At 45.8% G+C, this 230,686-nt stretch carries 198 protein-coding genes, 2 tRNA genes, 5 pseudogenes, 2 riboswitches and 1 other annotated feature (2 of these 208 cut by a window edge); of the genes and pseudogenes, 47 read left to right on the top strand and 158 right to left on the bottom strand.

The features are described from left to right. From AC2TF5_RS06385 to AC2TF5_RS06325, 13 genes and pseudogenes are all read right to left on the bottom strand, one after another. Window positions 1-763 carry the 5' portion of an ABC transporter permease gene (locus AC2TF5_RS06385; protein ID WP_491302823.1) on the bottom strand. It extends 182 nt beyond the left edge of the window, so only the first 763 of its 945 coding nucleotides appear in the window; it begins with the start codon at window positions 761-763; the stop codon falls past the left edge of the window. A 144-nt stretch (window positions 764-907) separates the two neighbouring features. Continuing rightward, a complete protein-coding gene (locus AC2TF5_RS06380; protein WP_491301363.1) occupies window positions 908-2,530 on the bottom strand; it encodes a type 2 periplasmic-binding domain-containing protein in 1,623 nt (540 codons plus the stop codon). Window positions 2,531-2,811: 281 nt separating this feature from the next. Continuing rightward, window positions 2,812-4,575 (bottom strand): alpha-L-fucosidase, encoded by a 1,764-nt coding sequence (locus AC2TF5_RS06375; RefSeq protein WP_491301362.1) that lies wholly within the window; start codon window positions 4,573-4,575, stop codon window positions 2,812-2,814. 13 nt (window positions 4,576-4,588) lie between these two features. Further along, the gene (locus tag AC2TF5_RS06370; RefSeq protein ID WP_491301361.1) at window positions 4,589-5,776 is read right to left on the bottom strand and encodes a glycoside hydrolase family 88 protein; all 1,188 of its coding nucleotides are present in this window, start codon (window positions 5,774-5,776) and stop codon (window positions 4,589-4,591) included. 429 nt (window positions 5,777-6,205) lie between these two features. Then, window positions 6,206-6,871, bottom strand: a pseudogene (locus AC2TF5_RS06365) (hypothetical protein). Window positions 6,872-7,097: 226 nt separating this feature from the next. Beyond that, window positions 7,098-9,797 carry a cohesin domain-containing protein gene (locus AC2TF5_RS06360; protein ID WP_491301360.1) on the bottom strand — a complete coding sequence of 900 codons (2,700 nt, stop codon included), beginning with the start codon at window positions 9,795-9,797 and terminating at the stop codon, window positions 7,098-7,100. Between the two features lie 50 nt (window positions 9,798-9,847). After that, entirely contained in the window at window positions 9,848-11,035 is a 1,188-nt protein-coding gene (locus AC2TF5_RS06355; protein WP_491301359.1) for a cohesin domain-containing protein, read from the bottom strand. A gap of 12 nt (window positions 11,036-11,047) precedes the next feature. Then, window positions 11,048-12,997, bottom strand: a complete 1,950-nt coding sequence (locus AC2TF5_RS06350) for an S-layer homology domain-containing protein (protein ID WP_491301358.1) — start codon at window positions 12,995-12,997, stop codon at window positions 11,048-11,050. Between the two features lie 15 nt (window positions 12,998-13,012). Then, a complete protein-coding gene (locus AC2TF5_RS06345) occupies window positions 13,013-14,788 on the bottom strand; it encodes a dockerin type I domain-containing protein (protein WP_491301357.1) in 1,776 nt (591 codons plus the stop codon). Beyond that, on the bottom strand, window positions 14,736-15,236 hold the full coding sequence (locus AC2TF5_RS06340; RefSeq protein WP_491301356.1) for a YncE family protein: 501 nt from the start codon (window positions 15,234-15,236) through the stop codon (window positions 14,736-14,738). Before AC2TF5_RS06340 ends, AC2TF5_RS06345 begins: the two co-directional genes overlap by 53 nt. A gap of 259 nt (window positions 15,237-15,495) precedes the next feature. After that, a complete protein-coding gene (locus AC2TF5_RS06335) occupies window positions 15,496-17,028 on the bottom strand; it encodes an extracellular solute-binding protein (RefSeq protein WP_491301355.1) in 1,533 nt (510 codons plus the stop codon). Between the two features lie 62 nt (window positions 17,029-17,090). Then, on the bottom strand, window positions 17,091-17,972 hold the full coding sequence (locus AC2TF5_RS06330) for a carbohydrate ABC transporter permease (protein WP_491301354.1): 882 nt from the start codon (window positions 17,970-17,972) through the stop codon (window positions 17,091-17,093). 37 nt (window positions 17,973-18,009) lie between these two features. Then, window positions 18,010-18,921, bottom strand: coding sequence for an ABC transporter permease (locus AC2TF5_RS06325; protein WP_491302822.1), 912 nt, complete (start codon window positions 18,919-18,921; stop codon window positions 18,010-18,012). A 445-nt stretch (window positions 18,922-19,366) separates the two neighbouring features. Here AC2TF5_RS06325 and AC2TF5_RS06320 point away from each other — a divergent pair, with 445 nt between their 5' ends. After that, window positions 19,367-21,676, top strand: coding sequence for a helix-turn-helix domain-containing protein (locus tag AC2TF5_RS06320; RefSeq protein ID WP_491301353.1), 2,310 nt, complete (start codon window positions 19,367-19,369; stop codon window positions 21,674-21,676). Window positions 21,677-21,980: 304 nt separating this feature from the next. Then, window positions 21,981-23,288, top strand: a complete 1,308-nt coding sequence (locus AC2TF5_RS06315; protein WP_491301352.1) for an alpha/beta hydrolase family protein — start codon at window positions 21,981-21,983, stop codon at window positions 23,286-23,288. A 357-nt stretch (window positions 23,289-23,645) separates the two neighbouring features. Here AC2TF5_RS06315 and AC2TF5_RS06310 read toward each other — a convergent pair whose 3' ends face one another. Then, entirely contained in the window at window positions 23,646-24,032 is a 387-nt protein-coding gene (locus AC2TF5_RS06310) for a MerR family transcriptional regulator (RefSeq protein WP_491301351.1), read from the bottom strand. Between the two features lie 286 nt (window positions 24,033-24,318). Between AC2TF5_RS06310 and AC2TF5_RS06305 the strand changes: the two genes are divergently transcribed. Further along, complete coding sequence (locus AC2TF5_RS06305; RefSeq protein ID WP_491301350.1) at window positions 24,319-25,155, top strand: YitT family protein; 837 nt, start codon at window positions 24,319-24,321, stop codon at window positions 25,153-25,155. 191 nt (window positions 25,156-25,346) lie between these two features. Beyond that, entirely contained in the window at window positions 25,347-26,078 is a 732-nt protein-coding gene (locus AC2TF5_RS06300; RefSeq protein WP_491301349.1) for an MORN repeat-containing protein, read from the top strand. A gap of 92 nt (window positions 26,079-26,170) precedes the next feature. Here AC2TF5_RS06300 and AC2TF5_RS06295 read toward each other — a convergent pair whose 3' ends face one another. From AC2TF5_RS06295 to fabV, 5 genes are all read right to left on the bottom strand, one after another. Then, window positions 26,171-26,863, bottom strand: coding sequence for a copper homeostasis protein CutC (locus AC2TF5_RS06295; RefSeq protein WP_491301348.1), 693 nt, complete (start codon window positions 26,861-26,863; stop codon window positions 26,171-26,173). Next, on the bottom strand, window positions 26,860-28,344 hold the full coding sequence (locus AC2TF5_RS06290) for a leucyl aminopeptidase family protein (protein WP_491301347.1): 1,485 nt from the start codon (window positions 28,342-28,344) through the stop codon (window positions 26,860-26,862). Before AC2TF5_RS06290 ends, AC2TF5_RS06295 begins: the two co-directional genes overlap by 4 nt. Before the next feature lie 56 nt (window positions 28,345-28,400). Next, window positions 28,401-29,408: an asparaginase gene (locus tag AC2TF5_RS06285; protein ID WP_491301346.1), complete on the bottom strand. Its 1,008-nt coding sequence runs from the start codon at window positions 29,406-29,408 to the stop codon at window positions 28,401-28,403. Window positions 29,409-29,439: 31 nt separating this feature from the next. After that, complete coding sequence (locus AC2TF5_RS06280; protein ID WP_491301345.1) at window positions 29,440-30,597, bottom strand: ROK family transcriptional regulator; 1,158 nt, start codon at window positions 30,595-30,597, stop codon at window positions 29,440-29,442. A gap of 308 nt (window positions 30,598-30,905) precedes the next feature. Beyond that, entirely contained in the window at window positions 30,906-32,096 is a 1,191-nt protein-coding gene (gene fabV, locus AC2TF5_RS06275) for an enoyl-ACP reductase FabV (RefSeq protein ID WP_491301344.1), read from the bottom strand. A gap of 280 nt (window positions 32,097-32,376) precedes the next feature. On the opposite strand from fabV, the gene AC2TF5_RS06270 reads away from it, so the two are divergent. Next, window positions 32,377-33,540: an MFS transporter gene (locus AC2TF5_RS06270; RefSeq protein WP_491301343.1), complete on the top strand. Its 1,164-nt coding sequence runs from the start codon at window positions 32,377-32,379 to the stop codon at window positions 33,538-33,540. Between the two features lie 77 nt (window positions 33,541-33,617). Here the strand turns inward: AC2TF5_RS06270 and AC2TF5_RS06265 are convergent, their stop codons facing one another. Genes AC2TF5_RS06265 through AC2TF5_RS06255 form a run of 3 tightly spaced genes read right to left on the bottom strand, consistent with a single transcriptional unit; the run spans window position 33,618 to window position 35,215 of the window. Continuing rightward, window positions 33,618-34,196, bottom strand: a complete 579-nt coding sequence (locus tag AC2TF5_RS06265) for a DUF4825 domain-containing protein (protein WP_491301342.1) — start codon at window positions 34,194-34,196, stop codon at window positions 33,618-33,620. After that, window positions 34,193-34,867: a permease prefix domain 1-containing protein gene (locus tag AC2TF5_RS06260; RefSeq protein WP_491301341.1), complete on the bottom strand. Its 675-nt coding sequence runs from the start codon at window positions 34,865-34,867 to the stop codon at window positions 34,193-34,195. Before AC2TF5_RS06260 ends, AC2TF5_RS06265 begins: the two co-directional genes overlap by 4 nt. Beyond that, window positions 34,868-35,215: a PadR family transcriptional regulator gene (locus AC2TF5_RS06255; RefSeq protein ID WP_208918209.1), complete on the bottom strand. Its 348-nt coding sequence runs from the start codon at window positions 35,213-35,215 to the stop codon at window positions 34,868-34,870. Window positions 35,216-35,451: 236 nt separating this feature from the next. Between AC2TF5_RS06255 and AC2TF5_RS06250 the strand changes: the two genes are divergently transcribed. The 3 genes from AC2TF5_RS06250 to AC2TF5_RS06240 all read left to right on the top strand — a co-directional run bounded on the left by AC2TF5_RS06250 (window position 35,452) and on the right by AC2TF5_RS06240 (window position 37,151). Beyond that, complete coding sequence (locus tag AC2TF5_RS06250) at window positions 35,452-36,027, top strand: DUF2062 domain-containing protein (protein WP_491301340.1); 576 nt, start codon at window positions 35,452-35,454, stop codon at window positions 36,025-36,027. A gap of 245 nt (window positions 36,028-36,272) precedes the next feature. After that, the gene (locus tag AC2TF5_RS06245) at window positions 36,273-36,731 is read left to right on the top strand and encodes a hypothetical protein (RefSeq protein WP_491301339.1); all 459 of its coding nucleotides are present in this window, start codon (window positions 36,273-36,275) and stop codon (window positions 36,729-36,731) included. A 138-nt stretch (window positions 36,732-36,869) separates the two neighbouring features. Then, window positions 36,870-37,151, top strand: a complete 282-nt coding sequence (locus tag AC2TF5_RS06240) for a hypothetical protein (protein ID WP_491301338.1) — start codon at window positions 36,870-36,872, stop codon at window positions 37,149-37,151. A 362-nt stretch (window positions 37,152-37,513) separates the two neighbouring features. On the opposite strand, the gene AC2TF5_RS06235 is transcribed toward AC2TF5_RS06240, so the two are convergent. Together AC2TF5_RS06235 and AC2TF5_RS06230 are read right to left on the bottom strand one after the other, a co-directional pair. Continuing rightward, window positions 37,514-38,584 carry a copper amine oxidase N-terminal domain-containing protein gene (locus AC2TF5_RS06235; protein WP_491301337.1) on the bottom strand — a complete coding sequence of 357 codons (1,071 nt, stop codon included), beginning with the start codon at window positions 38,582-38,584 and terminating at the stop codon, window positions 37,514-37,516. A 133-nt stretch (window positions 38,585-38,717) separates the two neighbouring features. Next, window positions 38,718-39,860 (bottom strand): GntR family transcriptional regulator, encoded by a 1,143-nt coding sequence (locus AC2TF5_RS06230; protein WP_491301336.1) that lies wholly within the window; start codon window positions 39,858-39,860, stop codon window positions 38,718-38,720. Between the two features lie 267 nt (window positions 39,861-40,127). Here AC2TF5_RS06230 and AC2TF5_RS06225 point away from each other — a divergent pair, with 267 nt between their 5' ends. The 3 genes from AC2TF5_RS06225 (at window position 40,128) to AC2TF5_RS06215 (ending at window position 42,329) form a co-directional block, all read left to right on the top strand. Beyond that, window positions 40,128-40,211, top strand: a complete 84-nt coding sequence (locus AC2TF5_RS06225; RefSeq protein WP_379249454.1) for a putative holin-like toxin — start codon at window positions 40,128-40,130, stop codon at window positions 40,209-40,211. 430 nt (window positions 40,212-40,641) lie between these two features. Beyond that, window positions 40,642-41,607 carry a sugar kinase gene (locus AC2TF5_RS06220; protein WP_491301335.1) on the top strand — a complete coding sequence of 322 codons (966 nt, stop codon included), beginning with the start codon at window positions 40,642-40,644 and terminating at the stop codon, window positions 41,605-41,607. A gap of 50 nt (window positions 41,608-41,657) precedes the next feature. Continuing rightward, a complete protein-coding gene (locus AC2TF5_RS06215; RefSeq protein WP_241930376.1) occupies window positions 41,658-42,329 on the top strand; it encodes a bifunctional 2-keto-4-hydroxyglutarate aldolase/2-keto-3-deoxy-6-phosphogluconate aldolase in 672 nt (223 codons plus the stop codon). Window positions 42,330-42,504: 175 nt separating this feature from the next. On the opposite strand, the gene AC2TF5_RS06210 is transcribed toward AC2TF5_RS06215, so the two are convergent. Continuing rightward, the gene (locus tag AC2TF5_RS06210; RefSeq protein WP_491301334.1) at window positions 42,505-43,101 is read right to left on the bottom strand and encodes a YitT family protein; all 597 of its coding nucleotides are present in this window, start codon (window positions 43,099-43,101) and stop codon (window positions 42,505-42,507) included. A gap of 297 nt (window positions 43,102-43,398) precedes the next feature. Between AC2TF5_RS06210 and AC2TF5_RS06205 the strand changes: the two genes are divergently transcribed. Next, on the top strand, window positions 43,399-44,319 hold the full coding sequence (locus AC2TF5_RS06205; protein WP_491301333.1) for a J domain-containing protein: 921 nt from the start codon (window positions 43,399-43,401) through the stop codon (window positions 44,317-44,319). 195 nt (window positions 44,320-44,514) lie between these two features. Continuing rightward, window positions 44,515-45,372, top strand: coding sequence for a DegV family protein (locus AC2TF5_RS06200; RefSeq protein WP_491301332.1), 858 nt, complete (start codon window positions 44,515-44,517; stop codon window positions 45,370-45,372). Window positions 45,373-45,482: 110 nt separating this feature from the next. Here AC2TF5_RS06200 and AC2TF5_RS06195 read toward each other — a convergent pair whose 3' ends face one another. Both AC2TF5_RS06195 and AC2TF5_RS06190 read right to left on the bottom strand, forming a co-directional pair. After that, window positions 45,483-45,659 carry a GapA-binding peptide SR1P gene (locus AC2TF5_RS06195; RefSeq protein WP_491301331.1) on the bottom strand — a complete coding sequence of 59 codons (177 nt, stop codon included), beginning with the start codon at window positions 45,657-45,659 and terminating at the stop codon, window positions 45,483-45,485. 189 nt (window positions 45,660-45,848) lie between these two features. Then, entirely contained in the window at window positions 45,849-47,645 is a 1,797-nt protein-coding gene (locus AC2TF5_RS06190; RefSeq protein ID WP_491301330.1) for a S9 family peptidase, read from the bottom strand. Window positions 47,646-47,891: 246 nt separating this feature from the next. Here AC2TF5_RS06190 and AC2TF5_RS06185 point away from each other — a divergent pair, with 246 nt between their 5' ends. Next, window positions 47,892-50,207: a helix-turn-helix transcriptional regulator gene (locus AC2TF5_RS06185; RefSeq protein WP_491301329.1), complete on the top strand. Its 2,316-nt coding sequence runs from the start codon at window positions 47,892-47,894 to the stop codon at window positions 50,205-50,207. Window positions 50,208-50,317: 110 nt separating this feature from the next. Here the strand turns inward: AC2TF5_RS06185 and AC2TF5_RS06180 are convergent, their stop codons facing one another. The 7 genes from AC2TF5_RS06180 to AC2TF5_RS06150 form a co-directional block, all read right to left on the bottom strand. Continuing rightward, window positions 50,318-51,493: a GNAT family N-acetyltransferase gene (locus tag AC2TF5_RS06180; RefSeq protein ID WP_491301328.1), complete on the bottom strand. Its 1,176-nt coding sequence runs from the start codon at window positions 51,491-51,493 to the stop codon at window positions 50,318-50,320. A gap of 76 nt (window positions 51,494-51,569) precedes the next feature. Further along, a complete protein-coding gene (locus AC2TF5_RS06175; protein WP_491301327.1) occupies window positions 51,570-52,577 on the bottom strand; it encodes a hydroxyacid dehydrogenase in 1,008 nt (335 codons plus the stop codon). Window positions 52,578-52,592: 15 nt separating this feature from the next. Continuing rightward, window positions 52,593-54,098 carry a hypothetical protein gene (locus tag AC2TF5_RS06170; RefSeq protein WP_491301326.1) on the bottom strand — a complete coding sequence of 502 codons (1,506 nt, stop codon included), beginning with the start codon at window positions 54,096-54,098 and terminating at the stop codon, window positions 52,593-52,595. Between the two features lie 14 nt (window positions 54,099-54,112). Then, entirely contained in the window at window positions 54,113-55,753 is a 1,641-nt protein-coding gene (locus AC2TF5_RS06165; RefSeq protein ID WP_491301325.1) for an extracellular solute-binding protein, read from the bottom strand. Window positions 55,754-55,820: 67 nt separating this feature from the next. After that, window positions 55,821-56,720 (bottom strand): carbohydrate ABC transporter permease, encoded by a 900-nt coding sequence (locus tag AC2TF5_RS06160; protein ID WP_491301324.1) that lies wholly within the window; start codon window positions 56,718-56,720, stop codon window positions 55,821-55,823. Between the two features lie 13 nt (window positions 56,721-56,733). Next, window positions 56,734-57,699 carry an ABC transporter permease gene (locus AC2TF5_RS06155; RefSeq protein WP_491301323.1) on the bottom strand — a complete coding sequence of 322 codons (966 nt, stop codon included), beginning with the start codon at window positions 57,697-57,699 and terminating at the stop codon, window positions 56,734-56,736. 368 nt (window positions 57,700-58,067) lie between these two features. Continuing rightward, window positions 58,068-58,643, bottom strand: a complete 576-nt coding sequence (locus AC2TF5_RS06150) for an RNA 2'-phosphotransferase (RefSeq protein ID WP_491301322.1) — start codon at window positions 58,641-58,643, stop codon at window positions 58,068-58,070. 413 nt (window positions 58,644-59,056) lie between these two features. On the opposite strand from AC2TF5_RS06150, the pseudogene AC2TF5_RS06145 reads away from it, so the two are divergent. Further along, a pseudogene (locus AC2TF5_RS06145) lies at window positions 59,057-60,170 on the top strand (RNA-guided endonuclease TnpB family protein). 101 nt (window positions 60,171-60,271) lie between these two features. Here the strand turns inward: AC2TF5_RS06145 and AC2TF5_RS06140 are convergent. The 3 genes from AC2TF5_RS06140 to AC2TF5_RS06130 form a co-directional block, all read right to left on the bottom strand. Then, window positions 60,272-60,439, bottom strand: a complete 168-nt coding sequence (locus AC2TF5_RS06140; RefSeq protein ID WP_491301321.1) for a hypothetical protein — start codon at window positions 60,437-60,439, stop codon at window positions 60,272-60,274. Between the two features lie 13 nt (window positions 60,440-60,452). Next, entirely contained in the window at window positions 60,453-61,301 is an 849-nt protein-coding gene (locus AC2TF5_RS06135) for a hypothetical protein (protein ID WP_491301320.1), read from the bottom strand. A 437-nt stretch (window positions 61,302-61,738) separates the two neighbouring features. Continuing rightward, window positions 61,739-62,182, bottom strand: a complete 444-nt coding sequence (locus tag AC2TF5_RS06130) for a Uma2 family endonuclease (RefSeq protein WP_491301319.1) — start codon at window positions 62,180-62,182, stop codon at window positions 61,739-61,741. 84 nt (window positions 62,183-62,266) lie between these two features. Here AC2TF5_RS06130 and AC2TF5_RS06125 point away from each other — a divergent pair, with 84 nt between their 5' ends. Continuing rightward, on the top strand, window positions 62,267-63,658 hold the full coding sequence (locus AC2TF5_RS06125) for a SpoVR family protein (protein WP_491301318.1): 1,392 nt from the start codon (window positions 62,267-62,269) through the stop codon (window positions 63,656-63,658). 121 nt (window positions 63,659-63,779) lie between these two features. Here the strand turns inward: AC2TF5_RS06125 and AC2TF5_RS06120 are convergent, their stop codons facing one another. From AC2TF5_RS06120 to AC2TF5_RS06110, 3 genes and pseudogenes are all read right to left on the bottom strand, one after another. Beyond that, window positions 63,780-63,947 (bottom strand): glycine zipper domain-containing protein, encoded by a 168-nt coding sequence (locus AC2TF5_RS06120; RefSeq protein ID WP_491301317.1) that lies wholly within the window; start codon window positions 63,945-63,947, stop codon window positions 63,780-63,782. A 119-nt stretch (window positions 63,948-64,066) separates the two neighbouring features. Continuing rightward, window positions 64,067-65,104 (bottom strand): protoglobin domain-containing protein, encoded by a 1,038-nt coding sequence (locus tag AC2TF5_RS06115; protein WP_491301316.1) that lies wholly within the window; start codon window positions 65,102-65,104, stop codon window positions 64,067-64,069. Between the two features lie 254 nt (window positions 65,105-65,358). Further along, window positions 65,359-65,870, bottom strand: a pseudogene (locus AC2TF5_RS06110) (protein prkA); the annotation flags it as partial. Here AC2TF5_RS06110 and AC2TF5_RS06105 point away from each other — a divergent pair. After that, on the top strand, window positions 65,867-66,073 hold the full coding sequence (locus AC2TF5_RS06105; RefSeq protein WP_491301315.1) for a hypothetical protein: 207 nt from the start codon (window positions 65,867-65,869) through the stop codon (window positions 66,071-66,073). The pseudogene AC2TF5_RS06110 and the gene AC2TF5_RS06105 overlap by 4 nt on opposite strands. 92 nt (window positions 66,074-66,165) lie before the next feature. On the opposite strand, the gene AC2TF5_RS06100 is transcribed toward AC2TF5_RS06105, so the two are convergent. The 13 genes and pseudogenes from AC2TF5_RS06100 to AC2TF5_RS06040 form a co-directional block, all read right to left on the bottom strand. Next, the gene (locus AC2TF5_RS06100; protein ID WP_491301314.1) at window positions 66,166-67,032 is read right to left on the bottom strand and encodes a MurR/RpiR family transcriptional regulator; all 867 of its coding nucleotides are present in this window, start codon (window positions 67,030-67,032) and stop codon (window positions 66,166-66,168) included. Between the two features lie 122 nt (window positions 67,033-67,154). After that, complete coding sequence (locus AC2TF5_RS06095; RefSeq protein ID WP_491301313.1) at window positions 67,155-68,096, bottom strand: ROK family protein; 942 nt, start codon at window positions 68,094-68,096, stop codon at window positions 67,155-67,157. A gap of 48 nt (window positions 68,097-68,144) precedes the next feature. Continuing rightward, the gene (locus AC2TF5_RS06090) at window positions 68,145-68,849 is read right to left on the bottom strand and encodes an N-acetylmannosamine-6-phosphate 2-epimerase (protein ID WP_491301312.1); all 705 of its coding nucleotides are present in this window, start codon (window positions 68,847-68,849) and stop codon (window positions 68,145-68,147) included. 313 nt (window positions 68,850-69,162) lie between these two features. Next, window positions 69,163-70,755, bottom strand: coding sequence for an FAD-dependent oxidoreductase (locus AC2TF5_RS06085; protein WP_491301311.1), 1,593 nt, complete (start codon window positions 70,753-70,755; stop codon window positions 69,163-69,165). A gap of 122 nt (window positions 70,756-70,877) precedes the next feature. Further along, complete coding sequence (locus tag AC2TF5_RS06080; RefSeq protein WP_491301310.1) at window positions 70,878-72,416, bottom strand: DUF4127 family protein; 1,539 nt, start codon at window positions 72,414-72,416, stop codon at window positions 70,878-70,880. 15 nt (window positions 72,417-72,431) lie between these two features. Further along, window positions 72,432-73,262, bottom strand: coding sequence for a carbohydrate ABC transporter permease (locus AC2TF5_RS06075; protein WP_491301309.1), 831 nt, complete (start codon window positions 73,260-73,262; stop codon window positions 72,432-72,434). Between the two features lie 12 nt (window positions 73,263-73,274). Further along, a complete protein-coding gene (locus AC2TF5_RS06070) occupies window positions 73,275-74,174 on the bottom strand; it encodes a carbohydrate ABC transporter permease (protein WP_491301308.1) in 900 nt (299 codons plus the stop codon). 84 nt (window positions 74,175-74,258) lie between these two features. Next, window positions 74,259-75,563 (bottom strand): ABC transporter substrate-binding protein, encoded by a 1,305-nt coding sequence (locus AC2TF5_RS06065; RefSeq protein ID WP_491301307.1) that lies wholly within the window; start codon window positions 75,561-75,563, stop codon window positions 74,259-74,261. A gap of 246 nt (window positions 75,564-75,809) precedes the next feature. Beyond that, a complete protein-coding gene (locus tag AC2TF5_RS06060) occupies window positions 75,810-77,021 on the bottom strand; it encodes an alpha amylase family protein (RefSeq protein WP_491301306.1) in 1,212 nt (403 codons plus the stop codon). Window positions 77,022-77,138: 117 nt separating this feature from the next. Next, window positions 77,139-80,477, bottom strand: a complete 3,339-nt coding sequence (locus AC2TF5_RS06055; RefSeq protein ID WP_491301305.1) for a family 10 glycosylhydrolase — start codon at window positions 80,475-80,477, stop codon at window positions 77,139-77,141. A gap of 185 nt (window positions 80,478-80,662) precedes the next feature. Further along, window positions 80,663-80,824, bottom strand: a pseudogene (locus AC2TF5_RS06050) (MurR/RpiR family transcriptional regulator); the annotation flags it as partial. A gap of 281 nt (window positions 80,825-81,105) precedes the next feature. After that, window positions 81,106-82,088, bottom strand: a pseudogene (locus tag AC2TF5_RS06045) (IS1182 family transposase); the annotation flags it as partial. Window positions 82,089-82,424: 336 nt separating this feature from the next. After that, on the bottom strand, window positions 82,425-84,320 hold the full coding sequence (locus tag AC2TF5_RS06040) for a PrkA family serine protein kinase (protein WP_491301304.1): 1,896 nt from the start codon (window positions 84,318-84,320) through the stop codon (window positions 82,425-82,427). A 263-nt stretch (window positions 84,321-84,583) separates the two neighbouring features. Here AC2TF5_RS06040 and AC2TF5_RS06035 point away from each other — a divergent pair, with 263 nt between their 5' ends. Then, window positions 84,584-85,426, top strand: coding sequence for a DUF2161 family putative PD-(D/E)XK-type phosphodiesterase (locus AC2TF5_RS06035; protein ID WP_491301303.1), 843 nt, complete (start codon window positions 84,584-84,586; stop codon window positions 85,424-85,426). Window positions 85,427-85,540: 114 nt separating this feature from the next. Here AC2TF5_RS06035 and AC2TF5_RS06030 read toward each other — a convergent pair whose 3' ends face one another. Further along, on the bottom strand, window positions 85,541-86,755 hold the full coding sequence (locus AC2TF5_RS06030; protein ID WP_491301302.1) for an aminotransferase-like domain-containing protein: 1,215 nt from the start codon (window positions 86,753-86,755) through the stop codon (window positions 85,541-85,543). Window positions 86,756-86,855: 100 nt separating this feature from the next. After that, window positions 86,856-87,512, bottom strand: coding sequence for a response regulator (locus tag AC2TF5_RS06025; protein WP_491301301.1), 657 nt, complete (start codon window positions 87,510-87,512; stop codon window positions 86,856-86,858). 380 nt (window positions 87,513-87,892) lie between these two features. Between AC2TF5_RS06025 and AC2TF5_RS06020 the strand changes: the two genes are divergently transcribed. Next, a complete protein-coding gene (locus AC2TF5_RS06020) occupies window positions 87,893-88,306 on the top strand; it encodes a hypothetical protein (RefSeq protein WP_491301300.1) in 414 nt (137 codons plus the stop codon). A 14-nt stretch (window positions 88,307-88,320) separates the two neighbouring features. Further along, on the top strand, window positions 88,321-89,388 hold the full coding sequence (locus AC2TF5_RS06015) for a phosphodiester glycosidase family protein (RefSeq protein WP_491302821.1): 1,068 nt from the start codon (window positions 88,321-88,323) through the stop codon (window positions 89,386-89,388). Between the two features lie 294 nt (window positions 89,389-89,682). Here AC2TF5_RS06015 and AC2TF5_RS06010 read toward each other — a convergent pair whose 3' ends face one another. The 25 genes from AC2TF5_RS06010 to metA all read right to left on the bottom strand — a co-directional run bounded on the left by AC2TF5_RS06010 (window position 89,683) and on the right by metA (window position 119,736). Beyond that, window positions 89,683-89,937, bottom strand: a complete 255-nt coding sequence (locus AC2TF5_RS06010; RefSeq protein WP_491301299.1) for an AbrB/MazE/SpoVT family DNA-binding domain-containing protein — start codon at window positions 89,935-89,937, stop codon at window positions 89,683-89,685. 199 nt (window positions 89,938-90,136) lie between these two features. After that, window positions 90,137-90,601 carry a tRNA (uridine(34)/cytosine(34)/5-carboxymethylaminomethyluridine(34)-2'-O)-methyltransferase TrmL gene (gene trmL, locus AC2TF5_RS06005; RefSeq protein ID WP_491301298.1) on the bottom strand — a complete coding sequence of 155 codons (465 nt, stop codon included), beginning with the start codon at window positions 90,599-90,601 and terminating at the stop codon, window positions 90,137-90,139. Window positions 90,602-90,715: 114 nt separating this feature from the next. After that, window positions 90,716-91,804, bottom strand: a complete 1,089-nt coding sequence (gene serC / locus AC2TF5_RS06000; RefSeq protein WP_491301297.1) for a 3-phosphoserine/phosphohydroxythreonine transaminase — start codon at window positions 91,802-91,804, stop codon at window positions 90,716-90,718. Window positions 91,805-92,211: 407 nt separating this feature from the next. Next, complete coding sequence (glnA, locus tag AC2TF5_RS05995; protein ID WP_491301296.1) at window positions 92,212-93,636, bottom strand: type I glutamate--ammonia ligase; 1,425 nt, start codon at window positions 93,634-93,636, stop codon at window positions 92,212-92,214. Between the two features lie 229 nt (window positions 93,637-93,865). Continuing rightward, window positions 93,866-94,921 (bottom strand): 3-deoxy-7-phosphoheptulonate synthase, encoded by a 1,056-nt coding sequence (aroF, locus tag AC2TF5_RS05990; RefSeq protein ID WP_491301295.1) that lies wholly within the window; start codon window positions 94,919-94,921, stop codon window positions 93,866-93,868. 182 nt (window positions 94,922-95,103) lie between these two features. Next, the gene (locus AC2TF5_RS05985; protein ID WP_491301294.1) at window positions 95,104-96,897 is read right to left on the bottom strand and encodes a sensor histidine kinase; all 1,794 of its coding nucleotides are present in this window, start codon (window positions 96,895-96,897) and stop codon (window positions 95,104-95,106) included. A 24-nt stretch (window positions 96,898-96,921) separates the two neighbouring features. Continuing rightward, window positions 96,922-98,493 (bottom strand): response regulator, encoded by a 1,572-nt coding sequence (locus AC2TF5_RS05980; RefSeq protein WP_491301293.1) that lies wholly within the window; start codon window positions 98,491-98,493, stop codon window positions 96,922-96,924. Between the two features lie 80 nt (window positions 98,494-98,573). Further along, window positions 98,574-100,241: an extracellular solute-binding protein gene (locus AC2TF5_RS05975; protein WP_491301292.1), complete on the bottom strand. Its 1,668-nt coding sequence runs from the start codon at window positions 100,239-100,241 to the stop codon at window positions 98,574-98,576. A 75-nt stretch (window positions 100,242-100,316) separates the two neighbouring features. Further along, entirely contained in the window at window positions 100,317-101,213 is an 897-nt protein-coding gene (locus AC2TF5_RS05970; protein WP_491301291.1) for a carbohydrate ABC transporter permease, read from the bottom strand. Window positions 101,214-101,247: 34 nt separating this feature from the next. Further along, window positions 101,248-102,204 (bottom strand): ABC transporter permease, encoded by a 957-nt coding sequence (locus tag AC2TF5_RS05965; protein WP_491301290.1) that lies wholly within the window; start codon window positions 102,202-102,204, stop codon window positions 101,248-101,250. Between the two features lie 210 nt (window positions 102,205-102,414). Beyond that, complete coding sequence (locus AC2TF5_RS05960; RefSeq protein WP_491301289.1) at window positions 102,415-103,374, bottom strand: 4-hydroxy-3-methylbut-2-enyl diphosphate reductase; 960 nt, start codon at window positions 103,372-103,374, stop codon at window positions 102,415-102,417. 48 nt (window positions 103,375-103,422) lie between these two features. Then, complete coding sequence (locus tag AC2TF5_RS05955) at window positions 103,423-104,883, bottom strand: sensor histidine kinase (RefSeq protein ID WP_491301288.1); 1,461 nt, start codon at window positions 104,881-104,883, stop codon at window positions 103,423-103,425. 1 nt (window position 104,884) lies between these two features. Next, window positions 104,885-105,571: a response regulator transcription factor gene (locus AC2TF5_RS05950; protein ID WP_491301287.1), complete on the bottom strand. Its 687-nt coding sequence runs from the start codon at window positions 105,569-105,571 to the stop codon at window positions 104,885-104,887. A gap of 114 nt (window positions 105,572-105,685) precedes the next feature. Continuing rightward, on the bottom strand, window positions 105,686-107,332 hold the full coding sequence (locus tag AC2TF5_RS05945) for a S1C family serine protease (protein WP_491301286.1): 1,647 nt from the start codon (window positions 107,330-107,332) through the stop codon (window positions 105,686-105,688). Between the two features lie 145 nt (window positions 107,333-107,477). Next, the gene (locus AC2TF5_RS05940; RefSeq protein WP_491301285.1) at window positions 107,478-108,134 is read right to left on the bottom strand and encodes a response regulator; all 657 of its coding nucleotides are present in this window, start codon (window positions 108,132-108,134) and stop codon (window positions 107,478-107,480) included. Continuing rightward, complete coding sequence (locus AC2TF5_RS05935; RefSeq protein WP_491301284.1) at window positions 108,135-109,229, bottom strand: sensor histidine kinase; 1,095 nt, start codon at window positions 109,227-109,229, stop codon at window positions 108,135-108,137. 4 nt (window positions 109,230-109,233) lie between these two features. Next, window positions 109,234-110,241 carry a cell wall-active antibiotics response protein LiaF gene (gene liaF / locus AC2TF5_RS05930; RefSeq protein ID WP_491302820.1) on the bottom strand — a complete coding sequence of 336 codons (1,008 nt, stop codon included), beginning with the start codon at window positions 110,239-110,241 and terminating at the stop codon, window positions 109,234-109,236. Window positions 110,242-110,435: 194 nt separating this feature from the next. After that, window positions 110,436-110,636 (bottom strand): hypothetical protein, encoded by a 201-nt coding sequence (locus AC2TF5_RS05925; protein ID WP_491301283.1) that lies wholly within the window; start codon window positions 110,634-110,636, stop codon window positions 110,436-110,438. 119 nt (window positions 110,637-110,755) lie between these two features. Then, the gene (locus AC2TF5_RS05920; protein WP_491302819.1) at window positions 110,756-111,337 is read right to left on the bottom strand and encodes a 3D domain-containing protein; all 582 of its coding nucleotides are present in this window, start codon (window positions 111,335-111,337) and stop codon (window positions 110,756-110,758) included. Window positions 111,338-111,652: 315 nt separating this feature from the next. After that, window positions 111,653-113,590: a threonine--tRNA ligase gene (gene thrS, locus AC2TF5_RS05915; protein WP_491301282.1), complete on the bottom strand. Its 1,938-nt coding sequence runs from the start codon at window positions 113,588-113,590 to the stop codon at window positions 111,653-111,655. Window positions 113,591-113,970: 380 nt separating this feature from the next. Further along, a complete protein-coding gene (locus AC2TF5_RS05910; protein ID WP_491301281.1) occupies window positions 113,971-114,909 on the bottom strand; it encodes a putative sporulation protein YtxC in 939 nt (312 codons plus the stop codon). Between the two features lie 217 nt (window positions 114,910-115,126). Beyond that, window positions 115,127-116,260: a cyclic dehypoxanthinyl futalosine synthase gene (gene mqnC / locus AC2TF5_RS05905; protein WP_491301280.1), complete on the bottom strand. Its 1,134-nt coding sequence runs from the start codon at window positions 116,258-116,260 to the stop codon at window positions 115,127-115,129. A gap of 134 nt (window positions 116,261-116,394) precedes the next feature. Continuing rightward, window positions 116,395-117,600, bottom strand: coding sequence for an aminotransferase class I/II-fold pyridoxal phosphate-dependent enzyme (locus tag AC2TF5_RS05900; protein ID WP_491301279.1), 1,206 nt, complete (start codon window positions 117,598-117,600; stop codon window positions 116,395-116,397). A gap of 2 nt (window positions 117,601-117,602) precedes the next feature. Then, window positions 117,603-118,781, bottom strand: coding sequence for an aminotransferase class I/II-fold pyridoxal phosphate-dependent enzyme (locus AC2TF5_RS05895; protein WP_491301278.1), 1,179 nt, complete (start codon window positions 118,779-118,781; stop codon window positions 117,603-117,605). 37 nt (window positions 118,782-118,818) lie between these two features. Then, a complete protein-coding gene (gene metA / locus AC2TF5_RS05890; RefSeq protein ID WP_491301277.1) occupies window positions 118,819-119,736 on the bottom strand; it encodes a homoserine O-acetyltransferase MetA in 918 nt (305 codons plus the stop codon). 132 nt (window positions 119,737-119,868) lie between these two features. After that, a riboswitch (SAM riboswitch) is annotated at window positions 119,869-120,000 on the bottom strand. Window positions 120,001-120,439: 439 nt separating this feature from the next. Here metA and corA point away from each other — a divergent pair. Continuing rightward, window positions 120,440-121,375: a magnesium/cobalt transporter CorA gene (gene corA, locus AC2TF5_RS05885; protein ID WP_491301276.1), complete on the top strand. Its 936-nt coding sequence runs from the start codon at window positions 120,440-120,442 to the stop codon at window positions 121,373-121,375. Between the two features lie 52 nt (window positions 121,376-121,427). On the opposite strand, the gene AC2TF5_RS05880 is transcribed toward corA, so the two are convergent. Beyond that, window positions 121,428-122,435, bottom strand: coding sequence for an HRDC domain-containing protein (locus AC2TF5_RS05880; protein ID WP_491301275.1), 1,008 nt, complete (start codon window positions 122,433-122,435; stop codon window positions 121,428-121,430). A 251-nt stretch (window positions 122,436-122,686) separates the two neighbouring features. Between AC2TF5_RS05880 and AC2TF5_RS05875 the strand changes: the two genes are divergently transcribed. Continuing rightward, window positions 122,687-122,989, top strand: coding sequence for a DUF3055 domain-containing protein (locus AC2TF5_RS05875; protein WP_491301274.1), 303 nt, complete (start codon window positions 122,687-122,689; stop codon window positions 122,987-122,989). 292 nt (window positions 122,990-123,281) lie between these two features. Here AC2TF5_RS05875 and AC2TF5_RS05870 read toward each other — a convergent pair whose 3' ends face one another. The 16 genes from AC2TF5_RS05870 to AC2TF5_RS05795 form a co-directional block, all read right to left on the bottom strand. Continuing rightward, window positions 123,282-125,213: an FtsX-like permease family protein gene (locus AC2TF5_RS05870; protein ID WP_491301273.1), complete on the bottom strand. Its 1,932-nt coding sequence runs from the start codon at window positions 125,211-125,213 to the stop codon at window positions 123,282-123,284. Then, the gene (locus tag AC2TF5_RS05865) at window positions 125,203-125,964 is read right to left on the bottom strand and encodes an ABC transporter ATP-binding protein (RefSeq protein ID WP_491301272.1); all 762 of its coding nucleotides are present in this window, start codon (window positions 125,962-125,964) and stop codon (window positions 125,203-125,205) included. Before AC2TF5_RS05865 ends, AC2TF5_RS05870 begins: the two co-directional genes overlap by 11 nt. Window positions 125,965-126,064: 100 nt before the next feature. Continuing rightward, a complete protein-coding gene (locus tag AC2TF5_RS05860; protein ID WP_491301271.1) occupies window positions 126,065-127,072 on the bottom strand; it encodes a sensor histidine kinase in 1,008 nt (335 codons plus the stop codon). Further along, entirely contained in the window at window positions 127,065-127,760 is a 696-nt protein-coding gene (locus AC2TF5_RS05855; protein WP_491301270.1) for a response regulator transcription factor, read from the bottom strand. Before AC2TF5_RS05855 ends, AC2TF5_RS05860 begins: the two co-directional genes overlap by 8 nt. 951 nt (window positions 127,761-128,711) lie before the next feature. Next, entirely contained in the window at window positions 128,712-129,596 is an 885-nt protein-coding gene (locus tag AC2TF5_RS05850; RefSeq protein ID WP_491301269.1) for an ROK family protein, read from the bottom strand. 38 nt (window positions 129,597-129,634) lie between these two features. After that, the gene (modB, locus tag AC2TF5_RS05845; protein ID WP_491301268.1) at window positions 129,635-130,321 is read right to left on the bottom strand and encodes a molybdate ABC transporter permease subunit; all 687 of its coding nucleotides are present in this window, start codon (window positions 130,319-130,321) and stop codon (window positions 129,635-129,637) included. Next, window positions 130,318-131,142, bottom strand: coding sequence for a molybdate ABC transporter substrate-binding protein (modA, locus tag AC2TF5_RS05840; protein WP_491301267.1), 825 nt, complete (start codon window positions 131,140-131,142; stop codon window positions 130,318-130,320). Before modA ends, modB begins: the two co-directional genes overlap by 4 nt. Before the next feature lie 83 nt (window positions 131,143-131,225). Further along, complete coding sequence (locus tag AC2TF5_RS05835; protein WP_208920112.1) at window positions 131,226-132,089, bottom strand: 5'-3' exonuclease; 864 nt, start codon at window positions 132,087-132,089, stop codon at window positions 131,226-131,228. A gap of 231 nt (window positions 132,090-132,320) precedes the next feature. Next, complete coding sequence (locus AC2TF5_RS05830; protein ID WP_491301266.1) at window positions 132,321-132,686, bottom strand: arsenate reductase family protein; 366 nt, start codon at window positions 132,684-132,686, stop codon at window positions 132,321-132,323. Window positions 132,687-132,713: 27 nt separating this feature from the next. Next, entirely contained in the window at window positions 132,714-133,742 is a 1,029-nt protein-coding gene (locus tag AC2TF5_RS05825; protein ID WP_491301265.1) for an RluA family pseudouridine synthase, read from the bottom strand. 3 nt (window positions 133,743-133,745) lie between these two features. Continuing rightward, complete coding sequence (locus AC2TF5_RS05820) at window positions 133,746-134,306, bottom strand: cob(I)yrinic acid a,c-diamide adenosyltransferase (RefSeq protein WP_491301264.1); 561 nt, start codon at window positions 134,304-134,306, stop codon at window positions 133,746-133,748. A 157-nt stretch (window positions 134,307-134,463) separates the two neighbouring features. Next, window positions 134,464-134,727: an aspartyl-phosphate phosphatase Spo0E family protein gene (locus AC2TF5_RS05815; RefSeq protein ID WP_491301263.1), complete on the bottom strand. Its 264-nt coding sequence runs from the start codon at window positions 134,725-134,727 to the stop codon at window positions 134,464-134,466. A gap of 118 nt (window positions 134,728-134,845) precedes the next feature. Then, on the bottom strand, window positions 134,846-136,051 hold the full coding sequence (locus AC2TF5_RS05810; protein WP_491301262.1) for an aminotransferase class I/II-fold pyridoxal phosphate-dependent enzyme: 1,206 nt from the start codon (window positions 136,049-136,051) through the stop codon (window positions 134,846-134,848). A gap of 13 nt (window positions 136,052-136,064) precedes the next feature. Further along, the gene (locus tag AC2TF5_RS05805) at window positions 136,065-136,565 is read right to left on the bottom strand and encodes an Lrp/AsnC family transcriptional regulator (RefSeq protein WP_491301261.1); all 501 of its coding nucleotides are present in this window, start codon (window positions 136,563-136,565) and stop codon (window positions 136,065-136,067) included. 179 nt (window positions 136,566-136,744) lie between these two features. After that, window positions 136,745-137,128 carry a spore coat protein gene (locus AC2TF5_RS05800; protein WP_491301260.1) on the bottom strand — a complete coding sequence of 128 codons (384 nt, stop codon included), beginning with the start codon at window positions 137,126-137,128 and terminating at the stop codon, window positions 136,745-136,747. Window positions 137,129-137,166: 38 nt separating this feature from the next. Then, complete coding sequence (locus tag AC2TF5_RS05795; RefSeq protein ID WP_491301259.1) at window positions 137,167-137,412, bottom strand: hypothetical protein; 246 nt, start codon at window positions 137,410-137,412, stop codon at window positions 137,167-137,169. A 150-nt stretch (window positions 137,413-137,562) separates the two neighbouring features. On the opposite strand from AC2TF5_RS05795, the gene AC2TF5_RS05790 reads away from it, so the two are divergent. Next, on the top strand, window positions 137,563-138,786 hold the full coding sequence (locus tag AC2TF5_RS05790; RefSeq protein ID WP_491301258.1) for an NAD(P)/FAD-dependent oxidoreductase: 1,224 nt from the start codon (window positions 137,563-137,565) through the stop codon (window positions 138,784-138,786). Between the two features lie 54 nt (window positions 138,787-138,840). Here the strand turns inward: AC2TF5_RS05790 and AC2TF5_RS05785 are convergent, their stop codons facing one another. The 4 genes from AC2TF5_RS05785 to AC2TF5_RS05770 form a co-directional block, all read right to left on the bottom strand. After that, the gene (locus tag AC2TF5_RS05785; protein ID WP_491301257.1) at window positions 138,841-140,046 is read right to left on the bottom strand and encodes an MFS transporter; all 1,206 of its coding nucleotides are present in this window, start codon (window positions 140,044-140,046) and stop codon (window positions 138,841-138,843) included. A 171-nt stretch (window positions 140,047-140,217) separates the two neighbouring features. Further along, complete coding sequence (locus AC2TF5_RS05780; protein ID WP_491301256.1) at window positions 140,218-140,775, bottom strand: hypothetical protein; 558 nt, start codon at window positions 140,773-140,775, stop codon at window positions 140,218-140,220. Window positions 140,776-140,926: 151 nt separating this feature from the next. Further along, entirely contained in the window at window positions 140,927-141,346 is a 420-nt protein-coding gene (locus tag AC2TF5_RS05775) for a DUF350 domain-containing protein (RefSeq protein ID WP_491301255.1), read from the bottom strand. 116 nt (window positions 141,347-141,462) lie between these two features. Next, window positions 141,463-143,832: an endonuclease MutS2 gene (locus AC2TF5_RS05770; protein ID WP_491301254.1), complete on the bottom strand. Its 2,370-nt coding sequence runs from the start codon at window positions 143,830-143,832 to the stop codon at window positions 141,463-141,465. A gap of 162 nt (window positions 143,833-143,994) precedes the next feature. On the opposite strand from AC2TF5_RS05770, the gene AC2TF5_RS05765 reads away from it, so the two are divergent. Further along, on the top strand, window positions 143,995-144,354 hold the full coding sequence (locus AC2TF5_RS05765) for a phage holin family protein (protein ID WP_491301253.1): 360 nt from the start codon (window positions 143,995-143,997) through the stop codon (window positions 144,352-144,354). Window positions 144,355-144,537: 183 nt separating this feature from the next. Continuing rightward, a complete protein-coding gene (locus AC2TF5_RS05760) occupies window positions 144,538-144,927 on the top strand; it encodes a cupredoxin domain-containing protein (RefSeq protein ID WP_491301252.1) in 390 nt (129 codons plus the stop codon). A gap of 133 nt (window positions 144,928-145,060) precedes the next feature. Here the strand turns inward: AC2TF5_RS05760 and zapA are convergent, their stop codons facing one another. The 8 genes from zapA to AC2TF5_RS05720 form a co-directional block, all read right to left on the bottom strand. Continuing rightward, a complete protein-coding gene (zapA, locus tag AC2TF5_RS05755; RefSeq protein ID WP_491301251.1) occupies window positions 145,061-146,884 on the bottom strand; it encodes a cell division protein ZapA in 1,824 nt (607 codons plus the stop codon). A gap of 254 nt (window positions 146,885-147,138) precedes the next feature. Further along, complete coding sequence (pheT, locus tag AC2TF5_RS05750) at window positions 147,139-149,589, bottom strand: phenylalanine--tRNA ligase subunit beta (RefSeq protein ID WP_491301250.1); 2,451 nt, start codon at window positions 149,587-149,589, stop codon at window positions 147,139-147,141. A 29-nt stretch (window positions 149,590-149,618) separates the two neighbouring features. Next, window positions 149,619-150,653, bottom strand: a complete 1,035-nt coding sequence (pheS, locus tag AC2TF5_RS05745; protein WP_491301249.1) for a phenylalanine--tRNA ligase subunit alpha — start codon at window positions 150,651-150,653, stop codon at window positions 149,619-149,621. Window positions 150,654-150,729: 76 nt separating this feature from the next. After that, window positions 150,730-151,001: a binding site (T-box leader), on the bottom strand. Window positions 151,002-151,096: 95 nt separating this feature from the next. Beyond that, window positions 151,097-151,936 carry a nucleotidyltransferase domain-containing protein gene (locus tag AC2TF5_RS05740; RefSeq protein WP_491301248.1) on the bottom strand — a complete coding sequence of 280 codons (840 nt, stop codon included), beginning with the start codon at window positions 151,934-151,936 and terminating at the stop codon, window positions 151,097-151,099. A 102-nt stretch (window positions 151,937-152,038) separates the two neighbouring features. Further along, window positions 152,039-153,892 (bottom strand): ribosomal protection-like ABC-F family protein, encoded by a 1,854-nt coding sequence (abc-f, locus tag AC2TF5_RS05735; protein ID WP_491301247.1) that lies wholly within the window; start codon window positions 153,890-153,892, stop codon window positions 152,039-152,041. 387 nt (window positions 153,893-154,279) lie between these two features. Further along, entirely contained in the window at window positions 154,280-155,254 is a 975-nt protein-coding gene (locus tag AC2TF5_RS05730; protein ID WP_491301246.1) for a 2,3-diaminopropionate biosynthesis protein SbnB, read from the bottom strand. A gap of 12 nt (window positions 155,255-155,266) precedes the next feature. Beyond that, entirely contained in the window at window positions 155,267-156,235 is a 969-nt protein-coding gene (sbnA, locus tag AC2TF5_RS05725) for a 2,3-diaminopropionate biosynthesis protein SbnA (RefSeq protein WP_491301245.1), read from the bottom strand. Further along, window positions 156,236-157,591 (bottom strand): AMP-binding protein, encoded by a 1,356-nt coding sequence (locus tag AC2TF5_RS05720; RefSeq protein WP_491301244.1) that lies wholly within the window; start codon window positions 157,589-157,591, stop codon window positions 156,236-156,238. A gap of 223 nt (window positions 157,592-157,814) precedes the next feature. Between AC2TF5_RS05720 and AC2TF5_RS05715 the strand changes: the two genes are divergently transcribed. After that, the gene (locus tag AC2TF5_RS05715) at window positions 157,815-158,609 is read left to right on the top strand and encodes a YheC/YheD family protein (RefSeq protein WP_491301243.1); all 795 of its coding nucleotides are present in this window, start codon (window positions 157,815-157,817) and stop codon (window positions 158,607-158,609) included. A gap of 217 nt (window positions 158,610-158,826) precedes the next feature. Here the strand turns inward: AC2TF5_RS05715 and AC2TF5_RS05710 are convergent. The 13 genes from AC2TF5_RS05710 to ilvB all read right to left on the bottom strand — a co-directional run bounded on the left by AC2TF5_RS05710 (window position 158,827) and on the right by ilvB (window position 173,461). Continuing rightward, window positions 158,827-158,900, bottom strand: a tRNA-Gly gene (locus tag AC2TF5_RS05710). An 11-nt stretch (window positions 158,901-158,911) separates the two neighbouring features. Beyond that, window positions 158,912-158,985, bottom strand: a tRNA-Pro gene (locus tag AC2TF5_RS05705). A 114-nt stretch (window positions 158,986-159,099) separates the two neighbouring features. Further along, window positions 159,100-161,196, bottom strand: coding sequence for a putative bifunctional diguanylate cyclase/phosphodiesterase (locus AC2TF5_RS05700; protein ID WP_491301242.1), 2,097 nt, complete (start codon window positions 161,194-161,196; stop codon window positions 159,100-159,102). Window positions 161,197-161,498: 302 nt separating this feature from the next. Continuing rightward, on the bottom strand, window positions 161,499-162,455 hold the full coding sequence (locus AC2TF5_RS05695) for an aldolase catalytic domain-containing protein (protein ID WP_491301241.1): 957 nt from the start codon (window positions 162,453-162,455) through the stop codon (window positions 161,499-161,501). Window positions 162,456-162,559: 104 nt separating this feature from the next. Further along, the gene (locus AC2TF5_RS05690) at window positions 162,560-164,074 is read right to left on the bottom strand and encodes a leucyl aminopeptidase (RefSeq protein ID WP_491301240.1); all 1,515 of its coding nucleotides are present in this window, start codon (window positions 164,072-164,074) and stop codon (window positions 162,560-162,562) included. 114 nt (window positions 164,075-164,188) lie between these two features. After that, the gene (locus AC2TF5_RS05685; protein ID WP_491302818.1) at window positions 164,189-165,277 is read right to left on the bottom strand and encodes an ATP-binding protein; all 1,089 of its coding nucleotides are present in this window, start codon (window positions 165,275-165,277) and stop codon (window positions 164,189-164,191) included. A gap of 464 nt (window positions 165,278-165,741) precedes the next feature. After that, window positions 165,742-166,149 (bottom strand): hypothetical protein, encoded by a 408-nt coding sequence (locus tag AC2TF5_RS05680; RefSeq protein WP_491302817.1) that lies wholly within the window; start codon window positions 166,147-166,149, stop codon window positions 165,742-165,744. 267 nt (window positions 166,150-166,416) lie between these two features. After that, on the bottom strand, window positions 166,417-166,956 hold the full coding sequence (locus AC2TF5_RS05675) for a peroxiredoxin (RefSeq protein ID WP_491301239.1): 540 nt from the start codon (window positions 166,954-166,956) through the stop codon (window positions 166,417-166,419). Window positions 166,957-167,148: 192 nt separating this feature from the next. Next, a complete protein-coding gene (gene leuB, locus AC2TF5_RS05670) occupies window positions 167,149-168,228 on the bottom strand; it encodes a 3-isopropylmalate dehydrogenase (protein ID WP_491301238.1) in 1,080 nt (359 codons plus the stop codon). Window positions 168,229-168,448: 220 nt separating this feature from the next. Then, window positions 168,449-169,987 carry a 2-isopropylmalate synthase gene (locus tag AC2TF5_RS05665; protein ID WP_491301237.1) on the bottom strand — a complete coding sequence of 513 codons (1,539 nt, stop codon included), beginning with the start codon at window positions 169,985-169,987 and terminating at the stop codon, window positions 168,449-168,451. Window positions 169,988-170,088: 101 nt separating this feature from the next. Beyond that, a complete protein-coding gene (gene ilvC / locus AC2TF5_RS05660; RefSeq protein ID WP_208918113.1) occupies window positions 170,089-171,081 on the bottom strand; it encodes a ketol-acid reductoisomerase in 993 nt (330 codons plus the stop codon). A gap of 147 nt (window positions 171,082-171,228) precedes the next feature. Then, window positions 171,229-171,714 (bottom strand): acetolactate synthase small subunit, encoded by a 486-nt coding sequence (ilvN, locus tag AC2TF5_RS05655; RefSeq protein WP_491302816.1) that lies wholly within the window; start codon window positions 171,712-171,714, stop codon window positions 171,229-171,231. Between the two features lie 4 nt (window positions 171,715-171,718). After that, a complete protein-coding gene (ilvB, locus tag AC2TF5_RS05650; protein ID WP_491301236.1) occupies window positions 171,719-173,461 on the bottom strand; it encodes a biosynthetic-type acetolactate synthase large subunit in 1,743 nt (580 codons plus the stop codon). Between the two features lie 597 nt (window positions 173,462-174,058). Here ilvB and AC2TF5_RS05645 point away from each other — a divergent pair. After that, window positions 174,059-174,502, top strand: coding sequence for a GNAT family N-acetyltransferase (locus AC2TF5_RS05645; protein WP_491301235.1), 444 nt, complete (start codon window positions 174,059-174,061; stop codon window positions 174,500-174,502). A 10-nt stretch (window positions 174,503-174,512) separates the two neighbouring features. On the opposite strand, the gene AC2TF5_RS05640 is transcribed toward AC2TF5_RS05645, so the two are convergent. The 5 genes from AC2TF5_RS05640 to AC2TF5_RS05620 form a co-directional block, all read right to left on the bottom strand. Then, window positions 174,513-174,827, bottom strand: coding sequence for a hypothetical protein (locus AC2TF5_RS05640; RefSeq protein WP_491301234.1), 315 nt, complete (start codon window positions 174,825-174,827; stop codon window positions 174,513-174,515). Window positions 174,828-175,027: 200 nt separating this feature from the next. Then, the gene (gene rplT, locus AC2TF5_RS05635; protein WP_208918109.1) at window positions 175,028-175,387 is read right to left on the bottom strand and encodes a 50S ribosomal protein L20; all 360 of its coding nucleotides are present in this window, start codon (window positions 175,385-175,387) and stop codon (window positions 175,028-175,030) included. 30 nt (window positions 175,388-175,417) lie between these two features. Further along, window positions 175,418-175,618 carry a 50S ribosomal protein L35 gene (gene rpmI / locus AC2TF5_RS05630; protein ID WP_046678638.1) on the bottom strand — a complete coding sequence of 67 codons (201 nt, stop codon included), beginning with the start codon at window positions 175,616-175,618 and terminating at the stop codon, window positions 175,418-175,420. A gap of 27 nt (window positions 175,619-175,645) precedes the next feature. Continuing rightward, window positions 175,646-176,140, bottom strand: coding sequence for a translation initiation factor IF-3 (gene infC, locus AC2TF5_RS05625; RefSeq protein WP_491301233.1), 495 nt, complete (start codon window positions 176,138-176,140; stop codon window positions 175,646-175,648). A gap of 286 nt (window positions 176,141-176,426) precedes the next feature. Beyond that, a complete protein-coding gene (locus AC2TF5_RS05620; RefSeq protein ID WP_491301232.1) occupies window positions 176,427-177,665 on the bottom strand; it encodes a glycosyltransferase family 2 protein in 1,239 nt (412 codons plus the stop codon). A gap of 769 nt (window positions 177,666-178,434) precedes the next feature. Here AC2TF5_RS05620 and AC2TF5_RS05615 point away from each other — a divergent pair. Continuing rightward, window positions 178,435-179,562 carry an MGDG synthase family glycosyltransferase gene (locus AC2TF5_RS05615; protein ID WP_491301231.1) on the top strand — a complete coding sequence of 376 codons (1,128 nt, stop codon included), beginning with the start codon at window positions 178,435-178,437 and terminating at the stop codon, window positions 179,560-179,562. A 106-nt stretch (window positions 179,563-179,668) separates the two neighbouring features. Here the strand turns inward: AC2TF5_RS05615 and trmB are convergent, their stop codons facing one another. Continuing rightward, a complete protein-coding gene (gene trmB / locus AC2TF5_RS05610; protein ID WP_491301230.1) occupies window positions 179,669-180,382 on the bottom strand; it encodes a tRNA (guanosine(46)-N7)-methyltransferase TrmB in 714 nt (237 codons plus the stop codon). Between the two features lie 280 nt (window positions 180,383-180,662). Beyond that, complete coding sequence (locus tag AC2TF5_RS05605; protein ID WP_491301229.1) at window positions 180,663-180,845, bottom strand: hypothetical protein; 183 nt, start codon at window positions 180,843-180,845, stop codon at window positions 180,663-180,665. A gap of 259 nt (window positions 180,846-181,104) precedes the next feature. Here AC2TF5_RS05605 and mnmL point away from each other — a divergent pair, with 259 nt between their 5' ends. The 6 genes from mnmL to AC2TF5_RS05575 all read left to right on the top strand — a co-directional run bounded on the left by mnmL (window position 181,105) and on the right by AC2TF5_RS05575 (window position 187,232). Next, a complete protein-coding gene (mnmL, locus tag AC2TF5_RS05600; RefSeq protein ID WP_491301228.1) occupies window positions 181,105-182,058 on the top strand; it encodes a tRNA modification radical SAM protein MnmL/YtqA in 954 nt (317 codons plus the stop codon). Next, window positions 182,058-182,648, top strand: coding sequence for a tRNA 5-(aminomethyl)-2-thiouridylate-methyltransferase MnmM (gene mnmM, locus AC2TF5_RS05595; protein WP_491302815.1), 591 nt, complete (start codon window positions 182,058-182,060; stop codon window positions 182,646-182,648). Before mnmL ends, mnmM begins: the two co-directional genes overlap by 1 nt. A gap of 112 nt (window positions 182,649-182,760) precedes the next feature. Continuing rightward, window positions 182,761-183,729, top strand: a complete 969-nt coding sequence (locus tag AC2TF5_RS05590) for a type I phosphomannose isomerase catalytic subunit (protein WP_491301227.1) — start codon at window positions 182,761-182,763, stop codon at window positions 183,727-183,729. Window positions 183,730-183,789: 60 nt separating this feature from the next. Next, a complete protein-coding gene (locus AC2TF5_RS05585) occupies window positions 183,790-184,755 on the top strand; it encodes an alpha/beta hydrolase (RefSeq protein WP_491301226.1) in 966 nt (321 codons plus the stop codon). Between the two features lie 271 nt (window positions 184,756-185,026). After that, a complete protein-coding gene (locus AC2TF5_RS05580) occupies window positions 185,027-185,353 on the top strand; it encodes an ArsR/SmtB family transcription factor (RefSeq protein WP_208918099.1) in 327 nt (108 codons plus the stop codon). A 139-nt stretch (window positions 185,354-185,492) separates the two neighbouring features. Then, window positions 185,493-187,232 (top strand): SulP family inorganic anion transporter, encoded by a 1,740-nt coding sequence (locus AC2TF5_RS05575; RefSeq protein ID WP_491301225.1) that lies wholly within the window; start codon window positions 185,493-185,495, stop codon window positions 187,230-187,232. A 71-nt stretch (window positions 187,233-187,303) separates the two neighbouring features. On the opposite strand, the gene AC2TF5_RS05570 is transcribed toward AC2TF5_RS05575, so the two are convergent. The 5 genes from AC2TF5_RS05570 to recQ form a co-directional block, all read right to left on the bottom strand. After that, window positions 187,304-188,773, bottom strand: a complete 1,470-nt coding sequence (locus AC2TF5_RS05570; protein WP_491301224.1) for a chitinase — start codon at window positions 188,771-188,773, stop codon at window positions 187,304-187,306. Window positions 188,774-189,286: 513 nt separating this feature from the next. Next, window positions 189,287-189,451, bottom strand: coding sequence for a hypothetical protein (locus AC2TF5_RS05565; protein ID WP_491301223.1), 165 nt, complete (start codon window positions 189,449-189,451; stop codon window positions 189,287-189,289). Window positions 189,452-189,496: 45 nt separating this feature from the next. Further along, window positions 189,497-191,269, bottom strand: coding sequence for a B12-binding domain-containing radical SAM protein (locus AC2TF5_RS05560; RefSeq protein WP_491301222.1), 1,773 nt, complete (start codon window positions 191,267-191,269; stop codon window positions 189,497-189,499). A 131-nt stretch (window positions 191,270-191,400) separates the two neighbouring features. Beyond that, window positions 191,401-192,522: an IS200/IS605 family element RNA-guided endonuclease TnpB gene (gene tnpB, locus AC2TF5_RS05555; protein WP_491301221.1), complete on the bottom strand. Its 1,122-nt coding sequence runs from the start codon at window positions 192,520-192,522 to the stop codon at window positions 191,401-191,403. Window positions 192,523-192,891: 369 nt separating this feature from the next. Beyond that, the gene (gene recQ, locus AC2TF5_RS05550; protein WP_491301220.1) at window positions 192,892-194,775 is read right to left on the bottom strand and encodes a DNA helicase RecQ; all 1,884 of its coding nucleotides are present in this window, start codon (window positions 194,773-194,775) and stop codon (window positions 192,892-192,894) included. Between the two features lie 181 nt (window positions 194,776-194,956). Here recQ and AC2TF5_RS05545 point away from each other — a divergent pair, with 181 nt between their 5' ends. The 5 genes from AC2TF5_RS05545 (at window position 194,957) to AC2TF5_RS05525 (ending at window position 200,256) form a co-directional block, all read left to right on the top strand. Further along, window positions 194,957-196,024 carry an RluA family pseudouridine synthase gene (locus tag AC2TF5_RS05545; RefSeq protein WP_491301219.1) on the top strand — a complete coding sequence of 356 codons (1,068 nt, stop codon included), beginning with the start codon at window positions 194,957-194,959 and terminating at the stop codon, window positions 196,022-196,024. Next, window positions 196,021-196,239 carry a VOC family protein gene (locus AC2TF5_RS05540; protein WP_491301218.1) on the top strand — a complete coding sequence of 73 codons (219 nt, stop codon included), beginning with the start codon at window positions 196,021-196,023 and terminating at the stop codon, window positions 196,237-196,239. The genes AC2TF5_RS05545 and AC2TF5_RS05540 overlap by 4 nt, the downstream gene beginning before the upstream one ends. Before the next feature lie 282 nt (window positions 196,240-196,521). Continuing rightward, a complete protein-coding gene (locus AC2TF5_RS05535) occupies window positions 196,522-197,982 on the top strand; it encodes a serine hydrolase domain-containing protein (RefSeq protein ID WP_491301217.1) in 1,461 nt (486 codons plus the stop codon). A 236-nt stretch (window positions 197,983-198,218) separates the two neighbouring features. Beyond that, a complete protein-coding gene (gene speD / locus AC2TF5_RS05530; RefSeq protein WP_491301216.1) occupies window positions 198,219-199,031 on the top strand; it encodes an adenosylmethionine decarboxylase in 813 nt (270 codons plus the stop codon). Window positions 199,032-199,206: 175 nt separating this feature from the next. Further along, complete coding sequence (locus AC2TF5_RS05525) at window positions 199,207-200,256, top strand: DL-endopeptidase inhibitor IseA family protein (protein ID WP_491301215.1); 1,050 nt, start codon at window positions 199,207-199,209, stop codon at window positions 200,254-200,256. 193 nt (window positions 200,257-200,449) lie between these two features. Here the strand turns inward: AC2TF5_RS05525 and AC2TF5_RS05520 are convergent, their stop codons facing one another. Then, window positions 200,450-201,247 (bottom strand): MBL fold metallo-hydrolase, encoded by a 798-nt coding sequence (locus AC2TF5_RS05520; RefSeq protein ID WP_491301214.1) that lies wholly within the window; start codon window positions 201,245-201,247, stop codon window positions 200,450-200,452. A 19-nt stretch (window positions 201,248-201,266) separates the two neighbouring features. Then, window positions 201,267-201,872: an ArsR/SmtB family transcription factor gene (locus AC2TF5_RS05515; protein ID WP_491301213.1), complete on the bottom strand. Its 606-nt coding sequence runs from the start codon at window positions 201,870-201,872 to the stop codon at window positions 201,267-201,269. A gap of 200 nt (window positions 201,873-202,072) precedes the next feature. Here AC2TF5_RS05515 and AC2TF5_RS05510 point away from each other — a divergent pair, with 200 nt between their 5' ends. Beyond that, window positions 202,073-202,588: a hypothetical protein gene (locus AC2TF5_RS05510; protein WP_491301212.1), complete on the top strand. Its 516-nt coding sequence runs from the start codon at window positions 202,073-202,075 to the stop codon at window positions 202,586-202,588. 11 nt (window positions 202,589-202,599) lie between these two features. Here AC2TF5_RS05510 and AC2TF5_RS05505 read toward each other — a convergent pair whose 3' ends face one another. Beyond that, window positions 202,600-202,899 (bottom strand): TIGR04104 family putative zinc finger protein, encoded by a 300-nt coding sequence (locus AC2TF5_RS05505; protein ID WP_491301211.1) that lies wholly within the window; start codon window positions 202,897-202,899, stop codon window positions 202,600-202,602. 223 nt (window positions 202,900-203,122) lie between these two features. Beyond that, window positions 203,123-203,401 carry a hypothetical protein gene (locus tag AC2TF5_RS05500; RefSeq protein WP_491301210.1) on the bottom strand — a complete coding sequence of 93 codons (279 nt, stop codon included), beginning with the start codon at window positions 203,399-203,401 and terminating at the stop codon, window positions 203,123-203,125. A gap of 337 nt (window positions 203,402-203,738) precedes the next feature. On the opposite strand from AC2TF5_RS05500, the gene AC2TF5_RS05495 reads away from it, so the two are divergent. Next, on the top strand, window positions 203,739-204,785 hold the full coding sequence (locus AC2TF5_RS05495) for an IS1595 family transposase (RefSeq protein WP_491301209.1): 1,047 nt from the start codon (window positions 203,739-203,741) through the stop codon (window positions 204,783-204,785). An 80-nt stretch (window positions 204,786-204,865) separates the two neighbouring features. Next, window positions 204,866-205,780 (top strand): phosphotransferase, encoded by a 915-nt coding sequence (locus AC2TF5_RS05490; RefSeq protein WP_078503234.1) that lies wholly within the window; start codon window positions 204,866-204,868, stop codon window positions 205,778-205,780. A 325-nt stretch (window positions 205,781-206,105) separates the two neighbouring features. On the opposite strand, the gene AC2TF5_RS05485 is transcribed toward AC2TF5_RS05490, so the two are convergent. The 4 genes from AC2TF5_RS05485 to AC2TF5_RS05470 form a co-directional block, all read right to left on the bottom strand. After that, window positions 206,106-206,975 (bottom strand): VOC family protein, encoded by an 870-nt coding sequence (locus tag AC2TF5_RS05485; RefSeq protein WP_491301208.1) that lies wholly within the window; start codon window positions 206,973-206,975, stop codon window positions 206,106-206,108. Between the two features lie 223 nt (window positions 206,976-207,198). Then, window positions 207,199-207,660: an Rrf2 family transcriptional regulator gene (locus AC2TF5_RS05480; protein WP_491301207.1), complete on the bottom strand. Its 462-nt coding sequence runs from the start codon at window positions 207,658-207,660 to the stop codon at window positions 207,199-207,201. Between the two features lie 137 nt (window positions 207,661-207,797). Beyond that, on the bottom strand, window positions 207,798-208,721 hold the full coding sequence (locus AC2TF5_RS05475; RefSeq protein WP_491301206.1) for an AEC family transporter: 924 nt from the start codon (window positions 208,719-208,721) through the stop codon (window positions 207,798-207,800). A gap of 102 nt (window positions 208,722-208,823) precedes the next feature. After that, window positions 208,824-209,399: a GNAT family N-acetyltransferase gene (locus AC2TF5_RS05470; protein WP_491301205.1), complete on the bottom strand. Its 576-nt coding sequence runs from the start codon at window positions 209,397-209,399 to the stop codon at window positions 208,824-208,826. 107 nt (window positions 209,400-209,506) lie between these two features. Here AC2TF5_RS05470 and pdxR point away from each other — a divergent pair, with 107 nt between their 5' ends. Further along, on the top strand, window positions 209,507-210,952 hold the full coding sequence (gene pdxR / locus AC2TF5_RS05465; protein ID WP_491301204.1) for a MocR-like pyridoxine biosynthesis transcription factor PdxR: 1,446 nt from the start codon (window positions 209,507-209,509) through the stop codon (window positions 210,950-210,952). An 84-nt stretch (window positions 210,953-211,036) separates the two neighbouring features. On the opposite strand, the gene AC2TF5_RS05460 is transcribed toward pdxR, so the two are convergent. Further along, on the bottom strand, window positions 211,037-211,546 hold the full coding sequence (locus AC2TF5_RS05460; RefSeq protein WP_491301203.1) for a GNAT family N-acetyltransferase: 510 nt from the start codon (window positions 211,544-211,546) through the stop codon (window positions 211,037-211,039). Between the two features lie 156 nt (window positions 211,547-211,702). Here AC2TF5_RS05460 and AC2TF5_RS05455 point away from each other — a divergent pair, with 156 nt between their 5' ends. Next, window positions 211,703-212,791 carry a M24 family metallopeptidase gene (locus AC2TF5_RS05455; RefSeq protein ID WP_491301202.1) on the top strand — a complete coding sequence of 363 codons (1,089 nt, stop codon included), beginning with the start codon at window positions 211,703-211,705 and terminating at the stop codon, window positions 212,789-212,791. A gap of 103 nt (window positions 212,792-212,894) precedes the next feature. Here the strand turns inward: AC2TF5_RS05455 and AC2TF5_RS05450 are convergent, their stop codons facing one another. The 4 genes from AC2TF5_RS05450 to AC2TF5_RS05435 form a co-directional block, all read right to left on the bottom strand. After that, a complete protein-coding gene (locus AC2TF5_RS05450; protein WP_491301201.1) occupies window positions 212,895-214,289 on the bottom strand; it encodes an L-cystine transporter in 1,395 nt (464 codons plus the stop codon). Between the two features lie 207 nt (window positions 214,290-214,496). Further along, entirely contained in the window at window positions 214,497-215,318 is an 822-nt protein-coding gene (locus AC2TF5_RS05445; protein WP_491301200.1) for an ABC transporter ATP-binding protein, read from the bottom strand. Then, window positions 215,315-216,361 (bottom strand): FecCD family ABC transporter permease, encoded by a 1,047-nt coding sequence (locus tag AC2TF5_RS05440; RefSeq protein WP_491301199.1) that lies wholly within the window; start codon window positions 216,359-216,361, stop codon window positions 215,315-215,317. The genes AC2TF5_RS05445 and AC2TF5_RS05440 overlap by 4 nt, the downstream gene beginning before the upstream one ends. Beyond that, window positions 216,358-217,356: an ABC transporter substrate-binding protein gene (locus AC2TF5_RS05435; protein ID WP_491301198.1), complete on the bottom strand. Its 999-nt coding sequence runs from the start codon at window positions 217,354-217,356 to the stop codon at window positions 216,358-216,360. The genes AC2TF5_RS05440 and AC2TF5_RS05435 overlap by 4 nt, the downstream gene beginning before the upstream one ends. A gap of 242 nt (window positions 217,357-217,598) precedes the next feature. Next, window positions 217,599-217,805, bottom strand: a riboswitch (cobalamin riboswitch). Between the two features lie 265 nt (window positions 217,806-218,070). Between AC2TF5_RS05435 and lplA the strand changes: the two genes are divergently transcribed. After that, entirely contained in the window at window positions 218,071-219,072 is a 1,002-nt protein-coding gene (lplA, locus tag AC2TF5_RS05430) for a lipoate--protein ligase (RefSeq protein ID WP_491301197.1), read from the top strand. 205 nt (window positions 219,073-219,277) lie between these two features. Here lplA and AC2TF5_RS05425 read toward each other — a convergent pair whose 3' ends face one another. Beyond that, window positions 219,278-219,991, bottom strand: coding sequence for a metal-dependent hydrolase (locus tag AC2TF5_RS05425; protein WP_491301196.1), 714 nt, complete (start codon window positions 219,989-219,991; stop codon window positions 219,278-219,280). 225 nt (window positions 219,992-220,216) lie between these two features. Here AC2TF5_RS05425 and AC2TF5_RS05420 point away from each other — a divergent pair, with 225 nt between their 5' ends. Then, complete coding sequence (locus AC2TF5_RS05420; RefSeq protein WP_491301195.1) at window positions 220,217-221,023, top strand: Cof-type HAD-IIB family hydrolase; 807 nt, start codon at window positions 220,217-220,219, stop codon at window positions 221,021-221,023. Window positions 221,024-221,174: 151 nt separating this feature from the next. Here the strand turns inward: AC2TF5_RS05420 and AC2TF5_RS05415 are convergent, their stop codons facing one another. The 4 genes from AC2TF5_RS05415 to AC2TF5_RS05400 form a co-directional block, all read right to left on the bottom strand. Further along, window positions 221,175-221,948 carry an MBL fold metallo-hydrolase gene (locus AC2TF5_RS05415; RefSeq protein ID WP_491301194.1) on the bottom strand — a complete coding sequence of 258 codons (774 nt, stop codon included), beginning with the start codon at window positions 221,946-221,948 and terminating at the stop codon, window positions 221,175-221,177. A 197-nt stretch (window positions 221,949-222,145) separates the two neighbouring features. Then, window positions 222,146-222,376 carry a hypothetical protein gene (locus AC2TF5_RS05410; protein ID WP_208918060.1) on the bottom strand — a complete coding sequence of 77 codons (231 nt, stop codon included), beginning with the start codon at window positions 222,374-222,376 and terminating at the stop codon, window positions 222,146-222,148. Beyond that, a complete protein-coding gene (locus AC2TF5_RS05405; protein WP_491302814.1) occupies window positions 222,373-223,404 on the bottom strand; it encodes a TIR domain-containing protein in 1,032 nt (343 codons plus the stop codon). Before AC2TF5_RS05405 ends, AC2TF5_RS05410 begins: the two co-directional genes overlap by 4 nt. A 101-nt stretch (window positions 223,405-223,505) precedes the next feature. Next, window positions 223,506-224,762, bottom strand: coding sequence for a serpin family protein (locus AC2TF5_RS05400; protein WP_491301193.1), 1,257 nt, complete (start codon window positions 224,760-224,762; stop codon window positions 223,506-223,508). A 209-nt stretch (window positions 224,763-224,971) separates the two neighbouring features. Between AC2TF5_RS05400 and AC2TF5_RS05395 the strand changes: the two genes are divergently transcribed. Continuing rightward, the gene (locus tag AC2TF5_RS05395; protein ID WP_491301192.1) at window positions 224,972-225,556 is read left to right on the top strand and encodes a GNAT family N-acetyltransferase; all 585 of its coding nucleotides are present in this window, start codon (window positions 224,972-224,974) and stop codon (window positions 225,554-225,556) included. Between the two features lie 250 nt (window positions 225,557-225,806). On the opposite strand, the gene AC2TF5_RS05390 is transcribed toward AC2TF5_RS05395, so the two are convergent. The 6 genes from AC2TF5_RS05390 to AC2TF5_RS05365 all read right to left on the bottom strand — a co-directional run. Then, window positions 225,807-226,874, bottom strand: coding sequence for a sulfate ABC transporter substrate-binding protein (locus AC2TF5_RS05390; RefSeq protein ID WP_491301191.1), 1,068 nt, complete (start codon window positions 226,872-226,874; stop codon window positions 225,807-225,809). Between the two features lie 29 nt (window positions 226,875-226,903). Then, window positions 226,904-227,968, bottom strand: a complete 1,065-nt coding sequence (locus AC2TF5_RS05385; protein WP_491301190.1) for a sulfate/molybdate ABC transporter ATP-binding protein — start codon at window positions 227,966-227,968, stop codon at window positions 226,904-226,906. 1 nt (window position 227,969) lies between these two features. Then, window positions 227,970-228,767: a sulfate ABC transporter permease subunit gene (locus AC2TF5_RS05380; protein ID WP_491301189.1), complete on the bottom strand. Its 798-nt coding sequence runs from the start codon at window positions 228,765-228,767 to the stop codon at window positions 227,970-227,972. Further along, window positions 228,764-229,579, bottom strand: a complete 816-nt coding sequence (gene cysT, locus AC2TF5_RS05375; protein WP_491301188.1) for a sulfate ABC transporter permease subunit CysT — start codon at window positions 229,577-229,579, stop codon at window positions 228,764-228,766. The genes AC2TF5_RS05380 and cysT overlap by 4 nt, the downstream gene beginning before the upstream one ends. A 308-nt stretch (window positions 229,580-229,887) precedes the next feature. Continuing rightward, on the bottom strand, window positions 229,888-230,481 hold the full coding sequence (locus AC2TF5_RS05370) for a TetR/AcrR family transcriptional regulator (protein WP_491301187.1): 594 nt from the start codon (window positions 230,479-230,481) through the stop codon (window positions 229,888-229,890). Window positions 230,482-230,486: 5 nt separating this feature from the next. Continuing rightward, window positions 230,487-230,686 carry the final stretch of a YigZ family protein gene (locus AC2TF5_RS05365; protein WP_208918052.1) on the bottom strand. The gene runs 433 nt beyond the window's last position, so only the last 200 of its 633 coding nucleotides appear in the window; the start codon falls outside the window, past its right edge; the stop codon is at window positions 230,487-230,489.

The raw sequence follows: 230,686 nt of genomic DNA, 5'->3' as shown, positions 1-230,686 counted from the left end.
ACAGCAGGAGCACCTTTTCGCTGCCGACCGACAACAGGCTGCCCATATTCAGAATGAACATGATCACGATCGTAGGCATAATTCCCGGGATCGTAATATGGAAAATTTGCTTCCAGCGGTTCGCCCCGTCAATTTTGGCCGCTTCATATAACGTCGGATCGATATTGGCGATCGCAGCCAAATAAATGATGGAGCCCCAGCCTACACCCTGCCAAATGCCGGACGATACGAAAATAAACCGGAACCAGCCGGCTTCCTTCAGGAAGTCAATCGGTTCAACCCCGATAAAGCCCAGCAGTTGGTTGATCAGGCCGTCACGGCTCAAAAAATCAAACAGCATGCCTGCAACAACAACGATCGATATAAAATGCGGCAAATAAGAAATCGTTTGAACAACGCGTTTGAACGCCATTTTTCGGATTTCATTCAACAGAATGGCCAAGATGATCGCTGACGGGAACCCGAAAATCAGGTCATAGACATTGATCAGCACGGTATTCTGGATCAGTCTCCAGAAATAGATGCCGTTAAAAAAACTATCGAAATGCTTGAATCCGGCCCATGGACTTCCCCATATGCCGTCGGCAGGAGTATAGTCTTTAAACGCGATTTGCAAACCGTACATCGGACCGTAGTGAAAAATAAGATAATAGGCAATGACGGGCAGCGCCATCAAGTAAATGATCCAGTTCCGGCGCAGGTCCTTCCGTATGATTTGACCTTTGGAAAGATCCTTGTTGCTTTTCGCCGGCCGCTTGTTCATCGGCCTTTTATTTATTACCTGCCACATTCGTCTCCCTGCCTTTCCATGTCGTAATTCTCGTAAAGTTTTTCCGGAATTTTTGAAAAACCGGGAGATGAACCGCTCATCCCCCGGGCCGAAAAGGCACTTGCCTTACTGGAACAATTACCGCTTGTTGAACCGGTCAAGAGCTGCCTGTTGAATTTTGATCGCATCTTCAATACCCATGGTCTCAATTTTCTTCACGTATTTATCGAAGTTCTCGAGCGGCTCGGCGCCCATAATAAACTTCAAGAACATTTCATCCCGGTAAGTGTTGATATCCGTCATTAGCGAAGCGTACTGCGAGCTTTCATCTTTGGTTGGCGTGACGAGCGGCATTCTGCGTTCACCTGTCGGCTGAGACCAAACATCCAGCGCCTCACGCTGGTTCGGCAAAGCCAGATATTGCATTTGGAAATCATCACTCAGAACGAATGGCGCGCTCCAGGTTGAACGGTTATGCTTGGCAAACGACTGCTGCAAGCTGACCCCGCTTGGAGGATTCAGCACTTCCGGCAAAAAGATCGCCTTGCCGTTTTCCATTTTGTAAGCTTCGCCTTCCTTGCCGTAGTTGAACAGCAGATCTCCTTTTTCACCATAAGCATAGTCAAGCCATTTTACCGTTTCAATCGGATTCGTATTGCTTGTCGAGATGGCGGCACCAAAGCCGTTCGTGGCAAAATCCTTTTGTCCCCAGATCGCCTTGTCGCCCTTATTCAGTACCGGATACGGAGCAGCCACCAGATTGAAATTCGGGTCTTTATCCTTCATCAGATTGGCATATTTACCGATACCGCCACCATTATATGTAGGAGCCGCACCAAGTTGGTTGCCCGTCAATTTGGCGTCAAACAGCTTGTCGTTCGGAGCCGCAAAATCCTTATCCAGCAGGCCTTCTTTATACCACTGGTTCAACGTGGCCAGAAACTCTTTATATTCCGGCTGGATCGGGCCGTATTTCACTTGATTATCGATTTGATAGAAACCGTAGTTGATTCCCCAGGCTCCCAGGAAAGGAGCGCCAACGCCCACATCATCCTTGGTGAAATAAAGCGGGATTTCATCCGCCTTGCCGTTACCGTTCGGATCTTTTTCTTTAAAAGCCTTCAGCACTTCATGCCATTCATCAATGGTTGTAGGAACTTCCAGTCCAAGCTTATCCAGCCAGTCCTTGCGGATGGAAGGTCCATAGAACACCCGTACCTTTTCGCCACCCCGGAAGAACGGAAACATAAACAAGCTTCCGTCATCCGTCGTCACCTGCTTTTTCCAATCGGGATTCTCTTCCAGCAGCTTTTTCAAATTCGGTGCATGTTGATCAATCAGATCATTTAATTTAATAATTTTATTGTCTTGAATGGCTTTCTCCGGTCCTCCCGGATATCCAATCCATGAAGTTTCGATCACATCCGGCAGCTTTTCGGAAACCATCATCAGGTTAAACTGCTCTTGCGCTTGAGCCGCATCTGTCGGCGGATGCTGGAATTCCACTTTCACGCCGGTAATGTTCTCGAGCTCCTTGTACATACCCATCTCGGCATATGTTTTCATTTGAGCCGCTACTGCGGAATGCATGCTTACCCAATAGGTGAGATTTGTAAGCTTTTGCGTCTCGCCCGCCTGATTCTCTGCTGATGTACCCCCTTTGTCTTGTTCATTTCCGGAACTGCTTCCGCATGCCGCAAGCGATAAAACCAAAGTAGCTGCTAATACAAAAGTTCCTAATTTCTTGACTTTCCCCTTCATGTAAGCGCCTCCTTTTTGATTGTTACTAAATCGCCGGACTTTGGTTTTATTTCGATCAAGCCGGTATCCAAAGTATAGGGAAAAGTCCTCTTCGCAAGAAACTGGAACATTTTCATCAGCCTTGTATTTTCGTAAGATTTCTAGACTGACGAATCTTCATTTTTCTATCTTTTCTTAAGATCAGTTCATTGCAACCGGGCTGAAGAAGCCTGTCGTGTCGGGGTTTTTCAGCAATCTGTATCATCTATGTATATCATCTGATTCATGCGGGGCAATTTTTCCTAATCAGCGACGCGTACAAGCCGTATTGCCCGGAGTTTAACCGGATCGGCATGCCAAATTTCCGTAAACCGGGGGGATGGATCCTTCAGTTTGGACGAGCCAATCACCAGCGTTTGCATTCCAGCCTGTTCCCAGGTGACATATCCGATCCGAGACAAAACGGCGGTATACGGATGCTGGCACGACGGAGAATGGTCATCCGCCGCGTCTTCCACAAGATTTTTGACGATACTTTGCCCGGCCGTTTCGAGCAGAATGGGTTCCGTGTACAAATCAGCCCATTCCTTGTCATAACGCTTGAAACTGAGGAGCATCAATTCGTATGTGCCAGGCGCGACCAGCTTGAAATTCCATTCCGCACACCGCAGCGCGGGAAGCTCCTGCTCTTCGTCAGCAGCCCGGAGAATGCTTATTTGCGCATGCGGGACATCCAGCTGAAAAACGCCGTCCGGCATTTGGGTCAAAGTACGGTCAAAGTCGTTTTCACCTTCAAGCTCCAGAACGATAACGGACACATGTTGATCCGTTGGCTGCGGCGGCAGGTGAAGCTTCAGTGTGTGTAAATCCAGCTTTCCAACGTAGGTCTGCTCGACCTCAAATCTTGCTTGATTCGGATCTGCCAATGGATAGGCGCGCGATACCTTATTTCGGATACCGCACAACCGCAGACTGCCCGCCGGCCACTTGGCATTATGAATATGAAGATACATCCGTCTCGGCTTTGTTGTAATCGCCCCCCAATCCAGCTCACATGGGAAAGGGCTACCTTCCGTACTGTATACCGCTTCCGCATTGCGTCGGGTCCACTCGCCGACCTCCCGCAAACGTTCCGCAGACCGTTCCGGGATGGTTCCTTGCGGAGTCGGTCCGACATTAAGCAGCAGGTTGCCTCCTTTCCCGATGACATGGACGAGCTTTTGAATTAATGCATCCGCCGTTTTCCATATCTGATCCCGGGTCGTATATCCCCATGACTGGTTCAGCGTCATCGGCGTCTCCCAAGGTCTCATGTCCTCGCCGCTCATTCCGATTTCATTGTCTCCCTTGGACACGTAATCGCCCATTCCCATGTAATGGGACACCCTGGAATTGATTAGACAGTCCGGCTGAAGACTGCGCACTTGTTCTATAATGTCCTTGCTGTCCTCCTCGGACAAACCTCCGGCAGTATCGAACCACAATAGGCCGACCCGGCCGTATTCCGTAAGAAGTTCCTTTAATTGCGGTTTTGCTTTTCCTTCCCAATATTCAGTAAATCGCTTCTCCTCCAGCTTGTAATCCCATGTATTGTTATGCTCTTTATGAACGGCATGCGGATGATGCCAATCGATCACATGCGAATAATAGAAACATAAGACGATGCCCGCTTCCCGGCAGGCCTCGGCCAGTTCCTTCATCGGATCCCGGCTGAAAGGCGTCGAGTCCACGATATTAAATGGATCTGCTTTCGAGTGATACATCGCGAAGCCGTCATGATGTTTGGCTGTAATGACGATATACCGCATGCCCGCATCTTTCGCCAGGGATACCCAGGCTTTGGCATCAAACTCCGTTGGATTGAATAGCTGCGCCAGCTGCTCATATTCACGTAGCGGCGTCTTTTGCGCATACATGATCCATTCGCCTTGCGCTGGAAGCGCATACAATCCCCAGTGGATGAACATGCCGAATCTCGCCTCGGTCCACCATGCCGTCCGCGGATCCCTCCCGTTTATTCCTGCATGATTGCTCCCGTTCTCCGCGCCACTTGCTTTCCCCATCATTACCGCTCCCCTTCTACCAATATGGTTTCCAGTCTTTGGTGACCCGGACAAGCGCTTCATACATGTAGTAGTCGCCCCAGATACAGCACTCGTTAACGCCGTTATTTCCCGGCTTGCTGTACACCGCATGCAGCAGAATGCCGTTGGATTCCGGCGTTTCGCGCGTCATGTAATTGTCGATCAAGGACTCCAGAATATGCAGGGCCGCGTTTTCATACAGCCGTTTAAGGGAATCGGTCAACGGCAGATGCCCGGCGGTTTCAAGCAGGCCGCAGACGGCAATGGCGGCGGCGGAGCTGTCCCTCTCTTCTTCGCCCTCCGTAAAGATCAAATCCCAATAGCTGACATAGTCTTGCGGCAGCCGGTTTAAGAAATAATTCGTAATTTTTTTCGTCAGCTCAATCAGCCCGAAATCATCCGTATAGCGGTAAGATAACGGGAAGCCGTACATCCCCCAGGCTTGCCCGCGCGACCAGCAGGAATCGTCCGCATACCCTTGCGCGGTGGAGCCATACTTCGGTTCACCCGTTTCGGTATCCATATAAAAGGTATGGAAGCTGGATGCATCCTCCCGGATCAAATATTGTGCCGCCATCTGGACATGGGAAGCCGCAGCATCCTGATATTTATGTTCACCGGACACTTCGCTGGCCCAATATAACAGCGGCAGATTCATCAAGCAGTCGATAATCATTCGGCCCTGCTGCCTTGGATCGCTTAAGTTCCCCCATGCCTGAATGATCCCCGCTTTATCCAAATAGCGGATGTAAAGAAGCTCCGCGGCTGCCAAAGCGAGCTGCTTGGCCTCTTCATTTCCAGTCAATTTGTAAGCGGAGACGCAGGACAATGTGTAGAGAAAACCCAAATCATGCGTATCTGTGTAACGGCGTTCTTCTACCCGCTGCTTGTAGCTGCCCAGCTGATTTTCGGCCGCCAGGCGGTATTTCGCATCCCCTGTCGTCTCGTAGGCAAGCCAAAGCATCCCCGTCCAAAACGCCGGCGTCCATTCGGTATTTCCAACCTGCCTGTAAACGTTGTTCGTACTGGCTTCGGAAGGAAAAGTGCCTTCGAATGTTTCAAGATTGCGGTCCACCTGTCCCACAATAAAGTCTATCGCCTCTTTGCAGCGCTCTTTGGTCAGCTGCGGTGTACGATCATACCTGCCGACATCCTGAATACCTTCATCTTTAATCTGCCTCATGTTTGCATTCCTCCCCGGTATGGATATGGTCTTACGGATTGAATTGTAACCAGAGAAGGACGAAGACGACAATCGTTATCTTTTCGTATGGACTGCTGTTTTTACTTCGCATTCGTGCAGTTGAAAAAAAGTTGATACGGTTGAATAATCGTTGGTAGGATCAAAGCTTAATTGGATGTAGAAAGTTGTACAAAGTACAACATCACTTCGTGACTCTGCGCCAAAAGCCGCATTGTTGCACTTTATACAACAAAGCGGATAATAAATAATCTGTTAGCCTCATGTGGGGGGGAATTATTGTAGAATTCACAACAATATTTGTATAATCAGGCCCTCTGCCAGCCCATTGTTGTATAACATACAAGATTAACACCATAACCGTTTAGGTCAGCGTATACATGCGATACAGCATCGTTAACCATACTCCTCTTACAACAACTGCTCCGGGATGTTTTCCTTCACTTCATAGTAACAAGTGTATTTACCTTGAACGATCGAACAGAGCAACCCTTTCTCCACTAATGCCTGCAACCATTTGCGGGCTGTGCGAAAGTTTACTTGATAACAGTCAACAACATCTTTCGGGCGCAACGGTTTTCCTAAGCTCCACGCCAGCCGCAACACCTCTCTTTCAGAAGGTGAAATTGAAGACACAGTCTTATTGCGAATTAGATACAGACTCATGACTAATTGCAGTAGCATGCGGCATACTTCGGGACGGTTTTGTACGTCAACAAAGGAAAAGTGAATCATTTTCCATCCCATTCCTGTAAGAAATGTATCTCAATTCAGAGCGTAGCTGAATCTTTCACGGTCCATGTCTTTGACATGACTTTGAAAGCCGTCACACTCTATTCCGAAACGACCAAACGGCAGAATAAACGCGAAATCTAGAAATTGTGATTTACGGTTCCAATCATAAACCCCATACTCGGGGTGCAGATGATCCAGATTACCGAACAGAGGCCACCACACGTTTTGGAGCAGCAGCTTTTCAGCATAGTTGTGTCCTCTGAGAAGTCGCCCTCTTCTCTCACCTGCTCGAGAGTCGAGGTGTCGGTCGAGGAATGCTTGATGCGCTTGTTCAAAGTTCATTCGAATACGCTCCCCTTTCAATAGAAATAAAAAACGCCCTTCAGCCGCTAGGCAAAAGGACGTTCTTCGTCTATAAAGAATATATCATTGAACGGGCATAAAATGATCCTGGTCACCAGATTTTTGTACGGAAGCCATTAGTCTCAACTATTTTGATTGAACGCATAACAAGAAGCTGAGCAATTGGATTAACTATCCGGACAATCCGGTGCGGTCAATGCCGGACTTAATTCATAATCTTAAGACCGACAAGTGCCATGTCTGCTACATCGATCTTTCCATCCCCATTCAAATCCATATGGCGGTTATGATCTTGAATCGAAAGTCCAACCTGTTTCGAAATCAGCATCAGATCAAGCACATCAACCTTGCCGTCGCCATTGAAGTCTTCTGGAATTTTCGGTAAACCTATTGAAATTTTTACGGGCTTATCCTGCCCAAGCACATCGATATGTCCTGTCTGATCACCGTCTAAACGAATCGTTTCCGCTCCCTTTAACAGCGTAACAACAGTATCACCTTCAACACCGATGGCTTTTAATGTAATTTCAGCAAGGCTGGCATCACCGTTAATACTATTCTCCTTCAATTGGGTTCCTACCAGCGTAAGGATGCCGCCTTCATTAGCCCATGTCATGTATCCCTGCTCTTTCCAGGCCTCGGTTGCACTGACATTAACGACTTCCCATTTATCTGTTTCATATTGAATTTTAGCCTTGAAACCATATAATTGGGACGCCTGTTCCATCTGAAGTGTCATGGAAACCGTCTGTCCAGGTTTCGCTGAGGCCGGAGCGGCAAGCTTTAATTGACCGGCATTTTCATATTCAGCATCCGAAATTGGGATCATCATCAGATTCCCCATGCTGGATGCATCTGCATAATAAATATTTTCACTGCCGTTAGCATCTTTCGCTATGTTCATGAATTTCACTTCCATGCTGTCAGGAACTAAACGAACATGATCCATGGTTTTGGGATCGATAATCGTAATCCGGTCGGCAAGATCCATGTACAGCAGTCCGTCTTTGCTCCAGTAGGAATGATAAGGGCGCCACATGCCGTAATTGTTAATGTCCGAATAAATATTTTTATAATCGATCAATTCATTCGTTTTTGGATTCAGCTTAAACAAAATCCCGTTCACGCCGCCCCAAATATTCCCGTCCGGCCCCACCGTCAATCCGCTGATCATCGGCGGATTGCTCAACCCCGGAATATCCAGCGTAAATTCGGTCACTTTCTTCTTGTTAGCCACATCCCAAACGAACATTTTGGCGGATCGTTCCGATGGCGAAAGGCCCAATCCGCCATGCACCGTCGTGGAGCCGTAAATATACCCATCCTTATAGGCGAGTCCAACAATGCTCTGGTTTTTGACGATATCCCGGAATACCTCATGCTTGTCTGTAACCGGATCATAAATCGTAAGCGCTCCGCCAAGCTGCCCGTAGTCTGGAATGGTCCCGATCATGATTTTGTCTTCTATCGTCTTCATGATATAAGGCCGGTCCTGATGATCACCAATGGTAAATACCTTTTCGGCTTTGGGCACAGGCTGTGTCGTATCCGCTTTATAGACATGCCCTCCCGGATATACGCCAAAATACATATCGTTGCCGTGGGCAATCATACCCTCGGCTTGTTCAAGGACAAACGTTGTGTATTTAAGGGTTACTGGATCGAATTGGGCGGCTATGCCTCCCGGATAACCGGACATATACAGCTTTTCGTCAGGTCCCTGTTCGATATTGTGAATCGGATTCGGCTGCCCCTGCAGAACGGACGGGAAGTTCTCAATCGTTTCGTCCACAACATTAAAAATGCTGTAATCGCCATTGCCCTTCATCGTCACAAAGGACTGCTCTTTGCCGTTCGTGTCGAATTCCACCCATCCTGCGCCCCGGAACGACGTTCCATATTTGATGGCGGTCAGACGCGTTTCGAACGTATCCAGATTGACTTCCGTCACATGACCGTTGGCGGGTACATACAATTTGTTGTCTTTCGCAACCAGCTGGTTGAATGAAAAGACGCCTGCACCCGTAACGCCTCCCGCATCCTTCCCGACTTTGTGAGGCAGCCACTCTTTTGTTGTCAAATCGTAGAACAGCAGCGTCATGGACGGATCGCCAAACTTGACGGCCAACAATCCATTCACAACTGTCATGTCATAGGCAAAAGGAACAGCACTCGCTTCTACACCGAGTAAGACTGCTACTCCATCGGAGATGACCTGCTTCTCGCCGGTCTCCACATTCAGGCGGACCACATCGCCCTTTGTTCCGATTCCGGCATATACATAACCTTCATGATATGCAATGGACCGGACATATTCTTGTCCTTGAACCATACTGCCATAATCACGGAACTTTTTGTTCACGGGATCATACTTAAACACTTTGCCGCTTTGAAAGGTACCGCCATACACATTCCCCTTCTCATCCGTGGTCAAGGTCCAGATCGATTTCTCTCCTTTAATCGGCTCTCCTAAATTTTGTACGGTTTTCGTAAGGGGCGAATATGCCCATAAGTCGCCTTTGGTTTGTCCGGATGTCGTAATCCCGCCGATATACACGGTTCCGTCCGGGGCGATCGTATGTCTCCAGCTTTGCTGGGTTCCGTCTAATGGAAAAGAACGGATTAATTTGTTGTCCATAACATCCACGACATTGAAAATAGCCGTGTCACCATTAACGGTTGTATAAAATACATCTCTTCCATCCTCTTTGCCGACCACAGCATCACTAACGGCTACTCTGGATATAGGCACACCGAGATCTACCGGTTGTCCAAAAGTTTTACCTTTGAATCGAACTGGCTCTCCGCTCTCCGCTCCTGCGGGTAAAGCGCCGGAGAACGTTACAGAAGATATTATTAAGATAGCGAATGACAGCATCATCCATTGTTTCAGCTTCATATGCATCGTATTCCTCCTCAAAAAATTTGTAGCAACCTCGTTATTTCAGAAGAAAATTAGTTTTTCATCACTTTAAGAGCAACTAAGCCAACATCCGTGATATCGATAATTCCATCCCCGTTCAGATCATAGTGTTGAATACCTCCTTCCGGCTTCTTATCTACGTTTTTTCCGATCAGTAACAAATCAACCAGATTCACCACACCGTCGTGGTTCAAGTCTTCCTCACTATCCATGATTGTAATCCTAGCTTTGACATCACTCGGCAACAGGACAAGATCTTGATCAACCTGAGCATTAACAGGTGCAAGAATAGAGTCTCGCTGAATAGTAAGCGTTGTATTTCCTGTCTGGTCCAGCACCTGGAATGTTACATTCGCGATGGTCTTATTACCGTTTAAAGAATGGTTTTTGAGCTGAGAAGTTATAATCCGAAGTTTTCCGTTTTGATCCTTCCAAGTCAAAAAAGCCTCCTGACCATCTTCAAATTCGGGATCAAGCTTAACCTCGGTAACCTTCAGAGTCTTTGTATCATAGGTGAGACTCAGATCGGCCGCATAAAGATTCACAGCATCATTTACTGAAATATTTACCGTAACCGGTTTGTCTTTCGTTGCTGAAGCAGGTGCGAGCAGCGATAGACTCATATCCTTCTGTTCATAGGTCAATTTGAAGTCATCATAATAGGCGACCGCGGTAAAAAAATTACTAATTGATGCAAAGACGGATGCATATTTGGCGTTTTCAGGTGCAATCCCCTTTACCTCGCCTTTAAACCACTCATTTTTAGGACTTCGATAATGGAACAGAGCATCAGCGCCTACCTGCTTATTATTCTCATCATAAAAACGAAGAAGCAGTGTTGCCGCTACGGTAGGTTCTTCAAGATACATCATTGCAGAAGCGGTGTATTCTGTTCCCGGTTTGACTGGCAAGGGAGCGCTCTGAATGATTGTTCCTCTTGTTGTTGATGTATCTCTTAATCTCACGCTGCTTTTCCCCGAATAAGCGCGGTCAGTTGTCACTTCATAGTAAGCATCTTCATAAGGCTGCCACAAAGGCTTCCATCCCGGTATAACAGAATCTATAACCTCTTCTTCAAATCCGGCATTTGGAATTTCAATCTCTTTTGTTTGGAATCCACTCGCAGCAGCAGCCGTTGGAACATCAGAGACAGTGAGCACCGTTGTCATCAAGAGAATAAAGGCGGTAAATATAATTAACACTTGCCGTAAAAGTTTCAATAGACTCCCTCCTTATATTTGGTTTAGCCAGCGAAGCAATATGATTGCCGCTTCTGAACGGGAAGCATGGTCCTTCGGAGAATAATTATTAACGGCGTTACCTTTAATGAATCCTTTTTCCTTAGCGGAATAGATGGCCTCTTTCGCCCAGCTGCTAATCTGATCATCATCCCGGAATTTGTTATCGTCTTCTGAAACAGCAGACTTTCCGGCAGCACCGGTTGCATTCATCAGCATAACGGCCATTTGCTCCCGGGTTAGTTTCTCATTAGGTTGGAAGCTATTGCCGTTCCCTTTGACGATTCCCGCTTCCCAGGCAGCATACACTTCTCCGGTATACCACGCCCCCGCTTTCACATCCTTAAATACATTCGGTGACTTGGTTGAAACCTCAAGATTCATCGCTCTTACTAACAACGAAGTGAATTCAGCACGTGTTATTTCCTGGTTAGGTGAAAATTCCCCCTGTCCTGTTCCGAACATTAAATGTTTGGCCGATAAAGCTTCAATTGCGTGTTTTGCCTCGTCATATAATTTCTGAATATCTGTATAATCCACGGAATATTCCATGATCGCATAAGTACCGGGTTGATTAACATCAAGCTCATACAGTCCGTTCATCTGTTTTGCGTTCCGCATGTATTTCCAAGAACCGAGTACGTCCCACTTATAAACGCCCAGTTTATGGAGCTGTTCATCTGCTGCTGTGAATGGAAGGACAAGGCCGATGTTACCCGGCAGTTGAGTAACTGACACGTACTCAGCCCCTGCCACCGTCGACACATCAAGGTTATAGGAAACAAGTTGCCTCAGCTGATTGTTATATCCCTTAAAAGTTGATGACGAGGAAAAAAGACTTATCCGTACAGCACTTTTCTTCGGAAGCGATCCAGGATAAATCTTCACCTTACCCTGTGCCCACTCCAATACCATCGTCATTCCGTTTTTTTCTAACAGTACTATTTGTTCGGCAGTCATATGCAGTGAAGTCACCGGTTTTGTACTTGAAGCAAGCGGTAAGATGACAACTTTGTCTACAGCCGGTTGCAGCCCATGTTTCTTGGACAATGTCAGCAGATCCGTTATGGATTTCACGGCAAACTGCAAGGATTCATCGTTTATTGTGGCAGATCCGTCTGAGGAAGTTGTTCCCAAGGTTACACTCCGTTGAAGATCTTCGATCAGTTTCTTAAACGTGGCTTCCCACTGCGTCCGCTTGTCGCCCGAGAAAGAAGGATTTTCTTTGGCAAACAAGCTGCTGACCGCAGATACCGCCTCTTTCAACTGACGTTTATTAAGCATTTGTTCAATTTCCTTAAGAGCCTTGGTTAAATCACCATCTGTTGCATTTTGCCCTCCCGGGTTTACCGGTGTGCTCGGGGATGAAGGAGTATCGGGATTAGAAGGCACGCCTGGATTCGTGGAACCCTGGACGGCTATGCTCAGTGGGCCCTGAACGATCATTGTAATTTCCTTCAAATCTTTCAATCCTGCTTCATTCTTAAAAGACTCCGTTGAAACTGCCTTTATCTCTAGCAGCTCGACAGTTGCCTTACCTGCCTCATGAGCGGTAAAGCTTAGTTCAGCTATGTCTAGAGCAGGTACTTCTGACACATTTGACACTTGTTCCCGCAGCAGAGGCAAGAGAACCGTTCCCTTATCGGCATCTGTCTTCTTGCCGCCAAAATCGTTATATCCACCAACCGCTACAGCTTCTTTCAACACCAATTTTGATGCGTCATATTTCACACGGAACTGAATACCATATAAATCCGTAACATGGTGGACCGAAACCTTTATTTTCACCACATCACCTTTGGATACTGTAGAAGCTTCAGTTTTTAGTGAGATAACGCTTTCATCTCTTCCTTTAGTAACAGCAGCCGCCGCAGCTGGGGAAGCAACTGCTATGATGAGGCACAACATAATAGCAGGTATGGTGATTCGCATCCATTTCATCATTGTTCTACCCTCTCCTCATTCTTGGAATCCATTCTCCATCATCGATAAGCCTACTAATCCGACATCTGTCACATCTATCATTCCGTCTCCATTTATATCTAAATGAGAGATTGTATCCGAAACAGGACTGCCAGTATGTTTTGCAACCATCATTAAATCGAGGAGATTGACCTTACCATCACCATTCACATCCGTGGAAGGTTTAGTTCCGGGTTGTTCTGTTCCGCTGTCATTGACTGGAATCATTTTTAGACGGGTTCCTTCAACATAATAGATGTTTCCATCATCTCCGATTGTCATATAGCTGGTTTTAGGCCCAGTGTACACAACTTCCATCGTACTGATATCGAGCACTGTTATTTTTCCGTATAGATCTGTATATAACAGTCCATCTTGTCCCCATCGCAGGTGGATAGGATTCCACATGCCGTAATTTTGCACTTCCGGATATATTGACGCTTCTTTCTCGATTTCCAGCGTATCCGGGTTCACCGCAAAGATGATTCCGTCTGCCGCTGCCCAGAGCAACCCGTCTGGACCAAAGGTTAAACCGCTGATCATAACCGGCTTTTTAAGAGCAGTTGACAGATCTGGAGTAAATTCAGTTATTTTGCTGTCTGTTACCGTATCCCAGACAAACATTTTGGCCTCGGTTGCTGTAGGTTCTATGCCAAGTCCGCCATGAATACTGGTGGATCCATAAACCTTTCCGTCTCTGTATGCCAGACCGACAATGCTCTGGTCCTCGACAACATTTCTGTAAACCGAATATGTAACCGATGTAACAGAGGCAGGTTCGTAAGTCACTAATGAACCTCCAAGTTTACCGTATAAAGGCACCGTTCCGAAAAACACTTTGTCATCCCCTGCCGCAAACACATACGGCCGATCCTGTTCTTCACCAATGCTGAACTTGTAAATCGGATTTTCATTTGGCTGGATAGGAAGGTCAGGAGTGAGTTCATGGATCTCAGCGCCAGGGTATATGCCAATATAAAGCTTATCCCGGTAGGCCCCCATACTCTCCGCCTGATTCATTGTAAACATTTCTCGAGACTTGGTTACCGGATTATAACGTGCACCGTTTGCGCTAGGATAAGCACTCATGTACAGATTCCCGTCTGGACCTTTTTCAAGAATATGGAGAGGTGCACTTTGCCCTTCCACAATTGGATAAAGTTCCTCACGAACGCCTTGTTCAGGCTGCATCAAAGTGACGATACCATTGAATTGGATGCTGGCCAGTTTCATATTTTGAATGTCTGAACCAATCCAACCGGAATTTTTCATAGACATGACCTGGGAGATGCCCGTATCTCTCACTTCATGAGAGGTAAGATCAAAAGACACTAGTTTTTGACTTTTCAAGAAATAAACTTTTCCGTTCAGTTCCGGAGATACTTTAACACCGTCAAATCCATCTACAGCAGTGTCAAGCCACTCCTTGTTGACCAGATCATAAATAATCAACTTCTTTATAGAACCGCCTGATAAATGGGCAAACAAGTAGTCTCCCGCCACATCAAGATTGTAAACAAACGGATATTCACTTACGCCCGGTATTGGTTTCAACGGAATTTCTTCTTTCGCGCCGCTTGTCGGATCCATCTTAATCAAATGTCCGGTTGAGCCTGTACCAGCATAGATCGATCCGTTATGGTAAGCCATTGACCGAACATATTGCTGTCCTTCAACTGCGCTGCCGAAATTGATATATTGTTTTTGAGTAACATCATACTTAAAAATCTTCCCTCCAGGAAAGGTTCCTCCATAATACGTTCCCATCATCATCAAGTGTCATAGACCAGATGCCACCTTCTCCCGGTATGGGTGTTCCCAGCTCTTCAATCTTCCCGCTTGATGAGTCATAACGATACAAAATATTGGAGGTCGACCCTACGTAAACGCTTCCATTTTTATCCGCCTTATGTACCCATGCCTGTGCACTGCCCTTCAGTGGTAGTGTATCCACGATTTCATAAGTGCTAAGATTGATTACGTTAAGCATTGCGGGTGTACCACTCACTGTTGTATACATATAATCATTGCCATTAACCTTGTTATATGCACTATCAAAAATGCTGATCTGTTGTATCGGAGATCCCAGATCAACTGGCTGTCCGAATGTGGTATCGGTGTTGCTTGCCTCTACTCGTCCGGAATTGCTCAAAAACATAGAGATTGGAATAAGTACCGACAGACACCAGAGCATTGATTTCCGAAATAAGGAATACATCATTTCATCTCCCTCTCTCACACATTTAGAATTCTGTTTCATCTGCTTTTACCAATTACTCTCCTTTCACTATTTGTTAGATGATTCGACTTCACATTCATTGGTGTACATCTTGATAGTTGACTTTAATACTAGTAGAGCCAAATTATAACTGTCAATGATTTTACATTTACAGACTTTTTAAGGACACAATATCAGCACCTGTGTGTGCAAAAAATACAAAGAGGAGCGCCCGACTATGGCGCTCCTCTCTATCAATTACTTACTTCGCAACCTTCTTCTCATATTCCTTGTTCATTTCTTCAGTAATGAGCTGCAAGTTTTTATCCTGCTTCAACTGCTCGATGAATTGATCGTACGCCTCGATCGTCTCTTGGCCGATGATGACCTTCGTACGTATGTCATCGACTTTCTTCTCAATCTCCGGATAGAGACGGTTATACGCGTCTGAATACAATCCTCGCGCTGGCTCCAGCACCGCAATCTTCTTGCGTTCGTTCACAATCTGCACGTTGCGCTCATACAAGTCGTCCGGCATGCCAACTGCACCGATCGACATATCGTCACTGATAAGATGGAATAAGCTCGACATATTACCATCGCCCACCATATCTTTTTTACCTTGTTCCGTAAGTACTTTCTTTCCATCTTCCTCATTATAGTGAACACCTTTCATACCATGATACAGCATGACGTTACCTTCCGGACTGTTGCCGTAATCGAATACCTCAAGAATCTTCTTCACCTTCTCCTCAGACACTTTCTTCGGAATGAGGTACACACCGTAATAAGACGAGCCAGATGGCGTGTATTTGAAGCCGTTCGGGTTCTCTAAATACGTAGTTGGAATAAGTTCAGCTTCCGGAATCGCCTCACGGATTACCATACCGTGTCCCCATACCGAATTCATCGAAAAGTCACTCGTACCCACTTTCCCGCCGCGCACGAGATCAACGACTTGGGAAAACTTCATAATGGCAAAGTCTTTCGGAAACAGCCCCTCGTCAAATGCCTTCTTAATCCAGAGAAGCGCGTCGCGAGATGCATCCTCCGTAATGACCGGTACAAGCTTGCCATCCTTCAACTTCCAGTTTCCTATTGTTTCGTTATAAATGCCATACATGAAGAGAAGCGAACCTGGTGTCGTTGCGTAAGGAATTTCATCTTTCTGACCATTTCCGTTCGGATCCTTGTCTCTAAACGCCACCAACACGTCGAACAACTCGTCCATCGTTGTCGGCGCCTCTAAGCCCAGCTTGTCCAACCAATCCTTGCGCAGCATCGGGAACAGTCCCCCGCCATAGCTCGGGTAATAGCGCGGAATGGCATAGTTCTTGCCGCCAACCTTCGAATCCTCCCACATCTGTGCAAGCTGTGGGCTGCTTAGATTCGGATAATCCTTAATATAAGGCGTCAAATCCCAGAACACTCCTTGCTGGATCATCTTCTGAAGCTGCGAGTTGTTGAGGGTTTCGACAAACGTCACGTCCGGCAAGTCCCCCGAAGCAAGCATCACGTTCACTTTGTCCTGGATCGTCGTCGGTGTGAGCCACGTAATGCTAAGCTCCGTATTCGTCTTCTTCTCGAGCTCCTGCCAGAGCGGACTGCTCTTGTCCACCATATCCTGCGCATAGTTCAGTGTCTGCATCGTAATCTTTGTCGGGCTGCTATCGCCTGCTTGACCGGACGCATTGTCCTTACCGCCGCCGCAGCCCGACAGTAATACCGAGCTAGCCAGCAGAAGCAGCATCGACGTTTTGAGCACAGATGTCAATTTTTTGTGTTTGATTTGCATGTGTGGATCCTCCCTTTTTTACCTTGTCATGGTATTTAACCTTGTGCATCCTTATATGATTATCATTCTTTGACAGAGCCGACCATCGCGCCTTTGGCGAAGTGCTTCTGTAAGAATGGATACACCAGCATAATCGGTACGGTCGCGATAACAACCGCTGCCATCTTAAGCGTCTCCGAAGGCATTTGACGGTTTAAGCGGAACTCCAGCCCACCTGTTCCTCCACCCATCGTCGACGGATCCACCAACATATTCTGTAGCAGTACCTGCAGAGGCCACTTCGTCTGATCGTTGATGAACATAAGGGCGTTGAAGTACGTATTCCAATATCCGACCGCGAAAAACAGTCCGAACGCCACCAACGCCGGAAGCGACAACGGCAACATAATACGCCAGAAGACACCGATTTCATTGCAGCCGTCTATGCGTCCCGCTTCTTCCAGACTGTCCGGAATGCTGTCAAAGAAGCCCTTCATCAAAAGTACGTACCAAGCGCTCGTGAGAGCCGGAAGGATAAGCGACCACGCGCTGTCTATGAGCCCCAAATTGCGGACAACCAAGTACAGCGGCACCAAACCCGGCTGGAACAGAAACGTCAGTAGAATAAGAAACATAATCGTTTTGCGGAACGGGAGGCGCTTTCGCGACAAGGCATAAGCCATCCCCCCCGTTACAATAAGGCTAAACGCCGTCCCCGCTGTAGCGAGAAACGTGCTCATGCCAAGCGAGCTCATAAACAGACCGTTCGACAACAGATGCTTGTAGGCATCAAGCGTCCAATTCTGCGGAAACAGGATAAGCGGCCGGCTGTAATACTCCGTTGGATCCGTAAAGGACAGTACAACCGTATAATAAATGGGAAATACAGTTGCCAAACTGATCAGCAGCAATAACGATACGTTGGTAATGTTAAACAGGCGGTCTTTCCAGCCTAAATCTCTCATGAAGCTCGACTCCTCTCATGCACATTACTTTCACCCGTCAATACAGGCTGTCTTGCCCGAATTTCTTCGCTACTTTGTTGGCCGTCACGACGAGGATAACGCCGACAAGCGATTTAAACAGGCCGATGGCCGTACTGTAACTAAATTCCCCTTGCTTGATGCCGACTCGGTACACATACGTGTCGAACACTTCGGCCACATTCGACACCGCTGCGTTCATCATAAGATAAATCTGCTCGAAGCCCGTATCCATAATCGTCCCGAGACGAAGAATGAACAGAATCATAATGACGTTGCGCATGCCGGGTAGCGTAATATGCCAAATGCGGCGCATTCGTCCAGCCCCGTCCATGACGGCTGCTTCATACAACTGCGGATCGATGCCGGCGATAGCCGCGAGGAAAATAATCGTGCCCCAGCCGACTTCTTTCCATATGGACTGCGCAGTCAGCATGCCCCAGAAATAATTGGGGTTAGACAAAATATCTATAGTGTCATTACCTATGGAAATCATAAATTTGTTCACCAAGCCCTCGGATTGAGAGAACATGAGGAACGTCAAGCCATAAATAAGTACCCAAGACAGAAAGTGCGGAATGTAAATCAGCGACTGCACCGTCCGCTTGACGATGGCATTGCGCACTTCATTCAGCATGATAGACAGAATGATGGGTGCCGGAAAGAAGAAAATTAAATTGAGAAAACTTATGGCCAGCGTGTTGCGCAGCAGCATATAGAAATCTTCATTGCTAAAAAAACGGCTGAAGTGTTCGAATCCGACCCATGGACTCCCCGTTATGCCGAAATACGGTGAATAGTCCTGAAAGGCAATAACCAAATTCGTAATCGGAATATACTTAAACACAATGAAAAAAATGATGCCTGGCAAAGCTAGCAGAAGCAGATACTTCTCCCGCTTGACATCCGCCCAAACGCTCCGTCGCCCCATCCGTTTAGTAGAGACAGAGCTACCCTTCTTTCCCGCGGCAGTTGCGGCGCTACCTTGTCGATTCATATAAAAACCTCACTTTCATGTTCATGCTAACGATGTCATTACCGGAACGGTTAACCTAAATGTAAGCGCTATCAAAATTACTTGCAATTTGACTTTTTTTCCGTTCGGAGCGCTATTGACGCTCCCGATTCGCTCCAACGGCTGAAAGCCTCATGGGACAAGGCTTTTTTATGTTTCTACCGCTGCGAAACAGGTATTAATTTCCCCGGATTGCACTTTTTTTCTGCAGCAGAAATCGAACACACCTGTCTTGTAAAACCAATGTAAACCTTTTCAAGCTGATTCCGATTAAGTATATTTATGGTATAAACGAGTTGTACCGGAGTACAGGGCATTCGTGAGAGCGACAGGGAGGAACTTATAGATGAGGCATCCTTGGATGAAGCAGTTCGCAGTGAAAGGAGTGTTCTATTGGCAGAGCATGGTTCTTGCCGTGCTGCTGACTTCTCTGCCGATAACAGTCATTAGCGCCACCTATTGGTATTTCGGCAATCAGCATTTGGTCAAGCAGTTTCAATTAAAAAACGAGGAAACCCTGATGGATGCAGCCAAGCAAATCGACAACCAGTTCGGACAGCTTATCCAATACGCGGTACAGATGGTTGTGAAGCCGCATTTCAAGCCGACATTGTCCGACATGGACTTCGCTAATCGCTTCGAAGAGACAAATCAGCTCTTGGATACGCTGTCGCTCGTTCAGAACGCTGATCCTCTTATTGATCAGGTGTATTTGTACGTGGACAAGCAAGCCAAAGTGCTGCAGACGTCGCTCGGCGCCCGTACGTTGGAGGACAAAGTGGAGTTAAAACAGTGGCAGACACTTATGGATGCCGACGCCGGCATCTTCTGGACACATCAGTTGGATCCCCCGTTCCAGCAAGGCGGCTCCACCCATGCCATCGTCATGAAACTGCCTTATAACGGTGCAACGCCGTATGGGGCGATCGTCATTTATTTGAATCCGTCAAAGCTGCACCTCTTCACCGATACGGATAAGGTAGCAATCCTGCTCGACAGCGAAGGGCACGTCATCGGCCAGTCCGAGCTTGCTGCCCAATCCCCCGAAACGCTTGATGCTATCCGCAGCGAGCTGTCCCAAGCTGAGGAAGGCAGCTGGCCACCAGAAGGCTGGGAAGTTCCCTTGAACGGAGATACGCTGCTTGTTAACGCCGTCACGTTCGAGAAGCTCAGCAGCGGCTGGACGTTCGTCTCCGGCACGCCGCGATCGATTATCACTGCTCCAACCCAGGCGTACACGCATATTATTCTTATTTGTTTCTCCGTAGTGTTGGTAGCCGCTCTTGTACTGAGCTGGTACGCAACAAGACGGATTTATAACCCGATCCGGCGGGTCATGGATATGCTTGCCGGCTGGCGGAAACCGGATGCGGTCGTGCGCAACGAGCTCGATTATATTGAGCACGAGTGGAAGCAATACCGGTTCGCGAACGAGTCGCTGCAGAGCCAATTGAATCAATCCATGCCGGCCCTACGTGAGGCATACATCAACCGCTTCGTCACCGGACAGGCCACGCACTTGACGGAGGCTGAGCTGACGTCAAAGCTGCATAGCTTCGACGTGGACATCGAGGGCAAGCGATTCGCCGCCGTCGTCTTCCGCCAGCACCCGCTCGGCGAAGAGCGTGCTCCTCTGTCTGACAAAGACGATGATTTACTGGTATATGCCGCCATTAATGCTGTAGAGGAACTGTCCCAGAATGCTTCTGACTTCGCGCATACACTTGCTTTCGACGATGGATCCTTCGGCGTCGTGCTCATTCTACCGCAGCCTGCATCAGAAACAGAGGGACGGGAGTCTCTCCGGCGACTGTGCAGGCAGTATGAGCGCGCCCTACGCGACGTGCTCCGTCTAAAGGCGACCATCGTAATGAGCGGCCCGACCGAACGATGGACGGATGTGCCGCATGCTTTGGAGCAGGCGCGGCGGGCATTGCGCTACCGTGCCTTTGACGCCGCCAGCCAGCTGCTCGAAGCGGAGCAAGTATTAAACCAGTCGGAGCTGGTTGACCGGGTCCAGTTCCCAATTGAACTAGAACAGGACTTGATACATGCTCTCAACATGGGACTGGAAGACGAGGCAATGAAAGGACTCGAGCGTTTCGTTGCCGCCATGCAAGCAGGCGGGGCGGCCGAATGGCTCGTGCATCAGGGGCTGATGCGGCTTATGGGTAACATTCACCGCGCCATGTTGCAGGCCGGACATAATCCGTATGCCGTCTATGACGGCGCCCGGCTATACGAGGAGCTGAGCGCACTCCGCGATACGAAGGCATGCCTCGACTGGTTCGAGAGCAAAATTATCCGGCCGTATATCGATTCGCTCACCAAGAGCTACAATACAACGATGAAGCAGGTTGTGGAGGATGTCCTTGCCCGCATTGAGGATAATTTCATGAACGAACTGTCGCTCGAGACGATAGCTGCCGAAGCGGGGGTCAGCACTTCGCAGTTGAGCCGTGCGTTCAAGCAAATGATCGGCTCTAACTACGTAGATTATGTCACGGCCTTGAAAATAAACCGCGCGAAGGAAATGCTTATCAAGACCGATATGATGATGAACGAAATCGCGGAATCAATCGGTTATCAGCCGTCATACTTCAACCGGACGTTCAAGAAGCTGGAGGGTATAACCCCGGGTCAGTATCGGCAGCGGCACGAGCAAGCGTAGGAATAGCGGCTGCAAACAACAACATTGCACCTCCCCCCCAACCCATGAAGGCAGGCTTCGAGTGTCGTTAAACGCATTACTGGCGCGTTGTACAACACTCAAAGTCTGCCTTTTTTCATTTACCACAAGGTTGTTTAACCGGATAAGACCAGATGAACGTTCTATCCCATTGTTACATAGTGGGACTCTTGTTTCTTCTTGACTCTCTTATGGATTGAAAATAAGTTTTGATTCTCCCCTCACAGGAGGTCTTATACTTTGAACCAGAAGACATCCAGAATAGTAAATGAGGAGGTTTTATCTTGTGAGGTCTTTTGAAATATTGTATATCATCTTTAATGTCCTATTGCTCGGTTGGTTAATATTTGCTAGGAACAAGTCGCAACGAGGGCTACTCATTGGTTTCGGCATTTCCGTCATATTCATGCTGACACACGGACTCGTCGAAGGCATGCGCTGGCAGATGATTCCGGCTTATGCAATGACGCTAATTCCTATCGTTATCTTCACTATCAGGCACTTCCTTAAACCGAAGGAAGTGAACAAGAAAACATCTCCTGTTCGCCTTGTACTAATTACGACGCTGGCAACCCTATATCCTATCGTTGCCGTGGCGCTACCTCTCCTACTTCCGGTATTCACTTTCGAGAAGCCGAGAGGCCCGTACAAAATCGGCACCGTCACCTACGATTGGAAGGATGAACAGCGGGAAGAAACTTTCACACCGGAGCCTGGCGACAAGCGCGAGTTAATGGTACAGATCTGGTATCCTGCTGATTCGACAGCCACAGGCAATGTAGCCCCTTATATTTCTAACGCGGATGTTTTTGCAGAGGGTTATAGTAAGATTCTGAATCTGCCGAAGCTGTTGTTTACAACTTTTGGTTATGTCAAAACGCATGCCATTGAGAACGCGGAGATTTCCAATCAGGAACCCGCTTATCCGGTGCTTCTTTTCTCACATGGATTTAGTGGACATAAAAATCAGAACACTTTTCAGATCGAACAATTAGTCAGTCAAGGATATATCGTGGTAGGTATAGATCACACTTACAGCAGCACGGCCTCCATTTTTTCTAACGGTCGTGTGGCCAATTATATGCCGCAAGATACGAACTCGATCGCCTATTTAGATAAAGCCAATGAAGGATGGGTGGAAGACGCGAAGTTTGTGCTGGATCAAGTGGAGAAGCTGGCCAAGAATGATCCGGATCAACGTTTTACAGGCCGAATGGATATGCAGAATGTGGGAATGTTTGGGCATTCCTTCGGTGGGGCAACAAGCACCCAGATGCTAATGACGGATTCCAGAATCAAAGCAGCTCTCAATATGGACGGTGTTCTATATGGCAAACTCCGGGTTCCGGCAGACGGGCTGAAGAAGCCATTTATGATGATGAGCGCCGATGACTCACTAAGAGACGCACGGAATTCGAGTGATAAGGAGTTTATCAAGTTTGTAGAGGAAACTCTACCACGGTACGAGCATGTACCCGCTGGTGGTAATTATTGGATGAAAATAAAAAATATGAAGCATATGGGCTTCTCCGATTTATATCTATTTTCACCGCTATATGAAAAGATGGAGGGAGTCGATATCCGAAAGGCTTGATCTTGCAATTGTTCAAGCTTCCATTCAATTCCTTGGAATAGTAAGAGGTTTCCTTTCGAAAGCAAGTGGAATTGTGGGCTTATAATGGAACATAACGTATTGCATCGTTCGAGACGTTTGGTTTGGGTTCTCTGAAAATATTCGACAAAGTAGTGGAAGAAATCTTCTTTATGATCCAACTGCTCTGAATTCGCATATAGCATGGCCATATCATCGACGATGGCCTGTACAATCGGACTGTCGGCCGAACAATTTTGCTTCAATGCTTTAGTCAGTCGATCCTGGATTTCCTCAATCTTCTTCACCCATGTGGTAGCATTATATCGAGGTTGATGAACGATATGAGGTAATAGAAACTCAATATTTCTCAGACCCACTATAAACTGGGGGTCGTTCATGAGCTCTTGCAGCTCGTGCCAAGCGGCCGTTTGTTTGGCGGATATTAACCTGTGTCTCTAAGGATTCGATCTGCCAGTCAAGTGCTTTGGCAACCGGTATTTCTCCAGATATCATCTTGCTTATTTCATTAATTCCAAAATCCAGATAACGCAGAGTTGTAATCAGCTGTAAGCGCCATATATCTTCCTTCGTATACAGTCGATGTCTTCCCTCGGTATAGCTTGTGGCCTTAAGTAAACCGATCTCGTCATAGTAACGGACGGTTTTCACAGTGGTTCCGGTCATTTTAGCGACTTCCCCAATTGGATATGTTTCATGCAAATTCGTATCGTCTTTTGAATGCAAACCATTCACCTCCGGTACGTATTATACTATCTCCTGTAAGTGGGGATTCAAGATGCTAGAGACACTGATGTAACACATATAGAGGTATCTTTCATCTCGAAATACTGCTCTTCTATTCTAATCAGAATTAATTTAAAATCATTTACATCACCTATATTGTTCATTATAATGAGATTATCAAAAGAGCTGCGCAACCTGTGTTTGATTGCATAAAGCGATTAAAGGATGATTATTTTCCTTTAATCGCTTTTTTTGTGAGTTTATTGAAGTAATGGAGGTATTTTCAATGAAAAAAAGAGTATTTGATATGATTATGCTGCTCGTCGGAGGATTTATTTTTGCTCTGGCGGTAAATCTATTTGTCATTCCCAATGATCTCGGAGAAGGCGGAGTTACCGGGATTTCAATCATTCTGTATTATTCACTTCAGTGGTCCCCAGCACTTGTTAGCATCGTTATCAACGGAATTTTGCTAATCATCGGTTACAAATTGCTGGACAAGAGAACGACGTACTATACCATCATCGCTGTTGCTTTTAACGCCCTATTTTTACACTTAACAGAGAACTGGCAGATATCCTCGAGCGAGCCCTTAATTAATGCTATTTTTGCCGGGTTGTTTGCCGGTGTCGGGATTGGACTGATTATTAGGGTTGGAGGCACGACGGCAGGTACAGTAATTTTAGCCCGCCTCGCGAATAAATATTGGGATTGGAATGTTAGCTATGCCCTGCTGTTTTTTGATCTCATCGTTGCCGGAATGTCCATCTTTGTCATTGGGGTGGAGAAGGTCATGTTTACGGTTGTCCTCCTCTATATCGGGACCAAAGCCATGGAGTTCATCATTGAAGGCTTGAATCCTAAAAAAGCGGTGACCATCATTTCGGCCCATCACGAACGCATTGCAAATCACGTTACGGAAGTCATGGATCGCGGGGTGACCGTGTTACGAGGGTACGGTTATTACACCGGACAAACGAAAGATATACTCTACATTGTGATCAGCAAGCAGGAGGTTTCCAGTCTTAAAAAAATCGTTCGGGCTGAGGATGTAAACGCCTTTGTCACGATTCACGATGTACGAGATGTGTTTGGAGAAGGTTTTATTGATATTTCAAAATAAAGCTGCGGATATGACCACTGCATTCCTGGTTACCTCGATTTACCAAGGGTTACCGAACCGCCGTTGTTGCCATGCCGTAGTAGTCTGGTAACAACGGATGGAAGCCGGGGCCTACTTGTGTATGTTGCTCCCGATCCGAAAGGAGTATAATAATCTAAGACGGAATGAGAACTAAAAGGAGAATATAAACCATGAACAAAATTGCTGCTTTATCCCTGTCATTGGCGCTCTCTGCGTCACTTACAGCCACCTCGTTTGTTTTAGCTTCACCTTCTGCCGAGGCCGCTTCCTCCAAGGAATGGATACATATCTCAGAACGTATGACTTACTATGGCGATGTTGAGAATGGCCAGCCGAACGGACGCGGAACCATTAACTGGGGAGATGGCAAACAATACTCAGGTGACTTTAAAAACGGTATGCGTTCCGGTAACGGAAAATATATCAATCAATATACAAAAGAAGGCGAGCAGCACAAAGTGGTATACAGCGGGTCCTGGAGCGGGGACAAAATGGAGGGTACGGGTACACTGACCCATAAAGTGACCCTAGCAGACGGCACCGTACAATGGAACCAGATTCAGACCGGCACGTTCAAAAGCAATCAGCTTCAAAGCGGTTATGACGTCATTCATGCGCTAGCCGATCCGGATTACAGTTTCAGCTACAAAAACGGTACTGAGTCACTAACTATCCTGGGTAGTAATACAAACATGAAGGAATCTTGGAAAACGGGTAGGATGTTCAGTGCGCAGTATAAAAACGGATCTGTTAACAAGGTATACTCCTTCTTCCCAGGCGACACAAAAGCAGAGCAGCGTAAACATGAAGCGGTGCTGAAATATTTTCAAAGCATCCAATCCAAAGTTACACCGCACCTGCAGCAGTTCGAAAAATTATCCAAGCAGGTTCCATTGAAATAAGTGAGTGTGCATCTCATAAAAAACAGAACAACCCGTCTCTCCATCAGTGAAGAGGCGGGTTGTTTGGTATACCGATTAAAACCGTCAACATCTTAGTTTATTTGATGCAGCTTATCTGCTAATGACCGAAGAAGCGGTCCGTCAATCAATCCAAGACCCCGGCGTCCTTCACGGATCGAAGAGCCGAAATGAACCTCCTTCACACCCGTTTCTTCAATAAAAGATAGGATCCCTTCCGGCGTCAAACCGTAACCGGCAAGAATACGGGGGCCGCCTTCCTGCGAACGTTCTACAAGCCGCTGTAGTTCTGGAACCGACTGTGGTGCAGGCGAAGGACCGCCAGAAGTCAAGATACGGGAAATTTCCGGATAGCCGCTAAGTACCTCAAACGCTGCTAGTTGATCCAACGCTTCGTCAAAAGCCCGGTGATAGGTAACGTCCAGAGAGCCCGCTTCAGCCAACAGCTTTTTTAGCGTCGGCTCATCAATCGTACCCTCCGATGTCAAAGGCCCCATAACGATTCCTGCCGCTCCGCTGTTCTTAATTCGAGTTATATCTGCCAGCATCGTTTCCAAATCCTCGTCATCCATAATAAATGACCGACTGTGAGGACGAATCATCACATTAACCGGAATTTTAACTCTTTCAGTTACCCGCTCGATTAATCCTATACTGGGGGTCAATCCCCCTTCCGTTACCGCTGTAATTAGTTCAATTCGATCCGCGCCGCTCTCTTCTGCAGTCAAAGCATCCTGAAGCGTAGTCGCAATCACTTCCAATATCATGACAATACCTCCTTACCATTCTCGTCAAGTGTACCCGTACAATGCCGCAATAAGACATAATCGGCAAGCAAACGTGCACCATAGCCGGTAGCACCTGATGCCGAATAGCCCGCATCCCCTTTATACTGTACGGTTCCGGCCATGTCGATATGAACCCACTTCATAGGCTTAGTGACGAACCGGCGTATAAAGAGTGCTGCTGTAATAGCCCCAGCCAGTGATGAGGAGCCAATATTACTAAGATCGGCATAATCGCTATGTAGCTCCGACTCATATTCATCCATAAGCGGCATCGGCCACAGTCTCTCCCCATTTCGATCACCGATGGAAACCAGGCGTTGTGTCATATCCTCATCACCCCATATACCGGCAATGCCAAGTCCCAGCGCTGCGCCTACGTTGCCCGTAAGCGTCGCAATATCAATCGTCTCAACCGCTCCGAGTGCTGCAGCGTGTAGCAGTGCATCCGCCAGCACCAGCCTTCCTTCCGCATCTGTATTAGCAGCCTGTACCGTTATTCCATTAGGAAATGTAACGATTGAAGAAGGTAGCATAGCATGGGCATCCGGTACATTTTCGGCGACTGCGATCAGCGCCACCACATTGACCTTGGCACGTTGTGAAGCAAGAATATCCATTGCACCAGCAACTGCGGCTGCACCTCCCATATCCATTCGTGCATCACTGATATCTTTACCACTCTTTACATTCATGCCGCCCATATCAAATGTGATTCCTTTACCGACAAGACTTATAAGCGGCAGTGACGCATCCCCTTCATATCGGAGCTCAATCATGGCGGGGGGGTAAACGCTCCCTGCCCCCACTTTGAGAAGGCCGTTCATTTGATGTTCCGCCAATTGCTCACCTCTATAAACCGTGACCTTTACGGGAATATCCTTAAAACGAGCTTTTATCCACTCAACCATCCTGTCCGGATGCAAATAATCAGGTGTTTCATTCACAAGGTCCCTCGCAAACATAGTCCCGGTCGCCCGGATTTTAGCCGTTCTTATGACCTGCTGTAGTTCATTCTCTGTCATCTCCGGCCAGTCTCCCGGATGAATTTGCAGGGTTACCTCCACAGGCAGCGGGAAAGAGGTGCGGTATTTATGAAATCCGTACAGCCCGAGCAGCCAGCCTTCTAACCAAGCTTGAAGCCACTCGGATGATGTCTCTGAACTGAATGAACAGCATCCGGGATCTGCCTTTCGAACGAGACAGGCCGACACCAATCCTTCCTTCTGAATCTTTCGTGCGGACAAACCACCCGCCCGCCGGACGGTTTCCAGATCCAGCCTGTTACGTTCACCCAAACCGACAACGAGGATATCTCTATCTTCCTCACTGCGGCTGAGAAACCAAACCGTATTGCCTGCTTTCCGGTATGCATCGCGGATCGGGTAAATAAACTCTTCTTTCTGATATAACGGGTAGATCTGAACATCCGTTTTCCGATCCGCAATCAACTTAATATGCATATTTATCCCTTCCCTACTATATTTATTGGTCGTCGGATAAGCCCTTGATTCACTGCTTAACCTTGTAAAGAGAATACCGTTTTGCGCTCACCGACTACCAGACCGTTGTCATTTACGATTTGGTTCGGAATCAACTCATATAGACTGTCGATCGTATGCTCATTGCTATATCCAATAAACTTCAGGATAGATGCAATGATACTCGGCCATACCTGCTCCGATCCGTCGGATACTTTCAGCGATATTCCGATTCGTTCTTTACGAAGTCCAATTCCATACACACCTTTTGCACCGCCTTTAGCTGTTAAATTCGAATCCTTTAATAACGTGGAACAAACAAACTGGGTATCAGCTATCATGTTCGGATGATTATTCATCAGCTTAGATATCCGCTCTGCCGCAAATCGTGTCTCCTCATCCGGGATCAGATCAGAACAAGCCAGCTTTAGATATGCTAAAGCAATCGACTTTAGCGGTACCGCAAAAATCGGAAGTCCGCAGCCATCTACTCCCAGACCAATCTGCTCTTGCGAAACCTCTGTAAAAAGAGCAAGCGTTTCAATGATTTCCTTCTGAACAGGATGCTCTGGTCTGTAATACGTCTCAGAATCCCATCCCATATGTTTGCTAAGGGCGATCAATCCGGCATGCTTACCGGAGCAGTTATGAAATATTCGGCGCTTCTCTTCGTTCCCGCGCAGTCGTTGAGCCTTAGCATCTTCATTCAACGGATAGGTCGGACAGCAGTGTAATTCTTCCTCCTGAATGCCTGTTTTACGCAAAATGGATTCCAGGGCGTCTATGTGAAAAGCTTCACCCCGATGTGAGGCTGCAAATAGCGCGGCTTCCTCCCCAGTTATCCCGTACTTCTCATCTATACGACGCTTTATGACCGGTATGGCCTGAAACGGTTTAGCGGCAGAACGGAGAAATGTCACATGCTCAGAATCCCCTGTGCTGTAAAGCTCTTTCCCTGTCTCATCTACAACACTAATTGCCCCATAATGCACATTTTCCAGCAACCCGCCCCGATATTCCTCTACTAATGCAGTAAATCCAGTCATTTTCAATCCACCTTTTCATCAATTTTTCGTTCTATTCCAATGAAAAAAAACGCGTCTGAGCCAGCAAGCCGGAGCCGATCATAACACCCTCTTCTCCAAGGGCAGTGTATTGCAGGCTGAATGAATCGCGCAGCGGCTCCCACACAAATCGGTTAAAACACAAATCCTCAATCTCCTGTCGAATCTCCGGAAAATTCTCGATCAACTCACCACTCAAAATAACAATGTCGGGATTATATACACAGAGCACATTGTTCACTGTAATCGCGATATAAGTAAGTGCACGCTCAATCAGTTGTACAGCCCACATCTCTTTGGACCGCCGGGCTTCAAATATCTCCTCCAATGTATCCACCTTGCGGATCTTGTTCGCTTCAAGCAGCAACGCGCTTGTAATGATATACGTCTGCAGACAACCTGCTTTGCCGCATTCACACATCGCACCGTTCGGATCAATGGTCGTATGCCCGATTTCACCGGCACTATTGGATTCCCCTCGGTAAATCTCACCCTCAATAATAAGAGCCGAACCCACACCTGTTCCGAAACCAAGCAATGCTGTCCGCTTTGACCCAACAGCAGATCCTCGAAGATGTTCGGCAAGTGCCTTCACCTTAAGCTCGTTATCTATCGCCACCTCATATCCTGTTAACGCTTTCAAACGATGCGCAATGTCGATATTTTTCCAACCCAGCTGTACTGAGAAGACGACTATGCCGTTCTCATTGTCCACGATTCCGGGAAGGCCTACTCCAATTCCGGCGATACGGGCGGAATCAAGACCTTCCGACTCGACGATCTCCTGCAGCATACGGACAATGGTGGTAATTGTCATCTCCGCACTCTCTTCGGGTATCCGGTGATGAAATTTGGAGACTAGTACGGCGCCATTTACATCCACAACACCAAGACTAATTCGGTGCTTATCGATCTCCACTCCAATGGACAAAACAGAATTTGCCATCAGTCCTAGCATCGTTGCTTTACGCCCTAGTCCAGAAGATACCTGCTCAAATTCCGCGACATATCCTTGCTTCGTCAGTTCTCCAACGATCCGGCTGACCGTTGTCGGGCTCATTTCCGTCTTCTTTGCAATGGATGCCCTGGATATCGGGCTGTCGTTCTTAATCAGCTCATAGACGGTTATTTTATTTTGCTGTCTCATAAAATCCTGATCATGCTTTTTCATTGAAAGACCCCTATTTATTTTCCTCATTGGATTAATGATTCTCATATAACGTCAATACCAGGCGTATAACGAGCATTTTTCATGATCGAAATTGTTTAATTCTAAATTTATCAACCTATTTACTCCAGTCACGATAATAATAATCCGACTCGAATAGATCGTCAACCATATAACACATACTTATTGATTCTAAAATTCTCGAAACTTATTTATCTGCCCGAATAAAGTTGGTGATACAAAAAACGAGAAGATCCCGCTTCATTCAGGATCTTCTCGCCTCATAACTTACTGCTGTTATGAATAGCTTATTATCGTGCTTTAGGTATGTCCACAACCGGATTAACATCCGCGTCGTAATCAACGCCTTCGGTTTCAAAACCAAACAACTGGAAGAACTCGCGACGGTATCCTTCAAGATCCGTAAGCTCATGAATATTCTCGCTACTCACCTGATCCCACAACTTGATCACTTCTTCCTGCACATCCGGGCGGAGCTCCCAATCATCAATACGGATACGGCCCTTCTCATCCACCGGGGTTTCTTGTCCAGAGTACAAACGATCCGTAAACAAGCGATAGGTCTGTTCAATACAACCTTCATGAAGCCCTTTCTCTTTCATGACCTTATAAAGAGCAGACACATATAGAGGAACGACAGGAATCGCTGAACTGGACTGCGTTACCAGTGCTTTGCTGACCGATACGAATGCCCGGCCTCCACCGGCTGAGAGCTCCTCATTCAATTTTAGAGCTGTCACCTCCAGATGATCCTTCGCCTGTCCGATTGAGCCATCCCGGTAAACAGCTTGTGTGATATCCGATCCGATGTAGGAGTAGGCAATCGTTATGACGTTATCTGTCAACACGCCAGCTTCACGAAGCTGATGGATCCACAATTCCCAATCCTCGCCTCCCATAACCTCAACCGTGTCCCGAATCTCCTGCTCCGTCGCCGGCTCGATCGTTACTTCACTTACTTCCCCGGTGTGGAAATTGACCGTTTTGTTCGTATACGGCGCTCCAATAGGTTTAAGAACAGAGTTTACAGCTTCGCCAGTCTTCGGATTTGTGCGTCGAGCCGATGCCACACTGTACACGACCAGATCCACTTGACCCAGTTCACTTCGGATCAACTCGGCCGTTCTTTGTTTCGTCTCATCGGAGAACGCGTCTCCGGTTACACTGAATGATTTAAGGTTAGCTTCCCGGGCCGCTTTCTCAAACGCAGCTGAATTGTACCATCCTGCTGATGCCGTTCTCTTCTCGGTTGCCTGGCTCGGACGATACACCCCAACCGTGTTGGCGTGCGCCCCAAATGCCGCAGTGATACGCGCTGAAAGACCGTACCCCGTTGAAGCCCCAATGACGAGTACATTACGAGGACCTTTAATCTCAGGTTTGGACTTAATATACTCCATCTGCTCCAGCACCTGACGAGCGCAGCCTTCCGGATGGGCAGTCGTACAAATAAAACCACGTGTTCTAGGTTTAATAATCATAGGTTTAATATTCCTCTCTTTAAATCGAATGATATCTTCTTAATTCTTGAGACGTGCTATTCTTTATTCTAACAATTTTTTCGAAAACGAAAACCTTTCATAGTGAAAATGTTTGCGATTTTAGTGTATTACTGGACATTTGCCGAGATATGGAGTGATAATCTGCATAGATATCTAAAACCATGTTATCATGTCATATGCAGACATATTAATCATTTTTGAAAAAGCCCAACGGCTAAATCCCCTCTCGAAATCTAACAAGTGAGGTCATGGACATTTTATGAAACAAACCACATCATTACGATCATTCAACTTCTTATACTTTGCACTGCTGGCGATTTTCATTCCCTTTCTACCCGTATATCTAGCCGAGCAAGGATTAAACCCTGCGCAAATAGGATTTATCGTAGGCAGCGGCGGTATTATAACGATATTTGCCCAGCCATTATGGGGGATGATCAGTGACCGGACCAAGACGGTCCGCAAGGTTCTCCTTCTACTACTTATTTGCTCCAGTGTAATCGGGTATTTGCTGTATGCATCAAGCAGTTATTCCATACTCATTGTATTCGCTATGCTGTTATATTTTTTCTTGATGCCGATTGATCCCTTAACAGAAAGCTTGAACTTTCGCGTATCCGAGGCCGCCGGAATCAGCTACGGCTCCATTCGTACATATGGTGCACTCGGCTATGGCGTCATGGCGCTATGTTCCGGCTACTTCATGTCCTATATGGGTGCCCACAGTCTTGCCTATCTGTTCGCTGGAATCGGACTTGTCAGCTTTATCATCATTATAGGAATGCCTGATGCTCCGGTAACAGGAAAGCCGGTTACCCTCAGCAGTCTGAAAAAATTTCTGAGCAACAAAGAGACCTTGCTGTTCCTTGTGCTCGTCTTCATTAGCTCCGTTCCTGCACGAATGAATGACACGTTCCTCGGTGTTTATATCAAGGAGCTGGGAGGAAGTCCGGAGCTAGTCGGGCAAGCCTGGTTTATTGCTGCCTGGAGCGAAATTGCGATTTTTGCCCTAAGCTTCTGGTGGCTTCGGAAAGGGAAGGAACTTGTCATCATAACAATAGCCGGCGCCTTTTATTTTTTACGTTTTTTCATCTCGGCATGGGTTACCGATCCTTATGTGCTCGCCTACCTGCAGGTTCTGCAGCTGTTCACTTTTCCAATCTTCTACTCGGCGGCAATCCAGTATCTGTACCGGATCGTGCCCGAGGAATGGCGCGCAACAGGTCAGACCGTTCTGGCTCTCCTGTTCTTCGGGGTTTCTGGCATCATTGCATCGTATGTAGGGGGAGCTATCTATAACGCCTTCGGCGGACAAACGCTGTACTTATCCGTCTCCGTCATGTCGTTTATCGGTATGCTATTCGGTGTGGCACTCACCCTCAAGTATGGCCGCGGTGTAAGAGCGGGCAGGACAACACAATAGTAAAGAAAAACGGCTCGCCATTGAAACCCTAGCGAGCCGTTTTTCTAATCCCGAAGCTTGCATCACCTTACTCAACGTTATTGAACTGCTTCGCGTGTCACCAATTGATCATTAAACTTTTGAGTGAACTCTCGATCCTTCATTTTGTCTTGAACGAGTTCACGCCAGTTCTGTTTATTTTGCAATAAAACCAGACTTCCCTCTCCACCATACCATTCCTCTACTGCCTTTCTTTGAATCGTAAAGACAGCATCTTCGAACGTCAAACGCAGTGCTTGCAAGTTATCAATCATTACAAAATTCGCTGTAGCAACATATAACAGCATTTCCTGTAGCTTCGCAGTTTCAAGCTCAGCCGATAAGATTTTATATTTCAATTCCGCAGTCAATTCATCAGGATACAGCTGGAATGTGTTGTTCATATCGCTATACGGGAGAGAGTTGTTGAGATTACCAATATTTCCGGCGTTACCCATGTATTTGCTTCTAAACTCCAAAGAGCGCGATATATCGTGAGTATAAGGGCTCTTCTGCTCTGTTTCATATCGCGCTTCCTGCTCTCTCACTTTTGGCTTCGCATACCCCTCCACAGCAACAATACCACCTATACCAATGATAACCAGAATAAGAATCCATATGTTCTTCTTATTCATCATTCTCTCACCTCATATTTCTGAATAAGTCTGTCCGCCTTATGAATCAGCAGTGGAATGATTACAGTAATCAGAGGGATGACAAACTCTAATACAATAACGTAAAAAGTATAGGGTCCATCGATCCGGATACTTCGTCCGAACCATAAGTCGCTACCCCATCGGGTCATCAACGTAAAAGCTGTAATTGCAGCTGCATATATTCCCCAGATAACCCACACCGCATAACTCAATCGCTGCACCCTCAATGTATTGATTATGGCAGTGCGGTGATCATCTTTTTGACTATGGGACAGGAAGAAGAAAATCCCTGAAGGAACGATCAGTAAAATAAGTAAGTTATTCACCATCATGCCCATCGGCATAAGCCGCAGCGGAATGGTCAGAATCCAGGCAATCAACGTGTACAAGAGCACATTCTGCGCCATGTCATATCTGTATTTGTAAACATATATCTTCTGATTGTCGTCAATTAAATTGTCAATCGCTTCAATATCCTCTATGGCAAGACAAACGGCGTGCTGATACTCCATTCCGTTGTCCAAATAATCTGTTACTTTAGCCTCCAAATTACTAAGGACCTCGTCTCGGAGATCTAATACGGCTTTGGTCTTTCTATGATTCGCAAATAAACGGTCTACAAAAATTTCCAAATCATTTCTGCTTGTCATCATTTACTGCTCCTTTCCATAACCAATCAGGACGTCAATGATTTCCCTCGCTGCCTTCCACTCTTCCCAATTCTGAGTGAATCTGTCCTGCCCCTCTGCCGTTAACGTATAATATTTGCGCCGTCCTCCTTGCGTCTCTTCTCCCCAATAGGAAGTAATGAACCCCTGCTTCTCTAATCTTCTAAGACTTGAATACAAGGTGGGCTCCTTCAGCTCGAAACGATTGTTGCCGCGTAAAGATATTTCCTTAATAATCTGGTAACCGTAATTATCTCCGTCTTTTAACACCCTCAATATAAACGTATCAATATTACCGCGAACCAGATCGCTGTTATGTAATGACTCAATCATCTATTTTCCTCCCTCATATTGGGATGAGTACAATTTAACACATATAACTATGTGTGTCAAAGTAATACTCCTGTCACATATCTTTTGTTTTACAGATCCTGTATACTATTAATAAGGCAATATTCAATGAAGGGGCCGCGATATACACGGCCCCTTCTTCTGTCTGGTTTTGTTTAGCCATTTCATCATGCAATGATCCATGCCTTCTATTCTGCAACTTCTGGAGGAAACTTCAATTGCTTCGAAAATTCTTGAGAACACTTAAGTATTACTTTTTATCGCTGCTTCGTATGAAAAACAGCGACCACCAAATTGCTATCGGTTTTTCTTCCGGTTTTTTTCCCTGCTGGTATCCTACCTTTGGGATCGATATATTAATTGCCATGGCATTTAGCCGGATGGTTCGAGGCAATATGGCAGCCGCTGTAATTGCCGCAACCATCGGCCAACTGCTCTGGCCTCTGCTTTTTTTCATTAATTATAAAGTCGGCGTCCTGGTCAGCCATCTCTTCTCTTCTACGACACCACCGATTGAACTCCATGATGTAATCCATATTCCTGTTCCAGATAGAAAATATTCCGTCCTTGCTGATTATTTCAGCAAACTCGGCGATATGGGCTTAAACTTCCTAATCGGATCTGTTGTAAATAGTCTTATATCCTCTGTCGTCGTTTATTTTATATTCCGTCTGTTATTGTGTTACTACCGCAAACCCCTACTCTTAAAAATAAAAAGAACATCCAAAAGGAAACGTGCCCAAGTAGAGCAAATTAAAGATAAAGAAGCCTCGTCTGATGAAAAGACAGCGTAAGGCTTCTTTTTTTATTTATTGTTCTACCTTCCAGAGCTTGAAAAGACAATCCTAGCCAATGGAATTGACCCTTACAAATAAATACAGACTAACACGTAAAAAACAGAGAAAAAAGAAACTGAGTATTTTGTCATGAGTCCAAAGTTGTAAAAATTACCTAAAAAGAAAGTCCCAGCTTGAGTCCTGCATTTATTTGAGCATCTATTCCTATAGAAATAAAAAATTCCAGATTGTAGAATTCAAGGTTGAACACATCCAATTATTGGATTGATATTTATCAAAACCTAAGTCAGGTTACATCGAAGGGGTTGATCGTTATTAAAGCCAGATCTCGATCCATTAAAATACTTCTTGGCTTATTCGTCGTTATTTTATTGCTTGGAGGATACCAAGCAATAGCTAACAAGACCTCAACCAAAAATAGCAGCAATGAAGAAAAGATCATTGATCAAGCCAAAACTACAGCTATCAAGCATTTAAAAGATAAGTATGAGCTGAATGTCGAGATAACGCAATCAAAGATGCTTCCATCATATATAGCTGAACAAGTCATATTGGAAGGGAATGTAATAGAGAGTGAAGATCAATATTTCACTATTAGTGTGAATTACAAAACAAATATTACATCAAGTTTCACGATGAGCCCAGAACTGGTTGCTGCGATTAGGGCCAAGGGTTATGAACCGTTTATCGAAAAAAAATAAATTTTGGAGGTACCACAATCTTGTTTGTTTTATCATCAAACTTCGAAGGGGTTGATCGTTATTAAAGCCAGATCTCGATCGTTAATAGCGCTGCTTGGTTTTCTCGTTATTATTTTATTGCTTGGAGGATGCCAAACCATGGATAAGAACAACACTCCCGAGAATAGCAGCAGCAATCAAGACATTATAAATGAAACGAAGGCTACGGCTATTCATTTTTTTAAAGACAAATACAACTTAGACGTAGAGATCACAAAAGAAGAAATGATGCCATCAATCGTTGCCAACAAAGTAAACTTTGAAGGCTTCGTTGTTGATCATTCGGAGCAATCTTTCAAAATTTCTGTAGATTACAATACACAGGAGACTTCCAATTTTGTAATGAATCCTGAATTAAAAAAGGTCATCAAAGGCGATTGATTTTTTAATTGAAGCAGAGGAAGAGATCGACGACCTTCCTAGCTGGAAAGTGCTCGAAGATTATAGAAGTTACGCTGTGTCGGTATTATAGAGAAAGCCTACAACACCTTGGACGGACCCAACTATCATCATCTTGATCGCTACAACTTTAAAGATGGATATATTTCCAATCCATTATTTGATGGAGAAACTGGCGAACCCGTGGACTCACCACGAATCCCTTCTTCCTTCAACCTCTTCGATGAAGTGAAGGTATACTTATATCACTCATAAAACCAGCTAGAGGGCGTCTCGCTTCCCGGTAGCGTTAATCGCGGCGCTGATTCATATTGCTACCCTTTCTATCCGCTTACAATTTATCGTTATTGTACGTACTGCATGTATTCCTCAAACGGAATAAACTGTACCTTCTCGGCTACATATTGTCCATTATTGAAACCATAGGTGATTTCTAAATCGCCGATAAATGCACTAAATGAAACGTTACCGCCTGTACGTAGTACCAGCTTGTTATTCTCAACAGCATAGTACATCACAGCGCCGAATCCCATCTCGGTCTGATCCACATAATCAAAATCCGGAATATGCATGTTCACATTGTTCTGCGAGCCTTTAATATCAACAGTCACATGAAGCATGTTGCCATCTTTCTTCAGCTTGGTCGAAACCCATTTCCCAATCGTTTCTTCCAGGGACTCGACTGGTATTTCTTTAAAAGAAATAGGATTAACCACATGAATTTCCTGCATATGAAGTCCGGTTCCCGAACCTTGATTCAGGATAACCACAACTTCTGATTTACCATCGTTATTGAGGTCCTGCACCGTCATCTGGGGTACATCCTTCCAGCTCAGCGGAGTCTCCCAGTTATACTTATGGCGTTTCCCCCCTGCTTCCAACACGAGGCCTTCAAATACACCATCCTTCTCATCAATCCCATAAAGCTTCACATCAGGACGATTGTCCGCCACCGCAATCGGTCTTTTTCCATTGGACTTCACCATAATAGCTTCAAGATCCTTGTCCCATTTCACTTCAGCACCCGTTATTCTCTCCAGCAACGAGGCTGGAATCATAGCTCGGCCATGAACAATATAAACAGCTGTGTCGAGCGTAATTTTCTTATCTCCGTTGACTACTGTCCTGCTTCCGTTCTTCATTACATACCGTTCACCATCTGACCAGACCGTTACACTTCTGCTCTTCTGATCCCATTTCAGCTTCATTCCCGACCAGTCTCTTAGCATATAGACCGGTAGGAAAGGGGTTCCATTCTTAATTACAGGATCTGTATCCAGCTCAACGATCTGCTCATCAGTCCGAAGCGACAATACGGCAGAGGATGCAGCAGATGCAACAGATGAGCTGTCTGATATGTGAATGACCGATGAAATTAAAGCAGCGGCAATAAATGAGCCCAGTAATTTTTTCATATATATATAAATTCCCTTCTTATATCCCTAGTGTTAATATCTCTATCATAGCTGATTCACTAGGAAAAAGGGTTAAAAAATGGACATTCTTGCAAATTGATTTATAGAGATTATGGAGTACATAAACGCTGCATCAAATTTCAGGCATAGTGGAATCATTAGTAATTAATTCTGTTTTTAGCCTAATGGTTACTGGATCACCATCCGGATTATCCAAACGATCCATAACTAAACGAACGGCTGAGCTGCCAAAATCATTCATCGGCTGGCCGACAGTGCTCATTCGTAACTGAGCATATTGCAGCACACTATGGTTAGAGAATCCGGCAATCGACAGCCGTTCAGGCAGTTTGAATCCAAGACTCAGCGCGGCATTCAACGTGGACATCGCAAGAAAATCATCCGAACAGAATACGGCTGTAAGCTTACAGTCTGTGTTAAGAAACGTCTGAATAGCGGTCTGCTTTGCTGCTACTCCCGGCAGCCCTGTCTCATTGACTTCAAGAAAAAGCATTCGATCTGTGTGTATGTCCACTTTCCATTCCAACAGAGCGTCAATGTATCCTTGATAACGCTCCTCCCGGCTCTTAACCTTGTTCATATGGCTCGTAATAAACCCGATTTCCCGGTGACCCGTTCGAAGCAGATGTGAGGTTATATTATAAGCGCCACTGTAATGGTCATGGCTTACACTATCGAAACCAATTTCATTGAATTGGCGGTCCAGAATAACGATTGGATATTTCTGAAGCTTCAGACGGAGAAGATGATCTCCGCATATTTTTCGATCGACCGGAAACAGCAGGATGCCGGTTATATCGGACTGGCGGGAAAGACTTCGCACAGCCTTAGCCTCAGCGGCTTCATCCCCCGTAACTTTGATGACTACTTCGAACCCCTGTTCCTTTGCTGCCAGTTCGACAGAAGTTATGATGTTACCGACATAATCATCGATCGAAGGTACGATCAGAGCAATATAATGACCGGTACGCCGGGGATGCTTGGAATCATAGGCCAGTCTCATACCTGCCGATTGTCTCAATTCTTCCAGTTCCACATCCGCCAGAAAGGTTCCTCTTCTCGGAAGACGATAGACGATTCCTTCCTCCTGCAACGCTTGAAGTGCCATCTTCCCGGTCATTCGACTGACTCCAAAGCGATCCGCAAGCTCTCCCTCAGAGGGTAGCGGGTCATGAGGTTTTAATCCGCTCTCCAAGATAATGTTCAGTACCTGGTCCTTCATTTGTTCAAACAACTTGACTGATCTTGTATTCATGTGATGCCATGCCTGCCTTCCTATCAATATCAGTGACATCTATAATATCACATGAAAAAGACACCTGTCCCGTTGATGGATACAAGCTTTTACCGTTTTCTCCTGTTGAAATTTATATATATCTGCTCAATTTGACGATATTTTCAAATATTTATGAATAAATCGTGAAAGCGCTTCCTATAATTAGTTCTTTTTATGTAAGCATTTGGCATATTATATATTACAATACCAGCTGACAAGGGGGCGGAAGAACAGGAGGTGAAATCTATGGGCGTGAATGAAGCGTTAACTTTGATGATTTCGTTCGCCACTTTGGTTGTATCGATGCTTGCTTTCCATAATAAGAAATAGATCCTTCCCTTCTTGAATGATCCTATTTCTTATCGGTTGATTGAAGCACTTTAACCATAATCCGCCCCGCCCCGCTGGCTGTTGTCACCGGAGCCGGCTGCCACCGGCTCCTTTTGCAATGGACTGTCTGCTGTCCACATGGATGACCCAATTTGGTACACAAAAATATCCTATTCCCCACAAATAGCAATTATAACTGTCCCTAATTTTCTTTTTTTGCTGCAGTAAAGGATTAACTTCACTTAACAGTCGATGCAGCCGGTTTGTCAATAAACATTTTCTAAAACGAGTGTTTTCTCCCACATTAAGTTAGAGACAATGTCATTAAATTATCTTCTTATCCGAAAGCGCTTTTTTTTCATTGAGTTATCTATTACCGCGAGGTAAAGTGATAAATGTACATAAGTAAGTATGAGGAGGCAGCCTGTTTATGACTACTGAAACACAACGTCCCTATGATGTCATCACTTTCGGAGAGTCCATGGGACTATTATATCCAGAAGGCCCTAGGGGGATTGGACAAGGCGGTACCATGGCACAATCCTTCGGCGGAGCAGAGAGCAATCTGGCCATTGGCCTTGCAAGATTAGGCTGTCCAGTAGGATGGTTCGGACAACTGGGACAAGATCCGATTGCACAAGGAATTGTGAAAACACTTCGCGGAGAGGGCGTAGATGTATCCAGAGTTCGATATACTGGTAATGCTCCAACAGGCCTGATGTTACGAGAGTCCGTCAGAGGAAAATCATCCGTTTATTATTATCGCGCAGGCTCCGCAGCAAGCAGGCTGACTCCTGATCAAGTCGACGCTGCTTACATTGCCCAGGCACGAATCGTACACTTCACAGGAATTACGGCGGCCCTGAGCCAAAGCTGTCTCGATACCATTCGTCACGTGATCTCGCTGTGTAAGGAGAATGGTGTTCAGATCAGCTTTGATCCCAATCTCCGCCTGAAGCTCTGGAATATCGAACAAGCTCGTCCCGTTCTGCTAGAGTTGGCACAATCATGTGATTATTTCCTTCCGGGCCACGATGAATGCAAGCTCTTGTATCAGACGGATGACGATGATAAGATACTCCAAAATCTCCGTCAGCTTAAAGCTGTAACCGTTGTTAAAAGCTTTCACGGTAACAACGTTATCGTTCGAGAGGACGATGTCCATTCGGTTCCATTTGACAAGGTGGATAAGGTTGTAGATACCGTTGGGGCAGGCGACGGCTTTTGTGCCGGCTTTCTGGCGGGTCTTTCCAAAGGTTATTCCCTCGAAGAATCCATCCGGTTAGGTGGGCTAACAGGCTCCCTTGTCATTCAAGCACCCGGTGATTGGGAAGCTCTCCCGACCTGGGAAGAAGTGGAGCTTCGTCGCGGTAATACAGAGCATATTGAACGATAGTAGCAAGTAGCAGACACAGCAGTAGACAAAATCGATCAGGAGTGAACACGATGAAAAAAATGAAGCTTATCCAACAAATCCATGAGGCTGGTGTTATTGCGGTTCTTCGCGGCGATTCGCCGGAAGAGGTCGTCAGAATGGCGGAAAAGGCCATCGAAGGTGGAATTAAGATTATGGAAATCACGCTGACGGTGCCATTTGCCATGGAAGCCATTACAGCGTTGTCCAAAAAGTACTCATCAGCCGATCCGAGTGCGGACAATTACGCCATTATCGGAGCCGGTACAGTTCTCGATTCCGAGACGGCAAGACTTGCCATTCTAGCTGGCGCTGAATTTATTGTTTCTCCAGGCTTAGATAAGGAGACCATTATTCTCTGTAACCGATATCGGGTGCCGGTAATGCCGGGAACTTTCACTGTAAACGATATTTTAGCTGCGCTGGAGCTTGGTGTTGATGTGGTCAAGCTGTTCCCGGGAAACCTCTTCTCTCCATCGGTAATTCCTTCTCTGCGGGGTCCTCTGCCACAAGCTAATGTTATGCCATCTGGCGGTGTAAGCTTGGATAATTTGGCTGAGTGGGTACAAGCAGGCGCCTTTGCCGTCGGCATTGGTTCCGATTTAACCAAGGAAGCCGTCAAGGCGGGAGACTACAATCTGATCTCCGAGAAAGCTCAGGCTTACATGCGCGCCTTCTATGAAGCTAAGGCAAATCTGAAATAATGCATTTATCATAGAAAATACACAAGAAGAAACACCTTCGGCGTCCTTATTTAACGGGCGATCACGTTTCTTCGAGAAATATAAGCCAAGTATGCAATATGCAATTTATACTTTCTTATATTTTGAAAAAACCGCAGAGCGCATCCTATATGTGAATGTCGCACACTGCGGTTTTTTATTTTTTTCTGTACCATGGTTTCATTGTGCATAGACCTGTAGCTACTCCGCCTGAAACGATCGTAAAGATCGATAGAATAAAGGTGCTACCAGACAGAAGAAGTCCACCGATTCCGATAATGATGACATCCATCAATAAAATAATGACTCCCACATTCAGGGGAATTCGTCGGGCGAGAAAATGGGCTAACAAATCCGTTCCCCCCGTGCTTGTATTAAATCGCAGCATAATGCCAAGCCCCGTCCCGATCAAAAGCCCGCCGGCCGAAGCGCCTGAAATGGCTCCCCAATCTAAGTATGGATGAAAAACCGGCTGTAATGGAGACAACAAGTCTATAACAAAAGAGGAAATCAACATTCCCGTCAAACTGTTATAAAAGATGGAACGGTTTAACAGCCAAGCAGCCATGAACATAGGGATGCTGCACAGTATTATAACAAAGCCAATGTGCAAATCGAACAAATAATTGATGATCAACGCGATACCGATGACCCCACCGTCCAGCACTTTATACGGAACGAGAAAGAAATTCGTCCCAGCGGCGATCAGAACACTCCCGATGACGATAATAAAATACTTGATAATAGACTGCATAATGAACAGCTCCAAGAGAAGGAATGTCTATTCATATGCTTGTCTGAGTAAAAACTATACTCCATGTCAGATATAAATAGAAAAAAAATCCAAAATCGTTCTACTCCCTCGAGCCTACTTTAATAATGATTCCTCCCAAAGGTAAAAAATAGTTTTGTAATCGCGCAAGTAAATCGGGTACCGTGTATCCATGTGATCCATGTGCTATGTTAAATCGTTTCGTTTGTATCATGGGGCCGTTACACTATATACTGGTAACTAAGAAACTCTCACAGTATATGAAGAGGTGACATACTCATGGATCAGATGAAAGAAGCGTTTGAGAAGCTGGGGCTTCCGGAAACAGCAACCAGAGAAGAACTTGATAACCGATATACCCTGCTCATGCGACAGTCCCGTTCCGAGCAAAGACGGGATCCGGATAAGGCTGATGAAGTAGAAGAACGTTTCGCAGAAGTAACACGGGCATATAATTATATTTTGGATGAGGAAAAGCGCAAATCCCTGGAAGAAATAAGCCGCAAGAAATACAGCAAATTTAAAGGCATGGCAGGAACTGCGGAGAAGACGGAGCATTTCTTCCGTTACTATAGATACCATGTACTTGGCGGACTTGTTATCCTCGGTATTATCATTTATGCAATCATTGGTATTTTCAACCATCGAGCCGAGCAGGAACGGCTTGCCAATCTGCCACCGGTAGATTTATCCGTCATGTTTTTGGGCTCCTTCATGACTCCTGACGGGGGTCAAGACTACAAACCAATTGAGGATGCCATCTTATCACAGTTTCCAGAGTGGAAAAGAGTACAGGTTAACATCACGTATGTTCCTCCAATGGACTCAGGTTCACCGAATGATGTCGCCCTTCTCCAAAAAGCAATGCTTATGCTAACTACCGAGCGTCCGGATCTGTATATCATGGATCAGACAGCCTTTAACTGGGTTGGCAATCAAGGCATTGCGAGAAGCCTCGAACCGGAACTTGAGGGCGAGCTCAAGTCACTGGTCACCCCCGATATGCTAATAAAGACCAAACTGGAAGAAGAAACTGCTGAGAAAGTATATGCGGTAGATATCATGAACAGCCCGCTCGCTGAAGCTCTGCCCTTAGCCAAAACAGAAATGATAGCCGGAATCCGCGGCGGGTCCGAGAAAGAAGCCAATGCATTGGCTTTTATTAAAACCTATTTGGAAGCAGCAAAGACAAATCAATAGTAGGATGAACAAGCTTAAGCCCCGCAATGAGGATATCTACCTCTAATCGGGGCTTTTTCAGATACGATGTTGGGTTCGGTCGCTGCAATGTACAGAATTGTTGGAACTTTTCGACCGTGCCTATTTCTATCCTTTGAAAACATACCTAACCTTGATATAATAAAAGGAATTTAAAAGAGTTAAAGGGAGATGTTCATGTCTGGTAAAATAAAAATATTCGCTGACAGCACCTGTGACTTACCGTCATCGTGGATTGAAGAATACGACATCGGCATCGTACCGCTATATGTTGTGTTTGGGGAAGATTCTCTTCGGGACGGAGTCGATATTACGCCTTTAGAGTTATATGCCAAAGTTGAAGAAACAGGTAGCCTGCCGAAGACTGCTGCACCATCGCCTTCTGATTTTATTACTGCATTTTCTCCGTTTATCGAGCAGGGAGACGACATATTATTCTTGAGCATTTCATCAGAGCTGTCCTCCACTTATCAAAATGCCATCATTGCATCTGAAGAGCTGCCATCAGGCCGGGTAACCGTGATTGATTCGCGCAACCTGTCCTGCGGGATCGGACTTCTGGTTATGAAAGCGGTCCATGCTGCTAAAGAAGGTTCTTCGATTCCGCAAATCGTCGATCTGCTGAACAGCTATACGGATCAAGTAGAATGCGAATTTGTCATTGATACACTCGATTACTTGTATAAGGGTGGACGCTGCTCCGGCATGCAAAATGTGATTGGAAGTTTACTGAAGATAAGACCTGTTATTAAGGTTGTTAACGGCGGCATGATACCTGCTTATAAAGTTCGGGGCAAGAAAGAGAAAGCTTTGGAACAGATGTTGAGTAATACGCTGGATCGTGTTCAAGATATGGATAACGACCTTATTGTCGTTGTACATTCTATGGCTGAATCGGAAGCACTCATGCTAAAAAAAGTTCTTCAAGAAAAGACAGGCGCAAGACAAGTCAGTATTTCCACTGCAGGCTGCGTAATTAGCAGTCATTGTGGTCCACATACAGTCGGACTTATGTATACCAAGAAACCAAGCTGATACACGCTCTAATTCTCATTAAAGTAAACGGCAGTCTGCTGTGGCGAAAGCCTGCAGAACTGCCGTTTTATTATACAGCCAGTTGATTAATAAAAGACCATTCCTTTCGCTCACAAATCCTCAGGACATGCCCTCCTGCACTCATCCCTGCCGCACTGGCTATGAATGATCTTCACACCATCCGTCGGCAAAGTGTCAATCAACTCATCGCAACCAGAGCATATGATCAGCCCCATGTCCTTGCTATTGTCTGCATTCCCTGTCACCAGGTTTGTGAGCGTTTTCATCTTATTCCTCCTCAGTTTTCGCTTTCGTTCCTTCCGGACAGCCGATTGTCAGGATCTTGCTCAGACCTTCTAAGCATAGTGTATTGTCGTAAAAATCAACTTATGAGCAAAAAGTGATACTGTGTGCAAATTTAAAACAACAGGCCGAGAATATGACATCTCTTGACCTGCCGTTTTTAACTAAGGACTTTATTCGCAGCGGTTAAGAAACTCAACCATGCGCGCATACCCGATTTTCTCATTGGCTTTCTTCGTAATTCCGTGACCTTCATCCTCGAACACAAGATATTCCACATCACGGCCCTTGGCCCGGAGAGCTTCAACGATCTGATCCGATTCTTCCTTTACAACCCGGGGATCATTAGCCCCCTGAATGATAAGCATTGGATTAACCATGTTATCCAGATACGTAATTGGCGAATCCTTGATAAACCGTTCACGGTCCTGCTCCGGATCTCCGATCCATTGCTTCATAATTGGCTTCCAGTGTTCCGGTACAGAATTGTAGAATGTAAACAAATTGCTGACACCAACAATATCAATAGCTGCACGGAAATATTCCGGGTTACGCCCTGCCAGCAGCAGCGTCATGTATCCGCCATAGCTTCCGCCCATAACGAACAACTTCTCCCGCGTGGATATCCCCTGCTCGAACAACCAGTCCATGCCGGCCAGACAATCCTTCCGCGGACCCTCTCCCCAATCCTGCTCTACCAACTTCACAAAAGAGCTCCCGTAACCGGTGCTTCCGCGGAAATTCGGACAGAAGATGTTATACCCCTGTGCGATAATATACTGGAACATGGCACGGAACTGCTTCCGTTCAGCCGCCTGAGGCCCGCCGTGAGGCCAGAATACCGTATAACCATTCGCTTGCTGCTCCTTGGCACGGAACAGCATCGCCTCAATTTCCATACCGTCAAATGATTGGTATGTAATGACATCGGGAGATACCAAATCTTCTTCGGTCAATCCGGTCATGACATTTCGAGTGAGCATATTCCATGCACCATCCTGGTATCGATAGATATTAAATGGCTTAACCGCTCCGCGGGCCAGAAGATACAGATTGCCCGATTTTGCTACTGTAAGCTGCTCAACGATATCAGATGGAAGCGGAATTGGTGTCAATTCGCCACTATCCAGTGAATAAGCGTACAGCTTATCCTCAACTCCCTTTTCAGTGACCACATAGACCGTACGCGAATCTTTATGATATCGCATCAGGCTGACGCTCTCCCGCTCAATATGACGGAGCGGCTTAAATTCTTTATTTGGAATATCATAAGTTGCAATATAAGCAAATTCCGAGTCAAAGTTGGTCGCGAACAACAGGGTATCATTATCCAGGAAGATGACATCCCCAGCAGTATGAACCTGTTCCTGTGAAGGAGTCAGACACTGATCATCCTCGCCTTCACGACTTACAAAACTTAAATAATGTGTATTGGCGTACATTTTGCTATATACAACGCTTTTCTCATCGGGACTAACCCCAGCCAATTCGGTTATCGTATCCTTCCCTTCGATCAAGAGCTTATTCTGCTTCGATTCCAGGTCATACACGCATGAATTCAGATAGGATGGATTATCCTTGGAAGTGCAGTAGTACAGCCGTTTTCCATCTTCCGATAAATGAACGAAGTAGTGCTTATCCTCTGGTGAGGCCCCCTCAAACAACGGCATCGGATCGCCGCCGTTCCAGCGAAGCGCATGAAATTGATAGTTTTCATTCCCGTCGCGGTCAAATGCCGTTAAAATATGCCGTCCCTCTGGATCCAGCTTAATAAAGCTGCAAATCTGGTCATTATAAGTGAGTGGATAAGGATACGATGTTTCCCCGTTCATATCGATAGCCCATAAGTTATATTTGCCGTTCAAGCTGCTGCTGAACACCAAACGCGACTCATCCGCATGGACTCCGAAGGAACGAATAACATACGTTTGAAAGAACTGTTCTACATCCGGTTTCGGAAATTGAATCATCGGCAACGCCTCCCCTGTTCACAACTAATTTATTGTCCGAAGGATAATTAATATGTCCGCTATCCTACGGATAGGTCTAATTATAAAGCATCCGACTTGGTAAATAAATCAAACTGTGGGATGATCTTATTTCATTCTTCAGTTGTAGGGAATATTCCTGTCAAGTAAATACTTGAACATTATTGAAAAGGCTTACACTGAATGATAAGCTTAAAAGGCTTCTATTAAAAATGACGAGACAAGGACGTGTGGCCATTGTTACCTTACAACAAGAAAAAACCAAAAAAACAAAACAGTGTCTATACCATTTTCGTCTTGTCATATGTCTCTATCCTAATTCTCACCCTTTCCAGCGCCTTCGTCTATTACGCCAAAATAAATAAACAAATCACGATGCAGACCGAGCTGTCGACAGTTACTTTACTTGGCCAACTCAAGTCTGATATTGAAGACGATATATCCTATATAAAAGAACTGAGCAACGCGATTGTATTTAATTCCAAGCTCGAACAGGTAGCCAAAGGCGTTCCTTCCTACAGCTATACTGAGCTGATGAAAGATATGTCCAGCAAGCAAAAGCCCCGCGATTTTCTATTTGACTATTTTGTTTACATCAACTCCACGGATGAAATCATAACGCCTACGATAAAAATGAAAGCCCAGAAATTTTTTGACCTGATGTATCAGTTTGTAGATTTGGATTATGAAACCTTCAATAAAGATTATTTGCATGGTTATCATTTTCAAGAATACATGTCTATTCAAACAATGAATCAATACGAGAGCAATATAGTAGATGTACTTCCTTACATCCAGTCTTTTCCGATGAATACCCCATCGAAGCCACTAGGACAAGTCATTTTTCTAATGGACGCTAGTAATATGTTCTCATTAATTAATCAAGTGCATCAGGTCACAAACTCGAACATTTATGTGCTTGACGAAAAAGACCGTCTAATCCTAAGCTCTCCGGACGCGCCAACGCTAAATATCCAAAAACTCGATAGCTTTGATAAAATGGCAGAATCTCGTCATGAAATTTTGAATAAAATCGTATCCGAGAAAAATGGCTGGAAGTATATCGCTTCGACGCCAAAGAGCCTGTATTTTAAGGAAAATCTCAACTACTTGATGAACTTTATCGCGATTTTCTTAATTTATTTAGTGGCTGGTCTTATCGTTGTCCGCTACTTGGCAAAACGAAGCTACAAACCGCTAAAGGAAATCAATGAGCTCATACAAATTCATGCTCAAACCTCGGTAAGCGGAAAAAATGAGTATGAGAATATTAAAAAAACGATTGTGGACCAGATTCAGAATGATAAGGAACTGAACGAAATTATCGAAAAACAGCTTCCAATTGTCCGGCGTGATTATTTGCTGAATCTGATCCGAGGGATGGTTACGAACTACGATGATGTAGCTCAGCAGTTATCGTCCATCGGTATCGAGTTCACTTCCAATACGTACCTGATCGGCTCATTGGAGATTGACATGGACAGTCCGTTCTTTATGGACAATACCAATTTATCTGAGAAAAATCTTTCCCTCGCACGTGTCGTAGCTGAAAACGTTAGCTGTGAACTTATGAAGAAGTATTTCTCTTGTTATTTCTTTGATTTGGGGCGTAACCAATCGATGTTTTTGATCCAATTGAGAGATGGCATTGTTTCGGCTGAGGCAGTGTCCATCGCCAGAGAGCAGACGAATGCGCTGATCCACTTTGCATTCAGGCACTATCACTTAAACCTGAATGTTGGTCTGAGCACGGCATATTCAGAACTGAAAAGCATGCCCGAATGCTTTGATGAAGCTAAAAAGGCGCTGGAGCACAGCAAATTGCGGGATGATTACGAAACTATGAGCTTTGAGGATTTAGGAAACCTGAGCTTTGACTACTTTTATTCCATGGAAAGTGAACATCAGCTCATCAATTTACTGAAGAGCGGCCACTATGAGCAGGCCAAACAGTTTCTGAACAATATTTTTGAAGTTAACATTTCCAAAAATATCGGAGTCGGTGCAGCAAAACTTCTTTTGTATGAAGTGGCCTCCACCTTAATGAAGGTAATGAACTTCTTCCTGGTAGCCAAAGGGGAGGTTCCATCCACCAACGAACATGTCATTGAAGAGATGATTCAGCACTCCTCCATGGAAGTCGCCAAGCGTAGGTTCATGGAAATGATTGATAAAATCTCCGTGCTCTCGGAAAATAAAAACGTAAGCAAAACGGAGAAGCTTGTACATCGAATCGCCGAATACATTAATCAACATGCCGGTGAAACCTGGCTGGATCTGAATATGCTGTCTCAGGAGTTTGAAGTCACACCACAGTATATCTCCAACGTGTTCAAGAAGTACAAGCAGGAGAATGTTAAAGACTACATTGCCAAGCTGAAGCTGAATATCGCCAAGGAATTGCTGGAATCTACGGATCTACCTGTGCGCGAAATCGCATCCCGTCTGGGCTATGCCAGTGAAGCCGGCATCATCCGTCTGTTTAAGAAATACGAAGGAATGACACCTGGCGATTACCGGTTGGACTGCAAATCAAAGGAATAGTTTTGTCTTATGGACCACAAAAAAACAAGCAGGCTACCTAAGGATGAATCCTCGGGTGTCCTGCTTGTCGTTTTTCTGTGGTATCTCTATTTCCGAGATTTAAAAATCTATCAGCAGCAATCCAGCGGCGGTGTAAATAACGGTAGCGGAAACCAGCCTTGTGGACAGTTCGGCTGGCTCTCGTCCTCAGCTGAAAATCCGGCATACGAACTAAGCGGCGAGAATAACAGAGCCGTTGCTTCACTCGCCGATAGAATGGCGTCCGGTTGAACATCACCATTCCCTCCGACAATATGTTCAACTATGACTTCTCCGCTCCGCACTTGAATGTCTACAGTTTCCCCACTCTCTATCCGCAATACGAACCTTCCGTCTTGGAGGCTACTCTCTAACGCTTTACACTTCATATACGCCTCTATAACCGGCGCATATTTGAACATGTTATAATTGTGCTGATATCCAACTTTGTACATATCGCAAACGCTACCGAGAAGTCTAATTTTGTCCTTAGCATAGGCAGGAAGCGAGAAATGCAGATCTGGCAGGCCTTTGTGAGCCATCAACGATTTGGAAACTGAAGGCAGGAGATCTATATCCGTAAGCTCGATCTCATAGATCATACCGTTATCCTTGGACAAGCTGAGATAGCCTGCAAACATACCGTTCTGAAGGATAACATAAGGCGTGGCATTCCACGTCCGCAGCAGGTCACTGAACTGCTCTTTGTTCCTTGCTCCGCTCACCTTCCCTTTTTGATACAAATCAAAAACATCATCCAACAGAGTCGAAGCCTCAGTTAGTTCTTCAAAAGTAATATGATTCGCGTTCAGTCCTCTATACTTGTGCCGGACATTATCACTGGTCAGTGTAAAGTCCAGCTTCACCCCTGCTGGCTCATATCCAAAGTATTCATAACGCTGTCTTTGTCCACCCAAAAGACTGTAGTCATAACCTTCTGCTTTCATCTCATCCAACGCGAATGTGAGCAGCTTCTGCATATATCCTTTTCCCCTTGCCCGCGGATGGACAGATACCGTACCTACACAACCAACCTTAAGCTCTATATCCGCAACTTTAAAATGAATCGGCAGAACACATAGCATCGCACAAATTTTTCCGTCTTCCTTCACAAGGTAATGGTACTGCTGCGTCATCCGGCCTTCACCATACAGCTTCGGAATCAATGAAGCAAAATCATGCGGCGCTGCTGACTTACTGAATATGTAATCTGCAAAATCAATAATATCCTGGGCGTCTTCAGGCGTCCCCTTACTGTATATTTCCACCCTTTTTCCTCCCCGTCATTCCTCAGAAACAGAGGGACAGCAGTCATGCCGTCCCCGTTCCTTTTCTATAATTGTACTAATGCGTGGACATCTTACCGGCATAAGCCTGATCAATTTCACATCTTAAAGGCTCACCTTGCAGATAACGCTTCATATCCGTAATAAGTGCTTGAACGACAACCAAACGGCGGTCTACCGTTGGCCCTCCCATATGAGGCATCAGAATCGCATTACCCAGCTCCATCAGCGGATGGCCTTGCGGCAAAGGCTCAACTTCGTACACATCCAGTACTGCGTTGATCTTGCCTTCCGCCAGCACACGGCAAAGAGCAGGCTCATCGATTACAGCACCACGGGCCGTATTGACGAGAAGAGACCCTTCAGGCATTAAGCGTAGGAGCTCCTCGGTAATCAGGTGATAATTCTCCTGGGTCATACCACTATGAATCGAAACGATATCACAGGTGGAGAAAATCTCCGGAAGATCAGCTTTTTGCATTTGGTGTTTATCCAGTTCCTCCTGAGCAATATGACGAGAGAATACCTTAATCTTCACATTGAACGGCTTAAGCATTTGCACAACCATTTTAGAGATCATTCCATAGCCTACGATGCCAATCGTTCTGTCCAACAGCCCTTTGTTATAATAGGCGGAAGGCCAAATGCCTTTCTTCAGGTCTCCAGAAAACCGCGGAATATCCCGCAGGGATGCCAAAGAATAGGCGATTACACTCTCGGCTACCGACTGTGCGAACACTTCGTTCCCGCTAATGACCGTGATCCCTTTTTCGTAAACGGCATCTGTTACATATGGTCTTACAGAGCCGCCGGTATGTGCAACCATTCTCAGCTTATTGGCATGGCTCATCACGTCCTCGTCAAGGACCTGCGTACCCCAGCCTGTCACACATATATCCACATCTTTAATTTTCTCGCAAATTTCCTGCTTCGTATAATGCGTTGTACTACTTTCATTCCAAATTACTTCTCCGATTTCTTCCAGCTGCCGAATCAAATCTTCATTAAAAAAAGTATAGAAGATTTGATTCTTTGGCATCGCAACAAGGATCTTCAATTGTCCCATGGAACGGCCACCCTTCTAAAGTTCATCACGGATATGTATTTTGGCGGCAACTGCCGTATCCCCTTCGCGAACAATCTCGACACCTTCTGTAAAGTGACAGTCCTGAACTACATTAGGACGCTTGGACCGTGAACTTCGCTGTGTGAATACGAGTTGGTCGGCCGTACATCCGCGTATCTGGGCACCATCCGCATTGATCAGCATGGTACCACACTCGGGGTATTTTTCCGTCTTGGTGATATACACATCCTCTAACGTCAAATCGGTTACTTTCGCAAAAGAAATAAACCAGCAGGCGGAGTGGCGCTTGACCGTAATTCGCTTGGCGCTGTCTCCCCATGTAAACCCGCTATTTGCAAAAGATATCAAACCTGAATTGCCTATATAGGTCAGATCATGCTCGAATTGGCCATGGGTTACAAATGCACCGTGGAAATCACCATCAGCATGACAGTTCTCTACCATACAGTAAGCGCTTCCTGTAAAATCATTCAGATGACGGGCATTGCTTGCGACACAGTCGCGGACTTTGCCATAAAGACAATGAATTTGCTGCGTCAAGTAGCCTGTACCGCCAACAACCACTTCAACAGGATTAGTGAGGGAGCATTTTTCAGTCACATAATACGTATTATGCCTTCTCAAAAGGACAGGCCAGTAGGTGTGATAAGCATGTAAGCCAAAGACGTCACAATTCACGGCATATTCCAGCGCCAAAGGCTGAGCCCCTTTGTCTTCACCTCCGTCATTTCCCAAAAACACCATATTGCGAACGTTTACATTTTTAACAGGCTCTACCCTTTGATAGGTTAACGTTCGTCCCTCTTGAAGCTCCCATCCTATTTTGTAATTGAAGCGCACGTGAGTATCGTCAATTATTTCTGTCACCATCAGCATCTTGTCGATCTCTTTTTCTTCCCTGCCTGTCAATCGGTTTACCGTTACGATCCACCAATCATACAGATGAAATGCGCTGCTGTCTTCCACCTCTAATATATCATATAACTCTTTTATAGACTGTGACAGGTTTAGCTCCTGTCTCTCTTCCATAAGCTGTCCCCTAAAATGCATGACCGCTCCGAAGGGATCGTTATGTGCAGCCGGCTCAATGCCTTCAGCCGTTACGTTGCAATTGTGAAAGTCAAGCTCAAGGTCACTTCGGTTAAACTTCTGGCGCTTCGTAAAGCGCAAATCCGTATAGGCTTCAATCACTTTAATTGAGGAGTCATTCACCATAGTTGTGAGCGCCTCGTCAGCCGGGAATGAAGGGCCCATAATCCCAAAATATCTAAAATCACATACCCCATGGTGAATCAGCAGCCATCGTCCGCTTTCGCTATACTCTTCAGGGGCAATCACGGTTCCGCCGTTATGTGTTAATGTACAGTCATTTTGCCACTTATACTGCATCGAGATGTCTCCCAGCTGGTGATAGCCAAGGACAAGGGCAATATCCCCGTCCTTGAGCTTGGCTGATTGTAACTGAGTCATCTCCCGGATACAACTTAGTTGATGTAACACGGCCAATCCTCCGATTATTTCATTGATTCGTTCCATCTTTTCAGCGCATCTGTTTTAATGGTTAGCAGTTCCTGCAGGCCCATTTTGTCCAATGTAGCAATGTAGCTGTCGAAGTTATCCAGACTTTCTTCGCCGATAATAAACTTGGTAGTCATCAACGTTACATAAGTTAAGAGATCATTCTCGATAACGTTGCCTCTCTCGGATTCTTTGGCTGTAAAACGGGCATTCACCGGATACGTATCTCTGTAATAAGGTACTTGTTTCTCTTTCACTTGGGTAACCTTCATTTCCATAAGCGGATTATTGGCTGGCATTGCTGTAAAGTTCAAGTAACCCGGCAGTTCCATGTTTACGGAAATCAACTTGTTAATATCTCCAAAACCTGTAATCGGATCAATCCATTCATATTGAGCTTTCGTATCATCCGTGTACTTCCAGTGTTCACCTTCATATCCGAGAAAAACAGTATTGCCTGAGAAACCATCAACAGCTTTATCTTCTGTTGCGTAGAACATATCCAGTAATCTCATGGCAGCTTCCGGATGCTTGGCTTTATCTGTAATAATGGCTTTACTGGTGTACAAGTTAAACGGAGTTCTAGCCACTTTTTTGTCATTCACAGGCGAAGTCAAAGGTCCTAGGCTAAGTTGCTCCGACTTGGCAGCCTCTGGATCGAGCACTGTTGGGGAAGCGTTGTAAATACCAACCAGACCACCCTTTACCTTTGCTTGCCACTGCTGAGATGTCTGGGTTGTGAATTCAGGATCGATCAATCCTTCTTTATACAGCTTGTTCGTATATATGAGAAAATCTTTATACTCTTTCATCGCAGGAACATAAACGACCTCACCCGCATCATTAACGTCAAAGCCGATTCCTCCTGTAAGCCCTGTAAATGCAGGCACCAAGAGCTGCTGAAATGCGTTAAGTCCAACTGCAGAGAATGGAATTTCATCACTCAGATCACCATTGCCGTTCGCATCCTTTTCTTTGAATGCTTTCAACATTTCATAGAGCTCATCCGTTGTGGTTGGAACTTTTTCTATTCCTACATTTTTCATCCATTGGGAGTCAAAGAATCCAAGATGTCCTTGTGTCATTGATGTATTAAAAATATAAGGTAGTCCGTAAATTTTACCGTCCATGGAAGTAATCGAAGCTTTAATGACCGGATCCTTCTCCATCAAGGCTTTCAAATTCGGAGCATATTGGTCAATCAGGTCTGTCAGGTCAAGAAACACACCTTGGGGACCGTAGGTTTCTTCATCTGTCTTATCTGCCCCTCTCAAGATGATATCCGCATATTCACCGCCAACGAGAGCTATATTTTTTTGCTCGTTAAACGTGTCACCCTCTGAAAGCTCAAATTCAAGCTCAATATTCGTTTTTTCCGCTAATCTCTTAAAAATCTCCAGCTCGCTCCAATCCGAGCCCCCGGGATCTTTTTTACCCATCACTTTCATTTTGATTTTTTCCTTGGTGATGGGATACTCCCCTACAGGGTTCAAATAATCGGGCAGACCCGTTTCAACTCCCGGAGTATTCTCCGAATTATTCCCTTCTGCTTCTTTCTCTGGAGATGCACAGCCTGACAATAAACTTCCAAACAGGGTAGTGCTAAGTAGTAATGCGAGCATGCTTTTCTTTTTCATAAATCCTTCCTCCTCTTGAGTATATATGAAAAATCATTTGTTGCCGGTGTAAGTGAAGCATGGGTTATCAGCCCTTAACAGAGCCCAGTGTAACGCCTTTAACAAAGTATTTTTGCACAAATGGATACAGAGCCATAACAGGCAAGGATGCAACAACAATAAGTGAATATTTAATCTGTTCCGCTGCACGCAGCTCTTCCTGAAGCAATCCGGCAGTATCCCCGCCCTGCTGCAGCAGCTCAGCATTGAATTGACTCTTCAACAGCGTTTCCCGCAAAATGATTTGAAGTGGCTGCCATTGAGCATCTCTTATATAGATCAATGCGGTGAAATAACTGTTCCAGTGATTTACGGCACTGAACAATGCCATAACGGCGATAATAGCCGTAGACAACGGCAGCACTACCTGAGCAAACAATCGGAAATTGGAGCATCCATCAATCTGTGCCGCTTCCTGCACCTCAATTGGAATCGTTGTCTGAAAGAAAGTACGGCTGATAATAATGTTAGTCATCGACGTTGCCCCCAAAATCACCATAACCCATGGTGAGTTATAAAGGCCTACACTTTTAACCGTCATAAAGGTAGGGATTAGACCGCCGGAGAAGAACATCGTAATCAGAAACATAATGGTGAAGAATTTATTTCCTACAAAATCTTTCCGCGATAGCGAATACGCAGCAAGTAGCGTGACCGCCACATTTATAATCGTTCCTGCCACCGTGTACACGATCGTGTTCAGGTATCCCCTTAAAATGCTGGTATCATTAAAAATGTTCTCGTATCCACTGAAGGAAATGTCTTTAGGAATCAGTAGCATTTTGCCGGAGTTCACCAGATCAGGATTACTGATGGAGGCGCTTACAATAAACCAGAGTGGATACATTGTCAGAAGTAGAATCACGGTCAGAACAACAAGGTTGACCGAATTAAACACCTTGTCGGACTTGGTTTCTTTTACAAGCATGCAATCTCCCTCCTTACCATAATGAATTCTCTCCAACCTTACGGGAGAAGCGGTTTACTAATATGAGAAGTGTCAAGTTTATGATATTGTTGAATAATCCTACTGCAGAGGATAAGCTATACTGGGCCTTTTGGATACCGAGTTTGTACACATAAGTTGAAATGACCTCGGACACTTCCATATTAATATCCTTCTGCATAAGCAACACTTTCTCGAAGCTAAGGTTCATGATTCCCCCAACGCTAATAATCAGCATGATTGTAATTGTTGGCATGATTGCCGGCAGGTTGACATGGATGATTCGTTGAATCCGGCTTGCCCCATCAATCGTAGCCGCTTCGTGTAACTCTGGCGATACGCCAGCGAGTGCGGCAAAGTAAATGACGGATCCATATCCGGTAGTCTGCCATACGCCTGACCACACATACATGTCGTTAAATAGACTATCCTTCTGCAAGAAATGAATAGGCTCCATACCGACTAGAGCGGTCAGCTGATTGACGAGTCCCGTATTTGAAAAGAACAGATCAATCATCCCTACCAGTACAACCATGGAGATGAAGTATGGCATGTACGTGATGTTCTGTACCAGCTTCTTGAATTTATTGTTCTTCACCTCATTGATCAATAGTGCCAGAATGATCGGTGCCGGGAAGCTGACGAGTAAATAATAGAATGAAATGGAGATGGTGTTCCAGAATATTTCTGCGAATCGCGTGGAACTGAAGAAGGTAATAAAGTGTTTGAATATAGGGTCCGCCCACGGACTCCCACTAAAACCTTTTGTTGCAATAAAGTCTTTGAACGCAATTTGCACACCGTACATGGGTACGTAGGAAAAAATGAAGAAGTATAAAAATGCCGGTAGTATAAATAGGTACAATACCCAGTTGCGCTTGATCAGCAGCAGCTTCAGATTCTTACCGGTTGCCGTTCGCAGTGGAGCGCGCTGCGGTTTGGTCTTCTTTGCTAATCTCAAGTATTTCCCCCTCCTGTTGTGATGAACTAGGCGATCTCTTTCGCCTGCCCTTATTATAGGAGGATGCATCCAAGGCCCGTAAATGGCCTGAATTTAAAGTAACGTTCAATTTTTAAAGGTTAAACACATTAAAATACAAAAAAACAAGAAAACGCATTCACAATTTTCCTTACGCCCCTCCCTGTTCACGTGTTACAAGGATTAGAGCCATAATCTTAAACTTTTAAAGTCACTTTAATATTTGATCATTTCACGTTTTTCGCCCACTGCTATACTTAATACGGATTGCACGGCTCATTATACGGATTTGGATAAGATGCAAAAAACCTTGATTAGCTGTAAATAGCTCATCAAGGTTTTTTAATCGCCTAACATATATAAATGTACCGGGAAGGAACAAAGTCAGAAAGCCATACCGTATTGTTTCCTTGATAAAATATTATACCGTCCTTAGAAGCCGCCTCTGCATGAATACCCAGCAGCACCGGTTCAGAATCCTTCCTCTTACCGACCATGACAGCCATATCGGATTCCGCAGCGAGGTGCACATACTGTCTGCCCATGGGCCGCAATCCATCATTCATAATCTGTTCCACCAGATGCCTCGGTGTTCCATGATACACGACAGAAGGAGGATTTCCCGGAGATTTCTTTATTTTTTGCGGGAACGAGTGACCATACAGGGCTCTAATCTTTCCATCCTTTATTTCATACCGCTTTTTATCGGCAGCATCCAGCATGTTGCTCAGATCTCCGGCTTGAAGTAAATCCCATTGTTTATCCAGCCGTAAAGCCATCACCAGTTGCTCCGTTTCCACCCAACCCTCCGAATCCATCTCCAATTCATACTCCCAGGGAGCATGACGCAAGGCGTGTGCGACTCCTTTGCTTAGCTTTAAATAATCCATCATCATTTTCACCTTCCATTCTATAAGATTGATCATCTAAGGAAAGATAACTCTTCGATATACACTATAAGCGATTATCGAAAAGCAACGGATAATATTCATCATCACTAATACCAGATGGGAAAGCCTTAACAAGTATATTGTAGGTACCGTCCAAGTATTCTGGCAGCCTCACGTTATTCATGTATCGTTCCCTCCTAACGTAGCGAAATCTTCAGCCGCCTCTTTCACTTCCTCGTTTTCTGACGCCAATCCGATTTCAACATAATTTTTTAACGTCCCTCCGAAGGAAATCTCCCACTTCTAAATCTTGCGAAGCATGATGAAAGTGGGAGATGAATTTCCGTAGGCGTAGCCTAAAGTCTTTTTCTATATTTTTCCATGGTGTGATACAATCGGTCTTAAGTAAGAAATATAGAAAACCAAGGAATGAAGTGAGGTGATTCGATATGGCAAACAAAGCATATAAGTTCCGTCTGTACCCGACTCAAGAACAAGAGCAACTTCTTGCAAAAACCTTCGGCTCTGTTCGTTTCGTCTACAACAAAATGCTGGCTGAACGAAAGGAAACCTATGAGCAATTCAAGGATGACAAAGAAGCATTGATGAAGCAAAAACTACCTACACCTGCAAAATACAAGAGTGCGTACCCTTGGCTAAAGGAAGTAGACAGCCTTGCACTAGCGAACGCACAACTCAATTTGCAGAAGGCATATCAAAACTTCTTTTCTGGTCGTGCTGAATTCCCCAAGTTCAAAAACCGTAAGGCAAAACAATCCTACACAACCAATGTGGTGAACGGAAACATTATGCTTTTGGATGGCTATATTAAATTACCGAAACTAAAACTCATGAAGATGAAGCAACATCGGGAAATTCCGTCATGTCATATCATCAAGTCTTGCAGCGTTTCCCGAACGAAAACGGGAAAATACTATGTTTCGATCCTCACCGAGTATGAACATCAATCTGTACCAAAAGAAGTACATGCGGTTATTGGCTTAGATTTTTCCATGAATGGCTTATTTGTCGATAGTAATGAGGGTAAGACAGCCAATTATCCACGTTTCTATCGCCAGGCCTTGGAAAAATTAGCGAAGGAACAGCGTATTCTATCGCATAGAATGAAAGGCTCTAATCGCTGGCATAAACAGCGGTTGAAAGTAGCAAAGCTACATGAAAAGATTGCAAATGGGCGGAAAGACTTTCTACATAAGGAATCACACGTATTAGCGAAACGATATGATTGCGTGGTGATCGAAGACCTCAGCATGAAGGGAATGTCACAAGCTCTCCATTTTGGTAAAAGTGTTGCTGATAATGCCTGGGGTATGTTCACGACATATCTACAATACAAGTTAGAAGAACAAGGTAAGAAGCTTATCAAAATAGATAAGTGGTTTCCATCATCCAAAAACTTGTTCAAGTTGCGGTCGCAAAAGGAAGTCCCTGTCTCTTTCTGAGCGGACATTCCACTGTGATTGTGGATTTGTAGCAGATCGAGACTGGAATACTTCGATCAATATCAAAAATGAAGGACTGCGCTTATTAGCGTTAGTATAGAAAAAAGACCTCTTGGAACGAGAGGGATAGCTCGGTCAGTTTTCGCTGGCTACTAAAAGCAGCGATAAGTCGAGAAGCCCCACTTCAAAAACCGTGAGGTTTTAAGTGATGGGTAGTTCACCAGTTGTGGTACCGCCTTCATTACTTAACCGGAGATTTGCATGTGCACCGTTCAAAGCTGCCTTCAACTCTTCAATCAGATCTTCTACACCGCCTGCATCAAATTTTATATGAAAAGAATACTTACCGCTTTTGTTTATACTTATCATTTTTTGATCCACCCTATTCAATTAATGGTTCGGTATGGTCATTATCCGAACCTCCGTTTTCCGGTTCCATTTGAATAAGCAGTTCTTTCACAAAAGCCCTCATCGCCTGCCCCATCTTTCCTTGCCGGTAATTTTCTACCTGGACTCCGTCCTCTCCATCACTCTTCGCAATCCATCCTCCGCCAGTTCCAAAACCATAGGTCAGCATCTCCTGCTTCCATACCTGTCCCCGCCGCTCGAGCAGTGTCAACCTGCCATGCTCCGTAGCTTCATCCATCATACTCTTCAGTCGCTTGGCATCTGGTCCGTTCATACTTATATCCGTGTCTGCTTCGTTCCCATCAGGAAGCAAAGCATCATATACTTCCTCTGAAACTGTAAAAGGGGCGGCGAAGCCTTGAGGCCCTTCTGGTGAGTCAGCTGGAAACACATGCTCCAGGAACATCGTAGCCGACTGGACATTCGCTATAGCACTAATACGAAATGTATCTCTATTCTCCTCTTCCTCGATCCGTTCAATAACCAGTTGCGGCAACATATGCATATATCCGTCATATACGGATACACCCCGCCGTATGATTTGAAGCCTCATCGCATAAGGACTATCCATTACCGCCATAAAAGCTTCCATAACAGGCTCGACTTCGAGTTCATCTTCCTTCGGTATGAGCAGCCCTGCTTCCAGCAAGTTTTGCTTGCACTGCTCCCATTCTTTTTCCAGCTCGTCCTTCAGACAGCCGCGATTCGGAGCCGCAAAACCGGCAATGCCGCTGCTTTCCAGCATGTTCATCAGAAAGAACAGCTCACGGTGTCCGATGACCCGGATCATTTTTTCGCCCTTATTCAGTGCCACTTCGGTCATTACTGCACCTCCATAGATTCCACAATTTCCCTTTGATGAAGCATACATATTTTGTCACGCTTTCTTGAGCTTTGTCAAAGCAACCTTGGAACTACAGCTCGCATATTCGAAAAGTGACTTTATTCCCTCCGTAGCATCCTGAACTGCATGACTTAAGACTTATATCGGCAAATCACCGCCCAAACTCCATATATAAGATAAGAATCATTAGATCTGCAGATTCTCAGGATTGAAAAACTCGATAAGCAGATATATACAGAACGCAATATCCAAAGGCAAAAGGATGACGCTAAACGTAAAAAAACATTGGGTCCTATGACGACCTTTGGGAAATAGAGACTAAGATCATGAATGAAGGCTGGGCTTCGTTTCACAAAGATGCTTAAATTCGGACGCAAAAAAACCGGTCAAGATATGCATCTTGCCGGCTGATTGGTTTATGATTCCAAACTGAACAGTTTACCCATTGGTACCTGAAAATCTTTGAATACGATCGATTGGATCGTTTCCTGCTCCGTATACAAATTTCTCACCTGATAAGCGCCATCCTGCAAGGCATAAACATGAACCGTCCGATTCCCGGGATCCACAATCCAGTATTCCTGAACGTCATACTTCTGATACAGATTGAACTTCTCGTTGAAGTCTTTTAATGCGGTAGAAGGTGATAACACCTCGATAATCATAGTCGGCGCACCGTTGCAACCGTGTTTGGATATCTGATCCTTCGAGCAAACGACGGATAAATCCGGCTGCGTTATATGATCGGGCATTTCATATTCTTCACTCTCACTGAAAAACGTATCAAATGGAGCAACGAACACCAAGCAACTCTGATTCTGAAAAACTGCCTTCATCTCATTAGCAATTGGCGGTTCCATTCAGATGTATACCCGCATATCGTCGCGCAAACTCCATATATATGATAAGAATCATCTTTTTAACTTACAGAGGGGGGATTTCTAGTGCATCAAGACGAGATTGCGGAACTAGAACGGGCTATCTCGGAAATAACGGAGATCGCTACAGGCTTTGGCCTTGATTTTTACCCCATGCGTTATGAAATCTGCCCGGCAGACATCATATACACCTTTGGGGCATACGGAATGCCCACCCGCTTCAGCCATTGGAGCTTCGGAAAAACCTTTAACAAAATGAAGATGCAGTATGATTTTGGACTTAGCAAAATATACGAGCTGGTCATCAACTCCAACCCCTGTTATGCTTTTTTGCTCGAGGGAAACTCCTTGATCCAGAACAAGCTGATCGTCGCTCATGTACTTGCACACTGCGATTTCTTCAAAAATAATGCCCGCTTCTCCGTCTCCAACCGCAACATGGTCGAGAGCATGTCCGCCACCGCCGAACGAATCTCCCGCTACGAACTGGAACATGGAACGGATGCTGTTGAGAAGTTCATTGACGCGGTTCTGGCTATCCAGGAGCATGTAGATCCGCAAATACTCAGGCCTGAAAAACTCGATAAGCAGAGATATACGGAACGGATTATCCAAGGGCAAAAGGATGACGCTAAACGTCAAAAAACCGTTGGCCCTTATGACGATCTTTGGGAGACGGGACAGGACAGCAACGTTCAACCAGCAGATGCAACGCAACTCCCTCGGAGATTCCCTCCAGTGCCAGAGAAAGATATCATGTGGTTCATTCAGGAACATTCTGAAATATTGGAGGATTGGCAGCGGGACATCATGAGTATGCTGCGCGAGGAAATGCTGTATTTCTGGCCGCAGATGGAGACCAAGATCATGAATGAAGGCTGGGCTTCGTACTGGCATCAACGTATCCTGCGTGAGATGGACCTAACCAGCGAGGAAACCGTGGAATTTGCGAAGCTTAACGCTTCCGTTGTGCAGCCGTCCCGTCATAGCTTGAACCCGTACTACCTGGGACTGAAAATATTCGAGGATATCGAACGCCGCTGGGATCGGGAAAAAATATTTGAGGTCCGCGAATACGATTCCGACATCTCGTTCCTGCGAAACTACCTGACCAAAGAGCTCGTTAACGACCTTGATCTATACGTCTTTGAGAAAAAAGGACCGGAGTGGAAAATAACCGACAAGGCTTGGGAGAACATCCGTGACCAGCTTGTCGTATCCCGTGTCAACGGCGGATCACCGTACCTTGTCGTACAGGACGGGGATTACCACCGTTCCGGGGAATTGATGATTAAACATCAATACGAAGGAATGGAACTGGACCTGAAGTACATGGAGCGAACGCTGCCATACGTATATCACCTGTGGGGTAAACCTGTGCATCTGCACAGTGTCATCGAGAACAAACCGATCTTGTTCTCCTACGATGGCAAAAAGCTTCATCGACGATTTATATGATTTAATAAGGCTCTCACCCAACATCATTTAACGGTTAGATAATCGTATGTAAAATTAATGCCAAGAATTCTTCGGCTAAAGCCGAGTATTCTTGGCATTCTATTTTTAGCATATCCAAAATTTATTTCCTTCTACGGCTCACAGAACCCCCGATACCAGCTCCGAAAGCAATTCCTATCCCGATGCCAATGACGATATTATCGAAAATCACACCAAACGCAGCACCTAAAGCAATACCTATGGCAATTCCGCTTGCCATATTTTTTCCCGGTTTGTTTCCTCGTTCCATATGTGATCCCCCTTAGCTATACACTCCATTAGGTTAATATACATACGAAAACCCTGCAGTGAGGGTTCACGAAGTCCCGGGTATACGTAATTGAACGGACATGCCATCACCAGGATTCCTTACTTCGATACCGCAGCCTCTACCTTTGCAGCAGAGCTCTGCTGAAGAGTTTCCAAATCTTCCGCCAGCTTCTCCATCATTTTGACGAAGGCCGCCAGTTCCTGCGAGCTTGCAGCCTGATTTCGAGCATTAATGGAAGTTTGCTCCGATTCATACTCTACCTGCTCCAGCTTTCGGATGATGCCCGACACCTTGCTCTGAATTTCCTCCATCGCTGTCCGGGAATGCTTCGCCAGCTTACGTATCTCTCCGGCTACCACTTCAAATCCCCGTCCGAACTCGCCTGCATGTGCAGCTTCTATTGCGGCATTCAGGCCGAGCAGATGACTTTGGTCCGAAATCTCCCGGATGAGCGTTCCCATTTGCTCGATATGGAGAATCTCCTGGTTCAGCTCTTCCGTCAGCGTATGTGCTTTCTCCTGAGCTTCCGCTGTCTTAGTTGCGTTATCCGCCATTAGCGCTGCACTCTGATCCAGCTCCACGATCATTAAAGTTAGCTCCTGGACTACTGCAGTAATCGCTTTCAACATATTCTCTTGTTCTGCCGCAAGCGAATGAATTTGTTCCTTTTCTTTCATATTGTAGGCTTCCAGGACAAGCTGAGAATCCAGGTTGAACATCTTGCTCAGTGCATGAACAACATATATCCAGTCATCTGGTACGTTCTGTTTCAGCAGGTCTGCGGCAATGTCCAGGTACACCATGTAGCTTCCCAAATAATAGTCAGTTGTCAGACCAACACGGGAATGGACTTGTCCAATTTTAATACGGTTATCGATATATGCGTCATCAACGATTCCATCTGCTAGTGACATCCAGTAAACGCGTTGGGTTTCTTTCAGTCTGTCCACTGTCGAAGTCATACCGATAATTTTCATCAGCTCAGGCTGTGTTCCGATCTGATTATAAAATCGTCCAACGACTTCTTCCACCACTTTTTTAAAGATGTCACGATGACTAGCCAAAAGTAATAGTTCCTTGTCACTGAGCCCAAGATACTCCAACTGTTTGCGTCTTTCAGGGGATACGTCGATCATTTCGAAAATTTTCACTCCCAATTCGGTGATCTATATCACAAAATTTTATACCACGATGGGTTAATTATAGACTATTTCTACTATAGACACATAATCCCAAAGGCCCAATTATATGTATATTTGCACCAAGGAACTATCTTTTCTCCCAAAATATGATTACTTTTAGCATAATTCGTTTCCGAAAACGGCCCACATTTCCCACAGAACAATTTTTGTACAGCAAAAGCGGCCTTTGTCTAAAGGCCGCTGCTTTACTCGAATTTTTTTCCCTTACGGGAGTATGCGGATATCCGAATCATGATCTCCTCGCGGAAAGCTTTTTTCGCATTCTCGGATACCCCGATCTGCTCCTCAATGGAGCGCATCAGCCTTTCATCTGGATCCATCTCCTCATCGGTAAGCGGATCACGAATTTTGCTCCAGTTACAGAACGCTTCGATATTATCGAGATAGTTCTCAAACAGCGTTTTAGCAGATTCCTCGAAAGAATAAACAAACGCCTTCTGAACTTCTTTTTTGGCGAGATCATCGTATTCCTTGCGTGCAGCAGAAGATCCTGTTTGATCAGAGCACTCGAAATTCGGTTGATGACATACCGAGGATCGACGCTGGACATACCTTCTTCCAAATACTCACTCTGCATCTCCTTCAAATCTGCTTCCTTGTAACCTTCTACTTCTTCTCCATCATACATGCGCATTTTTTTGATCAGGTCCATGCCTTGCTTTTTAGTTTCCTTAAGGCGTGTCAATATGGAAAAAAATGAATCATGTAAATTCGATTCTAATTAGCGGAATGTCCTTGACCATCATTGCTTCAACCCTATTTCTAAAGCAGCATGTCATAGCAGATGCAATTGCCGGCGCCGCACTTGTTGAATTTTATATTTTCTTATTCTTTAGACTTCCAGAGCTGTACCGCAACCGTGCCACTAAGGACCGGATGCACCAACGCGGCTTCAATGCCTAATATCTGTCCATAGAATGACAAAAAGCTCTCCAAGCGATGGAGAGCTTTCTCATTTTATCGACTAATTATAATTCAAATTAATGATTTAATCATTAATACAGTTTCTCAGAGATTGATTTTGCCGTTATCTCGCGGTATTTCAGAGCTTCATCCTTTATTTTTAAAGAAACCCCGACATTCAAAATATCAATAACAGCTAGCTGGGATATCTTTGCAGCAAGTGAGCTACCTTGTAATGGATTTTCTCTAGCAACCATTAACAGTTCGATATCTGCCAGTTTGGTTATAGGGGAACGCGCATTACTGGTAATAACGACTATTTTGGCGCCCGCTTTCTTGGCTAGGCTTAAGTTCTCCAGCGTATCTTTGGTGCTTCCCGAAATGGATATCCCAACAGCTACATCTCCTGGATGCAATAATGCAGCTGTCATGGCCTGAAAGTGCGTATCTGTCTTAGCGAAGCTTTGCTTGCCAATCCTGGAGAAGCTATGCGCGGCCTGTAACGCCGTCAATCCTGAAGATCCTACTCCAAAAAAGTGAATATGATTAGCTGCAGTCAATAGTTCAATGGTCTTCTCCAACTGATCTGAACTAATAAGTTCCGAAGTTTGTTCCAGCGTCTCAATATGCATAGATATAACCTTACGGTTTAAAGTCGCTGCATCATCCTCTTCAGTAACTTCATTATACAAGCGATCGGACGGCTTAACCAAATCTTGTGCCAGAGATAATTTAAAATCCTGAAAACCATGGAATTTCAGTTTCCGGCAGAAGCGAATCACCGTCGTCTCACCGACGTCCGCTCTCTCTGCAAGTTCGGTCACCGAATGATAAATGATATCCTGAGCGTTTTCCAGAATAAAATTTGCAACTTTTTGTTCTGTTTTGGTTAATCCATTAAAATGACTTCTTATGGATAACAACGTCTTTCCCATTCCCTGCTCGTTAGACAAATCCATTCTCCTTTCAGGTTGCCTAACAAATAATGATACTGTAGACTAACCTATATTTATGTTATACACAAATTCCTTTAAAAGGCAAACTAGTATGCTATAACAAGTTACATTATAATAAATTAATTTTATATAAAATAACCTGCTACAGCCCCTACTACACCTCCATTATCTCCTAAAGAAGCCGAAATTACCTCAATTTCCCGAACCCTCTCTCTAAAAACAGGAAGCAGCTGGCTCGACAGACTTTCACGAACCGGATTAAGTAAAAAATCGCCTTGCCGAGTAATGGCCCCTCCAATGACAATCCCCTCTGGATTAAATGTATGGACCATATTAGCTAGACCAGCAGCAATATACTGAGTATATCTCCTCAGCACGTGAATAGATGCTTCGTTTCCTTCCTGCGCAGATGCGAATATACTTTCCGCGGTACTAATCCCTTTTAGCTCTGCCCCAGCTTCTTCTACCATTCTCATCAATCCTGTAACAGAAGCATACTGTTCCCAACAGCCTGTTCTTCCGCAATTGCATGGATAACCACTGTACTCAATAACATGATGGCCTATTTCTCCCGCAAACCCATCCCGTCCTTGATACGGCCTATGATTAATGATCAGGCAACCACCTACTCCCGTTCCCAAGGTAACACAGATGAAATCGTTCCATTGTCTGCCAGACCCTACCCACGCTTCGCCGAATGCCATGGTATTCGCATCGTTATCGATCAACACAGACAAACCTGTCATGGAATGCAGCCGATTTCCAAGCTCCATTCCGGCCCATCCCGGCAAATTAGCTGTGGCCCCCATTACAACGCCTGTCCGACTATTAACTTGACCAGCAGTCCCTATGCCGACACCTTTTACCTTCCATCCTTGACTGCTTGAATACCTTTCTAATTCCTTCGTAATTTCGGCAATTCGATTTAACAGTGCTTCCCCACCTTCATTTGCCTTCGTCGGACAATTCAAATGGTGAATGACCACTCCCTCCGCATTTACAATCCCTGACTTAATGTTTGTTCCACCGATATCCAGACCTATAGCTACTTCCCCAGTATGTCCCATCCATAGAACCTCCTCGTTTAAAGGCTGCTGCAAATAAAATAATAAAGACTAAATTTCAGGAACGTTATGATATTGAAGTATAGCATCAGTATATTTCTTAGTAATCAATTGCGGCCTGGTAATGGCTCCGCCAATTACAACTGCGTAAGCTCCGGCCCGAAGACACTCAACAGTCTGTTCAGGACTATGAATTCTCCCCTCAGCTAATACGGGAATGCTAACCATTTGACTTAAATCAGCAACTAATTGAATATCTGGTTCCTCACTCTGCGGGCTGTAGGCTGTATAACCAGATAGCGTTGTAGAAATAAGATCAAAACCCAATCTCTCCGCCTCTACTCCTTCTGCTACAGAAGATACATCTGCCATTAATAGTACTTGGTGCTTCTCCCTTATTTCTTTAACCAAATCCGCAAGACAAACATTGCCCGGCCTATTGCGTAATGTAGCATCCGTAGCGACAATTTCGGCTCCAGCAGCGATTATACCTTCAACCTCTGTTAAGGTAGGAGTTATGTAAACGTCAGAACCGGTATACTCCTTCTTCCATAAGCCGATAACCGGCAAATTCGTCACCTTTTTTATCGCTCTAATATCTTGAGGCGTATTCGCCCTGATCCCTACCGCCTTGCCCATTTCAGCCGCTAGAGCAAAGCGGGCCATATAATCACTTCCGTAGAATGGCTCTTCCTCAAGAGCTTGACAGGAAACAATAAGTCCGCCTTTTAAAGTTTGAATAATTGAATGTAACATAGTGCAAACCTCCATATAACAAGAAATGGTATTCATTGTGTAATATGTAGTACATTTTGCGTGGATATTATCTCCACATTTCATTTTAATGATGGTTATTTTCTTCGATTATAGCAGATACATGTTCTTTGTAAACACCCTTTGAGCAGATAATCTAGATCGAATCAAAAAAAGGATCAAAAGGCCTGTCCCCTGACTCGTCAGAGATAATAAGGCATGGGTACGTACTCTTCCATTTCCTTAGAATCAGCAAACAGCCACCCCTTATTATCAATAGAGTGGCTGTCTGCTGATGTATTCTACTCTATCGGTGTTAAAGAACCAGATCGTCCGGCCAGTGGATTTGGACCCCTTGCCTTTGAATCAGCGCTTGATAGGCTCGAAGATGCTCCGTATTGGCGCGCACTTCATGCGGTGTTACTTGATTCTGCAGCGCATAGGCTGCTAAATAACCGACCGACTCCCCAATATTCCATTCTGTCGGGTGGAGGCGGTAGCATCCGTTTGTAATTTGAGTGGTGCCGATATTTTTACAGGCGGGAAGTAAATTCTTGACCCGGATCGGCAGCAACGCCCCAAGTGGAATTTCGTACGGATAGTTCGGAATATAGAACGTCCGGTTCGTGACCGTCGTCAGATGAACATCCAGATGATAGCTACCTACGCCGACGCTATCGTCATAACGGCAAATCCCTTGTTCCCCACGGATTTCCTTACTGACATCCTGCTCTTTAATGGTATACATCGCTTTAATCCGGCGCGACTCGCGAATATATGGATATTTCGCTAGTCCGTCCTCTGTACCCAGTACGTCCGTGCGCAGCCGGATGCCCGGATACCCTCTTCCTCCGTCTGGGCGAGGCGTCTCGGTCTGGAGCCAGTAGATCAGTGAGAGGCTTAATTGTCTAGCATTTTCCAGATGCTCCTGTCGTTCCGCTTCAGGAACGTCAATAATTGAACCCAGAAAATAATCATTCTGCGGCCAGTTGATCAAGGTGATATCACCTTCATATAGCCCAGGCTCAAATAAAGCTGGGTCGATGACACGGCGATACGTCCACAGCGACAGAAGCTCCCGCCCGGAAGCGTCCGTGCAGCCTGGAAATAGGGCGAACTCCTTCATTTTCTCCGCGTCATCCGTATCGTTCGCATACCAGCTTAATAACGGAATATTCGTATGCTTCGGTACGAATTGGCGCCAGAAGTCATATTGCTCTGGCTTCTCAATCGTGAAATCGCCACCCTCTACATAATCGAGTGCAAACACATGGGTGATCGACTGCATATCGAGCGGATTCGCCTCTTCTATTGCATGCGGCTCCCCTGTCTCGTGCTTGGACTCCGCACCTGTCACATATTCAACCCCCGCTAATGGCAGCACATCTCCGCATTCCGTAGCATCAAGGAAATACGCTCCCCTTAGCACAACCTCTTCACCTGTGCTTATATGACTGACGGTCACACTCTCTATCTGATCTCCGTTCACTGAGGCTGCAGTTGGTCTGAAATGATACAATACCGTGATACGGCCGCTGTTCACATACGGGGCCAACATATCCTCGATGACGCGCAGCGCTACCTTCGGCTCATGGCATAAGCGGCTTACCCAACCGTTGCCGGGATTAAGCAGTTCATTATTCTTCGCTTCCTCTGACATCGGATAGTTCTCTCGATAATAAGCACGCACCCGGTCTCGAAACTCGCGATACGTCTCTGTGCAGCCGAATTCCTCGATCCACTGATGTTCATCCGGCGGAACCGCCTGACTTGTCAGCTGACCGCCGAGCCAATCCGTCTCCTCTGTCATGATCACACGCACGCCCATTTTGGCTGCAGCCAATGCGGCCATGCATCCGCCCAACCCGCCGCCTAGGACGACGACGTCTGTCATTCGCTCGTTATTCATCTCTCGCTGGCTCCTTCTCCGGCGCTTCCAGCATCCACCTGAGCTGTTCATGCACCTTTTCTGTTATTTGCAAAATTTGTAGACCCTCGCAGCATTAGCGATGCTCGAACCCTCGTTGTACTTTATTGTCCTTGCTTAGTATCACGGACATGGGTCTTCAATCCGACCTCAAACATCCGACTCCAAGGCATATAGCAATCGTCGATCACGATCTCATAATTATTCTCTGGATCATGCAAATGCTGCTCGATGAACCGAGTCAATTCAGCTTTGACCCGCTCGGCGATTTGTCCCCGCTGTCCGTCGATCGAGAAATAATTGTATTCCGTACCAGGCAGCACACGATCACTTACATCCCTACGCACGGAGGCACAATAGCCGCCATCCTCGACATAGCGTAGTGACAGGAAATCGCGATGCTGTTGCGTATTGCCATACACGGCATAGATCATGCCTTGCGCAATGCAGGTCCCGAGCGTGTTGCCACTTGTGTTCCAGCCTGCATATCCTGCCAGCTCAAACAACAGCTTCTTATCCCGAAGCAGTTGCAGCAGTTCAAGATCCGCTCCGTTGGCATAAGCGACATCAGCGATGACACAAGGCTTACCAATACGGTGAACGATATCATCAGCCATTTCAACGAGCTCGACAATATTCCGGTATACCTGATATCCCAAATAAAACTGTCCTTGATCATTAGACTCCATCATGCTATCGCCGGGTGTATTGATGCATAGGGCCATATCGGCTTCTGCCAGGGAAGGCGATATTAGTCCTCCGGCCGCCATAATCTGATATTTGACCGATTCATATAGTACGCGGTCTTCATATAGAGGTATTACTAACGGCCCTTGCACACTGGCAAAATGAACATGCACCCGCGGTCTGCGACCCTCAAAATGATTGATCATGCGCGCAATTAGCGTACATCCCACTTCATCAGCCCCGGGATACATATAGACGGATAGCTGCTGCTGACACTTCTTAACATGCTCGCGAACCTGCTGCTGATCTACCGCGGTCAGACCATAAGGAGCCGAGTCATCCTGTGGGATGATCATGAAATCAACGGCCCCGTCCTGCACCAGTTCGATCGCCCGTTTATTCGCTGCCATATTTACAGCACGGCGCTCCGTATAGTCCTGCCAAATGGATTCAGGTAAGACGCTCTCAATCTGCTGCAATTCATTCTGCTCTTCTTCTGTCGCGATGCCCAGCTCCAACCGATGACGGATATATCCGCGCCGGAAAATCTCCCTGCCCCAATTCTCATAGTAATCCGGTTCCTCATCACTGCTTGAATACCGTGGGCAACGCATAATAAGTTGAAAAGCAAATACGTGTAATGCTGGATTGATCTGCTTCAATTGACGGAGCTTTTCCAATTGCTCCCCGCATTGTTCCTCCGTCATCTCATGCAGCCTTGAGGGGATTATTCCTCCGTATAGCAATGTGTCCAAGGCCACAATCGCTCCATCTGCATCACGCGCCTGCTCGAATAGCCAGGCCCATAGCTGTTCGATGTCTCCGGGGCGCTTCTTCAGCCCCATGATACTCAAATCCGGGCTGACGACTTGATAATCCGTTCCCGCGGCAAGTAGCGCTGGAAATTCGTAATTACACGGACGTTCGTCCAGCGGAATATATATTATTTTTCTCATATGAGAGACATCCTCCTATCCTTTAACTGCTCCGGATATACCTTCCATGTAATATTTCTGGGTGCACAGGAACACGATGATAATCGGTATAACCGAAATGACGGTCCCGGCGGCAATCCAGCCAAAATTATAGGAAAATTGGCCATTCAAAAAGCTAAGTGCGGACGCGATCGGATACTGCTTCGTATCATTAAGCACAATCATCGGCCAGAGGAAGCTATTCCACATACCCTGGAACTCCAATAGTCCGATAACGGCGATCGCCGGCTTCACAATCGGCAGCGCCAATTGCAGCCAAATACGAAATTCGCTGGCACCGTCCACTTTGCCGGAATCGCGCAGCTCATGTGGCATGCCCATAAACGCCTGTCTCATTAGGAATACGTTGAACACGGTAACCGCTGAAGGAAGCACGACTGCAAGAAACCCGCCCATCAAGCCTAGTGCCTTCACCGTTAAGTAGTTGACGACCATCCCGGCTGCAGCTGGGATAATCATCGTCGCCACCAATAAGGCAAAGATAAGATCCCGTCCTTTGAACCGAAATACGGCGAGCGGGTAGGCCGTTAGACAGGAGAAAAAGATGCTCATAACGACGCCCATCAGAGCAATGATAACGGTATTCATTAAATATCTTGGAAAGTCCATGTAATTCCACACTTGGACGTAATTATCGAAGTCGATAAAAGTCGGGAAGATCGCCGGCGGAAAGCTGAATACATTCTTGCCGGGCATAAGCGACACACTGAAGATCCATAGGAACGGTCCCATCATAAAAATGGCAAACAGAATCAAAGCTCCATACAACAATAATGATTTCACCAATCGAAGTGGTTTTCTTCTCATATCATGCATCCATTAATATGGATTGACACCGCCCTTCCGGTTGAATCTGAAGATGATAATACTAAGCGCGGCAATCATGACGCTGACAATAAAGCCAAGTGCCGAGGAGTAGCCAAAATTAAATTGTTGGAAACCCTGCTGATAAATATACAAGCTCGATGTTAAAGTTGCATCCCCCGGTCCACCTTTCGTCAGGATGAACACTTCTTCGAACACACGGATTGCCGCCATTAGTGAAATAAGCGTGCAGAAAAAGACATACGGCTTCAACAGCGGAATTGTAATTTTACGAATCGTCTGCGCCCGGTTCGCGCCATCAATCGTCGCAGCCTCTGTCAGATCCTTCGGAATGGATTGCAATCCGGCCAAATAAATCATCATATAGTAGCCAAGGCCCTTCCACATCGTAATGAACATCAGTGTCCACAGTGCTGTATCTTTGTTGGACAGCCAGGTAATTCGCTCTTTCATTAACCCTACATTGGACAGCACATAGTTTATGACCCCATTCTGGTTGAGCAGCCAGCCCCAAATAAGCGCTACTGCAACCATAGAAGTAACGACGGGGATGTAATAAGCAGTACGGAAGATTTTAATTCCTTTGACATTGCTATTTACTAGAATCGCCATAAGAATAGAGAAAATCTGAATAAACGGCACAACAATTACATATAGCAACGAGTTGACCAGCGATGTGATGAAGCTCTTATCCTGCAGTGCTTTGACGAAATTATCCAAACCGACAAATTCGGTCTTGCCTATAACGGAGTAATTCGTCAGAGCCAGCGGTACGCTGTAAATAATCGGCCAAAAGACAAAAAGGGCCAGTAGGATCAAACCCGGTGTCATGAAGAGCCAAGCCACTGACGCTTCCGACTTGCCGAATCTAGAAAAGAAGGATGTTTTTTTCATGATAGTACTCCTCCACCACCTTTATTAAAGATAGTTCTATATCTATAAGAATCGGGCAGGACAAGCCTGCCCACTCAGACGTATTTAGTTGCCTAAGATTTTGTTAACCTCGCCCTCGACCTCAGTCAATGTCTTCTTCGCATCAGCACCGTTCAAATAAATTTCCTGCAATGCTTTGGTGACGGCCTGATTGACGTCTTTGGCACTCTCAACGCCGATGTAGAAATCCTCGGCTTTATCAAGGCTGACTGCAGATACGGCCTTAGCCATCCCTTCCAGAGTTCCGTCATTTTCCGAGAAGAACGGATCTTTGGCGCTCTCTACTGTGGAAGGCAATGTATTAGCGAGCTTGGAGAATTCCAGTTGATTGGCCGCATTCGTTACGAATACAGCGAAGTCGACCGCTTCTTTCTTATGAGATGTTGCCGAAGGCACGACGATGTTCATCGTGTTGGAATAGCGGATGCCCGCTTTGCCAACCGGACTTGGAACGGCAAGCATTTTGTTGTATACATCCGGCGCGGCTGTCTTGATCTTGTTAATGAATGGCGAGCTGGATAAGGACATGGCCACTTGCTCACCCGCGAAGTATTGCACTTGTTTATCGTAGTCGATAATGTCTTTTGGAATGACGCCGTCTTTTAACAGCTGTAAATTCTCATTGACATACTCTTCCACTTCCGGTGTATTAAAAGCTGCCTTCTTATAATCCTCAGTCAGGAACGGCAGGTTCTCTTCTAACAGAGTACGCGCTTCCATCGTGAAGATGTAGCCGTAGGCGCCGGTTTTCTCTTTGATCTGACGACCCCATTCGTTCAATTCCTGCTTCGTCTTCGGCGGATTATCTGGATTCAGTCCAGCTTTCTCCACCAGATCCTTATTCATGAATAGGACAGGTAATCCGGTGTACCAAGGGAGTGCGAACCCTTTGCCGTTCATTTCCGTTGAGGAGTAGATCCCCGGGAAATAAGCTGCCTTCTGGTCCGCTGTCAGCTCTTGGTTGAAGTCAACCAATGCGTCCTTGGTTCCCATCTGATTGGCCAACTCCGTATTAAGGTTCACCACGTCTGGCGCTTCATTGCCAGCAATATTCGTCATGAGCTTGTTCAGTACAGCATCGTAAGGGTAGTCCTTCCAATCGATCTTGACATTCGGATTCTGCGCTTCATAATCCGCAATCAATTTGTTGAAGTACTCATCGAAGGTCGGCTGCAATGAGATTGTCCAGAACTCTACCGTGACTTGTTCCGCGGGCTTCTCGCTATCGTTGTTCCCACTTGAAGCAGCCTCTTTGTTGCCCGATGAATCCGAACCACACGCCGCCAATAACCCCACCATCATCATTGATGCCAATAGTAATGAAATCAACCTTTTACCTTTGAAACTCATGCCACAACACCCTCTCTTCTTTATAAATTATCTCTCGAAGCTAGGAGAAGAAATAACTGTAAGTCCGAAAACGGCAGCGCTTACAAAAAAGCCTTATTACTCTACGCTATATCTGTAATTGCTCCAATCCATGAATTATTTCGGAATAAGAGTCGTTCCTGCAACCTTCTCCCTTCTTGCATGTTCATTGTAACACGTATCAAATAAATTCTCCACTATTTTTTAAATAATAGGAGATTATTTTCTTCACACGTATTTCACAGATAATACAGAATCCAGTTGCTCCCACCAGCTATAGTCGTCCAAATGGCTCACATCGAACAACATGACACCGTGCGTACGTTCTCGGCACATCCGAACAGCTTTTTCAAATTGATCAACGTTTCCTTCATAATCCTTCAAATATAAGCTCGCGATGACTGGAATCTGCCCGTTAATTGCCTCTTGGCTCATTTGGATCGCGCCTTCTACGCTGTACCATTCCGCAGGCCTACCATTATGTACGGCTTCTTCAATTCGCACTTCAGGATAATAACAACCTGTCATAATGAAATCCAATTCATCGGCATACGCGGAAATATGATATTCTTCTGATGCCCATGGCAAGTTCGAACGATATGTTTCACTAGCCCAATTGACACCTTCGTTGTAATATAACGGATACCACGATCCGACATAAATGCTGAAGGACAGACTTGGATTTGTGGATTTAACCACTTGCTTAGCCGATTGCACGAAATGTTTAATGTTCAGCGCACGCCATTCCGTCCATTTCGCGAACCATTGCCCATACTCGATTTGTTTCGTACCTTCCTGTAAGGTAAAAATGTCCTGTGGCCATTGTACTACCGGCTGTCCAATATATTGTTCGAATGCTCTTCTGCTTAATTCGCTAAAATCACCATAGATATTCGGATAGCGGCAGCGGTCTAGCACAATACCACTAATTTTATAGTTCGAAGCGATCTCCTCCAGAATCCCAAGTTGATGCCTTTGAACTTCTTCATGAATCGGATTTACAAAAATAGTATTATCGTCTGCATATTCAGCTGCAACCGATTCCGAAGAAAGACTCGGATTATACAGCATGACCTGCCAATCCTTCTTGTCATAAGCAATACCGTCTCTTGAATACGTCGTACCTTCAGCGAATACATCCATATTGGCAATGACTTGAAGCCCGACAACTCTCGCTTCCTCTATCATTTCCGCAAGAAAGTCTCTTCCTTCCCATACTTGATAACGTCCGTCCGACCAGCAACTTACATGATAAGCATAAGAACTTGGGAATGTCGTATGTCCGTAGGGGATTTTGGCATCCACCACCAAGTGGGTTACTCCAGCTTGCTTCGCACTGTTCACAAGGCGCTGCCTCTCTGCACGATCCGCTAGTCGAACCCCGTTCGCAATAAAATCAACCCACAACACATTTGCACCTTTTTCGATGGATAGACTCATATTGGGATCACCTCAACTATATAAATTTTAAAATTCGGGGTGCCAAATCGATCTCTGACACCCCCTGAATTCATTAGGAATTGATAAAGCCTAAATATTGCAGTTTCAACTCTGTCGTTATTCTTCGTGGTTCACTTTTTCATTACCAGCGCGTTGAATCGTCACCGTGTAGTTTTTAATTAGTCCATCTTCGGACTTCACTTGTAACGTAACCAGATTCGATCCCACTTTTAGTTGTACGGGAATGACCGAATCATTCTCAACAGGCTTGCCACCCACGGAAATAACTGAATTCTGATTGCTTGTACTCGCCGTAATGTCTACCTGTGTAAACGAATGACCGACCTTTACACTGTAATCATACGTCGATGGTGTGAAGGAAGGCGTTAACTTCATTAACTTCTTCCCCGAGCTCACCTTCAATTTACTTAATTGCGTTTTTGCTGTTTTGGAGAAATAGATGTTTATCATTTTACTGCCATAGTCCAAATCATGCTTCATTCGATTCTTTACTTCTGTATTAATCGAGTTGCTTGCAAGAAGTTTGCTTATGCTGTCGATCTTTTGTTTCATGTCACTTGCAGTCTCATCCGTCATATTGGGATTCACATTTAGAACCTTTACAGCGGATTCAAGTTTCTGTATTAGTTTCTCGCCCTCTTTATGGCTCATCCCTTGGAAGGGAACGTAAATCTCATTGATTTTACGGATCATCTCTTCCATCACGGTCGCTAGAGGCTTGGTCGTATCATATTGAGGCAAAATTGCTTGATTACGATACACCCCAATCTTCAGCAACTTGTCATACTTATAATTAAAAAATAGTCCTTCAAATTCAAATAATGCGGCTCCAGCTCCATCATTCTTTGTCGCTTCGGTAATTTGATCCACAACAGCCGATGTAGGATTGCCTTGGAACGTATCTAGACCCGATGAGACGAATGCATTGTCCCCTGCTAATGCCATCGAGTTTCTCAAGTCAGTTACCGTTAATTCCGAACCCGGCGCATATGACATATGGAACAAGTGATCAATCAAATTATGATCTAACCAGTATTTCGCTTCTTGTGCGTGCGATTTCGGTGCTTCTTCATAGTTCGGCCATACCGCAGTTGTAATTTGTAACTTTGGTTTGATTTGATGCGCCTCGTCAACTACCCGAACGACCCAGGTATTGATAATGTCCGCACGGAATTGTAGCCATTCATCCCAGTAGCGATCTCCTGGATGAAGGTCAAGCGGATCAACGCCATATTGCTCGCTGAACAAATTGCGGGTATACGTATCGTAACCAAAATCATTCGTGTAATCTCCGGACCCTGGATACCTCGCATAATCCAAATGCAGTGAAGCAATGTCATATTTCGTGACGAGTTCATCGTATACAGAAGCAACGAAATCTCTAGCTTGCGGGAGTGCTGGATTAAGCCAATACCACTTGGCGTTGTGACTGCCTTCTTCATAATCAATACCTTTTCTGCTTATCAAAAGCCAATCGGGATGATTCACCACAACCGGTCCGCCGACAAAGAAGTTCTCCACCCAGGCATGAATTTCAATCCCCTGTTTCTTGCCTTCCTCAATGAATGCTCCAAGTACATCAAAGCCCTCATACAAAGGATTTAATTCGGTATCTGGCAAAGACGTTGGCCAAGTGGTATATCCATCCCACCACGTTTCCAGATAGATGGCATTGATACCGGTCTCTTTGATTTTCTTCACATGATCTCGAACCTGCTCCAAGTTCTTCTCCTTCGGCCGCATCCAGAGACCTCGAGTTTGTACTTTCGGAGATTCAAAATTCATATAGCTTGCATCCGTAACTTTCTGATCCAAGTCATTCAGTAAATCCATTAATCCGTTGGTACCGCTTTCATTTAGTCGCTGTTTAGCCAATTCATAAACGGCCTTCGCTTCTACGATCTCCTGTTCAATATCGGCATAAGGCACATCCATAAATTGATTCTTGGATAACTGGAGCGCCTTCTCTGCGCTATCGATACTTATCGATGCTTTATCTAAGTAAGATTCCGGCGTAAAAATAACCAACACTTGTTTTTTAGCAAAATCTAGACTCAATTTGGCTCCGACCAGTGCGTTATTCTTTAACCATGTGTTTTTAACCCCATGACCGGATAATACATAGCCGCCTTCAGGAATTTTACTGTTGTTCCCGCCATTGTTCGTCACATATCCGTCCGCATTAACAATCACTTCATTGCCCCATGGGTTCGTGCCAGTCTCATCGCCATAATTATGATCATAGACGATCAACTGATCCAATCCACGAAATCCTGGATAAGGCACATTGTCAACATTGTCCCAGCCTCCGGGATTATCTTCTTTTACTTTCGGATTAAATGCATCAAACGAGGTTCTAGCGGCTTGGTAAATTAAACTATCCGTCACGAGCTCAACCTCTGCACCAATACGCACTTGACCCGCTAGTTGGTTATAGAATGGACTTGCCGATTGAATCGACAGTACATATCCATCCGATGGAATGGAGGAGTTGTTATCAAGATAAGCCCCTGTGTTGGGATCGTTTGCAATCGCCACGACGTTGGTTACCTTATTGCCAACAACTGTAAGCTCCATTCCCCAAGCATTCTGATTGGTGGTTGCGCCATAAGTAGGCTGGTACAACACCACTTCTCCCGCTCCACGTGGTCCATTTATTTTATCAATGCCTACCGCAATACCATTCACTTTCAAATATTTGCTAGGCAGAATAGGAATATCTACGTTAATCGCTTGTACGGACTGCCCCACCACCAAATTCAAGGATGACGCAGCGTTGCCAGAAGCCGAAATGACATAACCGTTCGCAGGAATGTAGGTTCCACTCTGACCATGAACATCATATGTGCTTTTCACGACTGACACATCATTGGTGATGATATATTGAACGGTATCTTCAGAGAATGGTCTTGTCATCTCACCAAAATGACGTGTATAGACCGCAATGGTGTTGGTCGGTTGATCCTGATCTACAACGTCGATCGGTATGGTGCCCTGCTCTGTGATGAGCTGTGGACCTCCGACTACCGGTACAGGTAGCGTGTAGCCAACAATCTCAACCGGGTCTCCCGGACTCATATTGTCTTTAATCCACTGTTCACTCGATCCGTGACCAAACAGTACAAAGCCATTCGTCGGTATTGGTACAGCACCTTCACGATAAGTGACGTCCGTAACGCTGTAAGTACCTTCATGGTAGTCCACGACTGCGGCAGCCGCGTAAGGGTTCGAATCTGTGAGCTTACTACTGTTTTCTCGCGTAAACAAAATCATTTCATCTGAAGCTCCAATAGCTCGATTCACTGCTGTAATGCTGATGGTGTTGCCATTTGAAGCTTTCGCCGTGATGGTTTCATCGGCCGACACACTCAACGTCATTCCTGAAAAAATGAGAACAAAACATAAGAAGAAAGACAGCGTATTCTTTAATCTCATTATCGTACCTCCCCATATTGATCATGAAAAAACAGCTTCCCAAGCACTCCCTCTTATATACAACTTATCTCATCTACGATTCTATTTTTTTTGCCCAATTTCTTATATGCATCACCTCCAACAATAATTATGGGGTATTCCTCTTATGCTATGATTTGTGAATCATGTTGAATTTCCACGTTTAACCCTAAAGCCCGGCAAAATCGAATAACAGACGTTTCTCCTACACCTGCTCGTTCCGCTAAATCTGTCACTGTAGCCAGTACCGCTTCCTCAGGATTGCTCTGTACAGCATCGGCAACTTTCTTCTCCGCCTTCGTCAAGGAAGAATAAATACTAGAGATCAATAATACGTGTTAGTGGAATTAATTAGTTTCTGTGTGTGCTTCATACAACCTACCAACTCCCAAAAATGTGAATAAATCGTTATATTCATCATATCAGACAACTCACATTTGAGGAAGAATATTTCCGCTTATTTTATGTCTAAAATTAAATTTATTCTCCATTTTCCCATAAAAAATAGCGCGCCTTTCTGAGTAACTGTTTATACTAAGTGCAGTGAGAAAATTTCCTCCCCCTGCTGCCCTTGAGTCTTTCTGTCATATCTACGTTCAGCCCCTCCTCATCCAGCGTCTGCGATGACCGTTCCCGGCAGCTTTCCAAGTGTCGCTTTCACTTTCTCTAAATGTGGCTTCAAGCATCGTGTATCCGTCGGGCGTTGGTGAAGGCTGTAACCGATAATGAATTGATGTTCTGTACCGATCTGTACATTGTAACCGGGCTTAAGTTGACCGTTTCGCATGTGATCTTCTTTCATTCGCATGAACGTCGCATCTTTGTCGGTCTTACTAAAACTATTACGATCCCCTAAAATACCTTCGTATTCTTCATATTTCCGTAGATGAGGCAGCAGGTCCTTTCGGAGTGCTCGAATCGCTTTCTTAAGTGGCTTGTCCTTTGGTTTCATTTGCAATCTTTCTTCCAGTTGTTTGATCGCGGTATCCAGTTTTTCACTTGTACTTTCTGCGGTTTGGCTTAATTCGCTAAGATCCTGACCGCAATGCTCCCGATCTTCTTGTTTTTCTGCCTCTTCGATCGTTGCAAATAGCATCTTCACTTTCTCCTGCAGCTTCGCCTTGTATTTGGCTACCGCTTTCCCCCATACAAAGGTATAGCGGTTGGCATTTGCTTCGATTTTGGTGCCGTCAACAAAGTAATGCTCCAGGCTCACGTAATTCTCTTCAGCCAGAAACTGAAGAACGGCGGTAAATCCAACACCTCTTTCATTCGTTTGGAACGGAATCGGTTAATGGTACGGAAATCCGGCCGTTGTCTTCCTGCAATCCACATGAACATGACGTTTTCACGAACCGCCTTAGCGATTTGACGAGAGGAGTATATCCGCTGGGTGTACGCGTAAATAATGACTTTAGTCAGCATCTTGGGGTGATAGCTATCTCGGCCACCACCGGGATAAGCCGATGCGAAGATGTTGTCGTCTAGTCGATCCACGGCAGCATTCACGACGCGAACAAGATGATTTTGAGGAATGTCTTCTTCCAAGTCCATTGGCAGACAGAGTTGATCCATGGTATATTGAATGTACAAAAGAAACCGCTCCTTTTTTAGATGGTTGCTAGACACTCCCATTCTACCAAAGGGCGGTTTCTTTGTTTATGTATTTTTGAATGAGTATGCACGAAGCAGCGGAGAGGACGAAGCGATTCCGGAAAAGCGGCAGCGGTAAAAGCTTTCCAAAGGAAAGCTCGCATCGAAAGCATACGCGCCTTTGTCCCCGAATTTCTTCCGTAAAAAAACAATTTGTGAAATTTGGGGGCAACAGCGATTGGAGGAATGATTTGTACGCGAAGCGTCTCACAACAGACAACGGGGCGTCCCAGGTCAATGGACCTTTTGGGACAGCCCCTGCTTTCCTATTTGTCATTATCTGTTCAGTAGGCTTCCCACGTACCGCAGTAGCTCATTCGCGCATACCGGGCAATAGCCATGCTCCTCAATCAAACGGGAGCTTACCTCATTGATTCGCTTGAGCTGTACAGCGTCCGGAGTTTTGGTTGAAGTGGTGATTTTTACAATATCTTTCAGGTCCGTAAACAGCTTTTTCTCAATGGCTTCACGCAGACGTTCATGATTGTGATACTCGAATTTTTTTCCCTTACGGGAGTATGCGGATATCCGAATCATGATCTCCTCGCGGAAAGCTTTTTTCGCATTCTCTGATACCCCGATCTGCTCCTCAATGGAGCGCATCAGCCTTTCATCCGGATCCATCTCCTCATCGGTAAGCGGATCACGAATTTTGCTCCAGTTACAGAACGCTTCGATATTATCGAGGTAGTTCTCAAACAACGTTTTAGCAGATTCCTCGAAAGAATACACAAACGCCTTCTGAACTTCTTTTTTGGCGAGATCATCGTATTCCTTGCGTGCAGCAGAAATAAAATTCAAATATTTGTCCCGTTCTTCCTTCGTAATAGAGGCATGCTGATCCAATCCGTCCTTAATCGCACGTAGCATATCCAGCGCATTAATGCACTGAAGATCCTGTTTGATCAAAGCACTCGAAATTCGGTTGATGACATATCGGGGATCGACGCCGGACATGCCTTCTTCCAAATACTCGCTCTGCATCTCCTTCAAATCGGCTTCCTTGTAACCTTCTACTTCTTCTCCATCATACATGCGCATTTTTTTGATCAGGTCCATGCCTTGCTTTTTAGTTTCCTTAAGGCGTGTCAATATGGAAAAAATAGCGGCCGATCGCAGTGCATGAGGTGCAATATGAATATGCTTCATATCGCTTTGTCCAATCAGTTTATCGTATATTTTCTCCTCGTCACTCACTCTCAGGTTATACGGAATTGGCATAACGATCATCCGGGATTGGAGCGCCTCATTTTTCTTGTTCGCAATAAAAGCTTTATATTCCGTTTCGTTCGTGTGGGCGACAATAAGTTCATCCGCACTTATGAGCGCAAACCGGCCTGCCTTGAAGTTGCCTTCTTGGGTCAAGGAGAGCAGATTCCACAGAAACTTTTCATCACATTTCAGCATTTCCTGAAATTCCATCAATCCCCGGTTCGCTTTGTTCAGTTCACCATCAAAACGGTATGCACGTGGATCAGATTCCGAGCCATATTCGGTAATGGTGGAGAAATCGATACTACCTGTCAAATCTGCGATGTCCTGAGACTTCGGATCAGAAGGGCTAAATGTACCGATACCCGTCCGGCCCTCCTCCGAAATGAGCACGCGTTCCACCATCACCGACTCTATATCACCGCCATACTCCGTTTTTAGCCGCATTTGGCAGGAAGGGCATAGATTCCCTTCAATGCGGACGCCGAGCTGTTTCTCCACTTCAGGCCTCAGCTCGAGCGGTATCAGATGCAGAGGTTCTTCATGCATAGGGCATCCGGATATTGCGTATACAGCTCCCCTTTCTGTACGTGAATGCTTCTCAAGCCCGCGCTTCAAGAGCGTGACAAGCGTTGATTTACCACCGCTGACTGGGCCCATCAGCAGCAATATCCGTTTACGGACATCCAGCCTACGGGCAGCGGAATGAAAGTACTCTTCTACAAGCTTTTCAACCGCCCGATCTAGACCAAATATTTCCTGTTCAAAAAATTTGTATTTTTTCCGGCCTCCACTCTCCTCAAATCCATAAGACTCGATCATGTCGTATACACGCGCATGCGCGGTCATGGCGGGAGAAGGATCCTTCTTAATTATATCGATATATTCCCTGAATGTGCCGCTCCACGCCAGACGATCGCTCTCTGCCCGATACGATGCTATGCGTTCGAAAATATCCATACCGCTACCTCCTATGACTCTGATTATGAGGATTGGCTTCCATTCCACTCGTGTCGTTAACCATTCAACCACCGAAAAAGTGTATTACATACCTATGCGGCGTACTCGGAATAGTTGACCAGTTTTCGAACTAAAGAGCTTCCTTTTTCTACGAATATGGGTGCTGACACCTGTACATACGCACATCCGTTCCCGGCATGTTATACTGATGGAATAGAGTGCCGCAGGCGCTTTCTGACATGTTAATTACAAAGGAGAAAGCCATGGCGATAAAACATGAATCCGAGCTGTACGCTCCATTGAAAACTTTTTTTGAGCTGCACGGATTTAACATCAAAGCCGAAGTACGTAATTGTGATATGGTCGGCATGAAAGACAGCTTGGATGAGCCGCTGATCGTAGAAATGAAAAAAACATTCAACCTTGCACTTCTGCTGCAGGGCCTGGAACGTCTCAAGATGAGCCCTCTCGTATACTTGGCCGTAGAAAAGAGCCGGGCTAAAAAAGGGGCCGTTAACCAGCGCTGGTCGGAGCTAAGCAGCTTATGCCGCAAGCTCGGCCTTGGACTCATTACAGTTACGTTCTATAAGACGAAAGCCCCGCTTGTAGAAGTACTATGCGAGCCCGGTGAAGGGAACGATACAGGCCGCAAAGCGCCAAGAAAACGTGAAAGATTACTGGTGGAATTTCGCGAGCGCAGCGGCGATTATAATACGGGCGGTGTAACCCGAGCCAAACTCGTTACAGCCTACCGTGAAAAAGCACTTCGCGTTGCCGCGGCTATACAGCAATTGAGCGTTATAGACAAGCTTACAGAAGCGCCCTACTCTGACTCTGAGCTCAGTCAGCTTTCGGAGAAGAGCAGAGCGAAGACAGATCCCCCTCTCAAATTAGGTGTTACACCAGCCGCTATAAGGAACTTAACCGGAGTCGGCAACGCCGCCGCCATTCTTCAGCACAATTATTACGGATGGTTCGACCGTGTCGGACGCGGACGCTATATTCTTACGAAGACTGGTTTACAAGCATTACAAGACTATGCATCCGTTCTTGAATCCTCTTCAATCTCTGGACATATCCCTTATTCCTCATACACAAATAAATGATGAAGATCATTACATATGCATTGAACATACAAAAAGGGGCTGTTTACGGTATCCAATACATTGGGTACCGTAGACAACCCCTATTTATGATTTAAGGCTTCCTGAGATGGTTGACTAGCTGCGAGCGGTAAATTCCATAACCGCTTCACTGATCAGGTTCATGCCAAGGAGCAGCTCATCTCTTCCGGGATGGGTAAAGTTCAGACGTATGCATTCATTAGCCTCATCTCCCGGTGAACACATGGAGCCGGGCAGGAAACTAACCCCCTTCAGCAAAGAGCCTCTCAGCAGCGCCTCTCCATTCAACCCTGCTGGCAGAGTCACCCACAGGAACATACCACCAGATGGAACCTCGTAAGCCGCGTCTTTCCACGCGTTCCGTTTGAGCAGCTCAACCATCAGTTTCAGCCGTGTTCCGTACTCTCTGTTTAGCATCAGGATATGCTCGTTATAATTGAAATGCTTCGACTGCAATAGATGGTGTAGCAGCCGCTGATTTAACAGACTGGACTGCCAATCCGCCATTTGTTTAACCGCCGTCATCATCTCAATAATCTGCCGATTTCCCGCTGCCCACCCAGTCCGGAGGGCTGGAGCAACGGTTTTACTGAAAGAGCCGACATACAGAACATGATCTCCTTGCTTCTCCTCCAGTGAAATCAGCGATGGAAGCTGCGGAGGTGATATTCCCCCTTGCGGAAAATACAAATCCCCGACCGAATCATCCTCAACGATTAGTACATCATGTGCTTCACATAATCGAAGCACTTCTTTACGGCGTTCCAGACTCCACAGCACACCTGTCGGATTGGTGAAGTTAGGGGCGGCCAGCAGCAGTTTCGGATGATTTGCCTCGATAAGAGCCTCCAGGGAATCAGGTAAGATCCCGCTGCAATCTCCCTCCACTGGAATGATACGAGCCCCCTGCAGCCTAAGCACTTGGAGCAGGCCCGGTGAAGTCGGATTTTCCACAAGAACACTATCTCCAGGATCCACATACCCCCTGATCAGCAGATCCAGTGCTTGCTGGGCTCCAGTGGTCAGCAATATTTGCTCCGGAGACATGTTCAGCTTCTTGCGACGGCTCCAGTCACGACTGAGCCATTCACGCAGCGGACCATACCCTTCAGCTTCCCCGTACTGAAGCGAACGCCGATCGGCGTTAAGTACGGAGCTGGCGGCCTCAGCCAGCGACGGCAGAGGGAATAGCTCTTCAGCAGGAAGCTCTTCCGCCAGGGAAATAAAAGAATCCCGCTTCGCAAGTTCCCGAATACTGCGCAGCGGGGAAGACAGTAGGGTCTGTGCACGGGAAGCAAAGGAATACTGCATCGAAATCCCTCCCTCTAACCGTTTTCAAATCCTCGGTTTCATTCTAGTCAGCCTCTTTAAGGTATTCCTAGTCTTTCACGATTATAACTTACATCGCTATTTAAGCATACAATTGACGTCCTTGGTGTGTATATAGCGCGTACTTCTCAATAGCTTGGGCTCTTGTGCTTACACCAAGCTTCACATAAATTTTGCGAAGATAATTGTCTATTGAACGCCGGCTCACTTCAATTTCAAGAGCGATTTTATCATAGGTAATCCCCTGAACGATTCGCTCCATGATGAACGTTTCCGTCTCGGAAAGCGGAAGACCTCCTTCAGACATTGCCGAGGCAGTCAGCGGCCAAATACCCTGCTTAACCCATTCCAGCGGCAGCGTTGTCACACCTTCCTGCAGACCTGCGATCATGTGCATAAGCTGGAAAGGTGATGCCTGTTTCGATAAAAGTCCGCTCGCTCCCCGGCTGATTAATGCTTGAAGCAATGAAAGTCCGTCATTATCTGTCATAATAATGACATGGGACTCCGGTGACAGAAGCTTCATCTGTTCCAGCACGGTTTCAGCTGTTGTGTCCGGAAGCCGGTAATCCAGCAGAACGAGGTCAGGCACAATTTCTCCTACCATCCTGATTCCTTCCTGAGAGGAAGAAACCATCCCTAGCACACTCAATTGTTGCTCTTCTTCCAAAATCAATTTGGTTCCCAGCATACTCGTAGGATGACTTCCCACAATAACTACTCGCCAAACCTGATTCATGATCCTTTAACCCCCCTATTTCAACAAGCTAAAATCTTGGTAGAGTTAAGCACAGCATTTTTAGGAAATCTGCTGTAACACCCAAAATATACAAAACGCGAAATGTCGTTGTTTGCCGCTCTATAGCCCCGCCGGATGTTTTCGAAATGGACGTGAGATGAAAGTAATCCTAGAGACTTAGACCCAGGCTGGACAACATGGCAAACGACTTATATGTATCTCTTTAGATAATCAAATCTATACAGATTGTATCCCACTTTCCTCGTTATAAGCAATCTATTTTTGATTATTAAGAGATGTTTTTTCGTCTTTGCGAAATTATTTTTACCATGATAGAATGATTACTGGAAAAAATGATAGGTATTGCAAGGAGTGATGAGATGCCAGGTCTGGAAACAGAGACAATACCTCCTTATCCATCACGGGAAGCTTCGCCCCGTAAAGGACCAAAGGCACGATGGTTTTGGATGTTTTGGATCATATTTATCGCGTTAGGTGTGGCTGGAGCCTACTCATACAGCAATCATTTAAAAAAAGAAATGGTAGCGCAGCTGCAGCAGGATACCCAAAGAGAGATGGCGGCCCTAAAGGCCCAATATGATAGCCGCTTCACAGAGCTGTCACAGCAGATGAACGAAATGCAGAGTATGGTGCAGTCCTTCAATGAACTACTGACGTTTACGAAGGACCAGGCCAGCGGAAAGACGGACAACAGCAATAAGCTGTACAGCCAGTTGAACGAAGTAAAACAGCAGCTTAACAAGCTTGAACGAAAAATGGAGCTGTTAAAGTGAAGACGTTGACCCGCATGACCCCCAAACAGGTCAACCGGTGGTTCATGCTTGCCCTAGCGCCATTTATAGGCGCCACGCTCTGCATTTGGCTTTTATCCGAACCACCACGTCTTGAGCTGGATACTTCCGCTTATGTCCCGGACTCCGGGTTATCGGAAGAAACGGGCCACATTGTCCAAGGCCTGGATCAAGCTGCACTCACGGTGGACAAGACCATTGCTTCCATTGAGAAAACAGGCAGATTGTATCAACAAACGACGGCAGCCATGAGCAGTATCCTTAAAGCTACTACGGCTCAGGCTGAAGTGCCAGAACGAGTGTACAACCGCAGGATTACAGCCAAGCTGGGTGTCCCGACGGAGAGAGTCAGCAGTGACCGAATCAACATCGAGCTCTTCAAAGTAAATCCCGGATCGTATCACGGGTACGCCATGAAGGTAAAGCTCAAGGATCCAAACGCAATGGCTATGTCACTCGGAAACGACACTGGAAAAAGCGGCTCCACCGAAACGACGTTACAGGCGGTTAACCGCCATGGTGCAGTAGCCGGAATTAATGCAGGAGGTTATGCTGACGGTAACGGAGGCAGACACCCCTTAAGCACAACGTTCATCGACGGTAAGTATGTAACTGGATTTCAGCCCTCTTTTAAGGATTTGGCCTTCGTGGGGCTTAACCAATCCGGCCAACTGATCGGCGGCAAATTCTGGAGCCAAGAAGAGCTTGACCGGCTGGATCCCAAGTTCGGGGCTACATTCGTTCCTGTATTGATTAAGAACGGCAAAAAAATGCCGATTCCCGAGAAATGGAAAACGGCGCCAACACGTGCTCCCCGTACCGTCATCGCGAACTATAAAGACGACCAACTGCTCATTATCGTGACAGAAGGTTATGATGAGAACGGAAAATCAGGCGCAACTTTACAGGAGCTGCAAAACAAGCTGTACAACCTGGGTGTGAAAGACGCCTATAATCTGGACGGTGGCGGTTCCTCTTCCTTAATCCTGAACGGTAGAGTTGTGAATAAGCCTTCCGATGGAAGACTTCGACCCGTGCCAACGCACTTTTTATTTTTTAAATAACTGTAATTCGCACTAAATCTATGATATACGTCATATTCTCATTTATTTTTTCACCAATGCTGGGTATAATAAGAAATAGCTTAGCAGGAGGTGGCCTTAAATGTCTTTCTCTTTAACCTTTTGGATCGTTATTCTGGTTCTTGTCTTATACTTGGTCGGCATTTTGACTGCATCGTACAATGAAGATAAAACCAAAGGCCTGTAAGGCGCGGCTTCCTCAAATCGGGGAAGCTTTTTCTTTTGTCCCAAACTAAACAAAAAAGCACCGCAATAGCGGCGCCCCATCGCACTTCATTAAGCATGTTTCGGAAGCTGGTTCATCTCGGACATGCATTGTGCGCATATATAACGTTCTTTAAACTCGCTTACTCCATCCATGGATCCGCAAAATACGCATTTAGGACGATAGCGTTCCAAAATAATATGGTCACCCTGTACTAAAATTTCAACAGGATCGCCCTCGTTCATTTGATATCTCTTGCGCAGTGATTTGGGCAGGACGATTCTCCCCAGCTGATCCACCTTACGTACAACACCAGCAGGTTTCATAACAATGATACACCTCTCCGTTCAACAAGTAATTTCTGCATTATTCCCAGTCATATGATAAAATGGGCCTAGTATAATAGTTCGATATAAGATTGTCGAATCCTGCTAGTTTTTAAGAAATTATTTGTTTTTTTACTTTTTATTGAACAACACTATAGGTAGCGTGTCTGAGAAAATGCTTCTAACAGTACAATTATTCCTAACTCATATCTGGAAAACCCAGCTGACGAAGTGCCTCAAATACGACAATTGCTGCTGAATTGGAGAGGTTCAAGGAACGTACCTTGTCCGTCATCGGCATGCGGATGCAGTGATCGGGATTCGCAGCCAGCAGTTCGGGAGGAAGTCCTTTCGTTTCTTTACCGAAAACGAGGAAATCACCATCTTGAAAGGAAATATCGGTATAACGTTTATCCGCTTTGGTTGATGCGTAGAAGAATCGCCCCTCCGGATACAGCTCCTTAAGCTCCTGGAATGAATCATGATACTCGATGTGTACAGCGTACCAGTAATCAAGTCCTGCACGCTTCAGTGTTTTATCGTCCGTATTAAAGCCCAGCGGCCGCACCAAGTGTAAATGTGTCCCGGTTGCTGCGCAAGTTCTAGCTATATTTCCCGTATTGGCCGGTATTTCAGGCTCAACGAGTACGATGTGTAATGCCATGTTGTAACAATCCACCCTTTTCATCTATTTCCTTCTATTATAACTTAAAAATCAGATTTCATCGCAATCACACAAAAGAACCTTCCGTCATAACGGAAGGTTCCTCGGTTTATATTATCCGTGAGTCCGCTTAAAATGTCCCATAAAATCAACAAGTGCTTTACAGCTTTCCAAAGGAACAGCGTTATAAATCGAAGCACGCAATCCCCCTACACTGCGGTGGCCCTTCAGGCCAACAAATCCTTCTTGCTCGGAAGCTTTAATGAATGCCTTTTCCAGCTCCTCCGATGCCAAACGGAACGTGACGTTCATGTCAGAACGGCTGCTAGCGTCCACACAGCCACGATAGAAGCCTTCACTTCCGTCGATCATATCGTAGAGAAGTGCCGCTTTTTCCCGGTTCAGGTCACGTATTCCCTCTAAGCCGCCGCGCTCTTCAATCCATTTGAGAACTTCATTAATCATATATACCCCGAAAGATGGAGGTGTATTGTACAGCGAGTCGTTGCTTGTATGTGTACTGTAACGCAGCATCGTTGGAAGATGTTTCGGCGAGCTTGTAATCATATCTTCTTTTGCAATCACAACGGTTACCCCGGATGGACCTAGGTTTTTCTGAGCTCCGGCATACACCATAGCGAACTGTTTCATATCAAACGGCCGGCTCAAAATGTCACTGGACATATCGCAAATCAGAGGTACAGATCCGGTATCCGGGAACTGCTTGAACTGAGTTCCTCCAATCGTTTCATTGGAAGTGATATGCAAGTAAGCTGGATTGTCAGATAACGAAATATCAGTCAGCTTTGGTAGCGACATGTAATTGTCAGCTTCAGATGATGCCGCGATATGTGTCTCGCCGATCAACTTCGCTTCTTTGTAAGCTTTATCAGCCCAGCTCCCAGTCATCACATAGTTGGCTTGCTGTCCCTGACCAAGGAAGTTCATCGGAATCATGGCGAACTGGGTGCTCGCTCCGCCTTGCAGAAACAAGACCTTGTAACCGTCAGGATTGCCGAGCAGAGCTAAAAGTCGCTCCTGCGCCTCCTTATGAACCGACTCATAAATAGCTCCACGATGAGACATTTCCATGATGGACATGCCGCTCTCCCTAAAATCAACAAATTCCGCCTGTGCCCGCTCCAGTACTTCCAACGGCAATGCGGCCGGTCCTGCGTTAAAATTATAAGCTCTTTTGTTCAAACGACTCTCCACCCTTTCTTTATCTACCTCACTAAAGATTTTCGCTTATCATAGCAACAATCCGGAAGTGCAGCAAGTGCTTTTTTCTCTATTTAAAGACACAGATACGAGTTAGAATAAAAAGGATAAATATAAATATTTTCTAAATATTCTTTTAAAGCCCAGCCAATCAATTTTGTGATAAACTTAAGTAAAATTCCCCCAAAAAACGAGGTGGAAAAATGAAGAAATTTGGAAGAACCAAATTTGAACGGTTTGCCGACATCATCACCCTGGTATCCGATGTTTTATTCTACATTCCACGTTTAATCATCAAAATATTTAACTGACATAAGTTACTTATCTCTAAAAAAAGGACGCCTACGATCTCATTCCGCAGGCGTCTTTCCTGTTCATACATGTTTGTATTAAATATCGTAGTAGAGCGAATATTCGTGCGGGTGTACCCGGATGGATACTGCTTTGGCTTCACCGCGCTTCAATTCGATAAAGTTATCGAGGAATTCCTTCGTGAACACGCCGCCTTCAGTCAAGAATTCATAGTCAGCTTGCAATGCGTCCAGCGCTTCATCCAGTGTGCCCGGTACGCTGCGGATTTCCTTCTTCTCAGCATCAGACAGCTCGTAAATGTTCTTGTCGAATGGACCATAGCCCAGTGCTACAGGATCGATCTTACGCTTAATACCGTCAAGGCCAGCCATCAGCATGGCGGAGAAGGCCAGATACGGGTTCGCTGTGGAGTCCGGAGTACGGAACTCAATGCGACACCCCTTTGGCGTTACAGCCGCAACCGGAATCCGAATCGCTGCCGAACGGTTACCTTTGGAGAATACAAGGTTAACCGGAGCCTCATACCCTGGAACAAGACGCTTAAAGGAGTTCGTGCTAGGGTTCGTCAGTGCGATCAGGGCTGGAGCATGATATAGAATTCCGCCAATATAATGCATTGCCATCTCGCTCAGGTTCGCGTAAGCTCCTTTTTTATAAAAGAGAGGTGTGTCTCCATTGAAAATAGACTGGTGAACATGCATTCCGCTGCCATTATCACCAAAGAGCGGCTTTGGCATAAAGGTAGCTGTTTTACCATACTGACGTGCAGTATTGTGAACAATGTACTTGTAGATCAACAGATTGTCCGCTGTTTTTTTGAGGGTATCAAAACGGAAGTTAATCTCCGCCTGACCTGCCGTTGCTACCTCATGGTGATGACGCTCTACACGAAGACCAGCTTCGTTCAGCAAGCGGCACATTTCACTGCGAATATCTTGCTGTGTGTCAACTGGAGCTACTGGCACATACCCGCCTTTGACTCCGATCTTGAATCCGAGGTTACCGCCCTCTTCTTTACGGTTGGTGTTCCATGCCGCTTCTTCTGATTCAACAACATAGCTGGAACTGTTCATCGTGCTTTCATAACGAACATCGTCAAACAAGAAGAATTCAGACTCTGGCGCGAAAAACGCTGCCGTACCTACGCCGCTATCCTGCAAAAATTGCTCTGCCCGTGCTGCAATCCCGCGGGGATCACGCTCATATGCTTCACCATCTGGTGTATAAATATTGCTCATAATGTTAAGTGTAGGATGCGCGGTAAAAGGATCAATGTAACAAGATTCCGGATCCGGCATCATAACCATATCTGATTCTTCAATTCCCCGGAAGCCTGCAATGGATGAACCGTCAAAGGCTACTCCGTTTACAAACGTTTCTTCATCCACTTCAGATGCCGGCAGCGAAATATGATGCACACGTCCCGACAAATCTACAAAGCGAAAATCAACCCATTCAATGTTGTTCTCTTGAATCATCTTCATTACATTTTCTACCGACATGTCTCTTCCTCCTAATTTCCGAACATTAAACATAGTATCACTAGTGAATGTTCATAACTTATCGATTTCTTTTCAGTCATTATATTCTGCGATAATGCGTAACGTCAATGCTCATGTAAGGTATTTTCGAAATTTGTGTTATATAACCTAACATAGAAATACACATATGCTTACACACAAACAAAAAAACGCCTTTCCTAAGAAAGACGCTTTTATTGATCTGTATGGTTTATACCCGTTGGAATTCTGCAGCAGGAGCTTTATCGGTGTTAAAGGTTTTCCCCACGATAGGCGCAAGCTTCTCCAAGTCTTTAAGCAGCTCCGCGAACTGATCTGGGAACAAAGATTGAACACCGTCACCAGTCATGGAATTGTCCGGATCGGTATGCATTTCGACGATAAGTCCGTCCGCTCCAGCTGCAACCGAAGCCTTCGACATAGGCTCAACAAGCTCACGTCGGCCTGTTCCATGACTAGGGTCAGAGATAACCGGCAGATGACTCAGCTGCTGCAGGGCAGGGATGGCAGACAAATCAAGTGTATTACGAGTATAAGTCTCGAATGTTCGGATTCCGCGCTCACACAACATTACATTCGGATTACCGCCTGCAAGAATGTATTCTGCTGCATTGAGGAATTCATCATAAGTTGAGCTGAACCCGCGCTTCAGCAGCACCGGCTTGCCACAGGTGCCCAGCTTCCGCAGCAGATCGAAATTTTGCATATTTCGGGTTCCTACTTGCAAAATGTCAGCATATTCTGCGCAGATGTCCACATATTCCGGTGTCATGACTTCGGTAATCGTGAGCAGGCCGTGTCTTTCTCCCGCTTCAGCCATCATAATAAGGCCTTCCACTCCAATGCCTTGGAAGCTGTATGGTCCCGTACGAGGCTTAAATGCGCCTCCTCGAAGTACCTGACCACCAGCAGCTTTGACCAACTTGGCAATTTCATCAATCTGCTCTGCAGATTCTACCGCACAAGGTCCGCCCATCACAACCAGATTGCCGCCTCCGATCTTGACACCTTTGATATCAATCACCGTGTCTTCAGGATGGAAATCCCGGCTTGCCAGCTTATAGGATTTAGAGATCTTAACAACATTCTTTACACCCTTCATTTGCTGAAGATGCTCTGAAAGTTTTGGATTCACACTGCCGATGAGACCGATTACTGTGTGGTCAGCTCCTCTAGAGACATGGACTTGAAGTCCTTCTTTCTCGATTTCTCCTACAATTTGACGAAATTGTTCCTCTGGAATTTGATTAGATGTAATGACGATCATATATACAGCCTTCTTTCTAAATTTTTATCTTTTCATTCATCATTATTTTGATAAATTCGCTTTCGCGCTTGTTAGCTTTTAAGCTTTTAAGCTTTTATGCAATAAAGCAAATATACTAAAAATATCCCTACTCGTCAACCCTAAATCACTGACTGACAAATAGGGATCAAATCTAATCAAGTTTATAAAGTATCTTTTTTTCGCCCCTCAGCTACTTGGCGCTTAACCAATGGAATTATAATTCTCACCGTCGTCCCTATTCCGGGGCGACTGAACAGGGTTACTCCGTATTGCTGGCCATAATGCAGCTTAATCCGCTGATCGACATTTTTAATACCGTAGCCAGCATTCGTCAAATCCTGGGCGTCGGTCAGATCCTTTATCATTCCAGGTGGAAAGCCGACACCGTTATCGATAATTTTAAACTCTAGACCCTCATCAGTAACGCGTCCACTGATTCTAATATAAACGTTGTCCCCCATCCAGGCGTGTTCCAGCACATTTTCGATGAAAGGCTGTAGAATCAGCTTCACCGTCTCATAGCGTACAAGCTCTGGAGCAATATCGTACTGTACCTGCATCCGGCTTTCATATTTGATTTTTTGGATATCGATATAAGCCTGAACCTGCTCCAGTTCATTCTTTATAGGGATAACATTCCTGCCCTCATTAAGGGAAAGACGATAAAACTTAGCCAGATCGAGCACCATTCGCTGCAGCTTCTCCAGCTTTCCAAACTTGGCCAGACGGCTGATCGAAGACAGTGTATTATATAAAAAGTGTGGATTTATTTGCGCATGAAGGGACTCCAGCTCTGCCTCTTTTTTCTGCAGGTCGGCCAAATAAACCTCGCGGATCAGTCTACCGATATTACTGCCCATCTCATTGAGAGCCGAAGCAATCTTTGTGAATTCGTCATTGCCTTTAAAGTGGATCCGCTTATGAAACTCCCCTTCCTGAAAAGAGTCCACAACCTTCACAATTTTTGATACCCTTTTTCCGAAATAACGGGATACGACAATACTTAGGAAAAAGAAAATGACAATACATCCCAAACCAATAAACAACGTCAGATTCCGAACTTTCACGGAGTCTTTTTCAACGATATCTGCGGGTATTATGGCCACGAGTTCCATATCTAACCCTGGCAAGCTATCACGGATAATAAGGTCATCTTCGTTCCTGCTTAGCTCGTTTAATGCCGCAACTTCCAAAACACCATCTGATCCTGATGATACAATAACATGGCTGCTGGGGTCCGAAATATATATCGTGGTGCCTTCCCCTATTTTTTGAAAATCCACGCCATCAAACAAATCTTTAAGAGATACGCTGATCCGCATAAATCCAATTTCTTCATAGGGATACTTATCTCCGCCAACATCTATAATTCTTCGAAGGAGTGAGATATTGCCATATTTGCGGTCTTCTTCAATTTGCCTCCATTGCAGTGTTGTTCCATACACCTCATCTGATGGAAAATTGATATACCACTCTTTATCTACTAACCGTTTGTATTGATAAATATCGTATAACCTTGCTTTGGTATCGAGCGGGTTCACATTCTCATAAAGGTTATATACTTCAGGGATTGTATTATTTTTAAGGTATACAGACAGCCACATACGCCGGTTTGCCGTCTCCACTGCGGTTTGAAATTTCGGTACAAGTACATTTTTTGTTGAGTCGTAGCTGGACCAGCCTTCTTCATAATGGCGGAGCACTCTTGCAAGATGATAATCAAAATAAAGCATGTCCGATATCCGTTTCGTATCCTCCATCTTAAATGCAATATTGTTTTTCATCTGATGAAGAGTCCCTTGAATAATGCTGCGGGTCTGCTCTCTTATAGATTCCGTGTATATCCGGTTGGCAACGTTGCCAATGAGAATAATCGGGATCAAGATGAGAATGCAGTAAGACAGCATTAACTTATACCCGAACGGCATCTGTGATATTTTGTTTTTAGTCCACATGCTGCACACGCCCCTGCTTATCGATCATGAAAGACTTCGTCTGTATTCCAGCGGGGTCATTCCATACGTTTCCTTGAACTGACGACTGAAATAAGGGAGATATTGATATCCCGTTTGGGATGCGATTTCATAAATTTTGAGATTTGTACTTCGCAGCAAATCCCTGGCTTTCTCCATGCGCATCGTAATCACATAATCACTAAAGTTATGACCCGTCTCTTCTTTAAAGAGAAGCCCTAAATAATTGGGCGAAAAAGAAAATCGGTTTGCTATATCCCGAAGGGTAATGCTCTCATCAAGCCGTCCCCTTACATCCTCGATAATTTCTTGAATCAAACGTCCATTTTTGGAGTGCTTCCGATTGTGCAGCTGCTCCGATATTTCAAAAACAAGTCGCTTTAACCATGAAAAAATATCATTAATCGTCTCAAACTGAAGTAAAACATCAAGGTTCTGTAGTTCCATGCCTGATATTTTAAATAAGTCCTCATTAATGGTATGCAGATGCTCGTCGAGCTTTAGGATAATATACATTGCGAAATTTCGAATCGTAAATTTAGAACGTAAGCTAGATGCCAGCAGCAGCAGTGCATCCAGCTCGTCATAGATACGTACAAGCTCATAATTTGTCATCGCGCTCAGCAATGAATCCAGCCGGATATATAAATTTTCAGCATCCTTTATATCTTCGGAAGGAACATCCCCATAAGGTATCCATTTTCCTTTTCCATGGAACATCTTATAATCCAATGCCGCTACAGCCTGACGGTAAGACGGATGCAAGTCCTGCAGCCCGTTTATTGGGTTGCTTACCCCAACGGTTACGGTAAATGGAAATTCATCTTTCAATTGATCCAGGATCTTGCTTGCGATAGCCTTATCATTTCTTTCATCAAGAAGTATGGCAGTCCGATGATCTGTAACTGTACACACGTGATGAATATCTTGTTCCGCAAGAAGTGTATGCAATCGTGTAAAAAAATGATCTGCCATGTTACGTTTGTCGGTCTCCTCTAAATGATTAAGCTGCCAAGATACATCGTCGATCTCCAGCAATGCTACACACACAGGCCATGCCATCTCATTCAGTCGATACTCTTTATTAAGGACGTCCAGAGGAACAACCTCATAAGGTTTTTCCAACAGTTGAAGAAGATACTGATTCTTGACTATGGGCACCATCTGCTGATAAGCAAGTTCAGTTATTTGATGTTCCTTGCTTTTATCCAACTCGCGGCGAACTTTATTCAGCGCATCGATCAGTTCTTTGTCATCCATCGGTTTCAGAACATAACTGCAAGCATTCAATGCTATGGCTTGCTTTACGTAACCGAAGTCTTGGTAACCGCTTACAAATATAATACGTATTTCTTCTTGCGTTTCAAGCGCTTTTTGGGCTAGCTCCAGCCCCGTCATATTCGGCATCCGTATATCCGTTACTAATATGTCTATCTCCTGTTTCTCTAGAACTTCACAGGCTGCAAACCCGTTATTCACACTATCTACAACAGACATTCCCAGAGACTCCCAAGGTATGAAGCTCCTCATTCCTTCCAAATCCAAAATCTCATCGTCAGCTAATAATACTTTATACATGAGTTTATTCACCCCTCGCAAAAAACCCTAAGGGTATACTGCAAATGCAGTATACCCAGTAGGTGATAGGGAATCGATAATTAGTTCCCTTCCATTTTTTTGAGATTTTCTTGCCATCTCTGTGTTTTAAATTCTAGTAATTTTGCGTAGCCAGCAGTCTGTGCATCTGCTTCTGCTTTATCCAGGACGGAAATGACTTCCGCATCATCTTTAGCATAAAGGGCTTTAGCTCTTGCCTCTAAGTAAATATCTTCGACACGCTGACGGATAATTCCTTCCTCACTATCCGGCATTGGATCCAAATTGATGAACTCTGTAGCGTTCGATTGTGTTTTCCATGTAATTTCATGCTGCCAACGTGTAGACCAGTTACGCTGTTCTTCCGGCAAAGTGCTTTCGAATTTAGCTTTTGCTTGGTCAACATAAATCGTGTTACCAGTCCACTGAATATTTGTTGTGATCGCTTGCAATTTAGCCAAACCTTCTCCATCGGTTGTATATTGTTCTGTGAACTTTGGTGTTAAGCCATCATCTTCAAGGCCTTCCCAATATTTTCCTTCAGGTCCCCACATCTGGATACGTTGTCCTTCAGGACTTGTATACCAGTCGAGGAAAGCAAAGAGAGCTTCCGGATCTTTCGCTGATTTTGTAATTACGCTTACGTTCCATCCGAGCTGAGTATACGTACCCGGGAAGATTTTGTTTTTATCAAGTCCCTCTTTGTGAATCGGCCAGATCATAAAGTAACCTGCTTCAGGGTCGTTAGCTGTCAGCAAAGGATGAGCGTTCATCGCATTTTCCGTAGGACTTGCAGAAGCATATACAGCCACTCTGCCCGTATTCATCTTTTCTTTTACCTGGTCCGCGGTTTGTGTCATCGCATCTTGGGACATCAATTTTTCACGGAACAATTTAGCAGAATACTGCATAGATTCCCGGAATATCGGATCCGTAAAGATGGAAGTCAGTTTATCACCTTGAGGTACGCCGCGAATACCAATCCAGCGACTTTGCGCATTTTCAGCAAAAGCAGTATACAATATGTCCAGTCCTTGTCCGTCTTTCGCTAAATGTGGGTCAAACGGAACTACATTTGGATACTTTTCTTTAACCATTACCAAGTACTTGTATAAATCATCTGTTGTCTCCAATTTTGGAGAGCCCAGTTCTGTATAGATTTTTTTGTTAACAACATAACCGGCATTACCGTACGGCTGGCTCGAATACCAGTTCGGGAACTGATACAGTTTGCCGTCTTCCGAACGAAGCATATTAATCCCGGCTTCTCCGAGCCATTCTTTCAGATTCGGATATTTATCAAGATACTCATCGTAAGGAACCAGCAAGCCGGCCTGGCGAAGCTTCTCTACATCCGAGCCGCGGTCCATCCAAATAATATCAGGCAATGAATTCGATGCGATCATCGTATTGAATTTTTGGGCTGCGTTACCACCGGATTGAATCGGTGTTACGTTAACTTTCATATTTTCCTTGATGTACTTTGAGGCATCGTCTCCACCCCATTGAGGCATCGTATACCAATCATAATGACCATATAAAGTAAAATCCAAGGGGTCTTGGCCTACAACGTATTTGCTTTCTGTTGTTGGAGTTTCTGTCTTCTCAGGTTCTTTAGCCCCTTCGCTTGCTGTTTTTCCCCCAGTACCTCCAGCACATCCGGTAAGTATCATTGCTCCTGCCAACAAAGCCGTCATTGTTGACGTCAGTGCTCTTTTTCTTAACCTCATCTCTCTTTTCCCCTTTCGCCATGCCCATGGTTTTATGTTAAAGCTTTAGCTTTTAACATCGATTATGAAGCAACTCTACTCTTTTAATGAACCTACCAATACACCTTTAACAAAATATTTTTGAACAAAAGGATATACCATAATGATAGGCAATGTGGCAATCATCATCGTAGCCATCGACAGTGACTTAGATGTGACAGTCTGCATTTTTTGAAGTTGGCCCTGTGCCGCTGAATCCAGGTTACCGATCTGATCCGATACAATATTCGTATTGAGGATTTGTTTTAGCATGGTTTGTATTGGCAACAGATTTTCATTGTTGATGTAGATACTCGGATAGAACCAATCATTCCAATGGTAAACTGCTGTAAATAAGGACAAAGTAGCGATGACTGGACCTGAAAGCGGAAGCACGATCCGGAAGAACGTTCCCCAGTTGCCGCATCCGTCGATTTTGGCTGACTCCTCCAAACCACCCGGAAGTCCTTGAAAAAAGGTTTTAAATATAATCATGTTCCAGACGCTAACCAGTGACGGTATGATAAACACCCAGAAGGTATCCATTAATCCCAGGCTGCGGGTCAACAAGAAACTCGGAATCAATCCACCACTGAAGTACATCGTGATGATGCACAAGATCATGTAATATTTACGGCCGATCAACTCTTTTTTAGTCATGCCATAAGCTAAGATCGCAGTCGTAATGATTGATGCAATTGTACCTACAACGGTCCGCATCACGGAAATATAAAAGCCGTTCAGCAAGCGTTCATCGTTAAATACAATTTTGTAATTCTCCAATGTAAATTCCCTGGGCCAGAAGGTAATGCCGCCAAGCGCTGTATCGGCACCTTTGTTAAATGAGATAACCGCAGCATTCCAGAACGGATAAAATGTTGAGAATGCAAGCAACGCCAGAATGACATATATCATGATGACCATTAGACGGTCTCCAAAACTTAGACGTACCAAGATAATTCGCTCCTTTCAACTAGAGGCCTAAATACTACCATAGACTGTTTCCTGATTTACGTGCAACGAAGTTCGCTATGGTCAACAGCCCGACGCTGATTACGGCTTTGAACAGTCCGACTGCGGTAGCGTATGAGAAACGGGAATTCTGAATACCGACTCGATAAACGTATGTATCAATAACATCAGATACCTCACGGAGAACCGGATTCACACCAAGGAGCAAAATGTCTTCGAAACCAGCAGTAAGCAAGCTACCGATCGCAAGAATCATAAAGATGATAACAACCGGCATAATCGTCGGAAGTGTAATCGTAAAAATCTGACGTAACTTACTTGCACCGTCCATATCAGCCGCTTCATACATAGACGGATCAACACCCGCAATGGCAGCCAGATATACAATCGAAGCAAATCCGATTTCCTTCCAAACCCCTGTCGTCACCAGAATGCCCCAGAAGTATTCAGGAATGGATAGAAAACTTACCGGATCTTCGATAAGATTGAACTTTTGCAGCAGTATATTGATACTTCCGTTATCTGTGGACAGGAGAGACATTACAAAACCTGACACAATAACCCATGATAGAAAATGCGGAAGATAGCTGACAGTTTGAACAATTCGTTTAAATGCCATATGCCGGATCTCATTCAGCATCAAAGCGAGTAAGATCGGAGCTGGAAACCCGATAAAGAATTTCAAAAGACTGATGGCAATGGTGTTTCTCATGACATTAAAAAATTCAGGAGACTCGAAGAACATCCGAAAGTGCTTAAGTCCTACCCATGGACTCTCACCCATACCTCCAAAGAGATTATAGTCTTGAAAAGCCATTAGCACGCCATACATTGGAATGTAGCTAAAGATGAAAATGAGCAGCATTGCTGGAAGTACCATCAATTGAATATCCCACTGTTGTATAAACCGGATCAGGATGTTGTTTCGTTTCCGTCTTGGAACATGTTCCCTTTCAACGGATATCTGAGCCATATCTGTTCCTCCCCCGACTGATTTCTTGTATGCTTTAATTCTAGCGAAATGAAACCGCTCTTACTATTTGCCTATTCAACTAAATATGATACTCATCAATCGAGTTGTGAAGCGTTTTCACTTATTGACCATTAAAGGCACACAAAAAAACCCGAAGCGAAAGTGCCGCAACGGGTTATACATAACAAAACAAATGATACTAAACAACGGTCAACTGGAGGATGTAGCGTTCTTCGACCTTACTGGTGGAAGCAGCTTGCTCATATTGACGGTTCTTTTAATCTCCCATGTATCGGGCTGATCATATTCATATTGTTCCAAATACGCGATAACTTCCTTGGTAATCGGTGTTGGTGTAGATGCACCAGACGTGACCGCAACCTTATTTATGCCTTCGAGCCACTCACGCTTCAGTTCCGTGATATCACCGATTCGGTGTGCCGTTACTCCTGCAATCTCCTCGGATACCTGGGCAAGCCGATTCGAGTTGTTGCTGCGCGGGTCGCCCACGACGATAACGAGATCAGCCTGACCTGCTTGTTCGGCCACCGCTTCCTGCCGGACCTGTGTCGCGAGACAGATTTCATTATGAATTTCGGCACCTGGGTATTTCTCCAGCAGCCGTTTCATAATATGTTTGATGTCCCACTGGCTCATCGTCGTCTGGTTTGTGATGATAATCCGGCCAGGATCCACTTGCAGAGTGTCTATCTCTTCTTCCTTCTCTATCAGATGGACGTGATCCGGAGCAACACCTATAGCGCCCTCTGGCTCGGGATGACCTTTCTTGCCGATATAAATAATCGAATACCCTTCGGCTACCTTCTCTCGAATTAAATCATGGGTCTTTGTTACATCTGGACAAGTTGCGTCAAGCGTTGTTAGCCCTCTATCACGGGCCAGCTTGCGCACTTCCGGCGAAACGCCGTGAGCCGTAAATATGACGGTGCCTTTGTCGACCTGATTCAATATTTCCATCCGGTTCGGACCGTCCAGTGTTATAATGCCCTCGTCCTCGAAGGACTGCGTAACATGACTGTTATGAACAATCATACCTAATATATATATAGGCCGCGGAAGATCCAAATTATTCGCTGCCTGCCGTGCCAGTACCATCGCGTCTACAACACCGTAACAGTAACCGCGCGGCGAGATTTTGATCACTTCCATGGTCTTCACCTGCTTTCTGCTTTACGTCACAATCCCTTTCATTATACTCTATTCCAGCGGAGGAGCAAAGATTGTTGGCAGCCAGACGATGAACGTGCTTCCTTCTCCCCGTCTAGTTACGACTTCTACCGATCCCTCATGCACGTCGATAATCCATTTCGCAATAGACAATCCAAGGCCAGTCCCCTCGGTTACCCCCCTTGATTGATCAGCACGGTAAAATCGTTCAAAAATATATGGAATTTCATCCTTGTCCATCCCGATTCCTGTATCCGAAAAGCGGATGCCTACCTGACCCTTGTACAGGATTACATCCAGTCTGACCTCACCCTCCGGTGTATATTTAAAGCCATTTTCTATAAAAATGAACAGCATCTGCTGCAAATAGTCGCGGTTACCTTCCACGTAAACCCCATTTAGCACCGACAAGTCGCCGGCATTCCACTCTGCCTTCCGCGGAAGAAAATTGGCCCGTCGCACCACCTCTTCAATTAATGGCTGCAGAGCTATAGGATCCTTTTCGAAGGTCTGTCCCGTATCCGCACGTGCAAGGGAAAGCATATCGGACAAAAGACGGCTCATTCGTTTCGCCTCATCAGAAATATCCCCAACGGCCTCAACAGATATTTGCTGCAACATCTCCTCATCCATATCCGGACGCTCGGATGGTGATCCGGCCCAGATTTTATGAAGCAGATCCACATTTCCACGGATCGTCGTAAGAGGTGTCCTCAACTCATGAGACGCATCCGAGACAAATCTGCGCTGCGCGGCATAGGCATCTTCCAATTCTTTATAGAAGCCTTCCGTCCTTTCCAACATACCGTTGAACGTGTCAATAAGCCTTCCAATCTCATCCTGTGGACCGTTATACTCAATCCTGACGCTGAGATCTGTCCCTTTCTGAATCTGGTTGGCTGCATCGGCTACCGTTTGGATCGGTTTCATCGATTTTCGAGCCAGGAAAAGACCTAGAGTCGAAGCGATGATGAGTGTAGCCAAGGAACCTGTGAACAGAATGGATTTCAGCCGGGCGAGCGTTTTTTCAACGGTCCCGGTATAGGCTCCGACCTGAAGCCATCCGTATACCTGGTTATCCTGTGTATAAACAAAGTCTTGATACACTAAAAACGGGTTCCCTGCGATATTCTTCTTCTTGAAGCCCTGCTCCTTTTTCGCTTTGGAGACCGTAGGAACTTCGAATTCAAGCCCTCTAAGCCTCATATTATCGGACAACCACGTTTGCTCATTATGATACGTGTAGGATTGAACGTAAAGGTCCGCCTCCTCCATACGCATCGTGGAAGATCGATCCGGGGTAAAGCCCAGACTGCCGTCTTCGTTAATGGTAGTTACCGGACGAATTTTGTTGTACTGCTGCTGGATCCGCGATTTCAATTCATCATACGTATATAAATGAACAAAACCATACACGGCTAGACTGAAGGCAAGCAGCGTTATAAACAGGATACCGGAGTACCATGCTGTAAGACGCAGCCGAATAGACATGTTACGTATCCCCCCGTAAAATATACCCCGCTCCGCGGATCGTTTGTATCAACCTTTTACCACCATGCTCTTCTGTTTTTTGACGAAGCATTGCGATATAAACTTCCAGTACATTCGATTCGCCGCTGTAATCATAGCCCCAGATTTTATCCATAATCAAGTCACGGGACAGCACCCGCTTCGGATTCATCATGAACAAATGAAGGAGCTCAAATTCTTTGGCTGTCAGCTCCAACCTTTTCCCGTCCCGGATAACTTCCCTTGCATCGGCGTTCATAGTCAGGTCCTCATACATTATTTTCTGTGTATCTGACTCTTCGCCCGTTTTCCGGCGCAGCAACGCTCGAACGCGCGCAAGCAGCTCCTCAAGTGCAAACGGTTTGACCAGATAATCATCCGCTCCTATATCCAGTCCCTTAACCCGGTTTTCGACCTCGTCTTTCGCGGTAAGCATCAATACGGGAATCTTGCTTCCACCTTCTCTTAGCCTACGAAGCGCTTCAAATCCATCCACCTGAGGCATCATGACGTCTAATATAACAACATCCGGCTCCTCATTCAGCACCATTCTTAAACCTTCAGCACCATTGGAAGCCGTATGTACGTCATACCCTTCAAAGGCAAGGCCGCGCCTCAGCATGGAAATAATTTTCTCATCATCATCTACTATTAAAATTCGGGATCGCATTCGGATGTCTCCTCTATTTGTGTTCTCTCGTTTCTCTTACAACCCATTATATCCATGCCTTAGAGAACAGTACAAGCGGAAGGGACTCCCCCTTCCGCTTGTCTCCTTGTTTCTTTATGGTTGCTGTTGCTGTTGCTGGGAAGTTTCAAATTCATTCCGATCACCGATCGTTAACGGCAGATCCAGTTTCTTCCCGTTCCGCACCACATTGAGTGTGATCTTATCCCCGACCTTCTTGGATTGAATAAACTCAATCAGATCCTGGGATGTAGCGTATTTCGTTCCATCAGCTCCAGTAACAATATCATATTGACGGAGATCCGCTTCATAAGCAGGGGAACGGAATACAATACTGTCAACATAAGAGCCTTCCGTCACATCCGTACCGAGCTGCTGAGATACTTGCGGTGTCAAGGTTCCCAGTCTTGCTCCGATGAAAGGAATCGGGGTTTTCGGAACCTCTTGATTATTTTTAAGGTAATCCAGAACTTCGCTGATCGTCTTGGAAGGAATCGCGAATCCGATACCCTGCGCCTCTGAACTAACTGCGACATTCATGCCGATGACCTCACCCTTCAAGTTAAGCAGTGGGCCACCTGAGTTTCCGGGGTTAATTGAAGCATCGGTTTGCAGCAAATGTTCATAGTTCCGATCCTTCTCACCATTCTGACCGGAAATATCAATATCACGCTCTTTGGAGCTAAGTACACCAGCTGTTACCGTATGTTCAAAACCATGCGGGTTACCAATGGCAACCAGCCACTCGCCGACCTTGAGATCATCCGAATTTCCGAGATTTACAGCTGGAAATTCTTCATCTCCTTCGATTTTCAATACGGCTAAGTCAAGCTCATAACTCGAGCCAAGCAGTTTGGCTTCATAAGGTTTTTTGTTATCCTGAAGAGTAACTTGAATGACATCAGCGCCGTGAACCACGTGCTCATTCGTTAAAATGTATCCAGACTTGTCGAAAATAAATCCGGAACCGATACCAGATGGCTGCAGCTGAGAAGATTCATTGTTACCTTCATTGTTACCTTCATTGCTGCCTTCATTGCTGCCGTTGCTTCCTTGGTTCGACTGATCGCCGAAGAAGTAACGGAATAACGGATCATCCATATTCGAGCTGTTTTGTCTTTGCCCACCGCTCTTTACAAGCGTTTCAATCAGTACGACGGCAGGACTCGCTTCATCAACTACGGACGCTACATCACCGGGATTGGAAGAGATTTGCGCTGACGTCGTAGAAGCGCTATTCTCATCTGCAGGTGCTAGAGCCGACTTTACGTTCTCATTTCCGGCTGCCTGGGACGTCGATGCTGTTTCAGGAGTGAACAGATTAGCTCTGTCTGCTGCAAACATCAGGCCGGTAATAACGAGCATACCCGCAAGGAATGACAGGAGCACTGTTTTAACAGAACTCTTTGGCTTATGATTGAAGTTCCATTGACCGCTTGTGCCCTTCTCTGGAAGGGAACCCCCTCTGCCGTTTCCACCTCCATCTCCCTGGCCAGAAGCAGCTGAGTAGCTTGGGGATGGGACGGGCCTTACTGGCTGTGGAGCTGTGATCTCCACTTCTTGCGGTTCACGTCGTCCATAAGAATCATGCCCTTCATTCCGGTCATCTTCACCACTGATAGACTTAAACGGGCCATACGAATAATAATAAGAAGAGTTGTCCGATGACTGATCCAGACGTTCTTGCGGTTCATTGGTTTGTTCCTCATCGTTCTGACCAAACCTCTTTCTCTGATCGTCCATATTCTTACCTCCTATTAGATCACCTACCATCTGCAGGTGTTTAATTTTTTATCTGTTCTTATTGTGTACTATAAACCTTAATAACACCTTAAAAACAATTAAAAGGGAGATAAAAACGGATAAAACAAAAAAATTCAGTTTACAATCAGTTTGTATTAACCCATCCTTTTCGGTGAGCGTAAATAGCCAGCTGTGTCCGGTCATCCAGCTCGCATTTCATCAGCAGATTACTGACATGAGTTTTGACCGTTTTAATACTTATATGAAGCTCTTCGCCAATTTCCTTGTTGCTCTTTCCTTCGGCTATAAGCAGAAGCACTTCCTTCTCACGTTCCGTAAGTCCCGAGTGATCTTCCTGGACCATATGTTGGCGGATTCCCCGGGTCAAAGCTTCTGATACATCCTTCGTCATAACAGGCATCCCACGATAGGCACCCTGCAGAGCATAGATAAGTTCATCTGCAGAGACGGTCTTCAGCACATAACTGACAGCGCCTGCTTCAATGCATTCTACCACCAGATTATCCTCCAAAAAGCTAGTCAGGATAACAATCTTCTGATCTGGAAATTCCGTCATGACCGCCCGTGTCGTTTCGGCTCCGTTCATAACGGGCATCATCAGATCCATCAATATCAGATCAGGCTTTGTCTCTATCTCAACGTTTCTAATATATTCCAGCACCTCTAACCCATTTGCGGCTTCCCCGATTACTTCAAAAGACGGATCCAGTGACAAATACGTTTTCAACCCCATCCGAACCATATCATGATCATCAGCAAGCAGTATTTTGATCACACTCATTTATTCTCCCCCTATTTTTCCTAATGAATCCAGCCCGTCCCGACTTTTTTCACCAGAATCAGCGCGTCCTTCATCCTCACCCAAATTTTCAAACAGCGGTATATGTACTCTAACGGTCGTTCCAGCACCCCGGCGGCTGATGATATCTACTTGGCCTCCTAGTTTTTCGGCCCGTTCACGCATCGTAGACAAGCCATATGAGCCCTGTCTTTGTGTCATTTCATCAAAGCCCATTCCATCGTCGCTTATGCTTAACACGACCCGTTTATGTTCCTCACGGAGGGACATGCTCACAAGACTCGCACCGGCATGCTTCACAATGTTAGCCACAGCCTCCTGAATAATGAGAAAGAGCTGATGCTCAATCGCTTCGGATATCCCATCATACAGCTCAACATCCTTCACACCTTTTAAGCTGTTTTGACGGCAATAGTCAGGAAACCAACGTTCCAGCGCTTCTTCCAATGTTTTTCCCTCGAGCTCGACCGGTCGCAGCTGAGCGATTAAAGCTCTCATTTGTTTCTGCGCTGTATGTGACATCGAGATCAACTGCTCCAACACTTTATCGCCATGCTCCGGATTTTTTTTCATGACACCTGGCAGAGAGGATGCCGACATATGAATAGCGAACAACTGCTGACTGACCGTGTCATGCAAATCCCGGGCCATTCGCCTGCGTTCCTCCAGAACAGCAGCTTCCGCAGCGATTTCTTTTTCAATAACATCCTGTTCCCCAAGCCGCTGAAGAATTTTCATTTTTTTCTCAAGCGCTTCTGTCATACCATTAAATTCTCCATACACCCGTGCAAATGAAGCATCCTCCGCAGCCGGCATCCGTACGGTCAGATTGCCCTTAGCAACCTGCAGCATATTCAAATGCAGTAGGTCCAGCGGCCTCTGAATACGCTGGCCTGCTATATATCCCGCAATTCCTGTAAACAGAACGATACCGACCGTGTAATAGACCCACAGCCGGTTATCTTCAATTATAATGTACCCTCCTTGGTCTGCGACATATAAAAACACAGCCACCGCAGCTCCAATCAACAAAAAGTAAAGCATTAGAACCCACTTTGTGTTCTTAATAAAACTCATATTCTTACCCTACCTTGTTCACTTTTACATCACCAATAAATACGCTGACGTTGATGCGAAGCTTCTTTCCTGTTTCCCTGTAGTGCGGGCTTTCCATCCCAGCGCTGCTCATGAAACCACTGCGGGTCTGCCCAAGAACCGACATATCGCCGATAAATGAACTCGTTTGTACATATACGCCAAGATCCGAATCATTAGGAATGAACACCTTAACATCCCCGATAAAAGCCGAAATGTTGATCTTAGTTTCCCCATAAGGAATTTGAGCTTTCGTTAAATCCAGCACCGTATCTCCTATAAACTGCGAAATATTGGTCGGTTTGAGGGTGAAATATTCATTACCCATGTGAACATCGCCGATGAAGGCCGATTTATTTATCGAGTCGCTTTGATTCCATCCATGGTTATTCCAGCTTTCCTTGCGCTCTCTGTACTCTTCATGATCATACTTATGATGAGCCTTATGATGATGCTGTTCATGGATGATAAATTCCTCTTGCTCTGGTCTAGAATCTTTCTCCCGGTCTTTCTTTTTCCCAAAAGTCCGTTCAAACATTTCATCCAGCGAAGATTCCATTTTCGGTGCTTGCGGAACCTCTGGAATATCATCCAGTCTTTCGTCCTCTTCCCTTTTATAGTGCTTGGGTGGACGTGGCGGCTGATGATTCTTTGGCTTAAGAATAACCGAAAGCCCAAAGCCGATTAATATAACAGGCACAGCATATTTTATTAGGTCCCCAAACGAAAAGTCGACCATGTCTAAGTTCCGTCCCAGAAAATACAGACCGATAATCAGTGGCACTATTGATCCCCACATCGCTCCTCCATGTTTCGGACGACTCATAAATCCCTGCAGTCCGACCCAAATCAGAATTACCGGCCAATATGTGGAAATCAGGTGTCCCAGATTCAAATCAACAACGCCCATCTGATGAAGTATAAAGTACACTCCCACGCCAATAAGAAGAAGTCCGCCAGACAGTTGGTTCCATCCTCTTCTATTCATATGCAGCATCCCCCTGCTTTTCATTTCGTATTTTTCCTTTGATTACAGTGTACAACATGTGGTACTGCATGGATAGCGGCGGCGGGATGAAACATGCCTCGGTCTCGGGACCGAGGTAAATGGATCATTATGGAAAAAAACAAGACCCCCGCATATATTTGCGAAGGTCTTGTTTGCGTTAAGCAATATGATACTGATGTTTAGCGGTTAGCTTTGTTTGTGCTACTCTCGCCGAACTCAGCAAACTCAGCGTCAAACTTTTCGTTTGGCGTTTTAAAGTTCTCTTGAACTTTCTGGGAGCCTTTTTGGGAGACAGAAGTGCTATTCTCCTCAGCAAACTCTGCATTAAACTTTTCGTTTGGGGTTTTGTAGTTTTCCTGAACTTTGTTTTTCTTAGCCACGGTATTCACCTCCCTGTCCAGCAATACCATCATCCTCTTCGGGGAACGTCTCCCCAAACAATAGTATGTGATGGACAGGCGGCCATTATTCCAGCTAAAGGGCGAATGAAATATCTGCCTTAGATAGCTTCTTCCAACACGGAAGAAGGCAGAAACCGATACGTTTCAATTGCCTTGCCAAGTCTGTGCAACATTTCTTCAGTACATTTGCCATTTCCTCGTTTAATCACCTGTACCTCGACATCCTTTTTGCCCCATTCTTTAAATACCTGCTTCGTGGTGGCAAAGTACAGATCAATCTTTTCACCTTTAATAGCAGAACCAGTGTCAGCTACTACCCCGTAACCATAATCAGGAATGTACAAAATACTTCCCATAGGAAACACAGCCGGATCAGCTGCAATCGTCGACACCTTGTTTTTATCCCGCTTAACCTTTACGCCAGAGTAGGTGATCCCGTACTGCGGATGTCCCGGGTTTTTGCCGGTTGATTCATAACCTGCGGTATAACCGGTGGCTGTTACTTTTACAGTACGGAGAATCTGATCTTCCTTTGGAGCTGAAACTGCCATAGAAGGCACCCGTTTTTTGTTGTGTTGTTTGGCTTCGATGTCCTCATTCTCTGCCGATACGTGAGGCGGTAGCAAGTAGTGATTGATATTCCCAAGTCCTACAGCACTGAATGCATAAAAACTCGACATCTCCCTAAAGTGGCTTCCTTCAATGACCTCTTTTTCACCGCTTGCTTGCAACTGATCACGATCACCGATCCCATAAGAATCTGGAGACACCGCCATCATCGTTGAAGCGTTTGTTTCAGATGTACCCAAGCTATACAAGAACCCTGATAGTAAAATGCATATTAAAAACCTCTGCCATGTTTTCCAATTGTTCATCTGAGAACCTCCCCCTTACTAGTGAGGTTTCCCATTCTCCAAAAGGTTTATACGTTACATGACAGAGGCCAATGAAAAAATATATATCTGTGATACTTGTTTCAAGAGACGTTCAATAAATTAAACGACGCGGTTGTTGATCTCTTCCTGGAGCTTAAGAATGACTTCATCCAAACCTTGAGCACCAAGATCTCCTTCACCACGCTTACGTACGGATACAGCTTTTGCGTTCATCTCATTCTCTCCTACGATGAACATATACGGCACTTTTTCAAGCTGAGCTTCACGGATTTTGTAACCAAGCTTCTCATTGCGCAAATCCGGTTCTACGGAAACGCCTGCCAACTTGAGTCGGTCTGCCACTTCCTTCGCGTAATCTTCGAAAGCAGTCGATACCGGAATGACTTTAACCTGTACAGGAGAAAGCCACAATGGCAATGCTCCGGCAAAGTTCTCCAGCAGGAATGCAGTAAACCGTTCCATAGTACTGATAATACCGCGGTGGATAACGACTGGACGGTGCTTCTGTCCATCGTCTCCTACATACTCAAGTTCGAAACGCTCCGGCAGCAAGAAATCCAGTTGAACAGTGGACAAAGTTTCTTCCTTGCCGAGCGCTGTTTTAATTTGAACGTCCAGCTTTGGACCGTAGAATGCTGCTTCGCCTTCCGCTTCGTAGAACGGCATATCCAGGCTTTCCACAACCTCACGCAGCATACGCTGGGACATTTCCCACATTTCGTCGTTCTGGTAATATTTTTCCGTATCTTGTGGGTCACGGTAAGACAAGCGGAAACGGTAATCGTGAATACCGAAATCCTTGTATACGGTCTTAATCAACTCGATAACACGTGCAAATTCTTCCTTGATCTGATCCGGACGGCAGAATATGTGCGAGTCGTTCAATGTCATGGCGCGAACACGGTGAAGACCTGTCAGAGCTCCTGACATTTCATAACGGTGCATCATGCCAAGCTCTGCAATACGGATTGGAAGATCACGGTAACTGTGCATGCTGCTCTTGTACACCATCATATGGTGCGGGCAGTTCATCGGACGGAGCACAAGCTCCTCATTGTCCATAACCATTCTAGGGAACATGTCTTCTTCATAGTGCTCCAAATGTCCGGACGTTTTGTACAGCTCCACGTTGCCAAGAACTGGTGTATATACGTGCTGGTATCCGAGACGCTCCTCCATGTCCACGATATAACGCTCCAAGGTGCGGCGGAGCTTCGCGCCGTTTGGCAGCCAAATCGGCAGGCCTTGGCCAACCAGCTGGGAGAAGGTGAACATTTCTAACTCTTTACCAAGCTTGCGGTGATCACGTTTTTTAGCTTCTTCCAGCAGATGAAGATGCTCATCAAGCTGAGCCTTTTTCACAAATGCAGTACCATATACACGCTGCAACATTTTGTTCTTGCTGTCACCGCGCCAGTAAGCTCCGGCCACATTCATTAATTTGAATACTTTGATTTTGCTAGTGGAAGGCACGTGAGGTCCACGGCACAGATCAAAGAATTCACCCTGTTCATAAATGGAGATGACACTGTCCTCAGGCAGAGCATTGATCAATTCCAACTTATAAGGGTCCTCCAGCTCACCGAAAATGCGGAGTGCTTCTTTACGGCTTACCTCTTTACGAACAATCGGAAGGTTTTCCCCGATAATGCGCTCCATTTCTTTTTCAATCTTTTGGAGATCCTCTGGATTAAGCGGCTCCTCAAGATCCATATCGTAGTAAAAACCATCCTCGATTACAGGACCGACTCCAAGCTTAACTGCTTTTGCGCCGAACAAGCGCTTTGTGGCCTGGGCCATCAGATGCGCAGTACTATGACGCATTACCTCAAGACCATCTGGGGAATCCTGAGTCACAATTTCAATAAGGGCCCCCTCCTGAAGAGGTGTAGACAAATCTACCACTTGACCGTTCAATTTACCTGCAACGGCATTTTTTCTAAGTCCGCTGCTGATGGAAGCTGCCACATCTTCAATGCTGCTGCCTTCCGCGTATTCCCGGACGGAGCCGTCCGGAAGCTTAATACTAATAGCCATCCTGCATTCCTCCTGAAAGAATCATTGTTTAATTTCACGTTTGATCCTTATGATCCACACCTGCAGGACAACATAAAAAACACCCGTCCCGCAAAGGGACGAGTGTTATACTCGTGGTTCCACCCTAGTTCGATCTTCAGAAACAGTCATGTATCCACTGCTTTGAGAAGATCCTTCGTTGGCATTGGGTAACGGTAATGAACCGGCGAAGCCTACTCTCTCCTGAACACTTTATACAGTGTCCAAGGACATTTCGACAACGCAGCTACAAAGGGGTAAATCAATAGCGTACCGGAGGAAATTACAGCCGGGTTTCCTCTCTCTGGTCGGTCTTAGCCTGCTTGATTCATGTCTCTGTCGATGCTTTTTACGTGAATTTATCAGTTATTATAATCCCGTTTTGCCGGGAACGTCAAGTCATCATTAGCCAAGCTTCCAAGAAAGGGGCTGCATTCAGGACAGCTGATGCACACCTCCGCCCGGTTATCAAAAATATGTGCCAGTGTGACAATGACCGGAAGATCCGGCTCTCGCGTATGAATGATCATACGTGCAGGGGATACCGAGATCAACGTACTAACGACCATATCCTCAATTTCCATATCCTGATCAAGCCGTTCCATAACCAGCCCTTCGTCCCGCATCTTCTCGATCGGTCTTAGACTGCCGTCGAGCAGAAGGAAATCCTCTCCTCCCTTATGGATGACGTGAACTAAAGGCATAAGCGGCTCCTGAAAATACACAAAATATTTAAGCAGACTGACAAACTCCTCATATTGCTGATCCAGCATAAACTCATCTACCGCATACTCCGCCATTTCCCTTAACTCCTGTTCATACAACTGCATCCGAAAGGTCATAAAGCCATCCAAATTCAGATCAGGAGACTCCGACAGGCAGACAAAAATACTGTCCTTCAGCTTCCGCCTGCGCTGCTGTGAATAATCACCTGACAGATTATCATCCTTTGCAAGCAGCATCAAAAACCATTGCAGAACACGCTCGGATTCTTCATTATCATTGAACTCAAATTCTGACAGCAGCAGCCGGGCTGCAATATCCTGCTCTTTCTCCTCCAAGATGTAAGCTGCTGCCGCTTCAGATACCAGCCTGCGCACCAACTCAGCGGATGAGGTCCATGCCGTGAGCGGCAGCTTTCCAGAACACGTCCAAATGACCCGATCTCTCGAAGCGCTGAACGAAAACTTCAACTGCCTGCATTGTTTATGTAACTCTTTCTGCTTGTCTGACAAGATACGGTAAAAGGCTTCTTTTTCACCGTCAGTCCGTGTATTGACCGATATGCTGAACAGTTCCATGGAATCGCTCCTTTCGGGTTCCCTGTTTCAGTATATGGGGACCTGAGGGGGGATATACGGAACTCATTTTTGGAAAAAGAAGCAAGTTGATATCCTGCCTGTTCTGACGGGGTCAGCCTGTTAATGAAGTCACGCAAGAGAAACGGTTATGCCGTCTTAAAAAAAGCCCTATCTCCACGATACTATCGGGAGACAGGGCATAATATTAGGATACGTATTAATTCTGCATCACAAAATCGCGATCAACGGTACTATTGTCATTAAATACTCGCAGAATATCATACTTCGTATTCCGCTGGGCAGGGATGTTACCACTCTCGCGGATCAGCTTCAAAATGGACTCGATGTTCACTTTATACACCGCACCTGCGGAAGAAACCACATTCTCCTCCATCATCGTGCTGCCGAAGTCGTTGCAGCCGTATGACAGAGACAGCTTGCCAATTTCCGGCCCCATCGTCACCCATGAGGATTGGAGATTCGGAACATTATCGATAGCCAGACGACCAATCGCAACTGATTTCAAGTATGCCTCAGGCGTCTCGCGTTCGCGCTTCAGGTTCGTGTTATCCGGCTGGAAGGTAAACGGTATAAAGGCAAGGAAGCCTTTGGAGTCCCATCCGTTCTGAATGCATTCGTCTTGGGCATCACGTATCCGAAGCAAATGAAGAGCTCTTTGCTCCATCGATTCACCCAACCCGATAACCATAGTTGCTGTCGTATTCATTCCAAGCTTGTGTGCCGTCTGCATAACGTCCATCCACTGGCGCCAGCTGCCCTTCAGCTTGCTAACTTTCTGACGGATACGGTCGTCCAAAATTTCGGCCCCGCCGCCAGGCAGCGAATCCAGACCAGCATCTCGTAGATCACGAACGACTTCTTCCATGCTAAGCCCTGACACTTCCATCATTTTTACAATCTCTGCTGGTGAGAAGGAGTGCATCGTAATGTTAGGGAAACGTTTCTTGATGTTACGAAGCAAATCCGTATAGTAACTAAACGGTAGATTCGGGTTCGTTCCACCCTGCATTAAAATCTCCGTTCCATTCACATCTTCAGTTTCCTGAATTTTTTGGAAGATCTCCTCATCGGACAACACGTATCCTTCTTCATGTCCCGGTCTACGGTAAAAAGCACAGAATCGGCAGTACACATCACACACATTCGTGTAGTTTACGTTCCGTCCAATAACGAAGGTCGTAATCGGATCAGGATGCAGCCGTTTGGTCATAATATTGGCGGCATGACCGATTTTTTCAATCTCATCACTCTCAAAGAGAGTCACGGTATCTTCTAGATTCAAGCGCTCACCGCGCAGCGCCTTATCCAGAATACTATTAACAGTGCTCATATATAGGATCCTCCCTTTATCACAACTAAAAGACAATGAAATTCACTTGCCTACATATAATAACTTTTTCATCGTACCACATAAAGGAAGTAAAAACGACATCCAGATTACTAGATGCCGTTCTACAAATTATGTCATTTATGCACTCCAAGTGCTCCATCCAAATCAGCAATAAGATCATCAATATCTTCCAATCCGACCGAAAAACGAAGCAACCCATCGGTGATCCCGCGTTCATGGCGTACTTTCTCTCCCATTGCAGCATGGGACATCATTGCAGGATAAGAGAGAATACTCTCTACTGCACCCAAGCTTACAGCTACCAAAGGTAGTCTAACCGCATTCAGCACTTGCTTGGCTCTCTCACCTGATCCCACATCAAACGATACGACTGCGCCATAACCGCTGCACTGCTTCTCATGAATCTCGCGTCCCGGATGATTCAGCAGACCCGGATAGTATACCGCCTCAATATCATTTCGTCCGGTAAGCCAAGCCGCAAGTTTGGCAGCACTTTGCTCACTATGTGTCATACGTGCGCCCAGCGTTTTCATGCCACGCATCAGCAGCCAGGAATCCTGTACGCCAAGCACAGTTCCGAGTCCATTCTGAAGCTGCTTCAGCTGCACTCCAAGGCTCTCGGTTCGGGCAACAGCCAAGCCTGCCAGCACATCGCTATGTCCTCCAAGAAATTTGGTTGCGCTATGAAGAACAATATCTACTCCCTGTTCGATCGGCCGTTGATAGTACGGAGTCATAAAAGTATTATCCAGTATCGTTAATAGTCCGTGATCCTGAGCCCAAGCCGTAACTGCGCCGATATCCGTTATTTTTAACGTCGGATTCGAAGGCGTTTCCATATAAACAGCCTTCGTGTTGGACTTCAAGGCTCCCTTTACTTGTTCCAGATCGGTCATATCCACGAATGTACATTCCATACCCATCCGGTTCAATATGCTCGTTAGCAATCGATATGTACCGCCATATACATCCTCTGTCACGATAATATGATCCCCTGCTGAGAGCATCATGAATGTGCTTGAGATTGCCGCCATACCTGATGCATAGGCAAAGCCTTGAACACCGCCTTCCAGCAATGCTATATAATCCTCCAACACTTGGCGTGTAGGGTTGCCGGATCTGCTGTAATCATGAACTGGCGGGGCAAACACATCCTCATGATGGAAAGTGGAGGCTTGATAAATCGGCACACTGGATGCGCCCGTTGTGGAGTCAATTTCTCCTCCGAAATGTAGCAGTCTGGTTTCAAATCTAAGGGGATCTAAATCCGGCCTCTTGCGATTATGGTTTCCATGTCTGTTCTGGTTGTCTTGACTCATCTCTATGCTCCTCCTTCTATTTCAGCTGCAGCAGCATTTAAAGCGGCATCCAGATCCGCGATTAAATCGTCTGCATGCTCAATACCTACGGAGAAACGAAGTAATCGGTCATCCACACCAACAGCTTCGCGAATCTCCAGAGGAATGTCAGCATGTGTCTGAACCGCCGGATACGTCATTAGAGATTCAACCCCTCCCAGGCTCTCGGCAAAAGCAATCAGCTTAATATGACGCAGCAAAGGTTCAACATACCTCGCATCCTTCACTTTGAATGAAAGAATACCTGTATTTCCACTGGACTGCTTCTGCTGAATTTCATATCCGGGATGATCGGCAAGAGCCGGGTAGAATACCTCAGATACTGCCGGATGCTCCTTGAGAAACAGTGCAATCGCCATTGCATTGCTTTCATGACGCTCCATTCTAAGCGCCAGTGTCTTCATGCCGCGCATCAGTTGGTAAGAGTCCGTCGGACCCAGCACCGCCCCAATCGAATTGTGTAAAAAGGAAATTTCCTCTGACAGCTCTTTCCCCTTGGTAACGATTAATCCTGCCAGCACATCGTTGTGCCCTCCCAAATATTTAGTTGCGCTGTGCACAACGATATCGGCTCCAAGCTCGATCGGTCTCTGAAAGAACGGTGTCAGCAGCGTGTTATCCACAATACTGATCAGGCCGTGATGCCGGGTCCAACTACAGATAGCCTCAATATCTGTTATCATCATCAGCGGGTTCGTTGGCGTCTCGATAATGACCGCTTTTGTATTTGGTTTTCTGGACTGCTCCAGCGCGTCCATGTCATTCGTATCGACATAAGTTGCGCTTACTCCATACCTAGACAATATTTTTTCGATCAGACGGTAAGTGCCTCCGTATAAATCCAGTGATACGATGAGATGATCACCCTGTCCGAAGAGGGCGAACACGGTCTGTAATGCCGCCATGCCGGAACTGCAGGCAAACCCGGCATCCCCTGATTCCAATGCAGCCGCCGCTTCCTCCAGAACCTGTCTTGTCGGACTTTTCGTACGGATATAATCAAAGCCTGTACTTTGACCCAACTTCGGATGACGGAATGCTGTAGCTTGATAGATCGGAAAATTAATGGCTCCCGTCACCGGCTCCTCTACTGAACCAATTTGAGCCAGCCTGCTTTCAATTCTCAGTTGTTTCTTCTCCATGTTCGCTCCTCCTTTTAATATTACTTTTCTTTTCTCTCTAGATTTGCGGTCCGATATCATAAGGCGTTTCTTGATATACATAGTAATTCAGCCAATTAGAGAATAATAAATTCGCATGGGCTCTCCAAACGGACGGCGGTTTTATAGTCGGGTCATCCTTCGGGTAATAATGGCGTGGAAGTGAAACGTCCAATCCTTTGGCGGCATCCCGTTCATATTCCCACCGAAGCGAATCAGAATCATACTCCGAGTGCCCTGTTACAAACACCTGTCTACCGTCCTTTGAGGCTACCAGATAAATTCCAGCCTCCTCGGATTCAGACAAAATTTCAAGCTGAACTGATTGCTCGACATCTTCCCGGCGCACTTCGGTATGCCTAGAATGTGGAGCATAGAACACTTCATCAAAACCCCGAAGAAGTTTTACCGTCGGTTCGTTTACGGTGTGGGAGAACACACCGAAGCATTTCTCGGAAAGACTGTATTTCGGCACACCATAATGATAGTAAAGACCCGCCTGAGAAGCCCAACATATGTGAAGGGTCGAGGTTACATTCTTTTTACTCCATTCAAAAATCTCGGTGAGCTCATCCCAATAATTCACTTCTTCAAAATCGAGTTGCTCGACAGGCGCACCCGTAATGATCATGCCGTCAAAGCGGCGATGCTTCACTTCCTCAAATGTTTTATAGAACGACTTCAAATGCTCTGCCGGAGTATTTTTAGAAGTATGAGAGCCCGGGTGAAGCAGGACAACATCCACTTGAAGCGGTGAATTACCGATCAGGCGAAGCAGCTGTGTCTCCGTCGTTTCCTTGGTCGGCATCAAATTCAGAATGGCAATCCGCAGCGGGCGGATATCTTGATGAAACGCATGGCTTTCATCCATTACAAAAATGTTCTCCCCAGCGAGAACTTCCTTTGCAGGCAGTGTGTCTGGAATTTTGATCGGCATAATTACTCCTCCTTCGGGTTAATAAATAGTTTTGACTACATGATACAAGAAGTCGAGAAGGCCAAAGTAACGCAAAAATGACCTATCTCTAATGAGAAAGGTCATATGTACGTGTACGTAAACTATGCGCCTCTCTCATCTGTCAGAATTTAACGGTCCTTAACAATAAGGCCGCGTACATCCTGCAAGAATTAGCACCGTGCGATATTGCCGTCGGTTGCCGGGTTTCATAGGGCTAGTCCCTCCACCTGCTCTTGATAAGATTTAGCTGTATGAAGTTGTCATCTGTTGATACTGATTATTACTTTAAATCAAGAACATTTTTTCGTCAAGAAGCTTTGAGCTAAAAAAAATGTAACGTCTCACCTCCTACTTCCATACCCTGTACAAGGAAGTATCTTACGCTTAATTCCACCTTGAAAGGTAATAACCCCAGCGGTATACTAGACAAGTGCTAATTAACCATATGAAAGAGGTGACATGGAAGATGGACGGTGACCCGAGCCAGAGGCTGGATGTGAATGACGAAAAACCGCATAGGACCAAGATCAGCTCACCGGTGGCGGGCAGCGTTATTTTTCATGCGCTCTTATAGAAGCCTTTATGCCGAATTATTTAGAACACCTGCCGGTATGCCGGTAAGCTGATACCCTATGCCTTTAATCGAGTATGCGTAAGCAGTGAATTAAAGGAGTGATATCAGATGAAAATCCGGTTGGTGAATTCGGGTGTTTTTACCCCCATCGACGACATTAAAACGACTCTTACAGCTCCGGCTGACGGGTTTTACTGGATCGATGCCGATGTAGAAGACTTGGCGGAACTCCAACCCCTGTTCTCTCTGCACGACCTGGCAGTTGAAGACTCCCAAAGTGAAGAAGAGCAGCGTCCAAAGATTGAAATATACGAAAACCACTATTTTATCGTAGTGAACAGCATCCGCTTTGACGATGAGGAGATTTTCCTCCGGGCCCTGAACATTTTTCTGGGCAGACATTTTATCATTACTGTAACCAAGCAGAAAATTCATGAGCTCCGGGCTGTGAAACCCCTACTGTGGGAAGATGAAGCAAACTCACCGGACCGCTTCCTATACATTTTGATTGACCTGGTCACAGACAACTACTTCACGGTTGGCGACCGGATTGAGGCACGCATCGATCAGCTTGAAGAAGACATATTGATGCATACCAAGAAATCACATCTGAATGAAATTATCGGTCTGCGCAGCGAGATTTTGTGGCTAAAAAAAGTACTTGGACCCCAGAAGGAAGTCATCAACACGCTGAACAAAAAAGACCTGCGCCTGATCGATGATCAACTACAAAAGTACTTCAGCGATATTTACGAGAATGCTGTGAAAATATCCGAGACGTTTGAAACCTACCGCGATCTGATGAGTAACCTTCGAGAAGCTTATCAATCCAGCATCGCGAACAGGGCGAACGAGATTATGAGAGTGTTTACTGCCATGACCACAATCTTCATGCCGCTGACGGTCATTACGGGTATATACGGTATGAACTTTGATTTTATGCCTGAATTAGCATGGAAATATTCATACTTTGTTGTCCTTGGACTTATGATCTTTCTCGGGTCAGGCATGTTTTATCTATTCCGCAAAAAAGAATGGTTATGAAAAGCTAAAAACGGGTGTCCTTCATTTACGAAAGGCACCCGTTTTGTCATAGTTACACAGCGTCCCGCTTCTCAAAATGCTGCCGGCGGAACCGGATCCGGATAAGGCGCAGACGCTCGTACCGCTGCTCCATGCCACCCTCCGCTGCTGGCTCCTGACCATACACTCGCTGCATTACCGGTTTAAGAAAAGTGTCTCCCAGCTCCTCAAAAGCTTTCCAGATGGCCGACTGTTCCGTATCCGATAAGCTCTCAAGCTCCATACGGATAAGAAGTTCTGTGTCGTATCCTTCCTTCTCCAGCCCCTCCAGTTGTTCGACTAAATCTCTGCGCGACATTCCTGTATTCTGACTCAGTTGATCCAGTGTCAAACCTTCCGCTATGCCCATCAGCATTGTCCGGCCCATACGATAGTTCTCCAGCTCCTGCTTATACTTATATTCTTTCTGTTTATAGAGCCAAGACAAAAACTCCTCCTCCTTCAGCTGACGAAATACCCAATCTAGCGGAAATGCTGTCGTTCTTTCTAACTTCGATGTCATTTCGATCCAGTCGGCACCATGCTCAGCAGCCTTATTTGACCCAATCCCCGGCAGCTGAAGCAGCTCTTCCTCTGTCTGCGGCATAAAGGCGCTAATGAGGCGAAGCACACGATTACTCGCTATAAAATATGGGGCTTTACGTCCAGCGGCCGCTTTTCTTCGGCGCCAGGCACACAGCTCCGTATACAGCTCCTCCGATCCGTACAGCTCACTGTAGCACTGGAGCTTCAGGGCCGCGTGATTCTTCCCTTTGGAATCTTCTATCTCATGAAATATCCCTTCGATCACCGGTCGGTAACCTTCACTTAGTTTCATGGCAAGGCGGTGACGGTACACACACAACAACTCCTGCCATGAGCTTCCCTCATACCAATCATCATCCTGCGCATGTCCATCCGGCTCGATATCTCGCCAGCCCAAACGCCATATTCCTTCCTCCTCCCCAATCCACACTTGTGCGCTATTCTCATCTTTCGCCCCACCATTTCTAGACATCTGATTCATAAAAACAATCTGCATACCCATTAACCTCCCGTCATTTATTTAGTATCAGTACAACGCAAAACAACGAAAAAAAGCACCTTCCCCGCCGTAGCGTCAGAAAGGTGCTTCCCTCGTTTAAAACATCCGTTATACTGTTTACCCATCATGATACCATAATTTGTAACAACGTCAATGGGGATGTTATAAAATCAAAATGTTATATAGGTTGTCTCAACTTTTCTTGTATAATGGACAACAAACATCCTTCGAAGGAGTGAATTGCCGATATGACCGGGGAATCGCAGCAGCTTGATTTTTTATCCGATAGTACTGAGTCCACATCTACCCGTTTCGTCACGTTCATCGGCCCATCACTCAAACGTTTCGATCTGGCCGTTACGACCACGAACCTTTTCTATGGGAAGAAGTTGGTTACCGACCTTCAGTTCGGAAGAACTGCTATTCTTGCTGCCGATGATCTAGAGCAGGAAGGGTACCTCGAGCGCACGTTTAGTCTGGAACGGGACCAGGCAGAAGATTTGCGTGAATTTCTGACGCTGGTGCTGGGAGATGCTCATTTTACTGATTAACCAGTTTGCAATAAACAGAAAAGGGGATCCCTTACGGTCCATCGACATGGGATGCCCCTTCGTCTGTTGTAGGACGCTACGCGTACGAATCGTTCCTACAATCGCTCTTGCCGTCCTCTCTGCTGCTTCGTGCATTAACACAAATGAATTCCCATCCCAATTTTTGTATTGTATGCAACAATTCGTCCTTCGCTACCGTATCATGGGATATTGTTGCACTTTATACAACATTCACTGAATTACGCATCGCACACAGCTCTCAGCGCACAAGTACGGCATTGCATGTCGGTGGTCACAGGGCCTCTTTAATAACTTTTTTGTAAAAGAGAACGGATAACAACCCAAAGATAGAGTACAATGCCGTATACAACAGCATAACTATGATCATTGGTGTCCACAGCTCTGTCCCGAAAAAGAACCACCCGGATTGGACAGCAAAATAGCCATGAGATAATCCGATAATGAGAGGAATACCAAAATTGAAAAGCTGTTTCATTTGAATACCCCGCAGTATATTTCCTTGCGTAAATCCAAGTTTTCTTAAGATCGTGTAATTACCCTTCTCCTCTTCACCTTCATCCATTTGTTTAAAGTAAAGGATACATCCTGATGTAATGAGAAAGGTAAGACCTAAAAACCCGACGATAAACATAATCAGTCCCATATTAGCTTTCTGCGTAGTGCTTAGATTACTCTGCGACATCACTTCTTCGTCAAAATTCAATTCGTAAAAAATCTCGTTTGCTTGCTCAATCTTGGTTTCATCCTTAATATCAATACCGAAATAATCGGAATTTTTTTTCTGAATCTTAGGATCCACGTCCAGCGCCAGCTTTTGATAAATTGAATCATCCACAATAGCCGTAGGCAATCCGCCGCTGTTAAAATTCCAAGCCAGTATCGCTTCCTTATTGGTTCCTATTAATTTTTGATCAATCGAGCTGGTCTTGCCCTGTAAAATAATGCTTCCTGTTTCTTTTAGTCCAACAAACTTATCAAGTGCATCATTTCTACCCGTAAAAAGCGTCTCCTCAGCAGATAGATCAGTTCCCTCTACCTGTTTTTCACTTACCACGGCAAGGACCATGCTTTTGGCGTCCTTTCCCTCTAGCTTAGAGCCTAAGAGAGACACATCTACATTCACATACACAACGTTTCTCTGAATCTCATCGTAAGCAATATTTTGAGCTGACAATGCTTCTGTAAATTGTTTTTTGTATTCGGGCCTAGTGACAACGAAATCGTTAGGTACGCTTTGTTCCGCTGATTTTTCGGCCGAATAGTAAGAAATATAACTCAGTGACAGCAATCCAATCGCCAGAGCGGAAACTGTTGTTATAACCGTTAGCAATAAAGCATTCGACTTCATGCGGAACATGATAGATGAGAGAGACAGCACCTCATTCAGTGACAAATACCCGTCCTTGCTTTTACGAATCATATTAAAAATGAAGCTGACTGAACCTTTGTAGAACAAATATGTCCCGATAATAACCGAAGCCAAAATCAAAACCATATTCAAAAACATTGCGTTCATATCTGTAAGTTTACCACTGAACAGTTCAGTCGATAGATAGTAACCATAAAGGATGAACCCGATTCCTGCCAGCCCCATCAACATCTCGAACATGGACATTTTTTTCACTTTTTCCTGAGTCGTCGAAACGGCACGGAACAAGGACAAAATGCTCTGTCTTTTAATGAACGTATAATTCATGATCATGATGAGAATGTAAACCACGGCAAACACAATAACCGTTTGGATTAACGCTTCCGTTGAAAACCTTAAGGTAGCTTCTGACTCTACATCTGTTACTTTGAACAAAATCATAAGAATGAGCCGGGAAACCGAGAATCCTGCAAATATACCAATCAGCATGGATCCAAAATACAGCATTAAGTTCTCCAGACTGAGAATCTTAAATATCTTCCCCTTAGTCATCCCGATTAATTGAAATAGCCCAATTTCTTTACTTCGGCGTTTGATAAAAATGTTGTTTGCATACAGAAGAAAAATCGCAACAATCGCAACGAGCAGGACCGAGGCAGCTTTTAAAGCTGCGGCGCCTTTCATCGATCCTTTCAATTCTTCCATGGCCGGATCATACTGCAGAGTGACAAAGGCAAAGTACAGCGCCACACTAAAAATCAAGGCAAACACATAGAGAAAATAATTTTTTATGTTCTTTTTCAGATTTCGGAAGATGAGAGAGTTAATGCTCATTTTGAACACCACCTAGAACACCTTGCGTTTTTATAATGTCATTGAAAAAGGCCTGTCTTGACTCCTCACCTTTGTTCAGCTGTGTGTAAATCTGTCCGTCTTTAATAAAAATAACTCTGCTGCAATAGCTGGCAGCCACCGGATCATGGGTAACCATAATAATCGTCGCCGCAAGCTTCTGATTTAATTGGCTCAGCTTATTCAATAGATCGGAAGCGGATTTGGAGTCCAGCGCGCCTGTCGGCTCATCTGCAAATATAATGCTTGGTTCATGAATAAAGGCACGAGCTGCGGATGTCCGCTGCTTTTGCCCCCCTGATATTTCATTGGGATACTTGTCTTTAAGTTCAAAAATACCAAGCTCCGTTGCTACCGTTTTAAACTTTTGATCCGCATCTTTTTTGGATACGTTTTTGATAGATAACGGCAATAGCACGTTCTCTTTCACAGTCAAGGTATCTAGCAGGTTATATTCCTGAAAGATAAAGCCCAAATGGTGCTTTCTAAATTCAGCCAGCTGCTTTTCTTTCATGCCCGTAAATTCTTTTCCCTCGATTTTAATCGTTCCCTGGCTAACTTTATCAATGGACGAAAGTACATTAAGGAGCGTTGTTTTACCTGATCCGGATGCTCCCATAATACTCACGAACTCGCCTTTTTCTACGCTAATGTCGATGCCTTTCAGCACTTCTTGCTTATTCAGTTTGCTACCATAGCTTTTATAAATTTTATTAGATTCTAGGATCACCAATTTTCACACACTCCTTTTTTTCTTACTTTCATCATAATGCAGCTTTCCCACGAAATCCTTCGATTCTCCGAACAAATCATAAAAGCATGTGACATTCCTGTCACATGCTTGTGATACTCACAAATTCATTCTTTTGAGGAAACGTTAACGTAAATGTAGTGCCGATCCCAAGCTCCGAGGACACATCTATACGTATGGATAAAGAGTGGGCCACCTTTTGTGTTAAATATAGACCCATACCGGTCGCGGCACTATCTTGATGCTGGGTTGTTGATGTAAAACCTTTATCGAATATGCGGGGCAGATCTTTCGGATCAATTCCACGGCCAAAATCCTTGATCACAAGCCTGGTTTGACCGTCGTCATTATAATCACATTCAATGATAATATCGGATCTTTCGCTGTATTTAACAGCGTTCGTTAACAGCTGTCTGATCATAAAGCCAAGCCATTTAACATCCGTTAACACTTCGGTGACCTGAAGGGTAACATCAAAACCTATCCCTTTTTGCATACACCAAGTTTTCAGTTCTTTAATTTCTTTGAAAATGATTGGCTCTAATGCCGATTGTTCGATATACAAATCATTTTTAATAAAAGGTATGCGCTTTTGGTGCAGCTGCTGATCCAGCAGCAGGTGAATACGCAGCCACTCGTACATCAATTGTCCTTTTAAAGTTTCATCATTTGAGCGTTCAATCATTAGCTGCATCGTTGTGAGCGGGGTTTTTACTTCATGAATCCAGGATAACAACTCATCTTTCTCCTGCTCCACTTCGATCAGGCGCTGGGAAAGTTCGTTTCGGTATCGCTCATTCTGAAGAATAACGCTCTCTTCCACAATTTTTTCAAGAGGGCTCTCCGCTTCAGCAAGCGCCGATATCCCATTCGTTTGATCCCATATTTCAATACTTTTATAAAATTTGGTTTCTTTATGATATCTTATAAGGAAAAAACCTATGAAAATAAGTGTAGACAAAAACACTATATATAGGATAGACATAAAGGGGATTGAAGAATCGACGAAAGCAACAAAAAGAACAAGCAGCTGTAGAAACAGAAATAATATAATCCAGCTTCGTCTCTCCACAACATACTTTTTAACCATACGAGTTTGCCTCTTCCGTAGCCATATACCCTTGTCCAACCTTCGTTTCAATGTAAGGGTCGAGCGCGATATTTTCCAGCTTTTTGCGCAAGCGGTTAACGTTGACTGTTAGCGTATTATCGCTTACGAAATGCTCATTGTCCCACAAGCTTTTAATAATATCTTCCCGGCTGACAATCTGATTTTTTCGCTCAATGAGCACTTTCAGTATAAACATTTCATTTTTCGTCAGTTCAATGGAGCCCTTCTCATTGGTGATGGTATTTTTTACGTATTCCACTGTTGCACCACGCCAGGATCTGAGCTCGATTCGCTCGGTATTATAATTATATACGCGGCGAAGGATGGCTTGAATTTTCGCGATTAACACATCAAAGTGAAATGGTTTCTGGACAAAGTCATCTGCGCCTAGCTGCATAGACATAACCATATCGGTAGGATGATCTCGTGACGATAGAAATATAATCGGTACGTTGGAATGGGAACGAATCATCCGGCACCAATGAAAGCCATCAAATTTCGGCAGTTGGATATCTATGATAACTAGATCCGGTTTAATCGCGGTAAACTCATGCACGATATTGCTGAAATCATGAATACCATACACTTCATAAGACCACTGCGATAGCCTTTCTTTAATCTCCTTAAATAAGGTCATGTCGTCCTCAATTAACATAATTTTAAACAATACAGTCACCACACTTTTTCTTGGCATTCTTGTAACAAGTGTATAGTATAAGCTTTCTGGATGCTATAGATTTCAAAAGTGATGCATAGAGGGTTTATAAGGTATGCTTAGTGACACGTAGTGAGTAAAGGCGCTACGAGTACGAATCGTTCCTACAATCGCTCTTGCTCCCGATGCTAGCTTTCCTACGGAAAGCTTTTAGGCGAACGCTGCCGCTTGTCCGGAATCGCTTCGTCCTCTCTGCTACTTCGTGCGTTTGCATCAGTCAAAAAAAGGATCATCACCAAAGGCAGTGCTTGACGAGTTTATAGTTGAGGTGACTGCGATCATATCAAACGGCTGTTGTAACATTTGTGATGCACTCACTGATGTCTAACGTTTGAAAGGGCTGCGACCATAGTAATTTTGTATGTTATACAACTTTGGAGAAGTAAAATGCCTAAACCTGCTGATATTGTTGCAGATTCTGCAACAATCCCTTCTGAGAAGAGGTAAAATAATTGATCCCTGTTCCTATTGCTGTATTACATACAACAATCCGCCTCTCACCTCTACATGATGGAATAAAGTTGTACTTTATGCAATAATCACTGGGCCCACGGTGTGACGTTCTATGCCGGCGGTCGAACATGCGAACTCTGTTGCATGCCGGCGATTAACCACATACAAATCCTGTTGCATGATGTGAGCATTCATCCCACACGTATTGAGATCCATTCAAGCATGATATGTCTTAACATCATTTTAATTGCTATCATTGTGAAGCACTATGATTTCAGCAGAGCCCAAAAGAGTTCTGTTCTCTAAGTACGATGAACCGATAGTATTTGCTGCTGGCAGTTTCCTCTATGACTAAACCCCAAACAAGCCGCCTTGAGGATAAGTCCTCGAGGCGGCCTGTGTTTATGAGTTTACAACCTGCTTAAATAACAGCATCTTCTGCATTATTAATTACTTCGACGCCTCGTCTACAGCCAGTTTGGCCAGTGCCAATGCACCACACAGACCAGCGTTATCACCCAATTGCGGCGGTACGATAAACTGCGCAATATCCTGATTCAGGCTTGGATGCGAAACGTAACCCGCCAGCATTTCCTGCAGCTTCTTGTGGATCAACGGGAACAGCTGCTGCTGCTTCATAACTCCTCCGCCCATCACAATTCTTTCAGGTGAAAGGATCAGCACATAATTCATCAGTGCCTGTGCAAGATAGTAAGCTTCCATCTCCCAAGCTGGATGATCCGGTGTCAGCTCAGCTCCTGCAACTCCCCAGCGTCTACCAAGGGATGGACCTGCAGCCAAACCTTCCAGGCAATCACTGTGATAAGGGCAAGTACCTTCGTACTTGTCATCCGGATGACGACGTACAATGATGTGGCCCATTTCCGGGTGAGATAAACCATGAATCAGCTTTCCATCCACAACCGCTCCGGCACCGACGCCAGTTCCAATCGTAATATACAAGCAGCTGTTAAGACCTTGAGCCGCTCCCCAAGTATGTTCTCCAAGCGCTGCACCATTTACGTCCGTATCAAAACCGATCGGTACGTTGAAACGCTCCTCCAGCGCTTTCACAACATTGAAATTGCTCCAGTGCGGCTTCGGCGTTGTTGTGATGCAACCATATGTAGGACTTCCTTTTACCGGATCGATCGGTCCAAAAAAGCCTGCGCCGATGGCTTCAACCCCTTTGTCTGAAAAAAACGAAAACACTTGCGCCATCGTTTCCTCCGGCGTTGTGGTCGGGAAGCTCGTACGTTCGATAACCGTACCATCCTCCTTACCAATTCCGCATACAAATTTTGTGCCGCCAGCTTCAATTGCTCCAAGTATCATGTCAGTTCATCCTCTCAAGGTGTATGATGTCATATTCATTATGTTTTTTTCGGTTCGTTCCGGGTTGACCGACCGTTGCCTGCCAATACCAGAAGTAACCATGAGAACAAAATAACTATTCCTGTCCAGGCCCAGGCCAATTGACTTTCACCGTTTCCTACAGCAAGATAAATAGCTGTTGGAAGTGTCTGCGTCTTACCCGGTATGTTCCCTGCAACCATCCAGGTCGCTCCGAATTCACCCAATCCTCTGGCAAGAGCCAAGACATAGGCGGTTCCAGCCGCTCTTCTCGAAAGTGGAAACGTAATCCAGCGGAATACCTGCCATTCCCCGGCGCCAGTGGAACGTGCAGCATCCTCCAGTTCGGAATCTATGGAATCAAATCCCACCTTCATTGTCTGATAGACAAGCGGAAATGAAACAACCACAGCCGCTATAACGGCCGCTCCCCAGCTGAATATGATCGGTTGTTCAAACAGCCATTCAGCCATTGACCCGATCCAGCTGTTTCTGCCCAGTACGACCAAGAGTAGAAAGCCCACAACGGTCGGCGGCAAAACAAGGGGTAGCATCAGAAAGGTTTCTACGAGAGATTTACCACGGAATACCGCTCGATGCATCCACCGGGCTGCCGCTGTCCCCAGTATAAATGCAATTATACTGGAACACAGTGATGTTTTTGCGGACAGCCACACCGGCATCCAAAAGGCTTCATCTACTGTCAAGGTGTTCCCTCCGGAATCTCAAAACCGTATTTCTCAAAAATGCTGCTAGCCGCTTCGGTCTGCAAAAAATTCAGAAGTTTCTCAGCTTCTTCTGGGTGCCGTCCCACCGTAGTAACGGCTGCGGGATATTCAATCGGTGTATGAGAAGCTGGATCTATCTCAACAACCACCGTGACGTCTGGCGATTTTAATACATCACTAGCGTAAACAAAACCAGCGTCTGCATTGCCGGATGTTACATAGGACAGCACTTGAGTTACATCCTTGGCATAAACAGCCTTGGACTCAATTTCATCCAACAGCCCCGCTTGTTCCAAAGCTTCCTTCCCGTAAGCTCCCGCTGGAACCGTATCCGGCTGCCCAATGGCGATTACCCGTACTTCGGATTTCTTCAGGTCCTGTAGTTCTCGGATGCTTTCGTTTCCTTTCGGAGCGATTAACACCAGTCGATTATGAAGCAGTACCTTCGAATGAGAAGCTTCCACAAGTCCCTTTTGGACAAGTCGATTCATCGGTTCGTTTGCAGCGGAAAAGAACAGATCGACCGGCGCCCCCTGCTCGATCTGTTGCTGAAGAGAACCCGAACCACCAAAGTTAAATTGAAGTGTGATGCCTGGATTCTTACTCTCAAACAAGACTGCTGCTTCTTCAAGGCTGGACTTCAAGCTGGCAGCCGCAGATACGGTTAGTTCAACTTGCGTTGATGATAACTTCGACGGATCAGAGTTTTGTCGTTCAGGCGACATACAGGCAGTCATTATGATGGCCGATACGACGAGTATCAATGCTGCCCTTACACTTTTTTTCATCTTCTGCATCATTTTATCCTCTTTACCGAAAATATAGGTTAACCGCAAAAGAAATGTCTGACTTTATGAGATAACATCTACCACCAGAGAATCCATCATGGCACCAGTGCAACTCCCATCAGATGACTTAAGCTCTTCATTTCGAGCTCCTCAAGCTTGGACAGGACACGCTCATCGTCTATCTCAAGAAGGCACAAGTCCAGATCGCAATCCACAGGTACTTCACAATGAATAGCTGCGAGAGATCTAGATAGGTGCAGCATTTCAAGATCCGCTTCAATTTTTCCCCGAACACTTTTCGTAAGAGAATCCATATTTGCGAGTATCCCTTCGATCGTTTCGTATTCCTGAATCAGCTTCATGGCCGTTTTCTCACCGATTCCACGCACACCCGGATAGTTATCACTCGTATCGCCCATAAGACCTTTGACATCAATAACCTGACGTGGGGAAAGCCCTTTTTCCTGGTACAGCGTCTCCGGGGTATATACCAAATAATTGCCATGTCCTTTTTTCATAATGATGACCGAAGTCCGTTCATCTACAAGCTGAAGCAGATCATGGTCGCCTGATAATATCATAACATTCATATCACTGCCGAAACGACAAGCCAGTGTTCCGATACAGTCATCAGCTTCAAAGCCTTCAACGCCAAGGTTCGGAATCCCAAGGCAATCTGTGACTTCACGAATAAGGGAGAACTGGGGAATCAGATCCTCTGGCGCTTCAGGCCGATTGCCTTTATAAGCTGCAAACTGGTCGCTGCGGAACGTTTTTGCAGCCATATCCCAGCAGCAGGCCACATGTGTTGGTTGAAATGTGTCAATAGCGTCCCACAAATAGCGAAGGAATCCGTAAATAGCATTTGTAGGAACCCCTGCCTTGGTTCGGCGGATATAACCACTAGTAGCCGTAGCATAGTAAGCTCGGAACAATAAGGCCATACCGTCGACGAGCATCAGAGATGGTTGCTTCGTTGTGTTCACTGTAATAAATCGCTCCTTGCTAATATGTTCAAAATCTTGTTATATCATAATCTCAATATGTCATTATACCATATCTGCTTATTTCATAGTGTCCCGCAATTCATATAATATTTCCATTTGAAAACCTGTTCATAGATACAAAAAATGCCCGGAAACTTTTATTGTCTCCGAGCCCGATCGTAAATTACTTGATGTCAGTGATGATTACAAAGCCTTCCACGCATCTTTGAACAGTTCCTCTTTAAACCCTACGGTCACCCTCGTTCCATCAGATACGATTGGACGCTTAATAAGCATTCCATTGGAAGACAGCAGCTTAATCTGTTCCTCTGCAGGCATACTTGAAAGCCTGTCCTTTAAAGACATTTGCTTGTATACCTCACCACTCGTGTTGAAAAATTTCTTTAGCTCGAGATCACTTTTATCAATTAATTCGGCCAGTTCCTCTGGTGTAGGTGGCTCGTCTTTAATATGCCGAAGTGTGAGGTCATGCCCTTCATTTTGCAGCCATTTCACCGCATTTCTGCATGTGCTGCACTTGGGATATTGATATACGATCAATTGACTCATTTGATTAAAACTCTCCTTCTATTTTGTCTAGCAGTTATTCTCGTCAGCATCTGTTCCTTCTTCACCCAATCGCTCTAGCAGCCGCTTCATATCTTCCGGAATCGGTGCGTGAAAGGTCATCACATCTCCTGTAATCGGGTGGACAAAAGTGAGAAGTTCCGCATGCAGTGCCTGCCGATCAATCCCTTCATCTAGCCGAGTTATGGACGTGAGATCTGCTTCATCAAATAAAGCGCCGGTTTGAACGGATTTACCGTCCTCCACCAAAGGTGGTGCCGTATATATCGGATGTTGGTACATTTTATCTCCGATTAACGGACATCCTATGCTGCTCATATGTACACGGATCTGGTGCGTCCTCCCTGTCTCCAGTTTCAGCTCTACCAGAGACGCTCCGCGATAAACCTCACGAACAGCATAACGGGTTAACGAAGGATAGCCGTCCGGCGTGACAATACGACGGTGAGGCTCCAACGGATCTCGGTCGATTGGGCCGTCAATATTCCCTTCTGTCGGCTGGGGAACACTGTGAACGAGTGCCAGATATCTTTTATCGACGGTTCCGGCTATCATTTGCTCTGATACATGCTGGTGGATATAAGGGTTTTTGGCGATGGCAAGTACACCCGATGTTTCCTGATCCAGACGGTGAATCGCCCTGAACCGGTAATTCCAGCCCTTCAGCTGCCAATAATGAACAACGCCGTTTGCCAATGTATCGGTATAATGGCCATGGGTTGGGTGCACAATTGTACCCGCTGCTTTATTGACGACAAGCAAATACTCATCCTCAAATAATATATCCAAATGCATGGGCTGCGGCAAAATATCGTCCGAGCGCTCCTGCTCCATGCGGATTTCCACCACATCACCTGCTCGAACTTTCACACTGATATAAACCCTTGTTCCGTTCAGCATAATTCCCTGTTCAGTCAGCTTGAGCCGGGACAAGAGCTTTCGTGATACGCCCATCCGTTTTTGCAAAATGGTTTTTAGAAGCATGCCGTCCTCGCTTACAGGCACTATATAAGCAATTGGCGGGTAATACAACTCCATATATTATCGGAACACCTTTCCGCTACGTACATATTCCACATCCGGCACACCGGCTCGGACATTAGCCGTACGTGATGTAACAAAGAAGTAGTCGGACAGGCGGTTCAGGTACATACGTACCTCAGGATTGATCTCAGTCGTTCGCGCAAGCGTCACAGTGAGCCGCTCAGCACGGCGACATACCGTCCGGCACACATGAAGTGCTGAAGACAAAGCAGAGCCACCAGGCAGAATAAACCGCTCTAACGGCGGGTTCTCCAGTTCAAATTGGTCCATCCACTCTTCTAGTCTCTCCACCAGCGGTCCGCTCACTTTGTATTTGTCCTCACTATGCTTCGCATACGCGAGATCCGATCCACAGTCGAACAGCTCGTGCTGTATCTGCAGCAGTTGTTCGCGAAGCTCCTCAAAACCAGCCTCTTGTGCCAAAAAGACTGCCTGCCCCGTAAAGCTGTTCAGTTCATCTATCGTTCCATAGGCTTCAATGCGCGGATCATCTTTAGGCACACGGCCGCCGATAATTGACGTTTCACCTTTATCTCCGGTTTTTGTATATACTTTCATTTTTCATTCCTCCGTTTATAGCCAGCCTTGTTATTCCCTATAGACCAGGCTTCAATTTTGGTTATGCTTCACTATAACATAACTTGATGTACAGATGAATCTCGCTCAGTAAAACAAAAAGGAGACCTAATCAGGTCTCCTTTTGTATAATTACATTTTATAATTTTTTCTTCGGGTGTGCCTTCATATACTCGTTGATCTTTAAGTCCAGCAAACTGCTGATCTCGATTACGATCTCCGAAGTAAAAGACTGCTCTTGCAAAAAAATCTGTTCCATTTTACGACGGAGCATATGAATTTCTTCTTCCAAGGAAATATCCTGCGGAGTGGATTTAGCTGATTTAATTGACCATTTACCATGACCTTGGCCTTCGGCTACAAAATCACCACGGTATGGCGACAATTCATAATCACAATACACTGGCAATCCCTCCTTGGATAAGTGAAATAATGCTCCCAAAATAAAATTATAACATAGATATTTGTAATGAAAAGTAAAATTTTTGTTAATTCAAGGAAATGAAACAACTATCTTCTTCTCAAGTTAATTTCTCCACAAATTTACCCATACGTTCCAAAGCTTCACTGAGCTGAGAAATCGACGTCGCATAAGAACAACGGATAAAACCTTCGCCGCCAAGTCCAAATACTGAACCTGGAACAGCGGCAACTTTAGCTTCCGTCAGCAGACGCTGGGCAAATTCATCCGACGACAAGCCGGTACGTTTAATGCTTGGAAAAGCATAGAACGCCCCCTGCGGCTCGTGACAGTCCAATCCGATATCACACAAGCCTTGAACGATCAGTCTGCGGCGCTGGTTGTAGGACTCAACCATCCGGTCCTTCTCCTCCATACCGTTGGTAAGTGCTTCAAGCGCAGCCACTTGTCCCATAGCAGGTGCACACATTACCGTATACTGATGTATTTTCAGCATAGCACTGATCAGATCCGGGTGAGCACAAACATAACCCATTCTCCAGCCGGTCATTGCAAAAGCTTTCGAAAAGCCGCTAACCAAAATGGTACGATCCTTCATTCCTGGAATCGATGCGAAGCTGACATGTTTTCCATCGTAGGTCAATTCAGCATAGATCTCATCCGAAATCACGATCAAATCGTGCTTCTCTACAACCTTGGCAATTGGAAGCCAGTCTTCATAGGTCATCGTTGTGCCTGTCGGGTTGCTAGGATAATTCAAAATCAATATTTTAGATTTCGGCGTAATCTTGGCTTCAAGCGCCTCAGCCGTCAATTTAAAATGATTCTCCGCGGTCGTTTCAATCCCAACAGAAACCCCTCCGCCGATGGACGTAATCGGTGAATAGGAAATATAGCACGGTTCAGGTATGAGAATTTCATCTCCTGGAACGATAAGTGCCCGCAGTGCCAAGTCAATGGCTTCACTTCCGCCGACCGTAACGATGATTTCATCCTTCGGATCGTAGGATACGTGAAAGCTGTCATGAAGGTATCTGGCAATCGCTTCACGTAGCTCAGGCATACCTGCATTCGAGGTATATCCAGTAAATCCACGTTCCAGCGAATACACACATGCTTCACGAACATGCCATGGCGTTACAAAATCAGGCTCACCTACACCAAGAGTAATTATATCCTTATTGCCGCTTACCAAATCGAAAAACTTACGAATACCGGATGGCTGAATTTCACGAACCAATGGTGCCAAATAGGAATCCATCGGCTTCCTGTTGTTTTCTGTAAGATGCTCTTCGTTCACAATCATACACACTCTTCCTTTACGGCGAGATCAGGAGACGATTGTCTTCTTGACGTTCTTCATAGATAATCCCGTCTTGTTTATATTTTTTAAGAATAAAATTCGTTTTGGTCGACAACACCGAGTCAATTGGTGACAACTTCTCAGACACAAAGTTCGCAACCTCTCTCAAATTACGGCCTTCTACCTCTACAAGGAGATCATACGCCCCTGACATCAAATATACGGATTTCACTTGAGGAAACAAATAAATTCGCTCTGCAATTCCTTCAAAGCCTCTCCCGCGCTCTGGTGTAATTTGCACTTCAATGAGTGCGGTGACCTTTTCTTCCTCCACCTTGCCCCAGTTAACGATCGTCGCATATTTTACGATAACATTGTCATTTTCCAGTTCCGCAATTGCGACCTTTACTTCCTCTTCCTGTACGCCGAGCAAAGTAGACAAGAGAGCCGGAGATCTTCTCGCGTCCTCTTTCAACAGGTCAAGCACTTTCAATTTCAATTCGCTTAGCTCTTCCATTCGTAGTCCTCCAGCGCTTATTTTAGGCAATTCGGTCACAGCCGATTCCTGTAAAGAGATTAATACCTATATTACAATAATTCGGGCGGTCTGTGCAAAAAAAACCGACTGCCTTCCGGCATATGCCGTTAGATAGTCGGTTCCTCTTATACTTTGAAATTCGGTACTCGGGCTACATATTAATGTGTAGGTTGAACGTTGGACTGATGCATAGGTACATTAGGAGTATGTGAAGTAGGGGCCAGTCCGGATGTTTTTTGACTTATGAGCTGCCGAGTTTGCTGAACTGTGTTTTGCATCTCCTGCAGTTGCTTATCTATATCACTCTTCATGGCATGAGGCACAGGAGCAGCATACTGACTCTGCTGTTCGATCAGTTGGTACATTTCCCCTTGCATTTTGAGCGTTTCGGCAGTCAAATTGCTGAACATGCTGCGAACGGTCGGGCATGCTGATTCCGTCGTTGCTGTTGTGTATTCACTTACAGTACGTTTCAACCCATCCAAGATGGTGTTGAGCAGATCCTCTTCCGGCAGGAAGGAACCCTCATTTTGGGATGGCATATGAACTTCCTCCTAAAAATTTTTTATTTGATGGAATCTTACTGAGACTGGGTAGGTGCAACGCCTTGATGACTTTGTAGCGTTTGAATCAATGTATCCATGTGGTTTTCATGCTTGTGCAGAAATCCCATAATTGTCTGCTGTACAGTCTGATTCTGAATGGATGCCGCTGTTGCAGCACAATGCTTGGCGAGCGAGCTCTCATTAGAAATACAATCGACGATGTAATCCAATTCCTTCGAAGTAAGAGGCTTTTGTTGGTTATTGGATGGCATGGTATTCATTTATTATCCCCCTTCCATATTAGGTGTACATATGTAGTATGGCTTGTTCGTTTATTTCTATGTCACGCAATAAATGTCTGAAGGAAGATCATACTGAGGATACAGTGTAATGAGTTCACTTCGAAGTCTATATACGGGAAGGTGCATTTCATGAAGTTAACCGGAGGCAATACGCCATGGAGCGGCCAAGATATTCAGAGCTTCTCTCAGCTGGAGAGCGATCTCTCTTGTGATGTGCTGGTCATAGGAGGTGGTATGAGCGGTGCGCTCGTATCTTATATTTTGTCCAATCAGGGAGCAGATACAATTCTGCTTGAAAAAGGGTGCATCGGAAAAGGCAGCACTTCGGCCAACACCGGACTTCTTCACTTTATGAATGATGATACATTGACAGAGCTTATCCGAACGCTCGGAGAGCATAAAGGAACTGGCTTTTACAGAATGTGTAAAAGAGCAGTAAACCGCTTGTCTGAAATCGCCAGAAGCCTTTCTGTCGATACGGAATTCAGGCATCGCAGCAGTCTCTATTATGCCAGCACGGAGGAGGATGCGGGAAAAATACGTAATGAGTACGATACACTTACTCGCCACGGCTTTAACGTCGAGTATTGGGATCGACAAACCATTAAGTCACATTTTCCGTTTTCCAAACCTGCTGCTTTATATACGCAGAGGGATGCTGAAGTGAATCCGTATAAGCTGGTAAACGGGCTCGTCAGTGACGCTGTCCACCAAGGACTGCGGGTATTTGAGCACAGTGGTACCCAGAACATTGAATACTCGGACAAGGGCGCCACTGTAAAAACAAAACACGGTAGCATCCACGCCAGGATTCTGATCTGGGCTGCCGGGTATGAGACACAGGAGTGGAAGCCAGACAGCATTGCATCCCTGAAAAGTACCTATGCAATCATGACCGAGCCGATACAGGATTTATCCTCATGGTATGAACGCGCCTTAATTTGGGAGACAAGTCGTCCTTATCTTTATATGCGCACAACACTGGATAACCGGATCATGGCAGGTGGACTGGATGAACCACTTCATGAGTCTGGATGTCCTGATGTGAATCTTACAATCCGCAGCCAACGACTTCTGAAGGATGTCCATGACCTTTTTCCCGAATTAGGTAAAATTTCAGTGGCTTGTTCTTGGGCCGGTATTTTCGCTTCAACTCAGGATGGAATTCCTCTCATTGGCCGGCATCCCCATTTCCCTCACAGTTATTTTATTGAGGGATATGGCGGCAGTGGGACTGTGTACAGCATGTTAGCTGCCGATCTACTTGCGGAAGCGGCTAATGGCAGCGAGCCTGAAGAGCTGAATTGGTTCTCTCTAACCCGTTCATTAAAGACTAATGCTTCATGTAATTAAAAAAGGAAAGTGAAAAGAAAGCCTCCGCAGTTTTGCTGACGGAGGCTTTCTTTATTAAGCAGCTGGCTGCCGGCTTTTCATAACTTTTCGCATAAACACCCAAGTTCCTATAGGTGACATGCCCAACACTAACAACAGCAGCGTGACGGTCAAGGGATCCTGCCGAAAAGATAACACGCTGATGAATATAAGAAGACCTGCTATTCTTCCGACCATCAGGCTGATTTCTCTTACGACAACAAGCTCCACTCTTTTCTCCGCATTTTTGCGATTCGTTCCCATTAGATCAAAACTGACCGAGATCGCCGGGAGCATGTACAATGGTATAAATAAAGATGTGCCTACGCCCAGAATAAGAAGGGTCGTGTAGTTTACCTTCCACAGCAGCGGTAAGATCACAAGCAGCATAATTATGGCCCCCACCAGCATTCCGTAGCTTCGATAAGCAGGCTTAAACCATTTACCTGCAGCCCAGTAGCTGACCAGTGATACTGCAGATGTGATGAGCATAAATTGTCCAACTTTGGCTTCCCGGCTTGTTGCCGAATACACAAGTAGAAAGATGAGAAAGGAGAATACGCCCTCTCGAATGCCCTGCATGACCAACCCGCCCATGGCAAAGCGCCAGGTTCCGTCAACTTCCTTTAATCGTTTGATCCCTTCAATCCAATCATATTTGCCGCTGACTTCTCTCTTTTTCAGAAAAAAACTGAGCAGGACTGTGCAGCCGAATATAACCATGGACATGGTGAAGATTAACCGGTACCCTTTCTCACCATGCAGCAATGTAATCAGCCAGCCTGATACCCACGGACCCAATATTCCGATCATAGATCCAAGCAAACCGACCCAGCCATTGAACCAATCGCGATTTCCAGCATCTGTCACCTCAAAATAAACAACGTTAAATGCAAGCCAAAACAATCCCAGAGACGTTCCCAACAGCAGGCCAAGCGGCCAAATATAATGAACCGCATTCTGTCCGGTACCCAGAATAAACAAATAAAACAAACCTGACACGGCTATTCCTAACCGAAGTGCGTTCATTTTATTGCCTTCCTTCACCCACTTGCCCGCAATCCAAAACGTCAGTCCCAGCGCGATCTGCTGCGCCAATGTAAACCAGGCAATCATCAAGTAATCCTGTCTGCTTTTCCAAAAATATATGTTCAGAAAAGTTCCCGACAATGCGCCGGCCAGTACAAACATACCGTTTACCGCCAACAAGAGAACCACCTGGCGGTCCTTAGGCGCTTTCATAAACTCGCCCTCCTCAGCAGCCGACTTGTTATTCCAGGTTAAGTTGCCCAACCTCGGAATGATTCATAACCTAAAAATCGGAATTGGTCACTTATTCCTTTAAACCCATTGTTAAAAGTTTGCACAAAAAAGGGCAGCTTTTGGCTGCCCTTTCCTACTACCTACCTATCATTATTTGCTTTTCGTCAACCCTTCAATCAACCGCAGACGGTCGTCCTCTGTCAGACTATACTGCACCTGAAAGCATCCTGAACAAATATATACATTCATATTAAATGGAGGTTTCAGCAAAGGCCCCTTCATGAATGGGATTAATGCAGGATCAAAACCTTCTCCACTTACACGCTGTGTTCCCGCGAGCATCATATATTCCCGGCAATGGAAGCATTCGGGTGTCTCATCCTGATGATCCAGCACCTGCTCCACAGACTCCTCGTATGCCATGAGATCATGGGCTTCCCCATACTTGTCCAACGTTCGTATAGCTGGTACGGCTTCATCTTCAGATCCCCAGAACGGTTTGTTTAATATGTCGTTGCTATCAAAATCATTATAAGACTCATCAAACTCTTCCTGATGCCCATTCTCCTCATCTTCCTCATCAAGTGAGACGCTGAGCGTACGATAGCCCTTTAATTCATTATCACAGTGCGGACAGTTCTCTTCTGGACCCATCTCCTCGTCCCATACAATCTCAGTCTGGCACCATGGACATACAGTTGGTTCCATAAACTCATTCATCCCTTTCATTATTCAAACGATCCAAAAAGACCGTATACATTAATTCCACATCAAGTATACAATGCCTGACAGGAAAAAGATCAAAGCTGCCGCGAACAACACCCGCGGTAAATATTTCATGGCCATGTTCCTCCAAAATTTACATAATGCTCGCGCCTATTACATATGACAAGGACACGGTAATGATCAGAACAATCAATCCAACCGCCCGATTATCTTTACCGATTTCTTCATCTACTGAAAACACCGGTGTCAAAAACTCGAGCAGTAAATACGCGGCTAACAGCAAAATGAATCCAAAGAAAGACCATTTGATCATATCATAAACGGATGTATTGGACTCAATGCTACACCGCATTACATTACATATGCCGAATATTTTGCCGCCGGTAGCCATCGCTGCAGCAACATTTCCTTTTCGAATTTCATCCCAGCAATTGTATTTTGTGACCATCTCAAAGAAGGACAAATATACGATCAACGCTAAAATCGCAACCGAGAAATAGCCGAGAAGCACACCCACCGGGTGTGCCAACAGCTGATCAATACTCTCCATCATTCCCCGCGTTCCTCCCCGAAGTCGGCATCACCTTAAATTAAACGGTTCGCCGGCCGTAATGCAGATACTATAGTTGTATACGAGTTAGAGAAACCATCGGTTCCTAATAAATTGCGTTATTTCAGTTCCGCAATTGTAACCCCCGTTCCGCCTTCCCCATAATTTCCAAGACGGTAGGTTTTTACATGCTTATGCTTCCGTAAATAATCCTGAATACCGGTCCGTAAAATTCCCGTCCCTTTGCCGTGGATAATGGAAACTTGGCCCAGATTGCCCAAAAATGCTTCATCCATAAACCGGTCCACTTCAATGAGAGCTTCTTCCAGGTTCGCCCCGCGAAGATCAAGCTCTTTACGGATATTTTCGTCTCGGGTACGCTTCAGTGTTGTAACATGACGCTGACCTTGGGGTTTCTTAGCAGATGCCGGAGCAGACACAAGCTCCAGATCATCCAGAGATACCTTCATCTTCATAATGCCCAGCTGGACAAGAGCTTCTTTAGGGCCAGCCAATTCAACGACATGGCCTTTCTGATTGAGGCTGTATACCATAACCTCGTCACCAGGTTCGATCGAACGTTTCTCTATGGCGCTGCGCTTTCCAGCTGTCTTCCGTTTCTGCTCAGGCTCTGCTTCATCCAGACGCTTTCGCGCCGCAATAAGTTTATGTTCTTTAACCGATGCACCCTCTTCTTGAGCGAGTTTGCGCAGATCTGTAATAATATCTTCTGCTTCACTCCGGGCTTTATCCACAATCTTCTTTGCATCCTGACGGGCTTTTTCAACCCATTTATCCCGCTGTTCCTCAAGCTTTGCAAGTTCTTGATTATGTCGGCTTCGCAGGTCCTCCATTTCTTTACGAAGAACCTCTGCCTTCATACGCTCGGTCTCAGCAGCATGACGATTTTCTTCAAGAGATGCAATCATATGCTCTACGCGCTGATCTTCTTCTTTCACTTCGCCGCGGGCATAATCCAGAATCATCCCTGGAAGTCCAAGTCGTTCTGCAATGGCGAAAGCGTTACTTCTACCCGGAACACCGATCAGAAGGCGGTAGGTTGGACTCAGTGTATTAATGTCAAACTCCATGCTGGCATTAATGATTCCTTTTCGTTCATAAGCATATGCCTTCAACTCAGAGTAGTGGGTTGTGGCAATCATCCGGCATTCCATCCGGTGAATATGCTCCAGAATCGCTATAGCCAACGCTGACCCTTCAGCCGGATCCGTTCCCGCACCGACCTCATCTAGCAGCACCAGACTTTTCGGAGTCATATTTTTTAAGATCCGGATAATATTCGTCATATGGCTGGAGAAGGTACTTAGGCTTTGCTCAATGCTCTGCTCATCACCGATGTCTGCGTAAATTGCATCAAACACACACATCTGGCTTCCTTCCTCGGCCGGAATGAACATTCCGGACATCGCCATCAGATTGAGCAATCCAATTGTTTTGAGCGTAACGGTCTTACCACCTGTATTCGGACCAGTAACGATGATGGACGTGTATGAGTTACCCAATTCCACATTAATCGGAACGACCTGGTCGATCGGAATAAGCGGATGTCGGCCTTTTTTAAGCTTCAAATAACCACGGTCATTCATACGCGGCAAGGAAGCCTTCATGACATGAGCTAGCCGCGCTTTGGCAAAGATAAAATCAAGCTGACCGGTAATATCGATATCGATACTGAGCAGATCGGCCTGATCGCCAACCAGGGCGGTTAATTTTTGTAAAATCACTTCAATTTCACGTTCTTCTTTCATACGCGTCTCACGCAACTTGTTGTTCATTGCTACGATGGACTCCGGTTCAATGAACAAAGTTGCTCCCGATCCGGACTGATCATGTACAATCCCTCCGAAATAAGAACGATATTCCGCTTTTACCGGGATAACAAAACGATCTCCCCGGATCGTTATAAGTTGATCCTGCAGCATCTTGGATACCGACTGTGAGCGAATCATACCGTCGAGCTTTTCACGGATACGTACCTCTCCATTTCTCAGTTCACGACGGATTTGAGACAGTTCCGGACTAGCCGAGTCCATAACTTCGGCACTTTCGTCTATACATGCCTTGATGGCATCTTCCAACGATTTTTGTTCCGAAATCAAATCACTCAGATTATATATTATTTCAACAGGTTCGTCTTCATGGATCTGCGCAATAAATCGCTTTAGTCGGCGCGACCCCATGATGGTGTTCGCTACAGCCAGCAGTTCATGCGGACTGAGTGTCCCGCCGATCCGGGCACGTTTCAGCGAGTCTGTAATATCCGTTATTCCGCCAAACGATGGGCTTCCTTTCAACCGGTCTATCGTGTAGGCCTGATCAGTTGCCGCTAGCAGCTGTTTAACGTCGTCTAGTTGAACCGATGGCTTCAGCTGTTCTGTTGTTGTCTTACCCATGGAAGTTTGGGTGTATTGTGACAATGTATTTAAAATTTTCCGATATTCCAACGTGTGCAAAATCTTGTCATCCAAGAAGTTCACAACTCCTCTCAATCAATGCCTTTATTATAGCCGAGACCTTGAATTTTCGCCATTTATAGGGATTATTTCAATAAATCATTCCACACATAACTCAGAGTACATCTGAACAAAATAATTTTGCGCATGATTGCAGCATATAAGGAGGTACGATCTATGCAGTTTCTCGGGCATGTCGTTCGATTTATCGTTTCCGCCCTTGTTCTAATGCTTGTCGGGTGGATCGTTCCCCAATTCAGCGTTGGCGGATTTGTTAGCGCCCTGATGCTGGCTCTGATTATTGCTGGTTTGGGTTGGATTGTTGAAAGTGTGTTCGGGACACGGGTCACACCATTTGGACGGGGAATCGTCGGTTTTCTGATCAGTGCGCTGGTCATTTACGTTGCCCAGTTCCTTATTCCCCATGTCAGAGTAACGGTCTTGGGAGCTCTTCTTGCCGCACTCGTCATTGGAATCATTGACCTGTTCATCCCTATCGCCTGGCCTTTCGATGAGACCAAAAGCGAACAGAAATAAATTGGCTTTCAAAAAACAACGCCCCTGTTCCTTATGAACAGGGGCTTGTTCATGTCAAGAGCAGTCTCTTCTATTCCTGTAAGTTCACTAATTATTCATATTCATTTCTGCTCACAAACCATTTTTTTACGTTATCATATAGAAGTAATTGACACAAAATATTAATAGTTGGGAGAAGATGATATGAAAAAAACGCTTGCATTTATCGCATCCTGCATGCTGCTTCTTCTTTTGGCGGCCTGCGGCGGAGATAAAGAAGCTACTCCAACCAACGGAACCGGAGTAACAGATACAGGTGTCGAGCCTGAAGCAGAGCTTGTAATTAGCGCATCAAACTACCAGTTTGATCAAGCTGAGTACACACTTAAAAAAGGTGTTCCTGTAAAGGTCACTTTCAAAAATGAAGAAGGCAATCATGGTGTACTGATTCCTGTACTCAACCTGCAACTCGACAGCAAAAATGATACAGCTGTTGTAACACCAGATAAAACAGGCGAATTCGATATCTCCTGCTCCATCATGTGCGGTCCAGGACATACAAAAATGATCTCCAAACTTATTATCGAAGAGTAGAACACCTCTTTTCGATCATAAGCATGATAATAACCTCCAGAATTCCAAGGGAAAGTCACTTGTGAATCTGGAGGTTTGTTTTATCCTGAAACGAATTTCACAGCAATGCTTCCCTTGACAAGGTTCTCGGGTGTCAACGGTGATCCTGCTCAATCAATTCAATCCATTCATTATATTCAACCTGGAGCTTGGAATACTCTTCCTGAAGCTTCCGGTGTTCCTCCTCCAGCTTGTCTGACTTCTCACGCTGGATTTCAATTTCTGCTTGCAGCAGCCGGTGTTGATGCATTACCAGCTCATACTGCTCACCTAGCTGAGAAAGCTCCTCGGAAGTGGCTTTCTTCTCATCTTCTAGCAGATCACATGTCTGACGAGACGCTGCTATTTCCTGACGCCAGGAGTCCATCTCCTCTTTCAGATCAGTCTCCGTCTGCTCCCATTGTTCCCGTTCATTGACCAGAGTTTCGTACTTACTGCGGAATACAGCCAACTCTTCCTCTGCCAACCTTAGAAGCTCACTGTATTCTTGTTCACGGTTATCTCGTTCAGATGCAGACTTGCGAAGCTGGTCCAACTGAGCAGATGCCGTATCATATTCTTCTTCCAGCATGGCGTACAGTTTACGGGTCTCATCCTCCTTAGTCGAAGCTTCGTGGCTAACTTTCTCTAGCTCTTCGATTTTGAGTTGAAGTTCACTCCGCTCCTGTTCGGATGACTGACGCCGGGCCGCATCACGCTCCGCTTCGTCCTTCAGAACATTCAATTCTTCCTGAAGTGTCTTCATACCCTCTTCTAAAGTTTCAGAAACCTCAAGCGCTTCAACCATGCGCATTTCTAAATCTCCGATTTCTTCTTTACGCTGCTCAGCAAGTGTAGTCCAGGATTTGACCTCAGCATTTAGACGTTGAATATCATCATGCAGCTTTCGGGAACTTTGGTTCGCATCCACGACCAGCTTCTGAAGCCGGCGTCGTTCTTCTTCCGACTTTACAGCCTCCTGCTTCAAAGAATCCCGCTCCCCAGTCAACTGTTCTACCTTAACCTTGGCAGTCTGCAGCTCCTTCGTTGAGCTTTCAAGTTGCTGCCGTGTACGCTGAAGATTCTCTTTCAGTTTAGATGACTCTCCCTTTAGTACGGAAAGCTCTTTCTCCGTTACAGTCAGACGGGATTGCAGACTGTTCCCGTTACTTTGTTGTTCCGTGAGTTTCTTCTCCAAGGCCTGAACAGCCGTTTTATGATGCTCATCCTGCTGTGCAGAAGACTGCTTGTAGTTCTGCTCCAGTTGTTGAACGGATTGAGCATGCTTCTGTTCCGCCTGTTGGGCAGAACGCTTGTAATTTTGCTCCAGTTGCTCTGTGGATTGCTCATGATTTTTTTGCATTTGCTGGATCTGCGCTTCATGCTGACGCTTCATTTCCTCCAAAGCCTGTTTATGACGCTTCTCCAAATCACTACTCTGTTGGGTAAGTCTCTGCTCCAGCTGCTGTTTCTCCTTCTGGATATCTGCCACCCGCGCAGATTCTTTTTGTAGAAGCTCTTTCATACGCTCGGATTCCGCAGTTAAATTCTCTTTCACGGTTCCAAGCTCTGATGCAAGCAGTGTCTGTTCATTAAGTTTGCTTTCAAGCTCTTCGTTCTTCTTCTGGTATGATTCCTGCTGCTCTAATTGCAAAGTTTGAATACGGGCCAATTCGGAGCGAAGTTCACTCCGTTCAGCCGTAAGAAGTTTAACCTCGTTCTGGAACTGCTGCATTTGAACAGCTTCCTCAGCCATATGCACAGCAGCAAGTACGGCAATCCTAGGCGTATCCAAACGGGAATGAGCCTTCGATATAGTGCGCATACGATCATCGACATAATTGGCTACCTGTTTCATATAATCACTGCTGCTGCCAACTAGTTTATAGGAAGTTCCGTAAATTTCTACGGTAACACGTGTACGATCCGGTGTAGTCACTGTTGTGCCCTCCTTCAATTGTGTGTTGATTCTAAGGTGTCTTTACGGTCTTTCCTCTTTCTACATTATATATGAGAAAGTCTTTCTAGACGAACTCAAAGTAAGCTAGACCGTATTTTGATGTATATTTGTCGATCAGGAAGTCTGTTCTCCTGACTATCAAGATATCTTATTTTACTCCGGTGTTTATACTTTCTTATCCTAAAAAAAACCGCATCGAATGTGTAATTCGATGCGGCTTTCCCCAATTCCTTCTATTTTCTCAATTCCGCGCCAAAAGTTTGTTCCAGCGCCTGAACTGCTTTTTCATTTGCTGCCGCAACTTCCTCATCAGTAAGCGTCCGTTCCTGATGACGATACGTGAGAGAAATAGCGACACTCTTCTTTCCTTCACCCAATTTGCTGCCGGTGAAGACATCAAACACCTGTACATTCTGAAGCAGCTCACCTGCATGTTCGCGGATAACTCGGATCAGCGATCCCGCTTCTACCACTTCATCGACTACTACCGCTAAATCTCGTTCCATAGCCGGGAATCGCGGAAGATCACGGTATTGTACGCGGCTGTTAGCGAGTTCGTAAAGCGGATCCAGCAAAATTTCAGCTACATACGTATCTTCGAGATCTTTATCTTGCTGAAGCTGAGGATGAACCTGGCCGAGTGTTCCAAGCTTCACTTTGGTACTTCCGTTCTGAACATATACGGATGCAGAACGTCCAGGATGGAAGCCGTCAGGCTGGTCAGCCGCATAAGTGATCTGCTCGCCATCCAGACCAAGCATTTCAAATACCGTTTCTAACGCACCTTTCAGATCGAAGAAATCAACCTTTTCAGGCTGTACATTCCACTGCTTACTTCCAAGGCGTCCTGTCAGGAGAAGTCCTAGCACAGGCTGTTCCAGCGGCTGTTTTGTCAATGTATCTTCATGTGTATGGAATACATTTCCGATTTCAAACAATGCAAGATCCGGATGCTTGCGGTTAGCATTATAAACAGCGATATCGAGCAGCTGTGGAATTAGGCTCGTACGGAGTACGCCACGGTCCTCGCTCATTGGCATCGCCAACTTCACCGCTTTTCCTCCATCTCCGAGTGACGTGAACGTTTCCGACTGCTGAGGGTGAATGAAGGAGTATCCAAGCACTTCCTGCCATCCAGCGTGAGTCAACATACGACGGATGCCGCGGCGGATAGCCTGGGATTTCGTCAACGCACCCGGTGTCGTTGGTCCTTCAATTGCAGTTGTCGGAATATTGTCGTATCCGTAAAGGCGGGCAATTTCCTCAATCAAATCTACATCTAACTGAATGTCACCGCGCCGAGTTGGAACTTCCACCTCAATTAAGTCGGTAGCCGCGTCGCCACATGCGAAATGCAGCCGGGCAAAGATCGTTTTCACTTCGAGCTGAGACAGGTCTGTACCTAGATAAGAGTTCAACTTCTCAAGAGAAAGCTCAAGCACTTTCGGTTTAGAATCAGCTGCTCCAGCTTCTACGATCCCTTGATGCACAGTTCCTCCGGCATATTTGGCCATTAAAGCGGCCGCACGATTCAGTGCCGGAATGACTCTGGCCGAATCTACTTCTTTCTCAAAACGGGAGCTTGCTTCAGAACGGAGGCCAAGCTGACGGGAAGTTTTGCGAACCGTTCCACCATCGAATTTTGCCGATTCCAGGAAAATGTTTACCGTATTGTCTGTCACTTCAGAATCCAGTCCACCCATAACGCCTGCCAGAGCTACAGGTTTACCGCCTGCTGTAATGACCAGCATATGCGGCTCCAGGCGTCTCTCTTGGCCGTCAAGTGTCGTCATCGTTTCACCGGCTTGAGCCATACGGACAAGTACAGAACCATCAGCCAATTGATCACCATCGAATGCGTGCAGCGGCTGCCCGTATTCCAGCATGACGTAGTTGGTAATATCAACAATATTGTTGATCGGGCGAACGCCAGCAGCCATCAAGCGATTCTGCATCCAGAGCGGCGAAGCTCCCACTTTAACCCCTGTAATATAACGCGCAGCATAATGAGGACACTGCTCCCCGGCCTCAATGGATACCGAGATATGATCTGCCGCTGGATCGCTAACTTCTACCAGTTCCTTTTCAGGTTTAGGGAGAGTGATTTCTCTTCCGAGGATCGCACTCACCTCATAAGCAGCTCCCAACATGCTAAGACAGTCAGAACGGTTCGGAGTCAAATCCAGCTCAAGCACTTGATCATCAAGTCCAAGCACATTTACAATCGGCACACCGACCTCCGTTCCTTCCGGAAGTACCAATATTCCTTCCTGCAACTCTTTAGGGAGCAGCTTATCGTTCATACCAAGCTCTTTCGCGGAACATATCATGCCCTGTGAAAGTACGCCGCGCAGCTTCGCTTTTTTGATATCCAATCCTCCAGGAAGCTTCGCGCCGACCATAGCAACAGGCACCTTCTGACCTGCATCGACATTTTTAGCGCCGCACACGATCTGCAAATCTTCTTCTTGTCCAGCATCCACGATACAAATGTTCAGCTTGTCCGCATCAGGGTGCTTTTCTTTACTCTTTACATATCCAACAACTACTTTATTAATTCCCTGATTGCGATCCTCGATGACGTCGATTTCAATACCCGCCGAGGTGATGCGGCCTGCCAGCTCTTCAGCCGATACGCCTTCCAGAGAAATATATTGGGATAACCATTCCGTTGATACTCTCATGACCGTTCACTTCCTTCTTTTGTTTAAAGTTATATCCGTGCGAACTGCTTCAAGAATGACATATCGTTATTGTAGAAATGACGGATGTCATCTACACCGTATTTCAGCATCGCAATCCGTTCAACACCCATCCCGAAGGCAAAACCGCTGTACTGCTCCGGATCATATCCGCCCATCTCCAGTACCTTCGGATGAACCATTCCGCTGCCCAGAATTTCCAGCCATCCTGTATGCTTACATACACGGCAGCCGCTGCCACCGCATCTCACACAAGATACATCCACTTCTGCACTTGGTTCAGTAAACGGGAAGAAGCTCGGACGAAGACGTATTTGCGTGTTATCCCCAAACATTTCGCGTACGAATTGCAGCAGGGTACCCTTCAAATCACTCATACGGATATTGCGTCCAATGACAAGCCCTTCAATTTGGTGGAACTGGAAGGAGTGTGTCGCATCATCATCATCACGACGGAATACACGACCAGGGCATATAATCTTAACAGGCGTTTCGCCTTTCATGTCCAGCATAGTCCGCGCCTGAACCGGCGACGTCTGTGTACGCATCAGCAGATCTTCAGTTAAATAGAAGGAGTCCTGCATATCACGTGCCGGGTGGTTCTTGGGAAGATTGAGCGCTTCGAAGTTAAAATAATCAGTCTCTACCTCTGGACCTTCCGCTACACGGTATCCCATCCCAATAAAAATGTCCTCGATATCTTGAACAACCCTGCTGAGCGGGTGAACAGCGCCTTGAGCAAGCTTGCGTCCTGGCAGTGTAACGTCCACTTTCTCCGCGCGCAAGCGCTCCTCGGTTTCCTTACGCTGAAAAGCCTCCTGTTTACTTGTAACAAGTTCTTCGATGGCTCCCCGCACTACATTTCCGACCTGGCCGATAACCGGACGCTCTTCAGCGCTCAGAGATCCCATCCCTCTTAAAATTTCAGTCAATGCACCTTTTTTCCCCAAGTACTTGACCCGCAGATCATTCAAACTTTGCGGATCTATTACCTCCTGCAGTTGGGCCAATGCCTCCTGCTTTAATGCTTCCAACTTTTCTTTCATGGCCTCTCATGCCCCCTTCTTTCATCTCAGTGACGTACAAAGTAGTTCAACTCAACAAAAAAAGGCCTTTTCTCCCGAAAGGGACGAAAAGACCGTGGTACCACCCTTGTTAGCACGCTAATACATAACCCGAACAACTTCCGTTATTCAGCAGCCATCAGCCGCATGCTCACTTTAACCGACATAACGTGTCGGAACCCGTTATCCCCTACTGAACAGCCAAAACCGCGTTCAGGGAACTGCTCCGGAGCGAACTTCAACAGCCTGTTTCCATAGAAACGCTCTCAATCTGTGGCGTCTCCTCCCTGTAAAGAGGCACTGCTTACTCTTCTCCATCTACGCATTTACATTTTTCAGCATATATAGTCTATATTATATTCAATTTTGCCTCTCATGACAAGTTCATATGCCTTTTTTACAGTTCATGAAGTGAAACCTGTGGATCAGTGTTGATCCAGCAGCATTTCAGTTTCTTGAACAAGCTGACCAAGCATATCTACACCTTCTCTAGTATAGTCTTGCTCTGATGATAGAAGCGTCATGATTTTATCAATCCACAGCTTATAATCCCTCGGTTTCATTTGAAAGCTATCCACCAAGGCCACCGCCTTTTTCTCATTTACACAGTATTCCTCATTCTTTGCGAACAGCACCTGATTCAAGCAGGATATCGTCCGGAAGCAGCAGCCCGCTACAAATGAGATGTCATCTTTGTTAACACTGCTGTCAGCGTGCATCAAAGAAAAAGATGCTTCAAACCTGAAATATCCGATCAACGCATCCTGCAATGCTTTTGGGTAAGGTGTCGTTTTCACCTTTAGGTTTTGTATTTTCCCTATCGGATCCACCAGCACTTTACAGATCGAGATTTCCCCCATATACATCACATTCAAAAAAGCATGCGGATGTCCTGCATGGTAATGTGTTGATACTTCTCCTAACAAACAATCATCAATGACCTTCGACACTCTGTGCATATCTCTAAGAATCAGGTCGACATGATGCCCCCGAACAACAAGCCATCCCCCGGCATTTACCCATGGGCCCCAACCCCCAATAGGCGTAACTAAATTTTCTCTTTGCCTATCATCCAATTTTTCAGCTACACGGTTTATCTCTTCGATGTCAAACCCAGCCTCTTCATCGTAATAAATACCGATGTCGATATCTGAGGTCGACCTATGGTTTCCCCTGGCTCTTGATCCGCCAAGAACGATGCCAACCACTCCAGGTACATGTTCAAGTTCACTGCTAATATGTTTCACGATTTCATCTACAGTCATTGTTGTCATCTCCTAAACTCGATTACTAATGAACAAATAACATCAGTGAATCAATGACCCCGCATCATGCTTGGCTCATTCCCAAGCATGATGCGGTGAAGTTTAGCCATATAGCTGTTTCAACTCTTGTCGCAACGCACGTATTTCCAACAATTGCTCGGCTTCTTTATCGCTGCTGTCCGGCGTGGTTTCCAAAAGCTCCTGAATCCGGAACTCCAGCTCCATCCGGCGGTTTTCCTTTTGACTGTCCCCCCTGATAACATGGCTTCGAGACAGCTGTTCCTCTTCCTCTTCTGCGCTACCTTCAAACCATACGGGATCTTCTTCCGGGTTCAGTGTAAGCAGTCGATTCGCCAGCTTTTGAACCAGAAAACGGTCATGGGATACAAGCGCAATGGCGCCGGGGTAATCTCCAAGCACCGCTTCAATCACTTCCCTGGTATCCACATCGAGGTAATTGGTCGGTTCATCAAGCACCAGAAGATGCGCGCCGCTAAAGTACAATTTCAAAAAGGCCGCTCTGCATTTCTCACCCATGCTTAAATCGCCTATCTTTTTGAATACATCATCCCGACTGAACAAAAAGCATCCCAGTAGCGTTCTCGCCCGGCTTTGCGTCATGTCGGGGAGTACCAGTAGGCTGTCCAGCAGGGTCGTTTCCAAATTTAATCCTTCCAGCTCCTGCGAAAAATACCCGATTTTTAATGCCGGATGATGTACCACCTTACCCTCAGACGGCTCGATCTCACCCATCAGCAACTTGAGTAGCGTTGTTTTGCCACTTCCATTAGGACCACGAACGGCCAAACGGTCACCGCGGGACAATTGAAAAGAAAGCTTGTTAAAAAGAAGCCCGTCTCCATAGCCAAAACTTAGATCCTCTACACGAATCAGCATTCGTGCACCCAACGTTTCCCCGCCGAGCTTCATATTGAGTTTAGGATCATTCCGCGGCTTATCCACTGCCTCAGCTTCAAGACGTTCAAGTGCCTTTTGTTTGGCATGATAACGGGAAATGTTCTTTTTCGCTTTAGCCTTGTAGAAACTCGCTGTGATTTTCACTTCGTTTTGATCCCCGGCGGAATTATGCGCTTGATGAAACCACTCTTGATATCTCCGGATGGATTCCTCCAACGCTTTGCGGGCGAGCTCCTGTTTGCGGTGAAGCGCCTCCTGTTCCCGCAATTCTCTTTCCTTCTCTTGACGATATGCGGTATACCCTCCTTTATACCGTTTCAAACCTTCGGAGGTTAACTCGCATATTGCTGTAGCTACCTTATCCATGAATACCCGGTCATGAGATACAAACAAGACGGTTCCTTTATAAGAAAGCAGCCATTGTTCCAACCACAGAAGGTTCTCCCCATCCAAGTGGTTGGTCGGTTCATCCAGCAGAAGCAGCTGCGGCTCTGATACTAACAAGGCTGCGAGTTGAGCCCGGGTCTTTTGCCCCCCGCTTAATTCGCGGAATGAAACGTTCCACAGCTCAGAATGAATCCCGAGCATGGTCATCGCTTTCTCAACCTCGGTTTCCCACTGAAAACCGTTTTCGGTCTCGTATTCGTCGAGCAGCTGACCGTATCTTATAAGCAATTCTTCCCCTTGCTCCTGATTAGCCTGCTGCATCTGTTGTTCCAAATCGGCCAATTCATGCTTCAGGCGCCATAACACTTCATTACTTCCACGACGTACCGTTTCGAGCGCCGACAAATCATCTTCCGGCAGGTCCTGCTGCTTGAGCCAGCCCCAGCGATTGCGTGGTAAACGTGCTTCAACACGTCCCGTCGTTGGTTCACGATCACCCGTCAATATGGACAAAAGAGTTGATTTCCCGGAGCCGTTCCTGCCAAAGAGTGCAACCCGCTCGCCTTCAGCCACCTCTAATTGAATATTTGAAAATAGTGGAGTTCCTTGCAGCTCAATGCTAATATCTGAAGCTTTTAATATGATGGTCATATTCCTCATCCTTTCCATGTGAAAACTCACGAAAAAACCGCAGACGATTGTCTGCGGCGGATGATTGGAAAAGTGTATATCTGAAATAAGTACGAGGTCACAGGGAATAAGTACACGGGCTGTTCATTCCACACACAGCCGCTTCATTGGTACACCAAAAGAAGCAATTATCCCTATCAAATCTCGCCGATTCATACGAACGAAGTTCACCGTATCATCTTTTTCAGACACACCAAATCTCTCCCTCTACCGCCGTAGAGAAAACGCCTGCATTAACGCTTGCAGTTGTCGAAAGAAAGGGTGTCTTACTTCATCGTATAGGTTACCTCACAGTTCTTGGAATGAATTGGTCTCATTATAACAATAATCTTCCCGTTATGTCTAGATTTATTCCCCTTGATCGAGCTTCACGCCACTGCCAAGCCTTCGAGCCTCACCCCAATAATAACCCGCGACCCCTATGTCAAAGATCGCGAGACCCATCGGGTTAAAAAACACCGTGTTTTCCGTCCCTCTGTGCATGAGTGCATCACGGCATACGACATCTGCGAGCGTACAGACATCCGATGACTGCAATCCATACTTGAGATGCAACTGCTCCACATCTGTATTTTCACGGCAAACTTCATTCCAGTCGTCAACTACGATCGTTTTGATATGTGCAACACACTCGGGTTTATAATCGCGAAGGGATATGCCAAGCAATAGCACTCCCTCCTTCGGGACCTCATCGATGTACCGGTCGGCCGATACAGTACAGGTAGCGATGATGTCGGCATGACGGTATGCGATACGCCAATCATCAGCTATAATCGTAATATTCCGCAGTTCGGCGGGAACGGTTGCCGGATCAATTCCTCTCAGATCATACAAGGTAATCTGCTTCAGCTTCTCACCAAGGATCGCAGCGCACATATCAAGATGGAGTCGGCCAATTGGCCCCCAGCCGATAATCCCAAGCCTAATCCCTGCGGTCTGCCGAGCCTCAACGTAGGCTTTAAGCATCACACCACTGACGGCTGCCGTTCGGAGTCCGCTAAGCAGTCCGCTGTTTAGGAAAGCTAGCGGCTCCCCCGTTGCCGTATCGTTTAAAATTATCGTATTATGTGCCCTTGGTAGTCCATGGAGATGGTTTTGCGGGAAGCTTGCAATCCATTTAATCCCGGCAAGGTTAAAGCTCCCTCCCACATAAGCTGGCATTGCGATGATCCGATTTTCCGGATTTCTGAATCTTAAATATGGCTTTAACGGATGTACGCAGTCACCCTCATCCTCAATCCGGACAACATCCTGAATGATGCCAGTCAACACATGCCAATCTATTCCTAACTCCTGAATATGGCTGTCGTTCAGGTACAGCATAGACTACTCCTCCTATGGCAAACGAGGGGCGAAGCCAAGCTCCCGTTGCACCCAATCATCGTTATATATGGTATCCATATACCGTTCGCCACGGTCTGGCAGGATTGCTGCACATACAGCTCCTTTCGGAATATGCACTTTCATGCGAAGTATCGCTGAAATGACACCGCCGGATGATGCACCTGCCAAGATGGATTCACTGCTAATCAGTTGACGGCAGCCCTCAACACAGTCCCGATCGGACACATACTGTACCTCATCCGCAATCCCCTGATGATAAAGCCCCGGAACGATGCCTGCACCGAGACCCGGAAACTGACGAGCGCCTTTTGTTCCTCCAAAAATAACGCTTCCTGCCGCGTCCACCGCCACGATTCTTGTACTCAGCCTCATGGACCTGATAAAATCCGAGCAGCCTCGAATCGTACCACAGGAGCTGACACCGCAAAATAAATAATCGACAGAACCAAGCTGATCGTAAATTTCCCTCATCGTCATCTCGGTGTGAGACAGACTGTTGTCCAGATTCCCATACTGATTCGTCCAATAGGCATTCGGAATTTGTTCGACCAGCTCCCTGACCCGACGGATTCGGGCCGGCAGAAACTCTCCCGTCTGCTCATCAGGCTCGGTTACGAGATCGATTTCCCCGCCGAAACTGCGAATGATATTCTTATGCTGCTCAGTCGTCCGCGGATCAACAACACATATAAAGCGCAAACCCAGATAGCGGCATAGCTGGGCCAAACTTATGGCCAAATTCCCTGAGCTGGATTCTACTATGACACTATCCTCCGTAATTTCGCCGCGGCGGATCGCTTCCTTCAGCAAATAGAGCGCGGGCCGATCCTTGGCACTACCTCCGGGATTCATTCCCTCCAACTTTCCGTAAACTTCAAACGATTCCCCGCTAAACAATCGCGATAATCGAATGAGAGGTGTACCGCCAATCGCGTCAACAATTCCTCCTTCAAGCTTCATTCAAGACCCCTCAACTTTGTCATAATAAATTTTTTTGTGTTTCACCCTGCTCCGCTGCTCTTCATCATGAAAGCTGCCGTACACGACCTGAATCCGGCCGAGAATTCCTGAAGAAATCATCGCCCCAATCTCCGGTGTTCGTTCCTCCAATTCTTGCCGAATGGTCACCAGCAGCCGTTCCGACGCCTTATCTTCATCCGTATGGTCCTTTTCATTGAACTCCACTGATCCGTTCTTTTTACTATATTCAGCTATACTATAATGCTCATCCGTGCCATCGTGTCCGTCTGAGCAGTTCCTATCATCCACAACATACACAACCACTTTAAGTTCATTTCCATCCATATGAACCCGAACGCTGCTTAATTGCCCCATATGCCGATTTACAACATCTTCAATATCGTAAATACTTATTTTTTCGCCATGCTTCAAATCCGGCCCGATCCGTTTGACAAGGCTCTTAAAGCTCATTCGTTCCACACCATCCACGATGATGGGACGCAAATCCCGCACCACGTCATAAGTCACATAACGAAGCGCAGGGAAAGACTCCCTTACCGTCGATGTCAGAACGAGTACTTGTTCCTGTTCGGGTAACGGCTCTAATCCTTCTCCGAGCACATCCGTCCCGACTCCTTCAGCAATCAGACCTTCGGTTAGCAAATAACGTCCATATTGGGGCGAGTAATAAGCCAACGTCCCCATTTCAATAGAACCGTAAGTATCTGTAATCCGCTCCACAGCAATGCCCAGACGTTCCGCCGCTCGCCTTATCCAGCCAGCCGGGGCCATCTCCCCTACGAGAATGACATGACGGATTCCATACGACTCGGGATGCTCGGACGATAGCAATATACGATCCAAAATGGATGGCATTGTGTAGAGCACTTCCGGCTGAAGGCTCTGCAATCGAGCCAAATGCTGCTCAATAGGCAAGGTATAGGGAATTGACGTAACCTCCATCCCCAATTGTCTAAACACTAGGGTAGCCGTCGCTTCCGCATGACCCGTTCCCATATCCGCCAGAGCGGTTCGGTAACCGGCCGAGCCTATAATTGTACGGAACACATCCAGCTTGATTTTCATGTATGCCGCTTCGTCTGCCTCTGAATAATAAATGGCTTTGCGCCTGCCTGAGCTCGTGCCGGAAGTACGGTACTTGTATAGTCCGTCCAAGCTGTTAAGCGGATTTCCAGATGAATAGTAATACTTTTCCAAAACAGGAGCGGTTATTAGTGGCAATTGTTCAAATTCAATTCTCTTATTCTTCTGGAGAGATCCGTGCCACTGGACATACCAGGGACAGTATACTCCAATTCGTTCAATGATCTGATTTAATTCTACAGACGAGATCATAAACAGACCTCCTCTCTCTTTAGGCAAACTTGCCCTGTTTTACAATCCACTGTATGCAGGGTAAGTTAGCAATGTTCTTGCTTCTATGACTGGATAAATCGTGTCAATAGGACTAAATTTGCAGCTATTCTCCACAAAGTGTAGGCAGCTAACCATACCTTCCCGTTCCCCTCGCCATAAACTGTCAAGTACCAGCGCCTAAAATGAAGGGAGGAATACGGACATGGCAAAAAGCATTCTAGCAAGTAAAATGCACAAAACAAATCTGATGCTTAACAGCTCAAAGTTAGCAAAGCATATTCCACTCACCAAACGTTTGAACCGACAGTTTTTATCCCGCATGCTCGAACAACACGGCATGATATATGTAAAACCGGATAAAGGCTCACAGGGAAAGGGAGTCATCCGGGTAGAGAAAACAAAGCAAGGTTACCGTTATCAAAACGGAGTTAAAGTGTTCACCTTTACAAACTTTAGCTCCATGTTCTCTTCCATCCGCAAACACTTTGGCCAACAGCAGTATCTGGTTCAAAAAGGCGTTCATCTGCTCAAGTATAACGGCCGCCCTTTCGATTTTCGCATCATGATTCAGCGCAATCCGAAACGTAAGTGGGAATGTACTGGCACAATCGGACGCCTTGCTCACCCGGGTAAAGCCGTTACTAACGGAAGCCAAGGAGGCACGATCTACGAGCCTTCCGTGCTGCTTGCTCCCTTCGCGAACAAGAGAAAGACTGCAGCTGTGCTGCGTAATATGAATAGCATCACCCATGTGACTGCGTCCAGATTAAGCCGGACTTATCCACATTTAAACGAACTCGGCATGGACATCGGCTTGGACCGGAGTCTTAAGCCGTGGATTTTGGAGGTCAACACCTCTCCCGACGCAGCTCCGTTCTCTCTGCTACCGAATCCCAAAGTCATCCGCACCATTGTCGCGTATGGCAAAGCTTACGGAAGACATCACAGAATGACATGCACCAAGGCGAAGAGGGCACCCGTAAGCTTAAAATCCTAATTACAGATAGTCTCTAAAAATATCAGGAAACAGAGTCACTCGTCTGTAATTTCTAATATCTTAACAAAACGGCTGAACAGGAATCGAAACTTCGCCGATTCCCATTCAGCCGCTTTTTTATGCGTATGAACAACGAAAAACAAGTAAATTGCTTTTCCTTAACAAAAAAAGCCCCCGCCGCTATAGTTAGCGGCCAAAGGCTTGGTTATGTATATAATGGAGCGGGTGATGGGAATCGAACCCACGCTACCAGCTTGGAAGGCTGGAGTTCTACCATTGAACTACACCCGCATATATGACAATCGGGATGACACGATTTGAACATGCGACCCCCTGGTCCCAAACCAGGTGCTCTACCAAGCTGAGCTACATCCCGTCAACAATATGCTGTCTTGAAGACAAAAATAAATATACCATGTGTGTTAAACAATTGCAACTGGTATTTTCATACAATGAGTAGACTAGGGGAGACTAAGACTCCCCTGCGCCTTCATTGAATCAAAAACGACCTCTCAAAATCCCGTGCCCCAATCGGGCGGCTGAAATAATATCCCTGGCCTTCATGGCATCGCTGATTCCTAAGGAAGCTAAGCTGATCCTCCGTCTCGACACCTTCAGCGGTAACCTTCAACTTCAAGTGATGAGCCATCGTGGCAATGGTAGAAACAATAGCTGCATTCTTGTGGTCCCGCAATATTTCATTAACAAAGGATCTATCAATTTTAAGTCGGTCAATGGGCAAATTTTTCAGGTAATGCAAAGAGCTATACCCTGTCCCGAAGTCATCGATACTAATCTTAATACCTAATTTCTTTAATCGGTGAAGTTGATCAAGAGCCGCCTCCTTATCGAGCGTCATCGACTCTGTAATTTCAAGCTCCACATATTGGGGTTCCAGCTGTATCTCTTTTATAATAGCGGCAATCTGTTCCGGAAGGTTGGGTTGAATAAACTGTCCCAAAGAAAGATTGATCGAAACACAAAGCGGCTTGTATCCTGCCATTTGCCATTGCTTGTTTTGCTGACAAGCCTGCCGTAGAACCCATTCACCGAGCGGTACAATGAGTCCGCTGTCCTCGGCAATCGTAATGAATTCACCAGGGTATACAATTCCCCGTACAGGGTGGTTCCAGCGGACCAAAGCCTCCATCCCTACAACCTGATTGGTTTCCAACCATACTAGTGGCTGATATTCTAGGAAAAACTCCCCTCGCTCCAAACCACGCCGTAATTCAGTTTCCATGATGAGCCGTTCCTGAGCCTTCAGCTGCATAAAGGGAGCATAACGCCGTATGCGCTTCTCTCCTTTAGTATCATGGACAGCCGTATCTGCATTCTGAACCAGCTGATCCGCCGCAGTCCCATCTTCTGGATAGATGGCGAAGCCTGCCGAAAGTGACAAATGATAGTCACCTGACTCATACTGTAATGGTTCATTAAACAGATTAAGGAAGCTTTCAATCCGATCAACCATCTGTTCTGAGGTGCCACCATCCGCTATAATAATGGCAAATTCATCGCCTCCCAAACTATAAACCTCTTCCCAGATTTGCGCTTCATGTACAATACGTCTGGATACCATTTGTAAAATACAATCGCCAGCATCACGGCCCAATGAATCGTTAATGGTCTTAAAGCGGTTAATATTCAGAACAGCCACCGTCAATCCTTCTATCCCGTGACCTGTTTTGATCAAAGTTTCTAAACTCAGAAGCAGCTTCCGTAAATTCGGAAGACCTGTCAGATCATCATGATAAGCAAGGTAGCTGATCTGCGCCTCTGCCTTCTGCTGCTCATCCAGAGGATCCTGAATCGAAAGGCGGTAACCACCGCGGAGAATAAGGAAGCTCCCGATACAACCGCAGGCGAGCCCCAAAAGATGGTCCACATCATTGATATAGGAAGATTTCATAAATAAAATCTGACCCAGGATAAAAAAGATAAGTCCCCGGACGATAATTAGAAGAGAGGGAGGTTTTTCTGCGTGCCCCTTATATATAATGATCCCGACTGCCAACAGTAAGAGAACCAATATGCCTGTATCCGCAGCTTTCTTAACCATAGTCATCCCTTGCTCATTCATCAAAAGCGGCCGTGATTGCCACATGAAAAATAAGGCCACTGCTGCACAATTTCCTAAAATACCGATCATAAAAATAATACGCTTGTACAATGCACCTACAGCCCGGTCCCGAAAGCTGAACGTAAACAGAATTCCGAGAGCCACGGCATATTTCGATAATAACAGCAGCCACAGTGATTCGTTCATGGATAAGATCCAGTTGAACATAGGAAACCCGATAGCCCCCAATGTATGAATCAGATCAAAGATAAGTACGAACAAAAACAGCATGCCTGTATAAAGCCGCTGACGCGAAAGCTGATTGGAAAAGTAAATCCATCCCTGTGTAAAAATCGAAAAACAAATAGCCACATTTGCTACACCAGCAGCCAAATATAAAGGAGCATATTCACTCCAATCTTGAAAACGGTAAACCGGATTTTGAAAAAACAGGACCAGGAGGACTGCTACAACAACGGCTATGCCCGTTCTTACAGTCTTTCTCTCTTCTACATTGTTCAGCATGTTTAGCTGTACCCCCGTCAATTTTGTATCACTTCAATAGATTTCTAAATTATGGATTCCACGTGAACTTCCAATTTCCTGCAACACTTCCTCGTAAAGCGACATTATGCATGACATCGTTCGACAATTTGTTGTTTGATTCAATTTTAATCAACTAAAAATTCAATTAATATTGTTTTAGATCCCTTGTTTTTATCGGTTTTATGCAAAAAATATGTGAATAAATCCAAATAAAAAGCACTTTCCCATCAAGGAAAAGTGCTATTAGTCATGTCATTTCAACTCGATATGACATGAAGATGTTATTTTTTAAACGTAACTTCCGGTGTTGTCAGCTTGTCATAAAAGTCAACAGCCTTGTCTTTGTCGGCCGAAGCTCGCAAAGCCATCGCAGAACGAGGATGCTCATCAAGCGTACCTGTAATCATGTAAGGAATGAGGTAGCCCCATTCTTCTTTTTCACGAAGAGGGATCATAAAACGCTCAATGATGTCCAATACGGGACGGAGTTCGTACTTGGTTCCTTTTAAATGAGTAACCAGAAGCTCTGTCGGGCAGTTGCCGGCAGCACGCCCCATACCGTAAACAGACGCATCGAGCAGCTCAACACCGTTCTCGGCTGCCACCAAGGTATTTGAGAACGCCAACTGCATATTGTTATGCGTATGCACGCCCAAGCGTTTGTTCGGCAAATGAGTTTTAAATTTTTCCACTAAATATTTAATATCTTTATGATCCAGACTACCGTAGGAATCAACGATGTACACAACGTCAACTACGCTGTCTTTAATCAGCTCAAACGCTTCAAGCAGTTCGTTCTCCATGACGTTCGATAAAGCCATAATGTTGATCGTAGTCTCGTATCCTCGGCTATGAAATACTTCGATAAGATCCAATGCTTTGTCCACGTCCTTGATATAACAAGCTACTCGGATCAGATCCAGTAGACTCTCTTCACGCGGGAGAATATCATCCTCATCAACACGGCCGATATCGACAAGTGCTGACAATTTAGTTCTGCCTTTTTGCGGGATCACTTCGCGCAGGAAGTCATCGTTGAGAAAGCGCCATGGACCTGATTGATCGGCACCCTTCAACAACTTGGGTGAATTTTTATAACCGATTTCCATATAGTCCACGCCTGCCTCATTCAGGCCGGCATATAAATTTTGCACGAATTCTACACTAAAATCCCAATTATTGACCAATCCACCATCGCGGATGGTGCAATCTACGATTTTGGTTCTACTACTTTTCATCCAAGTTAAACTCCCTTCATCCAAGTTTTCTCTTCATCATACTTGAACGACTGACGAAAAGTAAAGAAAAAAAGTCCGCGACAGCGGACTTTATCCAACAGTAGCTATTCAGTTGTTTCTTGGGTGAGAGCCCAATCCGTAATGGTGCGAACTAAAGCTCCTGTCGCTCCTTTCGGGTCAACACCCCGTTCTTTAGGTAAAAATGCAGTGCCTGCAATATCAAAATGAACCCAAGGAAGGCCGTCGGCAAAAGTACCTATGAACAATCCCGCCGTAATCGTTCCTCCCAAGCGTCCGGTCGAGTTTCTTACATCGGCTACATCACTCTTGAGCATGTCCCAGAACTCTGGATACGCGGGAAGAGGCCATACCTTTTCTCCAGCTCGTCTAGATGATGCAACAAGCTCCTGAAGAAAGGTCTCGTCGTTGGTCACAGCGCCTGTCGCTACATCGCCAAGAGCAGTGACCACAGCACCGGTCAAGGTTGCGACATCGATAATGCGCGATGCGCCGAGTTCCTTCGCATAAGTAACACCATCTGCCAGAACCACACGGCCTTCCGCATCCGTATTCAATATTTCAATTGTGCGACCGCTCAATGTCGTTATTACATCTCCAGGCTTCACCGCATTTCCATTTGGCATGTTCTCCGCCGATGGGATCACCATCACCACATTAATTTTAGGTCGTATCCGGCCCAAGGCCTCCATCACACCCAACACGGTTGCTGCTCCGCCCATGTCACTGATCATTTCTTCCATACCAGCTGCCTTTTTAAGGGATATACCTCCGGTATCAAACGTAATGCCTTTACCCACAAGACCAATGACATGATCCCAAGTCTCAGTTCCTTGATATTTGATCACGATCATTCTTGGAGGATTAACACTGCCTTTACCGATGGCAAGCAGACCTCCCATACCTTTTTCCGCGATCTGCTCCTCACTCAGCACATAGCCCTCCATGCCGTAACGCTCCGCTACACCCATAGCCGCCTGAGCCAAATCATCAGGAACAAGCATATTTCCAGGCAGATTGGTAAGATCACGGGCCAGACATGTTGCATCTCCGACAGCTTCTCCGCGGGCAAATCCACGTTCCCAAGACTCCTCGGTACCGGCATCACTATGACTGTCTTTCGTAAAAAAGACAACTTCCTGAATGCTTTCCTTGACGACCTCATCTCTCTTGTAGCGTTTCGCTTGATATCCGCCCAGCAAAAAACCTTCCGTCAGAGCTTGAGCTGCTTCTTCTATATCTTGTTCCACAGTAAACTGCATCATCGTCGCCGGAACTTCAAGGGAAAGTTTCTTTGCGCCGATTTTTACAGCCGCCTTAGCTCCCTGTGCTGCAACCAACCGTAGCTGCTCTGATGTCATCGGCCCTTCTGTTCTACCCGTTAGGATCAAAGTTCGGAAACCACCTTCGTTATGTACCGGTAGCACATATGTCCGATTCGCCGCCCCCTGAAACAACCCTCTTTCATTCAGCTCTTTTAGAAGGTGGTCCCATTCAGGTGCTACCCCGCCTTCTTTCATCTGCTGTTTGGTTACAAGAACAATGAGCGCATCACTGTTTACTTGATCGTAAGTGACCCCACTTTTCCAAGACCACAACATTCCAATTCCTCCATTTTACAAATATATTTATGTCTTAAAGATTAAGTGTATTTATTAAAGGGAACAGCCTGTTCATAAGAACAACGACTATTCCCTGTAGCATTCATTATTGTGTTAAAAGCTTGTCCCATCCATTTTAGGAAGCGATATTTCAAACTCTGTTCCCGTACCGACATGACTTTCCACGGCAATCGAGCCTCCGTGATTTTTTATGATACGGTAACTGACCGACAGGCCGAGCCCTGTCCCGCCTTCTTTTGTTGTAAAGAACGGATTAAACAGGTGATTCAATGTATTTTGATCCATCCCGCCACCATTATCGGACAAAAGAATACTAACATGCTTTTCATGATGCTTCATTCCGATTTCAATTATACCCACACCGGGGTCATCCAGCTTCTCATCAATCGCATCTAAAGCATTTTTTATCAGGTTTAAAAGGACCTGTTTGATCTGTTTAACATCCACCGATATATAAGTAGGATCTCGCTCATCCAGATGCAAAATAATTTGACAGCCCTTCATCAGGGCCTCGCTTTCAGTCAATAGAACAACTTCCTTCAGCAGTGAAGTCACCGGAATAACTGTAGTTTGCGGTGCCGATGGCTTGGAAGAGTTCAAAAACTCATATATGATATCGTTCGCCCGATCTATTTCCGTTAGAATAATACGTGCATATTCATCTTTCCCTAGACTCATCAAATGCGGCCTTAGCAACTGAATAAATCCCCGGATAGAAGTGAGAGGATTGCGAATTTCATGTGCGATGGATGCTGAAATTTTGCCCAGCATGGCCAGTTTGTCATTCTGATAAGCGGTCTGCTCAATCTGCTTAAAATCAGACACATCCTTAACGCTGATCAGAAAATCTCCTTCCATTTGATCACCATACGTCATCGTGATCAACCACGACTTACCATATTCGTCCAGAATCTCATGAAATCTTTTGCGATGAAAGATGGTTTCCCGAAAGAGACGCACTATTTTTTTCTTCTTGAATCTGGTGAGCTGGGGATGACGCAAAAGCTCCGTTAGAGTGCAACCTACAAGTGTTTTTCGTGACACACCTAACAGCTTGGCCATTTGTACATTCACAAAGGCCAAAACCCCATCGCTATCAAAAAGGATGATCCCGCTGTCGAGATTTTCCAAAATATTCTCATACTTTGTTCTTACAAGCTGATTCGGGTGAAATGATCCCATTTCCTCCAGTTCAGTTCCTCGGATTTCACTCAACAAGATGGCTCCCCCTTTTCTCAAAAAGATGAACTCGCCAAAACACAAGTTTCATGCAGACAAAGACATATGGGTACAATCTCTACAGAAAGACCAGTGCCTGTTTCTACACGTTTTCTTCATGATAGTCACGCCTGCGGAGAAACGTCAATCAGAGATACTGTCGAATAACATCAGATCTCAATAAAAACAAATTTAACGTTTACTTTTTTCGTAACTCACGTCGTGTTTGGCATAACATCTTAGCGAGATAGGAAATTCATCTGTTGCCTAACGAGTTCGATCTATCTCATATCTATCGACGTACCTCAAAGAAGACAGTCCACACTTAGCGGTTGTTTTTCTTGCGAGATAGGGGTGCACTCTACTCCGATGTTTATACTTTCTTATCTCTTGAAAAAGCCCTCTTGTCGGAGGGCTTAGCATGTGGGCTACGCTTTTTGCTGAAGCCGAATACGACGTTGACTCATAACCGCAAGCCTTCTTTTTAACTCATTTTGCCACTTTTCATCCTGCATCCACTTTGCTACAGCCAACAAATCCAACGACATATCAATTTGGCTTTGAACGACCTCCAGGTCATCTTCCGATTCCCGGTTTACTACATTCTCAAAAATGGTTTCTTCGTCTTCCATCACATAATCTTGAAAATCCACATGGTCTGCACCATCGCCGTGTGCGTATTCCGCTAAAATTTCATATTCATTCTCCACCCGATAATGGACTTCCACTCGATGGCAAACCGGACAAAACAACAGGGGAACATTATGCACTTGAGTTCGATAATGCTTCAACGTACCTTTTGATCCCACCATACTAGCCCCACAGCAAAAACTCATTTTGTTCACCTTCCCCTGCTTTCAATATTGTTTAGACATTGTATTCGCTTTCATTGTCCCTAATTCCTTCAATTTGAATACCATTGTAAAAAATTGGGTCATTTGTCCTGAGTTGCAAGTATAAAGGCCTACACATTTATGTTATATATCTACCATTACTGACTAAAATAAACGTCCCTTAACAACCTGTTGTTGAAAAAAGCCCCCGCTACCTGTAATCTGACAGGCAATGAGGGCTCAATCCTATATTAGATCATTCGCTTGGACTTACAGGTTGTTATCTCCTGGTTTCCAGTTCATAGCGCACAGTCCACCGGATTGCAGAGCTTGCAGAACTCGAAGCGTTTCTTCAACGCTGCGACCTACATCATTATGGTTAACAACTTGATATTTCAATTCGCCTTCTGGATCGATGATGAACAGACCGCGCAATGCAATGCCCTCTTCTTCAATCAGAACACCATAGTCTCTTGCAACGTTCTTCGTGATGTCGGAAGCCAGTGGGAAGTTAAGTGTTCCCAGACCGTTAGCATCCTTGGAAGCATTAATCCAAGCTTTATGGCTGTGTACGGAGTCAATGCTGACACCCAGCACATCAGTATCCAGTGCTTTAAATTGATCGTATGCATCACTCAAAGCTGTGATTTCAGTAGGACATACAAATGTGAAATCAAGCGGATAGAAGAAGAACACGAGCCACTTGCCGCGATAATCAGACAAGCTTACTTTGCTAAAATCCTTGCCATCTCCGGATACCATTTCCATTGTGAAATCCGGTGCTGCTTTACCAACCAAACGATCTGCCATGATTAATTTCCTCCTTAAATATATGTAAGAAAGTTTATTATTCCCTCATATAATGTTGATTGATGTTCCTATGAACATTACTAAAATGATGTTATCATTGAGGCTTGTCAAAGTCAACATTATAGGAATTATTTCTTTATAATTATTATAAATAAGGAAATTATCCGAACAAAATCATCTTATTGCGTCTAATTACTTACGGATAGCAGCAGCAATCAAATCACCCATCTGAGTTGTGCTCAAAGCCTTGCTCTTATCGACAGCTATGTCAGCCGTGCGATGTCCCGCATCCAGTACCTCTGCCACAGCACGCTCAATCGCATCAGCCGCTTCTGCGTATCCAAATGTCAAGCGGTACATCAGTGCAACGGACAGGATAGTGGCAATCGGATTCGCCAGACCTTGTCCCGCAATATCCGGAGCTGATCCATGGACCGGCTCATACAATCCATAATCTCCTTCACCCATCGAAGCTGATGCCAACATGCCGATGGAGCCAGTAAGCATTGCTGCTTCATCACTCAATATATCTCCGAACATGTTCTCCGTTACGATAACATCGAAGCTAGACGGCCGACGAAGCAGCTGCATCGCACAATTATCAACAAGCACATGCTCCAGCTCAACATCCGGATATTCAGGAGCAATCCGGTTTACCGTTTCACGCCACAGGCGGGATGTTTCCAACACGTTTGCCTTATCAACCGAAGCAAGCTTCTTCCGTCGTTTCTGTGCAATTTCAAATGCTTGCCGTACAATACGTTCCACTTCCGTCGTGTTGTAGACGCAAGTATCTACCGCCTCTTCTCCGTTCGCTCCCTCACGTCTAAATTTCTCACCGAAGTATATACCGCCCGTAAGCTCCCGCACTACCATCAGATCCGTACCTTCCAGAACTTCCGGTTTCAGTGTAGATGCATCCTTCAGGCAATCAAAAATAACGGCTGGTCGGAGATTAGAGAACAGCCCCAACTCTTTACGAATGCCTAGCAATCCGGTCTCCGGGCGAAGTTCTTTCGGATTGTTGTCCCACTTAGGTCCGCCAACCGCGCCAAGCAATACCGCATCCGCATTTTTACACACATTCAATGTTTCCTCAGGAAGCGGTGTTCCCTTCTGGTCAATGGCGATTCCGCCGAACAGAGCGTGCTCCGTCGTGAAAGAATATCCGAATACTTCTTCCGTCCGTTTAATAATCTTTTCCGCTTCAGCTACCACTTCCGGTCCAATTCCGTCCCCCGAGATAACAGCGATTTTTTTCGTTTGTGTCATGGTAAGTCACTCCTTATCGATATGCATACGTCCGGTTTATCCTAGTTACTGTTGTAACATACATATCGATCGTTTGACCAAGATATAGAATCTATGAACTTTATAAGTTTTTCCTATAAGTCTAAAAAAACAAATACCTACACAAAAAACAGGCTTCCGGCTTGGAAGCCTGAGCCTGTTTTTAATGTTCACGATAGAACAGGTAGAGCGAGTATCAACGTTACAGCGTTACGCGGTCGCGACGTCCGAACGTTTTACGTTTCTCAATCAGCTGGTTAACCGCGTCCACATAAGCGCGGGCACTCGCTTCCAGAATGTCCGTGCTGAGTCCGCGGCCTTGGGCTGCGACATCATTTTGGGACAGAACCACGTGTACCTCACCAAGTGCATCCTTACCACGGGATACCGACTTGATCGAATAATCCGATAGCGTAAACTCTTCAGCCGTCACTTTATCGATGGCATTATAGATGGCGTCGACTGATCCGTTGCCTTCAGCCTCTTCCTCAACCGTTCCGTTCTCCGTCTCAATCGTAACTCGAGCCGTAGGTGTTGAAGCATTGCTGTAAGTAACAAACATCGTTTCCAGCTTGAATACTTCCGGTGCATCCGTCAACTTCTCTTCGAGCAATGCGAGCAGATCGTCATCGGATACTTCCTTTTTCTTATCAGCCAGCACTTTGAACTTGGAAAAAGCCTCATTCACTTGTTCTTCATTCAACTCATAACCGAGATCAAGCAACTTCTCGCGGAATGCATGGCGTCCAGAATGCTTTCCGAGCACCAGCTTGCTTTCTTTAAGACCTATGGATTCCGGCGTCATGATCTCATAGGTTGTTTTCTCTTTCAGCATACCGTCCTGATGAATACCGGATTCATGGGCGAACGCATTCGCACCGACAATTGCTTTATTCCCAGGGACTACCATGCCTGTTAGCTTGCTGACAAGGCGGCTCGTACGTGCAATCTCCGTCAGATGCAGCCCTGTTTTCGCTTGGAAAAACTCCTGGCGCGTCTCGAGAGCCATGGCGATTTCTTCAATTGCCGTGTTACCGGCACGCTCCCCGATTCCATTCACCGTGCCTTCAATCTGATCCGCTCCATTCATAATAGCCGCGAGCGTATTGGCTGTCGCCATACCAAGGTCATTATGACAGTGAGCGCTCAACTGTACCTTCTCAATATCCGGAACGTTTTCCTTCAGAAATTTAAAAATAGCACCATATTCCAATGGGTTCAAATAACCGACCGTATCCGGGATGTTGACCACATTAGCGCCTTCGCGGACAGCCATACCAACCATCTCGGCCAAAAAGTCACGCTCTGTGCGTCCGGCATCTTCAAGCGAAAACTCAATCTTGGAGAAATATTTTTTGGCGTAACGGATAGCAGCCTGTGCTGTTTCCAGTACTTGCTCCTTCTCCATCCGCAGCTTGAACTTGCGGTGAATCGGCGATGTCGCAAGGAACACGTGAATACAAGGATCCTGCGCTCCCTGAAGTGCTTCGCGGACGGCGTCGATATCCTGCTCCCGTGAGCGGGACAGACCGATCACTGTCACATTTTTCACAGCACGCGCTACAGCGTTAACAGCGGCCAGATCTCCGGGCGAAGCCGCAGGGAAGCCGGCCTCCATGCGGTCGATTCCCAGCTTTTCAAGCTGATGGGCAATCTCTACTTTTTCACGGGTGTTTAAGTTTACGCCGGGTGATTGCTCTCCATCCCGCAGCGTTGTGTCAAAAACATAAATCTTACGCATGCTGACACCTCCTTGAAGTTTTTGCTCTACATAAACCTCCGGCGGCAGGAACATGAACATCCCATACCGCCGGTAGTTTGCTATTTAATACATTATAAGTCTTACTTCTTGATCCAATGCATCATTTCACGCAGCTGGGCACCAACAACTTCTACCGGATGCTCTGATTCGTTGCGGCGTGTTGCAGTCAGGAATGCACGACCAGACTGGTTCTCCAAAATAAAGTCGCGAGCGAATTTACCCTGTTGAATGTCGGACAATACTTCTTTCATCGCTTTTTTCGTTTCTTCTGTCACAATGCGAGGTCCGGTTACATAGTCACCATACTCAGCCGTGTTGCTGATGGAATCGCGCATGGAAGCCAGGCCGCCTTCATAGATCATGTCAACGATCAGCTTCAGTTCATGCAGACACTCGAAGTATGCCATTTCAGGAGCATATCCAGCTTCAGTCAGTGTTTCAAAACCGGCTTTGATCAGCTCGGAAACGCCGCCGCACAGTACAGCTTGCTCACCGAACAGGTCGGTTTCGGTTTCCTCACGGAACGAAGTTTCGATAACGCCTGCACGAGTACAGCCGATACCTTTAGCATAAGCAAGACCGATTTCTTTTGCTTGTCCTGTTGCATCTTTCTCAACAGCGATCAGACCAGGTACACCAAATCCTTCAACATAAGTACGGCGCACCATGTGGCCCGGGGATTTAGGCGCTACCAACAGAACATCGTTTTCCTTTGGAGCTACGATTTGTCCGAAATGTACGTTGAAACCGTGGGAGAACATAAGAGCCGCGCCTTTTTTCAGGTTTGGTTCAATATCATTCTTGTATACAGAAGCTTGTGTTTCGTCAGGCATTAGGATTTGAACTACATCTGCGCGACTTACTGCTTCACCTACTGGAAGCACTTCAAAACCGTCATTTTTGGCTTTATCGAAGGATTTACCTTCGCGAAGGCCGATAACAACGTTAATTCCGCTGTCACGCAGATTTTGCGCTTGAGCATGACCTTGGCTTCCGTAGCCGATTACAGCAATCGTTTTGTCCTTCAGTACGTTGAGTTCTGCATCTTGTTCATAATAAGTAGTTACTGGCATTTTATAAGTCCTCCTTTGATTTTAAAGACCCTTCATGAATGAGCGGGTATTTCAATAGACCCGAAACTCCCTCCGGTCTCCTGAAACACCCGCTCATCACGTCCCGGGTGTGTGCCTCATTTCAATCGTTATAAAAATGTTGAAGTATTACGCGTTGCCGCGGATCATCGCGGTAGCGCCGGTCCGGCTAAGTTCCCGGATTCCATATGGCTTAAGCAGTTCGATCATTGCGTCGATCTTTTCTGTATCACCAACAACCTGTACCATCATATTTACAGCGCCAATGTCAACAACCGATGCTCGGAATGTATCGACAACACCGAGTATTTCCGGCCGTGATGCAGGCTCGGCCTTAACTTTAATCAACGCCAACTCTCTGGCTACCATTGGCTTGGAACTTAGATCGATAACTTTGATAACATCAATCAGTTTGTATAGCTGCTTCTCAATTTGTTCCAGTGTCGTGTCATCACCTGTTGTAACGATGACCATACGGGACAAACCGGCTTCTTCCGACTGACCTACCGTAATGCTCTCAATGTTGAAACCTCTCCGGCCGAACAATCCGGCAACCCGCTGGAGGACGCCAGGCTGATCGTTTACGAGTACAGCTATGGTATGTTTTAAACTCATCATCTTACGCATCCCCCATCAGCATTTGATCAATTGTTGAGCCCTGGGTTACCATCGGATATACGTTTTCGCCTTTCTCTACCACGAAATCGATGAGTACAGGCCCCGGAGTTTCCAATGCCTCTGCCCAAGCGGCGCGTGCTTCTTCCTTGGTTGTAGCTCTCAAGCCCTTCACCCCGTAAGCTTCAGCAAGTTTCACGAAGTCAGGACTTCCCGACAGGTCGATGTGACTGTAACGGTGATCGTAGATCAGTTCCTGCCACTGACGAACCATTCCAAGTACTTGATTGTTGATCACAACTATCTTTACAGGAATGTTGTTGATGGCACAGATCGCAAGTTCCTGCGAACACATCTGCATGCCGCCGTCTCCGTTAATCGAAATGACCAACCGGTCGGGATGCGCCATCTGGGCACCAATCGCTGAAGGGAAGCCGAAGCCCATCGTTCCAAGGCCGCCCGAAGTAATCCATGAGCGCGGCTGGTTGAACTTGTAATACTGAGCAGACCACATTTGATGCTGACCTACATCCGTTGTTACAATCGCTTCGCCGTCCGTCGTATCGTTCAACATTTCAATAACCCACTGCGGCTTCAGAACTTCATCCGAATCCGTATACTTATACGGATATTCCGCTTTCCACTTACGGATCTGGTCTCTCCAAGCGTCGGCTTTCATTGCAGCCGGTACATCCGGGTTGATCATCTCAAGCACTGTCTTACAATCCCCGACAATTGGAATGTCGGTTGGAACGTTCTTGCCGATTTCAGCAGGGTCGATATCGATATGGACGATTTTTGCATTCGGCGCAAAGCCGTCAAGTTTACCTGTTACTCGGTCATCAAACCTGGCGCCGATGTTGATCAGCAGGTCACATTTCTGAATGGCATGATTGGAAGTGTACGTTCCGTGCATCCCCGGCATTCCCGTCCACAGCTCGTGTCCACTTGGGAAAGCACCGAGTCCAAGAAGCGTGGTTGTGATCGGAATTTGTGTTCGCTTCACGAATTCATGCAGCGCTTCGTGTGCTCCCGAATAGATAACGCCGCCGCCGGCAATGATCATTGGGCGTTCCGCATCCTCAATGGCCCGGCACAGTTTATCAAGCTGCAAACGGTTAGGAACCGTTCGAGGATTATATCCTCTCAGGTTAAGACTTTCATCTGGCTTGAACAGTGTCTTGGCCGCCGATACGTCCTTCGGAATGTCGATCAGTACAGGTCCCTTACGTCCTGTGGATGCGATATGAAAGGCTTCATGGATGACCCGCGGCAGATCCTCCACATCCCGGACCAGATAGCTGTGCTTCGTTATCGGCATCGTAATGCCAGTAATGTCGGCTTCCTGAAAGGCGTCCGTTCCGATCAGGGTTGTTGCCACGTTACCGGTAATGACTACCATTGGGACCGAATCCATATAAGCTGTAGCAATACCAGTGACAAGGTTTGTTGCTCCAGGGCCTGACGTTGCAATACAAACACCGACTTTGCCGCTTGCCCGGGCATATCCGTCAGCCGCATGAATGGCTCCTTGCTCATGACGGGTCAGGACATGCTTGAAATCCTCAAATCCATACATGGCGTCGTAAATGTACAGTACGGCTCCTCCCGGATATCCGAAGACGCATTCGACACCTTCCAAAAGAAGGCTCCGAAGCAAGATTTCCGATCCGGTAATCACTTCGGGCTTCATCCATTTCTCTCGTAATTGTTCTGTAGACCGCACTTCTGGAGTTTGCGCGCTCATCAGTCATCCTCCTCTCAAATATTGGATCTCTCCTATGGCATTTACAACAAAAAAACCTTCCGTCCTCCACACCGGATTTCTCCGTGTGAGGGACGAAAGGTTTAGCTTCCGTGGTACCACCCATGTTTGCTTCACATTTCGCAATGCAAAGCCTCAGCAGGTATGAAGCCGCCATCTATAAGCCACAGCTCCAATATCTGCGGTTCGTAACGAGAACCAGACGATTTCCCCTAATAGACACTGTCCTATTAATGCGCTGAAGTATCAGACTAGTGTTTTTCAGGAAAACAGCTCCGAGGTGAGCTCGTATAAAAGGGATTTTGGTGGAGGTTGCAGCTGTTCCGTCCACTCTCTGAGCAAAAGAGCCCTTTAAACTTCGTCCTCATCATTGCCGATTGAATTATTCGTTAAAATGTTTAGAAACATTATATGATTCATTGATTCGAGAAGTCAACACATTTATTTTACTTCATACGCTAGTTTTTCATTCTTAACCTGCCCATCCCTCTCCCAATCATTCCCGTTAACACCCTCTTAACCCTTGCTACATATGATAAATCGAGATCTGTTTAACGGCAGCGAAGGGAGGCAAGATTTATGATTCGCTACCGCAAACCCGGACAGGATGATCCGGCCATTTTACAATTAATTGAATCACAACTGGTCCCTTTATCCAACCTCAGTCCCGAAGAATTGGACACCATTCGTAAAGATATACCGACAAGACTCCGCCGGGGAGTTACACTGGTTGCTTCTCCCAATCAGAAAGGGAACGTAATCGCTTTTATCCATTTCATGCTTCATGGTGAGTTGTTGTATATTGACATGCTAGCCGTTGCACCCGCTGCACAGCGGAAGCGCGTCGGAATTTCCTTAATGAAGCATGCTGAAGGCTTCGCATTATCACGCGGATGCAAACGGGCCAAAGTTATGGTGGACTTGGTAAACCAAAAAGGGCTCTCTTTTTACCAAAAGCTTGGCTACAGCATCGTCCGTATCATTACACCTAACCAATGCTATGAGATGGAAAAAATTTGGTGATTTTAGTTTATCAGAAAAACCCGCCAATGCCTGGACCAAAACCTGGACCAAAACCCGGGCCGAAACCTGGGCCGAAGCCTGGACCGAAGCCTGGACCGAAGCCGCCGAAGCCAAATGGAGATGTTCCGATTGCCAGAAGATCAAACAGTACGAGTGGTAAAATGGCTTTTGTTTTCACTTTTTTCCCCTTTTGTGCTTCCAGAATAAGGCGGTTTCCAGAAACCCGAATCAGTTTGCCCGTTACAACGCCCCCGTCCTTCTTATACGCTACGATCTGCTTGCCCACATATTGCTTAACAACTGCCTTACTAACAGGCTTATGCATGAAAATCCCTCCTTTGGTATATACAGTTCAGTTTATTCCCACTAAGGTCTTGATGCTTGTTTCATCGCCCTTTGTCAGCAATATAGGTAACAGGGCAAAAAAAGAACCGCCGAGTTATCGACGGTTCAGATTTCTCGAAGAAACGCCTTCGGCGCCCTTTAATTAAGGACGCCGAAGGCGTTTCTTCTTACGCTTATATCTTAAGCGTTCACTTTATCTTTTGCTACAGTTGCCAAAGAATTGAACGCAGTCAGGTCGTTTACAGCCAGATCAGCCAGCATTTTGCGGTTGATGTCCACACCAGCCAGTTTCAGGCCGTGCATCATTTTGCTGTAGGACAAGCCATTCAGACGTGCAGCAGCATTGATACGAACGATCCACAGTTTGCGGAAGTTACGTTTCGTTTGACGACGGTCACGGTATGCGTATACCATCGATTTCATAACTTGTTCGTTAGCTGTTTTGAAAATACGGTGTTTGGAACCGAAATAACCTTTAGCAAGCTTCAATACTTTTTTATGTCTACGACGAACTACAAATCCGCCCTTAACTCGTGCCATATTAAAAGACCTCCCAATAATTGTTGTTTACTATTTCAAGTTAGCCAAGCCTTGCTTCAAACGTTTAACATCTCCAGGTGCCATAACCGGGCTAGTCCCAAGGACACGCTTCGCACGCTTGGATTTGTGGGAAAGCAAGTGGTTTTTGTAAGCTTTGTAACGTTTTACTTTACCAGTACCGGTAATTTTAAAGCGGCCTTTCAGGCTGCTGTGTGTTTTCATTTTAGGCATAGTACAACTTCCTCCTCATAATATCTCTTAGGCTTTAGGAGCCAAGATCATAATCATGCTGCGGCCTTCCAGCTTAGGCTGGCGCTCCACGATGCACAGGTCGACAACTTCTTCTTTTACGCGCTCCAAAATCTTCTGGCCAATACTGGCGTGTGTGATTTCACGACCGCGGAAACGCACGGAGCATTTCACCTTGTCGCCTTCTTTAAGAAACTTCACGACATTGCGAAGCTTCGTTTGGTAATCGTGCTCCTCAATGTTAGCTCGGAACCATACTTCCTTGATATCAACGATCTTCTGGTTCTTGCGGGCTTCCTTCTCTTTCTTCTGCTGCTCATAACGGAATTTACCGTAGTCCATGATGCGACATACAGGCGGCTTCGCCTGCGGGGCCACGTTCACCAGATCAAGATTGAGATCAATCGCCATTTGCAGTGCTTCGCGAGTCGACTTAATACCGATTTGTTCGCCTTCTGCACCGACCAAACGTACTTCCTTCGCCCGAATTTCGTCATTGATCATATGTTCCTTACTGATAGTCCTCCACCTCCGATTATAATAATTCGTACCTGTCATAAAACAAAAAATAAAGGGATACCGATTCAACCACCGGCATCCCTATTTGATACACATCTCAAAAAATGAAATTTATTCATTCGTAGATTTCGTGATCAAACCAGCCGACTCCAGTCGGACAGGTGAGAAGCGGCGTGCTTCTGCTTACAATCAGTATTCAGTTCAACACCAAAATAGTGTATCACTTCATTCCACTTGTGTCAACAAATTAGTTTCAATATTTTCAAAAGACTTAGCCCTGCTTGCTCTGCACTTCTTCCAGGCGTACCACACGTGTATGCTCCGTATGACTCCACGTCTTGTTATTTTGCGTGAAGAAAGCATATACGGTGATCGGATACCATGACAGCAGATATATCGGGAACAGTACAAGATAAGCGTAAACTTTCTTGAACGTCACCTTCTCCAAGATCAAAGCCATCATGAAAGTGAAGATATTCGCGGCAATCGCAGCAAAGCTGAGCCAAAATGGCAGGTAACCAAACAAGTTAGCGATATTCGGACCATCAAAGAAAGAATTGTCAACCCATATCACGGCAGTCAGAATGAACGTGAGCAGAACAATATATACGTTGATTCCATACAGTGCGAGATCCAACTTCACGATGCTACGTTCTTTAATAGCACGCCAGAGTAGTGGAAAGAAGTAACGGCGCGCAACCGTAAAGTGTCCCTGCATCCAGCGCAGACGCTGTCTTGCAGAGGCCTTGAATGTAAGTGGCTTCTCGTCAAAAACTTTGGCATCATAGTTGAATTTTGGATATACACCGCGCATGACACTGCGCATTGTAAACTCCAAATCCTCAACCAAGCTGGTTGCCCCCCAGCCCATTTCCTTCAGCAGATTAGTCTCAAAGCACATACCTGTACCGCCGAGAAAATTCGCCATGTTTAGATTGTGACGGGACATCTGCCACAGACGGTTAATGTACCAATACGACACACCGTATGCAGCTGTAATCCAAGAATCTTCAGGATTCTTGGTATCAATATATCCCTGGATAACTTTCGCTCCAGAGCAGAGATCGTCGTTCATTTCAGTCAGAAAATCCGGATGTGCCAGATTGTCGGCGTCAAACATAACGACCGCATCATACTGACGGGGCATTGCCCACAATTCTTTCAGCATCCATTCGATGGCATAGCCTTTACCGCGAAGATTCTGGTTCGTGCGGACACAGGCATTCATTCCATGTTCACGGACAATTGCGGCCGTCCGGTCTGTACAGTTATCGCAAATCACGAACACTTCGTATAGATCTTTAGGATAGTTAAGCTGCTTCAGGTTTTCCATCAAAGCTCCAACAACTTGCTCTTCATTATGGGCCGCTACGAGCACTGCAAATGACTTTGTCGGTTCAAAATGCTGCTTTTTCTTTTTCTTAATCAAACCGAATAAAGAGAATGCAAACTGGTACACACCAATCGCGACCAAAAACAATTGGAGCGCGACAAAAATGGCGTCGAACATAATTCTCGTTACCCCCTTTTTAAACCCTTGAGAATATTGTGATTTTTTTCTCTCTCTTGTTTCTTTTGTGTTTATGACCCTTTGTTACTGTCTTTGTCTTTTGTTGCAATCTTTGTCTACTTCTTTTGATCCTGGTGTCACAGGATCGTTTTGCACGTCATATCGATTTTCCACACTTTAAGATCATTTGTCAAAAGCGTGAATAGCTCTAATTTCGAAGTATCTTGTTAAAAAGAGCTTCGCTTGCTTTCAGTATGCCAGCAAGCTTCGATTCAAACGGCATTAGTTCTTATTTTCAGCTGTTTTCTTACTTTTTATTTCTCTGCCTGCCCATTTTTCTAAAAAACTTTGTCCACATAACTCCTTGACGTAATGAAACGGAAAAAAGTTTGGGTTAGGTATCCACTTTTATTTAAACTTTTTGCCACTCATTTGAATCATTGTAGCGGTAACTTTTATTCAAGTCAAAAGACCTCAGACCCTTATTTCCGTCAAAGTCCGTAACAATCTCCCTTACCCATTGATACAGGAAAAACACATTCGGCCACTCGCTGTATAGAAAAACGGGAATACAGGACAAAAGTCCTCCAACCTTATAAAGTCATATTTTTTTCCATAAATTAGCGTATTCTGGCGATTCTTGCGGCTATCTTGCAGCCATAGACTATAGCCCTTTCTTCAGTAAACAAGGCTCTAGTCGGTTGCAATATCCTCTCAAAGTCGATATGTTATGGATATTGAATAACGCTGCAGGAACGGGTGAAAAAGAGTGGTTAAGAAAAGAGTATTGCTGTTATCAGAGGGCTTCGGCGCCGGCCATACGCAGGCTGCTCACGCGCTCTCCAGCAGTCTACGTCAGTTATCTCCGAACGTTCAGACAAGAGTCATGGAGCTCGGAAGCTTTCTGAACCCCAAAATGGCTCCGTTGATTATTTCGGCCTATCGTAAGACCCTTACGTCCCAACCACGGCTGATTGGTTATATGTACCGGCATCAAAAATCCTTTAGCCGGTTTACTACCTTGGCACTGCACCGGATTTTTTATACAAGCACCAAAAATGTTGTTCGGCAGCTACGGCCTGATATCATTGTATGTACCCATTTTATTCCAAGTGCTGTTATTTCGCGGCTAAAGCGCCTAGGGACAAACATCCCCTTATGTACAGTGATAACGGACTATGACGCCCATGATACCTGGATCAGCCCGGAAGTCGACCGCTATTTCGTCTCTACACCGGAGGTCAAGCGTAAGCTGCTAAATCGTGGTGTCTCCCATGCTAAAATCCAAGTCACCGGCATTCCAATTCATCCGGACTTCTGGGAACATCCCAGCAAAGAAGAAATCAGGGAGAAGTTTAATCTTGCCGCGATGCCTACAGTTCTCGTAATGGGAGGCGGCTGGGGCATAATGAATGACCAAGTTGTGCATGAATATCTAACCAAGTGGCGTGAAGAAATACAGGTTATTTTTTGCTTCGGTAACAATGATAAAGCACGAATAGAAATGGAAAACAACCCACGTTACCGCCATCCAAACATACGAATATTCGGCTTTACCCGTGAAGTAGATAAACTGATGGAGGTTTCCGACCTGTTGGTAACCAAACCAGGTGGAATGACCTGCACGGAAGGTCTTGCGAAAGGAATTCCGATGCTTTTTCACCATCCGCTACCTGGGCAGGAAGAAGAGAACTTCCATTACTTCATCGCACAAGGTTTGGGAGAGCCAATTACATCCCTTGAAGTACTCGGTAAATGGATGAATATGCTGCTCAGCCAGTACGATGAAATCCTCATGCGGCGTTCGCGAAATTTAGACAACATTCAGCGCTATCATCCACTGCAAAGTGCGAGGAGTATAATCGACATGCTGGAAAATGAAAAGGTGCACTCCTGATAAGGAGGCACCTTTTTTTCAATGCTGAAGAAATAATATCTTCTATTATAATAATTGCAAGCGCTGTCATCGCCCTACTTTCATTTATGTCGCTTCTGAATACAGCTTACATCCCGTATTTCTTCAAGCGTTCAACCTCGTACTCTGACAACGCTTCTTGTCCGACAATGACCTCGCAACGGTGAATCTTAATTCCTTGTCCGACAAATTTTGTTTCATACTCCGTCATTACAAATTCTTCATTTAGCCCTTCCCGGTGAAGATCAAGCGAAATGTTGGTCATTTGCAGTCCGTAATCCGAAAATGCATTTAGGGAGAATTCAAATAAACTGACAGAATCTGTCTTAAAATGGATCTGGCCACGCTCATTCATAATTGTTCTGTATTTATCAAGAAATCTTGGATGAGTTAACCGACGGCGACCATGCTTGGTTTTTGGCCATGGATCACTAAAATTCAAATAAATCCGCTCAAGCTCCCCGGGTTCAAACACTTCTTCCACATTCTCAATATTCATCAGAGCGAGCTTCAGATTGGGCGGTGTAACTACGTCCTCTGCTGACCAAGCATTGCGCCCTTTCTCACTTGCCCGTCGAATCAGCTCATCGTACATATCCACCCCGATAAAATTCACATCCTGGTGCTTGTAACTCATTTGGCTGATAAACTGCCCTTTGCCCATACCGAATTCCACATGAATCGGTTTGTCATTACCAAACAGGGAAGCCCACTTCCCTTTATATTGCCGGGGATCCAGAACAACCAAATCCTCCTGCTGCTCTAGATTTTCCCGGATTCCTTTTCTTCCGCGTAGACGCATGATATACCTCCGAAACTTATCCTTTTAGTTGACCTATACTGAAATATTGTGACGAAGTTACCTCTAAAAGTAAAGACCCAATCAAAAAGAAACGCCTTCGTCGTCCTTTTTAAAGGACGGACGGCGTTTCTCCAGAAATATAAGCCAAGTATACAATATGAAATTTATATTTTCTTATATTTAGAAAAAGGAACCTCTTTCTTTTGCACAAGGCAAAAGCGGGGTTCCTTTTTCGTTATATTTGGAATTGGGGTTCCGCGGTAGTTAAACTGTGAATAGTCTACCCTTCTTCAACTGCAAAATCAAATGTCTTTTCGAAGGCAGCCCGGATTTTACGTTGTGCCGAAGCTTTGATTTCCTGATTGGCGTTAAATTCTACTCCTGTCAGGGCCAAAGCTTCATCCGGTGTAAACTCCACAGTGATTCGTTCTTTGGTATATGTCTTTGTAGGCGTCGAATTCATTATAATCACCTCACGGTAATAGTATATCCAAAACATCAGATGAATATGAATTCCACTTCATAATTAATGATTACCCATGGTTGGTCACAGTGAAACAGTTACTTACATAAATAAATATAGCAATTTCATGAAAAACGATCAAGAGAGGTTAAGGTGGAAGTTTGCAGTGCATGACGCTGTGACCTTTTTTTTGATACAATATACAAAGGATCTGATTCATGCTATGAGAAACATCCCATAGATTACAAAAGGAGAACACATGAATACATCTCTTACATCTGCTCCGCTCATGTGGGGCGATAAACGATTTCATACATGGAATTATGAAATGCGCAACCAATTTCAGGATAAGGTGTTCAAGGTCATGCTTGACGCCGGCTTTACTTGCCCGAATCGGGACGGCACGATTGCCAAAGGAGGCTGCACTTTCTGCAGTTCCAGAGGTTCAGGGGATTTTGCAGGACGAAGACGTGACGATCTGGTGACCCAATTCAACACCATTCGGGACAAGCAGCATCAGAAATGGCCTCATGCGAAGTATATTGGCTATTTTCAAGCTTATACTAACACGTATGCGCCTGTAGAAGAGCTTCGGGAATATTATGAGGTCATTTTGGAGCAGCCCGGCGTGGTGGGATTATCCATTGCTACCCGGCCTGACTGTCTTCCTGATGATGTCATCGAATACTTGGCTGAACTGAACGAGCGAACCTATCTGTGGGTAGAAATGGGGCTGCAAACGATCCACAACTCAACCTCTGAGCTCATTAACCGTGCTCATGATACTGAGTGCTATCTGGAGGCTGTAGAAAAGCTCCGCAAACATAACATCCGGGTGTGCACCCACATTATTTATGGTCTGCCCCAGGAAAGCCATGAAATGATGCTCGACACTGGCCGGGCTGTCTCTAAGATGGACGTTCAGGGTATCAAGATCCACCTACTTCATCTTATGCGCAAAACTCCAATGGTGAAGCAGTATGAAGCTGGACTTCTGCGTTTTCTAGAGCAGGATGAGTACATCAAGCTGATTGTTGATACATTAGAATTTTTGCCACCGGAAATGATTGTTCACCGCCTGACAGGGGACGCCCCGCGCGATTTATTGATCGGACCGCTGTGGAGCTTGAAGAAGTGGGAAGTACTGAACGCCATTGATGCCCAGTTAAAGCAACGTGATACATGGCAGGGTAAAATGTGGAGGGAGTCCTGATGGGCTTCCTCTCCGTTTTGAGTTATGCCCATAAGCTGGCCACTGAACGTCTTCAGCCCGGAGGTATCGCAGTCGATGCTACGGCAGGAACCGGGGCAGACACTCTGTTTCTTGCCAAAACGGCCGGTCCCCGTGGCCATGTCTTCGCTTTCGACATTCAAGAGGAGGCCTTAGCCCTAACCCGTCGAAGATTAACGAAAGAGCCTGCTGAACAGCTGGCCGAAGTTTCTCTGCATCTTGAAAGCCATTCCTTCATGAAGAATTCCATCCCGGTCGATTATCACGGCAAGGTGTCTGTTATCATGTTCAACCTTGGGTATTTACCAGCCGATCAGTCAGATAAACAAATCATTACTCTGCCGGAAAGCACTCTCTCAGCACTGGAAACCTCTCTGGAAATGCTAGCTCCCGGCGGCGTTGTAACGATTGTCCTTTATCCGGGACATGAAGGCGGCGGACAAGAAGCAGCAGCGGTGGAGGCATGGGCGTCAGCCCTTTCCCAACGCACTGCGCAAGCCGTTATGTATCGCGGCATCCAACGTCCCGATGCACCTTATCTCATTGCGCTAGAGCGAAAGAAACCGTTATGATAGAACCTTAGCAGCACGCTGAGAGGTTCTATCTGGTATCCGGTTCTATCTGGTACCTGCAAGCGTCTATAGCTATCCTATACTATGGTTTATGAAAGGTAGATGAAACAACATGACAAAACCGTATCCGCTGTTATTTCAACCTGAATTTAAAGAACGTGTATGGGGCGGACGTGCCCTTGAACAATTCGGCCTTAACATACCTGAAGGCCATATCGGCGAAGGCTGGATGATCGCAGACCATCCAAACGGAACGACTTCCGTTGTCAGTGGGGAGCTCGCTGGACTCGGTTTGGATCAGGTTCGTGAACAATTCGGCGCTGAATGGTTTGGCAAAAAGGGATTCTCTGAAGTTAACGGCCGCTTTCCGCTGCTGATTAAGCTGCTGGACTGCAATGATGATCTGTCCGTTCAAGTGCATCCGACAGATGATTATGAAGGATTGCCAAAAGGCGAATTGGGAAAAACAGAAATGTGGTACGTTCTGGATGCCAAACCGGACGCCAAAATCATTTATGGGCTGAAAGAAGGCGTTAAGCGCGCTGATCTCAAAAAAGCGCTGGAAAACGGTACGGTTATGGATTCTCTCCAGGAAGTACCTGTGAAGGCTGGCGATACATTTTACATTCCGGCTGGAACTGTCCATGCCCTCTGTGCCGGTGTCGTCGTAGCTGAAATCCAGCAAAATTCCGACACAACATATCGGATTTTCGATTACAACCGTCCGGGACTCGATGGCAAACCTCGTGAGCTCCATATTGAGGATTCATTAAATGTTACTGCATATGAAGGCTCTGGTGCCTCAACCATGAGCACAGACAATGCAGTGCCTGGAGAATGGCTGGAATTAGCCAAGTCGCCATATTTTATCGTTGAAAAAGGAATTGTAGAGGGCCCTTGGAACCTCACTACAACCGAAGATAGCTTTACGATTCTCGTAATGTGTGACGGAGAAGGCACCCTGAAATGGGATGGCGGGTCCCAAGCTTATACATCCGGACAATGCTTCCTGTTGCCTGCAAACCTTGGCTCCTACACGCTGGAAGGAAATTCAACAGTTCTTCGTTCTTATCTGCCTTAATTGGATTAAATATGAAATAGATCCCTTAAATTTATCGTTTTGTGGAGGTGCCGGAAAGCAATGCAATCCGAAACGTTTACGATGTTGAACACCCAGGCGATGAACATATTTGTATATCAATGGCTGCCAGAACCAGAAATGGACATTAAAGCAGTTCTTCAAATCGCGCACGGCATGTGTGAAACAGGAGCGCGATATGAGGGGCTGGCCGCCCTGCTTACGAAACATGGATACGCTGTTTATGTCCACGATCACCGTGGTCACGGTAGAACGGCTGATAAGCTTGATGCTTTGGGTGACCCCGGCGAGAATGGATTTGAAGGGATGATCGAGGATTTGGTCCTCCTTTCTACCGTTATTAAGGAAAGACACCCTCAGCTTCCGCATTATTTGCTCGGGCACAGTATGGGATCTTTCATTACGCAAAAGATTATGTGCACACACAGCCACCATTTTGACGGGTTTCTCCTCTCCGGTTCCAATGGACCTCGGGCCCTGCTCAGCGTCGGTGAAAATCTCGCTGCTGCTCAGGTCAGAATAAAGGGTGCTGCCCACCGGAGTGTACTGATCAATGCGATTGTGTTCGGGCCTTATAACAAAGGCTTTGGCCCTGTCCGAACTCCTTTCGACTGGTTGTCCAGTGATCCGGAAGAGGTAGACCTCTATGTGAACGACCCGTACTGCGGACGAGTGTGCTCTGCTCGTTTCTTCCAAGAGTTTTTCGGTCTGCTGCGGCAGATTCACAAGCCTGCACTGCTAAGCAACCTTGTGAAAGACAAACCGATATATATCTTTTCCGGTGACGAAGATCCAGTCGGCCTGCGAGGAAAAGGTGTACGCAACCTCATTGAGTTGTACCAGAAACTCGGAGTTGAGCAATTGGAATACCGTCTGTACCCCGGCGGTCGCCATGAAATGCTTCATGAAGTCAACCGGGATGAAGTTGCTGCACATGTGCTGGATTGGTTGGAACGGCATATAGCTAATCCTGATAAAGGGTCTCCTACTGCAGAACCTGTTTTGTAACCCAGCACCTTCTATAAGGCCTCATTATTGTTGAAATTCCCCACAATAAGCGGCTGTGATCCATATGGATCGCAGCCGCTTTTTCATATGGCTGCCCCACTTTCACACACAGTTCCATAACTTAATATAATATTTACACAGATACTGAAAGCCAGTAGAACTACAGTACATTTATCATATACAAGAACAATTTGTCATGATAACATAATTGCTGACTCAAATATTCAAAAGTTCAGATATATGAATATAATAAATCAAGGAGATAACTGCGATGGACCGAAACATTCAACAGTTTAAAGCCGATTTTTTCAAAGCACTCGCACATCCAATGAGAATCCGTATCCTGGAAATATTGAGCCAGGGGGAGCGAAATGTTAATGAGCTTCAGGTAATGCTAGGATCGGAGGGTTCAGCCGTATCCCAACAGCTTGCTGTGCTACGCGCTAAAAATTTGGTTAACAGCGTTAAAGAAGGAACCACCGTGATCTATTCACTACGAGATCCGCTGATCAGCGATCTGCTCGGAGTAGCCCGGCAAATATTTAACAACCATTTAGTGGAGTCGATTTCTCTCTTAGAGGATATCAGTAAGCAATGATAGGAATTAAGAGACAAACTATTTAACTAACATGAGCTAATCAACTTAACAAACTGAGTTAATTGTAATTTCCCCGCCTAACAGCGGGGTTTATTGAAGTTACAGGGCAATGAAATATAAGAGAAGAAGGGTAGAACAAATGAAATGGACGGGTCAATTTAGTGGTTACTCGGCAAATGCTTTTCGCAAGGATTTGATATCTGGTTGTATCGTGGGGATTGTTGCCATTCCTTTAGGGATGGCTTTTGCCATAGCTTCAGGGGTAAAGCCGGAGTATGGACTTTATACAACGATTATTGCAGGCATATTGATCTCCCTGCTCGGCGGCTCAAGGTTTCAGATCGGTGGACCGACCGGGGCATTTATTCCGATTTTGCTCGCTATTGTCATTCAGTATGGTTACGAGAACCTGCTGATCGCCGGATTTCTAGCGGGAATATTTCTCGTGCTTATGGGGCTTCTTCGTCTGGGTTCCCTGATCAGATTCATTCCCAAGCCAGTAACCGTTGGATTTACATCAGGGATTGCCGTCATTATTTTCAGTGGGCAAATATCTAATTTCCTTGGACTGCAAGGTGTAGAGCGCCATGAATACTTCTTTTATAACATGAAAGAGATCGTCTTACGGATTTCCTCATTGAATCTGTACAGTGTGTTAATCGCAGTCATCTGCCTCGCCACACTAATTATAACTCCTAAGTATTTGCCTAAAGTGCCAAGCTCGCTCGTAGGCATCATCGTTTCCACTTTGATTGCTGCCTGGCTGTTCCCAGGCAAAGTAACGACAATAGGGTCCGCTTACGGAATCATTCCCGGAGGGCTGCCCCAATTTGCACCCCTGGAACTAACCTGGGATCGCGTCGTTATGATGCTTCAGCCTGCTCTAATTATCGCTATGCTTGGAAGTATTGAATCGCTGCTGTCAGCCGTTGTAGCTGATGAAATAACGGGTACTAGGCATAACAGCAACCGAGAATTAATCGGACAGGGCGTAGCCAACATGGTGACACCTCTGTTCGGTGGAATTCCAGCTACGGGCGCCATTGCACGTACAGCAACGAACATTAAAAGCGGCGCAGTGTCTCCGATTTCGGGAATTATTCATGGTGTCGTCGTCTTGATGATTGTTGTCCTGTTCGCCCCTTATGCCTCCAATATTCCGCTGGCAAGTATGGCCCCAATTTTAATGGTTGTAGCCTGGAATATGAGTGAATATAAAACTTTTACTCATATGCTCAGAACACGGACCGCAGACTCGCTTATTCTGCTTGTTACTTTCCTGCTGACGGTGTTTACTACACTAACGGTAGCCGTCCAGGCTGGGCTGGCCTTGGCTGTTATTTTGTTCATCAAACGAATGAGCAGCATGCTAGCGGTAAATAAAGTATTGCCGGACCACTCCTCAAAAAAAGAAAAGGTGCAGCCGCATATGGTAACCGAAGATCGTGACTGTCCGCAAATTGGCATGTATAATGTCGAGGGCACTTTATTCTTCGGCGCTTCCTACACTTTTGAGAACTTCGGACAGAAGCTTCTGGCATCCCCCGATCTTCGAGTCATTCTGCTTCGCATGGGGAAAGTACCGTTTATGGATACGACCGGCGAATCCAATTTTTCCAGACTGGTCAATCGCCTAATGGAGCGTGGGGTCGTTGTCATCATCTCCGGAATACGTCCGCAGCCCAAGAAACTGCTTGTGAAGACTGGATGCTATTCCATGATTGGTGAGGATCGCTTCTTTGAGCACACGGGAGAAGCATTAAATTACGCTTTGGAAAATATTCAATATAACAAATGCCTGGGGTGCACCCAGTATGCGTTCCGTGAATGTACGAAGTTAAGCACCAAGGAAAATTTGAATGATAAGCATATTTCTTAAATCCAGGGAACTCTGCAAAATAGAATATGATAAAGCCTCGGCCACATCGACCGAGGCTTTTACTTCTATGATCAAGGAAGTGTAATCAAGAAAGGCTTCACCGTGTTGGCTAGACTGTAGTTCGTGGTCGCATCCCAGTTGATTGACCATGTCATTGCTCCCCGGATATCTGGGTATTTAGCAACTGGCTTATAGCTTCCACAGCTGTTGCCAGTTGCCAGACAGTTCAGCGCATTATTAACGACCGTTGGAGAGACATATCCTCCCCCTGCTGCTGAAGGTGTAGCTGGAACACCTATTCCCAATTGGGAAGGTGACACCCACTGCAATGTCAGATCCGAGAGAGCAGTCAAGAAATCTACGCTACCCTGTGTATAACATTTTCCGTCACGACCCAGCATACACCCAGAATTGTAATACTGCACATTAATCACGGTTGTAATATCCTTCAAGTTGTCATAGAGCTGTATGTAGGATGTATTCTGATTCTGCATGTCTATCGTTTGCGGAGCCATTGTCAGAATAAAGTCATTTCCGACTTTTTGCTGTAACTGACGAATCGCATTGGTTAGATTAGGTACATTCATGCCATGCTCTAGGTCGATATCCACACCATCCAGCCCAAATTGAGTAATGATAGAATACATACTATTCACAAAATTCGTCACATTGGGTGAAGCGTTATTCAAATTAATGTTGCCCAGTTCTCCTCCAATAGACAGAATGACCTTCTTTCCTTGCGCACGTTTAGCCTGAATATCCGAAATCAGATCAGCATTCGAATACCCGCCCAGGGCTGCAGACAATGAAGTATTCACATTAAAAGTGACACCGCCTGGATTAGCAGGATCCATTTCAGCAAACGACAATACAATAATATCGTACTGGTTTGGTATATCTCTCACTTTCAAGTTGCTGGCGTTATTGATAAAGTTCTGCCAGTATCCTGTCAGTATATGCTTCGGTAGCTGACCACCACCTCCGCCTGTCCCTCCCGTTGTTGTCGCATTCACTGTCTCACTTGCCGGGGAGAGATTTCCGGCAGCATCTTTGGCCACGACCTTAAAGGAATATGTCGTGCTGGCAGAAAGTCCAGTGATCGTAGCAGTAGTACCGTTTACTGATATAGCCAGCGATGTACCCTGATACACATCATAACCTGTCACACCTACGTTATCCGTAGACGCCAGCCAGGATAACGTTACACTAGAGGAGGTGACTCCACTTACAGTTACGTTCGCTGGAGTTGTCGGAGCTACAGTATCACTACCACCTTCGCTTCCACCTTGAACAAGCTCCCACATCGCAGGTACGTTAGGCGGTTCCCATCCTGTTATTGAAGTGTGAGTTTGAATAGTCTTATAGGTATTTCCACTATACGTAGCCGTGTCGTTTACCGTATAGAATACATTTGGTGCCCATGGGCCCCGATCGGCTGCAGAAGCTACCACAGGCAGCAAGCTCATAATCAACGCCACAACGACCAATAACGGCAAAATTCTTCTCGGCTTGCCCAACATTCCCAATAAACCTTTTCTCATAAATTAATCCCTCCTATAAAAATGATCAGTAAAATTTCTGTAGCTCCACGTAAAACGACATCAGCTCCTTTCAAAACTAAAGGAATGCCTAACGATGATAGCGCTTACTTAAATGGGTTTAAAAAATCTCTCAATTCGAATTTTTTTAGGCCCTATATCATTAAGCATAATCTACTTTATATGTAAAAAACTCTCAATAGAGCTGTAGTATCAATTTTAAAACTATCGATATCAGAAAGATGCATATTCGGGAAAATATTACGCAACAAAAACGGGCTCTGCACGCGAATAATATAAACCATGAGAAAAACTCTATCGACGTACCTCAAATGAAGACAGACCGCACTTAGCGGTAGTTTTTCTTGCGAGATAAGGATACAGTTTACTCCGAAATTTATACTTTCTTATTTCTTAACACAAACAGGCCACCCAAGACTAAGTCTCGGGCAGCCTATTTCTGACTCCTTTTTTATTAAGCACTCTGCTCATGGGGTGTGCCTTACGCAACATGTTCTAATCTTCTGGCGTTCGGTCAATGATCAGATGAGTGACTTCGGTAAAGTCACCGTGCTCAATCTCTTCCTCTGTTGCTTCTTCCCGCAGCATTTCGTTATCGCCTTCCATACCCACTGCAACGGTCGGATTATTTTTGTGTTTAGGATTCTGGCCATCTATCATGTTTATCACTCCTCCATCCGTTAGGTTACCGGATGAAGTTGTTTTTTAAACAGCTTTTGTAAAATATAACGGACGACCATCCTCTGATTGCTGATACAGCACGACCAGCATCGTTCGGGAAGGAGTTTGTCCACTTTCCCCGTTGGCAGAAGTCCCAGAGCCGCCATGATGAATAACTTCTTCCAGATTAAACGGAAGCACCTCGATCATCGCGTGCTTTTGTAATTCACGTTCGCCCAGTTCAAGCTCAGCAAAACCGCCCGAGAAGTCACCTTGTTGATCGACAGCCTGTTTCAATTGGGCAGACCATTCGTTCTTATCCTGAACGAAATCCCACCAAATTTTGCGCGGCTTATACTTATGTCCCAGGAAATAATCGAATTTCATTAACCCTATAATGATCTCCATATGCGGGGTTTGCCGGTTTTCGAGGAATGCTGTCAAACGTGTGAACAGATCCTCCAGCTGATGCCCGATTTTTTGCCAGCCTTGAGCCTCCCAGTAATCTCCGAACTCCTGAAAGAAATCGAAAGGCGACGGAAATTCATGTGTCATTAAATAATTCAGCGTATGGTCCATGCGGTGTGCATTCCAGTATTTTTCCAATACATCCTCCAGCCGCTTCAATCTGACAATGTCCGAGAATGGCAAAACATCACTGCCCAAAATTTCGTACGGAGCATGATCCATATACGTGTAATTGTATTTATGTGCATCGATCCGCATTCCGGTACCGCGCAGCATCTTCAGAAATCCGAGCTGAAGCTCCTCCGGTCCAAGCGCGAATACGTCATTAAACGTCTTGCGGAACGTATCGTAATCTTCAAGCGGCAGGCCTGCTATTAAATCCAGATGCTGATCAATCTTTCCGCTTGCCTTAATCATGCTAACGGTTCGAGACAGCTTCGAAAAATTTTGGCGGCGCTTTACAAGCTCGTTCGTTGGGTCATTCGTGGACTGCACACCGATCTCAAACCGGAAGATACCCGGAGGCGCATTTTCGGACAAATATTCAAGCACCTCGGGACGCATAATATCTGCCGTAATTTCAAATTGGAATACACAGCCCCGATGATTCTCAATCAAGAATTGAAACATTTCGAGAGCATAATCCCGTTTAATATTGAATGTACGGTCCACAAATTTGATCAGCTTAGCACCATGATCGATGAGATATAACAGATCAGACTTCGTCCGCTCGATATCAATATAACGGACGCCCACCTCAATGCTCGAAAGACAGAACTGACAGTTAAAAGGACAGCCTCGGCTTGTCTCAAAGTAGACGACCCGTTTGCCCAAATGCGGAATATCCTCCGCAAACCGGTGCGGTGACGGCAGATCATTCAGGTCGCTTTTTGGACGTGGCGGATTAATGATTACCTCACCGTTCTTACGATAAGCGGTTCCGTATACAAAATGATATTTTCGGTCGCCTTCGATCTCCTTCAAGAGATGATTCAGCGTTTCCTCGCCCTCACCTATAATGATGAAATCTACGTTATGCAGACGCTCCATCCAGTAAGTCGTATCGTAAGAAACCTCCGGACCTCCCAAAATAATCGTAACCTCAGGCATAACCTTTTTGACAATATCAATGACTTTAATCGTCTCTTCGATATTCCATATATAACAGGAAAAGCCGATAACGTCCGGCTTCCGTTGAAACAGATCCGAGACGATATTCATCACCGGATCCTTGATTGTATACTCTGTCAATTCAATATCAAAGTCCTTCTCGCTGTAAGCCTTAAGACAGCGGATGGCCAGTGACGTATGGATGTATTTGGCGTTTAATGTGGACAAAATGACTTTCATGGTTCACGACCTTCGCTTGATTTATTCCATAATTTGTATTTATCGTACCGATTATAATCGTTATTTCTTGAACTTCTCACGACTTAAGTCGCGAGATTCCTAAGTACGGAAACCTATCGGTTTCTAATTGATTAGGCTATTCCCGTAGTCCCTACGGTTAGAAGTCTTATAGCTTCATTTTTAAGGTTTTGTCCTGCGTTAATATCTCGATCGTGATGTGCACCACAATTAGGACAATCCCATTCACGAAGTTTTAGATCCTTAACGTCTTTATTTTTGTAGCCACAGCACGAACATAACTGAGAACTTGCAAAGGTTTTGGATACAGTAACCACTTCTTTGCCGTACCATTTTGCCTTGTACTCAAGCATAGTTCTGAATTGTGACCAAGATACTTCACTAATTGCTTTTGCCAGCTTGTGATTTTTCAGCATATTTGATACTTGCAAATCTTCAATACCAATTACATCGTGGTTTTTGATGATTTCAGTAGAGATTTTCTGCAAGTAGTCTATTCTTGCATTGGAGATTCTTTCATGGATTCTTGCGACCTTAACACGTTGCTTGTTCCAATTCGAACCACCTTTTGTACGTCTGGAAAGGATACGCTGCGCGTTCGCTAATTGTTCTTCAAGTTTGCGATACCATTTTGGATTTTCGTATGGTGTTCCATCTGAAAGGGATGCTAAAGTTTTTAGTCCAACATCAACACCAACAGAAGAACCTGTTTTTTCTAATGGTTGTACTTCAGTTTCAGCAAGAATGGACACAAAGTATTTTCCGCTTGGATTACGTCTAACAGTAGCATTCAGAATGCGACCATTCACTTCACGACTTTTAGCAAAACGAACAAGACCGAGTTTAGGCAATTTGATATGGTTGCCTAAAATAACAATATTTCCATTCGTTTGCTTGGTTGTGTAGGATTGCACCTTGTTCTTTTTAGACTTGAAGCGTGGTGCATCATTTTGCTTTTTGAAGAAACGATCAAACGCACCCGCAAGATTCTTTAGCGATGACTGCAAGGAAATACTGTCCACCTCTTTTAGCCATACGAATTCTTTTTTCAGGTGTGTAAGTTTAGCTGAACACGAATTGTAGTTTAATCCTTTACCTGTTTCCTTGTATGAGTTATTCCATTGTGCCAAATAGCGATTAAACACAAAACGAGAACAGCCGATTGTTTTAGCAATTAAGATTTCTTGTTCCTTGCTTGGATAGATACGAAATTTATATGCTTTGTTTACAATCACTGTTCTCACCTCAATTAGTGATATTAATGTAATGTCGTTCTATGCTTCTATATGTTCGCTAATAGTTACCTCAATGTAAGAAGGATTTCAAAGATGTCCTCCTGACAGATTGTTTTCTAGTTGTGGGAACTCTTAAAAAAAAAGTTTTGCTGCCCCCCTTAATACATTGGCAATACTTGGGATTATTATCCATCCCAAATATAGGATAATATACGTCAAGATAGTTTTTGTACTAACTATCAGTGTTTTTTCTAATTTAAAATTTGACATATGTTGGACAATTAACGTGTCTAAAGACACGCCTTGTCCGAAGCCAATTCATCTCACGATTGAAATCGCGAGTGTTCTCAACTATTTCATAAATTCCGTCTATTCATACTCGTAATGATCATACTCTGTGCCTGAGTCTCCCGACTGATTAAGAAAAAAATCCAGGAACGGCTTTCCGTATTTACGGAATTTCACTTCGCCGACCCCTTTTACAGTTAGCATTTCATCCTCACTCTGCGGACAGACCACACTCATCTCGCGCAAAGTCGCGTCATTAAAAATAATATAGGACGGCACATGCTCACGGCTGGCCAATTCACGGCGGATGAGGCGCAGCTGCTCGAATACAGTCTCATTAACCGCTGACGGTGAAGAATCACGACTGCTGCTCCGGCGCTGTCCAGCGGACGTCTTGGTCGGCCGCGGAACCCGCTGCATCACTTCCCGCTGTCCTCTAAGTACCTCGGCTGCAGCACTCTGCAGCTTCACGACCGGATATTGTCCTTCCGTAAGTGCGAGTAATCCTTCAGAAATGAGCACATTAATCGTCTCCGAAATTTCCTTCTCCGTGCGACTAGACATGACACCGTAAGTGGGCAGACGGTCAAAGCCGTATTCGAGTACTTTTTTGGCACGCGAGCCTTTCAGCACTGACGCTACCATTGAAACGCCAAAGCGCTCACGCATCCGGTGGATACAAGAGAAAATCTTCTGGGCATCTACCGTTATATCGATCAGTTCCCGATCATCTGTGCAAGAGCTGCACGTACCGCACGGCTTATCCTCGTGAGCCTCTCCGAAATAATCGAGCATGGCGCTGCGAAGGCAGCGTGTCGTATAACAGTAGTCAATCATCTGCTGCAGCTTCCGGTATTCATTATGCTTACGCTCGGAATCTTGGGGATTCTGTTCAATCAGAAATTTCTGGGTCATAATATCCTGCGCGCTAAACAGCAAAATACACTGGCTCGGCTCGCCGTCACGGCCTGCACGACCCGCCTCCTGAACGTAGGACTCCATATTCTTCGGCATATTGAAATGAATGACATAGCGTACGTTCGATTTATCGATCCCCATGCCAAACGCATTGGTCGCTACAATAACACGGATATCGTCATACAAAAAAGCCTCTTGGCTGGAAGCACGCTCCGCATCACTCATTCCTGCATGGTAACGTCCTGCGGATAAGCCTTGCTGCTGCAGCCGCTGGCATAAATCATCCACTTCCTTACGGGTAGCCGCATATATGATGCCGGATTGGTGCGTATGTGATGCTGCATAATCAAGTACATATTCCCGCTTGTTCTCACCGCGAAGCACAGACATTTCCAAATTGTCACGGCCAAGTCCCGTAACAAACACCTGCGGTTCCTCCAGCCTGAGAAGCCGCTGCATATCTTCCATGACTTCCGGTGTAGCTGTGGCCGTAAAGGCCGCCAGGATCGGGCGAACCGGCAATCCCTTTACAAAAGGAGCCACTGACAAGTAACTCGTCCGGAAATCATGTCCCCATTGGGAGACACAGTGTGCTTCATCGACAGCAACACAGGAAATCTGAAGCTCTGCCATCTCATCCCGGAACCAATCCAACTCCAACCGCTCCGGAGCCACATACAGCAGCTTCAATTCTCCTCGCTTCGCTTGTCGGATCCGCTCGTTCACTTCCTTACCGCTCAATGTGCTATTGATATAGGCGGCTGAAACGCCGGCTGTTGTCAGAGCATCCACCTGATCCTTCATCAGCGAGATCAAGGGGGAGATCACGAGTGTCATCCCCGGGAGCATCAACGCCGGAATCTGGTAACAGATCGATTTACCTCCGCCGGTCGGCATAATCCCCAGCGTATCACGGCCTTCAAGGAGGCTCGCTACAATCTTTTTCTGTCCTTCACGAAAATCAGGATAGCCGTAATACTTCTGTAAATATTCCCGAGCTGTATTTAAATTCATCGATTCCGGATGACTCAATTCCCTATTTAACATATAAAATCTCCTAACTCTAACCTCTTTGGCTCTTTCGACAGAACGATCTCTATCCTTTAAGTTTACCGGGGTTTGGTTCAATGGGCAACCAAGAACCGTTCTACATAATACTGATACATGGAATTGCCCGGCGGTGCATGGTATAGTTGACTGGAAATATACTTCAGGATGGAGAATGACCATGGATAACAAACGACGTCCCGCCAAGGGAACGAAGTCATATAAACCACAGAATACACGTTCAGGAGCCCCGGCAGAAAGAGGCAGTGACTACCAAGCAAATAAGCCTCGAAATTCATCGGATTACGGTCGAAAATCCGGTGGACGTCAACTTAAAACAAGCAGTGTCAAAAACAACTCCAAACCGGCTCCAGTGAAAGTTTATACCGTTAAAGAACCTTCAGAATTACTCTCCTTTTTGTTAAGCAGCATATCGAATATGAGCCGCAACTCGATCAAATCGCTTCTCGCACGCGGGCAAGTTATGGTGGATGGTGTAGCCGTCACGGCGTATAACCATGTTCTTGAACCCGGGCAGACCATCATGCTGAGCAAAGATAAAGTGGCTGACAAACCCGTGCTTGTCGGACTAACTATTTTACATGAAGATGATGATGTTATTGTTATCCAAAAGGATGCCGGTCTGCTGTCCGTTGCTTCCCCTAAAGAGAATGAGATGACAGCTTATCGTCAGCTGACAGCTCATGTACGCAGCCAAAATCCGAATGGACGGATCTTTGTCATTCACCGACTGGACCGCGACACTTCCGGTGTGATGATGTTTGCCAAAAGCGAAAACGTGCAGCAAACGCTACAGAACAACTGGCAGGACACCGTAAAGGAGCGTACCTATGTAGCTCTGGTTGAAGGTGCAGTCAAGAAGCCTGAAGGCACAATCACGTCTTGGCTTAGAGAGAGTAGCACCCTGAAAATGTACTCTAGTCATTATCCGAATGACGGTCAGCATGCGGTAACTCACTACAAAACGATTGAGTCCAACCGGGATTTTTCACTACTTGAGGTCAACTTGGAAACCGGACGCAAAAATCAAATCCGTGTACATATGGAAGACATCGGTCATCCCATCGTAGGAGACAAGAAATACGGCTCGAAAGCCAAAATCCTCGGCAGGCTCGGTCTTCATGCTAAGGTGCTCTCCTTTATCCACCCTACAGATGGTCAGCTTATGCGATTTGAGAGCAGCATTCCCAAATCATTCATGAACCCATTCCGGAAAAGTCATTCATGAACGAGAGTCATACGGAAGCGGTAGAGAAAGCCATTTTGTACATGAAAGACCGATTGAACGAAGATATAACTTCACAGCAACTTGAGGTTACCGTCCGATGGGCCACGTTTGCAGATCCTTGGGGTAACCGCCTGGGGCTGTTTGAATATCACAGTAAGGCTGACAAAACGGAGCGAATTCGAACGGTATTAGAGAACAAGAATGTGAACACTTAGATTTACGCATAAAGAAGACTGCCCAAAAGTGATTGATCGGGCAGTCTTCTTTATGGTTCGGTTTAGCACATGTGTCGTAACAGCCTTTTCGGATGCACCTAACCGCCCAAGGACTCATACTTAGGTGGCCGGAATGGCTCGTACGCGTAGTGTTTTAATACAGACTAAGGAGCTCCCACGTTAACTGACCCTTTTGAGATACCCGTGTGTTGTTATGTATTGTAAAGCGCTTCCTTCTGCGATAGCATAAAATCATCTTACATCAAAAGGAGCGATAATCTTATGACCCATTCTTATTCTCTGCCGCGAAGCACACCAGAACAGCAAGGGATATCATCGGCCGCCTTATCTCGGTTTCCAGACGCTGTACGGGAACGCGGCATTGAGCTTCACAGCTTTATGGCTCTGCGCCACGGTCATGTCATCGCGGAAGGCTGGTGGGCACCTTACCGGGAAGACTTGCCTCATACAATGTTCTCTCTGAGCAAAAGCTTCACTTCTACTGCCATCGGACTCGCCGTCCATGAAGGTCTGCTCTCTTTGGACGATCAGGTCATTTCCTTCTTTCCAGACGAAACACCGGATATGGTCAGCGATCATCTTGCTGCGATGTCGATTCGCCATCTCCTGATCATGGGCTCCGGCCATCATCAGGACCCGCTCGCCTCGCTCAACCGGACGCATGGAGAGAACTGGATTAAAGTCTTTCTGCATGCACCAGTAGAACACGCGCCGGGAACTCATTTTACGTATAACAGTGGTGCTACTTACATAGCAGGAGCTATCCTGCAAAAATTGACAGACGGATCCTTACTGGATTTCCTGCAACCACGGATTCTGGAGCCGCTCGGCATTGAAAATGCCACTTGGGAGAAATGTCCTCTCGGCTTTGATTGCGGTGGCTGGGGGCTATCCGTTAAAACCGAGGATATTGCCAAGTTCGGTCAATTGTATCTTCAGAAGGGGTTATGGCAGGATAAACAGCTTATACCCGCTTCCTGGGTAGAGGAAGCCACTTCAAAACAAATATCCAACGGAGATGATCCAGACAATGACTGGAACCAAGGGTACGGTTATCAATTCTGGAGATGCCGTCACGGCATGTACCGGGGAGACGGTGCTTTCGGCCAGTTCATCATCATCATGCCACAGTACGATGCCGTTATAGCGATTACAAGCGGTACGATGCAGTTGGATGGCGTCTTAAATGTGGTGTGGGATGTCCTGCTCCCTGCCTTTCAACAGCCTGTGTCCTCTATCGATACCGATAGTGAGGCTTCAGGGGCTCTGCAGGATAAGCTAAAATCACTGTCACTCGAACCACCTGTTTATGAGCGCGAATCTCCGCATGCACAGGAGTGGTCAGGTTTAACCTATCAGTTAGAAGAGAATAAGCTTGGATTTAACACGTTATCCTTCACCTTAGAATCAGGCAGTATTACCGTAACCATTCAGAACGCTGCCGGAGAGCATCAGACTGTGTATGGATCTAACGGTTGGAATGTAGGATTAACCTCCTTGTTGAGGGGGGTTACGGAGACTGTGGCAGCAAGCGCCACCTGGAAAGAGGATAATATGCTCCTGCTTACACAGCAGTTGGTAGAGACTCCATTTTGTTTGAGTATGGCTCTTACCTTTGAAAAGGACAGATTGCAAATGTCCATCTCACAGAACGTTAGTTTTGACTCTATGGAATCCAGCGTTATTAAAGGCGTCGCACTCGTCGGAACGAAGGAAGTCTGAGCACGATCTGCCCTTTTTGAAATAAATATAATAACAGCTACACTTGATAAAAAGGCTGCTTCTACAGTGAATTCCACTGCAGGGCAGCCTTTTGTCGGATCACAGTGGAGATAACGGACATGTTAAGGACCTTGCCTACACGTATTCTCTATTCTAAGAGTAAGAAGGTATATTTTTGGAAAAGATAGGAATATACCGTGACTTATCCAATACTTGATCATAAGGGGAAATGGCATATGAAACCAGAACCGGAACAGCGTATCACCCTCCATGGATTCAACAATCTCACGAAATCTCTTAGCTTCAATATGTACGATATATGCTATACGAAAACCAAGAAAGAGCGCGAAGCGTACATTGAATATATCAATGAGCAGTATAATGCCGACCGTCTCACCAAAATATTAAAAAATGTATCCGATATTATCGGGGCCCATGTGTTGAATGTCGCCCAACAGGACTATGTCCCACAAGGGGCTAGTGTAACCGTGCTCGTATCCGAGGGACCTGTCGTCGAGGTTTCAGACGCGTCATACGATGAATCACCCGGACCGCTGCCTGACAATGTCGTTCTCCAGTTGGACAAAAGCCATATTACTGTTCACACCTATCCCGAGTATCATCCGGATGAAGGCATCAGCACCTTCCGTGCCGATATTGATGTGTCTACCTGCGGGGAAATTTCGCCCCTCAAGGCCCTGAATTACCTCATCCATTCCTTCGATACAGATATTATAACGATTGACTATCGAACGCGAGGTTTTACCCGGGACATCAGCGGACACAAGCTGTTCATCGATCATGAGATCAGCTCCATCCAGAACTATATTCCGGACGAGGTGCAAGACTTGTATGACATGATTGATGTCAACGTGTATCAGGAGAACATTTTTCATACCAAATGCAAGCTCAAGCAGTTTGACCTTGATAACTATCTGTTCGGCTACACGAAGGATAAGCTGTCTCCGCAAGAGCAACAGGAAATTACGGAACGCCTGAAGCTCGAAATGGACGAAATTTATTACGGCAAGAACATGGAACGAAGCTAACAAAGGGTTGTTCCAACCTATAAGACGAACCATCAATAATAACGTAGCAAGTCTGGCGAAAAAAATTGAAGTTTTTTTGCAAAACCTGTAACGTTTCATCCAGCTTGATCGTTTCTAAAGTAGATGCGGCAGAGTTGCAGCTGTCGTACATGTCAGGAGACTAGGAGCGATAAGTATGAAATCAAATCATTTCAAAACAGCGGCAGCAGCCCTACTGGCGGGAACAATGATGTTATCGGGGACAGCATACGCATCTGAAGGAGAACATTCCCCAGCAGGGAACAATCCACAAGCTGCCGTTAAGCCGGCCAAATCGAACACAATGACAGACAACACAACGGCGAAGACGCCAATCAAACCGGCTCAAGGTCTCATTCTTACTGATCCAACCCAAGCTGCGGAACTGTATGTCTTCGGCCTGCAGAAACGAAATGCACACATCCAGTACGCAACATTCTCCAAATCAATGCAAAAAAAAATGAAGCCGAAGTTCCAGGAACTTAACTGGGTTACCGGTGTATCAAGTCCTTGGATTACAGAATGGACCATAACAAAGCAATCTAAAGTGAACGACAACAAGGAAATTGTTGAACTGCACGTGGATACTGCAACATCTATGGGTCCGGAAGCACCTATTAATTTGCGAATCACCGTTGTTAAGGCTGGTAACTCGTGGTTTGTTGACGCTGTTTCAGTGAAAGAAGATTTACCGAACAGCGGACTACCGGAATCGACTGAGAATAAAGTGACGGCCTTCGGCGTACAGGAAGCAAAACAGCTTGCAACCAAGGCAGCAGCGCATTACTGGCATATCTCTTCAGGAGGAAATGCAACAAGCGAGGGTGAAATCAAGGAATTTCCCATTAAGGGAAAAGGCGATCATTACCGCTGGATGGGCAAGGATCTAAGTACGAAGGAAAAATGGACCGCTTACCTACTGGAGATATTCACACCAGAGAAAGTTCAGCAGTATTGGGTCGCTCAAGTGAAATCGGGAAATCTTGTTGAAGTGAACGGAAGACTTGCTCAGCCTAATGCGGACGGCGGCAGTCTGACAGACTGGTCTAAAGCGAAGGCGGAATTACTGGAGAACGGAGATACGGCGAAAAAATTCCGTTTTAAAGTTCCTGTCGGTGATCATGAAAGCCAAACATATGATGTAACCTTCCGCTATTTAGCGGACAGTGGCTGGAGGATTGATGAAGAGGTTACTAAGATCAAATAATAATATTTAAGGGCGTTTTCCAACAGTATGTTTATCCTGCGGTGGAAACGCCCTATTTTAAAATCTAAGAAAGTATAAGTTTTATACTTCACTTTTACTTGGCTTATATTTCTCGCAGAAACGCCGCGCGCCCTTTAAAAAGGACAATGAAGGCGTTTCTTCTTACTGTAAGGATTCAGTTACTCTCTACTCATTAGAATTGGATGCGCAGTCCTTCATATGTATGTATACCTGTGCCATGGCGGACGAGATCTTTTTCCCGTAAATCCCTTACTGCGCGCTGAGTAACTGTGAGCCAATCCGGATCCAGTCCTATACTGTTGTGGCTGCCGAATATTTGTTTTACCCCGGAAATGCTTGAGATTTTATCCAGCGAATTCACAAGATCCACAGGGTCCGTCGTCGGATAAAAAGCATATACCGGTGTCTCGTCGTACAGCAAATCTCCTGTAAACAGAAAGCCTCGGCTGGTATCGAACAAGGCGATATGACCCGGTGAATGGCCCGGCGTATGGTATACCGTCAGGCTCCGTCCCCCAAGCTCAATCACATCCCCATCACGCAACAATCCTGCTGGTTTGCCCTGATATGGCTTGTAGGATACCGGATCAAACGTTTCCGGAACCGGTCTTGTAATATCCCTGAACATGTCTTTCCGGATCTGCTCGATCCCTAGTCCTTTAATTCCGTTTACAAGCCAGTCTTCTTCGGCTTCATGCACGTAAATCTGCTGAAACTGGCCGTGGCTTCCGATATGATCCGCATGCACATGGGTGGTTAGAACGATGATTGGTAAGTCTGTGAGCTGATCAGTCATACGTTTTATCTGATCGATGCCGAGTCCTGTATCAATAAGTGCCGCTCTTTCTTGTCCGATCAGCAGGTAGGAATGAACCTTCTCCCAGTGGCCGAACTCGCTTATTGCAAACGTGTCATCGTCAATTTTGGATACAGTGAACCATGCATCATCAATAATAATCTCATTATTCATAAGTTTTCCCACCGTTTCATTATTGAATTGTGATGTCTTCGTCATCGTCTTGAAAGCTGATTAAAGACAAATAATAGCTTTTCTCCTCTCCGTTCTCACCTGAACCCTCAAGAGCGGATTTCACAAAATGCTTATCAAGCAAAACTTTGAACTCCTCAATGAAAGCCGTAAAATTCTCCTCATTACCACGTAAGGAATACGTTGACGCGATATTTTTTCTTAACGTCTCGTTACTAGAATTCAGTGCAAAAGATGACGCCGGCGCATTCACAATCTTCGCTCGTGTGACCTCTAATGTTTCCATAAACACCTGCCTGGACGTTTCGATAAGATCCTCACTTGGAAGCAGATGCTCGTCCGGAATAAAACGGCTTGCTACAGCACGATAATATTTCTGAACGATCCCGTTCTTCTCTTCTTTCCTGACCACTTGGATCACACCATGTTTCTCCAGCTCTTTCAGGTGAAAATAAATATTGTTACGGGTAATGCTCAGCATTTCTGCTAACTGTTGGCCTGTATATTCATTCTTCACGAGGTTCATCAATATTTTGGTTCGAAGCGGGTCGGCAATGGCTTTCAACTGTTCATGTGTCTTGATTTTATACACACCAGTAATTTTCACTTTAACACCTCACTTTTATTTACCGGTAAAATTAATTTTACTGTTAGGCAAAATCTTATCATGACCTTTTAAACAGGTCAATCCATTTTCGTCATTGTTGGCATATTAATATATGCTTATATTGTTTCCTCTCTATAACGGGTATGGTATATTATCCACATTCATGTATTTACTCATCATTGTCAGAAGGAAGTGTCTGTATGTTCGATCCAACCATATTTGAAAATTTGAAAGTTGCCATGGAGAATGTGGTCTATGATCTGGATAATCTGGACGAGAGGATTCTAGTCACAGGCCGGACAGACCGGATGGATATGGCCGTCATGTCTCGAGCTTTCAGTCTCAAATTCGAGCTGGTCCCACGAACTGGAGCAGAAGCTGAGATCCGACTTGAAGCTTTTTTAAAAGACCTTGCTGCTGAATTATTGGAAACACCGGAAGAACAGCCAGGCTGCGCGCTTTCCCTCCGTTTCTATACAGAGGTCAAGATTGTACCCGAGCAGTGTCGGCGTATTTCAGAGCTGCTGCAGGTCATATGGGAGCCTCAGATCACTCCAGTGCAGACGCTTAGCTGTATTTACGGCGAAGATCCTATCGTTTACAAAAATACGATTGAACTCAAATTCCCGCACAAAATCAACGAGGATAACATGTCGGACATCCCCAATCTAGTGGAACATATGATCCGGACGCTTGAGGGATTAACTCAGCTGTAAACGCAAACAGGCTAAAGCATCGGCTCATCTTCGTTACTGAACATATAAAAAAATGGCATACAAGCAATCAGTACAACATATAGAATCAATGCATACATCAAAATATAGCCGATGCGCATACCCATGGACACCATAGGGACCATCATGCTAATGGATAGTAATGAAATCAGTCTTATTCGTTGTCTCGATTTCTTTGAGACATATTGAAGTGACTTGCAGGAAGGGCATATTAACTTGTTTTTAAATGTGAGTATTTTGAGGAAGGTCTCTTTCCAGTTCCAAGAACAGCCGCATTTTTGACAAATTGGCATAACATCACCCCCTCTGCCTGTTATGAGACGCTACGCTTCAACGGAATCGCTTCGTCCTCTCCGTTGCTTCGTGCATGTCCAATTCAAAACACATAAGCAAAGAAACCGCCCTTTGGTAGAATGGAAGTGTCCAGCAACCATCTAAAAAGGAGCGGTTTCTTAGGCCAAACGGCAGAAATCACAAGTGAAAAAACTGGGACTGCGGTCAACCAACTGGAAGAAATCATTTAATATCTATTTTCTTTCTCCTTACTCCTTGGACAATAAACATAAGCGCCATTAAGAAAAATAAAATATTGGCAGAACTTAAAGTATGTTTAGATAATAAGTCTTTAATTATAAGATAAGTTTGGATCACCAATATAATAGAAGCGTATAGAAAATACATATTGGATTTGTCTTTGAATAATCTCATACCAACTAACTGTACTATAATCGTTATTGCAATGGCATACACTAAGATTATTCCCATAGAAATTAGAGCTAAAATAGAAATAGTCATAATAATCACTCCTTTACAATAACCATCTTTTACATAATATCACATTTGTTACTTTTTATAAATCTTTTTAAGCAACCATTTTTGATGATTACATTTAACTAAAAATCCTGCTTTGTAGCAACGACGTGTAAAATAAATAAACGTAAAATGACCCGAGAGAGGGCACTTTTTTCAAAGTGTCCATCTCTCGGGTCACAGTTCAAACCTCCTGCACCACCATTTCTTTATTTTTCGTATCTTTTTTAATGGCTATGTTAAACTTTGTTGTTGATATTTGATAATTACGAACAAGTGTTCTATAATAAGGGCAATATAACTGTTCGGAGATGATTTGCCCATGGATTTAAAGGAACTGAAAAAGCTTGCTGATACGTTGGACGATAATGGTAAGCGAGAACTTATCTACTTTTTGCAGTCCCGAACCAAGGGAGTGGCACTTCCAGTTCGAGCGATTGATGAAATTCAAGAGCAGAAGCATAAAGATGGACTTGTTTGCCCGCATTGCAAAAACCATTCTGTTATTCGATTTGGAAAGTACGCTGTAAGAACACGCACTGGAGAGGTTAAACGTCAACGTTACCGTTGTAAGTCCTGTCGCCAAACATTCAATGACCTTACGAACACCCCTCTGCAACGAACGAGGCGACCTCATATGTGGGTTCGTTTTATCGAATGCATGATTGAGGGCTTTTCTCTGAGAAAATGTGCAGAGCAGTTAAACGATGAAGTCACGCATGTCACCTTGTTTTACTGGCGGCATAAGATTCTTTCCGCTCTGAAGCAGATTCCAACCGAAGCATTTCAAGATATTGTTGAAATGGACGAGACCTACTTTCTTTACTCGGAAAAGGGCAAGCGGAATATTGCCGAACGCAAGCCACGTAAACGTGGCGGCAAAGCGAAATATCGTGGTATAAGCCACGATCAAGTGTGCGTGCTGGTTGCCCGTGACCGTCAGAAAATGACTTACTCTGGCGTACTTGGGCGTGGACGTATTCGGACTACAAAATTAGACGAAGCGATTGGTGGTCATCTATCTGACTCAAACGTGTTATGCACTGATTCATGGAGGGCATTTAGCTCCTATGCGAATTCAAAAGGCATGACTCATTACCGATTCAAATCCGACGGAAAACAACGTGTGAAAGGCGTGTACCATATCCAAAACGTAAACAGCTACCACAGCCGCTTGAAGAAATGGATGGATCGCTTCAATGGTGTTGCAACAAAGTATTTGCAGAATTACTTGGCGTGGTTTCGTTACTTAGACAGCAAGGAATATGAGAATACCGCATCGAATAAGAAAAATATGTTGGTCAAATCGTGCCTGTTTACTGTGACCGACACGAACACCAAACTTCGGCTTTCTGCTTATTCTTGTTAAGCTAACGGGCAGTTATGCGTAACTTCCAGGGAATGTAAACATCTAAATAATAACGTAAGGAACGAGGAGGCAGACAATTCATGGGAGGAACGAATGTATGGGATGCGGAGTGGGAGGTTAACGAAGAGCAGGCGCGGACGCTGATCGGCAGACAATTCCCTCAGCTGTCATCGAAGCAAGTGAAGCGATTGGGCTGGGGCTGGGACAATACGGTTTTTCTCATCGGTGACGAGTACGTGTTCCGGTTTCCAAGAAGAACGATTGCAGTTGGCTCGATTCGTATGGAAGGGAAGCTGCTGCCGAAGCTGGAGGCATATATGACCATCCCCTATCCGAAACCGTTGTTTTATGGCGAAGCAAGTGACGAATACCCGGCACCATTTCTTGGCTATGCCTACGTGCCAGGAGATTTCCCAATCGGTTTGACGGAAGAACGTCGGGCTTTATCGGCAGAGACGCTGGCGAAATTTTTGCGGAGATTGCATGAGTTTCCGGTGCAGGCGGCGCTGAAGTGCGGAGTTCAGCAAGATCATCGAAACTTGACGGACATAGCATCGCGCAAAGTGAAATTGGAGGGCTTTCTATCTAAGGTGGTTGAACACTTGTCGCCGGAGGAGTCCGGTGTGATCGAAGCGTATATTAGCAGGCTGCAAAAGGACCGTGTCGAGGCGGTGAATGCACTGCTACATGGCGATCTTCATTTCAAAAATATGCTTGTGAATGAGAACGGGATCGTTTCCGGCATCATTGATTGGGGCGATCTGAGCGTAGGCCATCCGGCTTGCGATTTGAGCGTTGCTTATAGCTTTTTACCACCTTACGCTCGCGGCGTGTTTTTCGAAACGTACGGAGGAGCGGACGAGGAAACGAAGCTGCTGGCGCGGCTGATCGCGGTATACATCCCCATACTGATCTTAATGCAAGCGGTCGATGACGGGAATGAAGCGATTGCGGCAGAGGCGAAATCCAACATCATGCGGGCACTGTCGGATTAGGCTCATTATTTCGTTGCGGCTATGGGGCTATGGTGGCTATCGGCACCATTTTGTCGTTTAAAGGCCGCGATAAGGTACGATCCGCCTTCTCTGATGCCGCTTTATGTTGAGGAACACGAAATTCAACAGAGTAAGTCGTTGCGCTAACGGGACACGATAGCAATAAACCGCCTTTTCAACGAAGGCGGTTTTCTTATGGTCAAATATCAACATTAGAATTTAACATAGCCTTTTTAATTAAAGCGAGCTATCCCTCAAGCAAGGTTACCACTTTGGGGACACCCTTCTTGATTTGTTATCTATTGCATTCATCCATCAGGTTTATTTATTGGTTAGCTGACTGCACCACGAGCCTAACTTCAATGTCGGAAGGATCTTTTACATAAAAAGCTCCGTCCCGCTCTTCCAATGTTAATCCTGCCGCATGAATTCTGCCGCTCACCACTTCAAGCTCCTCTTCGCTTGGAAGAACAACCGTAAAATAATTCATACCCGCCGCATGACGAGGGGTATTCGGCACGCCGATGCCGGCCCACACGTTTAACCCGATATGGTGATGGTATCCACCCGCAGAGATGAACAGTGCAGCACTGCCGTAGTGTGCCGTCAATTCAAATCCAAGAACGTCGCAGTAGAACCGCTTCGCCTCCTGAAGATTGGATACATGGAAATGCACATGACCGATCACGGTTCCTGCTGGAAGCCCACTCCACTCCAACCCTTCTGATACGGCCAGCAAACCATCAACGTCCACCGGATCAGTAGTCATCATGATTTCGCCTTTCTCATCCCGTTTCCATGTGTCACGCGGACGGTCCGCATAAATTTCAATGCCGTTATTGTCCGGATCGCTGAGGTAAAGAGCTTCACTGACAAGGTGATCCCCCTGACCAACCGGGATGTTATGGGCAACCAGATTTCGGATAACAAGCCCTAAGCTTTTCCGATCCGGCACGAGAATCGCAAAATGATACAGGCCTGCCGCTGTCCGCTCTGGCTGTTGTATTAAACCCTCCACCTCTTCAAGCACGAGCAATGTATGCTTGCCGTCTGCCGTCAGTTCGGCAACTCTTCCTTGCTGCCGAAGCATTTTCAAACCGATAACTTCTGTATAAAAACGAACAGACCTCGCCAAATTGCGGATACGAAGAGAAACATGTCCAAGCTCTGTGGACGGATGCAGCACTGCTGACATAATAACCACTCCTTGTTTAATTATTGAATAAATGTATTTTTTCTAAATAATGAACGACGAAATTGAGGTATGACATGTAACGATAACAGTTACAACTTGTATATAAATAATTATAGTCACTTACAAAAGGAAAGTCAATTGCAACTTACATAACAAATCTAAATAAATTGAGCCTCCATACTGGTGCATGGTTTCCTCGTTCCAAAAATGACGATAGACGCCTTTAACCTTCTAGGTTACAAGCGTCTATATCCTTCCCGGAATCCTTATGTGAGATACTCTGTACAATATCTTGAAGCGTAACTTCCTGAAGCACTCTCTCCATCGCATTTTGTGCAAGTTGGAACACGGGCACGATCGCATCCTGAATGTTTTTTCCTACAGGACATTTCACATTCGGATGTTCATGAACCGCAAACAGATTATTCTCCTGCACCACATCAACCGCACGGTATATATCCAGCAGTGATATTTCTGCAGCAGATCCCTTGAGCTTGGCCCCGGCCACTCCTGGTCGTACTTCAACAAGTCCAGCCTTATTGAGCATGCCTATAAGCCTCCGAATTACTACTGGATTCGTGTTGACACTCCCTGCAATGTAATCGGAAGTGCTTAGCCCAGACTTGTTCAGCTCCAGTACAGACAATATATGAATGGCGACCGCAAAACGGGTACTAATATTCAAAATGCTCTCCTCCATCGTTACAACTTTTCCAATCGAAGAATGTAACTATCATAGTTACATCCAGCAGAGAAGTCAATACGCCAGATGTAGTCATGAGAACAATTAGAACACAAAAAGACCGGACATAGGCCCGGCCTTTACAGCACTCCAATCAAAACAGGCAGAAAAATGAACGATGCTAGCGTCGTCCACAATATGCACATGGACACAAGCCGGGGAGCTGCATCATACTGCTCCGCAAGGATAACCGCATTTACAGCTGCTGGCATTGCAGACAGAACAAGAATAACCGCAAACAAAGTTCCCTCCACCGATAATGCCGCCAGAATACCCCAAGCAACAAGCGGAGCAATAACCATACGCATGGCCATCCCTGACCAAAATCCACGGCGGGAGATCGTCGATATTTCACTGCCATCACGTACGCCCATCATCTGAGCCCCAAGTATAACAAGAGCTAGAGGAGCGTATGCGGCGGAAAGCATTCCTATCCCTGTTTCCAAGCCTTCAGGAAGGGCAGCATCCGTCATCCGGATCAGTACGGCAAGCAACGCCGCATACACGGATGGAAGCGTAAAAACAGATTTAACGGCCTTGGCTGCCGAGAAATGGGATCTTGCCGCCAGATACACACCGAGCGTGTTGATTATAATGATCTGCACTATAACGTATACGGACGCTTTATCCAGCCCAGCTTGCCCAAAGGCGAGCAAGACCAACGGCAGACCATAGTTCACACTGTTGGTGAACATCGTCGTTAATCCAAGCCCGGACCGTTCCGGCTGGGACAGTCCCAGCATTTTACCCACCCAAGTACTTAACAGCCATAAAATAATGACATTCATGATGCAAAATGCGACCGTCACCGCCACATCACCCGATGTAACGGTTGCCTTCTCCAGTGTTTCAAATATGAGCGCTGGACTCATTACATACAGGGATAAAGCGGATAATGTCTTTGTCTCCAGCCCCTTAAAGCGTTTCAATAGTCCACCGGCAATGACAGGAAGGGAGATTGGAAGAAACACACTGTACAACGTTATAAAAAAAGAAGATATCATGTGGTAAAATACTCCTTAACGTTCAGACTCGATGCTTTCATCGTAACGTATAACGGTGTATTTCGTCCAAGACCACATGGCTATAGACGTTATAGGATGCCATTATTGCTTATGATAGAGCGCCCTATACTCATCTTCCAAAATACTCATCATAATCGAATCGTGATACTGGTGGTTATAATATAACGCGTCCCGCTGTACGCCTTCTCTGCTGAATCCGACTTTTTCGTAAGCCTTGATTGCACGTTCATTATACGCAAACACTTGCAATTCGATCCGATGCAGATTAAGAACCCCGAAACCATAGTCCAAAAGAAGACGGATTGACTCTGGTCCATATCCCTTACCCTTATGATTATCCGAATCGATAGCAATTCGAATACCAGCATTCCGGTTAACGTGATCTATATCCTGAAGGGCGATATCCCCAATCACTTCATCATTATCCGATAAAGCGATTAACAGCAGTACTGAAGAGTCATCAGCCGACTTGCCCTCAATATAACGACGAACCCCTTCCAATGTGGAAGAATGCTGCGTTCCGGTCAATCTCCGAACTTCCGGATTAAACAGCATACGAAAATATCCTTCCGCGTCGTCCTGTCCAATCGGCCTCAAATATACTCGCTCCCCTTCCAAAAAGCGGACTGGCAGCAGATTCCATAATGTTGTATCCATAATGACCTCCTATTTTCATTCCCAATCAAATCCCATATAATATACCAAAGAATTGACCATATCCATATGTACAGATTTCATTAATTTAAAAGGACAGATGAACAACCATGAAAAATGTGAGCATTAACCTGGCCGAGATGAACTGGTCTGCTGAGGATTCTTCTTTCCCTCTGTACGTGCAGCTGTACCAATACATGAAAAAAGAAATATCCACCGGACGCTGGCAGGATCAAGCACGACTTCCCTCGGTACGTAAACTAGCCGATTTCCTCGGCATGAGTACAACTCCGGTGGAGATGGCGTATCAACAGTTGCTGGCTGAGGGTTTCATCCTGAGCCGACCACGCAGCGGTTATTTTGTGCAAAAACTGACGGATAAACTTATATCCATACCGGCCGAACCACCTCCCCCTCAAGGGAGGCAGCTGCCACGGCACCGCTCCTACCGCTACGATTTTCATATGTCGAAAAACGATTATGAACATTTTCCGTTGACCGAATGGAGAAGGACTTACAACCGTGTTCTACAGGAGGAAAAGGTCTCAGACCTTCTCTTCTATGGCGACCCTCAAGGTGAGGAAGGGCTTCGTTATGAGATTGCTAAGTATGCACGTACTATGCGGGGTGTATCCTGTTCACCGGAACAGGTCGTAATCGGATCAGACCCATACCCGCTTCTGGAACTATTATGCCGCCTGCTTCGCCCATACGGGAAAGATATCGCCGTTGAGAATCCCGGTTACCCACAGTACCCCGAACTGTTTCGCCAGAGTGGATATTCCATCCATCCGATTTCTCTGCAAGCGGGTGGGCTGGATCAGCAATCTCTTCGGGCTAGCGGAGCAACACTTGTAACCGTATCCCCATCACATCAATTCCCAACCGGCATAATCATGCCCGTGTCTCAGCGGCTTGATCTGCTTCAATGGGCTAAAGAATGCGGCGGATTTATTATTGAGGACGATTATGACGGAGAATTCCGGTATTACGGCCGGCCCATTCCCTGCCTGCAAGGCCTTGTTCCCAACAGCCGGGTCATTTATCTTGGTGGATTTGCACAAGTCCTGTCACCTTCACTCGGTATACAATACATGATTCTTCCATCTATTTTGCTGGAGCAATACCATCATATAAAACATCATTTATTTCTCGAATGCACGGCTTCCCGGATTCACCAACACACACTAGAGCACTTTATGCAGGATGGCTTTCTCGACCGGCATTTACGCAAAATGGTAACCATACTGCGAAAAAAACATGATACTCTCATCTCCTCCATCCGCAAACATTTCAGAGATCGAGCTGTCGTATCGGGAACAGGCGCCGGATTCCATCTGATTCTGTCTTTGCAACATCCCTCCTCTGAAGCGGAACTACAGGCTGCTGCCGAGGATCAGGGCATCCGTGTTCATTCTGTTGCCTATACGTATGACCAAACACCGGAGCATTCCGGAAGTACAGACCATAAACGTGAGTTTATTGTGGGATTCGCCGGAATCAAGGAAGAAGATATCGATGATGGAATACGGCGGTTGGCAGATTGCTGGCTGTAACTTCAGGCAGGCTCTGATATTTCTTCAGCACAAAAAGAACGCCACTGGATACGGACGTCCTTCTGTTTAATTTAACATATATGACTAAACCTGTACCGCACGGCCTACAATGACGAGGTCACGCTTCACCCCATCCAGTTCAGCAACATCAGGAAGCAGGCCCCATTGCTGGAATCCGAATTTCTTAAGCAGTCTCAGGCTTGGCTCGTTGTGTCCAAAGACAAACCCAACCAGATTACTGATTTCCAGATGGGGACATTCCTCCAGTGCTTTCTCGATCAGTATGCTTCCAGCACCAGAGCCCCGGTACTTCTCACTCACATAAATGCTGATTTCTGCTGTCCCCTGATAAGCAGGCCGTCCGTAAAAAGATTGAAAACTCATCCAAGCTGCGATTTCATCATTAGCTCGTAAAACCCATAAAGGTCGGTGTTCCGGATTATGTGCTTCGAACCAGGGAATCCGGCTCTCTGGTGTGACGGGTTCCAGGTCTGCGGTGACCATTCTACCTGATATAGTAGAATTATAAATGTCTACAATGGCCGGTAAATCTTCTTTGACGGCATACTCGATTTGATAATGATGCATTGCCATGTCTATTCCTCCGAATGGTGTGGTTATTAGTATATCTATTTTAACGGAGGAAGATAAAAATGGCTTCAACTTTTTTTATTTACATCAACATCGGAAAAAGCTACGCTAAATATGAAGAGGACCGCCCAAGATGCAAGGTCGAAAGGAATGAATAGGATGAATGTCAGACTGGAACAACTAACTAACGCTATGGACAGTCAAGGTTGGGACCTGTTGTTAATTACAGATCCCAAACACGTGTATTACTTAACAGGCTTCGCCAGTGATCCGCACGAGCGTTTTCTCGGTCTTTTGCTGACTCGTGGAGAAGAACCCCTGCTGATCGTTCCCGCTCTTGATGGTGACGCAGCAGCAGCCGCTTCATCGATAAACAACATCGTTACCCATCAAGATACGGACAATCCATATGAACTGCTGAGCAAACAAATTAAAGGCACGATCGGCACCATGGCACTTGAGAAGGATCAGCTTACCGTGTCCCGATATGAGCAGCTGCAGCATTTTTTACTAGCTCGTGCATTTCAAGATGCAGGTCCGGTACTACGTGAGATGCGTGTGCGGAAGTCCGAAGATGAGATCATCAAAATGAAACGGGCTGCGGTTCTCGTTGAAGAGGTGCTCACCCAAGGTCTGAAGCAGGTCAAGATTGGAATGCGTGAAATTGAGCTTGTTGCCGAGCTGGAATTTTTGATGAAAAGACTAGGTGCAGATGGCCCTTCGTTTGATACGATGGTTCTGACGGGTACCAACACAGCCCTGCCTCACGGCGTTCCTGGGCTACGACAAATCGAACCAGGGGACCTGCTAATGTTTGACCTCGGCGTGTATGCGGGCGGATATGCTTCAGACATTACCCGAACGTTTGCAGTCGGGGATATCAATGCCGAGCAAGAACGTATTTACAACACCGTTTTGTCCGCTAACGAAGCAGCTATTCAGGCTGTAAAGCCTGGCGTTACGTACGGTTCAATCGATAAGGCTGCAAGGGAAGTTATTGATGAGGCCGGCTACGGGCCTGCGTTTTTGCATCGTTTAGGTCATGGTCTAGGTATGGATGTGCATGAGTACCCATCGGTTCACGGTCTCAATGAAGATTTGCTGCAGCCAGGAGCTGTATTTACAATCGAACCCGGCATCTACGTGCCGGGTGTAGGCGGTGTCCGGATCGAGGACGACGTGTGTGTTACAGATAGCGGTGTCGAAGTACTGACCTCTTTCCCTAAACAACTTACAGTCATCGGTTGACTGTTCTGATTTAGGCATGCCGCCGATAAGTTCTCATTTCACAAAAAGCGGCCGCTTTCCCGAAACATACCGGTGAAGCGGCCGCTTTTTCGTTTATTTCGTTTTATGTCTGCATCACATCAATATCTTGATTACGGTCCTTATACACATCGGTATTAACTTCCTTCATCACTTTACCCGTAACCAGACCTGCAGTTATGGAGCCGTTGACATTAAGCGCCGTCCGGCCCATATCAATCAGCGGTTCAACCGAGATCAGAAGTCCTGCCAAAGCTACAGGCAGATTCATCGTGGACAGCACGATCAAAGAGGCAAACGTCGCTCCGCCGCCCACTCCGGCAACACCGAAGGAGCTGATCATTACGACAACAATGAGTGTGAGTATAAACGTCCAGTCCATCGGATTGATACCCGCGGTAGGTGCAATCATAACCGCCAGCATAGCAGGGTAGATACCTGCACAACCATTCTGTCCCATGGTGGCTCCCAAGGAAGCGGACAGATTCGCAATCCCTTCCTGAACGCCTAGTTTCTTATTCTGGGTTTGCACAATCAGTGGAATAGATGCGGCGCTGGAGCGTGATGTAAACGCAAAAGTCAGGACTGGCAGCGCTTTTCTGACATAAATCATCGGATTAAATCCGAACAGGGACAGCAGAATCAGATGGATAATAAACATGACGATTAGCGCTACATAAGACGCCAGAACAAAATCGACAAGGTCTAGAATGACTTGAAGATCCGTTCCTGCTATCGTCTTGGCCATAAGTGCCAATATCCCGTACGGTGTCAGTCTCAGAATCAAGGTTACAATTCGCATCACCACGGCATAAAGGGCGCGGACCATACCGCGAAACGTTTCTGCTTGCTCCGGATACTTCCGGTCAATTCCTAGCACAGCAATGCCGATAAAAGCAGAGAATATCACAACTGCAATCGTGGACGATCTTCTGGCACCGGTCATATCTGCGAACGGATTTGACGGAACAAACTCCAGTATTTGCTGCGGCAAAGTCTGGTCTGAAACATCTCCCAGTTTTTGTTCCAGCAGCGCCCCCTGTTCGTGCTCTGCAGATCCGGCCTGAATATTCTCAGCGGACAGATCAAACGTAAGTGTTGTTGCAATACCTACTGACGCGGCTACGCCTGTCGTTAATATCAGAACAGCGATGATAAGCCCACTCATTTTGCCGAGATTGCGTCCGCCCTTCAAATTCATAATAGCAGAGATGATCGATACCATAATTAGTGGTATGACCATCATTTGCAGCAGACGAACATACCCGTACCCCACTAGATTAAACCACTGCGACGATTTCGCTATGATATCCGAGTCAGCCGAATAAATGAACTGCAAAATCGCACCGAATAGCACACCGAGACCGAGCCCGGCAAACACCCGCTTGGTAAACGAGTAGTGTTTTTTTTGCATCCAATACAATATTCCGATAAGCAGAAGCAGCACAAGGACATTGATAACGATCCAGAGTGTTTCCATCGCCTGATGCCTCCCTTTTGTTTGATAAGTGCTACTACGTATTCATTTCCAAATACGGACGCACTTTAAACATTACCCGTTAAATCCGATCCGACATCTATTTTTTTCATAAAAAAAGATATGCTCCATATATACAAAAAAGACGGCTATCAGCCGTCTTAAAATTTTGCTTACATATAGAATATTTCCATTTTTCCCGGACTAGATTCATCTTCCAGCTTCCGTATGGATCTCTGCCTGAACGCTTGAATCAGAGACGTTTGCAGTCAGAAGAACCTGGGGAGCGCCATTTTCAGGATGGCTGACGACCGCCGGATCCACCCGGAATACTCGCCGGATAAAATCTTCGGTCAGTATTTCAGCCGGGGTTCCCTCTCCCGCGATCTTTCCATCCTGAAGCACCAGAAGCCGGTCACAGAACTGAGCCGCCAAATTAAGATCATGGAGCACGCTAATTACCGTTATACCGGTATCTTCGCGCCACTCTGCAACCATGTTCATAAATTGCAGCTGATGACGGATATCTAAATACGTTGTCGGCTCATCAAGCAGCAAAAGTGTAGGTTCCTGAGCCATTACTTTGCCAAGGGCTGCACGTTGGCGCTGTCCCCCGCTTAATTGATCAAGCCGTCTGGATTCGAATTTTTCCAGTTCCAGCTTTCGGATAATACGATCCAGAAGCGGTCCGGAATCTTTCTTCTCCCGTCCCATCCAGTCTTGAAACGGGTAACGTCCCATTTCCAGAACCTCGCGCACTGTAAAATCAGACGGAGCGAGCCCCTCCTGCTGAAGCACCGCTACAGAGCGGGCAAGCTCCTTTCTGTTATAACTTGAAACTTCTCTGCCACGAAACTGTAAATGTCCAGACGATGGCGACACCACACCTGACAAAAGATGCAGCAGCGTGGATTTACCGCTTCCGTTCGGACCAATAATGCCCCACCATTCCTGAGCACTTACGTTCCAATCGATACCGGTCACCGCGTTCACCCGGTCAAAGCGCTTGCTTACGTCTTGAAGTGTGATCATACGCTTCCCTCCCTACGCTGCTTTTTGTTCCGGTACAGCAAATAAGCAAAGAACGGAGCTCCAACAAATGCAGTTACTACCCCGATCGGAATTTCGGTCGGCGACAGAATGGATCTGGCAGCCGTATCGGACCAGACCATGAAAATCGCTCCACCCAATGCCGATAATGGAATGATGATCCGGTAATCAGAACCGGTGATGAGACGGATCATATGAGGAACAACCAGTCCCACGAAGCCGATCACACCGGACACAGACACAGCCGCAGCCGTTAGAAGGGTGGCAACAATAAGCACACTGGTCTTCAGACGATCGACATTAAGCCCCATATGTGCCGCCTGACGTTCACCTAAAGACAACAAATTCAGTGTACGCGCCCGGCTCCACAAATATAAGAAGCCTACAGTAAAATACGGGAAAAGGACAGCTATATATGACCATCCCCGCATGCTTAAACTTCCCATCGTCCAGAATAGAATATCCGTTAGCGTGTCTCGTGACATTACCGTCAAGAATGAAACTACCGCTCCTAAAAAGGACTGCATAACCACACCTGACAAAATCAATGCATTAGTCGGTATCTTACCGTGATCTCGGGCGAGGAGCAGCACAATCCACAGTGTGATCGCCCCGGTCATAAATGCAACGATCGGCAGGGTCCAGGCACCCGCAAAAGAGTACTGCAATCCGTAGAAGATCAGAAACGCAGCACCAAGTGATGCACCGGAGGATACACCGAGCGTAAACGGATCGGCGAGCGGATTTCTAAGCACACCTTGAAAAGCAGCACCGGCCACCGCAAGGGATGCCCCAACCAGCATACCGAGCAGTATTCGGGGAAGTCGCACCTTCATGATGATCTGCTCGGAAGCTACTTCCCAGTTGGGAGTGATCGAGTCTCCGATCCAGGGCAATCGATGAACCAGCATGGCTCCAATATCCTTAACGGGCAGATGGACGGAGCCGATGCCGAGGCTGACGATCAGCGTCAGCAGTAAGAGCAGGAGCCCACCCGTTCCATAACCCGCAAGTTTTTTACTCATGGGGTCATCAGTTCCGGATAGACCGCCTTCGCTACTTCAACCAATCCTTGAGTTACACGAGGTCCCGGGCGGCTGATCAGATTGTCATCAATTTTAATCAGCTTATTGTTTTTCACAGCTTCGATCTGATCCCAGCCGCTTCGTTCTTTAATGATTTGATCCAAAGTTTTTTTGGTGGATTCATCCACGACATTGCTGGAATACAAAATCACATCTGGATTCGCTGCAATAATCTTCTCTTCACTGATTTCAAACCAGCCTTCGCTGTCGCCAGCCACATTGGCTGAATTGCTTATATTGAGCATCTCATCCAGATATGTGCCCTTTCCTACCGTCCAACCCGGTGAGAACTCCACATACACTTTTTTCTTATCCTCATCTTTTACGGATTTAACCGCTTCTTTCACGAGGTCCATATCCTTCTGCATTTGATCTACGATGCCTTGAGCTTCCACCTGACGATCCGTAATCTCTCCAACTACCTTAATGTTGTCCATGACTTCAGCAATCGTCTTAGGGTCGTTCACGAACAGCTTGATTCCGAGGTCGCGAAGCTTCTGTACGTTCTGTTCATTCATCGCCGCTGTAAAAATAACATCCGCGCCTGAAGCAACAATGGCCTCAACATCCATATCATAACCGCCCATTTTCGGCTTGGATTTGGCTGCCTCCGGGTAGTCGTCCACTTCGGATACACCGACAATTTCTTCATCCAAGCCAAGCGCGAACAATTTTTCCGTCTCAGAAGGAGACAGCGATACAACTTTTGCTGGAGCCTTATCAAATGTCATTTCCTCGCCTGTAGCATCCTTTAAAGTTAACGGATAAACCGTTTTGGTAGTTTCAGAGGCAGGTGCTTCCGGTTTCTGCCCTTGTTCAGCCTCTGGTGCAGGGGTCGCCTCCTTCGGATCTGTTTCTCCTCCACAAGCTGCCAGCGACAGGACCAGCATCAGTACCGCCAACATGGCGGACCATGACTTCATTATTTTTTTCATCGATTTTCTCTCCTAACCCTAGTTTGAGAACAACACCGGCTTGCCTTAGGTACTCAATAAACCTGATTTCTGACGGAAATCCTTACATCCAACCACAAAAAAGCCCCTGATTTCTCCGCAGAAGAATCAGGGGCTACGTTTCGGAAACAATGAACCTCATCCAATTAATGGGAGTTTAGCTATAGTACAACACATCACCCACATTAGGTCCGCCAAACGTAATCCTTTCCTCGAAGGACCGTCAGATCATTACGCGGGCAGGTCTCCTGACTTACAGGTTGAAATGACACCTCCGCCTTCCCGACCCTGTTCAGGCCAGTGGCAGTAATGGAGGATATCCCTGATTCACAGTGGCGGGACCGCGCCGGACTTGCACCGACTTCCCTTTTAACCCGGGAGCAAAACATATGCTTTGCTTATTCTCCAGGACCTCGCGAGTATTGAATATTCTTTTTTGCCAAGCTTACTTCTCTTTTGACGATTATATGAAATATCCTCTCGGCTTACAACCTGAAACTTCACAGAGAAAAATTGAATAGCCGCTCCCCGCTTGCCGTGGACCTTATTTCCGCCTGTATAACCATCATAGATATCTCACGTATTTATTCGTATGCGCCTGTGAATTGCCCCTCCCCCTTTGCCCTAAAGCCGGACATTGGTTTACAATAGATCTGAAGCTTTATACCAGAAAAGAAACTATACGGAGGCGTACATATGCTCTTTATCGATAATCAGGGAATCCATGATCCTTCCATTAACCTAGCGATTGAAGAATACGCTTTGAAGCACTTGCCTATGGAAGACAGCTATTTGCTCTTCTACATTAATCAGCCGTCGATTATCATCGGCAAACACCAGAACACGATTGAAGAAATCAATCAGGAGTTTGTCCGTGACAACAATATACAGGTTGTTCGGCGATTGTCCGGAGGTGGTGCTGTATACCATGACCTCGGCAATCTTAATTTCAGCTTTATTACAAAGGACGATGGCCAGTCATTTCATAATTTCCTAAAGTTTACCCAACCCGTTATCGATTTCCTTCAAAAAATGGGTGTTCCCGCTGAGCTCAGCGGCCGTAATGACCTTCAAGTCGGAGAGAAAAAGATTTCCGGCAACGCCCAGTTCTCTACACGGGGACGCATGTTCAGCCACGGGACTTTAATGTTCGACCTGGATCTAGACAAAGTACAAGCTTCACTTAAAGTTAACCCGGAAAAATTCAAATCAAAGAGTACGAAATCCGTCCGTAGCCGGGTGGCGAACATTAAGGAGCTGCTGGGTACGGATATGACGATTGAACAGTTCCGCGCAGAGCTGCTACGTTCGATTTTTAGTATGGAGCCTGATCAGGTTCCACAGTACGTTCTTCAAGAGAAGGACTGGGAAATAATAAATCAAATCTCCAAAGAGCGTTACCAAAACTGGGACTGGAACTATGGCTTATCACCAGAAAGCAATGTGAAACACGCGAAAAAATTCCCGGTCGGCATTATCGACATCCGCATGAATATTAAAGACGGACATATCGGTGAAATAAAAATTTACGGCGACTTCTTCGGTGTAGGCGATGTCGCCGATATCGAAAATGCGCTTCGCGGCAGACGTTACGAAGAGAATGAAGTAAGAGAAGCCCTCTCATCCATTGACGTCAAGCATTACTTCGGCAATCTGGAGTTTGATGACCTGATCGGTCTGATCTTTTTAGAGGAGTAGAGCAACAATACTGACGTCACGATTCTAACAGGGATATCTTTCAAAAAAAGCAGGTCACTCGAGGATTCATTCTTGATCCTTGGGTGGCCTGCTTGGTTTTACTATTGTGCACTTCTTAAGTAGGAACGATTCTACAGGTAGCGTCTTACAACAGACATGAAGGGCGTCCCAGGTCATGGACCTTTTGGGACACCCCCCGTTCGTATTATTTGGATGCGATGAATACATAAAAGAGAAGGACGAGTGTGAGCACGATGCACACGTTCTCTACTGTGTTACCCCATTTACTTCCTGTGCTCATTAGTTTGAACTTCACTCTAAATTTCAGCGGGGGTAATGGTCGTATTCCCCTGTTCGTTAGCATATCGGCGGCCAAATGAAGGGCATAAGACATTCCACCTGCAATCCATAAGCTCTCCCCTCCCGCTGTTCCTTTTGTTGCGAAATAGAGCAGCATAGTCCAGCCTGCCGCAGCATATGCAGTATGTGTCAGACCACGATGGGAAACGAGCGTGGAAATCATCAGTACGCAACCGGCAATTGTGTTCCACGGACTGAAGGCTTGGCCGAACTGAAGAAGTCCCAGACCAATCATAAACATCACGATATGACGCAGCGTCCGTCCGGGCAGAAAGGATACGACGGCAATCAGACCCGCCAATGCCAGATTCCACGGAGCATAATCCTGTCCGTAGTAAAAAATAAATACGGCTCCCACAATCAATGCCAACTGAAGCACACGCAGCAGTCCTGTTGGGATGACCGTTCTGACCAAAATGGAGTTCGGCTCATCGATGTCAGGAAGTAGCGAACTGACTGCGGCCGCAGCCGCAGCCGGGAGTGTAACGGGAATTCCGGCCAGCCCCATGACCGACAAGGTGACGCCGGTGCTAATAACCAAATGGGCTCTTCCCATCATAATAAATGACTTCCTTTCATTCTCTCGTTGTCTTGTTTGAGCCCGTTCATTTCTTTCAGCCGTAATACATACGGGAATGTATGTTCGGCATTTTAGTATAGCAAAAAAACCCTCCTTTTGTCTACCCTTTCCACTCTATGGACAATATGATCCTGGCCGAATTGAAATCCACGCCGCAAGCGGTACAATAGAGTTAAGATAGAGATAAAAAGGAGAGAGACAACCATGACCCAATACAAACTGATTGCTATCGACATCGATGACACACTCATCAATGACGATAAAGAAGTTACCCCGGGTGTCCAACAAGCGTTAGAGCAAGCTGTTGCGAAGGGTGTTGTAGTAACACTGGCGACTGGACGTGCCTATGCATCCGCACAAGCGATTGCTCGCCAAACTGGACTAAATGTGCCGATCATCACTTATCAAGGGGCTTTGATTAAGAATTTGCTGGACGAAGAGGTTCTCTATGAACGCTATGTTCCCGTTGACGCTGCCAGAAAGCTGTATGAGTACTGTGTGGAGCATAATCTGCATCTGCAGACTTATATTGATGACAAGCTATACTCCCGGGAAGAGAACCAAAAACTGATCGATTATTGTGCACTGAATCGCACGCCTTATTATATTGAACCTGATTTCATCAAAGTGATCGAACAGCCTACACCTAAAATGCTGATCATCGATGATCCTGCTTATCTCGACGAGCTGATTCCGGTATTCCAGGAGCTGCTTGGCGATCAAATGCATATCACGAAATCCAAACCATATTTTCTGGAATTCATGCATAAAGAAGGTACGAAAGGCCATGCTTTGACGTTCCTTGCGAATCATTTTGACTGCGCTTTGGAACAGACCATTGCGATTGGCGACTCCTGGAATGATCACGAAATGCTGGAATGTGCAGGCCTTGGTGTTGCCATGGGCAATGCTATTGAGCCGCTCAAGCAATTAGCGGATTATATAACGCTCAGCAACAACGAAGATGGCGTTAAACATGTAATCGAGAAATTTGTGCTGAACGCGGAATAAATAATAAATATTTTATGAACAAAAGAGGCTCGTATCCAAGGTTTTGAATGCCTAGGTTCGAGCCTCCTTTATGAATTAGCTGAGAACACTCGCGATTTCAATCGTGAGATGAATCGGCTTCGGACAAGGCGTGTCTTTTGACACGTTAAGTTTAGCGGGACAGCTTCACACTCATACCGGCAGCAGCCAGAACCGTTCCTGGAGGAAGATCAATCTGCTGATTAACATCTACACCATGTGACATATGAGTATATACAGTCTTTCGAGGTTTTACCTCAGCCAACAGTTCAGCTGCTTCCTTCATGTCATACACAGATCGGGTTGAAAACTCCGCCGTCTCATGGACAAAGCTTGTACCGAGCACCAAGAGATCCAAATCGTATAGTGGCTTCTTTTCCTCGTCGTTCAGATTAATTGAATCTGAGTTATACACCCAACAAAAGCTGTCCTTCTCCAACCGATACGCATAAGAATAGCCATTCTTTCCATGATTCACCTTCCAGCATGAAATATCCCAACCGCAAAGTGTGATGCCGTCATCTACCTCTGTTATTATCATATGATTCGACAGCCAAGGATACTGCCGCTGGATCTGTTCTAGCACTTCCCGAGGAGCATATAGGCTTCCTTTGACCCTAAGCCATCGGCAGGCATCAGCCCATTCGGGAAGTCCTCCGATATGATCGAAATGTGCATGGGTGATCAGCATATGGTTCACCTGCCGGATTCCGTTTGTCTCCATCATACTCCGCCAATCCGGCCCACAGTCGATCATAAACCTATTCTGTCCGTCCTCCACCATTACCGAAGAACGCAGGCGGCGGTTATTTCCAGAGGAACGCGCCTCAGTACATACCCCGCAATCGCAGTACACACGCGGTACCCCCATGGCATCTCCCGTGCCTAAAAAAGTTAGTGTATCCATGCTGTTCCCCTTCTCCCTATCTAAAAAGCGTATATCAACATACCTCATAGTTAATAGACCACTTGTAGCGGCTATTTTTTGTTGCGTTATAAGGAAGCCCGCTTCTGAAAATCTTCAATAAAAGCCGCCGGCAGTATGCCGAACGGCTTATCATCTCATCTATGATCGCACCGGAAGCCCGGCAGTTTCATTATGAATTATGCAAATGAGGGCTTCTTGTCATCTACCGCTCCGCTGATAACTTTAACATACTTCTTGTCTGTACCTTCTACGGAAGGACCGATATAAATGCTTGATTTCTTCTGTCGTCTCCCAGAACGCTCGCGCGGTTTCAAAGCACCTTCCACAGGAATACTTCCGCGGACCACCCAATGACTGCTGGCGGACCCCAGATTTCCTGCAATCTTCTTTTTCTCATTCCTGCTCATATGGAATCCCCTCCAACTAAATGCCTGATGGTTCGAAGTAGTTCACGATTATGTTCAACGACTTCTCCAAGTTCTTCGTCGGATAGCGTTAGATTTCCTGTTAAATGAACCGATAAAACATGATTTACACCTAAAGGATAGCAGAACACATACACCTGCGCAACTTCCTCTTCGTGATAAAATGCCCATTTACCGCTATTATAGACGTCTATCACGTAAGTCGACTGCTGGGTACCCCTATTACTGTCATTTACGTTAAACGAAAAAAAACGTCCTCTTCCTACATTGCCCCCGATTTGAGCCATTCCATCATTTCCGGATTTCGCCCAAAACGCGGCTCCGGTGACCCGGAAATCTCCTAGCGTAGGCGGAAGCAAAGAATTGCGCACCGCTTCGCTAAGTGCGTGATATTTCTCAGAGAGATCCGTTACATGCACATTACGATTATACTCCCAGAAAAAATGGAGCACACTTTGCTTACGCTTTAGCTCCGCTTCCTTCTGCCTGATGACTTCGGTCGGGTTATTAAAAAATGACTCTGCTTCAATCGCGTTTATGATGTGTCCGCAGGCGACATCCACCGCCGACTTATAATCTTGATCACTCCGCAGCTCGTATTCCAAGAGCGTAAGTCCTTGCAGATCGGATAGAAGATGATATTCTTTTATCGTGACATCCTGAATCAATTGATCGTCAGGCTCCACCTGATCAGGCATGATGCAGAAGACTCGACGCCTTCCTAACCTTCCCCAGAACAACCCCATCTCAAACAGGGTGTTGTCCCTCGTTACGAAAACATGCTTTCCCCGAATAAGAGCTACATCGTCAGGAGAAAATACGAACACGCCGAAGTCACTTTGTTCCAGCTGCCGCTCCAGTGCTTCCATCGTATACGCATTGGCCCCGAATGTTCCACCATACCACGGTGTTACCTGAGCCGTCCTCTTGATCTGTTCATGAATCGCACGGGCATACTTGATGGCTTCTCTGGATGAACCAATGAATAAATTCGGCTTTGGAATGGACATAGGCACATCATATACTCCCCTTGTTGTTCAATTTACTATTATTCGACCATTATAACAAAGTTTACCTATTTCATGGAAAATATTTGATCATTCATTATATGCTAGGGATTGGTGACGGACCCGATGAACAACCAGGTTTCCGTGTCCCGGTCTTCAATCGCGAAAAAAAACGGTCGGTCTGCAATCATCTTAATCGGGGTTTGCAGCGGTGCTGCATCTGTCGGCATATCAATCGATGTGACTGCAGCCGCCTCTGTCCCCTTTTCGTTTACATCCACTACCACTTTATGCTTTACTCTTCCGATATATAATGGCGATTCAGCCATGACGCTAAAATCAGCCGTCTTTGGATCAAAAGCTTTCCGGATTCCAGCTGCCTTAAGCACATCGGTTAGCTCTGCTGACAGCTCAGCCTTAAAACGGGGCAGTTCCAGCTTCACCGTCTCAAATGAATACTCGTCCTGCCATATCGAAGGGTCTTTCCACAGCTCCTTATGCAGTTCATCGAGCGATGACTCTTTGCTCGGGACAACAACGAGCATATGCATCCGTCCGTCCCCATATGGAAGACGCACGGCCTGCCATTTGTCACTTTCTTTGTAACTGAATCCCCGCTCCTGCTTCATCATAGGAACCCTCTTCACGGTCCCATCCGCCAATGTGAAATTCTCTTCTTTTGTGCGTTGGGGATCGAATTCATCCATCCACCCTCCGTTAAAATAAACGGCATTGATTAGGAGAGTGTTTACCTGTGGCGGCTCATTATACAGTTCGGTAATCTTCCCGTTTGTATTCTGATCTACCCAGCTGTTAATTTCCTTAACGGAATCGTCGTGACTTAAATCCGTCATCTTGATTTCTGCGCCGTATGCACCTTTAACCTCATTCAGGTAGGGCTCTTTCATCACAAATCCGTTCTGAATCCATACAGAATTAGCAATATTCAGTGTCACTCCGCCCCCATGTTCCAAGAGCGATTTCAGCTGACGGTTGGCATCATTCACCTTGGCAAGGCCCATATCACTCCAGCCCAGCACCCGCTCCATTTCCTTCGCTGTATCACCAGCACTTCCGTTATAGGCCAAAGCCAGAGCCGCAGATAGGCTGTATGGAGAGATGATGACATTGTCTTCGGTTCCCTGCTTCGATATCTTCTGGTGAAGACGCAGACCAAATGCATTTTGTGCTTCTACGATTTTTTTATCCAATTTATCGAGGACAGCTGTTCTTTCTTTAGGATCAAGTGTTAGTTCCTGTCCCTCTTTCTGTGATTGCTGTTTATCGGTTGACTCATTTATCCCGCAGGCTGGCAATACAAGAAGTATACATAAGCCCCATAGAATCCATTTTCTATTCATGAAAGTCTTTCTCCTCTCTCTTCAGCCATAACATGCTCTTTATATTTTCATATATTTATAAACGTTATTTTTTTCAAGGAAGTTGTCTCCAGACTGAATTTATTTACATGACTCAGAAATAAAGGAATGCAGCTGATGGTTGTTGAAATAGGAACAATTGACATTTTCACCAAATGGATATTGATATGAAGCGGAGGATTTTTCACACGATGAAACAAGTATTCTTACAAGGAAAACGAGTTACCCTACGGACACGCGCCATGGAAGATATGCCGGTGCTGTACGATCTCATTTACGGTTGTGAGAAGCCGGAATGGAAAAAGTATGACGCTCCTTACTTCCCACATGATCACATATCATATGAGAAATTTTTAAAGCAATGGGGAACCGATTTCGACTCGGATGAGCTTCCGGATGACCTGCTCATAGAAGCTGACGGCCAAATTGTTGGAATTGTCACTTATTACTGGGAGAGCAAGGGCACTCGCTGGCTGGAGGCAGGTATCGTCATCTATTCTCCTGATTATTGGAGCGGCGGATACGGCACGGATGCCCTCTCCTTATGGGTGGATTACATATTTGAAAATTCGGAGGTTGGACGGGTTGGAATTACAACCTGGTCGGGGAATCCAAGAATGATGCGATGTGCCGAGAAGATCGGCATGCAGCTGGAAGGCCGTATGCGCCAGTGCCGATACTATGAAGGTGTATATTATGACTCCATTCGGATGGGGATAACGCGGGAAGAGTGGTGCACGATGAAGACCGAATTGTTGCACGATGTACAACAATAGGCGGGAGTTTGACTTGCACTGGGCCGCTTTGTTGCATTAAGTACAACAATATGCCGGAATTTGTCTCGTACTGGACCGCTTTATTGCACTAAGTACAACAATATGCCGGAATTTATCTCGTACTGGGCCGCTTTATTGCACGGAGTAATTGAAGACAAATAACAACGCCCTCTGCGCATACTCGGCAGAGGGCGTTATTTACTTTAGTAACTTTAGGAGGATTAACTGGAGTTTACCCTTACACGCATCATCATATTCCAGCCAACACCTGATACCAGATTCCCCGCTTAGAATAGAGCGTCTCACGAACATGCTCCCACCCGCCGAGATATTCTATATCAAATAGCCCGGGTGGTTGTGGAAATTGCTGTTCACCTTCTCGGTACACAGATTCCTCCACCGGACGGAAACCGTATTTCATAAATACACGCTGCCCTTCCGGTGAATGCAAATATTCCACAAAAGCCTCCGCCACATCAAGCGTTCCATGCTTTTCTGCGTATTGGTGAACGACAGCAGCGGGATTCTCGATCAGCATCGTATATTCCGGAATGACGATGTCATACTTTATACCTTGAGCGATCCGCGCCAGCAATTCATTTTCATACGTGACGATCACATCACCCACGCCATATTCAAACGCCGCCATCGAGGCACGGCCACTTTTGTCGAGAGATTCCACGTTACGGTGCACTTGCTCCAGAAATGCCTTTGCCGCAGCAGGATCCTTGCTTCCCTGATCTTCGGAGCGTTTAAGGCCCGCACCATATATCGCATTAATATCCCACTGCGCACCGCCCGACGTCTTTGGATTCGGGTACAGCACTTTCACATCAGGCCTTACAAGATCATCGAAATCCTGTATTCCCTTCGGGTTGCCTTCCCTTGTCCCGAGGACTACAATCGAGCGGGTAACCATACCGCCATAAGGCTGCTGGTTCCAGTCCTTTTTCACAAGACCGGATTTCACCAGCTTATCCACATCCCCTTCCAGTGCCAGTAGGGTGACATCTGCTTCAAAGCCGCCTGTAATGGAGCGGGCCTGTGTGCCGGATGCCTCGTATGATTCCTGGAAGTTAATTCTCTCGCCAGTTTGCTCAAGCCACATCTCCCGAAAAGCAGGAACAACTTCTGCCATCGCATCCCGGGCCACGCTGTAAGCGCCAATGACCAGTATCCGTTCACCGGGTTGTGCAGATGCCGTCTTTTCATTCACATGGCTGTCTGCACAACCCGCCAGCAACGGGAGAAGCAGGAGAAGCATCATGCCCATCCTAATGCTATATGAACCTTTTACCAACCGATACCGTTTCCTCATCTTCTCCCTTCTCCTTCCTCCCTCACATATCAGATCATGATCGGCATTGGATCAACCTTGAGCCGGTTCTCCTCAATCCAGCTGCTCTCGTCGTTAAACAAATAAGCACGATGTACAAGCACACGAACGTCTTGTCCGGGCTGCAGCGTTTCTTTCTCCAAGGAACGGTAAGTTATCAGCTTCAGTCCGTTCACCTCAACCTCAACAAGCCATTCACTTCCGCGAAAATGCAAATGTTTGACGATACCCTTTTCGGTGGCCGAAAGGATAGGAAACTCATGCTCTCCGCCGATCTCGATATATTCAGGACGGATTAACGCACGTGCTTGTGGTCCGTTCGCGATAGAATCAAATCCTTTCAAATCCGATGCTTTCTCCACAATGGTGGATTCGCCGATAAAGGTCGCAACAAATGGTGTTGTCGGCTCCTTGTAAATATCCCACGGTGTCCCTTTCTGTTCTACCCGACCCTGATTGATAATCATAATCTCATCAGCTACCTCAATCGCTTCATCCTGGTCATGAGTCACAAAAATAGATGTAATGCCTACTCGTTCAATCAATTCCCGGAGCCATGAACGAAGTTCCTGACGGATCTTTGCATCAATGGCGGCAAAAGGCTCATCGAGCAGAAGCAGCTGCGGCTCTGGTGCCAAAGCCCGGGCAAAGGCAACTCGCTGACGCTGTCCACCGGACAGTTGGTGGGGATAACGGCGTTCAAATCCGCTAAGTCCCGTCAATTCCACCAACTCCATCACCCGGTCTTTTATTTTGGCCTTGGGAGCCTTCTTCACCTTCAATCCGAATGCGATATTATCGAATACCGTCATATGCTTGAACAGCGCATAGTTCTGAAACACAAACCCGATGCCGCGTTCTTGGGGCGGTATGTCGTTCACAACTTGACCATGGAAACAGATTTGACCGGAATCAGGGGTTTCGAGTCCTGCCAGCATGCGTAGAATAGACGTTTTGCCGCCGCCACTTGGACCGAGAAGTCCGATTAAATGCCCCTTTTCAATATCGAAGCTGACATCCTTCACAGCATGAAAGGTACCGAAATGTTTGTTCAGATCACGAACTTGCACATGCATATCAATGCACTTCCTTTCTCTTTTTGACCCATTCCATCAAGAGCAAGAGGCCCGCTGAAAAAGCAGCCAGCACCAAGGCAACCCCACTCGCTGCCGCAACATTAAAATTCTCAACATCCTGATATACGAGGGTTGTTGCGGTTTGCGTCCTATTCATGATGTTTCCTGAAACCACGAGAACAGCACCGAACTCTCCCAGTGAGCGGGCAATTGTCAGTACCATCCCATAAACAACGGCCCAACGGATCATAGGCCAGGTTACCTTCCAAAAGGTCATCCAGCCATATGCACCAAGCGTCGAGGCTGCCTGCTCCTGGTCCGAACCGATTTCCTGCAGAACGGGCATAACTTCACGAACCATCAGCGGAAAGGTAACAAACAGCGTTGCAATGACCATGCCGGGGAAAGCATATACGACCTTAAAGCCGGCTCCTTCAAGAAATCCTCCGATAATACTGTCCGGTCCCAAAATAAGTACGATCATCAGACCTCCGATGACGGGTGACACCGCATATGGAAGATCAACAATGCTGTTCAGCAAGCTTTTGATCTTCACGCTGAGCCAACTCGCCCGAACGAGATAAAGGGCCAACATAATGCCGAACAGGGTATTCAGCATTGTCACAATCACGACGATAGATCCCGTCATCAGCAGTGCGTGGATCGCCTCAGGTCTGCCTAGCGCCTTACCCAATCCGACCAACCCGCCGCTGAATGACTCTGTCACGATTTTGGACAGAGGAGCAATCAGAAGAATGAAGAACACAGCATACGTAAGTCCAATTGTTAACTTTCTCACGCCCGTCCCCTCCTCTGCTGCACCCTGTTCATAATCCATAGGACGATAAAAGACAGGGTAAGGAGCAATACAGATACCGCCGCCGCACCGGCTGGATTATCACTTTCTATTTCACCGTAGATGAAGACAGACGCCACGAGTGTTCGTCCCGGAATGTTGCCAGCTACCAGTACAACGGCCCCGAATTCCGCGATTGCCCTGGAGAAAGCCAGCATCCCGCCGCTAATAATTCCCGGGCTCATGGATGGAAGAATCACACGAATGAAAGTGCGGGCCTTTGAAGCCCCCATCGTGTAAGCCGCTTCTTCTTGGGAAGGCTCAAGTTCTTCTAGAAGTGGCTGAACTGCACGTATAACAAATGGAAAAGTCACAAAGACCATGGCAATCACAATAGCGGGCTGATGAAACACAATTTCAAAACCAAGACCTTCCGCAGCCTGCCCGATTAGACTGCCTGGCCCAAGCAGAAGCAGGATCATCAGTCCACCCACCGCCGTCGGCAAAGCGAACGGTAAATCAACGAGACTGTTCAGCAGCGTCCTGCCGGGAAAACGGTACCGGGTCAGCACCCATGCAACCATTGTGCCGACCACAATGTTGATTAGCGCAGAGATGAATCCCAGCTTCAAAGTTAGTAAAACAGCTTTCCATGCGATCGGATCGAGCAGACTGGCCGCAAAATGCTCCCATCCGGCGGAAAATGACTGCACATATACTCCTAAAACCGGAAGGACAACAAGTACGCCAAAATAGAGCAAAATCGTGCTTCTAAATCCCCACATCCAACCTTTATGACGGATCAGCGCTGTCAAGATTCGTACCTCCTGCCTCCGGACAGTCCGGTCAACTTTAAACTCATATTACCCATTAGTATACTTGGTATTAATGTTATAAACACTTTACCAAAAGGAGATTATGGTCGTCAATCCATCTTTTGGACTTATTCGGGGATTTATTTCTGCGAGTTTGACGGACCGAGACAAAAAAAAGACAGGCAGCGGTTTCAAAGCTGGCTCCTGTCTTTAATTCATTAGGAAATTGACGTTTCAACGCTAGAACGAAGTAATTCGGTGAAGTACAAGCTTAAAAAAACTCGCCCCATTACACATTTAAGCGGGGGTTACACTCTGCTGTATAAACTTCGGCACAGTACTTTTACATGAGAGACGGCGGCTGGCTTAATCTCCTCAAAGCTAATCCTGTCCTGAATATAAAACGAAACGAAGCCGTGTATCGACAAAAACAAGGTGAGGGGCAAGTTACGTCTCTCCTCCTCACAATGAACATTATCAAGCAAATGCTGACGAACTAGTGCCGAGAACATATCGAAGCAGCGACTTTGCTCAGAACGACAGTAAGCAAGCAGCTCTTCATCCCTGATCATAAACATGATTTCATACTGATAGGGATTGTTCATTCCGAACCGGACGAATTCAAGCAAAAGCTGTTCCAGCTTAGATACTCCATCACTAGGTGCTTTTCCGGCTGCTTCATTCAGCAATAAGGCAAGATCGTTGAAGTCTTTCATGACAATGGCGTAGAAAAGCTCCGCCTTTTCCTTAAAGTGATAATATAAGGACCCGTGGCTGTAACCCAGGTGCTGCCCGATGCTCCGCATCGAGATGGCCCGGTATCCTTTAGTAATAAACAAATGCCTGGCCGCTTCCAATATACGCTCCCTTGACAACTCCCGTTCTACCGCTCTTCTTGCCATATCATTTATTCCCCTTCAATAAAATAGAACCGCTCTCCCTCCGTAATCACGGACTGTCCCTGAGTTAAATCCACCATCCATTCGATGAAAATGTCTTTCTCCTGATTCAGAGGCAGACAAGTCAGTGTAACCTTATCTGCAAACATCGTCTCACCCATTCGGGTGTTCCGACTCCGTAGTTCGTTCTCCACCTTGCCCAGCCAAG

Source organism: Paenibacillus sp. JNUCC 34 (genome assembly GCF_058269055.1).
Note: the sequence above shows the minus strand (reverse complement) of the source record. Positions and strands in the feature narration are given on the sequence as shown.

Bases quoted from the DNA above. Each gene is read 5' to 3' on its own strand.
- AC2TF5_RS06345 (WP_491301357.1), bottom strand. From the start codon at position 14,788: ATGATGATGGGAACGTATTATGGAGGAACCTTTCCTGGAGGGAAGATT.
- AC2TF5_RS05730 (WP_491301246.1), bottom strand. From the start codon at position 155,254: ATGCTGTACCTGAACGACAGCCATATTCAGGAGTTAGGAATAGATTGG.
- AC2TF5_RS06055 (WP_491301305.1), bottom strand. From the start codon at position 80,477: ATGAGATTAAAGAATACGCTGTCTTTCTTCTTATGTTTTGTTCTCATT.
- AC2TF5_RS05955 (WP_491301288.1), bottom strand. From the start codon at position 104,883: ATGTCTATTCGGCTGCGTCTTACAGCATGGTACTCCGGTATCCTGTTT.
- AC2TF5_RS06165 (WP_491301325.1), bottom strand. From the start codon at position 55,753: ATGAAAAAGAAAAGCATGCTCGCATTACTACTTAGCACTACCCTGTTT.
- AC2TF5_RS06025 (WP_491301301.1), bottom strand. From the start codon at position 87,512: ATGAATCAGGTTTGGCGAGTAGTTATTGTGGGAAGTCATCCTACGAGT.
- thrS (WP_491301282.1), bottom strand. From the start codon at position 113,590: ATGGCTATTAGTATTAAGCTTCCGGACGGCTCCGTCCGGGAATACGCG.
- metA (WP_491301277.1), bottom strand. From the start codon at position 119,736: ATGCCGATCAAAATTCCAGACACACTGCCTGCAAAGGAAGTTCTCGCT.
- AC2TF5_RS06190 (WP_491301330.1), bottom strand. From the start codon at position 47,645: ATGATTCAATTTCCGAAACCGGATGTAGAACAGTTCTTTCAAACGTAT.
- AC2TF5_RS05960 (WP_491301289.1), bottom strand. From the start codon at position 103,374: ATGGAAGTGATCAAAATCTCGCCGCGCGGTTACTGTTACGGTGTTGTA.
- AC2TF5_RS06320 (WP_491301353.1), top strand. From the start codon at position 19,367: ATGAAGCAGTTCGCAGTGAAAGGAGTGTTCTATTGGCAGAGCATGGTT.
- AC2TF5_RS05870 (WP_491301273.1), bottom strand. From the start codon at position 125,213: ATGAGCATTAACTCTCTCATCTTCCGAAATCTGAAAAAGAACATAAAA.
- AC2TF5_RS06290 (WP_491301347.1), bottom strand. From the start codon at position 28,344: ATGCATATTAAGTTGATTGCGGATCGGAAAACGGATGTTCAGATCTAC.
- AC2TF5_RS05765 (WP_491301253.1), top strand. From the start codon at position 143,995: ATGCAGTTTCTCGGGCATGTCGTTCGATTTATCGTTTCCGCCCTTGTT.
- AC2TF5_RS05665 (WP_491301237.1), bottom strand. From the start codon at position 169,987: ATGCGTAAGATTTATGTTTTTGACACAACGCTGCGGGATGGAGAGCAA.
- AC2TF5_RS05975 (WP_491301292.1), bottom strand. From the start codon at position 100,241: ATGAGGTTAAGAAAAAGAGCACTGACGTCAACAATGACGGCTTTGTTG.
- mqnC (WP_491301280.1), bottom strand. From the start codon at position 116,260: ATGAGCACTGTTAATAGTATTCTGGATAAGGCGCTGCGCGGTGAGCGC.
- AC2TF5_RS05690 (WP_491301240.1), bottom strand. From the start codon at position 164,074: ATGTTGTGGTCTTGGAAAAGTGGGGTCACTTACGATCAAGTAAACAGT.
- AC2TF5_RS05835 (WP_208920112.1), bottom strand. From the start codon at position 132,089: ATGCTCGTCGACGGTATGGCCTTATTGTTCCGAGCTTACTATGCTACG.
- AC2TF5_RS05675 (WP_491301239.1), bottom strand. From the start codon at position 166,956: ATGGCAGATCGTTTGGTTGGTAAAGCAGCACCGGATTTCACAATGGAA.
- AC2TF5_RS05875 (WP_491301274.1), top strand. From the start codon at position 122,687: ATGACCGGGGAATCGCAGCAGCTTGATTTTTTATCCGATAGTACTGAG.
- AC2TF5_RS05455 (WP_491301202.1), top strand. From the start codon at position 211,703: ATGAATGTCAGACTGGAACAACTAACTAACGCTATGGACAGTCAAGGT.
- AC2TF5_RS05415 (WP_491301194.1), bottom strand. From the start codon at position 221,948: ATGGATACACTAACTTTTTTAGGCACGGGAGATGCCATGGGGGTACCG.
- modA (WP_491301267.1), bottom strand. From the start codon at position 131,142: ATGATGCAGAAGATGAAAAAAAGTGTAAGGGCAGCATTGATACTCGTC.
- AC2TF5_RS06200 (WP_491301332.1), top strand. From the start codon at position 44,515: ATGTCTGGTAAAATAAAAATATTCGCTGACAGCACCTGTGACTTACCG.
- AC2TF5_RS05440 (WP_491301199.1), bottom strand. From the start codon at position 216,361: ATGAGTAAAAAACTTGCGGGTTATGGAACGGGTGGGCTCCTGCTCTTA.
- AC2TF5_RS06090 (WP_491301312.1), bottom strand. From the start codon at position 68,849: ATGTTACATTCAATTATTCAAACTTTAAAAGGCGGACTTATTGTTTCC.
- AC2TF5_RS06325 (WP_491302822.1), bottom strand. From the start codon at position 18,921: ATGGGGCGACGGAGCGTTTGGGCGGATGTCAAGCGGGAGAAGTATCTG.
- AC2TF5_RS05475 (WP_491301206.1), bottom strand. From the start codon at position 208,721: ATGATATCTTCTTTTTTTATAACGTTGTACAGTGTGTTTCTTCCAATC.
- AC2TF5_RS05435 (WP_491301198.1), bottom strand. From the start codon at position 217,356: ATGAAAAAAATAATGAAGTCATGGTCCGCCATGTTGGCGGTACTGATG.
- AC2TF5_RS06235 (WP_491301337.1), bottom strand. From the start codon at position 38,584: ATGAAAAAATTACTGGGCTCATTTATTGCCGCTGCTTTAATTTCATCG.
- AC2TF5_RS05645 (WP_491301235.1), top strand. From the start codon at position 174,059: ATGATTCGCTACCGCAAACCCGGACAGGATGATCCGGCCATTTTACAA.
- AC2TF5_RS06095 (WP_491301313.1), bottom strand. From the start codon at position 68,096: ATGGGACATACTGGGGAAGTAGCTATAGGTCTGGATATCGGTGGAACA.
- AC2TF5_RS05880 (WP_491301275.1), bottom strand. From the start codon at position 122,435: ATGCAGATTGTTTTTATGAATCAGATGTCTAGAAATGGTGGGGCGAAA.
- AC2TF5_RS06140 (WP_491301321.1), bottom strand. From the start codon at position 60,439: ATGATAAGTATAAACAAAAGCGGTAAGTATTCTTTTCATATAAAATTT.
- AC2TF5_RS05495 (WP_491301209.1), top strand. From the start codon at position 203,739: ATGGATTTAAAGGAACTGAAAAAGCTTGCTGATACGTTGGACGATAAT.
- rpmI (WP_046678638.1), bottom strand. From the start codon at position 175,618: ATGCCTAAAATGAAAACACACAGCAGCCTGAAAGGCCGCTTTAAAATT.
- AC2TF5_RS06255 (WP_208918209.1), bottom strand. From the start codon at position 35,215: ATGATTGAGTCATTACATAACAGCGATCTGGTTCGCGGTAATATTGAT.
- AC2TF5_RS06215 (WP_241930376.1), top strand. From the start codon at position 41,658: ATGAAAAAAATGAAGCTTATCCAACAAATCCATGAGGCTGGTGTTATT.
- AC2TF5_RS06085 (WP_491301311.1), bottom strand. From the start codon at position 70,755: ATGAATAACGAGCGAATGACAGACGTCGTCGTCCTAGGCGGCGGGTTG.
- corA (WP_491301276.1), top strand. From the start codon at position 120,440: ATGAAAATCCGGTTGGTGAATTCGGGTGTTTTTACCCCCATCGACGAC.
- AC2TF5_RS06380 (WP_491301363.1), bottom strand. From the start codon at position 2,530: ATGAAGGGGAAAGTCAAGAAATTAGGAACTTTTGTATTAGCAGCTACT.
- lplA (WP_491301197.1), top strand. From the start codon at position 218,071: ATGCTCTTTATCGATAATCAGGGAATCCATGATCCTTCCATTAACCTA.
- AC2TF5_RS05545 (WP_491301219.1), top strand. From the start codon at position 194,957: ATGGATAACAAACGACGTCCCGCCAAGGGAACGAAGTCATATAAACCA.
- AC2TF5_RS06280 (WP_491301345.1), bottom strand. From the start codon at position 30,597: ATGAAAAAGCATGATCAGGATTTTATGAGACAGCAAAATAAAATAACC.
- trmB (WP_491301230.1), bottom strand. From the start codon at position 180,382: ATGCGTCTACGCGGAAGAAAAGGAATCCGGGAAAATCTAGAGCAGCAG.
- AC2TF5_RS05460 (WP_491301203.1), bottom strand. From the start codon at position 211,546: ATGGCAATGCATCATTATCAAATCGAGTATGCCGTCAAAGAAGATTTA.
- AC2TF5_RS05800 (WP_491301260.1), bottom strand. From the start codon at position 137,128: ATGCCATCCCAAAATGAGGGTTCCTTCCTGCCGGAAGAGGATCTGCTC.
- fabV (WP_491301344.1), bottom strand. From the start codon at position 32,096: ATGATTATTAAACCTAGAACACGTGGTTTTATTTGTACGACTGCCCAT.
- AC2TF5_RS06150 (WP_491301322.1), bottom strand. From the start codon at position 58,643: ATGATCAATCTTATAGAATGGAAGGTGAAAATGATGATGGATTATTTA.
- AC2TF5_RS05830 (WP_491301266.1), bottom strand. From the start codon at position 132,686: ATGAGTCAATTGATCGTATATCAATATCCCAAGTGCAGCACATGCAGA.
- AC2TF5_RS05390 (WP_491301191.1), bottom strand. From the start codon at position 226,874: ATGAGGAAACGGTATCGGTTGGTAAAAGGTTCATATAGCATTAGGATG.
- AC2TF5_RS05785 (WP_491301257.1), bottom strand. From the start codon at position 140,046: ATGAAAGCGCCTAAGGACCGCCAGGTGGTTCTCTTGTTGGCGGTAAAC.
- AC2TF5_RS05450 (WP_491301201.1), bottom strand. From the start codon at position 214,289: ATGGAAACACTCTGGATCGTTATCAATGTCCTTGTGCTGCTTCTGCTT.
- AC2TF5_RS06260 (WP_491301341.1), bottom strand. From the start codon at position 34,867: ATGATGACAAGCAGAAATGATTTGGAAATTTTTGTAGACCGTTTATTT.
- AC2TF5_RS06120 (WP_491301317.1), bottom strand. From the start codon at position 63,947: ATGGAACGAGGAAACAAACCGGGAAAAAATATGGCAAGCGGAATTGCC.
- ilvN (WP_491302816.1), bottom strand. From the start codon at position 171,714: ATGAGTTTAAAACATACCATAGCTGTACTCGTAAACGATCAGCCTGGC.
- AC2TF5_RS05640 (WP_491301234.1), bottom strand. From the start codon at position 174,827: ATGCATAAGCCTGTTAGTAAGGCAGTTGTTAAGCAATATGTGGGCAAG.
- AC2TF5_RS06060 (WP_491301306.1), bottom strand. From the start codon at position 77,021: ATGAGTCTATCCATCGAAAAAGGTGCAAATGTGTTGTGGGTTGATTTT.
- AC2TF5_RS05685 (WP_491302818.1), bottom strand. From the start codon at position 165,277: ATGGGATCATTTCACCCGAATCAGCTTGTAAGAACAAAGTATGAGAAT.
- AC2TF5_RS06135 (WP_491301320.1), bottom strand. From the start codon at position 61,301: ATGACCGAAGTGGCACTGAATAAGGGCGAAAAAATGATCCGGGTCATC.
- AC2TF5_RS06305 (WP_491301350.1), top strand. From the start codon at position 24,319: ATGAAAAAAAGAGTATTTGATATGATTATGCTGCTCGTCGGAGGATTT.
- AC2TF5_RS05900 (WP_491301279.1), bottom strand. From the start codon at position 117,600: ATGAGTCAAGACAACCAGAACAGACATGGAAACCATAATCGCAAGAGG.
- aroF (WP_491301295.1), bottom strand. From the start codon at position 94,921: ATGATCGTCATTACATCTAATCAAATTCCAGAGGAACAATTTCGTCAA.
- pdxR (WP_491301204.1), top strand. From the start codon at position 209,507: ATGAAAAATGTGAGCATTAACCTGGCCGAGATGAACTGGTCTGCTGAG.
- AC2TF5_RS05760 (WP_491301252.1), top strand. From the start codon at position 144,538: ATGAAAAAAACGCTTGCATTTATCGCATCCTGCATGCTGCTTCTTCTT.
- AC2TF5_RS05720 (WP_491301244.1), bottom strand. From the start codon at position 157,591: ATGATCTCGTCTGTAGAATTAAATCAGATCATTGAACGAATTGGAGTA.
- AC2TF5_RS05860 (WP_491301271.1), bottom strand. From the start codon at position 127,072: ATGGTTAAAAAGTATGTTGTGGAGAGACGAAGCTGGATTATATTATTT.
- AC2TF5_RS05490 (WP_078503234.1), top strand. From the start codon at position 204,866: ATGGGAGGAACGAATGTATGGGATGCGGAGTGGGAGGTTAACGAAGAG.
- AC2TF5_RS05575 (WP_491301225.1), top strand. From the start codon at position 185,493: ATGAAATGGACGGGTCAATTTAGTGGTTACTCGGCAAATGCTTTTCGC.
- leuB (WP_491301238.1), bottom strand. From the start codon at position 168,228: ATGACACAAACGAAAAAAATCGCTGTTATCTCGGGGGACGGAATTGGA.
- AC2TF5_RS05850 (WP_491301269.1), bottom strand. From the start codon at position 129,596: ATGATACTTGGAGCAATTGAAGCTGGCGGCACAAAATTTGTATGCGGA.
- mnmM (WP_491302815.1), top strand. From the start codon at position 182,058: ATGGGCTTCCTCTCCGTTTTGAGTTATGCCCATAAGCTGGCCACTGAA.
- AC2TF5_RS06195 (WP_491301331.1), bottom strand. From the start codon at position 45,659: ATGAAAACGCTCACAAACCTGGTGACAGGGAATGCAGACAATAGCAAG.
- AC2TF5_RS05895 (WP_491301278.1), bottom strand. From the start codon at position 118,781: ATGGAGAAGAAACAACTGAGAATTGAAAGCAGGCTGGCTCAAATTGGT.
- AC2TF5_RS06225 (WP_379249454.1), top strand. From the start codon at position 40,128: ATGGGCGTGAATGAAGCGTTAACTTTGATGATTTCGTTCGCCACTTTG.
- AC2TF5_RS05410 (WP_208918060.1), bottom strand. From the start codon at position 222,376: ATGAGCAGGAATGAGAAAAAGAAGATTGCAGGAAATCTGGGGTCCGCC.
- AC2TF5_RS05820 (WP_491301264.1), bottom strand. From the start codon at position 134,306: ATGAAAGTATATACAAAAACCGGAGATAAAGGTGAAACGTCAATTATC.
- AC2TF5_RS06160 (WP_491301324.1), bottom strand. From the start codon at position 56,720: ATGCTTGTAAAAGAAACCAAGTCCGACAAGGTGTTTAATTCGGTCAAC.
- AC2TF5_RS06300 (WP_491301349.1), top strand. From the start codon at position 25,347: ATGAACAAAATTGCTGCTTTATCCCTGTCATTGGCGCTCTCTGCGTCA.
- AC2TF5_RS06115 (WP_491301316.1), bottom strand. From the start codon at position 65,104: ATGATCGACGTATCCCCTGAAAGACGCAAACAGTTGGAGTATCTTGGG.
- speD (WP_491301216.1), top strand. From the start codon at position 198,219: ATGAAACCAGAACCGGAACAGCGTATCACCCTCCATGGATTCAACAAT.
- AC2TF5_RS05525 (WP_491301215.1), top strand. From the start codon at position 199,207: ATGAAATCAAATCATTTCAAAACAGCGGCAGCAGCCCTACTGGCGGGA.
- AC2TF5_RS05565 (WP_491301223.1), bottom strand. From the start codon at position 189,451: ATGATAGATGGCCAGAATCCTAAACACAAAAATAATCCGACCGTTGCA.
- AC2TF5_RS05700 (WP_491301242.1), bottom strand. From the start codon at position 161,196: ATGCTGAACAATGTAGAAGAGAGAAAGACTGTAAGAACGGGCATAGCC.
- glnA (WP_491301296.1), bottom strand. From the start codon at position 93,636: ATGTCGGTAGAAAATGTAATGAAGATGATTCAAGAGAACAACATTGAA.
- AC2TF5_RS06080 (WP_491301310.1), bottom strand. From the start codon at position 72,416: ATGAGAAAAATAATATATATTCCGCTGGACGAACGTCCGTGTAATTAC.
- AC2TF5_RS05510 (WP_491301212.1), top strand. From the start codon at position 202,073: ATGTTCGATCCAACCATATTTGAAAATTTGAAAGTTGCCATGGAGAAT.
- abc-f (WP_491301247.1), bottom strand. From the start codon at position 153,892: ATGACCATCATATTAAAAGCTTCAGATATTAGCATTGAGCTGCAAGGA.
- AC2TF5_RS05945 (WP_491301286.1), bottom strand. From the start codon at position 107,332: ATGGACGATCAGAGAAAGAGGTTTGGTCAGAACGATGAGGAACAAACC.
- AC2TF5_RS05920 (WP_491302819.1), bottom strand. From the start codon at position 111,337: ATGTCGAGTTTTTATGCATTCAGTGCTGTAGGACTTGGGAATATCAAT.
- AC2TF5_RS05420 (WP_491301195.1), top strand. From the start codon at position 220,217: ATGACCCAATACAAACTGATTGCTATCGACATCGATGACACACTCATC.
- AC2TF5_RS06105 (WP_491301315.1), top strand. From the start codon at position 65,867: ATGAATCATGTAAATTCGATTCTAATTAGCGGAATGTCCTTGACCATC.
- AC2TF5_RS05585 (WP_491301226.1), top strand. From the start codon at position 183,790: ATGCAATCCGAAACGTTTACGATGTTGAACACCCAGGCGATGAACATA.
- rplT (WP_208918109.1), bottom strand. From the start codon at position 175,387: ATGGCACGAGTTAAGGGCGGATTTGTAGTTCGTCGTAGACATAAAAAA.
- AC2TF5_RS05580 (WP_208918099.1), top strand. From the start codon at position 185,027: ATGGACCGAAACATTCAACAGTTTAAAGCCGATTTTTTCAAAGCACTC.
- AC2TF5_RS06205 (WP_491301333.1), top strand. From the start codon at position 43,399: ATGGATCAGATGAAAGAAGCGTTTGAGAAGCTGGGGCTTCCGGAAACA.
- AC2TF5_RS05370 (WP_491301187.1), bottom strand. From the start codon at position 230,481: ATGGCAAGAAGAGCGGTAGAACGGGAGTTGTCAAGGGAGCGTATATTG.
- AC2TF5_RS06265 (WP_491301342.1), bottom strand. From the start codon at position 34,196: ATGATGAATAAGAAGAACATATGGATTCTTATTCTGGTTATCATTGGT.
- AC2TF5_RS05740 (WP_491301248.1), bottom strand. From the start codon at position 151,936: ATGACTGTAGATGAAATCGTGAAACATATTAGCAGTGAACTTGAACAT.
- AC2TF5_RS06240 (WP_491301338.1), top strand. From the start codon at position 36,870: ATGGATAAGAACAACACTCCCGAGAATAGCAGCAGCAATCAAGACATT.
- AC2TF5_RS05965 (WP_491301290.1), bottom strand. From the start codon at position 102,204: ATGGCTCAGATATCCGTTGAAAGGGAACATGTTCCAAGACGGAAACGA.
- AC2TF5_RS05980 (WP_491301293.1), bottom strand. From the start codon at position 98,493: ATGTATAAAGTATTATTAGCTGACGATGAGATTTTGGATTTGGAAGGA.
- AC2TF5_RS05540 (WP_491301218.1), top strand. From the start codon at position 196,021: ATGAACGAGAGTCATACGGAAGCGGTAGAGAAAGCCATTTTGTACATG.
- infC (WP_491301233.1), bottom strand. From the start codon at position 176,140: ATGATCAATGACGAAATTCGGGCGAAGGAAGTACGTTTGGTCGGTGCA.
- AC2TF5_RS06010 (WP_491301299.1), bottom strand. From the start codon at position 89,937: ATGAAACCTGCTGGTGTTGTACGTAAGGTGGATCAGCTGGGGAGAATC.
- AC2TF5_RS05560 (WP_491301222.1), bottom strand. From the start codon at position 191,269: ATGAAAGTCATTTTGTCCACATTAAACGCCAAATACATCCATACGTCA.
- AC2TF5_RS05910 (WP_491301281.1), bottom strand. From the start codon at position 114,909: ATGGAACTGTTCAGCATATCGGTCAATACACGGACTGACGGTGAAAAA.
- AC2TF5_RS05385 (WP_491301190.1), bottom strand. From the start codon at position 227,968: ATGCATGTGCAAGTTCGTGATCTGAACAAACATTTCGGTACCTTTCAT.
- mnmL (WP_491301228.1), top strand. From the start codon at position 181,105: ATGAATACATCTCTTACATCTGCTCCGCTCATGTGGGGCGATAAACGA.
- recQ (WP_491301220.1), bottom strand. From the start codon at position 194,775: ATGTTAAATAGGGAATTGAGTCATCCGGAATCGATGAATTTAAATACA.
- AC2TF5_RS05520 (WP_491301214.1), bottom strand. From the start codon at position 201,247: ATGAATAATGAGATTATTATTGATGATGCATGGTTCACTGTATCCAAA.
- AC2TF5_RS06070 (WP_491301308.1), bottom strand. From the start codon at position 74,174: ATGAAAAAAACATCCTTCTTTTCTAGATTCGGCAAGTCGGAAGCGTCA.
- AC2TF5_RS05790 (WP_491301258.1), top strand. From the start codon at position 137,563: ATGAAGTTAACCGGAGGCAATACGCCATGGAGCGGCCAAGATATTCAG.
- AC2TF5_RS06330 (WP_491301354.1), bottom strand. From the start codon at position 17,972: ATGAGAGATTTAGGCTGGAAAGACCGCCTGTTTAACATTACCAACGTA.
- AC2TF5_RS05570 (WP_491301224.1), bottom strand. From the start codon at position 188,773: ATGAGAAAAGGTTTATTGGGAATGTTGGGCAAGCCGAGAAGAATTTTG.
- AC2TF5_RS05825 (WP_491301265.1), bottom strand. From the start codon at position 133,742: ATGGAGTTGTATTACCCGCCAATTGCTTATATAGTGCCTGTAAGCGAG.
- AC2TF5_RS05535 (WP_491301217.1), top strand. From the start codon at position 196,522: ATGACCCATTCTTATTCTCTGCCGCGAAGCACACCAGAACAGCAAGGG.
- AC2TF5_RS06230 (WP_491301336.1), bottom strand. From the start codon at position 39,860: ATGAATACAAGATCAGTCAAGTTGTTTGAACAAATGAAGGACCAGGTA.
- AC2TF5_RS05485 (WP_491301208.1), bottom strand. From the start codon at position 206,975: ATGTCAGCAGTGCTGCATCCGTCCACAGAGCTTGGACATGTTTCTCTT.
- ilvC (WP_208918113.1), bottom strand. From the start codon at position 171,081: ATGCCAGTAACTACTTATTATGAACAAGATGCAGAACTCAACGTACTG.
- AC2TF5_RS05695 (WP_491301241.1), bottom strand. From the start codon at position 162,455: ATGAAAAGTAGTAGAACCAAAATCGTAGATTGCACCATCCGCGATGGT.
- AC2TF5_RS05445 (WP_491301200.1), bottom strand. From the start codon at position 215,318: ATGATCACACTTCAAGACGTAAGCAAGCGCTTTGACCGGGTGAACGCG.
- AC2TF5_RS05805 (WP_491301261.1), bottom strand. From the start codon at position 136,565: ATGGAAGAGCTAAGCGAATTGAAATTGAAAGTGCTTGACCTGTTGAAA.
- AC2TF5_RS05940 (WP_491301285.1), bottom strand. From the start codon at position 108,134: ATGAGTGTGATCAAAATACTGCTTGCTGATGATCATGATATGGTTCGG.
- AC2TF5_RS05985 (WP_491301294.1), bottom strand. From the start codon at position 96,897: ATGTGGACTAAAAACAAAATATCACAGATGCCGTTCGGGTATAAGTTA.
- sbnA (WP_491301245.1), bottom strand. From the start codon at position 156,235: ATGAAGCTTGAAGGAGGAATTGTTGACGCGATTGGCGGTACACCTCTC.
- AC2TF5_RS05950 (WP_491301287.1), bottom strand. From the start codon at position 105,571: ATGCGATCCCGAATTTTAATAGTAGATGATGATGAGAAAATTATTTCC.
- AC2TF5_RS05715 (WP_491301243.1), top strand. From the start codon at position 157,815: ATGGCAAAAAGCATTCTAGCAAGTAAAATGCACAAAACAAATCTGATG.
- AC2TF5_RS05780 (WP_491301256.1), bottom strand. From the start codon at position 140,775: ATGGAACCAACTGTATGTCCATGGTGCCAGACTGAGATTGTATGGGAC.
- AC2TF5_RS05775 (WP_491301255.1), bottom strand. From the start codon at position 141,346: ATGATGGAGAGTATTGATCAGCTGTTGGCACACCCGGTGGGTGTGCTT.
- AC2TF5_RS05395 (WP_491301192.1), top strand. From the start codon at position 224,972: ATGAAACAAGTATTCTTACAAGGAAAACGAGTTACCCTACGGACACGC.
- AC2TF5_RS06030 (WP_491301302.1), bottom strand. From the start codon at position 86,755: ATGCAGTATTCCTTTGCTTCCCGTGCACAGACCCTACTGTCTTCCCCG.
- AC2TF5_RS06015 (WP_491302821.1), top strand. From the start codon at position 88,321: ATGACCCCCAAACAGGTCAACCGGTGGTTCATGCTTGCCCTAGCGCCA.
- AC2TF5_RS06220 (WP_491301335.1), top strand. From the start codon at position 40,642: ATGACTACTGAAACACAACGTCCCTATGATGTCATCACTTTCGGAGAG.
- AC2TF5_RS06175 (WP_491301327.1), bottom strand. From the start codon at position 52,577: ATGGGACAATTGAAGATCCTTGTTGCGATGCCAAAGAATCAAATCTTC.
- AC2TF5_RS06285 (WP_491301346.1), bottom strand. From the start codon at position 29,408: ATGACTGGATTTACTGCATTAGTAGAGGAATATCGGGGCGGGTTGCTG.
- AC2TF5_RS06075 (WP_491301309.1), bottom strand. From the start codon at position 73,262: ATGAGAAGAAAACCACTTCGATTGGTGAAATCATTATTGTTGTATGGA.
- AC2TF5_RS06210 (WP_491301334.1), bottom strand. From the start codon at position 43,101: ATGCAGTCTATTATCAAGTATTTTATTATCGTCATCGGGAGTGTTCTG.
- AC2TF5_RS06130 (WP_491301319.1), bottom strand. From the start codon at position 62,182: ATGGAACCGCCAATTGCTAATGAGATGAAGGCAGTTTTTCAGAATCAG.
- trmL (WP_491301298.1), bottom strand. From the start codon at position 90,601: ATGGCATTACACATCGTACTCGTTGAGCCTGAAATACCGGCCAATACG.
- pheT (WP_491301250.1), bottom strand. From the start codon at position 149,589: ATGAGAGTATCAACGGAATGGTTATCCCAATATATTTCTCTGGAAGGC.
- AC2TF5_RS06370 (WP_491301361.1), bottom strand. From the start codon at position 5,776: ATGAGGCAGATTAAAGATGAAGGTATTCAGGATGTCGGCAGGTATGAT.
- AC2TF5_RS05425 (WP_491301196.1), bottom strand. From the start codon at position 219,991: ATGATGGGAAGAGCCCATTTGGTTATTAGCACCGGCGTCACCTTGTCG.
- AC2TF5_RS06100 (WP_491301314.1), bottom strand. From the start codon at position 67,032: ATGGATTTGTCTAACGAGCAGGGAATGGGAAAGACGTTGTTATCCATA.
- AC2TF5_RS05590 (WP_491301227.1), top strand. From the start codon at position 182,761: ATGACAAAACCGTATCCGCTGTTATTTCAACCTGAATTTAAAGAACGT.
- AC2TF5_RS06340 (WP_491301356.1), bottom strand. From the start codon at position 15,236: ATGATGTATTCCTTATTTCGGAAATCAATGCTCTGGTGTCTGTCGGTA.
- AC2TF5_RS06360 (WP_491301360.1), bottom strand. From the start codon at position 9,797: ATGCATATGAAGCTGAAACAATGGATGATGCTGTCATTCGCTATCTTA.
- AC2TF5_RS06065 (WP_491301307.1), bottom strand. From the start codon at position 75,563: ATGAGTTTCAAAGGTAAAAGGTTGATTTCATTACTATTGGCATCAATG.
- AC2TF5_RS06040 (WP_491301304.1), bottom strand. From the start codon at position 84,320: ATGGATATTTTCGAACGCATAGCATCGTATCGGGCAGAGAGCGATCGT.
- AC2TF5_RS06270 (WP_491301343.1), top strand. From the start codon at position 32,377: ATGAAACAAACCACATCATTACGATCATTCAACTTCTTATACTTTGCA.
- AC2TF5_RS05795 (WP_491301259.1), bottom strand. From the start codon at position 137,412: ATGAATACCATGCCATCCAATAACCAACAAAAGCCTCTTACTTCGAAG.
- AC2TF5_RS05620 (WP_491301232.1), bottom strand. From the start codon at position 177,665: ATGTTCGACGCCATTTTTGTCGCGCTCCAATTGTTTTTGGTCGCGATT.
- AC2TF5_RS05400 (WP_491301193.1), bottom strand. From the start codon at position 224,762: ATGAATAGAAAATGGATTCTATGGGGCTTATGTATACTTCTTGTATTG.
- AC2TF5_RS05605 (WP_491301229.1), bottom strand. From the start codon at position 180,845: ATGAATTCGACGCCTACAAAGACATATACCAAAGAACGAATCACTGTG.
- AC2TF5_RS06350 (WP_491301358.1), bottom strand. From the start codon at position 12,997: ATGATGAAATGGATGCGAATCACCATACCTGCTATTATGTTGTGCCTC.
- AC2TF5_RS06295 (WP_491301348.1), bottom strand. From the start codon at position 26,863: ATGATATTGGAAGTGATTGCGACTACGCTTCAGGATGCTTTGACTGCA.
- AC2TF5_RS05505 (WP_491301211.1), bottom strand. From the start codon at position 202,899: ATGCCAATTTGTCAAAAATGCGGCTGTTCTTGGAACTGGAAAGAGACC.
- AC2TF5_RS06375 (WP_491301362.1), bottom strand. From the start codon at position 4,575: ATGATGGGGAAAGCAAGTGGCGCGGAGAACGGGAGCAATCATGCAGGA.
- AC2TF5_RS06035 (WP_491301303.1), top strand. From the start codon at position 84,584: ATGGCGATAAAACATGAATCCGAGCTGTACGCTCCATTGAAAACTTTT.
- AC2TF5_RS05935 (WP_491301284.1), bottom strand. From the start codon at position 109,229: ATGAGTTTTATTAAGAACACAAAGTGGGTTCTAATGCTTTACTTTTTG.
- AC2TF5_RS06335 (WP_491301355.1), bottom strand. From the start codon at position 17,028: ATGCAAATCAAACACAAAAAATTGACATCTGTGCTCAAAACGTCGATG.
- AC2TF5_RS05680 (WP_491302817.1), bottom strand. From the start codon at position 166,149: ATGAGTTTTTGCTGTGGGGCTAGTATGGTGGGATCAAAAGGTACGTTG.
- AC2TF5_RS05500 (WP_491301210.1), bottom strand. From the start codon at position 203,401: ATGACTATTTCTATTTTAGCTCTAATTTCTATGGGAATAATCTTAGTG.
- AC2TF5_RS06020 (WP_491301300.1), top strand. From the start codon at position 87,893: ATGCCAGGTCTGGAAACAGAGACAATACCTCCTTATCCATCACGGGAA.
- ilvB (WP_491301236.1), bottom strand. From the start codon at position 173,461: ATGAGCGCGCAAACTCCAGAAGTGCGGTCTACAGAACAATTACGAGAG.
- pheS (WP_491301249.1), bottom strand. From the start codon at position 150,653: ATGAAAGAAAAGTTGGAAGCATTAAAGCAGGAGGCATTGGCCCAACTG.
- AC2TF5_RS05810 (WP_491301262.1), bottom strand. From the start codon at position 136,051: ATGATTGTGAACGAAGAGCATCTTACAGAAAACAACAGGAAGCCGATG.
- AC2TF5_RS05470 (WP_491301205.1), bottom strand. From the start codon at position 209,399: ATGGATACAACATTATGGAATCTGCTGCCAGTCCGCTTTTTGGAAGGG.
- AC2TF5_RS05405 (WP_491302814.1), bottom strand. From the start codon at position 223,404: ATGTCCATTCCAAAGCCGAATTTATTCATTGGTTCATCCAGAGAAGCC.